We start from the raw sequence: 230686 nt of genomic DNA, 5'->3' as shown, positions 1-230686 counted from the left end.
TGCACCGGCATATGCCGCACACCCGTGTGCTTATTACTCCGCGTGTATTCGATCGCGCCCGTGAGTTCCACGTCGTCGACCTGATCGAGCAGTGCGGTGAAGACCACGCGCATCTCCATCCGCGCCAGCGCCGCACCGAGGCAGAAGTGGCCGCCGCGCCCGAATGCCAGGTGCGGGTTGGGTTTTCGGGTGATGTCGAAGCGGTGCGGGTCGGCGAAGACCGCCGCGTCGCGATTGGCGGAGGCCCACCAGAGGGTGACCTTGTCCCCGGCGCGAATGCGCTGTCCGTGCAGTTCGTGGTCGCGGGTGGCGGTGCGCCGGTTGTAGGGGGTGGACGAGGCCCAGCGCAATATCTCCTCGACGGCCCCGTCCAGCAGCGTGCGATCCCGCTGGAGGGCGCGCCAGAGTTCGGGCCGTTCGATGAGCGCCGCCATGCCCAATGCGACGGAGTTCCTGGTGGTTTCGCTCCCGGCGGCGATGAGCAGGCTGAACAGCATGGCCTGTTCCATATCCGAGAGCGGTGCGCCGTCGATGGTCGCGGTGGCGGCCAGCGACATCAGATCGTCCGCGGGTTCGCGTTTCTTGGCCGCCAGCAACCGCGTCCCGTAGGCCCGGGTCTCCGCAACGGCCTGCCGGGTGCGCTCGGTGATTTCGCCGAGTTCGCGATCCTGGTAATCCAGCGCCACATTCGCCCAGCCGAACAGTTGATGCCGGTCTTCCTGCGGCACGCCCAGCAATTGCGCGACCGCCTGCAGCGGTAGCTCCGCGGCGAGGTCGATCAGGAAATCGCATTCGCCCTTCGCGACCGCCGCCGCGACGATGGCATCGGCCCGCTCGCGCAACTCGTCTTCGATGAGCCGCAGCGTGCGCGGCGCGACGCTCGGTGCCAACAGGCGTCGTACGCGTGCGTGCCGAGGGTCGTCCATCATGTTGAGCAAAACTCCGGCGGCCCAGTCGGCGGGCAGGTCTTCGATGAGTGTGCCGCCGCCGGAACGGTTTCCGCCGCCCTGTGAGGAGTAGGTGCTGGAATCTCCGGCCGCGGTGACGATATCGGCGTACCGGCTCAGTACCCAGAAGCCTTCCCCGTCGGGGGTGTGCGCGGTGGGCGAATGCCAGTGGACCGGGGCGTTTTCCCGGAGCCGATCGAAGTGCGCGTGTGGAAACCCGGCCGTGAAGAGGTCCAGTGCGGTCAGGTCGATATCGTCCACAACCCCGTGCTTACACCGTATGACGCAGTCCCGTGGCGGATCCGCAATTAGACGGGGCTCACATTCTGCGTGGTTCGGTTTCCGGTGTGACCTGCGGGACAAACGATCGGTCTCGTACTTGTGTGCGGTAGCCGGTCGGTACTCTTCGGGTACGGAAAGAAAGGCAAATGGTCAGCAATCTCGCAGGTGGGAGCAGTCCGCAGCACGGTGCCGAACCGGGCACTCAGTTGGGTGCGCTCGAGGCCTATGCCGCGCAAGCCCACGGATATCTCAGTGTGGGCGGCGAACAATTGGGTCAGCTGCCTGGTTTGTTGCGACCGATGGTGCTCGAGTCGTGGCTGCGCAGTGTGCGCGGCGGCGTCGATCCCATGGACGACAATGACGGCCGCGGACTGCGCGGCGCTGATCTCGAACGTTATCGCGACGCGCACCCGATCGCGGCGGTCATGCCCCTGGTGGACAAACTGCTGCTGCGCGACGCGACCAGTACCGGTCTGATCGTCGTCATCGCCGATCAATTCGGCCGGGTGCTGTCGGTGCACGGTAATCCCGATCGTGTGCAGGCGGCGGCCGATGCCGGTTTGCGCGAGGGCAATGATCTGAGCGAGCGCCGGGTGGGCACCAATGCCGTTGGGCTGGTGGTGCGTACCGGTCGCGCCGCATGGATTCACGGTCCGGAGCATTTTTTGCATCGCATGCATCAGATCACCGGTGCGGCCGCGCCCGTTCACGATCCGGATGGCCGCCTGGTGGGCGTGCTGATGATCGCGGGTGGGGTGCGGGTCGCGCGCCCGGAGATTCTGGCGCTGGTGAAGGCGGCGGCGACGGCGGCGGAGATGGATCTGCTGCTGGCGGCGGTGCGTTCGGGTCATGATCGCCGTGCGGGCGCGGACGCCCCGATGCCCGAGCGTCTCGGTCTCGAGGTGCTGGGCCTGGGGCAGCCGCAGTTGACGGTGGCGGGTGAGCGAGTTCCGTTGTCGCAGCGCCATGCCGAGATCCTGTTGCTGCTGGCCGAACATCCGGAGGGTTTGTCCGCGGATCATCTGGCGCTGCTGCTCGATGACGCGGATCTGGACAACGCCACGATTCGCGCCGCCATGTCGCGGTTGCGGTCGGTGGTGGGTCCGAATGTGTTCGGTTCGCGCCCTTACCGTTTGCGCGTTCCGATCGCCACGGATGTGGAGGCTTTGCGGGCGGCCCTGGATTCCGGGGACGTCGACGCGGCGGTGCGGCTCTACGCGGGTCCGGCGCTGCCGCGTTCGAATGCGCCGGGAGTTATAGACATTCGCGATGAATTGCGAGTGCGTCTGCGGACCGCCGTGTTGCGTTCCGGTGAAGCGGCGGTCCTGAGCAAGTGGACCGCGGGTGCGGAGGGCCGGGACGATGCGGCCGCGTGGGCGGTGTATCGATCGACCGTCGACCGTGATTCGCCACTGTATTCACAGATCGAGGCGAAGATTCGCGTGCTGGATCGGCGCATGGGCGCCGATGCAACGCAGATGCAACGTTTCGACTCATAGTCTTCGCAACCGAAAGTGTGCTCGGTCACACGTTGGCCTCGCCATGTGGTTGCACCCACATTCTCTGCGGTCTCCGCGTAATCTCCGGAACCAACTAGACGCTCGTCCAACTTTTTTTCGGGAAAAAGTTCCGTTTTATTCACTTTGCCCCTAGTCTTCGCAATGCATGGACGGCATCCATGTGATGCAGGCGACAGGGCACCGCTCACCAAGATCGAGTGGGCGCGGTGAAGTTGGAGGAGATCGACAGCACGACAAACCGATGCGGATGACCCGGAGGCACCCGCATCCCGGCCGAGAACAACGGGCACCCGGCCGGAGCGAGAACCAGTAGGAATCACGCGCGAAAGCGTCATCCCCGACGCCGCGCATTCGTCGAATCACCCAGGGCAGTGCGGTTTTCCGCGACCTGGCGGCCGGTTTCCCACCGGCACGCACAGGTCTATTTCGCGATGCCCGAAAGCGTTCGGCCACAAAGCAATTCGGGCAAATCGAGGAGGCTCTGGTGCAGGGTACGGAGTTGGGTGGTTTCGGACCGGGCAGCGATCGGGCGGTGGGCAGCGGCCCCGCGCCGGAGGCTTTCGAACTCACCCCCGGGCAGCTCGGACTCTGGTACGCCCAGCTGCTCGATCCGGATGTGCCGATCAATGTCGCGCAGTACGTGGACGTACAGGGCGAACTCGATCCGGCCGCCATCGCCGAGGCCACCGGCCACACCATGCGCGAGTATCAGGCGCTGGTCACGCGCCTGATCGAGGTCGACGGCCAGCCCCGGCAGATCGTCGATCCCACGCTGCCGGTTCCGGTGCCGTACCTGGATATGCGCGATGCGGCCGATCCGATCGCCGCCGCCCGCGAATGGATGCACGCCGACTTCTCCGCACCCGCGGATCTGCTGCGCGACCGCCTGTTCAACGGTGCGGTGCTGCAGGTCGCGGATCACCGCTACTTCTTCTACCTGCGCTGCCATCACATCCTGCTGGACGGATTCGGCGCGCTCAACATCACTTTGCGCGTGGCCGATCGGTACAACGCGCTGATGACCGGCGGTGAACCGTCGGCCATCGATCCGGGCGATATCCCGGTGCTGGTCGAGAACGAGCAGCGGTATCGCGCCAGCGCGCAGTTCGCCGGGGATCGCGAGTACTGGGCCGATCGGGTGCTGGGCCTGGAGGCCACCACCCTGGATCGCCGCACCGCACCGCCCGCCGCCGCCAATCTGCGGTTCGGCCGGCAGCTGCCGCAGCGGGTGCTGGATCGCGTGAACCAGGTTGCCCGCGAACGGGATTCGAAGCCCGTGGTGGTGCTGCTGGCCGCCTTCGGGGCATATCTGGCCCGGCTCACCGATCAGCGCGAAGTGGTGGTGAGCCTGCCGGTGACGGCGCGCACCGATGACTACACCCGGCGTTCGGCGGGCATGCTCTCCAATATCGTGCCGTTGCGCCTGGCCGTCGGCGATCAGGACAGCTGGGGTGCGGTACTGGCCGGGGCGCGGCAGGAATTGTCGAACGCGGTGCGCCACCAGCGGTATCGGCACGAGGACATTCGCCGGGACGCCGATCGCGACGGGCAGCAGACCCGGCGCGCGCTGTTCGGCCCGCTGGCCAATTTCATGCTCTTCGATATGGCCCTGCCGCTCGGTGCGGCGACGGCGCGCTATCACGTGCTCACCACCGGTCCGGTCGAGGATCTGAGCCTGCAGGTGTACTACGCGGACACCGATCAGCTGCACCTGGAGCTGGAGGCCAATCCGAATCTGTACGGCAGCGACGATCTGGCCCGCCATCACGCGCGCTTCACCGGTTTCCTGGAGCGGCTGCTGGAGCTGGATCCGGCGACCCCGCTCGCCGCGGTCCCGGTCATCACCGAGCTGGAACGCGAAGTGAGCCTGCGGATTTGGAATGACACCGCGCGGGACTTCGGCGCGGCGGAGCCGCCGGTGGCCGAGGACGCGACGCTGGTGTCCATGTTCGCGGCGCAGGCCGCGCGCACCCCGGACGCGGTGGCGCTGCGCTACGCCGGCGAACCGGCCGCCGAACTGACCTACGCCGAACTCGCGGGACGGGTGAATCGTCTTGCCCGGCATCTGATTTCGCTGGGCGTCGGCCCGGAGACCACGGTGGCGCTGCATCTGCGCCGTTCGGCCGAGCTGGTGACGGCGCTGTACGCCGTGCAGGCGGCGGGCGGGGCCTATGTGCCGCTGGATCCGGATCATCCGGCCGATCGCACCGCGCATATCGTGGCGACCGCGCAACCGGCCGTGGTGCTGACCACCTCCGCCGATCGGCCCGCCGCCGAATTCGACGCACCGGTGCTGCATCTGGACGAACTCGCGCTGGACGCGTACTCGGCCGCACCCTTGAACTCGGCGGAACTGCTTGCGCCACTGCGGCCTTCCAACACCGCCTATGTCATCTTCACCTCGGGTTCGACCGGCCTCCCCAAGGGTGTGGCGGTCACGCATCGCGGCATCGTGAACCGACTGGCCTGGATGCAGTCCGAGTACGGCCTGACCGCCGCGGATATCGTGCTGCAGAAGACCCCGGCCACCTTCGACGTCTCGGTGTGGGAGTTCTTCTGGCCGTTGCAGATCGGCGCGACGCTGATCGTGGCGACCCCGGACGGGCATCGCGATCCCGGCTACCTGGCGGAAACCATTGTCCGCGAACGGGTCACGGTCGCGCACTTCGTGCCCGCCATGCTGGCGGTGTTCCTGGGCGAGCTGGTCGCGGCGTCCGCGCGCGATATGCGGCTGCGCCTGGTCTTCGCCTCCGGTGAGGCGCTGCCCGCCGCCACCGCGCAGCGCTTGCGCGCGCTCACCGGCGCGGCGCTGCACAACCTCTACGGACCGACGGAGGCGGCGGTCGACGTCACCTTCCACGCGGTCACCGACTTGGATACCGAGGTGGTGCCGATCGGCGCGCCCGTATCCAATACCCGGCTGTACGTGCTTGATTCACGTCTGCGGCCGGTCCCCGTGGGGACCCCGGGTGAGCTGTATCTGTCGGGGGTTCAGCTCGCCCGGGGCTACGTGGCACGGCCGGGGTTGACCGCGGAACGCTTCGTCGCCGATCCCTTCACCGGGCGCGACGGTCACGGCGACGCGGGTGAATTGATGTACCGCACCGGCGATCTGGTGCGCTGGACGCCGCAGGGCGAACTGGTCTATCTGGAGCGCACCGATTTCCAGGTGAAGCTGCGCGGTCTGCGCATCGAACTGGGTGAGATCGAAACCGTGCTCGCCGCAACGGATTCCGTGCGTCAGGCGGTCGTGGTGGTGCGCGATGAACAGCTCGTCGCCTATCTGGTTCCGGCCGCCGATCGAGCGCCGGATGTGGCGGCGTTGCGCATCGCGGCCGCCGAGGCGCTGCCCTCCTATATGGTGCCGTCCGCGTACGTGGTGCTGGATGCGTTGCCGCTCAATGCTTCCGGCAAGCTGGACCGCCGGGCGCTGCCCGCGCCGGAGCCGACCGTCACTGTCTATCGCGCCCCCGTTTCGGTGGTGGAGCAGGCGATCGCGCGGGTCTTCGGCGAGGTGCTCGAGCGCGAGGGCCTGGGGCTCGACGACGATTTCTTCGCCATGGGCGGCAACAGTCTGATCGCCACCCGGGTGGCGGCGCGCATCAGCGGTGATCTGGGCTGCCGAATCGGGGTGCGCGAGCTCTTCGGCGCGCCGACGGTGGCGACGCTGGCCGAGCTGGTGGAGCGGCAGTTCCTCGATGACGATGCCGAATTCGGCACGAGGGTGCCGGAACTCGCGGCGCGTGAGCGTCCCGAGGTGCTCCCGCTCTCGCCCGCTCAGCAGCGCATCTGGTTCATGAACCGGTTCGCCACCGGCAGCGCCGACTACAACATGCCGTTCGTGCTGCGCCTGCACGGTGAGCTGGACGCGGACGCCATGCGGGCCGCGATCGCGGATCTGGTGGCCCGGCACGAGGTGCTGCGCACCGTCTTCCCGCAGACCCCGCAGGGTCCGTGCCAGCGCGTGATTCCGGCGGCCTCGCTGTCCCCGCGCGGTGCGCTGGCCACGCTTGCTGATCAGTTGCTGACCGATGCGGTGGCCGAGTTCGACGCCACCGCGACGGGTCTGATCGCGGGCACCGATCTGATCGCCGTGGTCGAGGAGATCGCGGCCGCGGACCTCGAGGCCGAATTGCTCGAGTTCGCCGCTCGCGGTTTCGATCTCGAGACCGAGATCCCTTTCCGGACTCGCCTTTTCGACATTCGGGACGAAATGGACAGTGGCGAGGCGGATTTCGCGCTCGCCGTCGTCCTGCACCACATCGCGGCGGACGGTCTGTCGCTGCCCGTGCTGGCGCGGGATCTGGTGGCCGCGTACACCGCGCGCTTGGCCGGTCACGCGCCCGGCTGGGCCCCGCTGCCGCTGCAGTACGCGGATTACGCACTGTGGCAGCGGGAACGGCTCGGTGACGCGGCCGATCCGAATTCCCTGCTGGCGCAGCAGCTGGAGTTCTGGACGCGCACGCTGGCCGGCGCGCCGGAGCAGTTGGATCTGCCCTCGGATCGGCCGCGCCCGGCGGTGGCGAGCGGTCGCGGCGGTACCCACCATCTGGAAATACCGGCCGGTCTGCACTCTCAATTGCTGGAAACCGCTCAGGAACATGGGGTTTCGGCCTTCATGCTCATGCACGCGGTGCTCGCGGTGCTGCTCGCGCGCTTGTCCGGGGGTGATGACATCGTCATCGGCACCCCCGTCGGCGGCCGCGGCGAACGCGATCTCGACGAACTGATCGGTATGTTCGTCGGCACCCTCCCGCTGCGCACGCATATCGACACGCGCAGCACCTTCGCCGAATTGCTAGGCGCCGTACGGGAATCCGATCTGGCCGCCTTCGCGCACGCCGATGTGCCGTTCGAGCAGCTGGTCGAGACCCTGAATCCGGCGCGCTCACAAGCCCGCCATCCGGTCTTCCAGGTGACGCTGTCTTTCACCGGTACCGGGAATATCGACATCGAACTGCCCGGATTGCTTGCCATGCCGGGTACGCTGGACACCGGAGTGGCCAAGTTCGACCTATCGATCGCGGTCACCGAAAGCTTCGCCGGTGCCGGTCCCGGGGAAGGTCCGGCACCGGCGGGGATCCAGGCGGAGTTCGCTTTCGCCACGGACCTCTTCGATTCCGCCTCCATCTCCGTGCTCGCCGCGCGCTTCCTGCGCCTGCTCGAGTCCGTCACCGCCGCCCCCGCGACCATGGTCGCCGATCTACCGCTGCTCTCGCCGCGCGAATACGCCAATCTCACCACCCGCTCCGGTGGCCCGGTCGTCGCGACCGGTTTGCTGCCCGAGGTGCTGGCCGAGGCGGCCGAGGCCGATCCGGACGATATCGCCCTGTGCGATGAGCGCCGCGCCCTCACCTACGCCGAACTCGACGCCGCCTCTTCGCGTTTGGCGCGACTGCTGATCGACCGCGGCATCGGCCCGGACGATCTGGTCGCCGTCGGCGTGCCGCGCTCCATCGAACAGGTCACCGCGGTCTGGGCGGTCATCAAATCGGGTGCGGGCTGGCTCCCGGTGGATCCCGCCTACCCGGTGGACCGCATCACCCATATGGTGACCGATTCCCGTGCGGTCCTGGGCCTGACCACGGCCGCGTCCCGGGCCGCGCTGCCGGGCCCGCTGCCCTGGCTGCTGCTGGACGATCCCGCGTTCGAGGCCGCCTGCGCCGGATTCTCGGCCGAGCAGATCACCGACGCGGACCGGCTGCGCCCGCTGCATCCGCAGCACATCGCGTACGCCATCTACACCTCCGGTTCCACCGGTCTGCCCAAGGGCGTGCTGGTCACGCATGAGGCGCTGGTGAGCCTGGCGGCCGAGCAGACCGTGCACTACTTCGGTCATCCGGGCGCGCGGGTGCTGAGTGTGGCCTCGCCGTCCTTCGATATCTCGGTTGCCGAACTGTTGCTGGCTGTCAATTCCGGGGCCACCCTGGTGATCGCGCCGGCCGGTGCGACCGTCGGTCAGGAGCTCGCGGATTTCGCTCGGGTACAGCGGGTCACGCATCTGGCCATGACGCCGTCCGCCGCCGCCTCGCTGGATCCGGCGGATCTGCCGGATGTGCAGTCGGTCGCGGTCGGCGGTGAGGCCGTACCGGCCGAGCTGGTGCGCCGCTGGGTCGAGGCCGGGCGGACCATCGTCGACGCCTACGGCCCGACCGAGACCACGGTCATCGTGAATATGTCGCAGCCGCTGCGCGCGGGTGAGCCCGTGCACGTGGGCCGCCCCATCCGCGGTGTGCGCGAATGGGTGCTCGATGCCGCGCTGCAGCCGGTGCCGGTCGGCGCGATCGGCGAATTGTATGTGGCCGGACCGCAATTGGCGCGCGGCTACCACGGTCGCCCGGAGCTGACCGCGAATCGTTTCGTGGCCTGCCCGTGGGCGCCGGGCGAGCGCATGTACCGCACCGGCGATCTGGTGCGCTGGGCCGCCGACGGCTCCGTCATCTATGTGGGCCGCAACGACTCCCAGGTGAAGGTGCGCGGCTACCGCATCGAACTCGGTGAGATCGAATCCGCGCTGGCCGCGCACGAGCAGGTGCGCCAGGCCGTCGTGGTGGTGCACAGCGATGCGGTGCGCGGTGATCAGCTGGCCGCCTACCTGGTGCCCGCCGACGCCGCCGCGGGCGTGCGCACCGAGTCGGTGCGGGCGAGCCTGGCGGGCCGGTTGGCCCCGCATATGGTGCCCGCCGCCTTCACGGTCATCGCCGAACTGCCGATGACCCCGAACGGCAAGCTCAACCACAAGGCGCTGCCCGCACCGGTATTCGCGGCTCGCGAATACCGCGCGCTCACCACCTCGGCCGAACGCCTGGTGGCCGCCGCCTTCGCCGAGGTGCTCGGCGGCAGCGCCGCCATCGGCGCGGACGACGACTTCTTCGATCTGGGCGGCAATTCCCTCATCGCCACCCGCCTGACCGCCCGCCTCGGCGCGGCCCTGGACGCCCGCGTCCCGGTGCGCCTGATCTTCGACGCCCGCACGGTCGCCGAATTGGCCGCCGCCCTCGGCGATCTCGCGGGCACCGGCGGCCGCCCGCCGCTGGTCGCGGGCGAACGCCCCGCCACCGTGCCGCTGTCCTACGCCCAGCAGCGCATGTGGTTCCTGAACCGCTTCGACACCGCCTCGGTGGCCGATAACCTGGTCGCCGCCATCCGCCTCTCCGGCGACCTGGACCGCGAAGCCCTCGCGGCGGCCCTCGACGATGTCATCGAGCGCCACGAAACCCTGCGCACCATCTACCCCGCCACCGATGGCATCGGCCGCCAGCAGGTACTCCCGCGCACCGAAGCCGCCGTCGGCCTGCGCACCGAGGATGTCGCCGCCGCCGATCTGGATGCCCGCATCCGCGAACTGGCCCTCCAGCCCTTCGCTGTCGACACCCGAGTCCCGTTGCGCCTCAACCTGCTTCGCACCTGCGATGACGAGCACATGCTCGTGTTCGCGGTGCATCACATTGCCGCCGACGGTCTGTCGGTCGCGCCGCTGACCTTCGATCTGATGGCCGCGTACGCCGCTCGCCGTCGCGGTGAGGCTCCGCAGTGGGCCGCGCTGCCGGTGCAGTACGCCGATTACGCGCTGTGGCAGCGGGAGCTGCTCGGCGACGCCGGTGTGCCGGAGTCGCTGCTGGCGCAGCAGATCTCGTTCTGGCGGGATGAGCTGTCCGGGCTGGCTCCGGAGCTGTCGCTGCCATTGGATCGGCCGCGTCCGGCCACCGCCTCGGGGCGTGGCGCGCGGTATGAGTTCACCCTCGACGCCGGGCTGCACGAGCGGCTGCGGGAGATCGCGGAACGCTCGAACGCTTCGCTGTTCATGGTGGTGCACGCGGCCCTGGCCACGCTGCTGGCCAAGGTGTCCGGACAGTCGGATATCGCGATCGGCACCCCGGTCGCGGGCCGTGGTGAGCAGGCGCTGGACGGCCTGGTCGGCATGTTCGTCAATACCCTCGCCCTGCGCACCGAGGTCGCGTCGCGAAACTCGTTCGCGGACTTGGTCTCCGCCGTCCGCGACGCCGACTTGCGCGCCTTCGCGCACGCCGACGTCCCGTTCGAGCGACTGGTCGAGGCGCTGAACCCGGTGCGTACGCAGGGTCTGCACCCGCTGTTCCAGGTGGTGCTGGACTTCCAGAACATCGCGGGCGCGGCCCTCGAGCTGGAGGGCCTGGAGGTGTCGCGGCTCGATATCGATACGCACACCGCCAAATTCGACCTGCAACTCTCCATCGGTGAGCAGGCCGACGGCGGCCTGGCCGCCGTATTCACCTACGCCACCGATATTTTCGACGCCGACGGCATCGCGGCGCTGGCTCGCCGTTTCGAGCGCGTGGTCACCGCGGTGGCGAATGACGACCTGCTGCCGGTCGGCGATATCGAGGTCCTCGATGCCGATGAGCGCGAGCTGGTACTGCACGAATGGTCGGCCACCGGTGCGGATATCGCCGAAACCGCCACGCTGGCGGATCGTTTCGCTGCCGCCGCGCTGATCGATCCGAACGCCGTCGCCGTCCGCTCGGGCGAGACCACCCTCACCTACGCTCAGCTCGACGCCCGCGCGAACCGCCTGGCCCGCCGCCTCATCGCCGCCGGTGTCGGCCCGGAATCGCTGGTGGCCGTTGCGCTTCCGCGCACCGCCGAACTCGTCGTCGCGTTGCTCGCGGTGCTGAAGTCCGGTGGCGGTTACCTGCCCATCGATCCGAACTACCCGGCCGATCGCATCGAGTATGTACTCGATGACGCCCGCCCGGTGTGCGCGCTCACCAGCGCGGCCGCGAATCTGCCCGCGGGCTGGTTCGGCGGTCCGGTGCTGGATCTCGACGCCCTGGATCTGGCGGACCACTCCGACGCCCCGGTCACCGATGCCGATCGTCGCGCCACGCTGAACCCGGCGAACACCGCCTACGTCATCTACACCTCGGGTTCCACCGGCCGTCCCAAGGGCGTGCTCATCCCGCATCTGAATGTGGTTCGGCTGCTGGACAATTCGCAGCGGCACTTCGAATTCGGCCCGTCCGATGTCTGGACCATGTTCCACTCCTACGCCTTCGATTTCTCGGTGTGGGAGCTGTGGGGCCCGCTGCTGTCCGGCGGCAGCGTCGTGGTGGTCGACTACTTCACCTCGCGTTCGCCGCAGCAGTTCCGGGAACTGCTCGCCGCCGAACGGGTTACGGTGCTCAACCAGACTCCGTCGGCGTTCTACCAGCTGATCGCCGCCGATCAGGAGCGGCAGGCCGACGATCTCGCACTGCGCGTGGTGATCTTCGGCGGCGAGGCCCTGGAGCCGCAGCGGCTGCGCGAGTGGTTCGCCCGCCATCCGCAGGCTCCGGCGCTGGTGAACATGTACGGCATCACCGAGACCACGGTGCACGTGTCGTACCGCCCCATCACCCCGGACACCGGTTCGGCCAGTGTGATCGGCGGTGCGCTGCCGGGCCTGGTTGTGCGCGTGCTGGATTCGCGCCTGCGCCCGGTTGCGCCGGGTGTGCCCGGTGAGGTCTACGTCTCCGGCGGGCAGCTCGCGCGCGGTTATCTGTCGCGTCCCTCGCTGTCGGCGGCCCGCTTCGTAGCGGACCCGTTCGGTCCCGCCGGTAGCTCCGCCTACCGCACCGGCGACCTGGCCCGCTGGACCGCGACCGGTGAACTGGAATACCTGGGTCGCGCCGATCAGCAGGTCAACCTGCGTGGATTCCGCGTGGAACTCGGCGAGATCGAGGCCGCGCTGCTCGCTGAGCGTGGTGTGCGCGAGGCCGCGGTGGTGGTCCGGCACGACGATATCGTCGCCGAGGACCGCCTGGTCGGTTACGTGGTTGCCGAGGCGACCGTGGACACCGCTGTGCTCCGGCAGGCGATCGCCCGTCGTTTGCCCGAGCATATGGTGCCTTCCGCCATCGTGGTGATCGATCGAATTCCGCTGACGGTCAATGGAAAACTGGATCGCGCCGCTCTGCCAGCCCCGACTTTCGAGGGTGCGGCGTACCGGGAGCCCGGCACACCTGCCGAGATCGCGGTGGCCGGTGTGTTCGCCGAACTGCTCGGTCTCGAGCGGGTCGGCGTCGACGATGATTTCTTCGCGCTCGGCGGCAGTTCGCTGCTGGCGGCGCGCGCGGTTGCCCGCATCGGTGTGGCCCTGGATTGCGAGATCCCGGTGCGCGCGCTGTTCGAAACCCGCAGTGTGGCAGCGCTGGCCGAGTACGCGCACGAACGCTCCGGCGGCGGCGCGCGCAAGCCGCTGCTGCCGCGCATGCGCCCGGAGCGGTTGCCGCTGGCCCTGGCACAGCGGCGCATGTGGTTCCTGAACCGGTACTGGGCGGCGGAGGAAACCGCCGGACCCGGTGCGGCGGCGGACAATATCCCGCTGGTCATCCGGTTCTCCGGACAGCTGGACACGGTCGCGCTTGCGGGTGCGCTCGCCGATCTGGTGGCGCGGCACGAAACCCTGCGCACCGTGTACCCGGACGGGGCGGAAGGTCCCGAACAGGTGATTCTGCCTGTCGCGCAGAGTGTTCCGGCGGTGGTCGCCGAGCAGCTCGACGAATCCGAACTGGATGCCCGCCTGGTCGCCGCCGCCACCCACGCGTTCGACCTGACCGCCGAAACCCCCGTGCGCGCGGAGCTTTTCCGGCTGTCGGGCACCGAACACGTACTGGCCCTGGTACTGCACCACATCAGCGCCGACGGTTTCTCGCTCGGCCCGCTGGCACAGGATCTGATGGCGGCGTACATCGCCCGCCACACCGGTCAGGACCCGGCCTGGCAGCCGCTGCCCGTGCAGTACGCGGATTACACGCTGTGGCAGTCCGAGGTGCTCGGTGCGGACACCGATCCGGAGTCCGAGGCCGCGCGTCAGCTGAACTACTGGCGGACCCGCCTGGCCGGGCTGCCCGATCAGCTGGACCTGCCCGCCGATCGCCCGCGCCCCGCGCTGTCGACCCAGCGCGGCGGCACGCACCACTTCACCGTGGACGCGGGCCTGCACGGTGACCTCGCGGCGCTGGCGCTGAAGCTGGACACCACCATGTTCAGCACCGTGCACGCGGCGCTGGCGGTACTGCTGTCCCGGCTGTCCGGCGCCACCGATATCGCCATCGGCACCCCGGTGGCCGGACGCGGTGAACAGGCCCTGGACGGCCTGATCGGCATGTTCGTCAACACCCTGGTGCTGCGCACCGAGATCGATCCGCGCACCGGGTTCGACACCCTGCTCGGTCAGGTCCGCAGCGGGGACATTGCGGCCCTGTCGCACACCGACATCCCGTTCGAACGCGTGGTGGAGGCGCTCGCCCCCGCCCGCGCCCAGAACCGGCACCCGCTGTTCCAGGTGCTGCTGACCTTCCAGAACTTCCCGCTGCCCACCCTGGAACTGCCCGGTCTGCGCGTGCACCCCGCCCAGATCGAGTCGGGCATCGCCAAATTCGACCTCCAGTTCACGGTGACCGAATCCTTCGCCGCCGAGGGTCGCACCGGCGGCATGGATATCGAGATCACCTACGCCACCGACCTTTTCGACGCCGACAGCATCGCCCTGCTGGCCCGCCGCTTCGAACAGGTGCTGGAGACGGTCGCCTCCGACCGCATGATCGCCGTCGGCGATATCGACCTGCTGCGCGCCGACGAACGCCGCCGCGTCCTCACCGAATGGAACGCCACCGCCCGCGACATCACCACCGTGCTGCCGCTGAACAGCGGAGCGGCGGACGGTGTTTCCGCCGACGCGCGGCGCGCCGCCACGAACTTGGTCGCACTGTTCGAGGCGCAGGTGTTGGCCACGCCCGAGGCGACCGCGGTCATCTTCGAGGGTGACACCGAGGCTCGCGTGGAACTGTCCTACGCCGAGTTCGCCGCCCGGGTGCACCGCCTGGCCCGGCATCTGATCGCCCAGGGCATCGGCGCGGAAGCGACTGTCGCCCTGGCGATTCGCCGCTCGGTCGACCTGGTGATCGCCATGTACGCGGTACTCGAGGCCGGTGCGGCCTACGTTCCGCTGGATCCCGATCAGCCCGCCGACCGCATCGACTACGTCCTGGATACGGCGCGCCCCGCCGCCATCCTGACCACCGGTCGCGATGCCGTCGCGACCGCCAGCGGTGCCCTGCTCGTAGAGGTCGACACCCTCGACCTCGCCGAGTACTCGGCCGCGCCGATCACCGATGCCGAACGCGGACAGGCGATCAGCCCGTCGCACACCGCGTATGTCATCTTCACCTCCGGTTCGACCGGTCGCCCCAAGGGTGTGGCGGTGGAGCACGGTGCGATCGTGAACCGCCTGCTGTGGATGCAGCACGAGTACCCGATCTCTGCCGAAGACGCTGTGCTGCAGAAGACTCCGGCCACGTTCGATGTGTCGGTGTGGGAGTTCTTCTGGCCTTTGCAGACCGGCGCGCGTCTGGTCATCGCGAAGCCGGATGGCCACCGCGATCCCGCATACCTCACCCGGGTGATCGCTGAAGAGGGCATCACCACAGCGCATTTCGTGCCGTCCATGCTGGCACTGTTCGTTGCGGAACTCGGCGACGCCGCTGCCGCCACGATCGGCGATACCGCCGATACGGCTCTGCGCCAGGTGTTCGCGTCCGGCGAGGCGCTGCCCGTCACCATCGCGCAGCAGTTGCGCGAGTTGACCGGTGCCCGCCTGCACAACCTGTACGGCCCCACCGAGGCCGCCGTCGACGTCACCTTCCACGAGGTCGTCGACGCCGACACGCTGTCGGTGCCGATCGGCCGCCCGGTGTGGAATACCCGCACCTACGTGCTCGACGCCCGCCTGAACCCGGTCGCCCCGGGTGTCGCTGGTGAGCTGTACCTCGCGGGTGATCAGCTCGCCCGCGGGTACCTGGGCCGCCCGGACCTGTCGGCGGATCGTTTCGTGGCCAACCCCTTCGGCACGTCCGAGCGCATGTACCGCACCGGTGACCTGGTGAAGTGGAACGCCGAGGGTGAGATCGAATACCTCGGCCGCACCGATTTCCAGGTGAAGCTGCGCGGTCTGCGCATCGAGCTGGGTGAGATCGAATCCGCTTTGACCGCACAGGATTCCATCGCCCAAGCGGTGGTCGTGGTCCGCTCCGATGACCGTCTCGGTGACCAGCTGGTCGCCTATCTGGTCCCCGCGATCTCCGCCGTCCCCGTCGCGAATATCACGAACGCCCCGGAAAGCGCCGCGACTGCGAGCACAGGCATCGCGGACACCGCCGCGAATACTCGCGGCGCGGGTGCCGGTGACAGCGCACAGGTTTCGGCGCACGCCGCCGATCGCGTACAGCTGGATCAGATCCGCTCCACACTCGCGGCCGCACTGCCCGGCTACATGGTCCCGGCCGCCTTCGTGGTGCTGGACGCGTTCCCGCTCAATGCCTCCGGCAAGCTGGATCGCAAGGCGCTGCCCGCGCCGGTGTTCGAGGCCAAGGTGTTCCGGGCCCCGTCCACACCGGTGGAGGAGATCGTGGCCGGGGTGTTCGCCGATCTGCTCGGCAGTGAGCGCGTCGGCGTGGACGACGACTTCTTCGAGCTGGGTGGCAGTTCGCTGCTGGCGGCGAAGGCGGTCGCGCGGATCGGGCAGGCGCTCGGCACCACCGTGGGTGTGCGGGCGATGTTCGAGGCGTCCGCCGTCGGCACGCTGGCGGCCCGCGTCGAGGTCGCGCCGCAGGGTGTTTCGCGTCCCGCGCTGGTGGCGGGGGAGCGGCCCGACAGCCTGCCGCTCTCGCCCGCGCAGCAGCGCATGTGGTTCCTGAACCGCTTCGACGGCAGCTCGACCGCGTACACGATTCCGCTGGCGCTGCGCCTGCGCGGCGATCTGGATATCGCGGTCATGCGCGCGGCCGTGGCCGAACTCGTCGAGCGGCACGAGACGCTGCGCACCGTCTATCCGGAGACCGCCGCCGGACCGGTGCAGGTGGTGTTGTCCGCCGACCAGGCCGCACAGCCGCTGGATGTCATCGACTGCACCGCGGCCGAACTGCCGCGGCGCATGCTGGAGCTCGCCGGGACCGAATTCGATGTCACCACCGCGGTTCCGGTGCGGTTCGCGCTGTTCCGGATCACCGACGCGGTCGGCCCGGAATACGTGTTCGCCGGTGCGCTGCACCATATTTCGGCCGACGGCTCCTCGCTGGTGCCGTTCGTGCGCGATCTCATGCACGCCTATGACGCGCACCTGGCCGGGGCCGCCCCGGCGTGGTCGCCGCTGGCGGCGCAGTACGCCGATTACGCGCTGTGGCAGCGCGCGCTGCTCGGTGCCGAGAGCGATGCGGAATCGATTGCGGCACAGCAGCTCACCTTCTGGCGCGAGACCCTCGCCGGTCTGCCGGATCAGCTGGATCTGCCCGCCGATTTCCCGCGCCCGGCGCGGCAGAGCCTGCGCGGTAAGCGCATCGCGTTCGGTGTGGACGCCCAGCTGCACGCCGAGCTGACCCAGGTGGGCCGCCGGCACGGCGCGACCCTGTTCATGGTGGTGCACGCGGCGTTCGCGGCCCTGCTGGCCCGGTTGTCCGGTACCGCCGACATCACCGTCGGCACCCCGATCGCCGGTCGTGGCGAGGCCGCCCTGGACGACATCATCGGCATGTTCGTGAACACCCTGGCGCTGCGCACCGAAATCGATGCGGCGGAACCGTTCTCGGCCCTGCTCGGCCGGGTGCGCACCGCCGATATCGCGGCCTTCACGCACGCCGACGTCCCGTTCGAGCGTCTGGTGGAGGTGCTCAACCCGCAGCGCTCCACCGCCCGGCATCCGCTGTTCCAGGTCGGCTTCTCCTTCCAGAACCATGAGCGCGCCGCCCTGGAGCTGCCCGGTCTGACGGTCTCGGAGGTCGAATTCGACAATGAGATCGCCCAGTTCGACCTGCACCTGTTCGCGGTCGACCACTACGGCGACGCCGGTGTGCCCGCCGGGGTCGAGCTGACCCTGGGCTATGCCACCGATCTGTTCACCGAGGCCACCGCGCTGCGCTTCGCCGCCGCCCTGCGGCGGGTGCTGGAAACCGTTGCGGCCGAACCGGACAGCATTGTCGGCTCGATCGATCTGCTCGGCGCGAACCTGCGCGAGCGGGTGCTCACGGAGTGGAATGCCACCGCGCACGCGGTCGCTCCGGTCACCCTGGTGGATCTGGTCGACGCCCAGGCCGCCGCCACCCCGGACGCGGTCGCACTGCTCAGCGCGGATGGCGAAATCGCGCTGAGCTACGCCGAATTCGATGCTCGGGTGAACCGGCTGGCCCGTCGCCTGATCGCCGACGGCGTGGGTCCGGAACAGACGGTGGTGCTGGCCATGCGCCGCTCCGTCGAGCTGGTCATCGCCATGTACGCGGTGGTCAAGTCCGGTGCCGCGTACGTGCCGATCGATCCGGACCATCCGGCCGATCGCATCGCCCACATCGTCGAGACCTCGGCTCCCGCAGCGGTTCTCACCACCTCGGCCGATGGCGTCCCGTTCGAGTCGGTGCTCCCGGTGCACGAGGTGGATCGCCTCGACACCGCCGCGTTCTCGGCCGCGCCGATCGCCGACGGTGAGCGGGTGCGCCCGCTGCGCCCGCACAATCCCGCCTACCTGATCTTCACCTCCGGTTCCACCGGCAAGCCCAAGGGCGTCTCCCTCCCGCACGCCGCCATCGCCAACCAATTGCAGTGGCTGCGTGACACTTTCGCGCTGGGCACGGGGGATCGCGCACTGCTCAAGACCCCCGCCACCTTCGATCTGTCGGTGTGGGAGTTCTGGTCGCCGCTGACCACCGGCGGCAGCCTGGTCGTCACCGCCCCCGGTGACGAGCGTGATCCGGACCGCCTGCGGGAACTCCTCGACACACACGCCGTGACCGTCCTGCACCCGGTCCCGTCCCTGCTCGGCATGCTGCTCACCACCGGCCCCCTCCCGGCTTCGGTGCGCACGGTGCTGGCCATCGGCGAGGCCCTGCCGGTCGCCACCGCCGCCGAGTTCCTGCGGCTGCACGCCCCGGCCGCCGCGAGTCCGGAAGGTGCCGGATCCCCGGATTCGACCGCCGTCACGGGCGCGGACGCTGCCTCGGCTCGCCTGTTCAACCTGTACGGCCCGACCGAAGCCGCCGTGTCCATCACCGCGTTCGAGGTGTCGGAGCAGCCCGAGCAGGTCGTTCCGATCGGCACTCCGGCCTGGAACAGCGGTGCGTACGTACTGGATTCGCGCTTGCAGCCGGTGCTGATCGGCGTCCCCGGCGAGCTCTACCTCTCCGGTGCGCAGCTGGCGCGCGGCTACCACGGCCGCCCCGGCCTGACCGCGGATCGCTTCGTGGCCAACCCGTTCGGCGCGGGCCGCCTGTACCGCACCGGCGATATCGTCCGCCGCCGTGCCGATGGCGCACTGGAATACGTCGATCGCGCCGATTTCCAGGTGAAGATCGGCGGCTTCCGCATCGAGCTCGGCGAGGTCGAGACGACGCTGCGCCGGCAGGACGGGGTGACCGCCGCGGTGGCGGTGGCCCGCGATGACAGTGGCAATGGAGCCAGGCTGGTCGCCTATGCGGCCGTGCCGGGTGCCGACCCGGCCGGCTACGACGAGGTGGCGGCCGGGTTGCGCACCGCGCTCGCGGCCGAACTGCCGCACTACATGGTCCCCGCCGCCCTGGTGGTGCTGAACGCGTTGCCGCTCAACGCCAATGGCAAGGTCGACCGGGCGCGCCTGCCCGAACCGGTCTTCACCGCCGCCGCGTACCGCGCTCCGGTATCGCGGATCGAGCGCCTGGTCGCGGCCGCGTTCACCGAGGTCATCGGTCTCGCCGCGACCGATACGGCTGTCGCCGAGGTAGCCGCGACCCCGGAGTCCGATGCCGCAGTCGGCCTGGACGCCGATTTCTTCGCCCTGGGCGGTAATTCCCTCATGGCGACCCGGCTCGCGGCCCGCCTGGGCGCGGATCTGGGTGTGCGGGTGCCGGTCGCGGCGGTGTTCGAAGCGCCGACCGTATCGGCGCTGGCCGAGCGGCTGGCCGCGATCGATCCGTCGAATACCCGGCCCGCCCTGGTCCGCCGGACCGGTACCGGACCGGCTCCGCTGTCGCTGGCACAGCAGCGCATGTGGGTGGTGAACCAGCTCTACCCGGAGTCGGGCGCGTACAACGTGCCCGCCGCAATTCGCCTCACCGGCACGCTGAATCACGCCGCGCTGGCCGCCGCCCTGCGGGATCTGGTGCAGCGCCACGAGATCCTGCGCACCCGCTACCCCAAGCTGGACAGCGGTGAGGTCCAGCAGGTGCTGGCCGTCGACGACGTGCATTTCGACCTGACCCCGATCCCGGTGTCCGCCAACGGCGTCGACGATCACATCGCCGAAATCGTCGCGGCCGGTTTCGATGTCACGATCGCTCCGCCGGTGCGCATCGCGCTGCTGTCGGTATCGGCGACCGATCACGTGCTGGTCGTGGTCATGCACCACATCAGCACCGACGGCTATTCGGTCGCACCGATGGCGCGAGACCTGGTGTCGGCGTACACGAGTCGACTCGGCGGGGTCGCCCCGTCCTGGGCTCCGCTGGCCATCCAGTACGGCGATTACAGCGACTGGCAGCGCACCGTGCTCGGCGCCGAGGCCGACGCGGACAGCCTGCTCAACACCCAGCTCGGCTTCTGGCGCACCGAATTGGCCGGTCTCCCGGAGCAGCTCCCGCTGCCCACCGACCGCCCGCGCCCGGTTCGCCGCGAAATGCGCGGTGATACGGTCGATTTCGAGATCTCCGCCGATCTCACCGAGCGCCTGTCCACGCTGGCCCGCGAGCACAACGCCACCCTGTTCGGGGTACTGCACGGTGCCTTCGCGGTGCTGCTGTCGAAGCTGTCGGGCCTGAGCGATATCGCCGTCGGCACCCCGGTCGCCGGTCGCGGTGAACGCGCCCTGGACGACCTGATCGGCATGTTCGTCAACACCGTGGTGCTGCGCGCCGAGGTAGACACCCGAGCGCCGTTCACCGATCTGCTGCGTCAGGTCCGCGATCGCGATCTGGCCGCCCTGGCCCAGGCCGACGCCCCGTTCGAGCGGGTGGTGGAGGCGGTGCTGGCCGCGTCCGGCCGCGCCCGTTCCACCGCGTACACCCCGCTCTTCCAGGTCATGTTCACCTACCAGAACATGAACACCGGCACGGTCGCCCTGCCCGGCCTGGATGTCGAGGTGCTGGAACCGCGCTTGGCAGAGGCCAAGTTCGACCTCCAGCTCACCGCGCTGGAGCAGTACGACCCGCGCGGCCGCGTCACCGGATTGCGCATGCAATTCGCTTACGCGACCGATATTTTCGACGCCGCCACCATTCGCCTGCTGGCGGAGCGGCTGCTGGGCGTGCTCACCGCGATCGCTGCGAATCCCGCGATCACGGTGCGCGCCATCGATATTCGTACCGAATCGGAGCGGCCTCGCAGCGGCAACTCCGGTCCGGCGTCCACCCCGGTGCCGTCGCGTGCGGCGGCCGGGGCGGAGCGGACACCCGCCGAGGTGCCCGCGGCCGAGCTCCCGGCGCTCATCGCAGCCGCCGCCGAGCTGGCTCCCGACGCTGTCGCCGTCACGCACGGCGCGCACAGCGTCACCTACCGCGATCTGGCCACCAAGATCGCCGCCGTCGCCCGGGCCATGGGCGCCGCGGCGAAGCCGGAGGCCCTGGTGAATATCGCGCTCGCCGGTTTGGTGCCCGGCATCCTGGCCGCCCTCGGTGCGGGTGGCCTGTCCCAAGTCCTGCACACGCTTTCGGGCGCGGCGCAGGCGCTGGTTCAGTCAGAAGGAGACCTCTGATGTCTCGTGTGGAGTCGGTCGCCCTCAACCGGTTCGGTAACCATGCGGCGCTGCGCAGCGCCTACGGCGCCGCGGACCTGCCGAATCTGATCGAAACGGTGGCAGCCCTGGACCCGGATCGCATCGCGGTCCGGCACGGGGATCTCACCGTCGCCTACGGCCCGCTCGCGGCCGAGCTGGGTGCGCTGGCCGAGGCCATGGGCGGCGCACTCGAACCCGAGGCCCTGGTCCAGGTCGTCATCTCGGGTCAATTGCCGGCGCTCATGGAGGGGGAGGAGGGCGCGCTCACCGCCGTCCTGGACGACCTGCTCGATGACGCCGTCGAGGCCGCGGCCGCCGTGCTCACCCCGCACCTGGCCCCGGTCGAAACCCTCGCGACGCTGTTCGAGGAGCAGGTGCGCCGCACCCCCGACGCGGTGGCGCTGCAATTCGGCGGCGAAAGCCTGACCTACGCCGAATTCGACGCTCGCGCCGACACTCTGGCCCGCCGTCTGATCGCCGCGGGCGTCGGCCCGGATGTGCTGGTGGGCCTGGCCGTGCGGCGTTCGTTCGAACTGCTGGTCGGCATGTACGCGATCATCAAGGCCGGTGGCGCGTACGTGCCGCTGGATCCGGATCATCCGGCCGAGCGCCTGTCCTACGTGCTGTCGGTCGCGAATCCCGCCGTGGTGCTGACCACCACGGCCGATGAGCCGGATTTCGAGACCGCCGTCCCGGTGCTGCGCATCGACGAGTTCGAGCGCACGGTCACCACCTCGGCGCTGTCGCCCAGCGCGGATCCCGAGGTGCCGCAGGCGATGGCGGACAATATCGCCTACGTCATCTTCACCTCCGGTTCCACCGGCCGCCCCAAGGGCGTTGCGGTCTCGCATCGCGCGATCGTGGCGAATCTGCGCTGGCGGCAGCGCATGTACCGGCTGCACGGCGATGACGCGGTCTTGCAGAAGACCCCCTTCACCTTCGACGTATCGGTGTGGGAGTTCTTCTGGCCCTTGCAGATCGGCGCGCGCCTGGTGATCGCGGAGCCGGACGGGCATCGTGATCCGGCGTATCTGCTGCGCACCATCGCCGACTACGGCATCTCCATCGCGCATTTCGTGCCGTCCATGCTGTCGGTGTTCGTGGCCGAGGCCGCGCACGAGGGCGTATCCGATTCGCTGCGCGCGGTTTTCGCCTCCGGTGAGGCGCTGCCCGCCGCCACCGCGGCCGGATTCCGCGATGTCAGCGGTGCGACGCTGCACAATCTGTACGGCCCCACCGAGGCCGCGGTCGACGTGACCGCGCACGAGGTGACCGCCGCCGATACCGTGCAGGTGCCGATCGGCGCGGCCGCCGACGACACCGATCTGCTGGTGCTGGACGAGAACCTGCGCCCGGTCCCGATCGGCGTGGTCGGTGAGCTCTACCTGGCCGGTGTGCAGCTGGCACGCGGCTATGTGGCGCGCACCGGCTTGACCTCCGAGCGCTTCGTCGCCAATCCCGAAGGCGCGCCCGGTGATCGCATGTACCGCACCGGTGACCTGGTGCGCTGGCAGCCCGCCGTGGACGGTGGCCCGAATGAACTGGAATACCTGGGCCGCACCGATTTCCAGGTGAAGCTGCGCGGTCTGCGCATCGAACTCGGCGAGGTGGAGGCCGCGCTGCTGAGCCATCAGCAGGTGACGCAGGCGGCGGTGCTGCTGCACCACACCGCGACCGGTGATCATCTGATCGGCTACGTGGTGCCCGCCGCGGCCGAGCTGGATACCGCCGCGGTGCTGGCGGCGGCGCGGGATCGGCTGCCCGAGTACATGGTTCCGGCCGTGCTCATGGCGTTGCCGGAATTCCCGCTCAACCCGAACGGCAAGCTGGACCGGCGCGCGCTGCCGGAGCCCGAATTCACCGATGCCGCGGTCGAATTCCGGGCGCCGGAGACCACCGCCGAGCTGGCGGTGGCGGCCATCTTCGCGGATCTGCTCGGTACCGACCGGGTCGGCGCGGATGACGATTTCTTCGCCCTGGGCGGCAATTCGCTCATCGCCACCCGGGCCATCGCCCGGGTCGGCGAGGCGCTGCGCATCACCCTGGACGTGCGCGATTTCTTCGAGCGCCCGACCGTCGCCGCGCTCGCCCTGCTCGCCGATGATCCCGCCGCCCAGCTGGATTCGGATGCCGAACTGATCGGCCCGGCCGAATTCGACGCCGATCGCCCCGTGCTCGCGGCGGGGGAGCGGCCCGCCCTGGTGCCGCTCTCGCCCGCACAGCAGCGCATGTGGTTCCTGAACCGCCTCGCGCACGACGAATCCGTCACGCCCGCAGACGGTTTCGACGCGGCGGCGGTCGACAATGTGATCGTCGCGCTGCGCCTGCGCGGTGATCTGGACACGGCCGCGCTCACCGCCGCGGTCACCGATCTGATCGCCCGCCACGAGGTGCTGCGCACCTCCTATCCGCAGACCCCCGCCGGTCCGATCCAGCTCGTGCACGCCGCACCGCTCGGCCCGATCGCGGCCGGGCATCCGATCGCCGCCGAGCTGACCCCGGCCGATACCACCGAGGGTGAGCTGCGCGCCGCCATCGAGGCCGAGGCGAAGCGCGGATTCGATGTGGCGGCACAGGTTCCGCTGCGCCTGCGCCTGCTGCGCGCCGATGCCAGCGATCACACGCTGGTGCTGGTGGTGCACCATATCGCCGCCGACGGCGTCTCCATGGCCCCGCTGGTGCGCGATCTGGTCGAGGCGTACACCGCGCGCCGGGCCGGGGAGCGGCCGGACTGGGCTCCCCTGGAGATCCAGTACGCCGATTACGCCCTGTGGCAGCAGCGCCTGCTCGGCGATGACGCCGACCCGGAATCGCTTGCCGCACGCCAGCTCTCGTTCTGGACCCGGGAACTGGCCGAACTGCCCGCGCAATTGGATCTGCCCGCCGATCGCCCGCGCCCCGCGGTCTCCGGATATCGCGGCGCGACCGTCGGTTTCGCACTCGACGCCGATTTGCGCGCCGCCGTGGACGCACTCGCCGCCCAGGCCCGGGCCACCCCGTTCATGGTGCTGCACGCCGCGCTGGCCGCCCTGCTGGCGCGGTTGTCCGGCACCACCGATATCGCCATCGGCACCGCCGTCGCGGGTCGCGGCGAACGCGCCCTGGACGATCTGGTCGGCATGTTCGTCAATACGCTGGTGCTGCGCACCGAGGTGCGCGGCGAACTGTCCTTCGCCGACCTGGTCTCGGTTGCCCGCGAACGTGATCTGCGCGCGTTCGCGCACCGCGATGTGCCGTTCGAGCGCCTGGTCGAGGTGCTCAATCCGGCCCGCGCGCGCAATCGCCATCCGCTGTTCCAGGTCGCCCTGGTCTTCCAGAACCTGGGCGTCTCCACCCCCGAACTGCCCGGGGTGGACACCGAAACCGTCGAATTCGACGCCGGTTTCGCCAAATTCGACCTCCAGCTGACCGTGGCCGAGGACGGCGACGGCTATCGCGCCGAATTCAATTACGCCACAGAACTGTTCGAGGCGCCCACCGTCGCGGAGTTCGCCGCCAAATTCACCCGACTGCTGACCGCCGCCACCGCCGCGCCCGAGCGCGCGATCGGCGATCTCGAACTGCTGGACGCCGGTGAACTCGACTATGTCGTTGACTCCTGGAACGCCACCGGCCACAAGGTCCCGGATCTGTTCCTGCACGCCGGTTTCGACGCCCAGGCGCAGCGCACCCCCGCGGCGCGCGCCCTGGTATTCGGCACGACCGAGCTGACCTACGCCGATCTCGACGAGCGCGCCAATCGACTGGCCCGCCTGCTCATCGAATCCGGTGTCGGTCCCGAATCCCTGGTCGTGCTGGCCATGGGCCGTTCGGTGGAGCTCATCGTCGCCATGTACGCGGTACTGCGCGCCGGTGGCGCGTACGTCCCCGTCGACCCCTCGCATCCGATCGAGCGCATCGGCCATATTCTCGGCACCGCCGAGCCGCAGCTCGTATTGACCACCGCCGGTGACGGTTTCGCGCTGCCCGCGCATATCGACGTCCCGCTGCACCGCGTCGACGAACTCGATCTCGCCGAGTACTCCGCCGCCAAGATCACCGATCGCCAGCGCCGCGCGGTGCTGCATCCGGAGCACCCCGCGTACGTGCTGTTCACCTCCGGCTCCACCGGTAAGCCCAAGGGCGTCGCCGTGAGTCACCGCGCCATCGCCAACCAGATGGCGTGGATGCAGGCCGAATACGGTATCGGCCGCAAGGACGTCTACCTGCAGAAGACCGTCTCCACCTTCGACGTCTCGCTGTGGGGCTACTTCCTGCCGCTGCGCGCCGGTGCCACCATGGTGCTGGCCGCGCCGGACGGGCATCGCGATGCCCGCTACCTCGCCGAAACCGTCGCCGCGCACGGTGTCACGCTCACCGATTTCGTGCCATCCATGCTGTCGGTCTTCGCCGCCCACGCCGAGGCGGGCGAACTCGATTCCCTGCGTGCGGTTTTCGTCGCCGGTGAAGCGTTCCCGCCGGAGACCGTCGCGGCGTTCCGCGCGGTCTGCGACGCCGATCTGCACAATCTGTACGGCCCCACCGAGGCGGCGGTCACCGTCACCTACCGCGAGGTGGGCGATGAGCCGCACGCGGTCCCCATGGGTGAGCCGGAGTGGAACACCCAGGTCTACGTCCTGGATTCGCGCCTGCGCCCCGCCCCCATCGGCGTCCCCGGTGAGCTCTATCTGGCCGGTGTGCAGCTGGCGCGCGGCTACCACCGCCGCGTCGACCTCACCTCGGATCGCTTCGTGGCCAACCCCTTCGGGTTCGGCGGCGAGCGCATGTACCGTACCGGTGATCTGGTGAAGTGGACCCAGGACGGTGAACTGGTCTACCTGGGCCGCATCGATTTCCAGGTCAAGTTCCGCGGCCAGCGCATCGAACTCGCCGAGATCGAGACCGCGCTGCTGACCGCCCCCGAGGTGGCGCAGGCCGCGGTCCGGGTGATCGCTGGCGATACCGGCGACTACCTCGCCGGATACGTGATCCGCACGGCCGGAACCGAACTCGACATCGAGGCGCTGCGCACCCGCCTCACCGCACTGGTGCCCGCCTACATGGTGCCCACCGTCATCGTGGAGCTCACCGAGTTCCCGCTCGGCACCAGCGGCAAGCTGGATCGCGGCGCACTGCCCGTTCCGACCTTGACCGCCAAGCGTTTCCGCGCCCCCGTCGATGCCGCGCAGCGCCTGGTCGCCCGCGTCTTCGGTGAGGTGCTGGGCCTGGAGCGGATCGGCCTGGACGACGATTTCTTCGCCCTCGGCGGCAGCTCGCTCTACGCCACCCAGGTCACCGCCCGCGCCGGAGCCGAACTGGGCGTGCGCATTCCGGTGCGCACCCTGTTCGACGCGGGCACCGTGGCCGGTTTCGCCGCGGCCGTCGGCGAATTGGCCGGTGCCGCAAGGCGTCCAGCGCTGGTCCCGCAGCCGCGTGTCGACCGCGTCCCGCTGTCCTCCGCCCAGCAGCGGCTGTGGTTCCTCAATCGCCTGGAGAGCGAACAGGAACTCCCCAGCAGCTACAACCTGCCGATCGTGCTGCGCCTGTCCGGCCGGCTCGATGTGACCGCGCTGGAGCAGGCCATGCTGGACCTGCTGGCCCGGCACGACGCACTGCGCACCTACTTCCCGGACACCGAATTCGGCCCATACCAGAAGACCCTCGATCCCGCCGATGTCGGTCTCACCCTGAACCCGGTTCCGGTCCGCGAATCGGAGATCGTCGCCGCCGTCACCGCCATCGCCGAGGCCCCGTTCGACGTGGTCCGCGAACTCCCCTCGCGTATCGCCCTGCTCGTGGTGGATCGCGGTGCGGACGCGCCCTTCGACTCCGATGAGTACGTGCTGGTCATCGTCCTGCACCACATCGCGGGCGATGCCCTGTCCATGACGCCCCTGCTCGGCGATGTGGTGCGCGCGTACACCGCCCGCCTGGCCGGACAGGCCCCCGGCTGGGAGCCGCTGGCCATCCAGTACGCCGATTACAGCCTGTGGCAGCGCGCGCTGCTCGGCTCGGACATCACCCCCGGCGATCTGGCCCACCAGCAGCTGGAATTCTGGCGCGACACCCTCGCCGGCCTCCCCGCCCAGCTGGCCCTGCCCACCGACCGCCCGCGTCCCGCCCAGCCCCGGAACACCGGTGGCGCAATCGATTTCGAACTCGGCCCGGATATCCTCGCCGCCCTGCGCGATCTCGCCGCCACCCGGCAGGCCACCCTGTTCATGGTGCTGCACGCCGCCTTCGCGGCCACCCTGGCGCGCCTGGCCGGCAGCACCGATATCGCCATCGGCACCCCCGTCGGCGGCCGTGGCGAGCGCGAATTGGACGCGCTCATCGGCATGTTCGTCAACACCCTGGTGCTGCGCACCGAGGTCGACCTCGCCGCCCCCTTCGCCGAACTGCTCACCCGCGCCCGCGATACCGATCTGGCCGCCTTCGCCAATGCCGACCTGCCCTTCGAGCGCCTGGTCGACGATCTGGTGGTGGACCGCTCCACCGGCGCGCATCCGCTCTTCCAGGTCATGCTCAGCTTCGGCGAAGACCGCGGCACGACAACGGATCTGACGCTCCCCGGCCTGACCGTCACGCCCGTGGAACTCCCCGACTCGGTAGCCAAGTTCGATCTCCAATTGGTCATCAACGAGCGTTCCACCGTCCCCGGCGACGCCCTCACCGGCAGCCTCCGCTACGCCACCGAACTGTTCGACCCGGCCACCGCGACCGCCCTGGCCACCCGCCTCACCCGCGTCCTGGCGGCGGTGGCCGCCGACCCGACCGTCCGCGTCGGCGATATCGACCTCCTCGACGCCACCGAGCGGGAGTTGGTTCTACACGGTTGGAACGACACCGCCACCCCCGTCGACACCACCGCGACCCTGGTCTCCCTCTTCCAGGCCCGCGCCCTGACCAGCCCCGACGCCCCCGCACTCGAATTCGAGGGGACAGTCCTGTCCTACGCCGAATTCGCCGCCCGCGTCAATCAACTGGCCCGTTACCTGGTGGCCCAGGGCGTCGGCGCGGAATCATCGGTGGCCCTCGGCATGCGCCGCTCCCTGGACCTGGTGATCGGCATGTACGCCATCATCACCGCCGGCGGCGCCTACGTCCCACTCGATCCCGATCACCCGGCCGACCGCACCCGCTACATCGTCGAGACCGCGCGCCCGGTGTGCGTGCTGACCTCCGGCTACGACCTGAAACAGGTTGCGGCACAGCAGGTTCGCATCGACACCCTCGACCTGTCCGGCTATTCCGATGCCCCGCTGACCGATGCCGAACGGGTCACCCCGCCGCGGCCGTCGAATACCGCGTACATCATCTTCACCTCCGGTTCCACCGGTCGCCCCAAGGGCGTCGCGGTCTCGCACGCCGCCATCGTCAACCGTCTGGTGTGGATGCAGGCCCGGTATGGCCTGACCGCCGCCGATGTGGTGCTGCAGAAGACCCCCGCGACATTCGATGTCTCGGTGTGGGAGTTCTTCTGGCCCATGCAGATCGGGGCCCGACTAATCGTGGCCAGGCCGGACGGGCATCGCGATCCGGCGTATCTGGCCGAACTCATCGCCGCCCGCGGTGTCACCGTCGCGCATTTCGTGCCGTCCATGCTGGCGGTGTTCGTCGCCGAGCCCACTGCCGCCGAATGCGATTCGCTGCGTATGGTTTTCGCCTCCGGTGAGGCGCTGCCCGCGCCGACGGCGCAGCAGCTGCGCGCGCTGACCGGTGCGGCGCTGCACAATCTGTACGGCCCCACCGAGGCCGCCGTCGACGTCACCCATCACGAGGTCACCGATGCCGATGCGGTGTCGGTGCCGATCGGCGCGCCGGTGTTCAACACCCGGCTGTTCGTCCTGGACGCGCGCCTGCACCCCGTTCCCGTCGGCGTTCCCGGCGAGCTGTACCTCGCCGGGGCGCAGCTCGCCACCGCGTACGCCGCCCGCCCCGATCTGACCTCGGATCGCTTCGTGGCCAACCCGTTCGGCGCGTCCGAGCGCATGTATCGCACCGGTGACCTGGTGAAGTGGAACGCCGAAGGTGAGCTGGAATACCTGGGCCGCACCGATTTCCAGGTGAAGCTGCGCGGTCTGCGCATCGAACTCGGCGAGATCGAATCCGCCTTGACCGCACAGGATTCCATCGCACAGGCGGTGGTCGTGGTGCGTTCCGACCACAACACCGGTGACCGCCTGGTCGCCTATCTGGTACCCGAGGCCGATGCCCGCGTCGAGATCGATCTGCTGAAGATCGCCCTCGATCAGCGCTTGCCCGCCTATATGGTGCCCGCCGCCTTCGTGGTGCTGGACGCGCTGCCGCTCAATGCTTCCGGCAAGCTCGACCGCCTCGCGCTGCCCGCGCCCGTGCTCGCCTCCCGCGCCTTCCAGGCTCCCGCGACCCGGGCCGAGCGCATCGTCGCCCGCATCTTCGGCGAGGTGCTCGGGCTGGAAGCCCCGGTCGGGGCCGGGGACGACTTCTTCGAACTGGGCGGCAATTCGCTCATCGCCACCCGTCTGGTGGCGCGACTCGGCGCGGCCCTGGACACCCGGGTGCCCTTGCGCGCGCTGTTCGAGCACAGCACGGTCACCGCGCTGGCCGCCGATGTCGGCGATCACGCCGGTGCGGGCGCACGGCCCGCGCTGGTCGCGGGTCCGCGCCCGGATGAGATCCCGCTGTCGCTGGCGCAGCGCCGCATGTGGTTCCTGAACCGCTTCGACACCGAATCGGTCGTCGACAATATTCCGCTCGCGGTGCGGCTCACCGGCGCTCTCGATGTCGATGCGCTGCTGACCGCGGTCGCCGATGTGGTGGATCGGCACGAGGTGCTGCGCACGATCTATCCCGAGACCGCGACCGGGCACGGCGTGCAGGTGATCCTGCCCTCCGGACGGGGGCTGCCGGACCTCGGACCGGAACCGGTCACCGCGGCCGAACTGCCCGCCCGCGTCCGTGAGCTGGTGCTCGCCGGATTCGACGTGACGGTGGAGGTTCCGGTGCGCGCCCGGCTGTTCCGGGTGACCGACGCCGAAACGCCCACGTACGTCATGGCGCTGGTGGTGCACCACATCGCCGGCGACGGCTGGTCCGTGCATCCGCTCGCCCGCGATATCATGGCCGCCTACACCGCGCGCACCGAAGGCCGTGCGCCGCAGTGGAATCCGCTGCCGGTGCAGTACGCCGACTACGCGCTCTGGCAGCGCTCGGTGCTCGGCTCCGAGGACGATCCGGATTCGATCATCGCCCAGCAGGCCGCGTACTGGTCCGGCGCCCTGGCCGGCCTGCCGGATCAGCTGGAACTGCCCGCCGATCGCCCTCGCCCGGCCGTTGCCTCGTATCGCGGTGATGTGCACGGCTTCTCGATCGACGCCGAGCTGCTGGACGCGCTGAACGGCCTGGCCCGCAGGCACGGGGCCAGTCTGTTCATGGTGGTGCACGCCGCCTTCGCCACCCTGCTCGCGCGGCTGTCCGGACAGGACGATCTCGCCATCGGCACCCCGGTCGCGGGGCGCGGTGAGGCGGTGCTGGACGACGCGGTCGGCATGTTCGTCAACACCCTGGTGCTGCGCACCGCCGTCGATTCCGGCGCCACCTTCCCCGAGCTGCTGGCCCGGATCAAGGACGTCGACCTGACCGCGTTCGAGCACGCCGAACTGCCCTTCGAGCGGCTCGTGGAACTGCTCGATCCGGCCCGATCGCAGGCCCGGCACCCGCTGTTCCAGGTGATGCTGTCGTTCCAGAACACCGGCAGCACCACCTTCGAGGTGCCCGGTCTGGACGTCACCGGGCTGCCGGTGGAGGTGGCCTCGGCCAAGGTCGACCTGCAGCTCAACTTCTCCGAGGTGCCCGGTGTCGACGGCCTCGCCGCCGAATTCACCTATGCCACGGATCTTTTCGACGCCGACACGATCGCGGCCATGGCGGACCGCCTGCTGCGCGTACTACACGCCGCGATCGCCGAGACCGGCGAGCCGATCGGCGATATCGAACTGCTGCGCACCGCCGAGCGCGATCTGGTGCTCTCCGAATGGAACTCCAGCACCGTCGAACTCCGGTCCGCGCTGCCCGAGAACGCCGCGGCGACCCTGGTGTCGCTGTTCGAGGCGCAGGCCCTGACCAGTGCCGACGCACCCGCGCTCAGCTTCGACGGGACAACTCTGTCCTATGCCGAACTCGCCACCCGGGTACACCGTCTGGCCCGCCACCTCATCGCCCAGGGCGTCGGCCCGGAAACCACCGTCGCCCTTGCCATTCGGCGCTCATTGGACCTCGTCATCGCGATGTACGCGGTGCTGGAGTCCGGCGCGGCCTACGTCCCGCTCGATCCGGATCAGCCCGCCGACCGCATCGAATACGTGCTGGACACGGCCCGACCGGTCGTCATCCTGACCACCGGTCGCGATGACTTCCAGGCCAGCCGCTTCACCCCGGTCCTGGCGGTCGATGCCCTCGACCTCACCGGATACCCGAGCACGCCGATCGTCGATGCGGAACGCCGCACCGCGCTGCTGCCGTCGCACCCCGCGTACGTCATCTTCACCTCGGGTTCGACCGGTCGCCCCAAGGGTGTCGCGGTGGAGCATCGCGCCATTGTGAACCGTCTGCTGTGGATGCAGCACGAGTATCCGATCGACGCGAATGACGCTGTGTTGCAGAAGACTCCGGCGACGTTCGATGTGTCGGTGTGGGAGTTCTTCTGGCCCTTGCAGACCGGTGCTCGTCTGGTCGTCGCCAAGCCCGATGGCCACCGCGATCCGGCTTACCTCGCCCGGGTCATCGCCGAAGAGGGCATCACCACGGCGCATTTCGTGCCGTCCATGCTCGCGCTTTTCGTCGCCGAGCCGACGACGGCCGAACGTACCGCGCTGCGTCAGGTATTCGCCTCCGGTGAGGCCCTGCCCGCCTCGACCGCGCAGCGCCTGCGCGAGTTGACCGGTGCCCGCCTGCACAACCTGTACGGCCCCACCGAGGCCGCCGTCGACGTCACCTTCCACGAGATCGCCGACACCGACACCCTGTCCGTGCCGATCGGCCGCCCGGTGTGGAACACCCGGCTGTACGTGCTGGATGCACGGCTGCACCCGGTGGCCCCCGGTGTCGCTGGTGAGCTGTACCTCGCGGGCGATCAGCTCGCCCGCGGCTACCTGGGCCGCCCGGACCTGTCCGCGGATCGTTTCGTGGCCAACCCCTTCGGCACGTCCGAGCGCATGTACCGCACCGGTGACCTGGTGAAGTGGAACGTCGAGGGTGAGATCGAATACCTCGGCCGCACCGATTTCCAGGTGAAGCTGCGCGGTCTGCGCATCGAGCTGGGTGAGATCGAATCCGCTTTGACCGCACAGGATTCCGTCGCCCAAGCGGTGGTCGTGGTCCGCTCCGACGACCGCCTCGGTGACCAGCTCGTCGCCTACCTGGTCCCCGTGGATTCCGCCGCACCGGCCTCGACCGAGGTGAGCTCCACCGGTGCGGGCGTTGTTGACGGCGTATCTGTTTCGGCGGCCGCCACCGATCGCGTACGGGTGGAACAGGTGCGTGCCGCGCTGGCGGATGTGCTGCCCGGGTACATGGTTCCGGCCGCGTACGTGGTGCTGGATGCCATGCCGCTCAACGCCTCCGGCAAACTGGACCGCAGGCAGCTGCCCGCGCCGGTGTTCGAGGCCAAGGCGTTCCGCGCGCCCGCGACTCCAATTCAGGAGATCGTGGCGGGCACCTTCGCCGAGGTGCTCGGCGTCGAGCCCGCGCTGGGTTCGGTCGGTCTCGATGACGACTTCTTCGGGCTCGGCGGCAATTCGCTGCTCGCCACCCAGGTGACCGCCCGATTGTCGGCCGCCGTCACCGCCGAGCTGTCGGTGCGCGATCTGTTCGAGGCGTCCACCGTCGTCGCGCTGGCGGCGCTGCTGGAATCCCGTGCGGGCGCGGGCAGCAACCGCCCTCCGCTGGTGGCGGGGGAGCGTCCGGCCGAGCTGCCGCTATCGCTGGCGCAGCAGCGCATGTGGTTCCTGAACCGATTCGATCCAGAATCGGCGGTGGACAATATTCCGCTGGCCGTGCGGTTGCGTTCGGACACTGCGGGTTTCGGCGCGCTGGACACCGAGGCGCTGCGGCTGGCCGTCGGTGATGTGATCGACCGGCACGAGGTGCTGCGGACCGTCTACCCGGCCACCGAGAGCGGTAATGGCGTTCAGGTCGTGCTGCCGCCCGGGCAGTCGATCGGCGATCTCACCCCGATCCCGGTGACCGAGGACGAACTGGCCCGTCGCATTGCCGGACTCGTCGGCACGCCGTTCGATGTAACATCCGAGATCCCGGTGCGCGCGGCGCTTTTCACCCTGTCCTCGGGTGCCGAACATGTGCTCGTGGTGGTCCTGCATCACATCTCGGGCGACGGCTGGTCGCTCGGCCCGCTGGCCCGCGATGTCATGGCCGCCTATGCGGCGCGCTGCGAAGGGCAAGCGCCGCAATGGAATCCGCTGCCCGTGCAGTACGCGGACTTCGCACTGTGGCAGCGTGCGGCACTGGGCTCGGAATCCGATCCGGAGTCCGTCCTCGCGCGTCAGCTCGACTACTGGAGCGATGCGCTCGCCGCCCTGCCGGACGAGCTGCGGCTCTCCACCCGCCCGCGCCCGCCGGTGGCTTCGGGACAGGCCGGTACGCACCGGTTCGAGGTGCCCGCCGATGTGGTGACCGCACTGCATCGCGTCGCGCGATCGCACGGCAGCACGCTGTTCATGGTGGTGCACAGCGCCTTCGCGGCGCTACTGGCCCGGCTCAGCGGCAGCGACGATATCGCCGTCGGCATTCCGGTCGCCGGACGCGGTGAGCAGGCACTGGACGCACTGGTCGGCATGTTCGTCAACACCCTGGTCCTGCGGGCCCGGGTCGACACCGGCGCCACCTTCACCGAACTGCTGCAGTCGGTGCGCGATCGCGATCTGCAAGCCTTCGCGAATACCGATGTGCCGTTCGAGCGTCTGGTCGAGGCGCTCGACCCGGCTCGCTCCCAGGCCCGGCATCCGCTGTTCCAGGTCATGCTGTCCTTCCAGAACCAGGGCGGCACCGCCCTCGAACTGCCGGGCCTGGCCGTCACCGAATACCGCCTGGATCAGCAGGGTGCGAAGTTCGATCTCCAGCTCGCACTCGGCGGTGGCACCGATTCGGAGCCGATGCGCGCCGAACTCGTCTACGCCACCGACCTTTTCGACGCCGAGTACGCGGACTCGTTCGGACGCCGTCTGCTGCTCATGCTGGCGGCGGTCGCGGCCGATCCGGCCGCCCGCATCGGCGATGTGGAACTGCTGGACGCCGCGGAGCGGTCGCGGGTGCTACACGGCTGGAACGACACCGATGCCGACCTGTGGCTGGAGGGCGTCGCCCCCACCCTGGTTTCGCTGTTCGAGGCGCAGGCCGCGCGTTCGGAACAGCGCACGGCGGTGAGCTTCGACGGGACGGGTCTGTCCTACGGCGAATTCGCCGAACGGGTGAACCAGCTGGCCCGGCACCTCATCGCGCACGGTGTCGGACCCGATTCCCTTGTCGCCCTGGGCATGCGCCGTTCCCTGGATCTGGTCGTCGGCATGTACGCCGTGCTTACCGCCGGTGGCGCGTACGTGCCGCTGGATCCGGATCAGCCCGCCGAGCGCATCGAATACATTCTCGCCACCGCCGACCCCGTCGCCGTACTGACCTCGGGTGCGGATCTGTCCATCGATACCGCGCAGGTGCGCATCGACCTGCTGGACCTGTCCGGCTACGCGGCCGATCCGATCGCCGACGCCGAACGCCGCCGCCCGCTGCGCGCGGACAACATCGCCTACGTCATCTTCACCTCGGGTTCGACCGGGCGCCCCAAGGGTGTCGCGGTGCCGCACTCGGCGATCGTGAACCGCCTGGTCTGGATGCAGTCCGAATACCGGCTGGCCGCCGATGACGTCGTGCTGCAGAAGACCCCGGCCACCTTCGACGTCTCGGTCTGGGAGTTCTTCTGGCCGTTGCTGACCGGCGCCCGCCTGGCGCTGGCCAAGCCGGAAGGTCATCGCGATCCCGCCTACCTGGCCCGGATCATCGCCGAGGAGGGCGTCACCACGGCGCATTTCGTACCGTCCATGCTCTCGGTGTTCGTCGCCGAGCCGGGTGTGGCCGAATGCGTTTCGCTGCGTATGGTTTTCGCCTCCGGTGAAGCCCTGCCCGCCCCGACCGCACAGCGACTGCGCGCGCTGACCGGAGCGGCGCTGCACAATCTGTACGGTCCCACCGAAGCCGCCGTCGACGTCACCTATCACGAGGTGACCGACGCCGACACCGTCACCGTGCCCATCGGCGGCCCGGTGTGGAACACCCGGGTGTACGTACTGGATTCGCGCCTGCACCCGGTGGGCGCCGGTATCGCGGGTGAGCTCTATCTCGCGGGCGACCAGTTGGCCCGCGGCTACCTGGGCCGTCCGGAGCTGTCCGCGGACCGCTTCGTCGCCAATCCGTTCACCCCCGGCGAGCGCATGTACCGCACCGGTGACCTGGTGGTCTGGACCGCCGACGGTGAGCTGGAATACTTGGGCCGCACCGACTTCCAGGTCAAACTGCGCGGCCTGCGCATCGAACTGGGTGAGATCGAGGCGGCGCTCACCGCGCACGACTCCGTCGCCCAGGCGGTGGTGGTGCTGCGTTCGGACGTGCGCACCGGCGATCTGCTCGTCGGCTATGTGGTTCCGTCCGCGGCCGGGTCGGTCGATGTGGCAGCCCTGCGCACTCACCTGTCCGCGGCGCTGCCGTCGTACATGGTGCCGTCGGCCCTGGTGGTGCTGGAATCCTTCCCGCTCAATGCCAACGGCAAGCTGGACCGCAACGCGCTACCCGCTCCCGAGATCACCGCGGCCACGTTCGAGGCCCCGGACGGTGAAGTCGAGGCGCTGGTCGCGGCGATCTTCGCCGATCTGCTCGGCGCGGAACGAGTCGGCGCGGGCGATGACTTCTTCGCCCTCGGCGGCAATTCGCTGATCGCCACCCAGTTGGCGGCGCGCCTGTCCAAGGCCATGACCACGCCGGTGCCGGTGCGCACCGTCTTCGATGCCGCCACGGTGCGCGAACTCGCCGCCCGGGTGACCGCGCTCGCGAACGAAGCGGATGCGAATCTGCCACTGCCCCCGCTGGTTTCGCAGCCGCGCGAAGGCCGCATCCCGCTGTCGATCGCACAGCAGCGGATGTGGTTCCTGAACCGCTTCGACGCACAGGGCGGCGGCTACAACATCCCCTTCGCCCTGCGTTTGACCGGTGCGCTGAACGTGCCCGCGCTACAGGCCGCCATCGCCGATGTGATCAACCGGCACGAGACGCTGCGCACCCTGTACCCCGAGCGCGACGGCGAGGCCGCACAGCTGATCCTGCCCGCCGGAACGCATCTGGTGGAGCTGGAGCCGGAGACCATCGCCGCGGCCGAACTCCCCGCACTGGTGGAATCGGTGTCCGCCACCGTTTTCGACGTCACCGTGGAGGTGCCGATTCGGGTGCGGCTGCTCGAACTCGCCGATGAACACCCGCAGACGCACATCCTGCTGTTCGTGGTGCACCACATCGCCGCCGACGGCTGGTCCTTCGCACCCCTGGCCCGGGATCTGGCCAAGGCGTACGTGGCCCGCTGTGCCAATACCGTCCCGAATCTCGGTGTGCCGCAAGTGCAGTACGCGGACTACGCGCTCTGGCAGCGGGCCGCGCTCGGAGCGGTCACCGATGAACACTCGGTGCTGGCCCGGCAACTGCGCTACTGGAAGCGTCGCCTGGCGGGCGCGCCCGAGCTGCTCACACTGCCCACCGACCGTCCCCGCCCGGCCGTGGCGAGCACCCGCGGCGCGGCGCTGCTCGGCACCCTGGACGCCGAATTGCATTCCGATATCGTGGAATTCGCGGCGGAGCACCGGGTGACCCCGTTCATGGTGCTGCACACCGCATTGGCCGTGCTGCTGGCCCGGCTGTCCGGAAGCGCCGATATCGTCATCGGCACCCCCGTCGCGGGTCGCGGCCAGCAGGAGCTGGACGAGCTGGTCGGCATGTTCGTCAACACCCTGGTGCTGCGCAGCGAGATTCGCCCCGGCGCTGCCCTGGGTGAGGTGCTGGCGCAGGTGCGCGATACCGATCTGGCGGCCTTCGATCACGCCGCTCTGCCGTTCGAAGCACTCGTCGACGCGCTGAATCCGGCACGCTCACAAGCACATTCGCCGATCTATCAGGTCGCGTTCACGCTGCAGAACCACGCCAAGCCGGAGTTCCGGTTGCAGCGGCTGTCCATCACCGGCCTCGACGCCGGGGTGCCGCCCATCCAGTTCGATATGGACTGGACCCTGCACGAGCATTTCGCCGACGGTGTGCCCGCCGGACTCGACGTGCACGTGCACTATGCCCGAGATCTGTTCGACGAGAACACCATCGGCGAATTCCTGGTCCGCTACGAGCGGGTGCTGCGCGCCCTGCTCACCGATCCACGCACCACCGCCGCCGATGTGGAACTCATGTCGGTGGCCGAGCGCGGCGTGGTGCTATCGGACCGCAACGCCACCGCGCGGATGATCCCGCGCGAAACCCTCGCCGATCTGCTGGACCGGCGCGCCGCCGTCGATCCGGCGGTGACGGCCGTGGTGCTCGAGGACGAAACCCTGAGCTACGGCGAACTGGCCGCCCGCGCGAATCGACTGGCGCGCTGGCTGATCGGCCAGGGGGTCGGCCCGGACGATATCGTCGGCGTGACCGCGCAGCGTGGATTCGATATGGTCATCGCGCTGTACGCCGTGGTCGCGGCGGGTGCGGCCTATCTGCCGGTGGACCCGGCGCATCCGGCGGATCGCCTCGCGCACATTCTCGGCACCGCCGAAACCACCCTGGTGCTGGCTGTCGACGAGCTGCTCCCGCCCGTGCTGGACGGCGTGCGCACCGTAACCGTCGCGGATCTGGATCTGAGCGGCTACGCGGACACACCCGTCACCGATGCCGAGCGGATCGTGCCGCTGCGCCCGGACAACCTGGCGTACGTGCTGTTCACCTCCGGCTCGACCGGTCTGCCCAAGGGTGTGGCCACCAGCCACCACGCCATCGTCAACCAGCTGTACTGGCTCGAACACCGCTACGGCGTCACCGCCGCCGACCGCATCATGCAGCGCGCGCCGCTGTCCTTCGACGTCTCGGTGTGGGAGTGCTTCCTGCCCGCGCTGGTGGGCGCGCCGCTGGTGCTGCTGAAGCCCGGCGGGCACCTGGACCTGGACTACCTGGCCGGGAAGATGCGCGAGCACGGCATCACCATCGCCGAGCATGTGCCGTCCGTGCTGGCGGCCCTGGTCGCCGAGGGCCAGGGGTCCGCACTGGGTTCGTTCCGGCATCTGCACACCGGTGGTGAGGCGCTGCCCGCCGAACTGCTCGCCGCGCTGCGCGAGCACGTCGGCGGTGCGGTGCACAACGCCTACGGACCCACCGAGGCCGCCGTCTCGACCATCTACCACGAATTCACCGACGCCGATCCGGATCACGAGGTCGCCATCGGCCGCCCCAACTGGAACACCCGCGCGTACGTGCTCGACGCCCGGCTGCGCCCGGTGCCGACCGGCGTCATCGGCGAGCTGTACCTCGCCGGTGATCAGCTGGCCCGCGGCTACCAGGGCCGCGGTGCGCTCAGCGCGGAACGCTTCATCGCCGATCCGTTCGGCGTGCCCGGTGCGCGCATGTATCGCACCGGCGATCTGGTGCGCTGGAACCGCTCCGGTGATCTGGTGTACCTGGGCCGCAACGACTTCCAGGTGAAGTTGCGCGGTCAGCGCATCGAGCTCGGCGAGATCGAGGCGGCCCTGCTGACGGCCGCCGATGTCGCCAATGCCGCTGTGCTGCTCGCCAAGGACTCCGCCGGCACCGATGCCCTGGTCGGATACGTCTCCGGCCCCGGTCTTTCCGCCGAAGCGGTACTGGCGCATATCCGCGAGCAGTTGCCCGCGTATATGGTGCCCGCGCACCTGGTGGTGCTCGACGATATGCCGCGCACCAGCGTCGGCAAACTGGACCGCAAGGCCCTGCCGCCGGTCGAATTCACCGCCGCGGCAACCGTTTTCCGCGCACCGCGGGAAGGCTCGGAGTCGATGCTGGCCGGACTGCTGCACGATCTGCTCGGCGGCGATCCGATCGGCGCCGAGGACGACTTCTTCGACCGGGGCGGTAACTCGCTGCTGGCCATGCGTCTGGTGGCGCGCGTCAACGCGGCCTTCGGCTGCGAGATCGGCGTGCGCGAGATCTTCGAGGCCCCGACCGTTGCCGAACTGGCCACCCGGGTCGCGGGCGGTGGCCGCACCCTGCCGCCGCTGACCGCGGCGCCGCGGCCGGATCGAATCCCGTTGTCACTGGCGCAGACTCGTATCTGGCTGCTGAACCGCCTCGATCCGGAATCGGCCGCGTACAACATCCCGGCCGCCATCCGGCTGATGGGCGATCTCGACGTTCCCGCATTGCGCGCCGCCCTCACCGATGTGATGACCCGGCACGAGGTGCTACGCACCATCTACCCGATGGACGCCGAGGGCGAGGGCCACCAGGTGATCCTGCCCGCGGGCACCGCCATCGAGTTGCCGGTCGAACTCGTCAGGGGTTCGGTGCTGCCGCGCATCTACGAATTCGGTTCCACCGGTTTCGATATCACCGCCGAACTGCCGATGCGCGCGGTGCTGCTGCGCGAATCCGAGCACAGCACCGTGCTGGTCGCGGTGCTGCACCACATCGCCGGTGACGGCGCGTCCATGGATCCGCTGCTGCGCGATGTGATTCTGGCGTATCTGGCGCGCACCTCCGGGTCCGCACCGCAGTGGGAACCGCTGGCCGTGCAGTACGCCGATTACGCCCTGTGGCAGCACGATGTGCTGGAAACGGTTGCCGCACCGGAACTCGCGTACTGGCGCGAACAGCTCGCCGGGCTGCCGGACGAGCTCCCGCTGCGCACCGACCGGCCGCGTCCGGCGGTCTCCTCCTATGCGGGCGCGGTGGTGCGCGGTCGCATCGGCGGCGATGTCGGCGAACGAGTGCGCGCGGTTGCCAAGCGGCACAACGCGACTCCGTTCATGGTGTATCACGCCGCGCTGGCCGTACTGCTGGCCCGGCTCTCGGGCACCGAGGACGTCGCGATCGGCACCCCGGTCGCCGGCCGCGGCGAGGCCGCCCTGGACGACCTGGTCGGCATGTTCGTCAACACCCTGGCGCTGCGCACCCGCCCGGCCCTGGACCGCTCCTTCGCCGACCTGCTGGCCGAGAGCCGGACCGTGGACCTGGCCGCCTTCGCCAACGCCACGGTGCCGTTCGAGCGCGTGGTGAACGAGCTCGGTGTCGAAACCAATCGGTCCCGGCATCCGCTGTTCACGGTGACGCTGAACTATCTGAACCTGGACGGCGATACGCACGGCGTGCCCGGACTGGTGCTGGAGAACGTCGAATTCGACGACACCATCGCCAAATTCGACCTCACCTTCTCCATCGGCGATGAACTCGACGATGACGGCCATCTGATCGTCGAGGTCACCTACGCCACCGATCTGTACGACGAGGCGACCGCGGCGGATCTGCTGCGCCGCTTCGGCCGGGTGCTCGGCGCGGTCACCACCGATCCGGCGGTGACCATCGGCGAGATCGAACTGCTGGCTCCGGTGGAGCGTGCCGAACTGCTGGCCCGGCGTGGCCCGCGGGCGCTGCCGCCGCGCACCCTCGCCGAGCTCATGCGTGCCGCGGTCGAGCTGAATCCCGAAGCGACGGCGCTGATTTCGAGCGGTGCGACGCTCACCTACGGACAGCTGGACGAGCGCTCCTCGCGGCTGGCCCGGTTGCTCATCGGCTTCGGCGTCGGCGCGGAGGATTTCGTTGCCGTCGCGGTGCCCCGCTCCATCGACTCCGTGGTGGCGCTGTGGGCGGTCGCCAAAACCGGCGCGGCCTTCCTGCCGGTCGACCCCACCTATCCGGCCGAGCGCATCGCCTACATGCTGACCGATTCCGGTGCCACCCTCGGGCTGACGCTCACCGCGCATGTGGAACAGCTTCCGGCGCAGGCGACCTGGATCGTGCTCGACGGCGAATCGCTGTCCCGCGATCTGCTCGCCTTCGATGCGAACCCCATCGCGGACACCGAACGGGTACGCCCGGTGCGCATCGGCAACGCCGCCTGGATGATGTACACCTCCGGTTCCACCGGCCGCCCGAAGGGCGTGGTGGTCAGCCACGCCGGTCTGCCGGGCGTCGCGGCCATCCATCAGGAGCACGCGCCGACCTCCGCGTCGGCCCGCGTCCTGCACCGGGCCTCGCCCAGCTTCGACGCCTCGCTGATGGAACTGCTGATGGCCTTGCCGGTCGGCGCGGCACTGGTCATCTCGCCCGCCGACGTCTTCGGCGGCGAAGAGATGAGCGAACTCATCCACCGTCAGCGGGTGACCCACGCGCTCATCACCCCGTCGGTGCTGCAAACGCTCGATCCGGAGCGACTGCGCGGCCTGCGGCACCTGTCGGTCGGCGGCGAGAGCTTCGGCCCGGAACTGGTGGAACGCTGGGGCGGCGGCCGCGATCTGTACAACTCGTACGGGCCGACCGAGGTCACCATCACCACGCATATGAGCTCGCCGCTGCGGCCGGGCGACGGTGTGGTGCTGGGCGGGCTCGCGCACGGTCTCGGCGCGGTGGTGCTGGATGCCCGGCTGAGCCCGGTGCCGGACGGCGCGGTCGGCGAAATGTATCTGCGCGGACCGGGATTGGCGCGCGGCTATCACGGTCGCGCCGATATCACCGCGGACCGCTTCATCGCCGACCCGTTCGGCGAGCCCGGCGGGCGGCTCTACCGCACCGGTGATCTGGTGCGCTGGGTGCGGCGCTCGGTCGGCGGCATCAGCTACCCGGTGCTCGAATACCTGGGCCGCTCCGACGATCAGGTCAAGGTGCGTGGTCTGCGCATCGAACTCGGCGAGATCGACACCGTGCTCACCACCCATGAGAGCGTCGATTTCGCGGTCACCATCGGCCACACCGGTCGGTCCGGCGATATCTCGCTGGTGTCCTACGTGGTGCCCGCACCGGGCCGCGTCGTGGACACCGAAGAGTTGCGCGCCTTCGCGGGCCGCTCGCTCATCGCCTATATGGTGCCCGCCGCCATCATGGTGATCGACGCCATTCCGCTCACCCCGACGGCCAAACTGGATCGAAAGGCGCTGCCGGAACCGGTATTCCGCACCGCGGAGTTCCGGGCCCCGGTCACGGTCGCCGAACGAGCCATCGCGACCGTCATGGCCGAATTGCTCGGCGCCGCCGATCCGGTCGGACTGGATGACGATTTCTTCGCACTCGGCGGCAATTCGCTGAGCGCGGTGAAACTTTCGGCCCGGTTGTCCGCGCGCCTCGGTGTCGCGGTGGCCATGCGCACCGTCTTCGAACATCCGACCGTGGCCGGACTGGCCGCCGTCATCAGCACCTCCGGCGAAATCGTCGCGACCGGTCCGGAGCTCGTGTCGCGCCGCGAGCAGGGCCCGGTGCCGCTTTCGCTGGCACAGCGGCGCATGTGGTTCCTGAACCGGTTCGACGGTGAATCGGCGGCCTACAATATGCCGCTCGCCATCCGGCTCACCGGTGAGCTGGACATCGCCGCCCTCGACGCGGCGTTCGCCGATGTGGTGGCCCGGCACGAGGTGCTGCGCACGCTGTACCCGCTCACCGAATCTGGTCCGGTGCAGGTGATCCTGCCCGCCGCCGAGGCGCGCGGGCCGCGGCTCAGCCCGATTCCGGTGGCGGCGAGCGAATTGCTCACCGTCGTCAGTGAATTCGTTTCCGAGGGCTTCGATGTCACCGCCGCGGTGCCGCTGCGCGCCCGGCTCTACCTGCCCTCGGATGCCGCGGATGAGCACGTGCTGGTCGTGGTGCTGCACCATATCGCCGCCGACGGCGCCTCCATGGCCCCGCTGGCCCGCGATGTCATGGCCGCCTACGCCGCCCGGCACGCGGGCGCCGCGCCCGCGTGGGAGCCATTGCCGGTGCAGTACGCGGATTACGCGCTCTGGCAACGGGATCGGCTCGGCTCCGAAGACGATGCCCAATCGCTGCTGGCACAGCAGCTGCGGTTCTGGACCGAGGCCTTGGCCGGGCTGCCGGATCAGTTGGAGTTGCCCGGCGATCGACCGCGCCCGGCGGTGGCTTCCACCGTCGGCGACGGGATCAATTTCGGCATCGACGCCGGGCTGCACGCCCGGCTCGCCGAACTGGGCCGCGCCCAGGGCGCGACGCTGTTCATGGTGGTGCACGCGGCCTTCGCGCTGCTGCTGTCCCGGTTGTCCGGGAGCGCCGATATCGCGGTCGGCACACCGGTCGCGGGTCGCGGTGAGGACGCGCTCGACGATCTGGTCGGCATGTTCGTCAACACCCTGGTGCTGCGCGCCGAGATCGATCCCGCGCTCGGCTTCAGCGACCTGCTGAACCAGGTCCGCGCCCGCGATCTGGCTGCCTTCTCGCACGCCGACGTGCCGTTCGAGCGCCTGGTGGAGGTGCTCAACCCGGAGCGCTCCACCGCCCGGCATCCGCTGTTCCAAGTCGGCTTCTCGTTCAACAACACCGAGCCCGCCGCCTTCGAACTCGACGGATTGCGCGTCGGCGCGGTCGATTTCGAGACCGCCATCTCGCAGTTCGATCTGCACCTGGTGGTCGTGGACCGCTATGACGCGGACGGCACGCCCGCCGGACTCGCGGTCTCGCTCACCTACGCGACCGCGCTGTTCGACGCGGATACCGTCGCCGGATTCGCCCGGCGCTTCGAACGGCTGCTGGCCACGGTGGTCGCCACCCCGGAGCTCGCGGTCGGCGCACTGGAACTGCTCGCGCCCGACGAGCGCGTCCGAATCCTGGAGTCCTGGAACGGCACCGCGCAGCCGGTCGATACCGAGGCGACCCTGGCCACCCTGCTGGACCGAGTTGTCGCCGGCGATCCGAAGGAGATCGCAGTCGTCGCCGATACCGCCACCGGGCGCGAGGAATTGACCTACGCCGAGCTCGACGCGCGGGTGAACCGTCTGGCGCGTGAGCTGATCGCGCGCGGTATCGGTGCGGAAGACCGTGTGGCGCTTGCCATCCGGCGTTCCACCGATCTTGTGGTCGCGATGTACGCCGTCGCCAAGTCCGGTGCGGCGTATGTTCCGATCGATCCGGATCAGCCTGCTGATCGCACCGGTTACATCCTCGAAACCGCCGCTCCGGCGGTGGTGCTGACCACCTCGCGGGACGGCTTCGAGCATGAATCCGCATCGGTAGCGCGTATCGATGAGCTGGATCTGTCCGGATACTCGGACGAGCCGATCACCGCTGCCGAGCGGGTGCGGGAGCTGACCTCCGCGAATACCGCGTACGTCATCTTCACCTCCGGTTCCACCGGCCGTCCCAAGGGCGTGGCGCTGCCGCATGCGGCGGTCGTGAACCAGTTGCTCTGGAAGGTCACCGAATTCGGCCTGGATCCGGCCGACGCGGTGCTGCTCAAGACCGCCGCCACCTTCGATCTCTCGGTGTGGGAGTTCTGGTCGGCCGTGGCCTGCGGTGGCCGCCTGGTCATCGCACAGCCGGACGGGCATAAGGATCCGGCGTATCTGAACGAGCTCATGGCCCGGGAGTGGGTGACCACCCTGCACGTGGTGCCGTCCATGCTGGACGCGCTGCTGGCGGACGGTCTGCCGGATTCGTTATGGCGCATCCTGGCGATCGGTGAGGCGCTGCCGGGCGCACTGGCCCAGCGAGTGCTGGCCGAGCGTCCGCGTACCGAGCTGTTCAACCTGTACGGTCCGACCGAAGCGGCGGTCTCGATCACCAATCACAGGGTCACCGATGCGGATCAGACCGCGGTGTCCATCGGCGCACCCGAATGGAACAGCCGGGTGTACGTGTTGGACGCACGGCTGCGTCCGGTGCCGGTCGGGGTCTCCGGTGAGCTGTACCTGGCGGGTGCGCAGCTGGCGCGCGGCTACTTCGGTCGCGCGGATCTGACCGCGGATCGCTTCGTGGCCAACCCGTTCAGCGCGGGCGAGCGCATGTACCGCACCGGTGACCTGGTGGCCTGGAATACCAACGGCGAGTTGGACTATCGGGGTCGTACGGACTTCCAGGTGAAGATCCGCGGTTTCCGCATCGAACTCGGCGAGATCGAGGCCGCGCTGCTGGCGCTGCCGGAGATCGCGCAGGTCGCGGTGCTGGCCAAGTCGGATCAGCGCACCGGTGATCGCCTGGTCGCCTACCTTGTTCCCTCCGACGCGAATGTCGATGTGGCTCAAGTGAAGTCGGTATTGTCGGCGATCCTGCCGTCGTACATGGTGCCTTCGGCGTTCGTGGTGCTGGACGCGTTGCCGTTGAACGTCAACGGCAAACTGGATCGAAAGGCGTTGCCCGAGCCCGAGTTCGAGACCACCGCCTTCCGTGCGCCGTCCACCCCGATCGAGGAGATCGTGGCGGGTGTGTTCACCGATGTGCTGGGCGTCGAGCGCGTCGGCGCGGATGACGATTTCTTCGCACTCGGCGGTAACTCGCTGCTGGCAACGCAGATCGTCGCCCGGATCGGCGCGGCCCTGGACAGCCGCATTCCGGTGCGCGCGCTTTTCGAGGCGTCCACCGTCGCCGGACTGGCCGCGAATGTCGCACGGCAGTCGGGTGCGGGTGACCGCCGGGCCCTGGTGGCCCGGTCGCGCCCGGCGGCGATTCCGCTTTCCCCGGCCCAGCAGCGCATGTGGTTCCTGAACCAGTTCGACACCGAATCCGCCGCCTTCAACGTGCCCATCGCGGTCCGGCTGTCCGGTGCGCTGGATGTGCCCGCGCTGCGGACCGCCATCGCGGATCTGATTGCCCGGCACGAGATTCTGCGCACCGTCTACCCGATGACGGGGGAGTCGGACGCCGTGCGCCCCGCCCAGGTGATCCTGGCCCCCGCGCAGGCGACCCCGGAGCTCGAACTGCGCGTCGTCCCCGGCGCCGAACTCGAGGCCGTACTCGACGAATTGGCCCGCATCACCTTCGACGTCACCGTGCAGGTGCCGGTCCGGGTGCTGCTGCTCGATATCGACGGCGCCGGAAACGATTACGTGCTCGCCATGGTCGTGCACCACATCTCCGGCGACGGTTCCTCGGTCGGCCCGCTGACCCGGGATCTCATGACCGCCTACGCCGCCCGTTCACGCGGTGTCCAGCCGGGCTGGACGGCGCTGCCCGTGCAGTACGCCGATTACGCCATCTGGCAGCGCGAGGTGCTCGGCGACGAAAGCGATCCGGAATCGCTGTTCACCACCCAGGTCGGCTATTGGAAGTCGGCGCTGGCGGGGCTGCCCGATCAGCTGGATCTGCCGTTCGATCGGCCGCGTCCGGCATCGCAGTCCCTCGAGGGCGGCAAGACGCCGGTGCTCATCGACGCCGAAACCCACCGTGCGCTGGTCGAACTCGCCCGCGCACAGGGCGCGACGCTGTTCATGGTGGTGCACACCGCCATCGCACTGCTGCTGGCCCGGTTGTCCGGCACCGGCGATATCGCCATCGGCACCCCGATCGCGGGTCGCGGCGAGGCCGCGCTCGACGATCTGGTCGGCATGTTCGGCAATACGCTGGTGTTCCGCACCGAGGTGGACGCCGCGGCCGCGTTCACCGAACTGCTGGCCCGCCAGCGCGAGATCGATATCCAGGCGTTCGCGCACGCCGACGTGCCCTTCGAGCGTCTGGTCGAGGTCCTCAACCCGGTGCGATCGACCTCGCGCAATCCGCTCTTCCAGGTCGGCCTGTCGTTCCAGAACCTGGCACGCACCCGGCTCGATCTGCCGGGGCTGACCGTCTCCGAGGTCGACTTCGACAATGTGATGGCGGCACTGGATCTGCACTGGATCCTGTCCGACGGGTACGAGCAGGACGGCACGCCCGCCGGTATCGCGGGCAATCTCGTATACGCCGGTGATCTGTTCGACGCGAGTACCGCGGTCGGGTTCACCGAGCGACTCGGTCGCCTGCTGGCCGCCATCGTGGCGGATCCGACCCGCCCGGTCGGTGATATCGATATTCTCGATCGCGCCGAGCTGGATCGAATCCTGCTGGGCCGTAACGAAACCCGACATGAGATCGTCGACGAGCCGCTGCTCGCCGGTTACCGCCGGACGGTGGCCGCGCATCCGGACGCGATCGCGGTGGTCTACGAGGGCATCGAGCTCACCTATCGCGAATTCGACGAGCGGGTCAATCGACTGGCCCGGTTGCTCATCGCCCAGGGTGTCGGAACGGAATCCGTTGTGGCGGTGGCGATTCGGCGCTCGCTGGATCTTGTGGTCGGACTCTATGCCGTGCTGTCGGCGGGTGGGGTGTACGTACCGCTGGATCCGGACCACCCCGCCGACCGCATCGCGAATATCTTCGACACCGCCCAGCCGGTCTGCCTGCTCACCAACACCGCCGACGCGGTGCGCGCGCCCGCGGGCGTTCCGGTACTGAACCTGGACGAACTCGAGCTCGACCGGTTCTCGGCCGCATCGGTACGGCCGGAGGAACTGCTGCGCCCCATCACCGATGAGAACCTGGCCTACATCATCTTCACCTCGGGTTCCACCGGCAGGCCCAAGGGCGTCGCCACCGGGCACTGGGCCATCCACAACCAGATCGAGTGGATGCTCGCCGAATATCCGATGACGCCGGCGGACGCGTATCTGTTCAAGACCGCGACCACCTTCGACGTCTCGCTGTGGAGCATCTTCATGACCATGCGGGTCGGGGCGACACTGGTGATCGCCGCGCCCGGCGGGCACCTGGACACCGCCTACATCGCGGATGTCATCGCGGCTCAGCGTGTCACGATGGTGGACTTCGTGCCCTCCATGCTCACGGTCTTCGCCGCGCACACCCCGGCGGGTTCGCTGACGACCCTGCGCGATGTGTTCGTCATCGGTGAGGCATTGCCGCCGGAGACGGTGACCTCGACACTGGCGCTGGGCGCCGGGGTGCAGGTGCACAACCTGTACGGCCCGACCGAGGCCGCGATCTCGACCACCTACTGGAAGGCGACCGGCGGCGAGACCCGCTCGGTTCCGATCGGCCTACCGCAGTGGAACACCCAGGTCTACGTCCTGGACGCGCGGCTGCGTCCGGTGCCCGCCGGGGTGCCCGGCGAGCTCTACCTGGCCGGCGACCAGTTGGCGCGCGGTTATGAGCGCCGACCGGATCTGACCTCGGATCGGTTCGTGGCCAACCCGTTCGGTGTCGGCGCGCGCATGTACCGCACCGGCGATCTGGTGCGCTGGAACGCCGCCGGAGCGCTGGAGTACATCGGCCGCACCGATTTCCAGGTGAAGTTCCGCGGCCAGCGCATCGAGCTCGGCGAGATCGAGATGGCGCTGCTGGCGCATCCGGCGGTGAGCCAGGTGGTGGTGCTGGTGGTGCCCACGGCGCTGGGCGACCAGCTCGTGGCGTACGCGGTGCCGGTGCCCGGCGCGGTCATCGACCCCGCCGGACTGCGGTCCACGGCGGCGGAGGCCCTGCCCGCCTACATGGTTCCGGCCCAGGTCATCGTGCTCGAGGCATATCCGCTCAACGCCAACGGCAAGCTGGAACGCCGGGCGCTGCCGGAGCCGGTCTTCACCGGCCGCGAATTCCGGTCGCCTGAAACCGAGCTGGAGATCAAGGTCTGCGCGGCCTTCGCCGAGGTGTTGAAGTCCGAGCGAATCGGCCTGGATGACAACTTCTTCGAGCTCGGCGGAACCTCGCTGGTTGCCGTGCAACTGGCGGCTCGGCTCAGTGCCGCTGTCGGTGAGCGGGTTCCGGTGACCTGGTTGTTCTCGGCTTCCACCCCGGCGGCCCTGGTCGCCGAATTGGAAAGGGCCACCGGCGGTCTGGGCGAGAGCGCCTTCCAGGTGCTGCTGCCGCTGCGCACCGGCGGATCCGGCGAACCGCTGTTCTGCATCCACCCGGTCGGCGGCATCTCCTGGTCGTTCGCCGGTCTGGCCGCACACCTGGACGAGGACCGCCCGATCTACGGTCTGCAATCGCCCACCCTGGCCTCGGATGTCCCGCTGCCGGCCTCCATCGACGAATGGGCGGCGCGGTACGTGCGGGAGATTCGCGCCGTACAGCCCGAGGGCCCGTACCACCTGCTCGGCTGGTCGCTCGGCGGCGTGCTGGCGCATTCGGTCGCGGTGCAGCTCCAGGCGCTGGGACAGGAGGTGCCGACGCTGGCCATTCTGGACAGCTGGCTCGGCGGGGACACCGAAGCCACCGGGCCGGTACGTATTCCGGTCGCCGAGGTGCTCGGCGGTCTGTTCGCCGGACAGGTCGAACTGGGCGACGGTGATATGGATCCGGAGGAGCTGGCCGAGAAGCTGGCCGGACTTCCCGAACCGTTCGCCTCCCTGGGCACGGACCGGCTGACCCGGATGGTGCGCACCGGTGTCGACTCGCTCGCGCTGATCGGCGCGTACCGGCCCGAGCGCTTCAAGGGTGAGCTGCGGTATTTCGCCGCCGCCCTTGATGATCCGAGCTGCACGGAAGGCGTGTCCACCTGGACCGACGCCATCGACGGCGTGCTGCACACCCATGCGGTGCAGGCCACGCACTGGCGCATGACCGAACCCGCGGCGCTGGCCGATATCGCCCGGGTGCTGAACCACTCTTCGAATCCCTTGTGAGAAAGGCACTTCGCGATGAGCAATCCCTTCGATGACGACGACGCGCAGTTCTACGTACTGGTGAACGAGGAGGCGCAGCATTCGCTGTGGCCGATCTTCGCCGCCATCCCCGGTGGCTGGACCATCGCGCACGGACCGGCGCAACGTCGTACCTGCCTCGACTACGTCGAAACCCATTGGACCGATATGCGCCCCAAATCCCTGGCCGACGCCATGGCCACCGAGGCCGACTGAATCGGTTCGAAAATCTCTGCGGCCCAACAACTCCGCAGTAAGGACTCGGGGCGCGAGCGCGCCCCGTGCGGCGGTCCCGGCGCATTCACTGGTGATCCAGGCGAACAGTTTTCGGGGGTCTGTCCGCGAACGAAGAAAGGAAACACATGACCACTCCTCCTGCTACCGATCCCACCGGCGGCGTCGACATCGGCGGCATCCTGACCACCCTGCTCAAGTTCCTGAGCGGTGGCTCGACCGCCAGCTACACCCCGCACTGATCCGTAGCCCCCCAACACCTTTCGAAAGGAAAACACAATGCTCAGTGGCAGCGGCTTCACCGACCTGCTCATGGCTTTCGCCCACCTGGTCGGCTCGGGTTCATCCACCTCGGTAACCCAGCCCACCCCGCCGGTGACCACCCCGGTCGTCTAGGAGCTCAAATGTTCACTGGCAGCATGGTTAACGACCTCTTCGCCACCCTGGCCAAGATGCTCGGCACCGGCTCCTCCTACACCTTCCCGCCGCAATAGCGATCGGAAAGGTCGTGAGGCCGCCAGCGCGCAACGCCCTGGCGACCCCACATTCCACCTGAATAAGCGCCGCGATGTACCGTTCCACCACTCCCTGCCGGACCGGTACATCGCGGCGTCCAGGCATTCCGAGTATCTCAGCTACCTCGCTCCGGTAGTCCCGCTCGCGCCGATCGATACAGTGCGGTGATATCCCCGCGTCGGATAGCGGCGGTCGATGACATCGAATGCGGCGGGCCGCCGGCATTTGCGGAGTTCCCGATCCCGGCGTCCGGGCGGCCCGTGATACCCACTATTTGCAACCGATTGGTATCTAATACGGACGCGGTTTTCGGCGGTATCCGGCCCTCGCTCGTGTGGAAGTTCTCGCGGTGTGTCGACCGATTCGTGCGCGAGTCGCGGTGCGCAACCGGATAATTCGGACATCTTATGGTGTGGGGGTTTGCGCCGCGGCCGATCGGATTCGACATGATTCCGCATGTCGGTCCGGCATTCCGGCCGGATAGCGGTTCCGAAAAGTGGAGCTTTATTCTTCGGCGAATTCGACTCACCCCCTTCACTTCCTGCATCCGCGAATGTTTGGCAAATATATTTGTGCGGAAGGCAAGGCATAGTCGCCGCGAAACAGGCCCGGAAGTGTGGGAGCGAATACTTTTCGATAGCGCGCAACGAAGGGATTTCCAATGATGACGGTTACGGAATCCACTGAGCAGCCAGCGGTCACGGAGAGGAACACCATGAGCCGGAGCATTACGGTCGAGCCGCGTACCGTCGGTCTCTACTGGGACCGCGACGGTGATATCTGGCAGCGCGAGGAAGCCGGTTGGCGCCTCATTCTGCAGAGCGGCGTCGCCGTTGATCCGATCTCATTGTGGGAGTGGGAGGACGGGCACGTGGCCGACTACGCGCCGTTCACCCCCATGTCCGTCTTCACCCCGGCATAAGACCCCGCCGGTGCGGCGCGATTACGCTCGCGCCGCACCGAAGAGGGTGACCTCCATCAGCCGGATCACCCTTTCCTGCGGGCAGATTCGCGGATCGTCACCGAAGACGCGCCCCATATCGACCACCAGTCCGAACCCGGCGTGCACCAGGATTCTGGCCTCGCCCTCGGACAGTTCCGGGCGCACCGCAACCAGCAGCCGCACCCATTCGGCCACGATCAGCCGCTGCACATTGCGCAGCATGGTGCGCTCATCGGGCGAAACATGGCTGAACTCCGCGTAATACACATAGGTCAGCTCGCGTTCGGCGAATGAGCCCGCGACATAGAGGTCGACGAGCTTGCCGAGCGCCTCGGCCGGAGTCGCGGACGACGACACCGCGGGTCCGATCGCCCCGGACACCCGATCGGCCGCGCGCCGGAAGGCCGCCGCCAGCAGATCACCCTTGCTCCGGTAGTACCGGTACACCGCCGACGCCGCGGACAGATCGGCCGCCGAGGCGATGTCCTCCACGCTCACATTGGGGTATCCGCGCTGATGGAAGAGCTCGACGGCCTTCTTCAACAGCAACTCGTGCTTGAAGGACTGCGGGATCTCGGTGGCCCGCGGCAGGCTGGCATCGGTGCCGGGCGGCGGTAGTTCGGCGGCTATGAGGGCATCGCAGGCCGAATGCAGCAATGCGGTCAGCGCTTTCACCGGCAGCGCCGCGTGATGGTCGCCGATACTGCTGACCACGCTGAAGATGGCCACCGCGCGCACCGCGCGATCCTGTTCGTCCAGCTCCGGTCGCACCGCGCCGATGAGATCGCGCAGCACCTTCAGCGCCGCGGTGAACTGATCGGACAGCGTCTGCCGATCGGCGTCGTCGAGGTACCGCTGCTCCCAGCGCAACAGGGTGACCGTGGCGCGATTGGCGATGGTCTCGGCGATGATCCGATCCAGCACGCTCGACAGTCGTGCGGCCGGATCCAGACCTTCGGCGTCCTCCGGCGGCGTGGTCGCGTCGACGGTGAGCTGACCCAGCCGCAGCAGCTCCTCGCGGAACAGTGCGTACTTGCTCGGGTAGTGCCGATACAGTGCGGCCGAGGAGATTCCGAGTCGCGCGGCGATATCCTCCATGCTCACCCCGTGATAGCCGAGCGAGCCGAAGGCGGCCGCCGAGGTGGCGGCGATCTGGGCGCGCCGGTTCTTCGGGCGGCGGCGGATCACACGCTCCTCCTCGACATTCATGCCCGTAATGGTAGTCACCAGGTCTTTTGCCGCCCTGCCGGGTTGGGGAGGGCTGTGCTTGCAGGCGAAAGCGCAAGGCGCTCACCCGATTCGGCGTTTCGCGCGCGTTTCGTTCTACGATCGGCGGCCCATCTCGTAGGCTGCGCAGAGGTTAGGGCGAGATCAGGATGGAGCCGGCATGCGCACGGTCGATGTTCAGCGCACGATCCGGGCTCCACTCCCGGATGTCTTCGACTGGCTCACCGATGCGACCAATTATCAGCGCGTACCCATGGTCCGCCGGGTAACCCTGGTCCGCCCCGGCAACACCACCGGTCACGGGGCCGGAGCGGTCCGGCTGATCGTGACCCCGCTCATTCGCCTCACCGAAGAGATCGTGGAGTACGAGCCCCAGCGCCTCATGCGCTATCGACTCCTGAAATCCGTTCCGCCACTGCGACATCAAGAAGGTTTCATAGCTTTCGAGGAGGTCGCCCGCGGCACCCGCGTGCGCTGGTTCTCCACCTTCGAAATCGCCTCGCCGATGTGCGGCGGTCTGGCCACCACCCTGTTCCTGCCCGTCATCCGAGGCGGATTCCTCATGGTGCTGCGCACCGCCGAACGCGAACTTCGCGGTGCCTGAACACAATTCGAGCGCGTTCGGGGTGTAGATCACGCCAGGGCGGCCACGGCCATGCGGCGCAGCACCGGCCGGGCGCGGGTCGCGGTCGCGGCCGGGGCGCTGTGCGGGGTGGAGTTGATCAGGCCGAAGATCGCGTGCGCCTGCACGCGGGCGGTGGCCTCGGGGAGGTCGGGCCGGACTTCGCGCAGTACGGCGACCCAGACCTCCACATATTGGCGCTGGGTGCGGCGGACCTGGCGGCGCGCGGCTTCGGGCAGGTTCTCCAGATCGCGATCCTGGATGCGAATGAGCTCCGGCTCACCCAGGGCGAAGTCGAGGTGGAAATCGATCAGCGCGTCCAGCGCCTCGGCGGGCCCGGTGGCCGCCGCCGCGACCGCCCGGCCGCCGTCGAGCAGCCGCTGACTGATGCCGACCAGCAATTCCACCAGCAGCGCTTCCTTATTGGGGAAGTGGCGGTAGACCGCCGGGCCGCTGATGCCCGCCGCCGCGCCCAGATCGTCCAGGCGCATACCGAGGAAGCCGCGGTCCGCGATCAGCCGCGCGCCCGCGTCCAGCAGCTGCGCGCGCCGCTGCGCCTTCAACTGTTCGCGCCGGGTGAGCGGCGCTGCCGCCAGCGCGGCTCGGGTCGTCGCGGTGGTTTCGGCCGGTGCCGAGGGCACGGTTTCCGCGCTGTTCACCGTGGCTCCCTCCTGCGGTTCTGGACAACTCAGTTAGTGAAGATTATCTTACATTTGAGTTATTGGTGATTAACCGAGCCTGAGGATGACGTCATGACGGTGGCTGGGGAGGTGCGCTCCGGGAACCGGGCCGCGCATCACGCGCTGGTCGAAGAGCTGCGCGAGCGCTTGGCCGTGAGCGCACTGGGCGGACCGGACAAGGCCCGCGAGCGGCATCTGGCCCGCGGCAAACTGCTACCGCGGCAGCGGGTGGATCAGCTGCTCGATCCCGGCTCGCCGTTTCTGGAGCTGTCGCCGCTGGCGGCCACCGGGCTGTACGGCGATGAATGCCCGGGCGCGGGCGTGATCGGCGGTATCGGCCGGGTCTCCGGGCGCGAATGCGTGATCATCGCCAATGACGCCACGGTCAAGGGCGGCACCTACTACCCGATGACGGTCAAGAAGCATCTGCGCGCGCAGGAGGTGGCGCTGCAGAACAACCTGCCGTGCGTCTACCTGGTCGACTCGGGCGGTGCGTTCCTGCCCAAACAGGATGAGGTCTTCCCCGATCGCGAGCACTTCGGCCGCATTTTCTTCAATCAGGCGAATATGAGCGCCAAGGGGATCGCGCAGATCTCCGCGGTCATGGGCTCCTGCACGGCGGGCGGCGCGTACGTCCCCGCCATGAGCGATGAGACCGTCATCGTGCGCAATCAGGGCACCATCTTCCTGGGCGGCCCGCCGCTGGTGAAGGCCGCCACCGGCGAAGTGGTCACCGCCGAGGAGCTGGGCGGCGGCGAATTGCATTCGCGCACTTCCGGTGTCACCGATCATCTGGCCGAGAGCGATCAGGACGCGCTGCGCATCGTGCGGAATATCATCGCCACGCTCGGCCCGAAGACGCCGACGCCGTGGGAGGTCCGGCCCACGGTCGACGCCATCGCGCCGCAGGATGAGCTGTACGACATTGTCCCCGTTGATCTCCGGACGCCCTACGACGTCCGCGATGTCATCACCCGCATGGTCGACGGCGGCGAATTCGCCGAGTTCAAGGCCGAATACGGCCGCACCCTGGTCACCGGCTTCGCGCACATCCACGGTCATCCGGTCGGCATCGTGGCCAATAACGGCGTGCTGTTCGCCGAATCCGCCATGAAGGGCGCGCATTTCATCGAACTCTGCGATAAGCGCAAGATCCCGCTGCTGTTCCTGCAGAACATCACCGGCTTCATGGTCGGCCGCGATTACGAGGCGGGCGGTATCGCCAAGCACGGCGCGAAGATGGTCACCGCGGTGGCCTGCGCGCGGGTGCCCAAACTGACCGTGGTCATCGGTGGCTCCTACGGCGCGGGCAACTACTCCATGTGCGGGCGCGCGTATTCGCCGCGCTTCCTGTGGATGTGGCCGAACGCGCGCATCTCGGTGATGGGCGGCGAGCAGGCCGCGTCGGTGCTCGCGACCGTGCGCGGCGATCAGCTGGACGGCTCCGGCAAGCCCTGGTCGGACGAGGATCAGGAGGCGTTCAAGGCCCCTATCCGCGATCAGTACGAGGCGCAGGGCAATCCGTACTACTCCACCGCCCGGCTCTGGGACGATGGCGTCATCGATCCCGCCGATACCAGAACAGTTGTCGGCCTGGCGCTTTCGGCGTGCGCGCAAGCGCCGCTGGAGGACGTCTCCTACGGCGTCTTCAGGATGTGATCGCCTTGATGAACAAAGCTCACCCCGTCGCCTTCGATACGGTGCTGGTCGCCAATCGCGGGGAAATCGCGGTACGGGTCATCCGCACCCTGCGCGCCATGGGAATTCGCTCGGTCGCGGTGTACAGCGATGCCGATGTGAACGCCCGGCACGTGCACGAGGCCGATATCGCGGTCCGGCTCGGACCGGCCCCGGCCCGCGAGTCGTATCTGGATATCGCCAAGGTGGTGGACGCGGCGGTGCGCTCGGGTGCGCAGGCCGTGCACCCGGGCTACGGATTCCTCTCGGAGAACGCGGCTTTCGCCGCGGCGCTGGACGCGGCCGATATCGTCTTCCTCGGCCCGCCCGCGCGGGCCATCGAGATCATGGGCGACAAGATCGCCGCCAAGAACGCGGTCTCCGCGTACGGCGTCCCCGTGGTGCCCGGTATCGCCCGCCCCGGTCTCACCGATGCCGAATTGATCGAGGCGGCAACGGAAATCGGCTATCCGGTGCTGGTCAAACCGTCCGCCGGTGGTGGCGGCAAGGGTATGCGCCGGGTCGAGGATCCGGCGCTGCTGCCCGAGGCGCTGCTGAGCGCACGCCGCGAGGCCGGTTCCGCGTTCGGTGACGACACCCTGTTCCTGGAGCGATTCGTGAACCGCCCCAGGCATATCGAGGTGCAGATCCTCGCCGATGAATTCGGTCAGGTGCTGCATCTGGGCGAGCGCGAATGCAGTCTGCAGCGCCGCCACCAGAAGGTGATCGAGGAAGCGCCGTCACCGCTGCTGGACCCGCGCACCCGCGCCCGCATCGGCGCGGCGGCCTGCAATACCGCGCGCAGCGTCGACTACGTGGGCGCGGGCACCGTGGAATTCATCGTCTCGGCCGATAAGCCGGATGAGTTCTTCTTCATGGAGATGAATACCCGGCTGCAGGTGGAACATCCGGTCACCGAACTAGTCGCCGGCGTGGATCTGGTGGAATGCCAGGTGCGCATCGCGGCCGGGCAGAAGCTGGCGGTCAGCCAGGAGGACATCAAGCTGACCGGGCACGCCATCGAGGCGCGCGTGTACGCCGAGGATCCGGGTCGCGGCTTCCTGCCCACCGGCGGCACCGTGCTCGCGCTGTCCGAGCCGGAAGGCAAGGGCGTGCGGGTGGATTCGGGTCTGCGCGCCGGAACGGTGGTCGGCACCGACTACGACCCGATGCTGTCCAAGGTCATCGCGCATGCGGGGGATCGCGCCACCGCTATCTCGAAACTCGATGCGGCACTTCGCGATACCCAGATTCTGGGCGTGCGGGACAATATCGACTTCCTGCGCTTCCTGCTCGCGGACACCGATGTGCGGGCCGGAAATCTGGATACCGCCCTGCTGGACCGGCGGGTGGTCGATTACACCCCGCCGGTGGTCTCCGATGCCCAATTCATCGCCGCGGCAACGGATCTCTGGTTGTGCCGGTGGCCGAGCGCGCCGGCCGATCTGTGGGCGACGCCGAACGGCTGGCGGATCGGCGCGCACGCGCCCACCGTATTCCGGCTCACCGCCGGTGATCGCACCGCGCACGTCTACCTGTCCGGCACGCCCGGCAATGCGTTGGCATGGGTGGAGGACGGTGAAAAGCATTCCCTCACAGCCACTTCCGATGCCGAATGGCTCACCCTCACCCTCGACGGCCTGCGCACCCGCTACCGCGTCGCCACCGGTGACGGTCAGCTCTGGGTGGCCGACGCCACCGGCGTCGCCCAGCTGCGCGAGGTCGCCGAGGCCGATATTCGCGGCGGCGGCGAACACGTCGGCGATGCCGAAATCAAGAGTCCCATGCCGGGTTCGGTCATCGCCGTGCCCGCGGTACACGGCACCGAGGTCGAGGCCGGGGCCCCGATCGTCATTGTCGAAGCCATGAAAATGGAGCACACCCTCACCGCCCCCGTGGCCGGTCGGGTGGAGGTGCTCGTCGAGCCCGGTGCCCAGGTCAAGCTGGAAGAGCTGCTGGCCCGCATCATCACCGCCGATTCCCAGGAGAACACCGCGTCATGACCGACTTCCTGTCCACCGGCACGCTGCCGGACGAATACCGCGAACTGGCGCTCACCGTCCGCGATTTCGCCAATCAGGTGGTGGCCCCGGTCGCCGCGAAACACGATGCGGAGCACAGCTTCCCGTACGAGGTCATCGCGGGCATGGCGGATATGGGCCTGTTCGGCCTGCCGTTCCCGGAGGAGTTCGGCGGTATGGGCGGCGACTACTTCGCGCTCTGCCTGGCCCTGGAAGAGCTCGGCAAGGTCGATCAGAGCGTGGCCATCACCCTCGAGGCCGGTGTCTCGCTGGGGGCCATGCCGATCTACCGCTTCGGCAATGACAAGCAGAAGCAGGAGTGGCTGCCGCTGCTCGCCAGCGGGCGCGCGCTCGGCGCGTTCGGGCTCACCGAACCCGGCGCGGGCAGTGACGCGGGCGGCACCCGCACCACCGCCGTACAGGACGGCGACAGCTGGATCATCAACGGCAGCAAGCAGTTCATCACCAATTCGGGCACCGATATCACCCGGCTGGTGACCGTGACCGCGGTGACCGGCACGACCGAGGGCAAGAAGGAGATCTCCACGATCATCGTGCCCGCCGACACCCCCGGATTCGTGGCCGAGCCCGCGTACAACAAGGTCGGCTGGAACGCCTCGGACACCCACCCGCTGAGCTTCACCGATGTGCGCGTCCCGGCCGAGAACCTGCTCGGCGAACGCGGCCGCGGCTACGCCAACTTCCTGCGCATTCTCGACGAGGGGCGGATCGCCATCGCGGCGCTGTCGGTCGGCGCGGCACAGGGCTGCGTGGACGAGAGCGTCAAATACGCCAAGGAGCGCGAGGCGTTCGGCCGCCCCATCGGCAGCAATCAGGCCATCGCGTTCAAGATCGCCCGCATGGAGGTGCGCGCGCATATGGCCCGCACCGCCTACTACGACGCGGCCGCGCTCATGCTGTCCGGTAAGCCGTTCAAGAAGCAGGCCTCGATCGCGAAACTCGTGGCCAGCGAGGCCGCCATGGACAATGCCCGGGACGCCACCCAGATTTTCGGCGGCTACGGCTTCATGAACGAATATGCTGTGGCACGGCACTATCGCGACAGCAAGATTCTCGAGATCGGCGAGGGCACCACGGAGGTGCAGTTGATGCTTATCGGGCGGGAGCTGGGTCTGTGACCGAACAGGATTCGCAGGCGCGCCGGATCGTTCAGCGCGGCCTGTGGTTCGAGGAGTTCGAAACCGGTGTGGTGTACGAGCACCGGCCCGGCCGCACCATTACCGAAGCCGACAATGTGCTGTTCACGACGCTCACCATGAACACCCAGGCGATGCATCTGGACGCGGCGTTCGCCGCCACCCAGGAGCCGTTCCGGCAGGTGCTGGTGAACTCCATGTTCACCCTGTCCACACTGGTCGGCCTGTCGGTGGCGCAGCTGACCCAGGGCACCATCGTGGCCAATCTCGGCTTCTCCGAAATCGCCTTTCCCAAACCGCTTTTCCACGGCGACACGCTGTACGCCGAAACCGTGGTCACCGACCTGCGGGAATCCAAGAGCCGTCCCGGGGAGGGCATCGTGACCTTCGCGCACACCGGCCGCAATCAACACGGGGACGTGGTGGCGACGGCCGTCCGCAAAACCCTGGTGAGAAAGCAGAAATAGATGAGCTGGGAGCTGCCCGGACCGGCGTGGCTGTTCTGTCCCGCGGATCGCCCCGAGCGCTACGCCAAGGCCGCCGCCGCGGCCGATGTGGTGATCATCGATCTGGAAGACGGTGTGGCCGAAGCGGATAAGGCGGCCGCCCGCGAGGCGCTGATCGCCACCCCGCAGGATCCCGAACGCACCGTCATCCGGGTGAACGCGGCGGGCACCGTCGAGCACATGCTCGATCTGGACGCGCTGCTGCGCACCGAGTACCGGCGACTCATGCTCCCCAAATGCGAATCGGCGGAACAGATTACGCGACTGGCCGATTACGAGGTGATCGCGCTCATCGAATCCCCGCTGGGCGCGATGGCGGTCGGACGAGCGGTCATGGTGCGCAATGCCATCGGCGTCATGTGGGGCGCGGAGGATCTGGTCGCGGCGCTGGGCGGCAATTCCAGCAGACATGCCGACGGCGGCTATCGGGATGTGGCGCTGCATGTGCGGTCGCAATCGCTGTTGGCGGCCAAAGCATATGGCAAATTCGCACTCGATTCGGTGTTCCTGAATATCCCGGATCTGGATGGGCTGGCGGCGGAGTCCGAGGACGCGGTCGCCGTCGGCTTCGACGCCAAGGTCGCCATTCATCCGAGTCAGATTCCGGTCATCCGGCGTGCCTACGCACCGGCGCCCAAGGAAGTCGATTGGGCGCAAAGGCTTTTGGCCGAGGTGCCGAACCATCGGGGTGTGTTCACCTTCGAGGGCCGAATGGTGGATATGCCGGTCATCCGGCATGCCGAGCGAATCGTGCAGCGCGCGCAGGTCGCGGACAGCGCCGGATTCGCGTCATAGGAGGTAGTGCGGGTGGAACCACAGTGGATGCCGACCGAGGCCGATATCGCCGGGGCGCGGGTCACCGATTTCGCGGCGTTCGTGACGGCGCGGACGGGGGAATCGTTTCCGGACTACCACTCGCTCTGGCAGTGGTCGGTCGACAATGTGGCGGGCTTCTGGGGTGCGCTCTGGGACTATTTCGAACTGGGGGAGCGCACCGGCGCGGTGCTCGTCTCCACCGAAATGCCCGGCACCAAATGGTTTCCGGCGGCGCAGCTGAACTATGTCGAACAGGTGGTGCGGCAGGCGCGCACCGATCGGCCCGCCATTCTCGGCGTCGATGAGGACGGCAGTGTCATCGAGCTGTCTTGGGCGGAATTGCTCAGCAGCACCGCGGCTTTCGCCCGTGCCCTGCGGGAACTCGGTGTGGGCCGGGGTGATCGGGTCGCCGGCTATCTGCCGAATATCCCGCAGGCCGTGATCGCGTTCCTGGCCACGGCCAGTATCGGAGCCGTCTGGAGCGCTTGCGGTCAGGACTATTCCGCGCAGGCCGCGCTGGACCGGCTCGGTCAGCTCCAGCCCAAGGTGCTGGTCACCGCCGACGGCTACCGCTTCGGCGGCAAGGTGCACGATAAGACCGGCGATATCGAGGCGCTGCGGGCGGGGTTGCCGTCACTGGCCGCCACCGTGCTGGTATCGCGCATCGGCGCGACCCTGCCCGATGTGCGCGCCTGGGATGAGCTGCTCGACGCACCGGGCGGCGAAATCGATATCGCGCCGGTGGATTTCGAACATCCGCTGTGGGTGCTGTACTCCTCCGGCACCACCGGCAAACCCAAGGGCATCGTGCACGGTCACGGCGGGGTACTGCTCGAACATTTGAAAGCCGTTGCCCTGCAATCCGATATCGGGCGCGACGACACCTTCTTCTGGTACACCAGCCCGAGCTGGATGATGTGGAACTTCCAGATCGCCGGATTGCTGGTGGGCGCGACCATCGTCACCTACGACGGCAGCCCGTCCGCGCCGACCACGGATGCGTTGTGGGCCATAGCCGCTCGCACCGGTGCGACGGTGGTGGGCACCAGCCCGGGCTATGTGCTGGCCTGTATCAAGGCGGGGGTGGTACCGCGCCGCGATCACGATCTGTCGGCGCTGCGCATGGTCGGCATCACCGGTTCCTCGCTGCCGCCGTCATCCTCACTCTGGTTGCGCGACAACGTCGGTGAGCGGGTTCCGGTCGCCTCCATCAGCGGCGGCACCGATGTGGTCTCGGCCTTCATCGGCGGTGTGCGCACCGTCCCGGTGTGGCCCGGTGAACTCTCCGCCCCCTACCTGGGTGTGGCATTGGACGCCTGGGACGAGAAGGGCCATCCGGTGCGCGGTGAGGTAGGCGAACTCGTCATCACCAAACCGATGCCCTCCATGCCCGTGCACTTCTGGGACGACCTCGACGGATCCCGTTACCACGACGCGTATTTCGACATGTACCCCGGCGTCTGGCGGCACGGCGACTGGATCACCGTCAACGACCACGGCAGCATCACCGTGCACGGCCGCTCCGACTCCACCCTGAATAGGCACGGCATCCGCATGGGCAGCGCCGATATCTATCAGGTCGTCGAGGCGCTTCCCGAGGTGGCCGAGGCGCTGGTGCTGGGCATCGAACTCCCCGAGGGCCGCTACTGGATGCCGCTGTTCGTGGTGCCCGCCCCCGGCGTGGAACTCACCGATGAGGTCAAGGCGCGCATCAACGCCACCATTCGCGCGGAAGTGTCCCCGCGGCACGTCCCCGACGAAATCATCGCCGCCCCCGGCATTCCGCACACTCGCACCGGTAAGAAACTCGAAGTCCCGCTCAAGAAACTCTTCCAGGGTGCGGAACTATCCAGGGTGGTGGCCCCCACCGCGGTGGACGATCCGGCGCTATTGGGCTGGTACGCGCAACATAGCCCGCCGAAATAGCGCGGATCCCAATGATTTTCCGACTTCGGCTCCCCGCCCGCTAATGCGCGCCGGGGAGCCGCCGTCGTCCGGTGCACACCTCGGACGCCAAATCCTCGTAACCGACGGCCAATTCGGCCAGTCGTTCCCAAATTCTGGTCAATTCCGGCCCCGGGGCGTGGGTGAGCGCCGCATAAGCGTGCGCGGTCAACTGCGCCAGCCGATCGATAACGGCCCCCATGGTCTCGGTATGCACCCGAGCAGCCCCGTGCGAGGGAGGTAATCGCGAGGTAACCCAGCAATCGATGGCCTGCACCAATTCATCTCGCAAACCATCGAATTCATCCTTGGCGTCCGGCCCGGCGGCCATCCGCCGCCCATGCAACTCCGTTAATTCATGAGCCGCACTAAGTACCGGATGCCCCGGAAAACTGGATCCCCGGCACGCCAGCAAAACCTGCCTCTTACTGGGAAGCGCTTCCCTCATCGCGACCACTCCTCTTCCGAGAACTGCGAATTCCGAGAACGCTATTCCATCAAAATGACCATCCCGTAACCTCCACCCCAACACCCCATTTCGCGATCATCCGAACGGTGCGGGCGCCGGGGTGAGCCGCTGTGCGACCCGGTCGCGCAGCGCGGATTTATCGGATTCGTCCAGCCAGGAACCCTCGACCGCGTTCATCGTGAAGGTGAGCAGTTGATCGGCGCCGTACCCGAGAGTCCGGTGCAGGACCTCGAAATCATTGGTTGGATCGGTGCCGAACATCGGTGGATCATCGGAGTCGATGGTCACCCGCAGACTGGCTTCGACCATGGCGGCGATCTTTTCGTGTTTGCCATTGCCGCTGCCGGAGTAGCGGCCGATATCGGAGCTGACCGGGGTGCAGGTGAATGTTATGCCCGCGTTTCGGCAACGCTCGGTGATACGGGGGCTGTCGACAACGTGATAGCCGTGGTCCACGCGGGTGCAGCCCAGGACATCGAGCAGCACTTCGATATTCGGCGGTGGACCGGATTCCGAATGTGCGGTGCGATGCAGGCCCGCGCGGCCCGCTATCCGGTACGCCTCGTGGAACAGTTGGGGCGGTCCGTGCACCTCCGCGTAGTCCAGGCCGATGCCGACCACTTCGTCGCAGCGGTGCTCGATGACCTGCCGCACCAGATCGACGGCCGCGGCGGGGGTGTCCTCGCGATTGATCGCGACGATGATGCGGCTGCCGATCCCGGTGTCCTGCTCGGCTTCTCGCATTCCGGCGCGGACGCCATCCAAGAGGGTGCGGTAGTCGGCGAACGGATGCGCGGGCGGGCTGACGAATATCTCCCGGTACAGCACACCGTGTTCGGAGCCCAATGCGGTCAGGGATTCGTAGGTGATGCGGCGGAAGTCGTCGGCATCGCGAACGACCTGGCCGACCATATCGTAGACACGCAGGAATTCGTCCAGATCCTCGTGGCTGTCGATATCGTAGAGATCCGTGGCGGTGCGGCCGCCGGGCATCGGGATACCGTGCTTACGGGCAAGTGCGGCAACGGTTTCGGGCAGCACCGAACCGGTGAGATGACAGTGCAGGCTGACCTTGGGCAGGTCGCGGAAAGAGAGTGTCACGCCCGGTCTCCGGTCTGTTCGGCCGCTGCCAGCACTCGGGCGGCCTCACGGGTGGCATTGGTATTCGGTTGTCCCGCACGCGAGCCCGCGAGTTTGGCGCGGATGTGGTCGGCGACCGTCACCGGCTCGTATTCGCTGCCCTCACCCACGCAGGACGGCAGCGTCTCGATGAGCGCGTCGATATTGCCGTCGTGGAAATACGCGGCGCTGCGCCGGCGCTGAATCGTCCCGTCCACGATCGGTGGCTTGACCCGGTGCAGCGTGGACAGCCACCGCTCATTGGTCCAGCGAGCCATGAGATCACCGAGATTCACCAGGAGCGCGCCGTCGGCGGGCTGTACGTCATGCCAGCGGCCGTCCGCGCCGAGCACCTGCAATCCGGGCGCCTGATCGGCCCACAGCACGGTGACGATGCCGTAATCGGTGTGTTCGCCCATGCCGATCAGATCGCCGTCCAGATCGACGGTGCCGGGCGGGAGCGCGTAATTGTTCATGCGCAGCACATCGAGCGAATGATCGGTGTAGTCGCCGAAGTAACCGGCGGGCAGGTCGAGCGCATCGGCGAAGGCCGTGGTGAGGGTGCGCGCCACCCGCGCGGCCTCGGCATAGTATGCCTCGACGGGTGCTCGATACCGCGGAACCTCCTGCGGCCACACGTTTTCCGCGTAGTCGGTGGCCGGTAGATCCAAACCCGGGTAATCGGCGAGCGATGCACCGATATTGAACGCTTCGAAGAAATCGTTCATCCGGGTCGCGGATTCCACGCCGAGGCTCAGGCTCAGACTCTCGCTCTTGGGCGGCGAATAGCCCCGATTGATCTCGGGCGCGGTCCGATACCGCTTCTTGGTCTCCAGATCCAGGGCGAAGAACTCGTCCAGCGCGCCGGTGAATCCGTCGATCACCCGCTGCGGCACCGCGTGTCCGACGATCTGCATGAAACCGATCGTGCGAGCGGCCTCATCGATCTGCCGTGCGACCGCACCGCGCGCGCTCATATCGCCGTCTCCGACGTATGGCGAGATATCGATGACCGGTACTCGGAATTCCACGGAATATCCCTTCCTTCAGTGTGATTCGGCGATGACGGGGCGGCGGGCGGCGAGGTAGTAGGTCACGCCGCCGACGAGCAGTCCGGCCGGAACGCTCAGATCCGCTCCGCCACACAGGTTTGCGATAGGTCCGATGAACACCGAGGTGTCGATACAGCACAGCGCCGCGATCATGCCCGCCGCCTGCGCCAGCACGCCCGGCAGATGCAGGCCGCCCGGCCGCAGGTACCGTCCGCCGGTCTCGGCGAGCGAATCCAGGTCGTAGCGGCCGCGGCGCAGGAAATAGTCGACCACGAAGATCGCCGCCCACGGCGCGAACCACACGATCATGAACAGCAGGAAGTTGCTCACGAAGGTGTTGAAATCGGAGGAGAACACCACGATCGACCCGATCGCCGCGCAGATGACGCCGTCCAGCACCACCGCTTGCCAGCGGCCGATGCGAACGCCGATGGCCTGCAACGTGACTCCGGACGAGTACAGGTCGATGGCATTGAGCGAGATCATCTGCGCGATCACCAGCACCAGATACGGTGCCAGGAACCAGCCCGGGTACACGCTCGGCAGTCCGCTGATGGGATCGGACGCCTGCTCGGTCAACAGGGCCACACCGACGCCGAGCAGCATGAGCAGGGCCTGCGGGATCGCGCCGCCCAGGGTCACGGCGGCGACCACCTTGCGGCGTGGCGTGGCGGTCGGGAGATAGCGGGAGAAATCGGTGGCGTTGGGGGTCCAGCCGAGCCCACTCGCACTGGCCGCCAACGCGATTCCGCCGAGGAAGGCGGGCCAGCCCGCCGCCTGGCCGACGGTGATGTCGAGTTTGTCGGCGGTCAGCCAGGCCATGATCAGGAACAGCGCGGCGAACGGTGCGACCAGCAGGTTCAGGACTTTGGTGATGGCGGCGTGGCCCAGACTCGGCAGCAGGCTCTGCGCGATCGAGAACACCACGAGCAAGACGACTTTCGTACTGTTCGACACCTGCACCCCGGCCATATCCAGCAGCGCCGAACCGGCGAGCACCAGGATCACCAGATCCAGCACCTCGTAGCCGATCTGCTGGAGCCAGTTGCAGAATGCGATGGGGCGCATGCCATTGCGGCCGAATGCCGCCCGGCTCACGGCGAAGGTGGTAGTGCCCGCCGCCGGACCGGGCAGGCTGGCCAGCCCCGCGAGTACCCAGGTCGCGGTACCGATGGCCACGGCGGCCAGCGCCTGCCAGAGGTTCAGCCCGATGGCGATGAGCAGGGTGCCGTACACCACCACCTGCACATTGAGAATCACTCCGCTCCACATGAGGCCGAGCCGGCGCACGGTGCCCGTGCGCTCCGCCTCCGGGATGTGGTCGATGCCGCGCTGTTCGACCAGACCGGTCGCGGTGGCAGACGGGTCGTCTTCGATGACCGACATCGGGCACCCTCCGAGTAAAGCAGTACTGATAAGTGACAGCAATCAGATTGGCCCACTTGTATGGCGGTAGCGTTCACTCGCGTCACGAATGTGTAAACGCCCGCGTATCCGCCGGAATCATTCATCGGGCACACTGGCCTGTGTGAACGACACATCGACAGCACCCGGCGATCCCGACGAGTCGAGCCTGGCCGAGCTCGTCGGCGGCGTGGTCCGCGAACTTCGTGAGAAGTCGGGACTGTCAATGCGCGAGCTCGCCAAACGCGCCGGCATCAGCCAGCCGTTCCTCAGTCAGATCGAGCGCGGCATCAGCGCCCCCTCGATGATCACCACCTATCGACTGGCAGCCGCCCTCGAAGTCACCCCCGGCGATCTGCTTCCCAGCCCCGCCCCCGACCGCGTCACCGTCGTCCGCTCCGATGAGGGCCTGCGCCTCCCGGTGGCGGACCGCCCCGACGCCGCGGTCGGCCGCGCCCTCCATATGCGCCCCAACAGTCCCCTCGAAGTCATCGAATACCTGGTGGAGCCTGGCCAATTCATCGGCGGCTGGTTCGAATCCACCGGGGTCACCGGCGTTTACGTCGTCACCGGTCACCTGGACGTGGAACTGGTCGGCGTAGGCAGAATCCGGCTGGGCCCCCGAGACTTCGTGGACTTCCCCTCCACCCTGCGAGACCGCTGGCACCTGGTGGACGACCACCCCGCGCACGTGCTGCTGGTCATCGCCCAACCCCGATAGTCGAAGCCGGACAACCGATTACGAGGTGGCGGTGCGCGGCCCGCGCAATGCGGTGAGCAGGTCGCGAAATTGGTCATCGTCGTCGGTGGTCGGCGGGATCTGCAGCGCTATCCCGTCGCAGTGCGAGCCGTACCAGCGGTCCAGCACCGTCGGCAGATCGGCGTAGATCGCTTCGGGGACAAGGGTTTCCAGTACCTCATCGGTCAGGATGGCGGGCAGGTCGGTCCATGCGCCGGCGTGCGCGGCGGCGCTCAGGCGATCGGCGGTCTCGGGATGGCCGACCAGGTCGAGGGTGCCCCGGTAGGCCGGGGTGGAGTAGAGGAAGGCCAATTCCGAGCGCAGCCGCTCGCGGGACTCCGCCAGTGATTCGGCGTCGGGGCCGGTGATCATCTTGGGGACCACGATGATTCGGGGGCCGCCGTCGGTGCGCCCGGCGCGCTCCGCGCCCGCGCGGAGGGCGGGCAGCACCCGATCGGCGAGGGAGAGCGGATGTGAACCCGTCGGGTGGGCCACGAAGCCGTCCGCCGCCGCCCCGGCCAGCTCGCACATGCGCGGGCCTACGCCGCCCATCCAGAGGGACGGCGGGGTCACGTCCAAGGGGCCGGGGTTGAAATATGGCTGCAGGCGGGTGAATTCGTAGTGCGAGCCGTGGTGGTCCAGGCGCGAGCCGGTCTGGAAGGACGCGAAGATGGCGCGGAGGGCGGCGGCGTAGTCCGAGAGCTGGGCTACCGGATCGGTCCAGGGGGTCGAGTAGCGGCCGACCATATTGCCCCGGACCTGGGAGGCGATGCCGAGCTGGAAGCGGCCGGCGGAGAAGCGGGCCAGATCCCAGGCGGCGTAGGCGGTGAGCATGGGGCTGCGGGGGAAGGCGACCACCATGCTGGTCCGGATGGTCAGGGTGGTGCTGTGTTCGGCCGCGAGGGCGCAGACGCCGAAGGGATCGCGCACGGTCTCGGAGATGTGCACGGTATCGAAGCCCAGGGCCTCTATCCGACGGATTCGTGTCGCCACCTCCGACAGCGGAGTGTCGGCGGGTAGCGATGTCACGAGTTCCATGACGGTCCTTCGGGATCGGCGCGGCCACCGTGCTCGGCACACGGAAGCCGCTCGATCCTGTCAGACCGCGTGGGCGGCTCGGTTCTCGGACTCCAGGGTCAGGCTGCCGTCGACCATGCGGTGCACGGTGTCCATCTGATGCAGGTGCGCGCGATCGTGCGTGACCAGCAGGGTGGCGGCATTGTGCTCACGGGAGATGCGCACGATCAGGTCGATGATGGCTGCCCCGCGCTCCTGGTCGAGGGAGCTGGTCGGCTCGTCGATGACCAGCAGGGCCGGATTGTTCATCAGGGCGCGGGCGATATTGACGCGCTGGCGCTGACCGCCGGAGAGCTGGGCGGGCCGCTTGTTCTCCTGACCGGCGAGGCCGACCGCGTCGAGGAGTTCCCGTGCGTGCGAACGGGCTTCGCGACGGCGGGCGGGGGAGACGAAGAAGGTCTGCCCGAGATGGACCATGGCCTCCAGCTGCTCCAGCGAAGTCAGCGCCGGAACCAGATTGGATTGCTGGAACACGATGCCGATGGAGTTCCGGCGCAGCGTGGTGGCATCACGACGGCTCAGCTGCGCCAGATCCACGGTGCCATCGGAGGTTTCGAGTTCGATGCGGCCGGAATCGGGACGGATGAGGGTCGACACCGTGGCCAGCAGTGTCGATTTACCGGAGCCGGACGGCCCGGTGATGGCGGCGATCTCACCGCCGCGCACCGCCAGGTTGACCCGGTTCAATGCGGTGATGCGTTCGGCGCCGTCCGGGAAGGTGAGGGTGAGGTCGGCGACCGTGAGGGCGTTGGTCATCGCAAAACTCCTGTGGGACAAGGTGATCAGCGTGCCTGGTTGAGGGCGGTGAGCGGATCGGTGGTGGCGAGGAAGCGCAGCGCGAAGGCCGCGCCGAGCAGGCCGAGCAGAATGAGCGCGGCCGCGGGGAAGAGCGTGGTGCTCACGCTGAGCACGAAAGGCAGTGCGTCACCGAGGAATAGGCCGGCCAGCGCGGTGATCCCCACGCCGACACCGACACCGGCGACCAGCACCACCAGCGCCTGACCCAGCGCATCCCGGACCAGCGAACCGGTGGTCGCGCCGAGGGCTTTCAGCGTGGCGATATCGGGTGTGCGCTGCACGGTCCAGACCGTGAAGAACGCGCCGATCACCAGCGCCGAAATGGCGAACAGCATGCCGGTCATCAAGGTCAGCGATCCGTTCTCGGCTTGGTACGAACTCATGGCCGACAGCGAACCCTTGGAGGATGTCGTGGTGGTGTGCGCCGCCGCGTTGACCGCGGACTCATCGTGCACCCCGGAGACAGCCATGATGGTCGCCGCACCCGAGCGCGGATTGAGCGTCTGCCAATCGCCGAGCGTCATCCACACCACCGGGGTGTGCGCGTACCAGTCGTCCTCGGTCACGCTCCGCACCGTGAAATTGCCCGCGCCCAGCGCGACGGTGTCACCCGGCCCGGCCTCGAGATCCTTGGCGGCGGCCTTGGACAGCACCACCTGCCCGGCATCGGTTGCCACACGATTGCCAAAGGGTGTCCCCTGCACCCCGAACAGTGCGACCTGTGCGGGGGAGGCCCCATCGTGCGTGGCGCGAGTGCGGCTGATGCCGATCGGGTCGACCGTCCCGTCCGATCCGGCGGCCGACTGCCAGGCCCGCACCTGCTCATCGCTGAGCGTGGAGGAATCGAAGGAGGCCGCCGACCCGGTGTCCGCGAAGACGACCGTGCTGGTCTGCAGCGATTGGATGGCGGAGATGTTTTGGTGCCCGAGCCCGGCGGTCAACCCGCTCAAGAAGCTGACGAGCAGCGCGACCATGGTCACCACGAGGGCAATGAGGAGGAAGCGGCCGCGGGCGGCCCGCAGATCCCGGAGTGCTACGAACATGACTCCACTCTGGTGCGGATGCCCGGTGAATCCATCGCGCCGCGGGACGAATCCGGCCCCAGCCAAGGGAGGTCCGGCGTTTCCTACTTTCGATGGATGCCGGTGCGGTTGCCCGGCATAAGCTGGTCGACGTGCATCGATCGCCCCTCACCCCCGTCCTTTCCGCCGTGCAGCTCGGTCTGCACGCGCTGGTGGTGGCGCTGACGGCGGTGGTGGCGGCGCGGGCCATCATCGCCGACGCGCACCCCTATCTGGTGGTGGTGCTGTCCGGGGCGTTCCTCGGGGTCTACTTCGCCGGTGGCCTGTTCCGCCGCAGGCTGGTGGCCGCGCGGGTGTGGCTGGTCGTGCTGACCGTGCTGTGGCTGGTGCTGGTGGCCTTCGTGCCCGAGGCGGTCTATCTCGTCTTCGGCCTGTTCTTCCTGTATCTGCATCTGCTGCCCCGTAACTGGGGTCTGGTGGCGGTCACCGTCACCACGGTGGTGTCGGTGGTCGGCTTCGCCCTGCATCGCGGCTGGACCTTCGGCGGCATCATCGGCCCGCTGCTGGGCGCGCTGGTGGCGGTCGGCATCGGTCTCGGCTACGAGGCGCTGTTCCGCGAGGCCGCCGAACGCCAGCGCCTGATCGACGAATTGCTCACCACCAGAAACACTCTCGCGGAACAGGAGCGCACCGCGGGCAAGATGGCCGAGCGCGAACGCCTGGCCCAGGAGATTCACGACACCGTCGCCCAGGGCCTGAGCAGCATCCAGTTGCTGCTGCACGCGGTGGAGCGCGCGGCCCCGGATCACCCGGCACTGGCCAAGATTCGGCTCGCCCGCGAAACCGCCGCCGACAGCCTGGTCGAAACCCGCCATCTCATAGCCGAACTCACCCCGGCCGCCCTGGAGGGCCAATCCCTCGCGGGCGCGCTCACCCGAATCACGCAGCGCGCCACCGCTCCCGGCCTGCACGCCGAAATGCTGGTCGAGGGCGATCCGCACGCGCTGCCCATGCCCATCGAGGCCGCCCTGGTGCGCATCGCGCAGGGCGCGGTCTCGAATGTGGTGCGGCACGCGCAGGCCCGGCGCATGCGGGTCACCCTCACCTACGCCGGTGACGCCGTGTACCTGGACGTGGTCGACGACGGTATCGGCATCGCTCCCGAGGTGCTGGCCCAATCACCCTCCGGCAGTTTCGGTCTCACCGCCATGCGCAATCGGGTGGAGCAGCAGGGCGGCACCATGGAGGTGGAGTCCGAACCCGGTCACACCGCCGTCACCGTCTCGTTCCCGTTGGAGGAGCAGTGACTTCCGTTGGAGGACGAATGATTCGCATCCTGCTCGCCGACGATCACGCCATCGTGCGCGCGGGCCTGCGTGCCCTACTGGATTCCGGTGCGGCGGAAAGCGATTCCGGTGCGGAGATCGATGTGATCGGCGAGGTCGCCACCGCCGAGGAGGCCGTCGCGTTCTGTTCCACCACCCGGGTCGATCTGGTGCTGATGGATCTGCGCTTCGGCCCGGGCAAATCCGGTGCGGACGCCACCGCCGCCCTGCGTGAACTGCCCGATCCGCCGAATGTGCTGGTGGTCACCAACTATGACACCGACGCCGATATCCTCGGCGCGATCGAGGCGGGCGCGGTCGGCTACATCCTCAAGGACACCCCGCCCTCGGAATTACTGGCCGCGGTCCGCTCGGCGGCCGAGGGCGAGAGCGTGCTGTCCCCGTCGGTGGCCTCGCGGCTGATGACCCGCGTCCGCAAACCCGACACCACGTTGAGCCCGCGCGAGATCGAGGTGCTCCGGCTGGTCGCGGACGGTCACTCCAATCGCGAGATCGGCCGCCGCCTGTTCCTGAGCGAGACCACCGTGAAATCGCACCTCGTGCACATCTACGCCAAGCTCGGCGTGAAATCGCGGACCTCCGCCGTGGCGCGTGCTCGCGAACGCGGGGCCATCTGACCCTACGGTGGGTGCATGGCCTCCCTCTCCGATCCCGAAGTGCGCGAATTCCTCTCCGAGGGCACCCGCACCGGCAAGGTCGCGTTCATCGCTGCCGATGGACGTCCGCTCGTCACCCCGGTCTGGTTCGTCCTCGATGGTGACGCCGTCGTTTTCAATACCGGTGCGACCTCGGCCAAGGGCAGATCCATCGCTCGCGACGGCCGGCTGACCATGGTCGTCGATCTCGAGGCCGCCCCCTACGGCTATGTCCAGGTGCAGGGCACGGCCGAGGTCTCCGAGGATCTGGACGAATTGGTCCGCACCGCCACGCTCATTGCCGCTCGCTATATGGGAGCGGACCGGGCCGAGGAATTCGGCAAGCGCAACGGGGTTCCGGGCGAGCTGGTGGTGCGTTTGGTGCCCACCAAGGTGACCGCGGCCTTCAACGTCAGCGACTGAGACCCGTCCGCACGCCCGGTCTCGGGGGTGCGAGACGGCGGCGGGCCGCGGCAATGCCAGACTCGGCGGCATGACTGTGCACTTCATCGGGGCCGGACCCGGAGCCGCGGACCTGCTCACGGTGCGCGCGGTGGGTCTGCTGCGCGAGTCGCCCGTCTGTCTCTACGCCGGGACCTATCTCGACCCCGAGGTGCTGGCGCACTGCGCGCCCGATGCCGAACTCATCGACACCCAGGGCCTGGATCTGGATCGGATCATCGAGCACTGCGTGCGCGCCACGGCCGCGGGCAAGGACGTCGCCCGCCTGTGTTCGGGTGATCCGTCCATATATTCGGCGCTATCCGAGCAGACCGGCAGGCTGGACGCCGCAGGTGTGCCCTGGGATGTCACCCCGGGCGTTCCCGCCTACGCGGCCGCGGCGGCGCTGCTCGGCACCGAACTGACGGTCCCCGAGCTGACCCAGTCCGTCGTGCTCACACGCACGCAAGCGCGTTCCACCGCGATGCCCGAGTCCGAGGCGCTGTCCAACTTCGCCCGCACCCGCGCGACCCTGGTATTGCATCTCGCTATCACCCGCATCCGAACCCTCGCCGATGAGCTGATTCCCGACTATGGGAACGACTGTCCGGTCGCGGTCGTCTACCGGGCCAGTCAGCCCGATCAGCTGGTTCTGCGCGGCACCCTGGCCGATATCGCGGACCGCGTCGAGGCCGCCGAGCTGCGTCAGGCGGCGGTCATCCTGGTCGGTCGCGCACTGGCGAAATCGGTGGATTGCGCCCAGTCACACCTGTATGACCCCGCCCGGGACAGGACGCATATCACTGGCTGAGACCGCGAAATGCGGTGATAGTTCGCAGCTATGGTGCTTCTTCGTTAGGGGTTGCAAGCTGCCGGTAGATTGGTCCGAGTGTTCAGCAGCATTGTGCCGATAGCGGCCGGAAGTCCATTGGACGTTCGTACGCCCATGTAACAAGTTCGGTCGACTGGGTAGATAGCCCAGGGGATCTCAAAAATACGTGAAGTGAGCCCCGAGCATCGGACGCCACCCTGGCTGGTGTGGCGTCCTGTTCGGGTTTTCGGTGGGGAGCGCTGTGGTGTTCCAGAAGCGAGGTTTGGGTTGGACCGGCTAGATTTCGGCGGCAACGGCGAAGCTGGCAGCGAAATCGCGCCGGGATCGGGCGAGGCGTTTCCGCTGTCGCCTGCTCAGCTGGGCATTTGGTACGCCCAGCATCTCGACCCGCAGGTGCCGATCAATATCGCGCAGTACGTCGAACTGCGCGGTGTGATCGACGTTCCGCTGCTGGAGCAGGCCATGGTCGACGGCTCGCTCGAGGTGGGTTCGGGCTTCCTGCGCATCATCGAGCGCAATGGCGAACCGCTGCAGCTGATCGACGAGTCGCTGGACCGCACGATCTATCAGGTCGACGTCCGCGATGCCGAGGATCCGCGCGCGGCCGCCCTGGAGTGGATGCGCGCCGACTACAGCCGGCCGCTGAACATCACCGAGGATCGCCTGATCCGCTCGGCGATGATCCAGGTGGGCGAGGACCACTACTACTGGTACGCCCGCGTGCACCACATCGTGCTCGACGGCTTCAGCGCCATGACCTACCTGGGTCGCGTCGCGGAGATCTACACCGCGCGCTACAACGGCGAGGAACCCGCCGCCTCCAAGGCGACCCCGCTGCGCACCATGGTCGAGCAGGAGTTCGCGTACCGCGAGAGCACCCGCTTCGCCGGGGACAAGGCGCACTGGGCCGAGCGAGTGGCCGGTCTGGAAGAGGGGACATCGCTGTCCGGGCGCAGCGCGCCCCCGGCCGCGATGAACCGCGTCGCCTCCGCCTTGCTCACCGATGATCAGAGCTCACTGCTCGATACCGCGGTGGCCGTTCATGATTCGTCTCCGGCGGTGCTGCTGGTGGCCGGTTTCGCGGGTTATCTGGCGCAGTGGACCGGCACCGAGGATGTCATCCTGTCGCTGCCGGTGACCGCGCGCACCACCGCGGCCATGCGCCGCTCGGGTGGCGCGGCATCGAATATCGTGCCGCTGCGCCTGCGGGTCGGGCACGGCACCACCATCGACGAGCTGGTCAAACAGGTCACCGTCGAGATCTCCGGCGCGCTGCGGCATCAGCGCTACCGGCACGAGGACATTCGCCGCGACAGCGCGGGCGAGGGCGTGGTGAACCGGGAGTTCTTCGGCCCCTGGGTCAACATCATGCTGTTCCACAACGAGGTGACCCTGGGCCCGGTCACCGGTGAGTACAGCGTGCTGTCCACCGGTTCCATCGAGGATCTGGGCATCAACTTCTATCAGTCGGTGGCGGGCACCCGGAACCACATCGATTTCGAGACCAACCCGAACCTGTACACCGAAGACGAGACGCGTCAGCATCATTCGCGTTTCCTGGAGTTCTTCGACAACTTCCTGGCCGCGAGCGCCGAGCAGCGGGTGTGGGGTCTGCCCATCACCACCGCCGCCGAACGCACCCGCACCCTGGTGGAGTGGAATTCGGCGAGACATGAGGTCCCGACCACCACGCTGCCGGATCTGCTGGACGCGCAGATCCCGCTGACGCCGAACAATATCGCCCTGGAATTCGAGGGCGCGACGCTGACCTACGCCGAATTCGGCGAGCGCGTCAACCGCCTGGCGCGGTTCCTGATCGCCGACGGCGTCGGCCCGGAATCGCTTGTCGCCCTTGGCATGCGGCGCTCGCTGGAGCTGGTCGTCGGTATGCACGCGGTCCTGCGCGCCGGTGGCGCGTACGTGCCGATCGACCCGGATCATCCGGCCGATCGCACCGCCTACATCCTCGAGTCCGCGGCACCGGTCTGCGTATTGACCACCGCCCGCGATGAACTCGCGCTGCCGGATTCGGTGCGGCGCTTGGAGATCGACACCCTCGACGTATCGGGCTATTCGAACAACCCGGTGACGGACGCGGATCGGATCGCCCCGCTGCGCCCGCTCAACACCGCGTACGTCATCTACACCTCGGGTTCCACCGGCCGTCCCAAGGGCGTCGCGGTCACCCACCACGCCATCGTCAACCAGGAACTCTGGATGCTGGACGAGTACGGCTTCACCGCCGACGACGTCTACCTCCAGAAGACCGCCACCACCTTCGACGTCTCGCTGTGGGGTTACTTCCTGCCGCTGATGGTGGGCGCGAAGATGATCATCGCCACCCCGGACGGGCATCGCGATCCGGTGTACGTCGCGGAAACCATTCAGCGCCACGGGGTCACGGTCACCGACTTCGTGCCGTCGATGCTGACCGTGTTCGTCTCGCATGCCAGTGCCGCGCAGTGTGTTTCGCTGAAGACCGTCTTCGTCATCGGTGAGGCGTTGCCGCCGGAGACCGGCGCGAGCTTCCGGGCGCTGAGTTCGGCGGGCCTGCACAACCTGTACGGCCCCACCGAGGCCGCGGTCTCGGTGACGTACTGGGAGAACACCGATGCCGACACCGTCACCGTGCCGATCGGCGTGCCGGAGTGGAATGTCGATGTCTACGTACTGGATTCGCGCCTGCGCCCGGCCGCGATCGGTGCGCACGGTGAGCTGTACCTGGGCGGGCGTCAGCTCGCGCGCGGGTACAAGGGCCGCCCGGATCTGACCTCGGATCGCTTCGTCGCGAATCCGTTGTCGGACACCGGCGAACGCATGTACCGCACCGGTGACCTGGTGCGCTGGAATGCTTCCGGCGCGCTGGAGTACATCGGCCGCACCGACTTCCAGGTCAAGTTCCGCGGTCAGCGCATCGAGTTGGGTGAGATCGAGACCGATCTGCTCGCGCATCCGTCGGTCAGCCAGGCCGCCGTGCTGGTGATGGACACCGCGACCGGTCAGCAACTGGTCGCGTACGTGGTGCCGATGCCGGGCCAGAGCATCGAACCGGCCGAGCTGACCCGTTTCGCCGCCGAGAAGCTGCCGACCTACATGGTCCCGGCCTCGATCATGGTGCTGGCGGCATTCCCGCTCAACACCTCCGGCAAGCTGGATCGTAAGGGTCTGCCCGATCCGGTGTTCAGCGTGGACGCCGCCGGGTACCGTGCCCCGCGCACCGCCGCCGAGGAGATCGTGGCGGGCATCTTCGCCGATGTCCTCGGCCACGAGCGCGTCGGCATCGATGACAATTTCTTCGATCTGGGCGGTAACTCGCTGGTCGCCACCCAGGTGGTGGCCCGAATCTCGGCCGCGTTCAGCACCCGCCTCGGTGTGCGCGCGCTGTTCGAGACGCCCACCGTCGCGGGCATCGCCACCCGCATGGAGAACACCGCCCCGTCCGAGGTTTCGCGGCTGCCGCTGGTGGCGCAGCGGCGACCGGAGCGGGTGCCGCTGTCGCTGGCGCAGCAGCGCATGTGGTTCCTGAACCAGTTCGACCCCAATGTGCCCACCTACAACCTGCCGTTCGTGGTGCGGTTGCGCGGCGGCGTCGATCTCGACGCGCTGCAGTCGGCGCTGCACGATGTGGTGGAGCGGCAGGAATCGCTGCGCACCGTCTTCCCGGAATCCGGTGACGGCGGCCTGCAGCAGGTGCTGCCCATGTCCGAGGTGGATCTCGGCATCGAGGTCCAGCCCATCGCCGAGAGCGAATTGTTCTCCGCGCTGGCCGAATTCGCCTCGCGCGGGTTCGATGTCTCACGTGAACTGCCCATTCGGGTGCGGGTGTTCCAGGTGGGCGAGGCGACAGCCGAATCGGCCGATTACGCCGTGGCTTTCGTGGTGCATCACATCGCGGCGGACGGTTTCTCCTTCGGTCCGCTCTCGCGGGATATGACCGCCGCCTATCTGGCGCGGGTCGGCGGGCAGGAGCCCGCGTGGGCTCCGCTGCCGGTGCAGTACCAGGACTTCTCCCTCTGGCAGCGTGAGGTACTGGGTTCGGAATCCGATCCCGAATCCATGGCCGCACGCCAGATCGCCTACTGGCGTTCGTCTTTGGCGGGGCTGCCCGATCAGCTGGACCTGCCCGCGGATCGCCCGCGCCCGCCGGTGCAGTCGTTCCGGGGTAGCCGCGTCACCTTCGAGATCCCGGCCGAGCTGCACGGCAAACTCGCCGGATTGGCTCGCGCGCAGGGTGTTTCGCTGTTCATGGTGATGCACTCCGCGCTCGCGGTGCTGCTGGCCCGGTTGTCCGGGACCTCCGATATCGCCATCGGCACCCCGGTCGCCGGTCGTGGCGAGCAGGCCCTGGACGACCTGATCGGCATGTTCGTCAACACCCTGGTGTTGCGGTCGGAAGTGCGCGGGGCGGAGAGCTTCTCCGAATTCCTCTCGCGCACCCGGGAAACCGATCTCGCGGCGTTCGCGGCCACCGATGTGCCGTTCGAGCGCCTGGTCGAGGTCATCAACCCGACCCGCTCGCAGGCGCGGCATCCGCTGTTCCAGGTGATGCTGTCCTTCCAGGAGATGTCGCACGGCTCCATGGAGCTGCCCGGGCTCACCGTGTCCGCGGATGAGCTCGAGGTCGATATCGCCAAGTTCGACCTGCAGTGGACGTTGACCGAACAGCGCGATGTGTCCGGCGCTGCCGCCGGACTGTCGGTGGTGCTGTCCTACGCCACCGATCTGTTCGATGCCGAGACCGTGGCCGAGTTCGGGCACCGCTTCGTGCGCGTGCTCGAAACCGCCGTCACCGCACCGGAAACCGTGGTCCGCGATATCGACATCCTCAACGAGGATGAGCGCGCCCAGGTGCTGGGCGATTGGAGCCGCAACGAACACGCGCTGCCCGGCGCGCGCACGGTGCTGGACCTGTTCGAGGAACAGGTCCGGGTGCGCCCGCACGGCACCGCCCTGATCTTCGATCCGGGCGAGCGCAGCGGCAGCATGTTCGGCGCGGCCGCCGAACTCAGCTACGCCGAGTTCTCCAGCCGGGTCAATCGCCTGGCGCGCAAGCTCATTGCCGAGGGCGTGGGTCCGGAGACGCTGGTCGCGGTCGGTATCCGCCGTTCCATCGACATGCTGGTGGCCATCTACGCCACCCTCACCGCCGGTGGCGGTTATGTGCCGGTCGATCCCGATCATCCGGCCGAGCGCACCGATTACGTCCTCGGCAGCTCGCGTCCCGTGGTCCTGCTGACCACCACCGACGACGCGGTCGAGAACGCCGAATGCACCGTGCTGCACCTGGATTCGCTGGATCTGAGCGAATTCGACGCCGCGCCGATCACCGACGCCGATCGACTGGCTCCGCTGCGCCCGTCGAACACCGCGTACGTGCTCTACACCTCCGGCTCGACCGGCCGCCCCAAGGGCGTCGCGGTCCCGCACGGCGCGGTACTGAACCAGATCGCCTGGATCACGAGCGAATACGGTATCGACGACACCGATGTGATCCTGCAGAAGACCCCCGTTACCTTCGACGTGTCGGTGTGGGAACTCTTCGGCTCGCTCGCCGTGGGCGCACAGCAGGTCATCGCGGCCCCGGACGGACACCGCGATCCCATGTACCTGTCCGAGGTCATCGGACGGCACCGGGTCACCATGACCTCGTTCGTGCCGTCCATGCTGAGCGTGTTCGCCAGCAGCGCCTCGGCGGCCGAATGCCTGTCGCTGCGTGCGGTTCTGGTCGCCGGTGAAGCCCTGCCGCCCGCCACGGTCACCGCGTTCCGGCGCTTCTCCACCGCGGCCGTGCACAACCTGTACGGCCCCACCGAGTTCACCGTGCACGCGACCTACGCCGCGATCGCCAACCCGACCCCGGCGCAGGTGCCGATCGGGCGTCCGGTGTGGAACGCGCACACCTACGTCCTGGACGAGGGCCTGCGCCCGGTCCCGGCCGGTGTCCCGGGTGAGTTGTACCTGGGCGGCACCCAGGTCGCGCGCGGCTACTACGGCCGCCCCGACCTGAGCGCGGAACGGTTCGTCGCCGACCCGTTCGGCACCCCGGGTTCACGCCTGTACCGCACCGGTGACCTGGTGCGCTGGAACGCATCCGGCGCACTCGAGTACATCGGCCGCACCGACTTCCAGGTCAAGTTCCGCGGTCAGCGCATCGAACTCGGCGAGATCGAAACCGCCCTGCTCGGCCACCCGTCGGTCAATCAGGCCGTGGTGCTGGTCATCGACACCGTCGCCGGTGATCAGCTGGTCGCCTATGTGGTGACCCGCGGCCCGGTGGACCTGGACAGTGTGAAGGCGCTGCTGCATCGCACCCTGCCCGCGTACATGGTGCCGTCGGCTTTCGTTGTGCTGGAAGCCTTCCCGCTCAATGCCTCGGGCAAGCTGGACCGCCGGGCGCTGCCCGCGCCGGTGTTCGAGGTGCGCGAATTCCGCGCTCCCACAACGCCTATCGAAGAGATCGTGGCGCAGATCTTCGGCGAGGTGCTCGGCATCGCGCGCGTCGGCGTCGATGACGACTTCTTCGAACTTGGCGGCAACTCGCTCATCGCGACCCAGGTGGCGACCCGCCTGGGCACCGCCCTCGATACCCGCGTGCCGGTGCGCATGCTGTTCGAGGCCGCCACCGTGGCCGCGCTCGCGGCCCGGGTGGAATCGCATGCCGGTGACGGTGCGCGCAAGGCCCTGGTGGCCCGTGAGCGGCCCGCCGATATCCCGCTTTCCCTTGCGCAGCAGCGCATGTGGTTCCTGAACCGGTTCGACACCGCGTCGGCCGTGAACAACATCCCGGTCGCCATCCGGCTCTCGGGTGAACTCGATGTGGCAGCGCTCCAGGTCGCGGTCATCGATGTCATCGACCGGCACGAATCGCTGCGCACCGTCTTCCCGGAGACCGCGCACGGCCCGGTGCAGCGCGTGCTCGACGCCGCGCAGATCGTGCCCGACCTGACCCCGGTGCCGGTCACCCAGGCCAACCTCATCGACCATCTGGTCGAGCTGGCGTCGATGGCGTTCGACGTCACCGATGAGGTGCCGATGCACGCCGCGCTGTTCGAACTCAGCGAGTCCGAGTTCGTATTGGGCATGGTGGTGCACCACATCTCCGCCGACGGCTGGTCCATGGGACCGCTCGCGCGCGATGTCATGGTCGCCTATGCCGCCCGCACCTCGTGGGAGGCTCCGGCGTGGGCGGAACTGCCCGTGCAGTACGCCGACTACGCGCTCTGGCAGCGCGAGGTGCTCGGTGCCGAGGATGATCCGAACTCGTTGATCGCCAAGCAGATTCGGTACTGGGCCGACACCCTGGCCGATCTGCCGGACGAGCTGGTGCTGCCCTCGGATCGCCCGCGCCCGGCCACCGCCTCGTATCGCGGCGGCACCTACCCGTTCGCCATTTCCGCCGAGACGCAGCAGCGCCTGGTGGAATTGGGCCGCAGGCACAATGCCTCGCTGTTCATGGTGCTGCACAGTGCGCTCGCGGTACTGCTGGCCCGTCTGTCCGGCACCAGCGATATCGCCATCGGCACACCGGTGCACGGTCGCGGTGAGGCCGCGCTCGACGATCTGATCGGCATGTTCGTCAACACCCTGGTGCTGCGCAGCGAGGTGGAGTCCGAGAAGACCTTCGCCGACCTGCTGGCGCAGGCGCGCGAGAGCGATCTGCACGCCTTCGCGCACGCCGATGTGCCGTTCGAGCGCCTGGTCGAGGTGCTCAACCCGGCACGCTCGCAGGCCCGCCACCCGCTGTTCCAGGTCATGCTGACCTTCCAGAACACCCGGCAGGCCAGCCTGGAACTGCCCGGACTCTCGGTCAACGGCATCGACTACGACGCCCAGCTGGCCAAGTTCGATCTGCAATTGACGTTGCAGGAGGCGCAGGACGCGCACGGCGAGAACGCGGGCATGTCCGCCGAGTTCTCCTATGCCCGTGACCTTTTCGACGAGGCCACGGTCGCGGCGTTCGCGCACCGGCTGGACCTGATTCTGGCGGCCGTCGTGGCCGATCCGTCGCAGCCGATCGGCGATATCGATCTGCTGATCGACGGTGAGCGCGACAGGGTGCTCGAGGGCTGGAACAACACGGCCTTCGACCTCGCCGAGGTACTGCCCGCACTGCCCGAAGGCGATGCGGCGACGCTGGTTTCGCTCTTCGAGGCCCAGGCGCTGACCAGCCCCGATGCGATTGCCGTCGTCTTCGAGGGGACAAGTCTGTCCTACGCCGAGTTCTCGGGCCGCGTCCATCGCCTGGCCCGCAAGCTCATCGCCCAGGGCGTCGGCGCGGAATCGCTGGTGGCCCTCGCCATCCGCCGTTCGGTGGATCTCGTGGTCGCCATGTACGCGGTGCTCGAGGCCGGTGGCGCGTACGTGCCGCTGGATCCCGATCAGCCCGCCGAGCGCATCGACTACGTGCTCGACACCGCACGCCCGGTCGCCATCCTGACCACCGGCCGTGACGACTACGTCACCGGCCGCAATGTGCCCGTGCTGGAGATCGATTCCCTCAACCTCGAGGGCTATTCGGCCGCGCCGATCACCGATGCCGAACGTGGACGGGCGATCAGCCCGTCGCACACCGCGTATGTCATCTTCACCTCGGGTTCGACCGGTCGCCCCAAGGGTGTGGCGGTGGAGCACGGTGCGATCGTGAACCGTCTGCTGTGGATGCAGCACGAGTATCCGATCTCTGCCGAAGACGCTGTGCTGCAGAAGACTCCGGCGACGTTCGATGTGTCGGTGTGGGAGTTCTTCTGGCCCTTGCAGACCGGTGCTCGCCTGGTCGTCGCCAAGCCCGACGGCCACCGCGATCCGGTGTATCTGGCGCAGATCATCGCCGAACAGGGCATCACCACGGCGCATTTCGTGCCGTCGATGCTCTCGGTCTTCGTTGCCACCCTGGGCAATGAGAACGGTGACTCCACCGTTGCCGCGCCGCGGCTGCGGCAGGTCTTCGCCTCCGGTGAGGCGCTGCCCGCCCCGACCGCGCAGAAGCTGCGCGAGCTGACCGGTGCCCGCCTGCACAACCTCTACGGCCCCACCGAAGCCGCCGTCGATGTCACGTACCACGAGGTCGTGGACGCCGACACCGTCTTCGTGCCGATCGGCCGCCCGGTGTGGAACACCCGCACCTACGTCCTGGACGCCCGCCTGAACCCGGTCGCGCCGGGTGTCGCGGGTGAGCTCTATCTCGCGGGCGATCAGCTCGCTCGCGGGTACCTGGGCCGACCCGATCTGTCCGCGGATCGCTTCGTGGCCAACCCCTTCGGCGTTCCCGGTGCTCGCATGTACCGCACCGGCGACCTGGTGAAGTGGACCGGCGCGGGGGAGATCGAATACCTGGGCCGCACCGACTTCCAGGTGAAGTTGCGCGGTCTGCGCATCGAACTCGGTGAGATCGAGGCCGCGCTGCTGTCGCAGCAGGGTGTCGCCCAGTCCGTCGTGGTGGTCCGCGCCGATGCCCATGCCGGTGATCAGCTCGTCGGTTACGTGGTCCGTGAGCCGGAGGCCGTCATCGATCTGGACGCGGTCAAGGCCGCGCTCGGTCGTTCGCTGCCGGGCTATATGGTCCCGGCCGCGATCATCGTGCTGGACGCCTTCCCGGTGAACGCCTCCGGCAAGCTGGATCGCAAGGCGTTGCCCGCACCGGTCTTCGAGGCCAGGCGTTTCCGCGCCCCCGCCACCCCGATCGAGGAGATCACCGCCTCGATCTTCGCCGAATTGCTCGGCATCGACCGGGTCGGCGTCGACGACGATTTCTTCGAACTCGGCGGCAACTCGCTGGTCGCCACCCAGGTGGTCGCCCGGCTCTCCGCCGCGCTCAATGCCGAGATCGGCGTGCGCGTGCTGTTCGAGGCCCCGACCGTGGCCGCGCTGGCCGCCCGCGTGGAATCGCACGCCGGAACCGGTGTGCGCCAAGCACTTACGGTGCGCACCCGGCCCGAGCATCCGCCGCTGTCGCTCGCCCAGCAGCGCATGTGGTTCCTGAACCGGTTCGACACCGATTCGGCCGCCAATAACATCCCGGCCGCCGTAAGGCTCACCGGCGCACTGGATCTCGCCGCCATGCGGGGCGCGATCGCCGATGTGGTGGCACGGCACGAATCGCTGCGCACCATCTACCCGTCCTACGAGGGCGTCGCCTATCAGAAGGTGCTGCCCACCGCCCGAGCGATTCCGCAGCTTGACGTGCTGGACGTGGCCGAGGGCGAATTGTTCGCCGCCGTCTACGATTTCGCCGGTCGCGGCTTCGACGTCACCGCCGAACCGCCGGTGCGCCTGCGCGCCTTCCGCCTGGCCGACGACGATCACGTGCTGGTGCTCGTCGCGCATCACATCGCGGCGGACGGTTTCTCGATGAACCCGCTGGTGCGCGATCTCATGACCGGATACGTGGCCCGCAGCAACGGCGAGGCCCCGGGCTGGCCGGAACTGCCGGTGCAGTACGCGGATTACGCGCTGTGGCAGCGCGAAACCCTCGGCTCCGAGGATGATCAGCGCTCGCTCATCACCGAACAGCTGGACTACTGGCGGCGCACGCTGGCCGGACTGCCGGATGAGCTGCGCCTGTCCGCCAAGCCGCGCCCGGCCGTGGCCTCCTATGAGGCGGGCACGCACCGCTTCCGGGTGTCCGGTGAGCTGATCACCGGTCTGCAGCGGGTCGCGCAATCGCACGGCACCACGCTGTTCATGGTGGTGCACAGTGCTTTCGCCGCGCTGCTGGCCCGCCTGAGCGGCACCGATGACATCGCGGTCGGCATTCCGGTCGCCGGTCGCGGTGAGCAGGCGCTCGACGATCTCGTCGGCATGTTCGTCAACACCCTGGTGCTGCGTTCGCCGGTCGATACCGAGGAGAGCTTCGCCGAACTGCTGAAGAAGGTGCGCGAGCGCGATCTCGCCGCCTTCGCGCACGCCGATGTGCCGTTCGAACGCCTGGTGGACGTGCTGAACCCGGCGCGTTCGCAGGCCCGGCATCCGCTGTTCCAGGTCATGCTGTCGTTCCAGAATCTGGGCCGCACCGCATTGGAACTGCCGGGGCTGAGCGTGTCCGAGCTGGGCATCGACCAGCAGTCGGCCAAATTCGATCTGCAACTGACGCTGTCCGAGGTGCCTGCCGCCGCTGCCGATGCGGCGAATCCGGCCGGTATGGACGCCGAACTCGTCTATGCCACCGATCTTTTCGACGGCGCGTTCGCCGAGGTCTTCGCGCAGCGATTCGAGCGCATGCTCACCGCCCTGATCGCCGATCCCACCATGCGGGTCGGCGATGTGGAACTGCTCGGCGATTGTGAGCGCCAGCGGGTGCTGCGTGGCTGGAACGACACCGCGTTCGAGCTGGACGCGGCGCTGCCCGAGATCGTGGAAGGCGCCGCGGCGACCCTGGTTTCGCTGTTCGAGGCACAGGTAGCGCTGACTCCGGACGCGACCGCCGTCACCTTCGAGGGCACGAGTCTGTCCTACGCGCAGTTCGCCGGACGCGTCCGGCAGCTCGCGCGCTGGCTCATCGCCGCGGGCGTCGGCCCGGAATCCTTTGTGGCGCTGGGTATGCGCCGCTCCATCGATCTGGTGGCGGGTATGTACGCCGTCACCGTCGCCGGTGGCGCGTACGTGCCGCTGGATCCGGATCATCCGGCCGAGCGCACGCAGTACATCCTGGAGACCGCGCGGCCGGTCTGCGTGCTGACCTCCGGGGATGATTTGGACGGCGTCGCGGATCTGGAAGGGTCTGCCGCACGCCGGGTTCGGATCGATCAGCTGGATCTGTCCGGTTTCGCGGACACCCCGCTCACCGATGCCGACCGCATCGCCCCGCTGCGGCCGCGGAACACCGCGTATGTGATCTTCACGTCCGGTTCCACCGGTCGCCCGAAGGGCGTGGCGGTCAGCCATGCCGCCATCGTGAACCGCCTGGTGTGGATGCACGCCCAGTACGGCCTCGCCGCCGACGATGTGGTGCTGCAGAAGACCCCGGCCACGTTCGACGTGTCGGTGTGGGAGTTCTTCTGGCCCTTGCAGGTCGGTGCGCGCCTGGTCGTCGCCAAGCCGGACGGCCATCGCGATCCCGCCTACCTGGTGCGCCTCATCACCGCCGAGCACGTCACCACGGTGCACTTCGTACCGTCCATGCTGGCCGTGTTCGTGGCCGCCGAGGGCGCCGCCGACTGCACCAGCCTGCGCAATGTCTTCGCCTCCGGTGAGGGCCTGCCCGCGCCGACCGCACAGCGGCTGCGCGCGCTGACCGGTGCGCGCCTGCACAACCTGTACGGCCCCACCGAGGCCGCGGTCGACGTGACCTTCCACGAGGTCACCGATGCCGACACCGCCACGGTGCCGATCGGCGCGCCGGTCTTCAATACCCAGGTGTACGTGCTGGATTCGCGGCTGCGGCCGGTTCCGGTGGGTGTCGCGGGTGAGCTCTATCTGGCGGGCGATCAGCTCGCCACCGCGTACGTGGCGCGTCCCGATCTGACCGCGGATCGCTTCGTGGCCAACCCGTTCGGGGCCGGTGCGCGTATGTACCGCACCGGCGACCTCGTGGTCTGGACCGGTACGGGTGAGCTGGAATACCTGGGCCGCACCGACTTCCAGGTCAAGCTGCGCGGTCTGCGCATCGAACTCGGTGAGATCGAATCGGCGCTCACCGCGCTGAACTCGGTCGCGCAGTCCGTGGTCGTGGTGCGCAATGACGAGCGCACCGGTGAAGCGCGGGGAGGCGGAGCGCAGCTGGTGGCGTACCTGGTCGCGGCGGACGGTCATATCGACCTCGACGCCGTGAAAGACGCGCTGTCCCAGCAGCTTCCGGCCTATATGATCCCGGCCGCCTTCATGGTGCTGGACGCCTTCCCGCTCAATGCCTCCGGCAAGCTGGATCGCAAGGCGCTGCCCGCCCCGGCCTTCGCGGCCAAGGTGTACCGCGCCCCGGAGACCCCGGTGCAGCAGACCGTCGCCGGTGTCTTCGCCGATGTGCTCGGCGGCGATACGGTCGGCCTGGACGACGATTTCTTCGAACTCGGCGGCAACTCGCTGATCGCCACCCAGGTGGTGGCGCGCCTGTCCACCGCGCTCGACGCCGATGTGCCGCTGCGCACGCTGTTCGAGGCCACCACCGTTGCCGCCCTTGCGGCGCAATTGGAATCGCGCGTCGGCACCGGCAGCCGCGCACCGCTGGTCGCGCAGGAGCGCCCCGCCCCGGTGCCGCTGCCGACCGGTGAGACCGCCGCGCTCGCACCGCTGTCCCCGGCGCAGCAGCGCATGTGGTTCCTGAACCGCTTCGACAACCGCACCGCCGTCAACAACATCCCGGTGGCGCTGCGCCTGACCGGCGAGGTCGATATCGCGGCCTTCAATGCCGCCGTCGGCGATGTGCTGGCGCGGCACGAGGCGCTGCGCACCGTCTACCCCGAGGTCGCCGGTGACGGCTTCCAGCGCGTGCTGGAGCTGTCCGAGATCGATTTCGAGGTGCGCACCGAGACGGTCAACGTGGCCGAATTGCCTTCGCGCATCACCGAACTCGCGAGCGTGTACTTCGACGTCACCCGTGAGCTGCCGTTCCGCGCCACCGTGCTCTCGGTGACCCCGGAGGGCAAGCACGCCCGCGCCACCCATGTGCTGGTGCTGGTGCTGCACCACATCAGCGCGGATGGTTTCTCACTGCGTCCGCTGCTGCGCGACGTGGTGGGCGCGTACCTGGCCCGCAGTGGCGGTTCGGCTCCCGAGTGGACGCCACTGCCGGTGCAGTACGCGGATTACGCGCTGTGGCAGCGCGAGGTGCTCGGTGATGAGCGCGATCCGGAATCGGTCGCCGCCCAGCAGGTGCACTACTGGAGCGAACAGCTGCGCGATCTGCCCGAGCAGATCGAGTTGCCCGCCGACCGGCCGCGTCCCGAGGTCGCCACCAATGCCGGTGGCACCTACGACTTCTCGATCGACGCCGAGCTGCGCCGCGCGCTCACCGGGCTCGCCCGCGAGCACGATGTCACGCTCTTCATGGTGCTGCACGCCGCGCTGGCCACCTGGTCCGCGCGCCTGTCCCGCTCCATCGATATCGCCGTCGGCACCCCGATCGCCGGTCGCGGCGATCGCGCGCTGGACGATTTGATCGGCATGTTCGTCAACACCCTGGTGCTGCGCACCCCGGTGCTGCCGGACGCCTCCTTCCGCGAGCTGCTCGCGCAGGTGCGCCGCACCGATCTGGCCGCCTTCGCGCACGCCGATGTGCCGTTCGAACGCCTGGTGGATGTGCTCAGCCCGGTGCGCTCGCAGGCGCATCACCCGCTGTTCCAGGTGGCGCTGACCTTCGAGGCCGCCGGCGCCAAGGACGCGGGCGCGGTCTCGCTGCCCGGGCTGGAGCTGGAAGCCGTCGAATTCGATCCCGGCACGGCCAAATTCGATATTCAGCTGACCGTCGGCGAACGCGCCGACGATTCGCTGAGCCTGTCCTGGAACTACGCCACCGATCTGTTCGATCCCGAGACCGTGGCCTCGTTCGCCGAGCGCCTGGTCCGTATCCTGCGCGCGGTCACCGAGGATCCCTCGGTGCCGCTCGGCGATATCGATCTGCTCGGCGGCGTAGAACGTCACGAGGTGTCCGAGCGCTGGGTCTCCGCCGGTGACGACATCGTGGAACTGGCCGCGGTCGCCCGTGCCGCCGTGCGCGCCAAGGATATCGCCGTCGAGACGAACGGCGCGGCGCACACCGCGGGCACCAACGGCGTCGCGATCACGCACACCGGCAACGCCGATATCTCGGCCGAAGAGCTGGCCGAGGTGCTCACGCCGGGTGGCGTGCTCGGTGCCGTCGGTGAGCTGTTCACCGATCCGGTGGCGGCGCTGTCCAGCCCGTTCGTGGACGCGGACGCCACGCTGTCGAGCCTGTTCGATCGGGCCGTCGCGGCGCATCCGGAGCGGATCGCGGTGCGGTTCGGCGAGGACGAGCTGACCTATGACGATCTGGATCGGCGCTCGAATGTGGTGGCGCGCAGGCTGATCGAGGATGGCGCGGGTCCGGAATCGCTGGTCGCGGTGCTGCTGCCGCGTTCGCTGGATCTGGTTGTCGCGCTGCTCGCGGTCATCAAGACCGGTGCGGGTTATGTGCCGGTCGATCCGACCTACCCGGCCGATCGCATCGCGTACGTGCTGTCCGATGCGAAGCCGACCAGCGTGGTCGTGGATTCGACCGTGACGGTGGAACTGCCCGCCGGGCTGCCGACCGTATCACTGGACGGGTACACCGTCGAAGCGGGCGATGTGGTGGACGCCGACGATTCGCCGATCACCGATGCCGATCGCACGGCGGCGCTGCGGCCCGATCACGTCGCGTACGTCATCTACACCTCCGGTTCCACCGGCCGCCCCAAGGGCGTGGCCGTGGCGCACCGGAATGTGGTGCGGCTCATGGCCAATACCGATCGCGAGTTCGGATTCACCGCCGATGACGTGTGGACGCTGTTCCACTCCTACGCGTTCGACTTCTCGGTCTGGGAACTCTGGGGACCGCTGCTCTACGGCGGCAAGCTCGTGGTGGTCGACTACTACGTCTCGCGCTCGCCGGAGCAGTTCCTGGAATTGCTGCGCCGCGAACGGGTTACGGTGCTCAACCAGACCCCGTCCGCGTTCTATCAGCTGGCCGAGGCCGAGCGGATCGCCGTCGCGGCGGGTGACGAGCAGTCGCTCGCGCTGCGCTACGTGGTCTTCGGCGGTGAGGCGCTCGAGCTGCGTCGCCTGAGCGATTGGGTTGCGCGCCACGGTGATTCCTCGCCGTACCTGGTGAACATGTACGGCATCACCGAGACCACGGTGCACGTCTCGCACCGGGTCCTGGACGCCGACACCATCGCGGCCGCCACCGGCAGCGTGGTGGGTCGCGCCATCGCGGGTCTGCGCGTGTACGTGCTCGATGAGCGCCTGCACCCGGTCCCGGTCGGTGTGGCGGGCGAAATGTACGTCGCGGGTGCGCAATTGGCGCGCGGCTACCTGGGTCGCCCCGACCTGACCTCGGCTCGTTTCGTGGCCAGCCCGTTCGGCGCGCACGGCAGTCGCCTGTACCGCTCGGGTGACGTGGCGCGCTGGAACCGCTTCGGTGAGCTCGAATACCTCGGCCGCGCCGATGATCAGGTCAAGGTGCGTGGTTTCCGCATCGAGCTCGGTGAGATCGAAGCGGCCGTGCTGGCCCAGCCGGGTGTCGCCCAGGCCGCGGTCATCGTGCGCGAGGACGCCCCGGGCGATCAGCGCATCGTCGCCTACGTGGTGCCCGAGGCCGGTGTCGAGCCGACCGATATCCGCCTGCTCGAGATCCGCGACGGTGCGGGCGAGCGCCTGCCGTCGTACATGGTCCCCGCCGCCATGGTGGCCATGGATCGAATCCCGTTGACCGTCAACGGCAAACTCGATCGCCGTGCCCTGCCCGCCCCCGCGGTGCAGGCGCGCGCCTTCCGCGCGTCCGAGACCCCGATCCAGGAGACGGTCGCCGCCGTCTTCGCCGAGGTCCTGGACCTGCCCCGGGTCGGCCTGGACGACGACTTCTTCGATCTGGGCGGCAACTCGCTCATCGCGACCCGGGTGGTCTCGCGCATCGGCGCGGCCCTGGACACCACGGTCGCGGTGCGCACGCTGTTCGAGGCGAGCACGGTGGAGGCCCTCGCGGCCCGCATCGAATCGCATGCCGACGGTGCGTCGCGCGCCAAGCTGGTGGCCCGCCCGCGCGTGCCGGGGGAGCTCGCGCCGCTGTCGTTCGCGCAGCAGCGCATGTGGTTCCTGAACCAGTACGACACCTCCTCGGCGGCCTACAACCTGCCGCTGGCGATTCGCCTCACCGGTGAACTCGACACCGCCGCACTGGAACTCGCGGTCGCCGATGTCGTGCGCAGGCATGAGTCGCTGCGCACCCGCTATCCGGAGCACGGCGGCACGCCGATGCAGGTGGTCGTCCCGGCCGAGCAGATCGCCCTCGATCTGCGCCCGGTCACGGTCGCGGCGGGTGAGCTCACCGAGACGGTGACCGCCTTCGCCACCCTCGGATTCAATGTGGCGGACCAGGTTCCGCTGCGCGCCCGGCTGTTCCGGGTCGGCACCGAGGACGCGTCCGAACATGTGCTCGTGGTCGTGGTGCACCACATCGCGGGCGATGGCTTCTCGATGGCCCCGCTGACCCGCGATGTCATGGTCGCCTACTCGGCGCGCACCCAGGGTGCTGTCCCGGGCTGGGCCCCGCTCGCGGTGCAGTACGCGGACTTCGCCGTATGGCAGCGCGAAGTTCTCGGTAGCGAAGAGGATTCGTCCTCGCTGATGGCCCGCCAGGTGGGCTACTGGCAGCGCACCCTCGACGGCGTGCCGGATGAGCTGGCGCTGCCGATCGATCGCCCGCGCCCGGCCGTGGCCACCCATCGCGGTGCGACCTTGCAGCGCAGCCTGAGCCCCGAACTCATCGGCGCGCTGGAAGACATCGCGCGCAAGCGCGGTTCGTCGCTGTTCATGGTTATGCACAGCGCGCTCGCGGTGCTGCTGGCCCGGCTGTCGGGCGGCGATGACATCGCCGTCGGCACCCCGGTCGCCGGTCGCGGTGAGGCCGCGCTGGACGATCTGGTCGGCATGTTCGTCAACACCCTGGTGCTGCGCACCGGAATCGATCCGGCGGAATCGTTCTCGGATCTGCTCGATCGCGCCCGGCATACCGACCTCGACGCCTTCGGCAATGCCGATGTGCCGTTCGAGCGCCTGGTGGAGTTGCTCGCACCGGAGCGGTCACAGGCCCGGAACCCGCTGTTCCAGGTCATGCTGGCATTCCAGAACCTGGATCGCGCCACTCTGGAACTGCCGGGGCTGACCGTCGCGGCGCTGGATCTCGACGAGAACATCTCGCGCTTCGATCTGCAATTCACGCTGTCCGAGCAGGACGCCGGTATGGCGCTCGCGCTGACCTATGCCACGGATCTGTTCGACGCGGACACCGCCGCCGGGTTCGCGCAGCGCTGGCTGCGGGTGCTGGAAGCCGTCGCCGCCGATCCGGAGGTCACGGTCGGGGCGATCGATATCCTCGATCGGCCCGAGCGCGCCGATCTGGTGGCGCGTTTCGGCGCTCCCGCCATCGCGGGCCGCACCCTGCCCGAACTGCTGGCCGAGGCCGTGGCGCGGGATCCGCAGGCCGTGGCCGTCCGCTTCCAGGGGCGAGGTCTGTCCTATGCCGAGCTGGATGAGCGCTCGAATCGCCTGGCGCGCCTGCTCATCGAGCGCGGAATCGGCACCGAGAACCTGGTCGCCATCGCGGTGCCGCGTTCGGATGATTCGTACTTCGCCGAATGGGCGGTCACCAAGACCGGTGCGGCGTTCGTTCCGGTCGACCCGAACTATCCGGCCGACCGCATCGCGCATATGGTCACCGATTCGGGTTCCCCGGTCGGCCTGACCGTGGCCGCGGTGCGCGCCGATCTGCCGGAATCGGTGGAGTGGCTGGTCCTGGACGAACTGGACCTGAACGCCTTCTCCGCCAACGCCATTGGCGATGCTGAGCGGGTGCGCCCGCTGCGCCCGGAGCATCCGGCGTACGTCATCTACACCTCCGGCTCCACCGGCGTCCCCAAGGGCGTCGTGGTCTCGCATGCCGGTCTGGCCAACTTCAGTGTGGAGCAGGTCGAGCGCTACGGCCTCGATTCCTCCTCGCGCGCACTGCATTTCGCCTCGCCGTCGTTCGACGCCTCCATGCTGGAGTTCCTGCTCGCCATCGGCGCGGGCGGTGCGCTCGTGGTGGTGCCGCCGGGCGTCTACGGCGGTGACGAGCTGTCGGAGCTGATTCGCTCCGAGGGCGTCACGCACGCGTTCATCACCCCGGCCGCGCTGGCCACCTTCGATCCGGCCGGACTGGATACGCTGCGCGTACTGTCCGCCGGTGGTGAGGCGGTCCCGGCCGATCTGGTCGCCAAGTGGGCTATTCCGTTGGCGGACGGCACGATTCGCGCCTTCCACAATGGTTACGGCCCGACCGAGACCACCATCATGACCAATATCAGCGATCCGCTGGTCGCGGGCGATCTGGTCACCATCGGCGGCCCGACCCGGGGTATGCAGTCGCTGATCCTGGACAACCGGCTGCGTCCCGTGCCGGTCGGTGTCGCGGGTGAGCTCTATCTGTCCGGCATTCAGCTGGCGCGCGGCTACCACGCGCGGCCGGGCCTGAGCGCGGACCGCTTCGTCGCCAACCCGTACGTGGACGGCGAGCGCATGTACCGCACCGGTGACGTGGTCCGCTGGACCCGCACGGGTGAGGTGGAATACGTCGGGCGCTCGGACTTCCAGGTCAAGGTGCGCGGTTTCCGCATCGAGCTCGGTGAGATCGACGCCGCGCTGGCCTCGCACGAGAGTGTTGACTTCGCGGTCACCATCGGCCACAAGAACGCCGCCGGTGCGACCTCGCTGGTGTCGTATGTGGTTGCCGCGCCGGGTCATTCGGTCGATATCGCCGCGGTCACCGCGCATGTCGAACAGCGCCTGCCCGCGTACATGGTGCCGTCCTCGGTCATGATCATCGATCGGGTGCCGCTGACCCCGGTCGGCAAGCTGGACCGCAAGGCGCTGCCCGAACCGGTGTTCGCCACCGAGGTGGTGTTCCGCGCCGCGCGAAACACCCTCGAGCACACCATTTCCGAGGTGTTCGCCGAAGTGCTGGGCCTGGAGCGGGTCGGCATCGACGATTCGTTCTTCGCCCTCGGCGGAGATTCCATCGTCTCCATTCAGCTGGTGTCGCGCGCCAAGGCGCGCGGCGTGATCTTCAGTCCGCGTGACGTTTTCGAACAGCGCACGGTCTCGGGTCTGGCCGCGATCGCGGAAACCGCCGACGGTCAAGGCGATTCGGCTCCGCAGCTGCTGGAACTGCCCGGTGGCGGCGTCGGTGTCATGCCGCTCACCCCGGTGGTGCGGTTCATGGTGGAGCGGCCCGGCGAGTTCGGGCGTTTCAACCAGACCATGGCGCTGGAACTCCCGATCGGCATCGACCGGGCCGGTATCGCCGCCACGGTCGGCGCGGTCATCGACCGGCACGACATGCTGCGGGCGCGCCTGCGGCGGGTGCCGGGTGCGGACTGGATCGTGGAGACCGCGGCGGCGGGCGCGATCGATGTGGATTCGCTCATCGACCGCACCGAATTCGATCCGAGCGTTGATGCGGAGGAGTTCCTCGAAATCGCCTCGGCCGCACTGGATGCCACCCTGGACAAGCTGGATCCGACCGCCGGGGTGGTTGTTCGCTTCGTCTGGTTGGCACCGACCACGGCGAGTCGTGAATCCGGTACCGATCAGTCGCGTGCCGGTCGCCTCATCGTGGCCGCGCACCACCTGGTGGTGGACGGTGTCACCTGGCGCATCCTGGTGCCGGACTTCGTCGCGGCTTGGGGGCAGATCTCCGCCGGGCAGACCCCGGAACTGGTCGCCCCCGCGACCAGCATGCGCACCTGGGCGCACGCCCTCGAGCGGGAGGCCGCCACCGAGGATCGGCTCGCCGAACTCGACTTCTGGCGCGGCGTCGTCGACGGACCGGATCCGCTGCTCACCGAGCGCGCCATGGATCCGGCGGTGGATATCACCGCCGTCGTCGAGAAGCACAAGGTCGAGGTTTCCGCCGAGACCACCAAATCGCTGCTCACCACCGTGCCCGCGCTGTTCCACGGCGGTGTCAATGACGGTCTGCTGACCGCGCTGGCGCTGACCGTGGCGAAGTGGCGCTCGGACAAGGGGATTGCGGCGGGGGAGAAGGCCGGGGGGCAGAACACAGCCCTCGTTCGCCTCGAAGGCCACGGCCGCGAGGAAGAGGTCGTGCCCGGCGCGGATCTGTCCCGCACGGTCGGCTGGTTCACCGCCATCTTCCCGGTGCGCTTCGATCTCTCCGGAATCGATGTGGACGCCGCCCTCACCGGCGGCGACGCCATGGGCCGCGCCATCAAGGCGGTCAAGGAGCAGCTGCTCGCCGTGCCGGACAAGGGCATCGGCTACGGCCTGCTGCGCTACCTGAACCAGGCCACCGCCGATCAGCTGCCCAAACAGCTGCCCGGTCAGATCAGCTTCAACTACCTGGGCCGCGTCAACGAGGGCGATGTGCCCGAGGCGCTGCGCGGCTTCGGCTGGATTCCGGCTCCCGAGCTCGGCAATCTGGGCGGCGCGTACGACGCCGATATGCCCGCCATGGCCCCGATCGATATCAACGCGATCGTGGTCGGGGACAAGCTGACCGCGAATATCGGTTACCCGAGCACCCTGCTCGACGCGGCCGCCGTCGCCGAATTCGGCGCACTGTGGATCTCCGCGCTGGATGCCGTCGCGCACCACGCGGAATCGGCGCAGGCCGGTGGGCACACCCCGTCCGACTTCGGTCTGGTGAATATCACCCAGCGCGATATCGACGGCTGGGAACAGCGTTTCGGCGCGATCGACCAGGTGTGGCCGCTGTCCGCGCTGCAGGCCGGTCTGCTCTTCCACGCCCAGCTCGCCGCCACCTCGGTGGATGTGTACACCGCGCAGGCGGTGCTCACCCTCACCGGTCGCGTCGACGGCGACCGCCTGCGCGCGGCCGCCCAGGCGCTGCTGGATCGGCACGAAATCCTGCGCACCGCATACGTTTCCGATGCCAATGGCGTTCCGGTGCAGGTGGTGCTGGACGGCGTGCACGTGGCCTGGGCCGCGCACGATTTCAGCGATATCGCCGATGCGGACGCTCGCCGCGCCGCCGTGGAACAGGTCATCGACGCCGATCGCATGACCCGGTTCGACCTCACCGCGCCGCCGCTGATTCGCTACGCGCTGGTGCGGACCGCCGCCGATGAGTGGCAGTTGGCCGTGGCCAACCATCACATCCTGCTCGACGGCTGGTCCATGCCGCTGCTCATGCAGGATCTGCTGGTGCTGTACGCCACGCATTCCGATGTGAGCGTGCTGCCGCCGGTGCGGTCCTACCGGTACTTCCTGGAATGGGTTGCGCAGCAGGACCGTTCGGCTTCGCTCGACGCCTGGAAGCAGGCGCTGCGCGGGGTGTCCGAGCCGACGCTGCTGACCCGCCCGGACGCGGGCCGCGAGATCACCGCGCTGTCCGGTGAGTACTTCTTCGATCTGGACGAGGCCGCGACCGCGCGCCTGACCGCGCTGGCCGCCGATATCGGCGTCACGCCGAATACGGTGCTCCAGGTGGCGTGGGGCATTCTGCTCGGCCGCCTCACCGGCCGCGAGGACGTGCTGTTCGGCACCACCGTGTCGGGCCGGCCGGCGCAGCTGTCCGGTGTGGAATCCATGGTGGGCCTGTTCATCAACACCGTGCCGGTGCGGGTCGCGTTCGACCGGGGCGAATCGGCGCGGGCGCTGCTCAACCGCACCCAGGGCGAGCAGGCCGATCTGCTCGATCACCACTACATCGGCCTGGCCGATATCCAGTCGGCCGCGCGCATCGGCGGGCTCTTCGACACCCTGGTGGTGTTCGAGTCCTATCCCGTTGACGCCGAGGGCATTCGGTCGCAGGCCGCGGATATCGACGGTATGGCCGTCACCGGTCTGGACGCCGCCGATGCCACGCACTACCCGCTGACCCTGATCGCCCAGCTCGACACCCGCCTGCGCGTTCGCGCGGGTTATCTGCGCGATCTGTTCGACGAGGACACCGTCCACCGGATCGCCGATCGCCTGATCCGGGTGCTCACCGCGATCACCACCGAACCCGAAGCGGCGGTGGGCGATATCGAACTGCTCGATGCCGATGAGCTGGCGCTCGTCACCACCGAGTGGAACGAGACCGGATACGACGTCGACACCGCCCTGGCCGTGACCTACGGGCTGGCGGACACCGATCGTGTTGATCCCGGCCACAAGCACGCCGGGATGACGGGGGCGGAGCCCGACGCCGCGAAGACGCTGGTCGCGCTGTTCGAGGCGCAGGCAGAGCGGACGCCCGATGCGATCGCGCTCAGCTTCGAGGGCACAGCTCTGTCCTATGGCGAGTTCGCCGAGCGGGTGCACCGCCTCTCGCGCTGGCTCATCGAGCGTGGTGTCGGCGCGGAATCGTTTGTGGCGCTGGGTATGCGGCGCTCCATCGATCTGGTGGTCGGTATGTACGCCGTCACCGTGGCCGGTGCCGCGTACGTGCCGCTGGATCCGGATCATCCGGCCGAGCGCACCGAATACATCCTGGCCACCGCCGATCCGGTGACCGTGCTGACCTCCGGTGAGGATCTGCCGGTGCAGACCGCGCAGGTGCGGATCGATCTGCTGGATCTGTCCAGCTACTCGGCCGCCCCGCTCACCGACGCGGATCGCGTTGTGCCGCTGCGGGCTTCGAATACCGCGTACGTCATCTTCACCTCCGGTTCCACCGGTCGCCCGAAGGGTGTGGCGGTGCCGCACGCGGCGATCGTCAACCGCCTGGTGTGGATGCAGTCCGAATACGGGCTCACCGCCGATGACGTGGTGCTGCAGAAGACCCCGGCCACCTTCGACGTATCGGTGTGGGAGTTCTTCTGGCCCTTGCAGATCGGCGCGCGCCTGGCCATCGCCAAGCCGGACGGTCATCGCGATCCCGCCTATCTCGCGGAACTCATCGCGAGCGAAGGCGTCACGGTCACCCACTTCGTGCCGTCCATGCTGGCGGTGTTCGTGGCCGAGGAAGCGGCGGTGCGGTGCACCAGCCTGCGCATGGTCTTCGCCTCCGGTGAAGCGCTCTCGCCCAAGCCCTCGCATAAGCTGCGCGAGATCACCGGTGCGGAACTGCACAACCTGTACGGCCCGACCGAAGCCGCCGTCGACGTCACGTACCACCATGTGACGGCCGTGGATGTGGACTCGGTGCCGATCGGCCGCCCGGTCTTCAATACCCAGGTCTACGTACTGGATTCGCGCCTGCGCCCGGTTCCGGTGGGTGTCGCGGGTGAGCTCTACCTGGCGGGCGATCAGCTCGCCACCGCCTATGTGGCGCGTCCCGATCTGACCTCGGATCGGTTCGTGGCCAACCCGTTCGGCTCCTCCGAGCGCATGTACCGCACCGGCGACCTCGTGGTGTGGAACGCCGACGGCGAGATCGAGTACATCGGCCGCACCGACTTCCAGGTGAAGCTGCGCGGTCTGCGCATCGAACTCGGCGAGATCGAATCCGCGCTCACCGCACTGGGTTCGATCGCCCAGTCGGTGGTCGTGGTGCGCGGGGATCAGCACACCGGTGACCAGCTGGTCGCCTATGTCATCGCCGCGCCGAACCGCACCGTGGACAGCGAGGGCGTGCGCGCCGAACTGGCCGACCGCCTGCCCGCGTACATGGTGCCGTCGGTGCTCATGGTGCTGGACGAGTTCCCGCTCAACGCCTCCGGCAAGCTGGACCGCCGCGCGCTGCCCGCACCGGTCTTCGAGGCCGCGGTCTTCCGCGCCCCCACCACCCCGATCGAGCAGATCGTGGCGGGCGTGTTCGCCGAGGTCCTGGGCCTGGAACGGGTCGGTCTGGACGATGACTTCTTCGCCCTCGGCGGTAACTCGCTCATCGCCACCCAGGTGGCGGCGCGCCTGTCCGCCGCGCTCGACACCCATTTGGGTGTGCGGGAGATCTTCGAGGCGTCCAGCGTCGCCGCGCTGGCGTCGCGCGCCGAATCGCATGCCGGGACGAACGCGCGTCAGGCCCTGATCGCGCGGGAACGCCCAGAACGCCTGCCGTTGTCGCTGGCCCAGCAGCGCATGTGGTTCCTGAACCGGTTCGATCCCGAATCGGCGGTGGACAATATCCCCGCCGCCGTGCGCCTCTCGGGTCTGGTCGACCGGCAGGCGCTGCAGATCGCCGTCGCCGATGTGCTGGCGCGGCACGAATCGCTGCGCACCCGGTACCCCGAGATCGACGGGACCGCCTACCAGGAGATCGTGCCGACCGGCCAGGTCATCCCGGACCTGACGCCGGTCGACGCCACCGAAGCCGGACTGCCGCAGGCGCTTTCGGAATTCCTGAGCACCGGCTTCGACGTCACCGTCGATGTGCCGTTCCGGGCCCGCCTGTTCGAGGTGAGCCCCACCGAACATGTGCTCGCACTGGTGGTGCACCACATCTCCGCCGACGGTTTCTCCATGGGCCCGCTCACCCGGGATGTCATGACCGCCTACGGCGCTCGCGTCGAGGGCGGCGAACCCGCCTGGCAGCCGCTGGAAGTCCAGTACGCGGACTACGCGCTGTGGCAGCGCGAGGTGCTCGGCGACGAGGCCGACGCGGAATCGGTTATCGCACGGCAGATCTCGTACTGGGGCCGGGCGCTGCGCGGACTGCCGGATCAGCTCGACCTGCCCGCCGACCGGCCGCGTCCCGCGGTCGCCACCGGCAAGGGCGCGACGCACACCTTCGCCATCGACGGCGAAACCCATGCCAAGCTGGTCGAATTGGCGCGTCAGCGCGGGGCCACGCTGTTCATGGTGGCGCACACCGCGCTCGCGGTACTGCTGTCCCGCCTGTCCGGTGAAGAGGACATCGCCATCGGCACGCCCGTCGCGGGCCGTGGTGAACGCGCCCTCGACGATCTGATCGGCATGTTCGTCAACACTCTGGTGTTGCGCACCCCGATCGACGCCGGCGCGGGCTTCACCCAGCTGCTGGAATCGGTGCGCGCCACCGATATCCAGGCGTTCGGTCATGCCGATCTGCCGTTCGAGCGGCTGGTGGAAATCCTCAACCCGGCCCGTTCGCAGGCCCGGCACCCGCTGTTCCAGGTCATGCTCTCGTTCCAGAACATGGGACCGGCCGAACTGGAGCTCCCGGGTCTGACCGTGAGCGGCGTGGATCTGCCGCTGGACACCGCCAAGTTCGATCTGCAACTGGTCCTGACCGAGGCCACCGCCGCGCACAATGTGTCCGGCAACGGTTTCGGCGGCACCCCGTCCGGCATCACCGCCGAACTCATCTACGCCACCGACCTGTTCGACGCGGCCACGATGGAACGCTTCGCGGCGCGGTTCAACCGTTTGCTGGAAGCCATTGCGGCACAGCCGGAAACGCCGGTCGGCGATATCGATCTGCTCGCCGCTGGCGAGCGGTCGCGGGTCGTGCTGGATTGGAACCGCACCTACTACTCGGTCGACGAGGTCGTCGCCGAGCAGACCGATGCGGTCGAGCGCGACGATATCGACTGGGCCGCACTGGAAGTCCCGGGCGCGTCCCGGCACGACCTGTGGCAGCTGCCCGAGACCGGTGACGCCGCGAACACGCTGGTCGCGCTGTTCGAGGCGCAGGCCGCGCGCACGCCCGACGCCGCCGCGCTCGGCTTCGAGGGCACAGGTCTGTCCTACGGCGAGTTCGCCGGGCGCGTGCATCGGTTGGCGCGCAAGCTGATCGAGGCCGGAGTCGGCCCGGACAGCCTGGTGGCGCTGGGTATCCGCCGCTCGCTCGACCTGGTCGTGGCCATGTACGCGGTGCTGGAGGCCGGTGGCGCGTACGTGCCGCTGGACCCCGATCAGCCCGCGGACCGCATCGATTACGTGCTCGAGACGGCGCGGCCGGTCTGCGTGCTGACCACCGAGCGTGACGGGTTCACCCACGCGAGCGTTCCGGTGCTCGCGGTGGACACGCTCGACCTTTCGGGCTACTCGGACGCGCCGCTCGGCGACGCGGATCGTGTTGCGCCGCTGCGTCCTTCGAATACCGCGTACGTCATCTTCACCTCGGGTTCGACCGGTCGTCCCAAGGGTGTGGCGGTCAGTCACGCGGCGATCGTGAATCGTCTGGTGTGGATGCAGGCCGAATACGGTCTGACCGCCGAAGATGTGGTTTTGCAGAAGACCCCCGCCACCTTCGATGTGTCGGTGTGGGAGTTCTTCTGGCCTTTGCAGGTCGGTGCGCGCTTGGTCGTGGCCAGGCCCGACGGTCATCGCGATCCGGCCTATCTGGCGGAAGTCATTGCCGCCGAAGGGATCACCACCGCGCACTTCGTGCCGTCGATGCTCGCGGTCTTCACCGCCGAGCTCGAGGCCGGTGGTGGATCGCTGCCGTTGCGCCTGGTTTTCGCCTCGGGTGAGGCGCTGCCCGCTACCACCGCGCAGCGGTTGCGGGCGCTGACCGGTGCGGAGCTGCACAATCTGTATGGCCCGACCGAAGCCGCGGTCGATGTTACCTACCACCGGGTGGTTGACGCCGATACCGAGACGGTGCCGATCGGCCGTCCGGTCTTCAACACCCAGGTCTATGTATTGGATTCGCGCCTGAACCCGGTCGCGCCGGGTATGGCGGGTGAGCTCTACCTCGCCGGTGATCAGCTCGCTCGCGGCTATGTCGCGCGCCCGGATCTGACCGCCGACCGCTTCGTCGCCAACCCGTTCGCGGCCTTCGGCGCGTCCAAGCGCATGTACCGCACCGGTGACCTGGTCACCTGGACCGCCGCCGGCGAACTGGAATACCTGGGCCGCACCGACTTCCAGGTGAAGCTGCGCGGTCTGCGCATCGAACTCGGCGAGATCGAGGCCGCCCTCACCGCGCACAACGCCGTCTCCCAGGCGGTCGTGGTGCTGCGCTCGGACGCCCGCACCGGTGACCAGCTGGTCGCCTATGTGGTCCCGTCCGGCTCGGCGTCGGCCGCCGCCGGTGCCACCGCGCAGCTCACCGATTCCGACGCTGCCGCCGCGACGCCGGGGAACCCCGGTTCTCCGGCCGCCGGTGACACCGCCGTATCGGCTGCTCCCGGCACCGTGGCGCTGGCCGCCGGTGCGGTGGATGTGGATGCCTTGCGCGAGCACCTCATCGCGCAGCTGCCGTCGTATATGGTTCCGGCCGCGTTCGTGGCCGTTGCCGAGTTCCCGCTCAACGCCAATGGCAAGCTGGATCGCCGGGCGCTGCCCGAGCCGGAGTTCGCGGCGCGCGAATTCCGTGCTCCCGCAACGCCCGCCGAGGAAATCGTGGCGAGCGTGTTCGCCGAGGTGCTCGGACTGGAGAACCCGGTCGGCGCCGATGACGACTTCTTCGAGCTGGGCGGCAACTCGCTCATCGCGACCCAGGTGGTCGCCCGACTGGGCGCGGCGCTCGATACCCGCGTGCCGGTGCGCACCCTGTTCGACGCCCCGACGGTCGCCACCCTGGCCGCCCGCGTCGAGGCGCAGTCCGGTACCGGCCGCCGCCGGGAGCTGGTGGCGCAGGAACGGCCGGCAGAGATTCCGCTGTCCCTGGCGCAGCAGCGCATGTGGTTCCTGAACCGCTTCGACACCGCTTCGGCCGTGAACAATATTCCGCTCGCGGTCCGCCTCACCGGCGATCTCGACGCGGACGCACTGCGCCTGGCCGTCGGCGATGTGCTCGAGCGCCACGAGGTGCTGCGCACGGTCTACCCCGAGAACGCCGAAGGCCGTGGCGTGCAGGTCATCCTGCCCGCCGAGCAGGTCAGCGTGGCCGCCGAGGCCGTCGACGTGACCGAGGCGCAGCTGCGCGATCGCGTCGCGGAGCTGGTGCTCACCGGGTTCGACGTGACCGTGGCCCCGCCGGTGCGTGCGGGTCTGTTCCGGGTGACCGATGCCGAAACGCCAACGCACGTGCTGGTTTTCGTGGTGCACCATATTTCCGGTGACGGCTGGTCGGTCCGACCGCTGGCCCGCGATGTGATGCTCGCGTACGCCTCGCGCGCGAATGGTGTTGCCCCGCAGTGGGAACCGCTGCCGGTGCAGTACGCGGACTTCGCGCTGTGGCAGCGCGAGACGCTCGGCGACGAGTCCGATGCCGAATCGCTGATCGCCCAGCAGGTCTCGTACTGGTCCACCGAACTGGCGGGTCTGCCCGATCAGATCGATCTGCCGTCGGATCGCCCGCGCCCGGCCGTGGCCTCGAACCGCGGTGGCGTGCACGAGTTCGCCATCGACACCGCGCTGCTGAACAGCCTGAACAACCTCGCCCGCGAACACGGCGCGTCGCTGTTCATGGTGGTGCACGCGGCGTTCGCGGCCCTGCTGGCGCGCCTGTCCGGTGGCGATGACATCGCCATCGGCACCGCGGTCGCCGGTCGTGGTGAAGCGGCAGTCGACGATGCCATCGGCATGTTCGTCAACACCCTGGTGCTGCGCACGGCGGTGGACGGCGGCGAGAAGTTCACCGAACTGCTGGCCCGCACCAAGGACACCGATCTGTCGGCGTTCGGTCACGCCGATCTGCCGTTCGAACGCCTGGTGGAGATCCTCAACCCGGCGCGCTCGCAGGCCCGGCATCCGCTGTTCCAGGTCATGCTGTCGTTCCAGAACACCGGTGAGGCAACCTTCACGCTGCCGGGTCTGGAAGTGGCGGGCGTGCCCCTGGACGTGGTGACCGCCAAGTTCGATCTGCACCTGAACCTGACCGAACGGGTCGGCGCGGACGGCACGGCCACCGGTATGACCGGTGAATTCGCCTACGCCACCGATATTTTCGACGCCGCCACGGTGTCGGCGTTCGCGGATCGCCTGCTGCGCACGCTGACCACCATCGTGCTGGAGCCGACCACCCTGGTCGGCGATATCGAACTCCTGGACGACCTGGAGCGCCGCCGCGTGCTGCGGTCCTGGAACGCCACCGAATACGACGTCACCCGTGTCGCGCTGGCGGGCCGCAAGTCCGCCGCCGATGTCACGCTGGCCTCGATGTTCGCGGTGCAGGCCGCACAGACGCCCAAGGCCCCGGCCGTGGCGTTCGAGGGGACGACCCTGTCCTACGGCGAACTGGCCTCGCGGGTGAACAAGCTGGCCCGGCACCTCATCGCCAATGGTGTGGGACCGGATTCGCTTGTCGCACTGGGTATGCGCCGTTCGCTGGATCTGGTGATCGGCATGTACGCGGTGATCGCCGCCGGTGGCGCGTACGTGCCGCTGGATCCGGATCACCCGGACGAGCGCAACGGCTATGTGCTCGACACCGCACAGCCGGTGTGCGTGCTCACCACCGCCCGCGACGGCTTCGACGCCGCCCGTTCGGCCACGGTGCGCATCGATGAGCTCGATCTGTCCGAGTACTCGGACGCCCCGCTCACCGACGCGGATCGGATTGCGCCGCTGCGGGAGTCGAACACCGCCTACGTGATCTTCACCTCCGGTTCCACCGGCCGCCCCAAGGGTGTGGCCGTCTCGCACGCCGCGATCGTGAACCGCCTGGTGTGGATGCAGACCGAATACGGCCTGTTCGACGACGATGTGGTGTTGCAGAAGACCCCGGCCACCTTCGACGTGTCCGTCTGGGAGTTCTTCTGGCCCTTGCAGGTCGGTGCGCAGTTGGTCGTCGCCAAGCCGGACGGGCATCGCGATCCCGCCTACCTGGCGGATCTGATCACCGAATACGACGTCACCACGGCGCATTTCGTGCCGTCGATGATGTCGGTGTTCGTGGCCGAGGCCAAGGCCGCCGAATGCGTCTCGCTGCGACAGGTCTTCGCCTCCGGTGAAGCCCTGCCCGCACCGACCGCGCAGAAGCTGCTGGAACTGACCGGTGCGCAGCTGCACAACCTGTACGGCCCCACCGAGGCCGCGGTCGACGTCACCTATCACGAGGTGACCGCCGCGGACACGCTGTCCGTGCCGATCGGCCGCCCGGTCTTCAATACCCGTGTGTACGTGCTGGATTCGCGCCTGCACCCGGTCGCGGCCGGTGTAGCGGGTGAGCTCTACCTGGCGGGCGCGCAGCTGGCGCGCGGCTACGTCGCGCGTCCGGAACTGACCTCGGATCGCTTCGTCGCCGATCCGTTCCACGCCGGTCAGCGCATGTACCGCACCGGTGACCTGGTCAAGTGGACCGGCGCGGGTGAGCTGGAATACCTGGGCCGCACCGACTTCCAGGTGAAGTTGCGCGGTCTGCGCATCGAGCTCGGTGAGATCGAATCCGCTTTGACGGCAATCGATTCCATCGCCCAGTCGGTGGTCGTGGTCCGCTCCGATGATCGTCTCGGCGATCAGCTGGTCGGCTACGTGATCCCAGCCGCCGGACGCTCGATCGATGTCGAGGGCGTGCGCGGCGAACTGCAGGACGCCCTGCCCGGCTATATGGTCCCGACCGCGTTCGTGGTGCTGGACGCCTTCCCGCTCAATGCCTCCGGCAAGCTGGATCGCAAGCAGCTGCCCGCACCGGTGTTCGAGGCCAAGGTCTTCCGCGCCCCGTCCACCCCGATCGAGGAGATCGTGGCGGGCACCTTCGCCGATGTCCTGGGTGTCGGCCGCGTCGGCGTCGACGACGATTTCTTCGAACTCGGCGGCAACTCGCTGATCGCCACCCAGGTCACCGCGCGACTGGGCGCGGCGCTGGAAATCCAGCTCGCCGTGCGCGATCTGTTCGAAGCCTCCACCGTCGCGGCACTGGCCGCGCGGGTGGAACGGCACGCCGGTTCCGGCCGCACCCGCCCGCGCCTGGTCGCGGGGGAGCGCCCGGAGCACCTGCCGCTGTCCCCGGCACAGGCGCGGTACTGGTTCCTGAACCAGTTCGACACCAGCACCTCGGCCGTGGACAACATTCCGCTCGCGGTGCGGCTCACCGGTGCGCTGGACCTGAACGCCATGGGTCTGGCCATCGGCGATGTGCTCAGCCGCCACGAGGTGCTGCGCACGGTGTACCCGCGGGCCGCCGACGGACCGCACCAGGTGATCCTGCCCGCGACCCAGACCGATGTGGGTCTGGTGCCGGAGCCGGTCACCGAAGGTGAATTGCTGGGCAAGGTCATCGAATTCGCGATGACCACCTTCGACGTCACCGTCGAGGTGCCGCTGGCCGTCAAGCTGTTCCGCATCTCGGACAGTGCTGTGGAACAGCATGTGCTGGCCTTCACCATCCACCACGTCTCCGCCGACGGCTCCTCCATGGGCCCGATGGCGCGCGATGTGATGGCCGCGTACGTGGCCCGCGCCAATGGCGAATCCCCGCAGTGGGCGGCGCTTCCGGTGCAGTACGCCGATTACGCGCTGTGGCAGCGCGCGGTGCTCGGCACCGAGGACGATCCGGAATCGCTTGCCGCACAGCAGGTCGCCTACTGGACCCGCGCGCTGGCCGAGCTGCCCGATCAGCTGGAACTGCCGACCGATCGGCCGCGCCCGCCCGCGCAGTCGTTCCACGGCAAGGCGATTCGCTTCGATATCGACGCCGAACGGCACGCCAAACTGCATGAGCTGGCGCGCGCCAACAACGCGTCGCTGTTCATGGTCGTGCACGCCGCGCTGGCGATTCTGCTGGCGCGCCTGTCCGGCACCGATGACATCGCGGTCGGCACCCCGATCGCGGGTCGTGGCGAGCGCGAACTCGACGACCTCATCGGCATGTTCGTGAACACCCTGATCTTCCGCACGAAGATCGATCACGGGGTGCCGTTCGCCGATGTGCTGGCCGAGGTGCGCGAACGCGATCTGGAAGCCTTCGCCAATGCCGAGGTGCCGTTCGAGCGCCTGGTCGAGGTGCTCAACCCGGTGCGCTCCAACGCCCGCAATCCGCTGTTCCAGGTCGGCCTGTCCTTCCAGAACCTGGCCGAGACCGCGTTCGAATTGCCCGGCCTGCACGTGAGCGCCGTCCAGTTCGAATCGCAGCTGGCCAAGACCGATCTGCACGTCACGCTGTACGACCGGTACACCGATGAGGGCGCGCCCGCCGAGATCCTCACCGAATTCGGTTACGCCACAGATCTGTTCGACGAGAGCACCGTGCGTGCGTTCGCCGATCGGTTCCTGCGGGTGCTGGACGCGGTGCTGGATGATTCGGGCATCACCGTCGGCGATATCGATCTGCTCGACGCCGATGAGAACGAGCGGATTCTCCAGCGCTGGAACAACACCGCGCAGGACGTGGCGCAGGTGTTCCCGGAGGGGGCCGAGGCCACCCTGGTCTCGCTGCTCGACGCGGCCGTGGACTCGGACCCGAAGGCGGTGGCCATTGTGGCCGATACCGCCGCCGGGGTCGAGAACCTGACCTACGCCGAGCTCGACGCCCGGGTGAACCGTCTGGCGCGTGAGCTGATCGCGCGCGGTATCGGTGCGGAAGACCGTGTGGCGCTTGCCATCCGGCGTTCCACCGATCTTGTGGTCGCGATGTACGCGGTGGCCAAGTCCGGTGCGGCGTATGTTCCGATCGATCCGGATCAGCCCGCCGATCGCACCGGCTACATCCTCGAAACCGCCGCTCCGGCAGTGGTTCTGACCACCGTCGCGGATGCCTTCGAGCACGACATCGCGACGGTGCTGAAGATCGATGAGCTCGAGCTTTCGGAGTACTCGGCCAAGCCGATTACCGCCGAGGAGCGGGTGCGGGAGCTGACCTCCGCCAATACCGCGTACATCATCTTCACCTCCGGTTCCACCGGTCGCCCGAAGGGTGTGGCGCTGCCGCACGCCGCCGTGGTGAACCAGTTGCTGTGGAAGGTCACCGAATTCGGTCTCGATCCGGCCGATGCGGTGCTGCTCAAGACCGCCGCCACTTTCGATCTCTCGGTGTGGGAATTCTGGTCGGCCGTGGCCTGCGGTGGCCGCCTGGTCATCGCGCAGCCCGGCGGGCATAAGGATCCGGCGTACCTGAACGAGCTCATGGCTCGCGAATGGGTGACCACGCTGCACGTGGTGCCGTCCATGCTGGACGCGCTGCTGGCCGATGGTCTGCCGGATTCGCTGTGGCGCATCCTCGCCATCGGTGAGGCGCTGCCCGGACCGCTGGCCCAGCGCGTGCTGGCCGAGCGTCCGCGCACCGAGCTGTTCAACCTGTACGGCCCCACCGAGGCCGCGGTCTCGATCACCAACCACCGGGTGACCACCGCCGACGAGGTGTCGGTGTCCATCGGCGCGCCCGAATGGAACAGTCAGGTCTACGTGCTGGACGCGCATCTGCGCCCGGTGCCGGTCGGGGTCTCCGGTGAGCTGTACCTGGCCGGTGCGCAGCTGGCGCGCGGCTACTACGGCCGCAGCGATCTGACCGCCGACCGCTTCGTGGCGAATCCGTTCGCCACCGGGCAGCGCATGTACCGCACCGGTGACCTGGTGGCCTGGAATGCCAAGGGCGAGTTGGACTACCGGGGCCGCACCGACTTCCAGGTGAAGATCCGCGGTTTCCGCATCGAGCTCGGCGATATCGAATCCGCGCTGCTGCGTCAGCCCGCGGTGGCCTCGGCCGCCGTTGTGGCGCACCAGGATTCGGCGCTCGGCGATCGTCTGGTCGCATACGTCGTCGGTGCCGACGGCGATCTCGACAAGCAGGCGCTGCAATCCGCGCTCGCCGCGGAACTGCCGTCCTACATGATCCCGTCGGTGTTCATGCAGCTCGACGCGCTGCCGCTGAACGCCAACGGCAAGCTCGATCGCAAGGCGCTGCCGGAACCCACCTTCGAGAAGGCGGTCTTCCGCGCACCTGTCACCCCGATCGAGCAGATCGTGGCCGGCGTCTTCGCGGATGTGCTGCGCATCGAGGGTGGTCGGATCGGTCTCGATGACGACTTCTTCGCGTGGGGCGGCAACTCGCTGCTCGCCACCCAGGTAGCCGCTCGCCTCGGCGAGGCCCTGAACACCCGGGTGCCGGTGCGCCTGATGTTCGAGGCCTCCACCGTGGCCGCGCTGGCCGCCCGGGTGGAACTCGACGCCGGTGCGGGCCGCAAGGCGCTCACGGCGGGTGAACGACCGGAACACATTCCGCTCTCGCTCGCACAGCAGCGCATGTGGTTCCTCAACCGCTTCGACAACCAGTCCGCGGCCTACAACGTGCCCGTCGCGGTGCGCCTGTCCGGTGCGCTGGATATCGAGGCCATGCGCGCCGCCATCACCGATGTCGTCGCCCGGCACGAGATCCTGCGCACCATCTACCCGCAGACCGAACAGGGTCCGGTCCAGGTCGTACTCCCGGCCGCGCAGGCGGTCCCGGAGCTCGAGGTGCGCACCGTCACGGCCGATGAGGTCACCGGCGCGGTGGTGGCGCTCACCTCCACCGTCTTCGACGTCACCACCGAGGTGCCGCTCAAGGTCGCGCTGTTCCGCATCGGCTCCGACGAGTCCACGGAATACGTACTGGCACTGGCGATTCACCACATCTCCGGTGACGGTTCCTCCGTCGCGCCGCTGACCCGCGATCTGATGACCGCCTACGCCGCCCGCTCCTTCGGGGAGCGGCCGGGCTGGTCCAAGCTCGCGGTGCAGTACGCCGACTACTCCATCTGGCAGCGCGATCTGCTGGGCAGCGAGGACGATCCGGAATCGCTGTCCGCCAAGCAGGTCGCCTACTGGAAGCAGGCACTGGCCGAGCTCCCGGATCAGCTGGATCTGCCGTCCGATCGCCCGCGCCCGGCCGTGCAGACCTTCGCCGGTGACCGGGTCGAGGTGCGCATCGATGCCGAAACGCACCGTGCGCTGGTCGATTTGGCGCGCGCCGAGGGTGCGACGCTGTTCATGGTCGTGCACACCGCGCTCGCGGTACTGCTGGCCCGCCTGTCCGGTACCGATGACATCGCCATCGGCACCCCGATGGCCGGTCGCGGCGAGGCCGTGCTGGACGACCTCATCGGCATGTTCGTCAACACCCTGGTGTTCCGCACCCGGGTCGACGCGGGCGCGCCGTTCACCGAACTGCTGGCCCGCCAGCGCGAGACCGATATCCAGGCGTTCGCCAATGCCGATGTGCCGTTCGAGCGCCTGGTCGAGGTGCTCAACCCGGTGCGCTCCACCGCGCGGCATCCGCTGTTCCAGGTCGGTCTGTCCTTCCAGAACCTGGCCCAGTCCAGCCTGGAACTGCCCGGCCTGACGGTGTCCGGTCTGGATATCGACACCCAGATCTCGCAGTTCGACCTGCATCTCATCGCCACCGACCGGTACGACGAGTCGGGTGCGCCGGTCGGCATCACCGGCCTGTTCACCTACGCCACCGATCTGTTCGATCAGGCGACCGTGCAGGGCTTCGTGGACCGCTTCGTGCGACTGCTCGGCGCGATCACCGCCGCACCGCGCACCGCGGTCGGCGATATCGAACTGCTCGCGGGTGACGAGCGCGCCGATCTGGTGCTGGCGCGCAATGCGACCGCGCACGAGGTCGACCGCTCCGCGACCCTGGTCTCGCTGCTCGATGCGACGGTGGCGGCCATCCCGACCGCCGTGGCGCTCATCGGCCCGGACGGCGAGGTGCTCACCTACGCCGAGCTCAGCGCTCGGGTGAATCGCCTTGCGCGGCACCTGATCTCGATGGGTGTGGGTCCGGAGTCCCGGGTAGCGCTGGCGCTGCGGCGTTCGGTGGATCTGGTCGTGGCCATGTACGCGGTGTCGGTCGCCGGTGGCGCGTACGTCCCGGTCGATCCGGATCAGCCCGCCGAGCGCACCGACTACATCCTGGAGACCGCGGCACCGGTCTGCGTGCTCACCAATGCCGAAGCCCGCTTCAGCACCGAGGCCGCACCGCTGGTGCGCCTGGATCAGCTGACGCTGGAAACCGTTGCGGCCGAGCCGATCACCGATGCCGAGCGGGTCGCCCCGCTGCTGCCCGCGAATACCGCGTATGTGATCTTCACGTCCGGTTCGACTGGTCGCCCCAAGGGTGTGGCGTTGCCGCATGCTGCGGTGGCGAACCAGTTGCAGTGGAAGACGGCTGAATTCGGTCTCGGTGCCGATGATGCGGTGCTGCTCAAGACCGCCGCCACCTTCGACCTCTCGGTCTGGGAGTTCTGGTCGGCTGCCGCCAGCGGTGGTCGTCTGGTGATCGCCTCGGCCGACGGTCATCGTGATCCGGCGTACCTGAACGAGCTCATGGCGCGCGAGCTGGTGACCACGCTGCATGTGGTGCCGTCGATGTTGGATGCGCTGTTGACCGAATCCGGTGGGGCGCTGACGGGTTCGTTGCGGCGGGTGCTGGCCATCGGTGAGGCGTTGCCCGCCACCGTGGCGCAGCGCTTCCGCATCGCGAATCCGGCGGCGCAGCTGTTCAACCTGTACGGCCCGACCGAGGCCGCGGTCTCCATCACCAACCACCTGGTCACCGACGCCGACAAGGGTTCGGTCTCCATCGGCCTGCCCGAGTGGAACAGCCAGGTGTACGTGCTCGATGCTCGCCTGCACCCGGTCGCGGCCGGGGTCGAGGGTGAGCTGTACCTCGCCGGTGCGCAGCTGGCGCGCGGTTACTACGGTCGCGCGGATCTGACCTCGGATCGCTTCGTGGCCAATCCGTTCGCCACCGGTGAGCGCATGTACCGCACCGGTGACCTCGTTGCCTGGGCGGGCAATGGGGAGTTGGAGTACCGGGGCCGCACCGACTTCCAGGTGAAGATCCGCGGTTTCCGCATCGAGCTGGGTGAGATCGAGGCCGCGCTGCTGGCGCTGCCCGGTATCGCACAGGTCGCGGTGCTGGCCAAGTCCGATCAGCGCACCGGTGACCGCCTGGTGGCCTACCTGGTGCCGTCCGATCTCACGGCGGGCGTACAGATTTCGCAGGCCAAGGCGGCGCTGTCGGCGGGTCTGCCGTCGTACATGGTGCCCTCGGCGTTCGTGGTGCTGGACGCGCTGCCGTTGAACGTCAACGGCAAGCTGGATCGAAAGGCGTTGCCGGAGCCCGAGTTCGAGACCACGGCATTCCGTGCGCCGTCCACCCCGATCGAGGAGATCGTGGCGGGCGTGTTCACCGAGGTGCTCGGTACCGAGCGCATCGGCGCGGATGACGATTTCTTCGCCCTCGGCGGTAACTCGCTGCTGGCGACGCAGGTCGCGGCCCGGCTGGGTGCGGCCCTGGACGCTCGCGTCCCGGTCCGCCTGCTGTTCGAGGCGTCCACCGTCGCCGGACTGGCCGTCAAGCTCGAGGTGCACGCGGGTAGCGGCGATCGGCAGCCGCTGGTCGCACAGGAGCGCCCGGCCGCGGTGCCGCTGTCACTGGCACAGCAGCGCATGTGGTTCCTGAACCAGTTCGACACCACCTCGGCGGCCTACAACATCCCGGTCGCCGTCCGCCTCACCGGCGAATTGGATACCGTCGCACTGCAACAGGCCGTCGCCGATGTGATCGCCCGCCACGAAACCCTGCGCACCATCTACCCGCAGGTCGACGGCGCGGCATCGCAGGTCATCGTGACCGCCGCGCAGGCGGTCCCGAACCTCACCCCGATCGAGGTCGGGGCCGAGACGGTGCGCGATCGCATCGCCGAACTCATCTCCACCGGATTCGACGTGACCACCGAGGTGCCGTTGCGCGCCAAGCTGTTCCGTGTCGAAACCCCGGTCGTGGAAGAGCTCGGCGCGCACGAGGCCGCGGTGCTCGATGTGGCCGACGCCTTCGAGGCCGCGACGCTGCGCGCCGTCGGCGCACAGGCCGCGGGTGTGGTCGGCGTCCGGACCAAGGTTCCGGCCGCGCCGCTGATCGAGCATGTGCTCGTATTCGTGGCGCATCACATCAGCGCGGACGGCTGGTCCATGGGCCCGCTCACCCGCGATGTGATGATCGCGTACGCGTCCCGGGCCGCGGGTGTGCAGCCGGGCTGGGCTCCCATGCCGGTGCAGTACGCCGACTACTCGATCTGGCAGCGCGCGGTACTCGGCTCGGAAACCGATCCCGAGAGCCTCATCTCGGGTCAGGCCGACTACTGGCGGACCACGCTGGCGGATCTGCCGGACGAGCTGAACCTGCCCTCGGATCGCCCGCGCCCCAATGCGCAGTCGTTCCGCGGCGGCAAGGTGCACTTCCCGATCGGGGCCGGACTGCATCGCGGCTTGCAGGCCATCGCGCGTGAGCAGAACGCGACCATGTTCATGGTCGTGCACGCCGCGCTCGCGGTCTTCCTGGCGCGCCTGTCCGGCACCCAGGACATCGCCATCGGCACGCCGATCGCGGGTCGCGGTGAGGCCGAGCTCGACAATGTGATCGGCATGTTCGTGAACACGCTGGTGCTGCGTACCGACGTGCACCCGGATCTGACCTTCGCGCAATTGCTCTCGAACGCCAAGGACGCCGACCTCGGCGCCTTCGCGCACGCGGATATCCCGTTCGAACGACTGGTGGAAATCCTCAACCCGGAGCGCTCCACCGCTCGTCACCCGCTGTTCCAGGTGGTGCTCTCGTTCGAGAACCTGCCGGACAGCACGTTCGAACTGCCCGGATTGCGGGTCGCCGCCGTCGATTTCGAGAACGACACCGCGAAATTCGATCTGTCGCTGACCATTACCGAGGCCGGTACCTCGGGCGAAGGCATGTACGCCGAATTCGCGTACGCCCGTGACCTGTTCGACGACGCCACGGTGCAGAAGTTCGCGCAGCGTTTCACCCGCCTGCTGGAGCAGATCACCGCGCGGCCGCAGCAGGCGGTCGGCGATCTGCAACTGCTGTCCGCGGCCGAACGCGCGGATCTGCTGTCCCGCAACGGCGCGGCGGCGGTCGAGCCCCGGACGCTGCCGGAGATCATGGCCGCGGCCGTGGCCGCCAACCCGGTCGGCGAGGCCGTGGTGTTCGACGGTCAGGTGCTCGGTTACGCCGAACTCGACGCGGCGTCCTCGCGACTGGCGCGCATGCTCATCGAGCGCGGTGCGGGACCGGATATGCGGGTGGCCGTCGCCATTCCGCGCTCGTTCGAATCCGTGCTCGCGGTATGGGCGGTGGCCAAGTCCGGTGCGGCGTTCGTGCCCGTCGATCCGGCCTACCCGGCCGATCGCATCGCGCACATGATCTCCGACTCCGGTGCCATGCTCGGCCTGACCACCAATGCCGAACTGGCGGCGCTGCCGCCGGTGGCGAGCCTGGCGGGCTGGATCTCCCTCGACGACCCGATGGTCATCGCGGAGATCGAATCGCATTCGCCCGCGGCGGTTTCCGATGCCGAGCGGTGGGGTGCCATCCGGGCCGCGCACGCCGCCTACGTCATCTACACCTCGGGTTCGACGGGTCTGCCCAAGGGCGTCGTCGTCACCCACGCGGGTCTGGCGAACTTCGCCCGCGAGCAGGTCGAGCGCTACCGTCTCGACTCCTCCTCGCGCGCACTGCATTTCGCCTCGCCGTCGTTCGACGCCTCCATCCTGGAGCTGCTGCTCGCGCTCGGCGCGGGCGGCACGCTCGTGGTGGTGCCGCCGGGCACCTACGGTGGCGATGAACTGGGTGAGCTGATCGCCCGCGAGCGGGTCACCGCCGGTCTCATCACGCCGTCCGTGCTGGCCTCGCTGGAACCGTCGCAGCTGGCGGGCATGGAGGTCATCATCGCCGGTGGTGAGGCGGTCTCGGCCGACCTCGTCGCCAAGTGGTCGGTGAATCCGGCTGGGCCGCGCCGTTTCCACAACGCCTACGGTCCGACCGAGGCCACCATCGCGACCAATATCAGCGATGCGCTGAATCCGGGCGACAAGGTCGTCATCGGCGGTCCGGTGCGCGGTATGCGGGCGCTCGTCCTCGACGCGCGGTTGCAGCCGGTCGCCGAGGGCGTCGCCGGTGAGCTCTACGTCGCGGGTCAGCAGCTGGCGCGCGGTTACCACGCGCGTCCGGGTCTGACCTCCGAGCGCTTCGTCGCCAACCCGTACGGTGAACCGGGCTCACGCCTGTACCGCACCGGTGACGTGGTGCGCTGGACGCGTGATGCCAAGGGCGCTCCGGCGGTGGAATACGTGGGCCGCAATGACTTCCAGGTCAAGGTGCGCGGTTTCCGCATCGAACTCGGCGAGATCGACGCGGCACTGATGGCGCACGAGACCGTGGACTTCGCGGTCACCGTGGGTCATAAGACCGAGGTCGGCACCACCATGCTGGCGGCCTATGTGCTGCCGGTCGCCGGTGCCGTCATCGATATCGCCGCGCTCACCGAGCACGCCGCCGCGCGACTGCCGGAATACATGGTGCCCACCGCCATCACGGTGCTGGATCAGATTCCGCTGACTCCGGCGGGCAAGCTGGATCGGCGCGCACTGCCCGAACCGGTGCTCGCACCGCGCGAATTCCGGGCTCCGGTCAGCGATATCGAAGCCGCCATCGCCGAGGTCTTCGCCGAGGTGCTCGGCGTCGAGCAGGTCGGCCTGGACGATTCGTTCTTCGCGCTCGGCGGCGACTCGATTCTGTCGATCCAGCTGGTATCGCGGGCCAAGGCGCGCGGCATCCTGTTCAGCCCGCGCGAGGTCTTCGAGAAGCGCAGCGTGGCCGGACTGGCCGAAATCGCGGTGCTGGGCGGAGATAACGAGCAGGAGCGGCTGGCGGAACTGCCCGGCGGCGGCGTCGGTGATATTCCGCTGACGCCGATCATGACGGCGATTCTGTCGAGTGGTTCGACGTACCAGCGGTTCTCGCAGTCCATGGCATTGCGCCTGCCGGACAATATCGACCGGGCACTGCTGATCGGCACGCTCTCGGCGGTCTTCGACCATCACGATGTGCTGCGTTCGCGCCTGCGCGGGAACGCCACGGCAGGTTGGGAATTCGAGGCGCTGCCGCGCGGCGGTGTCGATGTGGACGCGCTCGTGCATCGCGTCGAGGTCGCGGCCGATATCTCCGACGAGGAGCTGTCGCGGGTCGCGAGCGCTCAGCTCGACGCGGCCCTGGGCCGACTCGATCCGGCCAATGCCTCGATGATCCAGTTCGTGTGGTTCGCCTTCGGCGCGGGCCGCCCGGATGTGCTGCTGCTGGCCGCGCACCACTTCGTGGTGGACGGCGTGTCCTGGCGCATCCTGATTCCGGACTTCGCGGTGGCGTGGTCGCAGCTGGCCTTCGGTCAGCCGGTCGCGCTCCCGGCCAACGGCACCTCCATGCGGCGCTGGGCGCACGCCCTCGTCGACGCGGCGTCCGCACCGGAACGCGTCGCGGAACTGCCGTTCTGGCAGGGCGTGGTCGGCACCGCCGATCCGCTGCTGGGCTCGCGGGCCTTAGATCCGGCGGTGGACACCTTCGCCACGGTCGAACGCGTCGAGGTCACGGTGCCCGCGGCGGTCACCGACGCGGTGCTCACCTCGATTCCGGGGCGCTACCGCGGTGGCGTGAACGACGGTCTGCTGTCGGCGCTGGCCATGGCGGTCGCACGCTGGCGCGGTGACGGCAGCGATGCCGCCCTCATCAAGCTCGAGGGTCACGGTCGTGAAGAGGAAGTCGTTCCGGGCGCGGATCTTTCGCGCACCGTCGGCTGGTTCACCAGCGCCTACCCGGTGCGGCTGGATCTGGCCGGGGCCGATCTCGACGATGCGTTCGCGGGCGGAAAAGCCCTGGGCCACATCGTGAAATCGGTGAAGGAGCAGCTGCTCTCGGTACCCGACAAGGGTCTGGGCTTCGGTCTGCTGCGCTACCTGAACGCCGAGACCGCGCCGCAACTGCGCAGTGTCGGGCAGATCAGCTTCAACTACCTCGGTCGCGTATCGACCGGTGAAGTGCCGGAACAGCTTTCGGAGCTGGGCTGGGTGCCGGTCGCCGATCTCGGGCAGCTGGACGCGGACATGGATCTCGATATGCCCGCCAACGCCACCCTCGATATCAACGCCATCGTCACCGATGGCGAGGACGGCCCGCAGCTGGGCGCGGCCTTCGCCTTCCCGACCGGGCTGCTCTCGCGCGAGCGGGTGCAGGAGTTCGCCGACCTGTTCGTGGCGGCGCTGACCGCGCTGGCCGAACACGCGAAGCGGCCGGACGCCGGCGGTTACACGCCGTCGGATATGGCGCTGGTCAAGGTGACCCAGGGCGATATCGAGGTCTGGGAGCGTGCCTACCCGGCCATGACCGAGGTGTGGCCGCTGTCGCCGCTGCAGTCCGGTCTGCTGTTCCAGGCGCTCATGTCGCAGAGCCGGGAGGCGATCGACGTCTACACCATGCAGGCCGTCCTGGACCTGCACGGCACCGTGGACACCGATCGGCTGCACGCGGCGGCACAGGCCATCGTCGACCGGTACGCGAGCCTGCGCACCGCGTTCGTCACCGATGCCGCCGGACAGGCGCACCAGGTCGTACTGGATCGCGTCGAAGCGCCGTGGAGCATTGTCGATCTCACCGATCTGCCCGAGGGCGAACGAGTTCCGCGCATGCGCGAACTCATCGACGTCGACCGGGCGCGGCACTTCGACATGGCTGCCGCACCGCTCATGCGGTTCACGCTGTTCCGCACCTCGCCGGAGCAGTACAACCTGGTGATCACCACCCACCACATCCTGGTGGACGGCTGGTCCATGCCGCTGCTCATGCGCGATCTGCTGGTGCTGTACGCGGTGCGCGGTGATCTGTCCGCCCTGCCGCGCGCGGTGTCCTACCGGAACTACCTGGCCTGGCTGGCCGGGCGGGACCGCCAGGAATCGTTGCGGGCGTGGGCGCGTGCGCTCACCGGTGTGTCCGAGCCGACCCAGCTCGCACCCGCCGGACGCGCGGACGAGCAGTACGAGGTCGGACGGCACGTGCTCGAAATCGACGCCGAACGCACGCGTCAGCTCAGCAAGCGGGCCGCCGAACTCAGCGTCACGGTGAACACGCTGGTGCAGACCGCGTGGGCCATCCTGGTCGGAAGGCTCACCGGCCGTGGCGATGTCGTGTTCGGCGCGACCGTCTCGGGCCGCCCCGCCGATCTGGCGGGCGTGGAATCCATGGTGGGCCTGTTCATCAACACCGTGCCCGTGCGCATTCGCATCGACGACCGCCTCACCGTGGGCGGCATGCTGGAGCGGGTGCAGCACGAGCAGGCGGATCTGCTGGATCATCACTACATCGGCCTGGCCGAGATCCAGCAACTGGCCGGCGCCGCAGCGGAATTCGACACCCTCGTGGTGTTCGAGTCCTACCCGGTCGACAAGGACGCCATCGCCGCCGCCAGCTCCATCGACGGTATGTCGGTGAACGGCGTCGGCATCAACGACGACACCCACTACCCGATGACGCTGGTGGTCATGGCGGGCGAGACCATCGAGATCTCCATGCGCTACCTGGACACCCGCTTCACCGCCGACGAGGTCGAAACCCTCGCCGCGCGCCTGAACCGGGTGCTGGAATCGCTGCTGGGTGAACCGTCCGCGCTGGTCGGCGATATCGATATCCTCGATGCCACCGAACGCGCCCGCATCCTCGCCGAAAGTGCCGTCACCCCGGCGGATTCGGCGGCGGAACCGGCCCGCGTCGGTGCTCGCACCGTGGCCAATGTGCTCGCCGAAGTGGTGGAAGAGGACCCCCAGGCCCCGGCCCTGCTCGATAACGGCCAGGAACTCGCCTACCACGTCCTGGACCGCCGCTCCTCCCAGCTCGCGCGACTGCTCATCGATCGCGGTGCGGGCCCCGGCGATATCGTCGCCGTCGCCCTGCCGCGCTCCGCCGATGCGGTCGTGGCGGTCTGGGCCATCCAGAAGGCCGGCGCGGCAACGCTGTTCGCGGAGGGACTGTCCTTCGGCGACATCCTCGCCGCGGGCGCGAACTTCGGCATCGCCCAGGACCCGGCGGCCAGCTCGGTCCGCTGGCTGGTCCCGGCCGACCCCAAGGTCCAGGCCGATCTCGCCACCCGTCCCGCCCACCCGGTCACCTACACCGACCGGGTCCGACCCCTCACCGAATCCGATCCGGCCTTCATCTACCGCGACGCCTCCGACACCTGGGCCACCCTCACCCAGGCCGAAGCCCTCGACCGCGCCACCGCGCTGCGCACCGAGAATGAGATCGACTACGAATCGACCACATTCACGACCGCGACCGTCGGCCTGCCCGCGATAGACGAATTCCTCACCTCCGCGACCGCGGGCGCGCTGTCGGTCCTGCCCACCGAGGACCTGGCGGCCGATCTCGACGAAGGTGAAGTCACGCACTGGTTCACCACGGCCGCCGATTCCACCGACGAGGCTCCGGAGGAAGTGCGCATCATCCCGGCCCCCTAGCGGGGTAGCGGAAACGACGACGCCGGGAGGAGGACGGTCCGCACGGACCGCCTCGCCCGGCGTTCGCCATATCCGGGTGAATCGGGGATCGAACCCGGCGCGGGGCCGGTCCGTATCGTGAAGCGAGAACTTTGGCTTCGGCGGGCTTGGAGGGGTTATGACCGCAGCGGGCACTGAGTGGGCGCTCGAGCTGGGCGGGTTGTTCAAGGCTTTCGGAGGACCCTGGGTGGTGGAGGGGGTCAGCCTCGCGGTGCCGCCCGGATCGTTCTTCGGGCTGGTCGGGCCCAACGGGGCGGGGAAGACGACCACATTGTCCATGGCCGTGGGGTTGTTGCGGCCCGATCGCGGGACGGCTCGGATCTTCGGAAATGACGTCTGGGCGGATCCGGTGGCGGCGAAGACCGTGGTCGGAGTGCTGCCCGATGGGCTGGCCCTGCCGGAACGGCTGACCGGGCGAGAGTTGTTGACCTACACCGGATTACTGCGCGGGATGGATAAGGCGACCGTGGGGGAGCGGGCGTCCGAGCTGCTCGCGGTGCTGGAGTTGACCGGCGCGGAGAACACCGTCGTCGTTGATTATTCGGCCGGTATGCGGAAGAAGATCGGGCTGGCCACCGCACTGTTGCACGCACCCAAACTGCTGGTGCTGGATGAGCCGTTCGAGGCCGTGGATCCGGTGTCGGCGGGGACCATTCGGACCATTTTGCAGCGATTCGTGGCGGCCGGTGGGGCGGTGGTGCTGTCGAGTCATGTGATGGCGCTGGTGGAGAACCTGTGTGATCGGGTGGCGGTGATCAATCGCGGGCAGGTGGTCGCGGGCGGAACCGTGGCCGAGGTGCGCGGGGAGGGGACGCTGGAGGAGGCGTTCGTGCGGCTGGTCGGCGGGCATGTGGGCGGAGAGGAGGGGCTGTCGTGGTTGGCGTCCTGATCCGGATGCGGTTGCGGCTCACGGCCAGAGCCATGCGCGAGGGGCGAGCGGCCGTGAATTTCTGGGTGGGGAGCCTGTTCGGGCTCGCCGCCGCACTGGTCACCGCGGCGCTGATCGGGTTCGCGCATGAGAGCTTTCACGGCGGAATAACCATTGCCGCAGCGCTTTTCGCGGGCTGGACGCTGGGCTGGATCTGCGGGCCGGTGCTCACCGGAAGCAGTGACGAGACCCTGCAACCGGAGCAATTCCGGTTGCTGCCGCTGACCGATCGGCAGTTGGCGTACGGGCTGGCGGCCGCCGCGTTCGCGGGTCCGGCCGCGGTCATCAATCTGCTCGCGTTTCTCGGGCTCGCCGTCCTGGCCGGGCCGAAAGGCATTGTGCCGGTGCTGATCGCGCTCATCGGCGCGGTGCTGCAATTGATCTTCGTGGTGCTGCTGTCCCGGGTGATGGTGGCCTGGCTGGGCGCGGCCATGCGATCGCGGCGCGGACGGGATCTGGGCGTGCTGCTGGCGGCGCTGCTCGGCCTCGCCTACTACCCGCTCAATCTATTGATCACCAATCTCGGTCCGGCACTGGAGAATTCGCAGGGCGGGGTGCCCACCGCGCTGCGCGCCGCACCGTCGGGCTGGGCGCCGTACGCGGTGGAATCCGCCGTGCGCGGCGATGCGCTGTGGGCGGTGCTGCCGCTGCTCGGGCTGGCCGCGCTCTGTCTGGCGCTGTGGCAGGCGTGGGCGGTGCTGCTGCATCGGCGGCTCACCCTGCCGCCCGCACCGGCGGGGCAGGTGCTCGACAGTTCCACCGGACTGCTGGACCGCTATCTGCCCGCCACCCCCGTCGGCGCGGTGGTCGCCAAGGAACTGCGCAGCTGGTGGCGGGACGGTCGCCGCCGGGCCGCGCTGCTGCCGCTGCTGCTCATCGGTTTCGCGCTGCCCGCGTTCCTGTCCTTCCAGCACAACGGCACCGGAACCATCGCGTTCTCGGGCGGCTTCGTGGTGTGGATGGCCACCATGGGCTCGGCGAATCTGTACGGCTTCGACGGCACCTCGGTCTGGCAGACCATCGTCACCCCGGGCGCGGCGCGCGCCGATGTGCGCGGGCGGGCCATCGCCTGGACGGTGCTGGTCGCCCCGGTCGCGCTGCTGGCCGCGGTCATCCTGCCGGGTGTGCTCGGTCGGCCGCGGCTGTACCCGTGGGTGCTGTGCACCCTGCCGGTACTGCTCGGCGTCGGCGTCGCGGTGGTGGTGTTCCTGTCCACGCACGCCGCCTTCGCACTGCCGCCGCAGCGCGGGAATCCGTTCGCGGGCAATGCGAATCCGGGGTGCGCGAAGGTACTCATACAGTTGACCGCGGGGCTCGGGCAGTTGCTGATATCGGTCCCGGTGCTGGTGATTCTGGGGGTGGGCACGGCCCTGGACAATCCATTCGTGCAGTGGGCGGCACTACCGGTCGGTCTGATCATCGGCGGGTTAGCCGCGACCGCCGGAATCCGCCTCGCCACCACCCGGCTGGAGGCCCGCGGCCCCGAACTGCTGGCCGAGGTAAAGCCGCGCTGAGCAGCCATTTCCCTTGAACAGACCGATGATTCGGTGCTACTCGCCCGAAGTGCGCGCACCGCGCGGTATTCGGGTAGCGCACTACTGCCGCAATTCGGGCGGCGAACCCGCACGCTGAAAACGGCGAGCGGTGGACTCGGCCGCGCTCGCTCGGACAGTACTGGGAGACAGCGGAAGTGGATCAGATCCTGTATTGGAATTCGGTGGCGCTGGAATCGGACCGCGTGGCGCACACCGAAATCAAACCCGTGGAACGCGGGTCACGCGGTCCGGTAGGCAGTTCCCGGGCGCTCGCCATGGTGCACCTGGCCATGCACGACGCCTACTTCAGCATTATCGGCGCGGCACACGGGACCTGGCTGACGTCCCCGCCGGTGGCGGCCAATGGCTCGTCCTATCAGGCGGCCATCGCGGTCGCCGCGCACAGCACGCTCACCGCGCTCTATCCGGCGCAGACCGCACGATTGGACCGGGCGTTGCGCGAGGCCGGATTACACGGACCCGGCATCGGACGGGGCGGGGCGCACGGGCAGGCCATCGGCGGCGCGGTGCTGCGAGCGCGCATGGGGGATCCCGGGCTCGGGGACCACGACTATCAGCCGGAGGTCGCGCCGACCGGTCACCGGCCCGATCCGGCGCAGCCGCGACAGGGGTATTACGCACCGCATTACGGGTCGCGCTCACGGTGTTTCGCGGTGACCGACCGCTACACGCTGGACGCCCCGCCCAAGGCCAATGACGCCGCCTATCTCGCGGCGCTGCGCGAGGTGCGCGCCAAGGGCATCACCGTGGAATCCGTTGCGGCACAACCGGCTCGATCCGCCGCCCGCACCCCCGACGAGAACCTCGCCGCGGTGTTCTGGGCGTACGACGGCGCGAAGCACATCGGCACCGCGCCCCGGCTCTACAACCAGATCGCTCGCGAACTCGCACTGGCGCAACCCAATACCGTGGAACAGAACGCCCGGCTGTTCGCCCTGATCAACGCGGGGATCGCGGATGCGGCCATCCTGTGCTGGGATGAGAAGTACCGGCACAATCTGTGGCGGCCGATTCTCGGCATCCGCGAATACGATTCGGCCACCGGTCCCGATGCCGTGCCCGGACATGATCTCGATCCGGATTGCGATCCGTTCTGGCAGCCGCACGGCTCACCGCGCAGTAATGAGATCGCCCCGAATTTCACGCCGCCGTACCCGTCCTACCCCTCCGGGCATGCGACGCTCGGTGGTACCGCATTCCAAATCCTCAGGCGTTTCTACGGTTTCGACGCGGACGGGCCCGACACCCTCACCAATGGCATGGGATTCGTCTCCGATGAACTCGACGGCCTGGCCGCCGACAATCGCGGCGTCGTGCGCACCCGGCACGTGCGCTGCTTCCCGGGCGGGCTCTGGCAGATGATGCGGGAGAACGCCCGCAGTCGGGTATTCCTGGGTGTGCACTGGTCTTTCGACGCCTATGTCGCCGATACCCGGGGCGGAATGGATCTGACCCGGAATATCGGCGGCGTCCGGCTCGGCCGCGAGGTGGCCGACAATGTGTGGGCGAACGGCCTGAAACAGGATCGCGCCGCGGCCGCGCGCCTGTCCTGACCCGCGGGTCGCCCGCCAGGGCACTCGGCCACGCAATGGCGCGTGGCTCTGTGCGCGCCGGTCAGCGGTGCGCCGTCAGCGCCGAGATATCCACGGCCCCAGCCATGGCGCGGTGTCCGTCGTCATTGAGGTGCAGGCCGTCGCCGCTGTCGAATTCGGCGCGAATGAAATCGCCGGTCTCCGAATCCTGCACCGCCGCCGCGATATCGAAGACGGCGTCGAAGACATCGGTGTGGCGCAGCCAGTCGTTCACCTCGCGGCGGACCCGGATGCCCTCTGCGACACTGAGATCCGGGTAGATCACGCCCGCGAACGGGCCGACGGTGTTGGCGTAGATGGGCAAGCCCGCCGCATGCGCGAGCCGCGCCAGTTCGATATATCCGGCGATGAGTTCCTCGGCCGGAGTGGTGCCGCCGACGATCAGATCGTTGATGCCGAAGTTCGCCCACACGCCCGCCACGCCGGGCACCGAGAGCACATCCCGCTCGAATCGATCCAGCCCGGATTCACCGACTTCCGCTGTGACCAAACGGTTTCCGCCGATGCCCTGGTTCACGGCCCAGCCGGTGGGCAGCTTCTCGTTGACCACATCCACTGATCGCCGGTTCGCGCCCGGGGTGGAACCGACGCCTTCGAACCAGGAGTCGCCGAAGGCCACCAGCACCGGGGCGGCGGCGTCGGTCAGCACGTCGATGCCGGTGAGGAAGAAACGGGAGACGGTCTCCTGGGCGTCGGGCCAGGCGGTGTCGCCGGTCCGATCACCGGGGGTGATCCAGCCGGGCTGGGCGGGCAGGTGCGCGTAGGCGGCGAAGCCGGTCGGCTCGGGCAGGTAGAGGCTCAGTGCCAGTTCATCACCGGCGGCTACTGGGAGATGAATGGGTTCGCTGACCAGCTCCGCGCCCGCCGGAACACGGGCCTCGGGGGATCCGTCGAAGCGCAGTTCGATATCGGTCTCGGCAACGATCTCCGCGCCGCTCTTGCTCAGCGCGATGCGGGCGGCTCCGATGACCAATGCCTGGTCGGAGTACCGGTTGGTGAGTCGCACCCGCAGTTGCGATCCGGCCCCGGCCACCCGCACCACCTGGCGCAGGGACTCCGCGGCGAATTCGCGGGGCTCCGCGAGCCGGATCTGTTCGGCCGGATTCACCAGCGGTGCACGGAATCCGGCCACCCAGCGCTGTGTGTTCATCGTCTTCTCCATTTTGTTGCGGTGCGGAATATTGCGTTGGCAACAACATACTGGATTTGTTCCGCGTGTCAACTATCCGCAGTGCAGTCATGTGGTTTACGCTGCTCAGCGTGGATCCCAAGCATCTGTTCGACGACCCCCGTCTCACCGCGGTCGGCCTGCTGTACGAGGCGCACGATGGTCTGCTCGCTCGGCTCGAACCCACCTGGAAGGGCAATGGGCTCTCCGGGCTGGATCTGAATGCCCTGATGCGGCTGAGTCGTTCGCCCGGCCGCAAACTGCGCATGACCGATCTCGCCGTGCAGACCAATCTCTCGACCAGCGGTGTCACCCGCCTGGTGGACCGGCTCGAACGCAATGGCTTCGTCCGCCGCGAAGCGGATCCGGGCGACCGCCGCAGCTCGTACGCCGTGCTCACCGCAGCCGGGGCGACCCGCGTCGCACGGGTGCTGCCCGCGTATCTGGCAGGTGTGGAGCAGTGGTTCACCGGGCTCTTCGAACCCGAGCAGCTCGACGCCCTCACGGCAGCGTTGCGGGTCATTCGCGACACCACCAACCCCGAAGCCACCCACACCTCGGACTAGCGGCGCGCAGCACCCGCCGTCGCTAGGCTTTTCGGCATGATCAACAGGTCGATCGAAACCCCGGACGCCGACCGTTGGAACACCAATATCCAGTACCACGGCCTACTGGTCGACGCGGTGGCCGGATCCGACACGGTCCTGGACGTGGGCTGCGGCGAGGGCATGCTCAGTCGCCGTCTGCGCCGGCACATTCCACACGTCACCGGCATCGACCTGCACGAGCCCAGCATCACCCTGGCCCGCACCCAACCCCCGGCGGACATCACCTACCTCCACGCCGATTTCCTGACCCACCCCTTCACCCCCGAATCCTTCGACGGCATAGTCTCGGTGGCCACCCTGCACCACATGGACCCCACCGCGGCTCTGACTCGAATGGCCGAACTCCTAAGGCCCGGAGGCACTCTCGCCCTGACCGGACTCGCCAAACCCAACTGGCCCGCCGACCTCCCCCGAGAACTGGCGGCGGGCATCGCCTACAACTGGTACCGCTTCACCAAACCCCGCTGGGAACACCCTTCCCCCATAGTCTGGCCCCCACCCCACACCTACGCCGAAATCCGCACCCTCGCCCACTCGCTCCTCCCCGCCTCCACCTACCGCCGCCACCTCTACTGGCGTTACTCCCTCATCTGGACCAAACCGAAGTAGCGCCAGGCGTTCTCGCTGATCAGAGCGCGCCGGCGGCGAGGGCGGCTTTCCAGCCGCCGTATTCGCTGATGTCCTTGGCGGTGGTGGCGGCCGCGCCGGTGCAGCTGAATCCGGTTGTCCAGGTAGTGTCTTCGAGTTCTACCGCGCCCAGTTGCATGGGGGTGGGGAGGGTGGTGAGGAAGGTGCCGAGGGCGGCGGGGGAGAGGAGCCAGCGTTCGGCGGCTACCGAGATGCCCTGTTCGCCTTCGGGGACACGGGTTACGGCGGGTTTGGGTGGGGTGGTGTCGAGGGCGGCGAGGCGGTAGTTGGGGGAGGTGCGGACGGGGCCTGCCCAGCGGGCTCCGAGGGTGGTGAGCTGGTGTTCCAGGGGCTGGCCGCGCAGGTGTGCGCCGAAGACGATCAGGTCTCGGACGGGGGCCACCGTGAGGGGCCAGGCGGGGGCGGGGAGGGAATCCTGCTGGGCCGTAACGAGAGTGGCGATGTCGTAGGCTACGGCGTCCTCGAAGGGGCGGGCCAGGATCGTGACGCCGAAGTGGGCGTCTCCGGCGGTGCCCGCGGGGACCGCCACCGCGCAGAGGTCGAAGAGGTTGCAGAAATTGGTGTAGGTGCCGAGGCGGGAGTTCACGGCAATCGGGTCGGCGGCGACCTCGGCGATGGTGGGGTGGCCGGGGACGGTGGGGGTGAGCAGGGCATCGGCACCCGCGAGGCTCGCCATGGCCCGGGTGCGCAGGCGCTCCAATTCGGCCAGGTCCGAAACCAATTGGTGGGCGGGGATATCCCGCGCGGCCCGCACGATCGAGGCGACGGTGGGATCGATGGAGTCCGGGTGGGCGTCCACGAATTCCCCTACGGCGGAGTATCTTTCGGCCACCAATGCGCCGTTGTAGAGGAGTTTGGCGGCGGCCAGGAAGGGTTCCGGGTCGATTTCGATGATGCGTGCGCCGCGCTCGCGCAGCTCGGCGACGGTGCGCTCGAAAGCGCCGCGCCACTCCGGATCCAGATCGGGCAGTTCGCTGAAGACCGCCACCACCGGGTTGGGCGGGGCGGCCAGGCGGACATCGGCGGGCCAGGGGCGGTCGGGTGCGCCCGATGCCATGACGCCCATGGCTCGGTTCGCGAGTTCCAGGGTGGCGGCGAAGATGGTCACGCAGTCGTAGGAGCGGCAGGCGGGGACGACGCCGTCGGTGGCGACCGTGCCTATCGTCGGTTTGATGCCGACAAGGCCGTGCAGGGCCGCCGGGACGCGGCCGGAACCCGCCGTATCGGTGCCGATGGCGATATCGGCCGCACCGCGCGCCACCGCCACCGCGGAACCCGAACTCGAACCGCCCGAGACGTATCCGGGGCGCGACGCGTTCTCCACCGCGCCGTAGGGCGAGCGGGTGCCGACCAGGCCGGTGGCGAATTGATCGAGATTGGTTTTGCCGACCACCACCGCACCGGCGGCGCGCAGCGCGGCGACCACCGCCGAATCCTGTTCCGGCGTATAGGCGTAGTCGGGGCACCCGGCGGTCGTCGCGAACCCCGCCACATCCACATTGTCCTTGACGGCCAACCGTAAACCGGCCAATGTTCCGGTGGCGGAGGCGATTTCGGCCGCCACCTCGGAGTCGGGGCGGCGCTGGATCCATACGGACATGCTCGATCTCCTCTTATGCTTCGAGTTCAGGGCGTTTCGGTGAGCTCGCCCGCTTCGCGCCACGAATTACGTTCCGCCGTAAAGGCTTCGGTCTGCATGGCGCGGAAAGAATCGATGGACGCGGCATTGTCGGCGAGGAAGCGGCGGTAGTCGGCGATCTTGAACTCGCCGTCCTCGGCCCGCAGTTCACCGCGCCCGGCGGCCACATCGGCGCGCAGGTCCAGCAGCTCCTCCCCGCTCACCGGATACCAGCTGATGCGATCGAAATACCGCAGCAGCCAAGGATCCTCACCGATACCGGTGGAGCGGTGATTCCACACCTGGGTGGTGCGGCCGACGAACTGATAGCCGCCCGGCCCCTCCATCCCGTAGATGCACAGGTACGCCCCGCCGATGCCGACCGCGTTCTCCGGCGTCCAGGTGCGGGCCGGGTTGTACTTGGTGGTGACCAGCCGATGCCGCGGATCGGTCGGGGTGGCGACCGGCGCGCCCAGGTACACATCGCCGAGCCCGAGCACCAGGTACTCGGCCGCGAAGACGGTATCGAAAACCTCGTCCACCGTGGCCAATCCATTCATCCGGCGGATGAACTCGATATTCCACGGGCACCACGGCGCATCGGCGCGCACACCGTGCATATAGCGGGTGATCGCCTCCCGGGTCGAGGGATCGTCCCAGGACAGCGGCAGCGAGACGGTGCGGCTCGGCACCACCAGCTGATCGGCGGACGGCAGTTCGGCCTCCACCTCACCGAGCAGATCCAGCAGTTTGCCGGTCGGCAGGCGATCCGGATCGGTGCGCACCTGCAACGAGCGCACGCCCGGGGTCAGTTCGGTGACACCCGGTTCGGCACGCTCGAGCAATGCCTGGTGCAGTGCGTGCACGCGGGCGCGCAACTCCAGATCCAGTGTCATATCGCCGTATTCGATGAGCATGCCGTCATTGCCCGCCCGGCGGTAGGTGACCGCGGTCTCGGCGCCCTCGCGGCGCGCCAGCACCCCGTCATCGCCGTCACCTCCGGCGGAGAGCACCACCGGCCAGGCCGCGCGCCGCTCGGCCCCCAGCTCGCGCAGCGAGGCCGCGCGATCCGCGCGCACCGGCACGAACCGCACCTTATCGCCCGGCGTGAGCTGACCCAGCTTCCAGCGATCGGCGGCCACCACGGTCACCGGGCAGACGAAACCGCCCAGGCTCGGACCGTCCGGGCCGAGCAGAATCGGAGTATCGCCGGTGAAGTCCAGGGCACCAATGGAATACGCGGTGTCGTGGATATTCGACGGATGCAGTCCGGCCTCGCCGCCGTCCTGGCGCGCCCACTGCGGCTTCGGCCCGATCAACCGCACCCCGGTGCGATCGGAATTGAAATGCACCTCGTAATCGGTGCCGATGATCGTGTCGAAATCGCCGCGCGTGAAGAACTCCGGGGCACCGTGCGGCCCCTCGGTGACCGCCAATTCCCAGCGCCGCGTGAACACCGGCTGATCGTCACCGGGCACCCCGGCGCTGACCCGCCCGGTCCCGCCGGGCGCGGGTACACCGTGAACGCCGAGCGCGAGGGCGTCACCGGCGGCCAAGGCCCGCCCGGTGCCGCCGCCGAACTTGCCGAGGGTGAAAGTCGAACGGCTGCCCAGGTATTCGGGCACTTCGATACCACCGGCGATCAGAATGTACGACCGCATGCCCGGACCGCGCACCATGCCCACGTCCAGCACGCCACCGGCGGGCACGAGCACACTGCGCCACTGCCGCACCGGCTTACCGTTCACCGTGACCGGTACCGGCGCACCCGTCACGCACACCCAGGTCGGCGCGTCGAACCGCAGCGCCGGTCCGCCCAGCGTGCATTCGAGCCCCGCCGCACCCTCCGGATTGCCGAGCGCCCGATTGCCGAGCCGGAACGACAGATCATCCATCGGCCCGGACGGCGGCACGCCCACGTGCCAGTAACCGATCCGCGCGGGCCAATCCTGCACCGTGGTCTGCATACCCGGCCGCACCACATGCATGGAAGTGGTTGTGACAGCCGGCAGTTCGGTATCGAGGGCGATGGCGTGCGGTTCGGGCAGCAGGGCGGTCATCGGGTCACCACCATGCGCACCGGGGTGGGGTCGAAACCATTGCAGGGGTTGTTGATCTGCGGGCAGTTCGAGACCAGCACCAGGGTGTCGATCTCCGCGCGCAGCGTGATCTTCTTACCCGGCGCGGAGAGCCCGTCCACGATGCCGAGCGTGCCGTCGGCCTCCACCGGAACATTCATGAACCAGTTGATATTCGACACCAGATCACGCTTGCCGAGGCCCCATTTCATGCCCTCGGCGAGGAAGTTCTCCACACACGCGTGCTGATGCCGGGTGTGATGGCCGTAGCGCAGCGTATTGGATTCCTGCGAGCACGCCCCGGCGACGGTGTCGTGATTGCCGACCTCATCGGCGACCACCGTCATGAGCGCGGTGCCGCCGTCGGTGAGCAGTACGCTGCCGGTGCTCAGGAAGATATTGCGCTGCGCGGTGACGGTGGCCTGCGCGCTGTACCGTTCGGTGTGATCGTCCGCCGCGTAGAGCAGGCAGTCCACCGCCTGATTGCCGTGCAGATCGATGATCTCCAGCAGGTCCCCCGCGCGCACCACGGTCGACCAGGGGGCGCGGGCGGGCACGGTCTCATCGAGCACGACGGTGCGAGCGGCGGCGATGGTGTCCGAAGAGATGGTCATGCGATTGCCTCCAGCGTGCGTGCGTGCCAATCCAGTTCGGTGTTCTCCACCGCGCGCAGATACTCGGGATCGGAATTGAATTGCCCGGCAAGGTCTTCCGGGGCCGCCCAGGCCACCAGATCGATGTCCGTGGTCGGGGTTGCGTCGAGCGGATGCTCGGCATTGGCGAGCAGCAGCGTCACCGGCAGGTGAATGAGCAATTCCACCGCCGCACCCGCACCGGCGCTGCCGGTGGCTGTCAGCCCGCCATCGGATTCCACCCGGACGCCCCGGAAGAACGAGATGGTCTGCGCGATATCGCGCGGCTCCAGCCCCTGTTTGACCCCGGCCATCCGCAGCCGGTCCCGAGCGTGCGCGGACGTTCCGCACAGGGTGTCGTGGTGTCCGGAGGAATCCGCGACCACCGTGGCCAGCACCCGCCCCTGATCCGACAGCAGCGGATGCCCGGCCCCCAGGTACGCCTGCCACGGCACCTTCACCGTATCGGCGACATTCATTCGCTCCCAGGGTGATTCGGCACGCACCAGCAGCAGATGCGCGCAGCCCGAACCCGCCGGATCGGAGATCCGCACCCGAGTGCCCCGGCCGAGCACCACATTGGCGTAGCCGCCGGACGGAATCCGCTGTGCGAAAGTGATTTTCGCCGTTTCGACGCCTTCCGGCAGTGCCGGACCGGCTATCGCGGCGGCTGCGGCCTGCGACCTCGCATGCGCTCGCGCTCCCGAGGTGTCTGCGGTGGTTGTCATCGGTACTCCTTCCGTCGGCCGCCGCGGGCGGCCGGTGCGATGCTCTGCCGGGTGTCGCTCAGGCGGGTTGGATGATCGGCTCGGTAGCGGTGGCCGTGCGCGCGGCCGTCACCAGCCGGTACACCAGCACGCCCGCCGCGACCGTCACGATCACGAAAAGCGGTGCGGCCCATTGCATCCACCAGCTGCCGCCGGTCGGGATGTAGACCTCGGCGCGCGGCCAGGCCAGATTCACCGCCATGGCGATGCCCCACACCACGGCCAGCGCGTTGATCGGAATCCCGTAGCGGCCCAGCCCGAACAGCGGTTTGCCGTTCTCGGTGGTGGCGTCATCGGCGGGCCAGCCCTTGATCCGCCGCACCAGCAGCGGCACCGTGACCAGCAGGTACGCCAGGTAGAGGGTGACAATGCAGACGCTGGCCAGGGTCGCGAAGATGGCGGCGTTGCCCAGATTCAGCACCAGCAGGCCGATGCCGAGCACACCGATCACCACCGCGGGCAGCACCGGGGTGCCGAAACGCGGGTGCACGGCGGCGAGCTTCGCGGCGAACGGCAGCTTGCCGTCCCGCGCCATGGAGAACATCAGGCGCGAGCCCGCGGTCTGAATCGCCAAGGTGCACACCGTGATAGCGCACGCCACACAGGCGAGTACGACCTTGCCCGCCGGGCTGTCCAGCTTGGCCTCGATCACGTACGCGAGGCCGCCGGTGCTCAGCGATCCGTCGGTGAGGCTCGGGGCCGCCATCAGCGCGCCGAGCAGAATGAGCCCGCCGCCGATGCCGGACACCGTCAACGCCGTCAGAATGGTGCGCGGCGCGACCTGGCGCGGATTCTTGGTCTCCTCGGAAAGCTCACCCGCGGAATCGAATCCGACCATCACGTAGGCGGCCATCAGACCGGACACCAGGAACGCGGCCCAGTACGGTCCCGGCGCGGCCTGATCGGTCTGGGTGACCACGCTCGGCCCGCGATCGGCGTGCGTGAAGAACACCGCGATCACCGCGAGCACGCCGACGATCTCGATGGTGACGCCGAGCGAATTGATCCGCGCCATCCAATCGATGCCCACCACATTGATGAAGGTGGTCACCACCAGCAGAATGCTGCCCAGCACAACGGCATTCACCGCACCGTCATGCGAGGTGAGCGCGCTGTCGGTGCCGACCAGCTGGAAACCGCTCCAGATCGTGGGCAGCACCACCTGCAGTGCGATGGCCGCCGCCGCGGCGGTGACGATCTGCGCGATGATCATCATCCAGCCCGCGAACCAGCCGACCAGCTCGCCGGCCAGATGCCGCGACCACTGGTAGATGCAGCCCGACAGCGGATAGCGCGCCGCCAATTCCGCGAAGTTCAGCGCCACCAGCAGCTGGCCCGCGAACACGATCGGCCAGGTCCAGAAGAAGGCCGCGCCGCCGAACGAATAGCCCAGCCCGAAGAATTGGAAAATCGTGGTCAGGATGGAGACGAAGGAGAACCCCGCGGCGAACGAGGCATAGCGCCCGAGCTTGCGGTGCAGTACGGGCTGATAGCCGAAGCTGGCCAGATCGGCGCTATCGGCGCTGGTGGCGGCGTTGTTCGGCGGGCGGGTGGGAACGATGGAATCGGCGGAGGCAACCATGGCGAATCCTTCGGGCGGCGAATATCTATCGATTGAAAGTTTTCCAATCCCGATCGCTCGCCCGGTGACGCCGATGTATCCGGCGGATGGCCCGCCGTAACTTCTGCGTTGCCGGTATTTCTATCGAGTGACAGAAACCTCACATCGGCGCGGTAGGACAGAATGAACCGCGTGACCCAACTCGGACCTGGACGTCCCCGCCTGGAACCCCGCCGCAGGGCAGGGCAGACGCCGCGCGCCGAGATCCTCGACGCGGCAGCCGAACTGTTCACCGGCAACGGTTACGGCAGCACCTCGACCCGCGCCATCGCCGATGCGGTCGGCATCCGGCAGGCATCGCTGTACCACCACTTCGCGTCCAAAGACGACATCCTGGACGCGCTGCTCGGTGAAACCATCACCGGACCGCTGGAACTGGCCGAACGCCTGGCCATCACGGACGCACCCGCCGCCGTGCGGCTCTACGCGCTGGCTCGATTCGACGTGGACCAGCTGTGCGCCGCACGCTGGAATCTGGGGGCGCTGTACCTGCTGCCGGAATTGCGCAGCGAACGCTTCGCCGCCTTCCGGGCACGGCGCGACGAACTGCGCCGCCACTACGAAATCTTGGCCGCCGCGGTCATATCCGAGGCCGGGAACCCGACGGTGCCCGGCGCTGATCTGCTGCCGTTCCGGCTCGTCGAATCGGTCATCAATATCCGATCCGACGAGGGCGCGCCGCCGGAGTACGCCGAGCGGCTCATCCCCGACGCCATGCTCCGGCTACTCGGCTACACCGGCGATTTGATGGAAACCCGTTCCGCCGCAATAGAACTCGGCTGAGGGCGCAGCTGCCCGCGACGGCTGTCGTCGCGGGCGCGTATTCAGTGTCTAGGACTTGCCCTTCGAGGTGCCCCACTTGAGTTCCCAGCGGTACGCCTGATCCACCGCGAGCTTGCCCCAGAAGCGGTGGCCGTCCGGCGGGCGCACGAAGACGCCCTCGCGGCGAACCACCAACTCGCCGTTCACATTCTCGATCAGCGCCAGCACCATTTCGCGGGAGTCGTCGACACAGCCGCTGACCTCCATCTCGATGGGCGGGGAATTGCGCGGGTAGAGCGTCGCGGTGGCGTGCACGCCACGGAAATCCTCCGCGCCCTCGTACAGCGAGGCGAACACCAGGATCCGGCGGAACTGCGCGGTGTTGTCCAGATTGATGGACAGGTTCTCGCCGCCCTGGCTCGCACCCGTGCGATCGTCCTGATCCAGTTCGATGAACGGCGCGCGATGCAGATTGCCCATGGTGTCCAGCGGGCTGATGCAGCCCTTGGAACCATCGGTGAGCTCCCAGAAGCAGCACAGATCCAGGTCCAGGCCGCCATTGCCGCCGCGCTTGCGGCCGAACAGCCCGCTCGACGCGCCCGGCACCGACCAATTCAGATTGACCCGCATGATGCCGCCGGTCGCGCCCTGCTTGGTCAGCGAGACCGCCGGGGCCTCCTTGGTGAGCGAGATCTTGCCCAGATTCACCTTGGGCTCCGCACTACCCGGCCCCTGCTGGAACTGCTGCGGCGGAACCGGATTCGTGCCCTGATACGGCGGGGGCGGCGGTTGATTCCCACCCGGCTGGAACGGCGGCACCGGTGCGCCACCCTGCTGATACGGCGGAATCTGGTTCCCGCCGGACTGATACGGGTTCGGCGGCGCGGGATACGGCGGCTGCTGCGGCGGTTGATACCCGCCGGGTGGCGGGTACTGACCACCGGGCGGGTACTGCCCGGCCGGATCCGGATACTGCCCCGGCTGCGGCGGATACTGACCGGCGGGCGGATAACCCTGCTGCTGACCGCCGGGCGGATACTGTCCGGTCGGGTCCGGGTACTGGCCCGGCTGCGGGGCATAGCCACCGGGCGGCGGGTACTGCCCGGGCGGCGGCGGGTACTGACCCGGCGCGCCGAACTGCTGATTCTGACCCGGCGCGCCATACGGCTGCTGATCCGGGGTGGGCGCACCGTACGGCGGTGGATTCTGGCCCGGCGCAGCGTAATTCGGCTGTGGTGCGCCGGTCTGCTGCGGCGGTGCGCCATAGGGCGGCGGGGGAGTCTGCGGCGGCACCGGCGGCGGAGTCGCCTGCGACGGCGCGGCGGGCGGGGGCGTGCCGAAGGACGGCTGTGGTGCGGACGACTGCGCGGGCGCGTCATCGACGGAGATGCCGAAATCGGTTGCCAGCCCGGCCAATCCGGTCGCGTAGCCCTGACCGACCGCGCGGAACTTCCAGGCGCCCTGGCGGCGATACAGCTCGCCGAGCACGTAGGCGGTCTCGGAGGAGGCGTCGGTGGGATCGAAGCGCGCCACCTCGGCGCCGCTGCTCGCATCCACCAAACGCACGTGCAGACCGGGCAATTGGGCGAAGGTGCCGCCGTCGGCGGAGGCGGCGATGACGATGGTCTCGATCTGCGGCTCCACCTGCCCCAGATTCACCGACAGCGCGTCGACGATCGTCGGCCCCTGTCGCTTGCCTTCGTGCCGGACCGCGCCGGACCCGTGCTGCGGCTGGTTGTAGAAGACGAAATCACTGTCCGAGCGGACCCGGCCGCCGGATAGCAAAAGCGCCGAAGCATCGGCGTCCGGAACGCCTGGACCCGACTGCCACCCCAGCTCGACCCGAACCGCGGACGCCGCCACCGGAACGTTGGAACCCTTCATCATCGACACGCCCTCAAACGTATCCGATTCGGACATGCGCTGTCCCGGTTCGGTCCTGGTGATCCGGTCGGCGACGCGGGTGTCCGCCCTGCCCGGCGTCAGCCCCCTGAACACAGTGGCAAATATTCGGCATCGATCGCCTCGTGGCTCGCCGCGCCGCAGTTCGCCATCCTACTTCGGTCATTGATAGCGCTCTGAACTGGCTATTCTTCGGAAACAGGTAACCGTCTCGTCACCTTGGGCCGCTGTCCAACGGGTTGCACATACACTTATCAACGGCCATGCGGCACCTCGATGGCTACTGCGAGATACCGATTTTTCGGACGGCTGTCCCATGCGCGGCGGGAGCGACGGATGACGGAAATGCAGCTGGACCTGGGTCGCAAGAAATGGATCACGCTCGGTGTACTGGCGCTCGGGCTCTCCATGGTGGTGCTGGACGGCACCATCGTCTCGGTCTCACTGCCGGTCATCATCGACCAGCTGAGTTTGAATTTCACCCAGGCGCAATGGGTTACCAGCATCTACGCGGTGGTGCTGGCCGCACTGCTGATCACCGCCGGGCGACTCGGCGACCGCTTCGGGCGGCGCAATATGTTCGCCCTCGGCGTGCTGATCTTCCTGATCGGCAGCGTGCTCTCGGCCTCGGCGACCAGCGCCTGGCCACTGCTCTGGGGCCGCGTCGTACAGGGCATCGGCGCGGCCGGTGTCATGCCGGGCACCCTGGCCACCATGAACGCGCTGTTCCGCGGCCGGGACCGGGTCATCGCCTTCGCGGTGTGGGGTTCGGTCATTTCGGGTGTGGCGGCCATCGGACCGTTGCTCGGCGGTTGGCTCACCACCTCGTTCACCTGGCCGTGGATCTTCCTGGTCAATATTCCGCTCGGCGCGGTGGTGCTCATCGGACTGTTCCTGTTCGTGCCGGAGACGCGCATGGGCAAGGCCGCGCCCGGACTCGATGTGGACGGATTCCTGCTCAGCGCCGCCGGTTTCGCGCTGCTGGTGTTCGCGCTCATCGAAGGCCAGACCTACGGCTGGTGGAAACCGCTGCGCGAGTTCCCGATGCCCGGCTTCCACTGGTCCGAGACCGCGTGGATCTCACCGATTCCGGTGTTCATCGCGCTCGGGGTGCTGGCGCTGGTGCTGTTCATCCGCTGGGAGCAGCATCGCAATCTGATCGGACGTTCGGCGCTGCTGGATCCGAAGTTGTTCCTGATCCCCAGCTTTCGCTGGGGCAACCTCACCGCGTTCGCGGTATCGCTGGGCGAATTCGGATTGCTGTTCGCACTACCGCTTTTCATGGTGAACGTGCTCGGATTCTCCACGCTCGGTGCGGGTTTCGTACTCGCGGCGATGGCGGTCGGAGCCTTCCTGGCGGCGGGCATCGCCGAGGGCATCGTGCGCAAGGTCGGACCCGTGCGAGTGGTGCGGCTCGGCCTGGCCTTCGAGGCGATCGCGATCGCGCTGGCGGCGCTGTTCGTCACCCCGCACATCTCCGGCTGGTGGCTGGCGGTGCTGCTCATCGGCTACGGCATCGGATTGGGGATGGCCTCGGCGCAATTGACCGGAATCGTGCTCGCCGATGTGCCGCCCGACAATTCCGGTCAGGGCTCGGCGACGCAGAGCACCGTGCGACAGGTCGGCTCCGCCTTCGGTATCGCGGTGATCGGCGCACTACTGTCGGTGGCGCTGGGCAACGATCTGCCGAAACGGCTCGAGGACGTCAAGGATCTGCCCGCGAGCGCCGCCGACACCCTCGCCACCGCCACCCGGGAATCCGCGGGCGGCGCGATCTCCGGGGTGCGCGATCACGATGGCGCTGCCGCGGTGCTGGACGCGCTCGAACGCGGCTTCACCGACGCCACCCGTACCACTCTGCTTGCGGCGGCGCTGTTCCTGCTGATCGGCTTGGCCGCGGCCACCCGCATTCCCTACCGCTCGCCGGACGCGCTGACCGACGACGAGTCAGGCGTCGATCAGGCCGAGGGCGTGCAGCCGCTGAAAGACCAGGAGTGAGCCCGGCGCGACATGATCCATCGCCCGGTATTCGGCGACGGTGAAATAGCGCAGCTCCGCGATCTCCCCGGACGGCCGCGGCTCCTCGGTGAGCTCACCGAGGAAGCAGGTCATATGCAACCGGGTGCCGGGCGCGTGCCCGTACGCCTCCGCCTCGAAGATGCCGAGTTCGGCGACCTGGACCGCGCCGACGCCCAGCTCCTCGCGAATCTCGCGGTGCAGCGCCGACTCCGGGGTCTCACCCGGATCGATCTTGCCGCCCGCCATGTAGAAGACGTCCTTACCGGTGGACCTGGTCTGCAGCAGACGACGATCCCGGATATAGGCCAGTGCCGCTGTGCGAATCACGGCATCGACCCTACCGAGCCGCGAATCAGCGCGTCGGCGGGGCCAAACGCCAGTGCACGGTGAGCGCGTCCGCGATCTCCGGCAGCACGGTGATCGGAATGCGCTTACTCCGCAGCATGCCGCGAATCTCATTGACCTGCTCGCGTTTACGCATGTCATAGGCGCTGCCGACGGGCTTCACCACCGGCGGGATGGACAGCAGCACCAGTTCGTGATGCGGCTCGTCACCGTCATTGAGGTCCAGAGCCAGCGACCAGCGCGCGTTCTCATCGAGCGCGAACCGGCCCGCCACCACCCGATCCCAGGCCAGGGTCGAGGCGCTCCACGGCGTGCGCCGCACGATCGACTGATCGGTCAGCACCACGCCGTCGCGCCCGAACAACAGGAACAGCAGCGAGATCCCCGCCGCGACGCCCAGCAGCAAACCGGTGAACACCCGATTCACCCCGAACAACCCGACCACGATCCCGCAGATCCCGGCGGTGACCAGCACCCCGGCCACCCCGTACCAGGCGGCCCGCCGTCCCGGCACCACCCCGGCCCGCACCATCGTCATCCCGCGCCTCCACCTCATGTGCTGCGCGTCACGGTACCGGTAAGCGCTGAGTTACGCCTCCAGGGCGACTGCCGCTTCGGCGGTGTAGACCAGGAAGGTCAGGCTCTCCTGGAAGTAGAGCTGCACCGATTCCGCATCGTGCGAGAGGTAGCCGATGGACAGGTCCTGGCCGATCTGGAGATCGAAATCGCCACCGCGGGTGGAGAGTACGAACGCGCCGTCGATGGCCGGGGCCCAGATGATCTCACCGTCGATGAGCCGCTCGATATGGGTGCGGATCGGATGACCGTGATCGGAGGTCTCGCTGACCGCCGTGTACAGATCGGCCGACAGCAGCACCGAATACGGCCCGTCCACGCCCGCCAGCCGCAGCTTGCTCAGCGCCTGGGTGACCGCCTCGGGCGCCAGCTTCGGATCACCGGGCAGTTTGACCGGCTCGCACGAGGTGCTGGCCCGAATGCCGACGATCCCGGCGGCCGGATAGCCCTCGAACAGCGCCCGGTCCTCGGCGAAGGCGATGCGCTTGGCCGCCTCCTTCACCGCGTCCAGATCGGTGTCCTTGGCCCCGCGCTCCACATTGTCGAGCTCATCGCGGGACAGCGTGAACGGCACCCGCAGCTCCACCAGCGGCACCACCACGCGCTGGCGCGCCTGCACCCCGTCGGCGGGGGCGGTGATCTCGGCGGTGCGGCCCACGCCCACCGCGGAGTAGTCCGGGCCGTGCGGGCCGGATACATCGACCACGCGCCGACCGGCGATATGCCGCTTGAAGGTTCGCGTCGCTTCCTCTTCGATCGCCGCCCAGGCGGAAGAGGTTATCGGCGCGAGTTCCCGGTGGAGGTTGTTCATGCTTCAGCTCCTTTTCAACGTGCCGATTCCGAGGGAACCATCGTGGGAGACAACACCATTGGTTGCCGGTGATTCCCGGTCTGCCACGGCCGCGGGCGCGGGTGCGTCCGGCAGCGCGTCGAAGAACGCCAGGGGTGGCGCGAAGAACGAGGTACCCGTTATTGCCGTGGAGAAATCGAGGATGCGGTCATAGGCGGCCTCATCGGTGCCCAGGAACATGCGCTCGAGCATCAACTCGGTGACCGCGGGGGTGGTCGAATAGGCCACGTAATAAGTGCCGAACTCGCCGTCCTTGACGCTGCCGAAAGGCATATTCGCGCGCAGGATGGTGCCGTTGTCGTCCTGATCATTCACGGCCACATGGGAATTGGCGGGCTTATCGGCATCGGACAGTTCGAAATCGTCCAACTTGGTGCGGCCGATCACCCGCTGCTGCTCCTCGATCGAGAGCGCTTTCCAGGCGGCCATATCGTGCAGGTACTTCTGCACGATCACATAGCTGCCACCGGCGAATTCGGGATCCTCGTCACCCACCAGCGCCGCCGAGAACGCCAGCTGACCCTCGGGATTCTCGGTGCCGTCCACGAAACCGAGCAGATCACGCTGTTCGAAATAGCGGAAGCCCACCGTCTGATCGACGATCGTGGCCGCCCCGGCCAGTCGCTCACCCAGTGTCATCGCCAATTCGAAACAGGCGTCCTGGTTTTGGGACTTGATGTGGAACAGCAGATCACCCGGGGTGGCGGGGGCCTGATGGCGCTCGCCGATATAGGACGGAAACTCGTGCAGTTCAGCGGGTTTCGCACCGGCGAACAGTCGATCCCACGCGGCCGAACCGATACTGGCGATACAGTCCAGGCCCGCGCCCGGAATCCGGAAGCCGACCGAGCGGCGGAGGCCGGGCAGATCCGCGAGCAGATCGCGGACCACCGTCTCACCGCCCGCATCGATCGTTGCGACGAGGAAGATCGCGGCGGGCGTAAGCGGGTCGAGGATTGGCTGCGGCTCACCCATGCGCTCAAGCCTAGAGCGCCCGGGCGACAGACCGTCCGCCCGGTTGCCCCGTGTCTGCCGGATGGCCCCGAACCGCCGGGGTACCGCCAGGTCGCGGCCTCACCGGCGCGACAGCGTGCCGTCGGTCACTTGGCCACCGTGAGCAGGAACGCCACATCGTCGATGGCCTTCACGCTGTGCCGCGCGTTCGGGATCACCAGCAGATCGCCGGCCGAACCCTTCCATTCGTTCGTACCGCTGATCAACGACAGCACCCCGCTGAGCACCACCATGGTGGCCTCACCCGGGTTCTCATGCTCGGCCAGGCTCTGCCCGGCGGTCATGGCGATCACCGTCTGGCGCAGGCTGTGCGCGTGACCGCCGTAGATGGTGAGCGAACTGCGTCCGCTCGATGCGGTCGCGGCCAGCTTGAGCTGCTGACGAGCCACCGCGGTCAGCGACTTCTTGTCCATGGACTGCCTTTCGCCGGAGTATCCGTGAGTATGCCGGACTACTTCCGGGGCGACCGGCAGATTGGGCCGTTCGTTGCAGGAATTGGCAGAGGTGGAATGCGCGCGTTATCGGTGATATCGGCGGAACCGGAAACGCGGACCCTTCGCCGATTCGCGCCACGGCTCCGGTGCGGCGGACCATTCCGGGCCGATGGCGGGGGCGTAGCAATCGCCCGCGATCTCCGCGTCCACCTCGGTGACCACCAGTTCGGTGGCGAAAGGCATTGCGGCTCGGTAGATCTCGCCGCCGCCCATCACCCACACCGGACCGTCGCCGCTCACTTCCAGGGCCTCCTCGAGGGAACCCGCGCGCTCGGCTCCCGATGCGGCCCAATCCGTTTGCCGGGTCACCACGATATTGCGGCGACCGTCCAGGGGGCGGAAACGCTCGGGCAGCGAATCCCAGGTGCGCCGCCCCATCACCACGGGATGACCCCAGGTGACTTCCTTGAAATGCGCCATATCCTCGGGCACCCGCCAGGGAATGGTGTTGTCCAAACCGATTACCCCGTCCGGGGTTTGGGCCCAGATCAGCCCGACCCGTCTGCTCACACCGCCACCGCGGCCTTGATGGCCGGATGGTGCTGGTAGCCCTGGATTTCCACATCCTCGTAGGCGTAGTCGAACAGCGTCGGCGCGGGACGCAGACGCAGGGCCGGGAACGGATACGGTTCGCGGGTCAGCTGTTCGCGCACCTGCGTGAGGTGATTGTCGTAGATGTGCACATCGCCGCCGGTCCAGATGAATTCGCCGGGCTGCAATTCGGTCTGCTGCGCCACCATCAGGGTCAGCAGCGCATAACTCGCGATATTGAACGGCACACCCAGGAACAGGTCCGCACTGCGCTGATACAGCTGGCAGGAGAGTTTGCCGTCGGCCACGTAGAACTGGAAGAACGCGTGGCACGGGGCCAGCGCCATCTTGTCCAAATCGGCCACGTTCCACGCCGATACGATCATTCGCCGCGAATCCGGATCGGTGCGCAGGGTTTGCAGCACCTGCGAGATCTGATCGATATGGGTGCCGTCCGGTGTCGGCCAGGACCGCCACTGCACGCCGTAGACCGGGCCCAGATCGCCATCGGCGTCGGCCCATTCGTCCCAGATGCTGACCCCGTGGTCCTGCAGCCACTTCACATTCGAATCGCCGCGCAGGAACCACAGCAACTCGTACACGATGGATTTGAGATGCACCTTCTTGGTGGTGATCAGTGGAAAGCTTTCGGACAGGTCATAGCGCAGCTGATGCCCGAAAATACTGCGGGTGCCGGTACCCGTGCGATCCGCTTTCGGGGTGCCGGAATCCAGCACCAGCCGCAGCAGATCCTCGTATTGGGTGTCATGCGGGGCGATGCTCTGGGGGTCTCGAGAGGCGCTGTCCACGCTTGCCAACCTTACGCACGCCCCGCCCTCGCGTATGACACCCTTCCCGCCTGGCATGCTGTGGCGCTGTGCGCAAGCTCTATGTGATCGGAATCGGCGCCGGTGATCCGGACCAGGTGACGGTGCAGGCCGTCAAGGCCATGCGCCGCACGGACGTGTTCTTCGTGATCGGCAAAGGGGCCGAGAAGCGGGAACTCGAGGAGGTCCGGGCGACCATCCTGGCCGAATACGCGGATCAGCCGCACCGGGTGGTGCAGGTGCTCGATCCGCCGCGCGATCGCAGCGTGCCCGGGGTCGGCGCGGACAGCGCGTACCGCGGGGTCGTGCAGGACTGGCACGAGGCGCGGGCCGGACTGCTGGAACAGGCCTTCGCGGAAACCGAAGGCGTGGGCGCGATTCTGGTGTGGGGCGATCCCTCGCTGTACGACAGCACGCTGCGCGTGGTCGAACGGGTGCTCGAGCGCGGGCGGGTCGGCTTCGACTACGAGGTGATTCCGGGCATCACCAGCGTGCAGGCGCTGGCCGCCGCGCATCGCATGGTGTTGCACGAGATCGGCGAACCGCTGCACATCACCACCGGGCGGCGGTTGCGCGAAGAGGGTTTGGCCGCAGGGCAATCCACCCTGGTGATGCTGGACGGGGATTGCTCGTTCACGCAGATTCCCGGTGATGACATCTACATCTGGTGGGGCGCGTACCTGGGCATGCCCGATGAGGCCATCATCGAGGGCCCGCTGCGCATCGTGGAGAGCCGCATCACCCGCCGCCGCGCCGCGCTGCGCGAATCCAAGGGCTGGATCATGGATATCTACGCACTGCGGCGCAACGGCTGAGGCGCTCGGTCAGATCTGCGCCGCCGAGGTCGCGGTGATCAGGCCGCCGTCGACGAGCAGATCCTGCGCGGTGATGTAGGAGGCTTCCGCCGAGGCCAGGAAGGCGACCGCCGCCGCGACATCCTCGGAGGTGCCCAGGCGCGCGGCGGGCACTCCCACCGTGACCGACGCCTGGATCTCGGGCGACGCCTCGGCGAAGAAGGCCGGGGTGGCGGTGTAGCCGGGGCTCACCGAATTGACCCGGATACCGCGCGGGGACAGCTCGGACGCCAGGGTGCGGGCCAGATTGTGCACGGCCGCCTTGGTCGCCGAGTAGAGCGCCGCGCCCGGACTGCCGCGGTGCAGTGCGAAGGACGCGTTGATCACGATCGCGGCGTTGTCGGCGAGCAGCGGCAGCGTCTTCTGGATGGTGAAGAAGACGCTCTTGAAATTGATGTCCAGTACGCGGTGGTATTCGGCCTCGGTGACATCGGTGAACGCTTGGAACGCACCGATTCCCGCGTTCGCGAAGACCACGTCGAGGCGTCCGAAGCGGTCGGCGATCGCGTCGGCGAGCTGCTCCAGATCGGTGATGCTCGCGGCATCGCCCGGTACCGCGAGCACTCGATCCCCGGCATTCAACTGCTCGACGGCGGCATCGAGCCGCGCCTTGTCCCGCCCCGTGACGACCACGCTCGCGCCCTCGTCCAGTAGCCGCCGCGCGGTGGCCAGGCCCATTCCGCTGCTGCCGCCGGTAATGAGCGCGATCTTGCCGTCGAACCGGGAACCGTTGGCTGACATGGCGAATCCTCCTACTGTTGAATTGTTCAAAGACTTACGTACAGTTCAACTGTTTGTCAACAGTGGAGGTATTCTGGGGCCATGATGACGGCACATCCGGAACGATCGCAGATCCAACTCGCGAACGTCCTTGCCGCCGTTGGGAATCCACTTCGGCTGCAAATCGTGCAGGCGTTGCAGGACGGCGGCGAACACACCTGCGGTTCGATCATCGACGGGGTTCCCAAGTCCAATCTGACCCACCATTACCGCGTGCTGCGCGATGCCGGTCTCATCTGGCAACGCCCCTGTGGCCGCGAAACCTTCCAATCCCTGCGCCGCGACGACCTCGACGCCCGCTTCCCGGGCCTGCTCGACACCCTCCTGGACGCCGCCCGCCGCGACGCGGAGGTCTGAACTGCCGTTTCTCCCGATCCGAGTGATCTGGCTCACCCGCTGTCACAGCGCTCAGCGACGCGGTGTCTTGTGCCCGAACACCCCGAAAGAGGAGAAACGCCATGAACGTCGCACTGTGGATCGCCACCGGCCTGCTGGCCTTCGTCGCCCTGATGAGCGGCACGATCAAAACCGTCATGCCGCAGGCGAAACTGGCCGAGGCACCGGGCGGGCAGTGGACCGCGGGCGTCAGCGCCGGGGCGGTCAAAGCGCTCGGACTGGTCGAGATTCTCGCCGCCGTCGGACTGATCCTGCCCGCGGTGCTCGATATCGCACCGGTACTGGTGCCGGTGACCGCGGTCTGCTGGATCGCGCTCATGATCGGCGCGATCATCACCCACCTGCGGCATCGGGATGGGCCCGTGGTGGTGCTGAACTTGATCTACCTCGCGCTCGCCGTGTTCATTGTGGTGGGGCGCTTCGGTATCGCGCCCTTCTGATCGACTTCGAAGAAGGACTCCGCTGTGCGCGACCCCGTCACCGATCCGGCCACCGCGGCCTTCGTCGCGCACCGCAATCTGCTCTTCACCGTCGCCTACGAAATGCTCGGTTCGGCCGCCGACGCCGAAGACATCGTGCAGGAGACCTGGCTGCGCTGGGCCGAGGTGGATCTGGGGCAGGTGCTCGATCAACGCGCCTACCTGGTGCGCATCACCACCAGGCAGGCGCTCAACCGGCTGCGCACACTGAGCCGCCGCCGGGAGTCCTATGTCGGGCCGTGGCTGCCCGAGCCACTGTTGACCACACCGGATGTGGCGCTGGATGTCGAACTCGCCGAGAGTGTTTCGACGGCGCTGCTGCTGGTTCTGGAAACCCTGTCGCCCACCGAGCGCGTGGTCTTCGTGCTGCGCGAGGTCTTCGATATCGGGCATGACGAAATCGCGGAGGCGGTCGGCAAGACCCCGGCGGCGGTGCGGCAGATCGCGCATCGCGCCCGGGAGCATGTGCAGGCCCGCCGCCCGCGAGCGGTCGCGTCCCCGAGTCAGACCCGGGCGGCGCTGGAATCGTTCCGGCACGCGCTGGAAACCGGGAACCCGCGGGGTCTGCTCGAGGTGCTCGCGCCGGACGTGGTGCTGTTGAGCGACGGCGGCGGCTTCAAGCAGGCGGCGCTGCGGCCGGTCATCGGCTTCGAGAACGTGTCCCGGTTCATCGTCGGCGGTATCGGCAGATCCACCGCCGTGCTCACCGTCGAATCCATTGTGGCCAATGGCAATCCGGCGCTGGCATTGCACCTGGACGGTGAGCTCGACGGGGTGATGTCACTGCGCGTCGATGGTGACCGCGTCGTGGGCCTGTACTACATGCGCAATCCGGAGAAGCTCTCCGGCATGCAGCGGGCGACCACGCTGCGTCGCTGACGCCGCTAAACGACCTTGGCCTCGATCAGCAGTTTCCAGATCTCGCCCTGGTCGACGACTTCCACTCCGAGTTTCTCGGCCTTGGCCAGTTTGCTGTCACCGACGCCCGCACCGGTGATGAGCATGTCGGTGTTCGCCGAGACCGAGGAAGCCGCTGTGGCACCGGCCTTTTCGCAGAGGCGCTGGAAGGTCGGGCGGGCGACCTTCTCGCCGGAGCGCGGGTCGGCGATCGCGCCGGTGATCACCACGGTCTTGCCCGCCAGGGGCGCGCCCGCGGCGACGACAGGGGGCAGATCCTCTTCGCGCACATCGAGATTGACGCCGAGTCCGCGCAGGCGATCCAGTTCCGGGCGCAACCGGGTGAGGTGGGCGACCAGCGAGGCCGCGACCTTGGGGCCGATATCCTCGACCGCCACCAGGCGTTCCTCATCGGAATCGGCGACCTCCTCCAGGGAGCCGAAGCCGGACCGGGCCAGGCGGGCGGCGGTGCCGTCCGAGGCCATGGGAATGGCCAGGCCGATCAGGGCGCGGCGCAGGCCGACCTCGCGGCTGGCATCGATGGAGTCGATCATGCGCTGCGCGGAAACCTCACCGACGCGGTCGAATTCGAGCAGGCGCTCCTTGGTCAGGGTGTAGAAATCCGATGGGTTCTCCAGATCGCCCGCCTCCGCGAGGCGTTCGATCCACACCCCGCCGATGGCATCGATATCCGCGGCCGCGCGCGAGGCCCAGTGGATGAGTCGCCGGACGGTCTGCGCGGGGCAGGAAACGTTGGTGCAGAACAGTTCTCGACTATTGCCCTGTTCGGTCACCGGCTGCCCGCAGGACGGGCAGACGGTCGGGGGAACGATCTCGATCTCCGCACCGGTGCGCTTGGCGGCGTCGAGCACGCCCGCGACGAACGGGATGACATCGCCCGCGCGGCGCACCAGCACCGTGTCACCGACCTTGATATCGCGGGCGCGAATCACCTCCTGATTGGCGAGCGTCGCCTTGGTGACCGTGGTGCCGCCCACGAAAACCGGCTCCAACCAGGCCACCGGGACGATCTTGCCGGTCTTGCCGACATCCCAGATGACCTCGCGCAGCAGGGTGGTCTTCTCCTCGGCGGCGAACTTGAACGCGAGCGCGCCGCGCGGCGAATTCGATCGGGTTCCGGCCGCCGCGTAGGCATCTCGATCGGCCAGTCGCAGCACCGCGCCGTCCAGGTCGTAATCCAGATCATTGCGGCCCTGCTCGATCGCGGTGATCGCGGCCTGCGCCTGTTCGGCGTCATCGCAGTGCCGCATCCGCGCACCGGCGATGCCGAGCGCGCGCAGGCCCTCCTCCAGATCGACCGCGGCGTCATCGGTCTCGGTATCGAGGTCGAAGCCGAAGAACTGCAGGCGTCGCTCGGCCACGGTCGCGGGATCCTTCGCCCGCAGCGTGCCCGCGGCGGCGTTGCGCGGATTGATCAGCGGCTTGTCCGGATGCGCCACGTTGTAGGCGGTGAAGGTCGAACGCAGCATCACCGCCTCACCGCGCACCTCCACCCGCCCCTGCGCGTCGATCTTCTCGGGAACGCCGTCGACCAGGGCGCGCACCAGCGGGGTCACATCGTCACCGGTGGTGCCGTCACCGCGGGTCACCGCCCGCGCCAGCCGGCCGTCTTCGTAAACCAGGGACAGCGACAGCCCGTCGAGCTTGGGCATCACCACCACGGACTGCCCGGGGAAGCGATCGAAGAACGCCACCACCTGCTCCGGCTTGGTCGCCTTCTCCAGCGACAGCATCGGCCGCGCATGCCGCACCGGGGCGTGCAGCACCGACGGCGCGCCCACCTGATCCAGCGGATTCGGATCGGGCGTCAGCTCCGGATGCGCCGCGATCAGCCCCCGTAGCTCATCCTCGATCGCGTCGTACTCGGCGTCCGCGACCAGCGGCGAGCCCTGATAGTAGGAATCGCGCAGCGCCACAATCCGGCCCGCGAGCTCTTCGATACGTTCCCCAATTTCCACAGACCGGACGTTACCGATACCCACCGACGTTTCGCCGCCGCATCGCTGCGGTCGCGCGTGTGACCACTGCGGGTGTCGGTGGAGGTCGGTAGGCTGCGGAGGTGCCTGAGCTACCAGAGATTGTGGCGCTCGAGCAGTTTTTGAGCGCGCATGCGGTGGGTGCGGTCGTGGGACGGGTCGATATCGCGGCGCTGAGCGTGCTGAAGACCTTCGATCCACCGGCGACCGCACTATCGGGGCGGGATGTCACGGGGGCGGGACACTGGGGCAAACATCTCGGGCTCGACTGCGATGGGCTGTGGTTGATCACGCATCTGTCGCGCGGGGGGTGGTTGCGGTGGCTCGACGATCCGTCCGCGACACCGCCCAAACCGGGGAAGGGGCCGCTCGCGCTGCGGGTGCATTTCTTCACACCGGAGGGGGATACGCCCGCGTTCGATCTCACCGAGGCGGGGACCAAGAAGCGGCTGGCGGTGTGGATCGTGCCGGATCCGCAGCTGGTGCCGAGTATCGCCCGGCTCGGACCCGATGCCATGGTGGTGGGGGAGCCGGAATTCGCGGAGATCCTGAAGGGCACGACGCAGCGGATCAAGAACGCGCTCACCGATCAGACCCTGATCGCCGGAATCGGCAATGCCTATTCGGACGAGATCCTGCACACCGCCAAACTCTCGCCATTCGCCAATTCCTCAACGCTGGATCAGGAGCAGGTGGCGCGATTGTACGCCACCATGCGCGAGATTCTGGCCGATGCCATCGCGCGCTCGGTGGGGCAGGATGCCGCACGCCTCAAGGGGGAGAAGCGATCCGGGATGCAGGTGCACGGGCGCACCGGTCTGCCCTGTCCGGTCTGCGGCGATATCGTGCGTGAAGTCGCGTTCGCGGACAAGTCCTTTCAGTACTGCGCGACCTGTCAGACCGGCGGCAAGATTCTCGCCGACCGGCGAATGTCGCGGCTGCTCAAGTAGATTCGCTAGACCAGCGCGGGCAGGTGAACTCCTTGCCAGGCCAGGCGTTTCGCGCGTTCGGGATCGTTCTCCACTCGCGACGGGTAGTCGATGATCATGGTGGCGCGGCGGTCCTCGGTATAGGCGGGCCAGTTCGGCAGGGGTGCGCCGGTGCGGGCGAAGGACAGCCAATTGTCTTGGAACTGACGGGAAACCGCGCGGAAGCCGCGGCCGCCACCGGCGGCGGTGAGCGCCCGGCCGACCGGCGTGGTCGTCGCACCGAAGACCGGGATCAGATCCAGGGCGTGCGTCGCGCCGAAACCCGCGAGTTGCATGGTGCGCGGGGCGAAGTCGTAGCGATAGGCGTACGTCGGCGCGAATCGGCTGTGGCCCGCCATGACCTCGAGCGAGGGCCGCCAGAAGGTGAAATCGCCGCCCATGCGCACCGTCGTCTTGCGGTCCGGGAAGCCCGGATAGGCCGCGGTGACCCGGGATTCGGCGTCGCCGCCCACCTGCTTCAGCACCCAGTGCAGGCGTTCGGGCGTGGTGGGCAGGGTGTCGTCGAAGCGTACGAAGAGCGTGCCCTCATCGCGGTTGGTGCCGATGATCAGCGGTACTCGATGCGCGTTCCCGCTGGTGAAGGCATTCGGAATGGATTGCGGCAGGAAATCGCCGTCGATCTCGGGCGCGGCCGGGAAGATGCCGGGCTGATTCCGCATCACCTCGTTGACCGCGCGATCCACCGCGCGGCGAATGTCATTGGGCCGCGCGCTGAGCAGCGCCTCGGCGGCCGTGCCGGCATCAGCGCCGAGGTTGGCCAGACAGCGCTGTGCGAACAGTTTGGCATCGGCCTGCGACGGCCCCCAGTCCGCGGGTGGACTCTGCGCGATGCCCCGATGGAACAGTCCCGCGGCGGCGGGCGCGGCCATCAGCGCGAGCACCGCGTGCGCCCCGGCGGATTCACCGAAAATGGTGACATTGCCGGGATCGCCGCCGAACGCGGCGATATTGCGCCGCACCCATTCCAGCGCCGCCACCTGATCCCGCAGGCCCAGGTTGGTGTCGAATTGTGCGGTGGCGGTGGAGTATTCGCTGAAATCGACATACCCGAACGCGCCCAGCCGATAGTTCATCGACACCACGATCACATCACCGCGCACCGCCAGCCGCGCGCCCGAATACAGGCCCAGCGCGGAGGTGCCGATGAAATAGCCGCCGCCGTGAATGAACACCATGACCGGGCGCGGTGTGGACGAAGGCGCGTTGGGCGCGGTGACATTGAGCGTCAGGCAGTCCTCACCCGTCGGCTGCTGCTGCCGCGCCCCGATCTGCGCACCGCGCCGGTGTTGCATTGCGGCGAAACCGAATTGGGTGGCGTCCCGCACCCCGCTCCACGGTTGTACGGGCTGCGGCGCCCGGAAACGGAGTTCGCCCACCGGGGGAGCCGCGAAAGGAATGGACCGCCAGCGTGACACGCGGCGGCCCTGGGAACCGCGCACGACGCCGTCCGCGGTCTTGATATCGACTGTTGCCACCATCAACCGATGGTAACGGGGTGCGCGGGTGCGCCGACCGCGAAATTCGGCCAGCTCCACCCTCGGGGTTATTGCAGATAGCCCTCTACCTGGCGGGCGGAGTTGGACTGCGCCTCCTCCGGATTGCGGCCCTGGTCGAGGCGGGCGCGGCGCTGCCGCAGCAGGTCCCAGCACTGATCGAGGGCGACCTCGAGCTCGGCGAGCTGACGGCGTTCGGTCTCCGGGTCGATCTCGCCCTGCGTGTTCTTGGTACGGAGCTCGTGTTCCTGGTCAACCAGGGTTTTGATGCGCGCGAGGATGTCCTGTTCGCTCATGGGCTCCACTGTACGACGTGTGCCAGCGCATCCCCGGCCAACCGCACCGCGACCGGGAGTTCGGCCCGGGACAGGGCGGCATAGCCGAGCGCGATGCCGAAGTTCTGGCGCGGGCCGCGGGTGTAGCGGCCCAGCCCGTCGAGGTAGACCCCCGCCTGCGCCGCCGCGGCCACCACGGCCTCCTCCTGGGCGGCCGTGGCCAGCGGCACCAGCAGATGGGAGCCCGCGTCATCACCGCGCACTTCGAGGCCGCGGCGGCGCAATTCCTCGGCGACGAGTGCGCGGCGCGGCGGCATCTCGCGGCGCAACCGGCGCAGATGCCGGGCCAGATCGCCATTGCGGGCGAATTCCGCCACCACCTGCTGACCGGCGGGTGCGGGGCCGGTGCCGGTGAGTTCACGATGCGCGCGGATCGCGTCGGTCACGGCCGGGGCCGCCACCAGCCAGCCCACGCCGAGGGTGGGGGTGAGGATCTTGCTGGTGGTGCCCAGGTGCACGACCAGTTCCGGGGCCAGGGCCGCCAGCAGCGGCAAAGGCGAGGTGTCATAGCGCAATTCGCCGTCGTAGTCGTCCTCGATAATGAGAGCGCCGGTGCGCCGGGCGAATTCGACGAGTTCGACGCGGCGCGCGGCGGGCATGCGCGCACCCATTGGAAACTGGTGTGCCGGAGTGCAATACACCATTTTGGCATCCAGCGGCAGCTGTTCGACCCGTAATCCGTCGGCATCCACCGGGACCGGTACCAGGCGAATGCCCGCCGCCTGGAAGGCCCCCGCGGCCCGCGAATATCCGGGATCCTCGATGGCGGCCACATCGCCGGGGCGCAGCAGCGCGGCCGCCAGTTCGCCCACCGCCGTACTGGTTCCGGCCGTCGCCAGCACCACGCTGCCGCGGCCGGCCACCAGTCCGCGATGCCGGAGCAGATGCTCCGCGACCGCCGCGAGATAATCCGGTTCTCCCGCACGGTCCCTGCGCACCAGGGGATTTCGATCCGCGACCGCGCGCCAGGCCCGTCGCCAGGCAGCCGGGTCGATCACCTCCACGCAGGGTGCGCCAGCGCCCAGATCGAGGAGTCCGACGGTCGGATCGGCCCGCTCGGTGGTGGCGGCCTGCGCCGCCACCGGTTCCGGCGCGGCCGTCAGATACGTCCCGGAGCCGTGCCGACCGCTCAGCCAGCCCTCGGCGTGCAACTGGTCGTAGGCGGCGGTGACCACGGTTCGGCTCACGCCCAGGCGGGCGGCCAGCTCCCGCGAGGACGGCAGCCGATCTCCGCCGCGCAGCGCACCGGTGGTCGCCGCACCGCGTAAACCGTCCGCGACCTGCACCGCGAGCGGCACGCTCGAATCGCGGTCGACAACCAGCGGTAGGTCGTCGACCACCACCGCACGGTTTTTGCCCGCCTCCGTCATGAAAGTGGTCTCCCCGTCGTCCGGAATCCAGTCGGGTTCAGCTTGCCACTGCCGAGGGTGGTCTGGTTCGAGCGCGGGGCGGTGTTTCGCGGTTCGAGCGCGGTGCCGCCGCGCGGTCCACAGCGGGTGTGTACAACGAAATCCATTGGGGTGCCGAACGGCAGCTGTGGATGACTGTGGAATCTCCTGGTGTGCAGGTGTTTACGGAACCAAGTTGGTTCACTCCGGCGCGGTGACGGTGTCCAGATCGGGCCGAGTTGCGAAACCCCGTTTGCGCCAGTTGCTTACGGTGACAAGCACTACCCAGGAAATGAAAAGCATTGCCGCGCCTCGCATTGCACCGACCAGCAGGTGCCGGACGCAGTCGTAGAGGCTGATGTCCACGACCGGGTCGGTGGCGGCGATGGCGGCACCTATCGCCGCGGCCGTCGCGATCCCCGTGACCACCCATTTCCGTTGCGCTGCTGTCGGTCCGGTCTCGGCGCGGCGGAACCAGCGCGTGGCCCACCAGGTGAGAACGAGCAGTCCGCCGACGGAGGAGAGGTAGCCGAGGACGTTGTACACGCGATGCGGGCCGATAACGGACTCGCGCATCGGCTCCCAGTGCTGGACCACCACACCGTCCGTATGGGTGAACGCGTCCCAGGCGAGATGAGTCAGCGCGCCGACCAAGATCGCGGCGCAGGCGCGCCACCAGCTGGTTCGGCTCGGCGCGGCCGACCGGCCGAGCAGGGACAGGACCGGGCGGCGGAGAATCGTGCCCAGTACGAGCAGGGCCACTCCGAGCAACAGATCGATCGGGAGCCCGAAGGGCGAATGGGTCAGCTCGCCATCCACGCCGATCGGGAGGTAATACGGCATATCGGGAACGAGACTGCCCGCCACCAGGCCGGGGAGCCACAGCTTGCGAGCCAGCGGCAGCACCGCGGCCGGATGCGCGAGTGTGAACGGCACGAGTGCTCCCCGGAAAGTGGTCTTTCATTCTTGCTTCGAATTGGCTATTCAGTAATGCCAATGCGCGCGCGATGCTGGACGTATGACCGAGCCAGCCACCCGGACGCCATTGTCACCCACCCCGCGCAGTGCGCTCAACCGCTCCAGGGAGCGCGGAGCCACCGACCGCGCCGAACTCGACGCGGTGCTCGACGCCGGACTGCTCTGCCACCTCGGCGTGGTGCTCGGCGGCAGCCCCGTCGTGATTCCCACTACCTATGGGCGCGAAGGGGACACGCTGTATCTGCACGGCTCCACCGGTGCGGGCAACCTGCGCGCCGCCATGACCGGGGACGTATCCGTGGCCGTCACGCACCTCGACGGCGTGGTCTACGCGCGCTCGGCCATGCACTTCTCGATGAACTACCGGTCGGCCGTAATCCACGCCCGCCCGGTCGAGCTCACCGATCCGGAGGAGCGCATGCACGGCCTGCGGGTGATCGTGGAACACGTGGCTCCCGGCGCGTGGGATGCGGTGCGCTCACCGAACAAGAAGGAAATGGCCGCCACCATGGTGCTCGCCCTCGACCTCACCGAGGCGTCGGTGAAGATGCGCACCGGCGGACCGCGCGATGAGGAATCCGATATCGCGGCGGGTGCGGCCTGGGCGGGCGTGCTGCCGCTGCGTCAGGTGTGGGACGCGCCGGTCGATTCGGCCGATCTGGCGGCGGGAATCGAAGTGCCGGAATATGTTCGGGCGCGTTCGGCGGAGAGCGTGAGCGCGGGATTCTGACGCGGTGGATTTGGGAGCTACCAGCGAGTTCCGGTGAGGCCGAGGTCCGCCAAAGCCTTGTCCACCAGGGCGGCGGGGGATGGGGCGGCGTCGGGGTCGAGGCTTACGACCGAAAGGGTGTAGGCGTCGGCTATGCGGGTGAGGTAGCCGGACAGGCGGGTGCGGGGGAGGCGGTCGGGGCGCAAGCCCGGGTGGATGGCGCGGGCGGCGACGCCGGTGCAGGGGTGCGGACCGAGGGACAGCAGTGAGTCGGGGAGGGTTCCGATGTTGGAGCACAGGATGTCTCGCTCGCCCGCACCCTTGGCCAGGGCGTAGGCCCAGCGGTCGGGGATGACCTGGAGCAGTTCCTCCGGGATACCGCCGGGGCTGGTCATGCGGTGCTCGTAGGCGGTGCGGGCCTTGCGGCGCAGGGTGGCGGGGGTGTCGTCGCGGGTGATGACGATTTCCGTCATGGCCATGTCATTGTCGACGCGCGGTTCGTCGCGGGTGTCGACGGGCAGGCTCGCGGTGAGGGTGGGTTCCTGGAAACCGCTGTCCCACAGCATATTCGCGATGATGTGCACGAAGAGACTATTCGCGGTGCCGTCATGGGCGACCGCGACCCGATTCCAGTCACGGGCGGATACCTGCGTGATCGCGCTGCGGGTGACCGGCACGGAACGACCGCCGGACCACGGTGCCGCGCTATCGAGCGACGAGAGTGCCGACTGATCGAGCGATGACAGTGCGGTCCGATCGCGCGGCGGCTCCGGGCGTTTCGGCAATCCTCGGCGCAGGGCGCGGGCGGTGCCGCCGATCACGGTGGCCCACTGCCTGCGGGCGTCGGCCCAATCCGTATGTCCCGCAACGGGTGCGGCCAGTGGGGTGCCCGCCAGTGCGTGATCGATGGCCAGGGTCAGTGCGCGGCCGTCGGCGAGGGCGTGCGAGCAGGTCAGCGACATCACGCAGCCGCCCTCTAGCAGTTCGGTCGCGGACACCCGCCATCCCGGCCCGATCTCCGGATCGAGGTCATCGCCCTGCGCGTCGGCCCAATCCAGCAGTGCCGCAGCGGGAATCGCCGTCTCCGTGAGTGCGGGCGGATGCGCCCACTCGGTGGTCTGCCAGCGCGGCCGCGCCCCCGGCACCCGGGATCGGATCACCCGCCGCCCCAGCGGTCCGGTTCGCAGGGCCGCGTGAATCCGCTCCAGTAATTCCCCATCGACCGGGTCGGCGGTACGCCAAAGACCCTGCAACGCGATCGGGGTACCCATGCCCCGATGCGCGCGCAGGAATATCTCGTCCACCACGCTCAGCCGATCCATCGCAGCGCAGCGTACCGGTCCGGGCCGTGGATCCGCCCGCCCGCGACCATCGACGGCTCGGCGGTATCGATGGGCCGATCCGGACGCGCTTCTCGCGCCCGGAAGTCAGCTGGGCTGACCGTGCCGTCCCGCGCCGGAGGCGAAGCGCTGCGCGCCCTCCAGCGCGCCGTCGGCCAGGGCTTTCAGGCCGTGGCGAAGTTCGTTGGTGATGGCGGTGGGCTCGTCCAGGCCGTCCTGTTCCAGGGCGGACATGCGGTCCGAGCGGAGGCAGGTTTGCGGGAGGGCGGCGAGTTGCAGGGCGAGTTCCTCTGCGGCGCGGCGGGATTCGCCGTTCGGGACGACCTGGGTGGCCAGGCCGATCTGTAGCGCCTCGGTGGCGGAGACGGCGCGGCCGGTGAGGATCAGGTCCATGGCGCGGCCGTGGCCGATGATGCGCGGCAGCCGGACGGTGCCGCCGTCGATGAGCGGTACGCCCCAGCGGCGGCAGAAAACGCCGAAGGTGCTGTCCTGCTCCGCGATTCGCAGATCGCACCAGAGCGCGAGTTCCAGTCCGCCCGCGACCGCGTAGCCGGAGACGGCGGCGATGACCGGCTTGGACAGGATCATGCGGGTGGGGCCCATCGGCCCGTCGCCGTCCTCGGTCACGACATTGGAGCGTTCGGTGCCGAGCCCCTTCAGGTCGGCTCCGGCGCAGAAGGTGCCGCCGTCGCCCCAGAGCACCGCGACCGCCGCGTCGGGATCGGCGTCGAATTCACGGAAGGCGTCGGCCAGGGCCCGGGCGGTGGGTCCGTCGACGGCATTGCGGGCCTCGGGGCGGTGCAGGATCACGGTGGTCACGGGGCCATTGCGTTCGACTCGTACGCTCACGGGCTCGACCATACGCCGTAAATACGGGCGTCGAACAGGTCTTGCGCAAAGAAATGAATCAGTGGTTCACTTCTTGCGTGGCCTACCGCAGAACCCCCGCCGTACAGGCCCGCCTCGATGCCCAGGCCGGATCGATCGTGCGGGCCGCCATGACGGTGCTCTCCCGTGACGGCTTCGCCGGACTGTCCATGGCGGCGGTCGCCGCCGAAGCGGGTGTCGCCACCGGCACCGTCTACAAAACCTTCAGCGGCAAAGCCGAATTGGTCACCGCCGTCTTCCGCGAGGTGGTGACCCGGGAGGTCGCGGAAGTGGCCGCGGCGGGTGGTGCGCGCGGCACCCGAGCGGACGCCGACACCGCGGACGGCGGGTCGATCGCCACCGTCGCGGCTGATCCCGACCTCAGGTCGGCTCGGCAGCGGGTCATCGCCGCCGTCGAAACCTTCGCCGGACGCGCGCTGAAGAACCCCAAATTGGCCTACGTACTCCTCGCGGAGCCGGTGGACGCCGCCGTCGACGCGGAGCGGTTGCGCTTCCGCCGTGCCTTCGCGGAGACCTTCGAAGCCGCGGTGGCCGAGGGCGTGGCCAGTGGTCAACTGCCGCCGCAGGATCCGCGCACCAGCGCCACCGCGCTGGTCGGCGCGATCGGTGAGGTGCTGGTCGGACCGCTCGCCGAACAGTTGGAGAGTGAATCGGTGGTGCCCGAACTCGTCGCCTTCGCGCTGCGCGCGCTCGGCGTGCCCCAGGAATAAGGAGTCCTCGCATGCATACGCATGATGTGTTCAACCAGGCCCCGGACATCGTGCCGTTCGACAATTCGCACAACCCCGCGCTCATCGAGGGGCTGCATCGCGAGGGCGCGGGCTGGGCCGAGGCCGAAGTGCGCGAACTCGGTGCGCTCGCAGGCGGTTTCGAGGCGCAGGAGTGGGGACGGCTCGCCAACGCGTACCCGCCGGTGCTGCACACCCACGACCGGTTCGGCAATCGCGTGGACGAGGTGGAATTCCACCCGCACTGGCACGATCTGATGAAAGTCGCTGTGGCGCATGGCCTGCACGGCTCACCGTGGCAGGACGAGCGGTCCGGCGCGCATGTGGCGCGCGCGGCCAAGTTCTACACCTGGGGTGTGGCCGACGCCGGGCATATGTGCCCGATCTCCATGACCTACGCGGTGGTGCCCGCGCTGCGGCACAATCCGGAGCTGTCCGCGCGTTTCGAACCGCTGCTGGCCTCGCGCGAATACGACTACGGGCTGCGCGAGCCGTCCTCCAAAGCCGGTCTGATCGCCGGTATGTCGATGACCGAGAAGCAGGGCGGCTCCGACGTCCGCGCCAATACCACCACGGCCACACCGCTTTCCGACGGCACGTACCGCATCGTGGGCCACAAGTGGTTCACCTCCGCACCCATGTCGGATATGTTCCTGACCCTCGCGCAGGCGCCGGGTGGGCTCTCCTGTTTCCTGCTGCCGCGCGTGCTGCCCGATGGTTCGCGCAATACCCTTCGGCTGCAACGCCTCAAGGACAAGCTGGGCAATAAGTCCAACGCGTCCTCGGAGATCGAATACGAGAACGCCATCGGCTGGCTGGTCGGCGCGGAGGGCGCGGGCGTGAAGACCATTATCGAAATGGTCAATATGACGCGCCTGGACTGCGTGATCGGCTCCGCCACCGGTATGCGCGCGGGCGTCGCCTTCGCCGTGCACCATGCCCGGCATCGAAAGGCGTTCGGGGCCAACCTGATCGATCAGCCCGCCATGCGCAATGTGCTGTCCGATCTGGTGATCGAATCCGATGCCGCCACCACCGTCATGATGCGGCTGGCCGGTGCCACCGATCGCGCCGCCGCCGGTGACGAATCCGAGGCCGCGTTCCGGCGCATCGCCTTGGCCATCACCAAGTACTGGGTGTGCAAGCGCGCCCCCGCGCACGCCGCCGAAGCCCTGGAATGCCTGGGCGGCAACGGATATGTGGAGGAGTCGGGCCTGCCCCGCCTCTACCGCGAGGCCCCGCTCATGTCCATCTGGGAGGGCTCGGGCAATGTGGCGGCCCTGGACGCGTTGCGCGCCATGGCCCGTCAGCCCGAGAGCGTGCAGGCGTACTTCGACGAGGTGTCGCTGGCGCGCGGTGCGAATGCCGCACTCGATACCGCCATCGACCGCATCGGCAAGGAACTCACCGATCTCGCCGATATCGAATACCGCGCGCGCCGGGTCGTCGAGCAGATGGCGCTGGTGCTGCAGGGCTCCCAGCTCGTCCGGCACGGCAACCCCGCCGTGGCGGATGCCTTCTGCGCCACCCGATTCGGCGGCGACTGGGGCATCGCCTTCGGCACCCTGCCCACCGGCGTCGACACCGCGGCCATTATCGAACGCGGCTTCGTCGCCTGATTCGCGGGATCAGCCGAGTGCCAGGCCCTGCTCCGCGAGCGCCGCACCCAACAGGCGAATCGCCTTGGGTCCGACGCCGTGCAGGGCGAGCAGTTCGGCCTCGGACACTCCCGCGAGTTGTTCGAGCCGCCGATAGCCCGCGGCGGTGAGGGCTCGGGTCGCCGGCGCACCGATGCCGCGCGGCAGGGGCGAATCGCTCATGGCCCGCAGTGTAGGCCGGGGACCCGATACGCGTTCGGTTCCCAATGCGACCAAGCCCACGCTTCCGGCCCGGCCCCAGCGGTTATAGCGTCGGTGTATGCCTCGTACAACGATGTACAGCCAGTGGGTCGCCCTTCCGCCCGAGCGGATCTGGGCCGTACTGGGTGATCCGGCTCGCTGGCCCGAATGGAATCCGGCCGTCACCTCGGTGACCCTGCACGCCGCACCGGCCGTCGGGAGTACGGGCGACTATCTGCCGCGCGGGCGGGTGACGGGGGCGGTGCACGACCGGTTCGCCGAACCGTTCACCATCGCCACCTTCGTGCCCGAGCGGGAACTGACGCTGGAACAGCCCGAACCCGCGGGCACCATGCGAGTGCGCTGGACGCTGACCCCGCGCGACGGTGGCACCGAGGTCACCCAGCAGCTCACGTTCAGCGGAGCGTCGGCGGCGGTCGCGCGCAAGGTGGTCGGCGGGCTACTCGAGACCGACGCGCACACCTGTTTCGCGCGGCTGGCCCGCCTGGCCGGATTGCGTCCCGCCGCGGACGCGCTCACCGTGGTGATCGCGGGCGGCACCGGCGCGCTCGGCCGCACCCTGGCCGCCGACCTCACCTGCCGCGGGCAGCGGGTGCGCATCCTGACCCGGCGCGCGGTCGCCGAACTGCCGTACGCGCAGTTCGAATGGGATGGCCGCTCGATCGGGGAATGGGCTGCGGCACTGCGCAATCCGGGACCGACCGCGATCATCAACCTGGCGGGCAAGCTGGTGGACTGCCGTCCCACCGAACGCAATATCGCCGAATTGCGGCGCAGCCGAGTCGATTCCACCGCGGTACTGGTGGAGGCGTCGAAAACCCTGGAGCGCCCGATCGCCTACTGGGTGCAGGCGAGCACCACCGCCATCTGGTCCGATGCCGGTGAAATCCGCTGCACCGAAAGCACTCCGCTGCCCGACCCGGGACTGCCGCAGATGACCGGTGTCGCACAACCGTGGGAGGAAGTCTTCGAAGGCGCGAACGCCGAGCATCGCACCGTCCTGCGCACCTCCATCGTGCTCGATCCGGACGCACCCGCCATGAAGCGACTGGTGGCCCTCACCAAGGCCGGACTGGGCGGCAGCGTCGGCCCGGGCACCCAGTGGTTCAGCTGGATCCACCTCGACGATTGGCTGGGCATCGTGCGCGCCGCCCTGGGCCTGGATCCGACCGTGACCCTGCCCGATGGAATCGTGGTGGCCGCCACCGACTTCCCGGTGCGCAATAAGGAGCTGATGACCGCGCTGCGCCGTCAGCTGCGCCGCCCCTGGTCACCGCCCACCCCGGCGGCGGCGCTCACGATCGGCGCGATCTTCCTGCGCACCGATCCGGCGCTGGGCCTGACCGGACGCCATGCCACCTCGGAGGTGCTGCGGCACAGCGGATTCCGCTTCCGCTATCCGACCCTGGACGAAGCGCTGAGCGATCTGCTGCCCGCGCGCACGAAATAGCGGCGAACCAGAACGCCCCCGGACATCGAGATGTCCGGGGGCGTTCCGGTTTCGGGGAAGGCGGCCGGAATCCCAGGCACCCGAGCGGGATTCGACCGCTGCCGCCTCCATAACTATCGGCTATGGCGAACCGGATCGGAGGGTTTCGCCGGGATTGACACCCGATCGGACTGCTTCCGGGGGCAGTGACCTGCCAGATTAAGGCATTCGTCCGATACCGCCCCGGCCCGCGCGCCCCTAGCGTTCACGTTGCGGTACACCGCCCCGATCGGGCCCATCGTGCCGCTGTTGTGAGAGAAAGGGTTTGGCCGATGGACATCGCCGCCCAGCGTGATCCGCGCCGCTGGCTCATCCTGATCGTGCTGTGCCTGAGCACCATGGTGCTGGTCATCGACACCATGTCGCTAACCGTGGCGGTCCCGGCCATCGCGCGCGAGCTGGACGCGGACGCGGCGCTGATCCAGTGGGTGCTGGACGCGTACACGCTGGTCTTCGCGGGTCTACTGCTGACGGCGGGCAGCCTCGGCGATCGCTATGGGCGGCGCCGGGTCATGATCATCGGCCTGCTGCTGTTCGGCGCGGCCTCGCTGGCCGCCGCCCTGGCCGCGAATCCGGAACAGCTGATCGCGGCGCGGGTCGGCATGGGCATCGGCGCGGCGGTCATCATGCCGGGCACGGTATCCATCCTGACCACCGTCTTCGACGCGGACGAGCGCTGTCGCGCCATGGCGGTCTGGGGCGGCGTCTCGATGCTCGGGCTCATCGGCGGACCCATCCTGGCGGGTGCGCTCATCACGCAATTCGGGTGGGGCGCGGTCTTTCTGATCAATGTGCCGATCACCGTGGTGGCGGGCATCGGGGCGCTGGCGCTGCTGCCCGAATCCCGGGGGCCGTGGCGCACGCCCGATCCGGTCGGCGCGGTGCTGTCCGTGCTCACCACGGTCACCTTCGTCGCCGCCGTCATCGCCTGGCCGCGGCACGGTTTCGACGGCCACACCGCGCTGCTGCTGGTCACCGCCTTCGCCGGTGCGATCGGCTTCATCGCCTGGGAGCAGCACACCACCGCACCCATGATCTCGCCGCGCCTGTTCCACGAGCGGAACTTCACCGGCGGCGGGATCTCGCTGCTGCTGGTGCAACTCGGCAATGGCGGACTGCTGCTGGTGCTCACCCAATATCTGCAATTCGTGCGGAACTACTCGCCCGCCGAGGTCGGGCTGACCTTCCTGCCCATGGCCCTGGCCTCACTGCTGTGCAACGGCATCGCGGTCCGGCTGGGCGCGCGGATCGGCGGCGGCACGCTCATCGGCGCCGGAATGCTGGCCATGGCGGCCGGATCGGCGCTGCTGGCCGAACTCCCCGAACACGGACCCGGCTTCACGGTGCTGGCGCTGTGCGTACTCGGCGCGGGCAGCGGACTGGCCGTACCGGCGGCGGTCGCCATGCTCGCGGGCACCCTCCCGCCCGCCGACGCCACCCTCAACGACAGTGTGCAGCAGGCGGGCGCGGCCCTCGGCGTGGCCCTGCTGGGCAGCCTGCTCGCCGACCGCTTCAGCGCGCGCATGCCCGAGAACGCCCCGGAAGCCGTGCGGCACTCGCTCATCGGCGCGCTCTCCGAGGCCGCGCGCACCGAGGACACCGGCCTGACCGCCCTCGCGCACCGGGCCTACGGCGCGGCCGTGCACAGCACCTTCCTGACCGCCGCCGCCGGAATCGCGGTCGCCGCCATCGTCGTGCTCACCGTGCTGCGCGAACGGAAACCGCAGAGCCAGTGCGATTTCGAGAACGCCGGCGTGCCACGGGCGGCGCACCTCGCGGGCTGAACCGCACACACGACCGCCGAGAGGGGCGAGACCATGAGCATCAACCACCACATCGTGGTGCTGGGCGCCGGATACGCGGGCATGATGAGCGCGCTGCGGCTCTCCCGCCGGATGCGGCATCGCGGCGATGTGCACATCACGCTGGTCAACCCGTCTCCACGCTTCACCGAACGCCTGCGCCTGCATCAGCTCGCCGCCGGGCATACCCTGCACGACCTGCGGATCGAACACCTCGTCGACGGCACCGGCATCGAATTCATCTGCGGCACCGCGACGGTCATCGACACCGAGATCCGGCAGGTGCGCGTGGAAACCCTCGGCCGGGTGCGCGTGCTCGACTACGACACCCTGGTCTACGCGCTCGGCGGCATCACCGAGGTGAACGCGGTGCCCGGCGCCGATCAGCACGCCTACCCGCTCGATACGGTGCGGCAGGCCGCGACGGTGGCGCGGCGGCTCACCGACCTGCCCGCCGGTGCCGCGGTCACCGTCTGCGGCGGCGGGCTCACCGGCGTCGAGACCGCCGCCGAGATCGCGGAAGCCCATCCCGGACTGCGGGTTTCACTGATCAGCAACGGCGAGCCCGCCGCCACGCTGAGCCCCGCGGCTCGCGCGTACGTGTACGACCGGTTCGACCGGCTCGGCGTACGGGTGCGACGCGGCATGGTGATCAAGGTGCTGCCCGACGCCGTCGAACTGAGCGCGGGGGAAGCGACCGACCTGCTGTCCTCGGACCTCACGCTCTGGACCACCGGGGTGCGCGCGCACGCGCTCGCCGCGGAGTCCGGAATCGGCACGGACGCGGCGGGACTCATCGTCACCGATCCCAGTCTGCGAGCGCGTACCCATCCCGATATCTACGCCGCGGGCGATGCCGCCGCCATCCGGCAGAACTGGGGGCAGGTGCACGCGACCGCGCAGAGTGCGGTGCCTTCCGGTGCGCACGTGGCGGATTCGATCGCCCGGCAACTGAACGGCAAGGAGCCCAAGCTGTTTCGCTTCGGCTACCGGTATCGAGCGGTCAGCCTCGGCCGCGGCGACGGCGTCGTCGGATTCGTGCGCGCCGACGGCGCACCCCGCCGCCGGGTACTCACCGGTGAGTCGGGGGTGCGCTACAAGGAGCTCGTCAGCGCCCGGCCGCCCCGAGTGTTCGCGCACACCACGGGGCTTTTCGGCCTGCTCCGGCCCACGGGGGCGAGCAAGGGCGGCCGGGCCACCCGCAGGCCCGCCGGCGACCGGTAATGCGGTATTCAGTCCAGGCGCAACCGGGCCAATTCCACCCGGCTGGTGACGCCGAGCTTGCGGAACGTCCTGGACAGATGGTGACCGACGGTCTTGGGCGACAGGAACAGTCCCGCGCCGATCTCCTTATTGGTCGCGCCGGTGGCCGCCAACCGCGCCACCTGCAACTCCTGCGGGGTCAGATCGGCGACCGGACCGCGCGAACCCTCCGGAATCGCGCTCGCGCCCGCGGCCCGCAATTCCTGCCGGGCCCGCTGCGCCCACGGCTGCGTCCCCAGCCGCTCGAAGATATCGAGCGCCTCGCGGAGTTCGGTGCGTGCGGCGTCATTGCGCCGTTCCCGCCGCAGCCATTCACCGTAGAGCAGGCCCGAGCGCGCGCGATCGAACCATCGGGTGCCGATATCGTGCAGATCCATTGCGCGCGCGAAGGATTCGGCGTCATTGTGCAGCAGCCCGATACTGCGTCGCAGCAGCGCCTCCGCCCACGGCGCCTCCAGCGCCTTCGCCCACAGCCGCAGCTCATCGAGCGAATCCGTCACTCGCTCCGGCTGATTGAGGCGAACCGCGCATTCGATGCGATCGGCCCGCACCACCAGCCATTGCGCGGGCTGACTGGTCGGCAGCTCGACCAGTGCGTCCAGCCGGTCCAGCGCCTCGGCCCAGCGGCCCGCGCCCATATCCGAAAGCGCCAGCGCCCAATCGAAGTGGGCACGATGCGTGGACGCCAGATCGGTGCGCGCGAACGCCGAATCGGCCAGCTCCCGGCAGCGCTGCTCGGCACCGGACACCGCCGCGAGCATCGCCAGGTTCATATCGGCGTGCACCATTCGAATGGGCTGATCGGTGTTCTCGGCGATCCGCCTGCCCTCCGCGGAGAGCAATTCCGAATCGCGGAACCGGCCCGCCAGGAATTCCACCTGCCCCAGCATCAATTCGACCGGGGCCAGCCAGCCCAATCTGCCCTGCGCACGACAGAATTCGCTCAACTCCACCAGAATCCCGCGGGCGACCTCGACGTCGCCGATCACGATCGCCTGGGTGGCCAGCACGAAACGCACCGCAGGTTCATGATGCCGAATCTGCTCCGGCAGCAGGCTATTGCCGCGCAACAGGGCGATACCCGCCGACGGATCGGGTTCCAGCAGGGCCAGCGTGCCGTCATAGGCGCCCAGGAACTTGTCCCGGTCCGGGCTCGGCGGCAAACCCGCGAGCATGCCCCGCGACACCCGCATACCCGCGATATCGCCGTTCGTCCACGCCACCCGGCCCGCGTCCAACAGCATGGCCGCGGCCCGCAATGGTTCGGCCACAGCGGTTTCCGCCGCACCCTCCTGCAGGAGGCGCAGGGCGGTGGCGGGGGAGCCGTGCTCGAATTCGATATGCGCGAGCACCGAGGACAGCCGGGCGCGATGCACCGGATCCCCGGTCAGCTCCCGGGCCTGCCCGGCCAGCCGCCGCGCCCGGGCGAACTGCCCGGCATCCGCGGCGGTCTCCACCGCCCGCACCAGTCTGCGGGCGCGATCGGCCGGATCGGGGGTGAGCCGCGCCGCCCGCTCCCAGGCGGTCGCCGCCGCACCGTGCCCGGTCCGCACACAGGCGCGCTCGGCAGCGGCTTCCAACAGCGCCGCAACGGTTTCCACCGGTCCGGTGGTCGCGGCGGCCAGATGCCAGGCATGCCGATCCGGATCCGCCGCCAGCGCGACGGCCAAGGCCGCGTGCACGGTGACCCGATCGGATTCGGTCGCCGAGCGATAGGCCGCGGCCCGCAACAGCGGATGCCGGAAGGCCACGGACTGCCCGGTCACCGTCAGCATGGTGCTGTGCTCCGCCTCGGCTAGCGGCTCCGGGCCGATACCCAGGGCGGAAAGCACCCGCAGCACCACGCCGAGTTCACCCCCGGCATCGGCGGCCGCCACCAGCAGCGCCAGCCGTGCCCGCGCCGACAGATGCGCGATATGACCCTGATAGCCGGACAGCAGCCGCTCCGACAGCGCAGGCGGACCCACCGGCACCGAATCCAGGTTCATACCGGGCAATTCCAGCAGCGCCAGCGGATTACCCGCCGACTCCTCCACCACCCGATCCCGAATCTCCATGGGCAACTGCGGCATTCGATCCGCCAGCAGCGCCCGGGCCGCCTCGGTGTCCAGTGGCGAGAGCGTCAACAGCGGCAGCGCGGGCGCGGAGAAATCCGGGCGACCCGCGAAAAGTATGGCCACACCCTCGTTTCCGAGCCGCCGCGCGGTGAACATCAGGGCGTCGATGGACGGCTGATCCACCCACTGCGCGTCATCGACCAGCACCAGCACCGGTCCCAGCGCCGACAACTCCGCCAGCAGCGACAGCGTCGCCAGGCCGACCAGGAACCGCTCCGGATGCGCCGCGTCCTCCAGACCCAGCGCACCGCCCAGCGCCAGCCGCTGCGGCTCCGGCAGCAGATCCCGCAGATGCAGCGCGGGCTCCAGCAACTGCCGCAAGCCCGAGAACGCCAATTCCGCCTCGGTCTCCATCCCGGTGCAGCGCAGAATCCGCCACTGCGGGTCCACCAGCTCCCGCGCCCGCGCCAGCAGCGCCGACTTACCTTCCCCGGGACCGGCGATCAACGCCAGCACCCCGCTCCGCCCCCGCCCGGCCTCCGAAAGCACCGCTCCGATCCGCTGTTCTTCCCCCATCCGGCCGTACAGCACCCAGAAAACCTATCCGCTCGGCCCGACACCATTCGCCGCGAGGCTCCGGCCGGCCGCCGCGGCTGCCTACCGCGCCGGTCGATCACCGAACTCTCGAAGCACTCTCATCGCGGCCCGATGTGGCCGTATTCGCGACCACGGGGCCCCTCGGTTATCGCGGTCGGCGCGGTAACTCGTTAACGCCGTTCACGATTCGGCGCGAGCGGGTATCGCGCGGCGGTCGCGGGGCCGTCCGGTGCACGTACAGCTCAGGACCTCGCGAGGTGATGGCCGTGCGGCGGGAGAGTGTCCGGTCTCTCATATCGGCCGTGGACGGGGGGCCACGGCACCCGTGTGATGTGCGACGCCGGTGACTCGGAGCGGGTTGCCCCGGCGAGTCGGGTCCGACGCGCGGCCCGGGGATGAAAGCCGTTGTGCCGGTCGTCATCCAGTGCGCACCGCACCGCGCGCAGCGGGTCAGGCGGGTATTCGGCCGGGTCGCGGTCGCCGCGAACCGCAGCGCAACCGTCCGATTTCCGGACGTATCGGGTTTGCCGAATCGTCACACGATGCATAGGTTGTCGCATGTGCTGTACGGTCGCTTCCCCGAAGTGCAGCAGATCGGAACGCTGCTCGCCGCCGCGCGAAAGGGCCGCAGCGGCGCGCTTGCCCTGTCCGCCGAGGCGGGCGAAGGCAAATCCGCCCTGCTGCAGTACGCCGCCGCGCAGGCCGCCGAGTGGCGAATCCTGCGCTGCTCCGGCATCGAGAGCGAATCCGAACTACCCTTCGCCGGACTGCACCTACTGCTCGGCACCGCCCTCGATCGCCTCGATACGCTGCCCGAACCGCAGCGCAAGGCACTCGGCGGCGCACTCGGACTCGGCCCCTCCGACGGCGCCGACCGCTTCCTCATCGGCGTCGCCACCCTGACCCTGCTCGCCGAACTCTCCGCCGACGGACCCGTGCTCTGCCTCATCGACGACGCACACTGGCTGGATCGGCCGTCCGCCGACGTGCTGCGCTTCGCCGCCCGGCGACTCGGTGCCGAAGGCATCGTCATGCTCTTCGCCGGGCGCAAGGAATTCGAGCTCAGCGGTCTGCCCGCACTGCGACTCGGACCGCTCGACGCCGCCTCCGCGGCCGCCATGCTCGCCGAATGCAGTCCCGGACTCAGCCCCGACCAGCGCGACCGCGTACTGGCCGAGGCCGCCGGAAACCCGCTCGCCCTGCTCGAATTCCCGCGCATGAACCGCGACGCCTCACCCGCCGCGCCACTGCCGCTGCCGCTGCGACTGCGCAGCGGCTACGAACGCCAGATCGCCGAATGGACCATCGGCGCGCGCACCGCACTGCTCGTCGTGGCCGCCGAGGAAACCGGTGACCTCGGCGTCGTACTGCGCGCACTGGAGCTGCTGGGCCACCCGCCCGCCGCGCTGGACGAGGCCGAACAGTCCGGCATGGTCGCCGTCACCGAACACACGGTGAGCTTCCGGCATCCGCTCAAACGCTCGGCCGCCTACCACGGCGCGTCGTTCACCCAGCGGCTCGCGGTGCACGCCGCCATCGCCGAGGCGCTCGCCGACGATCCGAGCCGCAGCGCCTGGCATCTGGCCGCCGCCAGCACCGGACCCGATGAAAACGTCGCCGCCGCACTGGAATCCGCCGCCGAACGCGCCCGCGAACGCACCGGGCACGCCTCGGCCGCCGTCGCCCTCGAACGCGCCGCCAACCTCACCCCGGACCCGGCCACCCGGGCCCGGCGACTGGTGCTGGCCGTGGAAACCGCCGCCGACGCCGGGCATACCGAACGCGCCAGGCAACTCGCCGACGACGCCGAACAACTGCCGCTCGACGCCGTCGAACGCGCTCGCGTCGGAAGTACCAGGGCGCTACTGGAATTCGAGCACGGCTCACTGCACCGGGCACATCAGTTGATGATCGCCGCCGCCGTCGAAGTCGCCGAGATCGAACCCGAACGGGCCGCCTGGCTATTGGTCGAAGCTGGTCGAATCGCCTGGACCGCAGGCGATATCGACGGCGTGTACGCCGGACACAAACGACTCACCGCGCTGCCGGAGGAAGTGAGCGCACCGCTGCAGGCCGCACTGCGCGGCGGGCTCGCCATCCTCGAAGGCGAACTGGCGGAGGGCATTTCCCTGATCCGCGCCAATGTCGCCTTCAGTCGCAGCGTGCCGCTCGAAATGACCTCGCTGCGACTGGCTTTCGCATTGCAGGCCGCCCTCATCGGCGATATGCAGGTCGCGCGCGAACAATTGACCGAACTCGCCGACCTCGCCCGCGCGCGCGGCATGATCGGCTGGTTCCCGGCCATCGGCACCACCCTGGCCACCTCCGAACTCATTCTCGGGCGACTGCGCGAGGCCGAACTCATGGCCACCGCCACCGCCCGCATCGCCGCCGATATCGGCCAGCCCTCCCGGGTCGCGGGCGCCGAATCGGTGCTGGCCATGATCGCCGCCATCCAGGGCGACGCCGACCGCTGCCGCGAACTCGCCGACCGCAATCTGCGCAACGCGCCCGGCGACCACAATGCCGTCGACGTCACGCACTGCGAATGGGCGCTCGCCCTACTGGATCTGGGCCAGGGCCGGTACGAACAGGCGCTCGGTCGACTGGATGCCCTGCATCGCGCACCCGCGCAGGCCCGCGGCCACTGGACCGACCTGCTGCGGGATCTGATCGAGGCCGCCGTGCGACTGCGCAGACCCGAACGCGGCTCGGCCGCCATGGCCGAAATCGAAGCCTGGGCAGCGGCATTGGACACCCCGTGGGCATCCGGGATCATGCTCAGCTGCCAGGGCATGCTGCGCGGCGACGGCGCACTACTCGCACAGGCATTGGAATTGCATCTGGCCGCCGACCGGCGCTACGACCACGCGCGCACCGCCCTGGTCTACGGCGAATGGCTGCGCCGTGAGCGACGCATGAACGAGGCCCGCATCCACCTGCGGCAGGCCCTGGAAACCTTCGACCGGCTCGGCGCGGCGCCGTGGGCCGAGCACGCGCGCATCGAATTGCGCGCCGCCGGAGAGGGTTCGGTGCCCGAACCGGAGAACGATATGGCCGCGCGGCTCACCCCGCAGGAACTCCAGGTGGTCCGGCTCGCCGCGGGCGGCGCCACCAACAAGGAGATCGCCGCCCAACTGTTCCTCAGCCCCAAAACCGTTGGGCACCACCTCTACCGAGCCTTCCCCAAGCTCGGCGTCAGCAACCGCGTGGAACTCGCCCGCCTGCCCATCGGCTAGGCGCGGCGCTCCCGATACCAGCGGATCAACGCGTCGGTGGATGAATCAGACTGCGGTGCGGGATCTTCGGCGGAAGTCAGCAGCGGCTCCAACGCCAGGGCCTGCTGCTTGCCGAGTTCGACGCCCCACTGATCGAAGCTGTCGATACCCCAGATCGCGCCCTCCACGAACACCTGGTGCTCGTACAGCGCGATGAGCTGACCCAGCACCGACGGCGTCAGCTTCGGCGCGAGAATCGCCGTGGACGGGCGGTTGCCCGGCATCACCTTGTGCGGCACCAGATTCGGATCGGTGCCCTCGGCGGTGATCTCCTCGGCGGTCTTGCCGAACGCCAGCACCTTGGTCTGCGCGAACAGATTGCTCATCAGGATGTCGTGCATGCTGCCGGTGCCGTCGAGGGTCGGCAGATCGTCGGTGGGACGGGCGAATCCGATGAAATCCGCCGGTACCAGCCGCGTACCCTGGTGCAGCAGTTGATAGAACGCGTGCTGGCCATTGGTTCCCGGTTCGCCCCAGAAGATCTCACCGGTCGAGGTGGTCACCGGCGTGCCGTCCGAGCGCACCGATTTACCGTTCGACTCCATGGTCAACTGCTGCAGGTACGCCGGGAAGCGCGCCAGATCATTCGAATACGGCAGCACCGCACGCGATTGCGCGCCGAAGAAGTTCGAGTACCAGACACCGAGCAGGCCCAGCAGCACCGGCGCGTTCTCGCTCAGCGGCGCGGTGCGGAAATGCTCGTCGACCCGGTGCATACCATCGAGGAATTCGGCGAACCGCTCCTTGCCGATGACCGTCATCACCGACAGGCCGATGGCCGAATCCACCGAATAGCGGCCGCCCACCCAATCCCAGAAGCCGAACATATTCGCGGTGTCGATACCGAAATCGGCGACCCGCTGCGCATGCGTGGAGACCGCGACGAAATGCTTGGCCACCGCGTCCTCGCCGAGCGCGGCCACCAGCCAGCGCCGGGCGGCGGTGGCATTGGTGAGCGTCTCCAGCGTGGAGAAGGTCTTGGACGCCACGATGAACAGCGTCGTCGCCGGATCGAGGCCGTCCAGCTTCGAAATCAGGTCCGCCGGATCGACATTCGAGACGAACCGCGCCGAAATGCCCGCATCGGCGTAATGCCGCAGCGCCAGGTACACCATGGCCGGACCCAGATCCGAACCGCCGATACCGATGTTCACCACCGTGGTGATGCGTTCCCCGGTCGCGCCGCGCCACTCGCCCGAACGCACCGCATCGGTGAAATCGCCCATGCGGCGCAGCACTTCGTGCACCTGCTCGCCCGCGTCGACCCCGTCGACCATGACGACCTGCCCGGCCGGAACCCGCAGCGCCACATGCTCTACCGCGCGATCCTCCGAGGTATTGATGTGCTCACCCGCGAACATCGCGTCACGATGCGCCGCGACCCCCGCGGTTTCCGCCAATTCGACCAGCAGATCCAAGGTTTCGCGGGTCACGCGATGCTTGGAGTAGTCGATGTGCAGGTCCGCGACACCCACGGTCAACTCACGCCCGCGGCCCGGATCCTCCGCGAAGAACTCGCGCAGGTGACGTCCGGCCAGGGACGCATGATGGTCGTGCAGTTTCCGCCAGGCCGCCGATGCGGTGATGTCGCTGCTCACGCTCGCCGAGGTTACAACCACCCTTCGCTACGCGCAGGTAACACCGGTCAACCGCATCGGGTTCCCGGCGTGCCGGGGTGCGAAGTCGCAGGACCGAGCCGCGAACGCGATGTACGAGCCTAGGGTGGATTGCATGGTTTCAGAACGCGAACTACTCGAATCCATACCTACGAAGCTGTGGATCGGCGGGCCCGTCGATGCCACCGGGGGTGGCACCTTCCCGGTGCGCAATCCGGCGACGGGGGAGACCCTGGTCGAAATCGCCGATGCCACTCCGGAAGACGCGGTGCGCGCGCTCGACGCGGCCGTCGCGGTGCAGGCCGAATGGGCCGCCACCCCGGCCCGGCAGCGCGGGGAGATCCTGCGCGCGGTGTTCGAGGCGATCACCGCGCGGTCCGAGGAATTCGCCCTCCTCATGACCCTGGAAATGGGCAAGGCGCTGCCCGAGAGCCGTAATGAGGTCCGCTACGGGGCGGAGTTCTTCCGGTGGTTCAGCGAGGAAGCCGTCCGGGTGCACGGCCGGTATCAGTCCGCGCCCGCCGGTGTCGGCCGCATTCTCGTGCACAAACAGCCGGTCGGGCCGTGCCTGGCCATCACCCCGTGGAATTTCCCGCTGGCCATGGGCACCCGCAAGATCGGCCCCGCGCTGGCCGCCGGTTGCACCATGATCGTCAAGCCCGCGAGCGAGACACCGCTCACCATGTTGCTGCTGGCCCAGCTCTGCCGCGACGCCGGACTGCCGGACGGCGTGCTGTCGGTGATCACCACCAGCCATTCCGGTGCCGTCACGGCCCCGCTGCTGAACGATCCGCGCCTGCGCAAGCTCACCTTCACCGGATCCACCCCGGTCGGTAAGAAGCTCGTCGAGGCGTCCGCGCACGGTCTGCTGCGCACCTCCATGGAACTCGGCGGCAACGCGCCCTTCGTGGTGTTCGACGATGCCGATATCGATGCGGCGGTACAGGGCGCGGTGCTCGCGAAACTTCGCAATGGCGGCGAAGCGTGCACGGCCGCCAATCGCTTCCACGTCCAGAACTCGGTCCGGGAGGAGTTCACCCGGAAACTGGTGTCCGCCATGGCCGAATACAAGCTCGGCCCGGGCACCGATCCCGAGTCCACGCTCGGCCCGCTCATCAACGAGGATCAGCTGGACACCGTCACCGAACTGGTGGAGGACGCCGTATCCGCCGGTGCCCGAGTCGAATTGGGTGGTAAAGCGCCCGGCGGCCCGGGCTGGTTCTACCCGGCCACCGTGCTCACCGAGCTGCCCCCGCAGTCCCGCATCCTGCGCGAGGAGGTCTTCGGGCCGGTTGCCCCGATTGTCGGTTTCGAGACCGAGGAGGAGGGCCTGGCCGCCGCCAACAACACCGAATTCGGCCTGGTCGCATACGTTTACACGCAGAATCTGGACCGCGCGCTACGTATTGCCGAGGGTTTGGAAACCGGCATGGTCGGCGTCAATCGCGGCGTCATCTCCGATCCCGCCGCGCCCTTCGGTGGCGTCAAGGAATCCGGCTTCGGCCGCGAGGGCGGTTTCGAGGGCATCGAGGAGTACCTCAACACCAAGTACATCGCCCTGCCCTGATCCGGGCTCGGCTCCTGCGGAAATGAAGAACCGCCCCGGGGTAAGACACCCGGGGCGGCCTCTGGAAAGCGCTACTCGCTCGCACGAGTGTCGCGTGGTCTCTGCGGTGGCCTCTCGGCACACCGCACGTTGTATCGGCGGGAACGGTCTCCCGCGTTATCAACTTTCCTCAAAGAGGTGGATGACCGGCGAACACTCGGTGCCGATGAATCGATCTGCGGTACTGCTCGTGCCCGATTAGTCCTTTATCAGTGGCCGAGGCGGCCACGGCCCAAGCGCAGCAACAGCATGGCGAGGGTGTGACCCTCCTGGCCCAGCTCGCTGAAACGCTCCAGCACCTTCATCTCGCGCGAGTGCACGAGCTTGGTGCCGCCATTGGCCATTCGGGTGCGGCCGATAATGCGCGATACTTCGGTCCGGCGCTTGATGGCCGCCAGAATCTCGGCGTCGAGCTTGTCGATTTCCTTGCGCAGCTTGTCGATCTCCGCCTCCGAGGGCAGCGGCGCCGCCTCGGCGGGCATGGCGGAGTCCGCTCCGGTAGCAGGCTCGGATTGCCCCGTCGTCGAGATGCTCATACTTTCAACTCCTCGTGGTCCCAGAACGTCGATCGGCAGGCGGTCCCGACCCGTTACCGATCGGTTCTTCACCAAGAATCAGACCTCTTGCGCCCTACATTGTCCCCCGTACGGAGCGCTCAGGTGTATTCAGTAGCCAAAGCGCCGGTCATGGGGCCAAGTGTGCCATGCGGGGTAGGCAAACCAAAACGTCTTCGTTTGTGAATCTGCTGAGTTTTTCGTGCCGCGGCGTTCACTCCCGGTTCGCGAGACCGGCACTTATCGGACACCTTCTGCCGCCGGACTGCACACCTGTCGGTGGCCGCCGGTAGCGTGGATGGGCGATGAAGACGACGGTGGCACAGGATGAGCACAAGGCCGGGCAGACACTGCTCGAGGGGTTGAATCCGCAACAGCGCGCGGCGGTGGTGCACACCGGGACTCCGCTGCTGATCGTGGCGGGCGCGGGGTCGGGAAAGACCGCCGTGCTCACCCGGCGCATCGCCTATCTATTGGACGCGCGCGGGGTCCGCCCCGGCGAGATCCTGGCCATCACCTTCACCAATAAGGCCGCCGCCGAAATGCGCGAGCGGGTGGCCGGACTGGTCGGGCCGCGTGCGGCGGGCATGTGGGTCTCCACCTTCCACTCCAGCTGTGTTCGCATTCTTCGCACCCAGGCCAATCTGGTGGCCGGGCTCAACTCCAACTTCTCCATCTACGACGCCGACGACTCGCGCCGCCTGCTCGCCATGGTGAGCCGCGATTTCGACATCGACGCCAAGAAGTACACGCCGCGCCTGCTCGCCACCGCCATCTCCAACCTCAAGAACGAACTCATCGATCCGGCCCAGGCCGCCGCCGACGCCGAGACCGAAGAGGCCGAACTGCCGCGCCTGGTCGCCAAGGTCTACGACGAGTACCAGCGGCGGCTGCGCGCGGCCAACGCCATGGACTTCGACGACCTCATCGGCGAGACGGTCGCCATGCTGCAGCGGCATCCGCAGGTGGCCGAGTACTACCGGCGGCGCTTCCGGCACGTGCTGGTCGACGAATACCAGGACACCAACCACGCGCAGTACACGCTGGTGCGCGAATTGGTCGGGCATCACCGGAGTTCCTGGGGCGACGACGACACCCTGGAACCGGCCTCCGATGATCGGGTACCGCCCAGCGAACTCTGCGTCGTGGGCGACGCGGATCAGTCCATCTACGCCTTCCGCGGCGCGACCATCCGCAATATCGAGGAGTTCGAGCGCGACTTTCCGGACGCGGAAACCATTCTGCTGGAACAGAATTACCGCTCCACCCAGCACATCCTCGCCGCCGCCAACGCCGTCATCGCGCGCAATGAGAACCGGCGCGAGAAGAAGCTGTGGACCGACTCCGGCGACGGTGAACTGATCGTCGGCTACGTCGCGGACAACGAACACGACGAGGCCTCCTTCGTGGCGAAGGAGATCGACAAACTCGTCGATCAGGGCGAGGCCAACTACAACGACGTCGCGGTCTTCTACCGCACCAACAACAATTCGCGCGCCCTCGAAGAGATCTTCATTCGAATGGGATTGCCGTACAAGGTCGTCGGCGGCGTGCGCTTCTACGAGCGCAAGGAGGTCCGCGATATCGTCGCGTACCTGCGCGTGCTGGAGAATCCGGATGACGCGGTGAGCCTGCGCCGAATTCTCAACACCCCGCGCCGCGGTATCGGCGATCGCGCCGAGGCGTGCGTGGCCGTGCACGCCGAACAGCGCAATATCGGCTTCGCACAGGCGCTCCGGGATGCCGCCGACGGCAAGGTGGCGCTGCTGAACACCCGTGCCGTACGCGCCATCGCCGGATTCGTGGAACTGCTCGGCGAGATCCGCGCGGCGGGCGTACAGGAGGATCAGGACTTCCCGGATGTCGGCAATGTGGTCGAGGCGGTGCTCGATCGCACCGGCTACCGCCGCGAACTCGAGGCGTCGGACGATCCGCAGGACGGTGCGCGGCTGGACAACCTCAACGAATTGGTCAGCGTCGCCCGCGAATTCAGTTCCGAGGCGCGCAACAATGTCGAGGCCGCCCGCGCCGAGGGCCTGCTGCCCGAACAGGCCGAGGGCGAACCCGAACCCGGATCGCTCGCCGCGTTCCTGGAACGCGTGTCGCTGGTGGCGGACAGCGATCAGATTCCCGATGAGGGCACCGGCGTGGTCACCATGATGACCCTGCACACCGCCAAGGGCCTGGAATTCCCGGTCGTCTTCGTCACCGGCTGGGAGGACGGGCAGTTCCCGCATATGCGCGCCCTCGGCGATCCCACCGAACTGGCCGAGGAACGCCGCCTCGCCTACGTCGGCATCACCCGCGCCCGCCAGCGCCTCTATCTCACCCGCGCGGTGGTCCGCTCCGGCTGGGGCCAGCCTGTCTCCAATCCCGAATCCCGCTTCCTGCAGGAAATTCCGGGCCACCTGATGGACTGGCGACGCCTCGAACCCACCATCTCGCAAACCGGCCGGAGCATGCGCCGCCGCGGCGAAGACGATGGCTTCGAACGCGATTGGACCCGCGGCGACGGCTGGTCCGAAACCCGCCCCGGCCTGCGCGGTGGTGGCGAGCGCCGCCCCTCCCCATCCGCCTCCTCCGGCAGCGGCGCGGGTAAACGCAACAACACCGGCCTGGTCCTCGCCGTGGGCGACCGCGTCAGCGACGACAAATACGGCCTCGGCCGCGTGGTCGCCGCCGAGGGCTTCGGCACCCTCGCCACCGTCACCATCGACTTCGGCACCGCGGGCAAGATCCGCCTCATCCCGTCCTACAGCCGCACCCTCGTCAAACTCTGACCTGAAAAGCGTAGTGCCCACCCGATTGTCGATCGGGTGGGCACTACGAAGGTATTCGCTTATCGCTCAGTCGCGCTGGATGCCGAGCGAGATCCCTCGGGAGGCGAGCCAGGGGAGGGGGTCGATCTTGTCGACGCCGTTGAGCCAGACTTCGAAGTGGCAGTGCGGGCCGGTGGAGAAGCCGCGGTTGCCGACGGTGGCGATCTGATCGCCCGCGAGGACGCGCTGCCCCGCGGAGACGGTCGCGGTGTCGATGTGGCCGTAGATGGTGACCGTGCCGTCATCGTGCAGCAGACGGACCCACATACCGAAACCCGAAGCGGGACCTGCCTCCAGGACCGTTGCGTCGGCTACGGCGTAAATGGGGGTGCCGATGGGGGCTGCCACGTCCACGCCGAGATGCTGGACACCCCAGCGGATGCCGAAACCCGAGGTGAAGTTTCCGGCGGCGAACTTGGTGAAGAGCGGGCGCAGTTTGGCGGCCTCGGCGGCGGCCAGATCCGACGCGTACTTCTGGCCCTTCTGCAGGATGTCGTTGAACTGGGTCAGATCAACGGGGGCACCGGAATTCAATACCTGCGGGGAACCGGAGGTGTCGCCGATGGTCTCGTTGGCGGACACCTCGCGCACCTGGGCGGCGGCCTGATACTCGACACTGTCGGTGTGCGTACTGGTTTCCATACCGGTCTGCCCGGCGGCGACCACCGCACCCGCGGCCACGGCCACCACGGCGGCGCGGCCCTTGAGCGAGTTCGGCGGGGTCGGAATGCGGTGCGTGCCACCGGCGCGGCGGCGTCCGCCGGCACGGGTGGGACGGTCCGCGGCCGAATCCGCGTCGTCCGCGTGCTGATCCACGCGGGCGCCGTCACCGGAGAACTGGAGACTCGCGCCGGAGGCGGTGCGGAAGCTGTAGACCGGGCGGTACTCGCCCGAGGGTTCGGGATCGGCGGGCGCGTCCCAATCGGCGCGCGACTGCCCGGCCCATTCGTCGGGGCTCGGTGCGGCCCAGCCGTCGGCGGCGGGTGCGACCTGCGTCGCGGGAGAGTTCCACGCGCCCTGGTCATTCCAGTTCGCGGTGTTCTCCCACTGCGGCTGCGCTTCCCAGCGGGGTTCGGGCTGCCATTCGGTGGCGGATGCCGGCCAGCTGTCGGCCGGGGCGCTCTGCCAGTTCTCGGCCGGAGCCTCCCACTGCTGTGTGGGGGCGGCCACCCAGTTGGGCGCGGCGGGTGCCGGTGCGTCCCAGTTCTGCGAACCGGACCAATCACCGTGCGACACCTGCGAACGCGGCGCGTGGGCATCGAAGTGAGTTGCGCCGCCACCGTTTCCGGCCTCATCGCGATAGCGATGGCCGTGTTTGGCGCGACTGCGAGCTGGGAACGGACCTTCGCTCATCGGAGCTGGTCCGGAGACTGCCGCGGTGCTGACGGAGTGCCTGCGGAGCGGAGCTCTACCTGCGGAGCGCTGTGCTGCGTCAAGCCTGCCGTCCTCCTGTCGTGACCGGGTTGTGACATCGACCGCATCGACGGTAACGAAACGATTGCGGGTCAGCAAGCGATGGGAGTGGTTCGACGCGCACGTGTGACATTCATCACGTTGCGTGCCAACATTTCCTCACTGTGCTTTGGGTAACCGAGTGAGCATTGTCAACGACGACACGTAGTACCCCGTGTCACTCTCCGGGATTCGTGTGTCCCACCTGGCGCGCCGTCAACAAGCTACTCGCGAGTAGCATTGACCATGCGTTTTGCAAGCGTAGAGACAGTACCGTGACCTGCGCCACTTAGGCTGTATGCGGCTGATTTCGGCTCCATGTGACTGATTAGAGTCCGACCCGACCCGCTGGCTTTCGAGCGATCTGCACGCAGTCGCTACGGGGCCGACAACGGGCCGCCAACCCAGACGTTGTCACAACAACGCAGACGAGACGGTGAGTACATGGATCTCTTCGAATATCAGGCGAAGGAACTCTTCGTGAAGCACGGAGTGCCTTCGTCGGAGGGTCGCGTCACCGACACGGCCGAGGACGCGCGGGCGATCGCCGAAGAAATCGGCAAGCCGGTAATGATCAAGTCGCAGGTCAAGGTCGGTGGCCGCGGCAAGGCCGGTGGCGTGAAGTACGCCGCCACCCCGGACGACGCCTTCACCCACGCCCAGAACATCCTGGGCCTGGACATCAAGGGCCACATCACCAAGAAGATCCTGGTCGCCGAGGCGAAGGACATCGCCGAGGAGTACTACATCTCCTTCCTGCTGGACCGCTCCAACCGCACCTACCTGGCCATGTGCTCGGTCGAGGGCGGTATGGAGATCGAGGAAGTCGCGGTCAAGTCCCCCGAGCGTCTGGCCAAGGTTCCGGTCGACGCGGTCAAGGGTGTCGACCTGGCCTTCGCCCGTTCCATCGCCGAGCAGGGCCACCTGCCCGCCGAGGTGCTCGACGCCGCGGCCGTGACCATCCAGAAGCTGTGGGAGGTGTTCGTCAAGGAGGACGCCACCCTGGTCGAGGTCAACCCGCTGGTTCGCACCCCCAATGACGAAATCCTGGCCCTCGACGGCAAGGTCACCCTGGACGCGAACGCCGAGTTCCGCCACCCCGACCACGCGGAGTTCGCGGATATCGACGCGACCGATCCGCTGGAGCTCAAGGCCAAGGAGAACGACCTCAACTACGTCAAGCTCGACGGTGAGGTCGGCATCATCGGCAACGGCGCCGGTCTGGTCATGTCGACCCTGGACGTGGTCGCGTACGCCGGTGAGAACCACAACGGCGTGAAGCCGGCCAACTTCCTCGACATCGGTGGCGGCGCCTCGGCTGCCGTCATGGCCGCGGGCCTGGATGTCATCCTGGGTGATGCCCAGGTCAAGAGTGTGTTCGTGAACGTCTTCGGCGGCATCACCGCCTGTGACGCGGTCGCGAACGGCATTGTCGGCGCGCTGGAGACCCTGGGCGCCGAGGCCAACAAGCCGCTGGTCGTGCGCCTCGACGGCAACAAGGTCGAGGAGGGTCGCAAGATCCTCGCCGACTTCAACCACCCGCTGGTGACTCTCGCCCAGACCATGGACGAAGGCGCCGACAAGGCCGCCGAGCTGGCTGCGGCCAAGTAAGGACACGAACCAATATGTCTATCTTCCTGAACAAGGACAACAAGGTCATCGTCCAGGGCATCACCGGCGGCGAGGGCACCAAGCACACCGCGCTGATGCTGAAGGCGGGCACCAATGTGGTCGGCGGTGTGAACGCTCGCAAGGCGGGCACCACCGTGACCCACACCGACAAGGACGGCAACACCGTCGAGCTGCCGGTGTTCGCTTCGGTCGCCGAGGCCATCGAGAAGACCGGGGCCGACACCTCGATCGCGTTCGTGCCGCCGGCTTTCTCCAAGGACGCCATCATCGAGGCCATCGACGCGGAGATCCCGCTGCTCGTGGTCATCACCGAGGGCATCCCGGTGCAGGACACCGCGTACGCGTGGGCCTACAACGTGGAGAAGGGCAACAAGACCCGGATCATCGGCCCGAACTGCCCCGGCATCATCACCCCGGGTGAGTCGCTGGTCGGCATCACCCCGGCCACCATCGCGGGCAAGGGCCCGATCGGCCTGGTCTCCAAGTCGGGCACCCTGACCTACCAGATGATGTTCGAGCTGCGCGACTTCGGTTTCTCGACCGCCATCGGCATCGGCGGCGACCCGGTCATCGGCACCACCCACATCGATGCCATCGAGGCGTTCGAGAAGGATCCCGAGACCAAGCTCATCGTCATGATCGGCGAGATCGGCGGCGACGCCGAGGAGCGGGCCGCGGCCTACATCAAGGCCAACGTCACCAAGCCGGTCGTCGGCTACGTCGCGGGCTTCACCGCTCCCGAGGGCAAGACCATGGGCCACGCCGGCGCCATCGTCTCCGACGGTGCGGGCACCGCGCAGGGCAAGAAGGAGGCCCTCGAGGCCGCGGGCGTGAAGGTCGGCAAGACCCCGTCCGAGACCGCCGCCCTGGCGCGCGAAATCCTCGAAAAGGCCAGCATCACCGCCTGATACGCGAGAACACGCAGGGCCGCCTCCCACTCGTGGGAGGCGGCCCTCGTCGTTTCGGGGGGTTGATTTGGGCTGGCGGCGTGGTGAATTCGCCCTATTGCGGAATGGGCACGGCCGGTGGTAGGTGGTGCCGCTGGGGGATTCGTGCAGTAGCGTCGGTGGGAGTTCGTGAACGACTCGATAGGAGACGACGACATGTCATACCCGACCGGGGGCTCGGGATACAACGGGCCCGCGCCGACGCCTTCCAACGCACCTGGCTATGGCTCGCAGCCCGCGGGTGCTCCCGCAGCAGGGTCGAGTACGACGGGCGTGGCGGGCAAGGGCCTTCCGTTCCTTCTCACCGTGGGCGTCGCCGCGCTCGGTGTGATCAACTTCCTGCTGGGTTTCGCGCCGTACAAGGGCAGCAAGGAACTCAGCCTCACGTACAACCTCTTCGAGTCGAATCCGTCGCTGGTCGGGATTCTGCTCTTCTCGGGTCTGCTCGCCGGACTTTCGTTGCTGCCCAAGCAGAATTGGACCGGGGTCGCGGCGGCCGCCGCGGTGACGGGTTTCCTGTCGATCCTGTTCAACTCGTTCACCGGTGACCTCGCCACCAAGTGGGGCGGCTGGGTGCTGGTGTTCCTGTCGCTGGTGCAGGCCGCGGTCGCGGTGATCGCGGTGCTGTTCGAGGTGGGCATCGTCAAGCCGCCCGCTCCGAAACCGGCCGCGCCGCAGGGCTTCGGGCAGCAGCAGCCGTTCGGTCAGAGCAGCGGCGGCTATCAGCAGCCGGGCTTCGGTCAGCAGGGTGGTTTCGGGCAGCAGCCGCCGTCCTTCGGGCAGCCGCCGCAGCAGCAGGGCCAGCCGTCCGGGTACGGCACCGGTGGTCAGTACCCACAGCAGCCGTCCTACGGTCAGCAGCCCGCGGGATACGGCACCGGATCGCAGCCGCAGCCGAGCTACGGTCAGCAGTCGTACGGCCAGCCGCAGCCGGGTGGATACAGCCAGCAGCAGCCGTCCTACGGCCAGCCCGCCGGTAATGAGAACGCCACCCAGCACTTCGGCGCGCAGCCGCCGCGCCCGGCCCAGCCGTTCGGTGGCGAACAGGCCGCCGATCCGGCCGCCGACGCGACCCGCGCGTTCCGTCCGGGCCAGGACGACAAACAGTAGCGACACCCAGCTCGAAGGAACGGCCCCCGGTATTCACCGGGGGCCGTTCGCTATTCAGGTCCACCCCCGTCATCCCGGCCGGCAGCGCGCCGGGGTTGACGAGGGCTCTACCTGGCACAACGCCGGGAATTGTCCGGCGCGCCTGTCCCTTCCGGCCGGAGCGAACTGACAGGCTGGTTTTCCATGAGTGCGCCGAGAACTACCCTGGCTCGGGTGACCGATGAGGATGTGCGGAAAATGCCGCGGGGTCCGGTCTCGGTGGGCGGGGGCGGATTCGGGTCGCTCACACCGGAGCGGGCCCGGGTGTTGTTCATGGTGGCGGCGCGCGCGTCCGGCATCACACTGCTGATAATTTTCGCGCTGGTGTTCGGGACGCTGCTGGCCGCGGGGAGCGGGCTGTCGGGGGCTTCGGGGGCGATTTCGGCGAGCTGGCTTGCGGTGCATCAGGTTCCGCTGACCATCGGCCGCACCACGATCGGATTGTGGCCGCTGCTGCCGACCGGGCTGATTCTGTGGCTGGTGGCCCGCGATTGCGCGAAGGCGGCCGATCACTGTGCGGCCGAGGGGGATTGCACGCCGGTGGATCTGGCCTGGATCGCGGGCGCGGCGGTGGGCGGGCCGCTGCTGGTGACCGCGGTCTGTCTGGCGGTCGCCGATGACGCGTCCGCGGTGGTGGCATTGCAGCCGCCGCATACGCTGGTCGCGTTCGCCTGGGTGATCGCCCTGCACCTGCTGGCCGCGGTCGCCGGTGTGGGTGCGCGGCACTGGCGTGATTTCGCCGAACTGCTGCCGATTCCCCTGCCGCAGTGGCTGGTTCCGGGCGTGCGGGCCGGAATGCGCGCGGTCTGGCGGCTGCTGCTGGTGGCCGCCGCGCTCACGGTGCTGTCGTTCCTGCTGCACTGGTCGCGGATCGGCGATACCTATCACACGGCCGGAAATATCGCGGGCGCATTGGGTTTGACGTTGGTATCGCTGGCGTATCTGCCGAACGCGCTGGTGGACGCGGTGAGCGTGCTGCTCGGCGGTGAGGTGCACATCGGTGCGGGTTCGCTGAGCCTGTTCGGCATCGAGGGCGCGCCGGTTCCGGCGGTGCCGCTCATGGCGGCCGTGCCGTCGGGTCCGGTGGCGGCCTGGTGGCTGGTCTTGCTCATCGCTCCGGCCGCCGTCGGCGTGCTCGGTGGCCTGGATTGCGGCCGCACCACCGGTGATCGCCCCACCGCGCCCTGGGCGACCCTCACCTCCGCGGGTGTGGCCGCGCTGCTGCTCACGCTGCTCGGCGGTATCGCGGGCGGTGAGCTGGGCACCTTCGGCTGGATCGGCCCCAATGTGTGGATCGCGGCGATCCTGGCCTTCGTCTGGTTCGCCCTTGCCGGGTATATCGGCATGCTCGCGGCGCGTCGGTTCGCGCCCGCCCCGGCGGTCGAATACGACTACGACGATACGGAATACGACGTCCGATACGAGAACGCGGACTACGGCTACGCCGACGACTACTACGCGGACGACGAGTACGAGGACGACTACTACGACGATGACGATCCGGGTCACGTGGTCGAGGTCGACGGCGAACTGCTCGACGAACCCTTCGCGCTCGACGAGGAATCGCCGCGCGAATCGGACGAGAACTCCGACATCGTCGACGCCGAAGTGGTAGAGGGAGACCTGCCGGACCACCCGGGAGTGGACGGTCGTTAGGCTCTAAGGCGGCGGAGCGCATTCCGCCTTTCCCTTTCCGCCCGATACCCCAGGGAGTAGTGCGCTGAGTTCCACGCCCGCCCAGCTGCTACCGCCGACCGCGCCCGCGACCGTCGTCGTGCTCGCCTCCGGCACCGGTTCACTGCTGCGTTCGCTGCTCGAAGCCACTCGCGAGCCGGGCTATCCGGCCCGGGTCGTGGCCGTCGGCGTGGATCGCGATTGCGCCGCCACCGACCACGCCGAGGAGTTCGACATCTCGGCCTTCGCGGTGGAGCTCGCCGATTTTCCCGATCGTGCCGCCTGGGATTTCGCGCTGACCCAGATCGTCGACGCGTTCCAGCCGGATCTGGTGGTGTCCGCGGGATTCATGAAGATCCTCGGCCCGCAGTTCATGGCGCGCTTCGCCGGCCGGATCATCAATACCCATCCCGCGCTGCTGCCCGCTTTCCCGGGCGCGCACGGGGTGCGGGACGCGCTGGCCTACGGGGTCAAGGTCACCGGTTCGACCGTGCACCTGGTCGATTCGGGTGTGGACACCGGGCCGATTCTCGCGCAGGAGGCGGTCGCGGTGCTGCCGGATGACGATGAGGCGACCCTGCACGAGCGCATCAAGGTTGTGGAGCGACGGCTGCTGGCGGAGACCGTCGCCGCCGTCGCGATCCGAGGCATTGTCTCCGATGGACGAAAGGCAGTTATCCCAGATGAGGTTCTCCGGTGAGTGAACGTAAGCCGATTCAGCGGGCCCTGGTCAGCGTCTACGACAAGACCGGCCTGATCGAACTGGCCACCGGCCTGCACGCCGCGGGCGTGGAGCTGGTGTCGACCGGTTCGACCGCGAGCAAGATCGCCGACGCGGGCATCCCGGTCACCAAAGTCGAAGACCTGACCGGTTTTCCGGAGACCCTGGACGGTCGCGTCAAGACCCTGCACCCGCGCGTGCACGCGGGCATCCTGGCCGACACCCGCAAGGATGAGCACCTCGATCAGCTCGTCGAACTCGGTGTCGAGGCGTTCCAGCTGGTCGTGGTGAACCTGTACCCGTTCACCCAGACCGTGGCCAGTGGCGCGAGCATCGACGAATCGGTCGAGCAGATCGATATCGGCGGGCCGTCCATGGTGCGTGCCGCCGCCAAGAATCACCCGTCCGTCGCGGTGGTCGTGGACACCAGCGAGTACGACAGCGTGCTCAAGGCCGTGCAGGGTGGCGGTTTCACCTTCGCCGAGCGAACCGCGCTGGCCGCCAAGGCTTTCCAGCACACCGCCACCTACGATGTGGCCGTGGCCAGCTGGATGACCAGCGTCGCGGTTCCGGCCGCCGAGGCCGCCGACGGTGTGGAAACCGATCCGTCGCTGCGTTTCCCGGCCTGGGTCGGCGCGACCTGGACTCGTGATTCGGTGCTGCGCTACGGCGAGAACCCGCATCAGGGTGCAGCGCTGTACACCAGCGAAGCCGGTGCGCGGGGGCTGGCGCAGGCGACGCAGTTGCACGGCAAGGAGATGTCGTACAACAACTACACCGATGCCGATGCCGCCTGGCGGGCCGCGTACGACTTCGAACTGCCCGCGGTCGCGGTCATCAAACATGCCAATCCCTGTGGTGTGGCGGTGGCTTCGGATATCGCCGAGGCGCATCGCAAGGCGCACGCCACCGATCCGGTCAGCGCGTACGGCGGCGTCATCGCGGCCAATCGCGAGGTGAGCGTGGAGATGGCCGAGCAGGTCGCGGAGATCTTCACCGAGGTCATCGTCGCCCCCGGTTACGCCAACGGCGCGGTGGAAGTGTTGCAGCGCAAGAAGAATGTGCGCGTGCTCGTCGCCACCCCCGCCCAGCGCAAGGGTGTGGAATTGCGTCCGGTCAGCGGCGGACTGCTGCTGCAGGACCGCGATATCCTCGACGCCGAGGGCGACAGCGCGGCCAACTGGACGCTCGCCGCCGGTGAGGCGGCCGATGCCGCGACCCTCGCCGATCTCGAATTCGCTTGGCGGGCTTGCCGTTCGGTGAAGTCGAACGCCATCCTGCTGGCGCACGACGGTGCGGCCGTCGGCGTGGGCATGGGTCAGGTCAACCGGGTCGACTCCTGCAAGCTGGCCGTGGATCGCGCCGGTGAGCGCGCGCAGGGTGCGGTGGCCGCGTCCGACGCGTTCTTCCCGTTCTCGGACGGTCCGCAGATCCTGGTGGAGGCGGGCGTGCGCGCCATCGTGCACCCGGGTGGGTCGATCCGCGACAAGGACACCATCGAGCTGTGCCGCGAGGCGGGTGTCACGCTGTACCTCACGGGTTCGCGTCACTTCGCGCACTGAGTGAAAGCCCTACGGGAGTAAGAGTGAAAGCCCTGCGGGCGTAAGGAATTTCGGAGCCGGTTGCGGATCGTGAGAGCGATTCGCGCCCGGCTCCGCGTTTTTGGCGGTATCGGTGTGTAACTACTTGGCGCTGACCACGTTTCGATCACCGATCGGGGACTTCAGCGGGAGTTCCAGGCTACCGAAGACGGCGATCATGGTGCACATGCGGCCCACCGCGTCGGGCCGGGTGCCCGAGCGCAGCGCGATGCTCACCGTCTTATCCGTCTCGGTGACGGTGGCGTCGACGCCGTAGCATTCGGGGGAGCCGGTGGTGAAGTTGACCGCGATCCGGTCGGGGGCGACGCGGGTCCAGCTGTCGAAGGACAGCGGATGCGGGTTCACGATGCCGGGATCGGCGGTGAAGGCACGGCCTAGTTGACCCTGCGGCGCTTCGGTGGGGGCGGGATCCGCACCGGTGGTGGTGCTGCTGACTTGCGTTCGGTCGCCGGTCTTTTCGGTATCGCCGCAGGCGGCGACGGCCAGGCTGAGCAGCGCGGCGAGAGCGGTGGCGGTGAGGCGGCGGCCTCGGGTCCCGTACATGCGGACCACCCTAACGGTCCGACCGGTCGGGGCGGATATGACGCCATAGCGAACTCCTAGCGACAGTGAGCCAAATTATCCGGGGACTCGGCGCGTAATCCGCACCCGGACCGGGGCGGGAGCAGTAACCTCGGTAGGAGATGTGCGAATGCACTTACGCGCCATCGAATTATCTGTAGCTCTCCCCCTCCGGAAAGGACGCACCGTGGGCGACGCATTGAAGGTTGGCGAAGAACTTGGTCTCGGAGACTCGCTCAAGGGCGGCGCATATTCTCTGACTCTGCAGAATGACGGCAACCTCGTGTTGACCGATCCGAGCGGCAAGGTCGAATGGGCCTCCGCCACCAATGGCCAGGACGTCACGCGCGCGGCGCTGCAGGCGGACGGCAATTTCGTGCTCTACAAGGGTGACGGCAGCGCCGCCTGGTCCACCGAGACCAACGGCAAGTCCGTGGACCGTCTCGTGGTTCAGCCGGACCGCAACGTGGTCATCTACGGCGACGGCGGCCCCGTGTGGTCCACCGAGACCAACACCGACAACCCGATCGCCGCTCCGGTCGAAGAGGTCGCCACCCAGGCCGCGGCCGTCGAAGAGGTGCCCCCGCCGCCGCCGGCCGCCCAGACCTACACGGTCGAGTCCGGTGACACCCTGTGGGCGATCGCCGAGCGCTTCTACGGCGACGGCAACCGCTACCAGCAGATCGCCGACGCCAACGGCATCCCCAACCCCGACGCCATCAACGTCGGCCAGGTCCTGACCATCCCGTAAATCCCGGGATACCCAGAACTGACAGCGGCCCCCGAGTGCAAGCACTCGGGGGCCTCGTCATTCTCCGAGCCATTCCGAGACAAATGTGCCCCCGATGCGTAAGCATTGGGGGCACACAGGTTTTCGTCCCTCGGCGCGAGCTGCGTCAGCGGCTCGTGAAAGGCAGCAGGGCCATTTCGCGGGCGTTCTTCACGGCGATGGCGACCTGGCGCTGCTGTTGCGGGGTCAGGCCGGTTACGCGGCGGCTGCGGATCTTGCCGCGGTCGGAGATGAAGGTGCGGAGCAGGTTCACGTCCTTGTAGTCGACGTATTCGACGCCGGCTGCGATGAGTGGGTTCTTCTTGGGCTTGCGGCCCTGCTCGGCGCGGACCTTCTTCGACGGTGCTCGCTTCACTGCCATGTCAGCGGTTCCTTCTCACGAGATCTGTGGGTGCCTACCAGCTCGATTTGTGTACACCGGGTAATTCTCCGCGGTGAGCCATCTCGCGGACACGTATTCGCGAGAGGCCGAACTTTCGAAGATGACCACGCGGGCGTCCGTCCGCGGCGTCCCGATTGCGCAATCGTACCGGACTGGCATCGCGGGGCAGCCGCGCGAGGGCGGTCTGCGCGGCGGCCCGATGCTCCGCTGACGTGGTGGGTTTGCGGATGAGCTCCTTGAGTTCCGCGCGCCGTTCCGCATAGCGCGCGACAATCCGTTTGCGCTCTTCGTTCTTCATAATTTTCGACTTCTTGGCCATATCAGCGGCCTTCCTTGAAGTCGACGTGCCTGCGTACGACGGGATCGTATTTGCGCAGGGTCATGCGGTCGGGGTTATTGCGCCGGTTCTTGCGGGTGACGTAGGTGTACCCGGTTCCGGCGGTGGATACGAGTTTGATGATCGGCCGGAGTTCGGTCGATTTCGATGCCATCCGCTGCTCCTCAGATCTTCTGGCCGCCGGCGCGCAGCCGGGCGACGACCGCTTCGATGCCGTCGCGGTCGATGGTCTTGATGCCCTTGGCGGAGACGTTCAGCGTGATGCGCCGGTCCTCGCTGGGCAGGTAGTAGGTCTTGCGCTGGATATTGGGGTTCCAGCGCCGGTTGGTCCGGGTGTGCGAGTGCGATACGGACTTGCCGAATCCGGGCTTGCGTCCGGTGACCTGGCAGATTGCCGACATGAGCACCCCTTCCTGCAGATGACAATCGTTTTCGACAACGGGTTTATTCCAATGTACGCTGAGGCGTCTGTAAATGAAAATCGTTGTCGAAAGGGGTTCCGGTGGACGACCGAACACCCGTGCTGGTCATTGCGGGCCTGCCCGGCCGCGCAGCCGAGGGCGTACAGCGCGCCGCGCGGCGGCTGGGCGCCGAACCCGGCACCGTCGTGGTCCGGCACGACCTGTCCGAACTCCACGAGGGCGTGGTGCGCCGCACCGCGTATCTGAACGGCCGTGCGGACGCGACCGTGCTCGAACTCGCGCACGGCTGCGTCTCCTGTACGCTGCGCGCGGATCTGCTGCCGTATCTGTGCCTACTGGCGCAACGGGATTCGGTGCGCCGCATCGTGCTCGCCCTGGATCCGGCCTTCGAGGCGGAGGCGGTCTGCCAGGCCATCCGCGATGTGGTGGTGAGCGGGGTGCCGGGCCGGGTGGACGGTCCGGCCGGGCGCAGCGTGCGCATCGAGACGGTGCTCACCTGCCTGGACGCCCGCGACTGGCTCGCCGATGCCACCGGTGACGACACGCTCGCCGACCGCGGTCACGCCACCGCCGAGGACGATCGCACCATGGCGCAGCTGGCCGTCGGCCAGGTCGAATTCGCTGACGCCCTATTGGGTTTCGACGGCGGCACGGATCCGGGCGAGCGCATGCGCACCGCCGCGGTGCTGGCCCGGCTGGCCCCGCGCGCGCCGATCGCCTGGCTGGACGAACCCGCCTCGCTCGGACAGCACGCGCCGTCCGAAATGCTGCGTGCCGACGCGCTTTTCGGTCTGCTGGACCGGGTCCCGTCCGATGCCCGGCGCGGCGCGGCCTTCGATCCGCATGCGAGCCTGCTGCGCGGTGAGCCTCTGCTGGAGCCGGATTGCGGTGTGGCACTGCTGGAATTCGACACCGACCGCCCCTTCCATCCGGACCGCCTGCATTCGGCGATCGACGCGCTGCTCGAGGGTGTGGTGAGCGCGCGCGGCCGGGTATGGCTCGCCACCCAGCCCGACGAGGTGGTGTGGCTGGAGTCCGCGGGTGGCGGCCTGCGCATCGGCGGGGCCGGAAAATGGCTGGCCGCAATGACTTCCGCGGAGCTGGACGAGCTCGCACAGGTCGATCCGGAGCGGCACATGATGGCCTCGCTGCGCTGGGACGAGCATTTCGGCGATCGGCATTCGTCGCTGGTGATCCTGGTGCACGACGCCGATACCGAGGAGATCCGGCACGCACTGCACTGGGCGCTGGTCGACGAGGACGAACTGCGGCAGGTGCGTTTCGCTCCCGAGCGGGTGGCGCTGTGGCACGACCCGTTCGGTGATCAGCACGAGGATCCGTGCGACACAACCGTATCCACGCCGGGCACCGGTGACGCCGGTTCCCGCACGAACGAAAGGTGAGGCGATGAAAGCGGGAATCCATCCCGATTACCATCCGGTGGTCTTCGAGGACGCCGGTACCGGAAAGCGTTTCCTGACCCGCTCGACCGCGACGTCGGCGCGCACCATCGAATGGGAGGACGGCAATTCCTATCCGCTCATGGTGGTCGACGTGACCTCGGATTCGCATCCGTTCTGGACGGGTTCACATCGAGTCCTCGATACCGCGGGTCGCGTGGAGAAGTTCGAACGCCGCTATGGCAAACGCGTGCGCGGCAATTCCATCGTGCAAGAGGAGAATTGACATGGCGGTTCCGAAGCGGCGGATGTCGCGATCGAATACCCGCAGTCGGCGTTCGCAGTGGAAAGCGACCGCGCCGGATCTGATTCCGGTCACGGTGGGCGGTGTGGAGTATCGGATTCCGCGCAGGCTGGCGCGTGCGGTGCAGCTCGGCCTGCTGGATCCGGCCGACCTCTGATCGAGGGTGCGGATCGGGGCGGCGTCGCCGACGCCGGACCTTATCGGCGTGTTCCAAAAAGTCTTCTCAAAGTTGTGAATCCGTGGCCTGGCGACGGTATTCTCGGGGCCGAGGGCGGGTTCTTCTGACTACAGAAGAACCCGCTCATCGCCACTTTCGGGGCTGTTTGCGCGCATTGCGCACCGGATAAATTCCGACAAATCAGCCAATTCACTTGTCCACTGCGGCAATGGGACTCGCCGATTCGGTGGATTGTCCGTTCTTGGGCGAATCGCCCCATCCGGGTAGTGGCAGATCCGGCAGTAACTGCTCGAGCCGCCCCAGCCCGTCGGCCAGTACCGTCGCGGGTCCTTCGATGAGCGAGAACGGGAACGGCCAGTGATGTCCGGAGAGCCGGGCCACCTCGGCGGCCAGCTCCGCGGTGGTGGCCTCCAGATCGCTGACCTCCGTGCGCAGTTCGTCGATCTTCGTCAGCGCGGCGGCGAGTCCGTCCACCACGGTGCGATGGTTGCCCGCGGCATCGTCGCCGAGCTGCGGCCAGCCCGCGAGACCCGGACCGCGCAGCTGGGTCTGGATGTCCCGGAGTATTTCGTCCTGTTCGGGAGTCAAGTCCTGTTCCTCCGATTCGAAATCCCATTGGCCGAAATCCGCGTAGTCGGTTTCGTTCACATCGCATTCGACGCCGTCCACCACGACCTGCCTGCCGGTCTGGAACAGCTGGGCGCGCGGCTCGCGGTTACTTCCGGACCAGGCGATGGTCTGCCAGGCCCAAGTCGCGATGCCCGCGTCCAGCGCCCGGCTCACCGGCCAATAGCCGCCGTAGATACCGACATTCGCGCGCCCGAGCACCGAGGCCGCGCCGTCGAGATAGGCGTTGATCGGCTCCTGCTGCGGCGGGGTGGCGTCGAAATCGGCGGAGAAGTAGATGGGCCGGTCCGGCCGCCCGCCACAGCGCAGCACCCGCGCCAGCGCCGCGCGCGCGTCGGTGACGCCCGCACCATAGCCGTCCAGCATGCGGGCCGCCGTGGTCTCCCAGTTGGACACGATCGAAACACCGTGCGCGCGTAGATCGTCCGCTTCGGCGGGGGTGAGGATCTTGCCGGGCAGCGATGGCCCGCCCTCGGAGAGGTAGCGGACCACGAAGTCGAAACCGGCCGCCCGGATCGCGCTCGCGGCGGGGCGGCCTGCGGCGTAATCCAGCCCGAAACGCATGACACCCACTGTAATTCGCCGTGCGCGCGAACCGCGCGGCATTCCCGAAGTCGATCTGTCCGACCTGGTGAACTCCGTGAATTTGTCGACGTGCGGTGGTTGACTGGACGCGGCTGTGTGATCGGCGTCACTACAACCGCTATTGATTACTTTGCAGTACTTCAGAAACGGAGATGACCGATGCCTGTACGCGAGGAGGCGTGGCCCCCGGGCACGCCGTGCTGGGTCGACTGCCAGGTCGACGATCCGGCCAAGGCCGGTGAGTTCTACGCGGCGCTGTTCGACTGGGACGTTCAGGGCGGCGGGGAGGACACCGGGGGATATCTGATGGCGTTCCGCGACGGGCAGCCCGTCGCGGGCATCGGACCCAAACCCGAAGCGGGCGTGCCCTCGGTGTGGACCACCTATTTCGCGGTACTGGACGCCGATGCCAGTGCCGAGGCGGTCACCGCGGCGGGCGGGCGCATGCTGGTGCCGCCCTTCGATGTGATGGAGTTCGGCCGCATGTTCGTCGCCGCGGACAGCGCGGGCGCGCCGTTCGCGGTGTGGGAGGCGCGGGCGCACAACGGCGCGGCCGTGCACAGCGAACACGGTGCGTACACCTGGAACGATCTGCACACCGGGGACTACGACGCGGCGAAGGCGTTCTACGCCAGCGTCTTCGGATTCACCTGCGCCGAATTCGACGATGCCACCATGCGTTACGCGACGCTGGTGCCGCCGGGCCGCACCGATCCGGTTGGCGGTATCAACGACGACACCGCCAACGGTGCCGCGCCCGAACAGCCCTACTGGCTCACCTGGTTCCAGTTCGACGGCCTCGATGACGGCCTGCGGCGCGCTTCGGAACTGGGCGCGACGGTGCTGATGCCCGCCCAGGACGGCCCGTTCGGCCGCATGGCGGTGCTGGCCGCACCGCAGGGCGAACTGTTCGCCCTGCTCGATCCGAGTCGGATGACGGGGGAACCGCCCGCGATCAAGGACCGAGCCGAATCGGCCGACGGCTGAGCCGAATCGGCAACGGCGCGAAAGACATCGGGGTCGGTACCGCGACTGCGGTACCGGCCCCGAAACGTTTTCGGTGAATCAGCGCACGGATGTCTTGACGCGCCCGGACTTCCGCGACGACACCGCCAGCGACGCGCTGTGCGTGAGGTCGGGTTCGGCCGGTGCGGGCGCCTGCCGAGCCTCGCGGCGATCGGGTGCGACCAGGATCGCGGTGATCGGAATCGCCAGGGACAGTGAGCCGATGATGAAGAACGGCACGAAGAAGTTGAACAGCTCGTCACCCTCGGGAATCGCCGCCGTGGGGTCCACGTGCACCTGGAGTCCGGTGAGCCCGGCGTAGTGCATACCGGTCACCATGACCGCGTAGGCCAGCGATCCGGCCATCAGCACCGGAACCGTGCGGGCCCACAGGCTGAACCACATCATCAGCGCCGACAGCACCCCGGCGATCACGTACACCGCGACGACCGATACCAGGCTGCGCTCGGTGGTGCCCTGCACCCGGATGGCCGAGAGCAGCAGCAGGTGCACGGTGCCGAGCCCGCCCGCCATGATCAGCGCACCGGCCACCAGCCGCAGCCAGTTCAGGTTCTTACCGGCGACCACCAGGCCGACGAAGACGGTCAGCCCGGACAGCGCCGAGAACAGCGTGGTCATGGTGGTGTCGTAGCGCAGCGTGGTGCCCTTGACCCCGAACCCGAGCATCGAGACGAATACCGAAAGGGCAACGCCGACACCGCCGATGGAGCTGGCGGCCACGAACAGCCAGAGCAGCCGGAAGCGGGTCGTCACCGATTTGGTGGATTGCCGGATGCACGCGAGCCCGCATGACACCCCGGCAAGAGACACGATCAGCGCCAGGCCGATCACCCAGTAGCCCATCGAGAAGTAGATCACCCAGAAACCCCTGCCTGCCTTCGTATCTCCCGTGCGTGCGGCGAATGTCTAGCCGCGCCGGGCGGTTTCGCGCTGTGCGTTCATGAGTCGTTCGATGGCGTACTCGGTGACAGCCGCCAGCGACCGCCGCACCTCGCCCGGATCGCGGGCGTCGATATCGACGATCGGCACGCCCTCGCGCACGCTGAGCGCCTCGCGCAATTCAGCGACCGGGAAGCGCGGTGCGTCCGGGAAGCGGTTGACGGCGATCAGGAAGGGCAGCTTCTTGGCCTCGAAGAAGTCGACGGCGGCGAAACTGTCCTCGATGCGGCGGGTGTCGACCAGCACCACCGCGCCGATGGCGCCCTTGATGAGGTCGTCCCACATGAACCAGAAGCGGCGCTGGCCGGGCGTACCGAACAGGTACAGCACCAGATTGCCGGGCAGAATGATGCGCCCGAAATCCATGGCCACCGTGGTGGTTTCCTTACCGGGCGTGGCGGCGAGGTCGTCGACCCCGTCGGACATGCCGGTCACCATCGCCTCGGTGCGGAGCGGAACGATTTCCGAGACCGCGCCGACGAAGGTGGTCTTGCCCGCGCCGAAGCCGCCGGCCACCACGATCTTGGTGGAGGCCACGGTCCGGTACTCCTCGCCCGGGCGAGGCGGGTACTGCTGCGCTACAGCCGGATTCGCGTACTGCTGACCCGGATACTGGGGCCCACCGCTGGGGTACTGCGGTGCGCCCCCGTTGTAGCTCCCGCCGTCAAAGGGCGCGGAGTCCATGCAGTGTCCTCTCCATCAAAGAACGGCGCTCGTCGTAGGTCGCCTGGTCGCTCAGGGTCGAATGCACGCGCAGGGTCCCGGCGACGACGAGATCACCGATCACGACCCGGATCATGCCCAGTGGCCGCTGCAGGTGCGCCGCGATCTCGGCGACCGACAGACGTGCGGTACCCATACGCAGGATCTCGGTGCGGATGTCACCGGCGGGCCAGTCGAAATGGGCGGTGTAGGAAAGTGTTTCGACGACCGCCTCGAGCGGCAGGTCCACTGCCGGTTCGGTGCGGCCGGAGGTCAGCGCGTACGGGCGGACCCTGCTGGTCGGACGAGACCCGCCCACGCCCCCGTTTGAAGTTGTCATCGGCGGCTCATCAGGCAGTTCGGGCAGTGGCCTGCACCACCGACCCGACCCGGTCGACCAGCAGCGCCATCTCGTAGCCGATGCGGCCGATGTCGTGCTGCTTATTGGCCAGCACCGCCAGGTGCGAACCATTGCCGACGCTCATCACGAGTAGATAGCCGCGTTGCATCTCCACGATGGACTGCATCACCTTGCCGCCGTCGAAAAGCTGTGCGGCACCGGCCGACAGGCTCGCCAGACCGGCGGTGACCGCGGCCAGCTGTTCGCCCCGATCGCTCGGCAGGTGCGGGCTGGTCGCCTGCAGCAGGCCGTCGGCGGAGACCAGGACGGCGTGCGAGACGCCCGGCACCTCCCGGGTGAAACGGGTGACCAACCAGTTCAGGTTCTCATCGGTGGTGGTGCGCTGGGAGTCGGTCATACATGCCCTCCGTCTGTGTACTGCGAGTCTGCGCGTCCCGAACGGACGCCGCTGAGGTGCCGGGTCAAGCTGGAACGGATCTCCTCCGGATTGCGCGCGCCCGCCTCGTCCTCCTGCGCCACCGCACCGGGCACCAGTTGTGCGCCGGGCCGGCGGATGGGCAGTCCACCCTGCGTGCGGGAGCTGCTGGTCGGATTGGCGGCCTCCTCGGCCGCGGCCCAGCCTGCGTCCGAACTGGAGGACCATTCCGCGGCCGCATCCTGGCCGCCGCCCGCCGGTTCCACCAGCCACTCGGACACCATGCGCTGGTAGATCGGGCTACCGGACATGGCGTTCTCGCGCTGCTGGGGTGCGGGCGCGGGCGCAGGCGCCGGACCGCGCTGCGGCAGCGAAGCGGGAGCGGCGCCGTTGCCGCTGCCGAATCCGCCGTCGCTGGTGCCGAAACCGTTGTCGCCCGGGCCGTTACCGTCGCCGTCGGCGGGTGCTCCGCCATTGCCGTTGGCGGCGTTGCCGTTTCCGTTACTGCTGTTACTGCCGTTACCGCCGTTACCGCGAGCGTCGTCGCCGGTCAGACCGTTGGCGCCGACCGGATTCGGGAAGCCGTTCGCGGGTGTGCTCGGCGCGTTGTCACCGGATGCGTCCTCGTCGTTCCCGAAGGCGCTGTAACCGTTCGCGAAGAAGCTCCCGGTATCACCGCCGTTGTCCGCGCCGTACCCGTACCCGTTGCCCGCGCTGACCGGCGGGAGCGGTTCGGGTGACCGCTGTTCCTGCGGCCGCTGTATCTCGTGCTGTCCGGTATCGCCCCAGAAGTCCACCGGCGGCGCGGTGTTCGGCCCCACGACGCTGTAGGCGGCGGTCGGCGCACCGGCGGCATCGGCGAACGCGTCGACGAAATTATCGGTGAACGGCTGATCGCCGGTGTAAACGGGCTGTTCACCGGTATCGGAACCCGGTGTCTTGCGTTGCGGCAGACCGGAACTGGTGACCCCGAAGCGGCCGGTGGTGACGACCTCCGGCGGATTGGGCACCGGCATCAGCCGCGGCGGGGTGACCACCGGTTGCGGTGCGGACGCGGGTGCGTGCGCCAGCGGGGGCACCGCGGCGATCGCGGCCGGAGCCACCGGCATCGCGCCGGTCGCCGGGAACTGCCCGGTGCTGTTGTCATTACGTTCGGGCGCGGGCGAGACCAGCGTGCCCGGCAGGTGCACGCTGGCGGTGATGCCCGGCTGCTGCACCATGGCCGAGGTGCGGCGCAGGCTCACGGTGATGTTGTGCCGCTTGGCCAGTCGGCCGACGACGAACAGGCCCATGCGGCGCGCGGTCTCGACATTGACCTCACCACCGGAGGCGAGCCGGTCGTTGATGGACTGCAGGTCCTCGGCGTTCATGCCCAGGCCCCGGTCGGTGATCTCGATGAGGTAGCCCCCGTCCACGGCGCGCGCCACCGACACCGCCACCGGAGTGGACGGCGGTGAATAGCGCAGCGCGTTATCGATCAACTCGGCCAGCAGATGCTCGATATCGACCGCGGGCTCACCGGCGACGATGCCGTCGGGCACGGTGCCGATCTCGGCGCGCTGGTAATCCTCCACCTGCGAGACCGAGGACCACAGCATGTCGGACAGCGGCACCGGCGCGAGATGGCCACGGCGCAGCGCGGTTCCGGCCAGCACCAGCAGGTTGTCGCCGTTACGGCGCATGCGGGTGGCGAGGTGATCGAGGCGGAACAGCGATTGCAGGCGTTCGGAGTCGTCCTCGTCGCGTTCCAATTCCTCGATCAGCGTGAGCTGCTGTTCCACGAGGGATTGGCTACGGCGGGACAGGGTCTCGAACATATTGCCGATCTGCAGGCGCAAACGCGCCTGTTCGGCGGCCAGGTGCAACGCCTGGGTGTGGATATCGTCGACGGCTCGGGCGAGCTGTCCGATCTCCTCGGTGGTGTGCACATCGACCGGGGTGATCTCGGGGGTGACGCCACCGGCGCGCACCACCTCGAGTTCCTGCGGCAGGTCGATATGCGCCACCTGCAACGCGTCTCGCCGCAGGCGGCGGACCGGCACGACCAGCGAGCGCGCCACGATCAGCGCGAGCGCGAGGCCCGCCAGCAGCATGCCGATAACGATCGAGGTATCGCGGAGCACGGTATTGCGCGCGTCGGTGGTGAGCTGGCCCAGTTTGGCGTCCAGCTTCGCGCCGATGCCCTGGCCCTCACGGGTGTACAGGTCCTGGCTGGTCTTGATGGAGTCGACCATGGCCGGGATGGCGGCCGGATCGGGCGCACCCGAGGACAGGATGCCGATACGCATACCGGCGGCGTCCTTGAGCCCGTTGTAGTTCTCCGCCGCGTCCGGGACCAGGCCCTTGTAGACCTCGACCATGGTGATCTCGGCGCCGATCGCGGTGAGCAGCCGGACCTTCATGGCCTCATTGGTGCCGATGCCCGGCGTGGCCAGCATGAGGCGTTCCTGGGTGAGCAGGCGGCTGGCGGTCATGACCGTGCCCTGCATCAGGAAGAGTTGCTGCACACGCAGATCCGAGAGCGTCTGCGAGGTGGTGAGCGCGGCCTGCACCTTGTTGGAGACGGCCTGCGACTGATCGGCCACCGATTGCGGCGAGCTGGTGCGCAGGCTGTTGCGCATGTTCTTGGCGGCGCTGATCGAATCGGTCAGACCCTGGGTGACATTGGCTTCCACCTTCGAGGAGCGGAGCAGTGTCTCCAGATCGGCGACCGCCTGATCGAACCGGGTGATGGCATTGTCCAGCACCGGGTTCGCATCGGGGTTGCCCCAGCCCGCGATGGCCTGGACGGCGAGTTCCTGTGTGGCGGACTCGAATTTGGTTGATGGGCCCATTACGGCGGCCTGTTCCGTACCGGCGCTGAGGTTGTTGATCGTTTGCAGCTCGGAGTTGATACGCAGGACCGCGAAGGTCGACGCGAGCAACACCGGGAGCACCAGAACGATGCCGACCTTGCGTGTGACGGGCCAGTTGGACAGGCTCAATTGCCAGGACCGGGGTGTCGCTTCCATCCCGCTTCCGTCGCCTCCGCTTTCACGAGTGACCCCCAGGTCGTATGCGGTTGTATGGCGTAGGGGTCGAACCCCGCGCGGAACCAACTAGAGGTCTTCTTTTCCGGCCTGCAACATACCGCGCGGGCTGTGTAACGGCAATTCGAGGAACTCGCCATACACGACTCCGAATACAGCCGCGCGCAACGCCTTTCGAATGCCTTTACCCCGAGGCAATTAAAACGCGCTGGTCACCAGGCGATCCCGCCCGGCGTGTCGAAGTGGCCCTTCTCAGTCGCCTCTCAGTCGCTGTGGGCAGACTGGTGTTCATGCGCATTCTGGTAGTCGACGACGACCGCGCGGTCCGGGAATCGCTGCGCCGCTCGCTGACCTTCAACGGGTACACCGTCGACCTCGCCGTCGACGGTCTCGACGCACTGGAGAAGACCACCAGCCAGCGGCCGGACGCCCTGGTCCTGGACGTGATGATGCCCCGCATGGACGGGCTCGAGGTCTGCCGCCGACTGCGTAGCACCGGCGACGATCTGCCCATTCTGGTACTCACGGCACGGGATTCGGTCTCCGAGCGGGTGGCCGGACTGGACGCCGGCGCCGACGACTATCTGCCCAAACCGTTCGCGCTGGAAGAGTTGCTGGCGCGACTACGCGCACTGCTGCGGCGCACCACGGTCGATCAGGGCGAGGTCTCCGAGACCATGACCTTCGCCGATCTGTCGCTGGATCCGGTCACCCGCGAAGTACTGCGCGGAGAACGCCCTATCAGCTTGACCCGCACCGAATTCTCACTGCTGGAAATGTTGATGGCGAATCCGCGCCGGGTGCTCACCCGCAGTCGCATTCTCGAAGAGGTATGGGGTTACGACTTTCCCACCTCTGGGAACGCGCTCGAGGTGTACATCGGATATCTGCGCCGTAAAACCGAGGCCGAAGGTGAGCCGCGACTCATCCACACCGTGCGTGGCGTCGGCTACGTACTGCGCGAGACCCCGCCGTAGGGGATCGGGTCGTGGGTAGAACTGTTCCCAGGCGGCCGGTGGTCGCCGGGCTCGCGAAATCGCCGGAACCCGATATGCGTCCGCCGATGCCGCTCACGCGTTCGGTGTCACTGCGCTGGCGGGTGACGCTGCTGGCCGCCTCGGTGGTGGCGGTCGCGGTGGCCTTCACCTCCATCGCGGCCTACGCCATGGTGGCACGTTCGCTGTACGCGGATGTGGATTCGCAGCTCAAGGCGCGCGCCTCGCTGATGATCGACAATAACTTCGATTCGCTCGGATTCCAGTCGATCGTGCTGGCGGGGCTGTACTCCAATGACGTCGGGGTGGCGCTGATCTTCCCGGATCTGTCGCCGTACGTGCCGCCGCAGACCACCAATCCGCCTGTGGGCAAACAGGAATTGGCGGTGGCCCGCGGGGAGATCGCCTTCTCGCTGCGCACCGTCGATAATCAGCGGGTGCTGGCGCGGCGCACGCATTCCGGTTCCACGCTGGTGGTTTCGCAGCGCCTGCAACCGACCCGCGAGGTGCTCGATCGACTGGCCTGGCTGCTGTTCGTGGTCGGCGGCTGCGGCGTCATGCTGGCGGCGGCGGCCGGAACCGCGGTGGGGCGCACCGGTTTGCGGCCCATCGCGCGTTTGACCGCGGCCACCGAACGCGTCGCCAGAACCGACGATCTCACGCCGATTCCGGTAACCGGTGATGATGAACTCGCCAGGCTCACCGAGAGTTTCAACACAATGCTGCGCGCGCTCACCGAATCCCGGGAACGGCAGCGCAGATTGGTGGCCGACGCCGGACATGAGCTGAAAACGCCACTGACGTCTTTGCGCACCAATATGGAATTGCTGATCGCTTCCTCGCGTCCGGGCGCACCGCGCATTCCGGATGAGGACATGGCCGAGTTGCGCTCGGATGTGATGGCGCAGATCGAGGAATTGTCCACGCTGGTCGGCGATCTGGTCGATCTCGCCCGCGAGGACGCCCCGGAAACGGTCTACGAACAGGTCGATATCGGCGATGTGGTGGGCCGCGCGCTGGAACGGGTGCGCCGTCGCCGCAGCGGTATCGAATTCGAGGCGTCGTTGCGCCCGTGGTTCGTCTACGGCTATGAGGCCGGACTCGAACGCGCCATTCTCAATGTGCTCGACAATGCGGCCAAATGGAGTCCGGCGGGCGGTGCGGTGCGGGTATCCATGCACGAGAACGGGCGCGGACTGCTCGAACTCACCGTGGACGACGCCGGACCGGGCATTCCGCCCAATGAACGCGATCTGGTGTTCGAGCGCTTCTACCGCACCACCGCCTCGCGGTCGATGCCCGGCTCCGGCCTGGGCCTGGCCATCGTGAAACAGGTGGTGACCAAGCACGGCGGCACCATCACGATCGACAGTTCCGACCGCGGCGGCGCGTTGATCCGTATCGTTCTACCCGGTGAGGGCACGCCCTTCGCGGGCACCTGACCGTCTCGAGCTACTTCGCACCGAAAGCTCCGGAAAAAGCCAGCGCGATCTCAGTCCGCTCTCAGTCGTCACCGCCACGCTTGGCTACGAGACTCGAGGAGAAACGAGAAACATGACCGAGGATTCGAAGCGGGAGCCCGAAGACACTTCCGGCCCCGCAGCCGCGCAGCCCGATACCGGCGCTGCCGCGCAGTCGCCCGCCACCTCCGGCGTCCCCGCGACCCCGGCTCATGGTGCAACACCCGGCGCCGCTCCCGGCGCGCATCCCGACTTCGGTGTCGATTCGACGCCCGCGGGCGGTAGCGCGCCCGCCGCGGGGACCGATCGTCCCGCACAATCCGCGCCCGGCTATTCGAGTCCGTGGAGCCAATCCGCCGGTGCCGCAGCGACTCCCGCGTCCGGCGGCACGCCGCCGCAGGGCCCGCGCACCGAGGCGTTCGACGGTTTCGGCGGCGGTGGTCCGACCGGGCAGATCCTGGAAGGCAATGCGGCACAGCCGGGTTCGTGGCAGCACGGCCAGGGCCAGGGCAATCCGTACGGCGCTCCCGCGGGCTACGGTCCTGCGGGACAGCAGGGTTCGGCTCCCGGACAGTCCGGCCCGGCCACCGGCGCGCATTCGTACGGTGCGACGGAACAGCTTCCGGCCGCCGGGACCGAGCAGTCGCCGTACGGCCGGGCGTACGCGGCGTCGGGGGCCGGGTACGCCCAGGGCATGGGCGGCGCACCGCAGCACACCGAGCCGATGTTCGGTGGCCCCGGCGGTCCCGGTGGTCCCGGTGGTCCGGGCCAGCCGCCGCACGGCCCGGGCTACCCGGGTGATCCGGGCGCGCCCGCGCCCAAGCGGTCCGGTCGCGCCGGACTGGTGGCGGGCGCGGTGGTGCTCGCGCTGGTGAGTGGCGGTATCGGCGGTACGGTCGGCGCGCTGGCCACCCGCGACAACAACGGCGGTACCTCACTCACCAACGCGCTGGACGCGCCCAAGCCGAATGTGAGCACGGTGGCCAACGCCCCGGCCGGTTCGGTGCAGGCGGTCGCGCAGAAGGTGCTGCCGAGCGTGGTCATGATCCGGGTCGCGGGCGCCAAGGCCGAGGGCGAGGGCTCCGGCGTGGTGCTATCCACCGACGGTTTGATCCTCACCAACAATCACGTGGTCAGCGGTGCGGGCCCGAACGCCAAGATGGATGTGGCGTTCAGCGACGGCAGCACCGCCCCGGCGCAGCTGGTCGGCGCGGATCCGGTCTCGGATCTCGCGGTCGTCCGGGTGCCGAACAAGCAGGGGCTCAAGCCGATCGAACTCGGCGCCTCGGGCAATCTGCAGGTCGGTGAGTCGGTGGTGGCCATCGGTTCACCGCTCGGCCTGGCGGGCACGGTGACCACGGGCATCGTCTCCTCGCTGAACCGGCCGGTGTCGACCAGCGGTGAGGCCAATTCGCAGGGCACCGTCATCGACGCCATTCAGACCGATGCGGCCATCAACCCGGGCAATTCCGGTGGTGCGCTGGTGGATATGAACGGCAAGCTGATCGGCATCAACACCGCCATCGCCACGCTCGGGGTGTCCGAGGCCGCGGGCGGGCAGAGCGGTTCCATCGGGCTCGGTTTCGCGATCCCGGTGGATCAGGCCCGCCGGGTGGCCGATGAGCTGATCAAGAACGGCAAGGCCACCTACGCCCAGATCGGTGTGAAGGTGCGCGCACAGGACGACGTCAACGGGGCGCGCGTACTGGAGGTGACCCCGGACGGCCCGGCCGCCAAGGCGGGACTGCCGAACAACGCGGTCGTCACCAAACTCGATGACCAGGTGATCGATTCGGGCAATGCCCTGATCGCCGCGGTGCGCTCGCACCGTCCGGGCGACAAGGTCAAGGTGACCTTCACCGATGACCAGGGCAATAATGCGAAGACCGTCGAGGTGACCCTCGGCGAGGCGGCGGCGGAAGGCGGTCGATGATGCGACAGGACAGTAGCGGAACTCCGATGCCGGAGATCCGGGTGACCGCGGACGGCGGCTGGGAGCTGTTGTCGGACAACGGCACTGTGTTCCCGGGCGCAGCCGCCGGGCTGTCGGGTCCAGGCGCTACGGTTAGCACCATGGAAATCGATGCCGCTGTGGCGGGCCGTGCACTTGTCGTGGTCGTCGACGACCGAACCGCTCATGGCGGCGTGGACTCCTTCGGGCCGCTGGTCACCGAACTGCTCACCGAGGCGGGCTTCCTGGTGGACGCCTCGATCTCGGTGCAGGCCGATGAGGTCGAGATCCGCAATGCGCTCAATACCGCGGTCATCGGCGGCGTGGATCTGGTGATCTCGGTCGGCGGCACCGGTATGTCCCCGCGCGATGTCACCCCCGAGGCCACCGAGGAGGTGCTGGACCGTGTGCTCCCGGGTATCAGCGAGGCGCTGCGCGCGTCCGGTCTGGCCTCGGGTTCGCTGGACGCGGGCCTGTCCCGCGGGCTGGCGGGCGTTTCGGGGTCGACCCTGGTGGTGAATCTGCCGGGTTCGCGGGCCGCGATTCGCGACGGTATGGCCACGCTCGGCCCGCTCGCGAGCCGGGTTATCGATGAATTGTCCGGTCTGTCGGAATGATTTCCGAATCCCCGGATTCCACCCCTTCGGATTCCACACAGGATTCCACGGACGAACCCCGCCCGGCCGCGCGCCGGGCGGGGTCTCGCCGTTTATCGGCCGCGGACGCGGCCAAACTCGCGGCCATCTTCGGCGAGACCTTGCCCGCCACCACTTCCGATGAGCGCACCCCCGAACCGGATTCGAATCGGTCCGGCGATGACTGGTTGCGTTCCCAGGTGCCCCCGCATCACGGCTGAATTCCCGGCCGAATTCACTGAGCGCGCTCACTCTCGAGTGTGGTCACCATCGCAGCCGCGTGTCAGGTTCGCGGCATTCCCCCCGCTCGGCGGCGGATCTCACATTCATGCCCATTCATCGCGGTATTCGCATGTCCATCGCACTGTTGCCAAATAGTTGCAGATGTGGCTATCGTCTCGCTCTGGTCGATATAGATACGTGTCCAAAGGGTTTGAGCAGACTGCTTGATATTTGCTCACGGGGAGTTGGATGCGGCGGCGACCACATCGGCTCCGGTGGTCGGAGCTGAACGTGAGACAACCTGATGAGGGAACGAATGAGCGAGAACCGCACCAGCGGTATCCGTCGCGCCGTCCGCTTCGCGGGCATCGGCGCAGCCGCCTCGGTGGCGCTCGGTCTGATGTCGACCGGCGCCGCCAATGCCGATACCTTCGTGCCGTTGCCGGACGGTCAGAAGGTCGCTCCCGGTGGAGCAGTCACCATCACCCGCACGGGTGAGCACGCCGTCATCTCACCGTCGCTGGCCGCCAATGGCGCGGGCCGCGTGGTCTGGGTGTCGGGCAATGCCGTCGCCGATGTGGCCGAGACGCCGGAAGGCACCGTCGGCCCGAACAACGGCGCGGCCAATCTGCCGGGCTCGAACAACTCCTCCACCCACGGCGCCTCGCACCTGGCCACCGGCTACATCGTCGGCTGCCAGGTCGATATCGCGAGCAATGCGATCTCCGCGGGCGTTTCGGGCGGGGTCAACCTCAGCGGTGGCAGCCTCGGCGCCTCGGTCGGCCTGAACCTCGGCCCCGGCGAGGTCAAGTTCGTCGAGATCGACAGCAAGGACATCCTGAAGGCCGGCCACTACTCGGTCGAGTACCAGGACGCCCAGATCCAGGTCAACGGCTGCGCGGGCTATGCCCAGGCGCGGGCGTACACCGTGGTCGAGGTCATCGGTGACCACTACTCCAAGACCACCCTCTACGGGCAGCCGTTCAGCCTCGGCTGAGCCGCCCGGACATCCAATTCATTACTCGCGTAAGCGAATTCGACCCTAGAGGGATAATGCGATGAACATCCGCAAGACTTTGGCACGGGCGGCCGGTATCGGCGCCGTCGCCACCGCCGCGCTCGGCCTGTTCTCCACCGGCGCGGCCAATGCCGACACCTTCGTTCCGCTGCCGGGTGGCGAACTCACCAAGACCCTGTCCGATGGCACTGTCGTGACCGTGCGCATGGTCGGCGAATCGGCCAACATCAGCCCGTCCATGGGCAGCACCCCGGTGCACCGCAACGCCTGGGTTTCGGGCAGCGCACAGGTGCAGCTGTCGGGTGACACCACCGCGGTCGGTGGCAAGATCTTCCCCGGTTACGTGGTGGGTTGCCAGGTCGACATCTCCGGTGGCGGTGCCACCGGTGGCGCGACCGGCGGCGCCGACTTCTCCGGCAATATCGACCAGGGCGGCACCGGCGTCACCAGCGGCGGCAACCTGACCCTCGGCCCCGGCCAGACCCGGTCGTTCTACGTGCTGGACCTGGAGCAGGCCGATGATTTCGGCAGCGAACAGCACAAGGTTCGCAATGCGTTCAAGGGTTCCAACGGTTCGGTCACCTGGGCCGACGAGACCATCGGCCTGACCGGTTGCGGCGGTTACGCCCAGGCCCGCTCCTTCGTGAGCGTCGAGGTCGAGACCGACAATGTGATCACCTGGGTGACCCTGTGGGGTCAGCCCTTCAGCCTCGGCTGATTCGTTCCGCCCTGCGGAAACCTAAGGGGCCCGGCGCTTTTAGCGCCGGGCCCCTTTTGCTATCCATAGCATTCTCGACATACATCGGGGGATAGATCCGGGACTTGTGCGGGTGCACTGGATTCGGTTCTCTCACACCTCACGGATCACAACGGTGATGTAAAGTGCCCTGCGTCGCTACACATTAAGAATTTGTTAGCAGTAACACAGTGGCAACAATGTGGCGACAAACTTACCCGGGGTTCCCCAAGAGCCCCATTTCAACCTCGGTGGTCGAGGTTGACCGCAAGAAACCTGATGAGGGGAAGTATGAGCGAGAACCGCACCCACGGTCTGCGTCGTGGTGCCCGCATTGCGGGTATCGGCGCTGCCGCGGCCGTGGCCATCGGCCTTTTTTCGACTGGTGCCGCTAATGCCGATACCTTCGTACCGTTGCCGGACGGTCAGAAGGCTGCGCCCAGTGGAACTGTGACGATCACCCGTACGGGTGAGCACGCCATCATTTCACCGTCGTTGTCCTCCAATGGCGCTGGCCGCGTCGTGTGGGTCACCGGCAATGCCGTCGCCGAGGTCACCGAGACCCCCGATGGCACGATCGGACCCAACAACGGACCTGCCAATGGCAACGGCTCCAACAATTCCTCCACCCATGGCGCCTCTCAGCTGAGCACCGGCTACATCGTCGGCTGCCAGGTGAACATCGCCGATAACGCCATCACCGCGGGACTCTCCGGCGGCATCAGCCTCAGCGATGCCTCGGTCGGCGGCTCCATCGGCGTCAACCTCGGCCCGGGTGAAGTCAAGTTCGTCCAGATCGATTACAAGGACATCCTGAAGCCGGGTACCTACGCGGTCGAGTACCAGGATGCCGAAATCCAGCTCCAGGGTTGCGCGGGTTACGCCCAGGCGCGGTCGTACACCACCGTCGAGGTCATCGGCGATCACTACTCCAAGACCACCCTGTACGGCCAGCCGTTCAGCATCGGCTGATAGTGGTCACCCCCGCCAAATCACTTCTCGCGCAAGCGAATTCAACCCTCGAGGGAAAACTGTAATGAACATCCGTAAGACTGTGGCGCGGGTGGCCGGTGTCGGCGCCGTCGCAACCGCCGCTCTTGGCCTGTTCTCCACCGGCGCTGCCAACGCCGATACGTTCGTCGGCCTGCCGGGCGGCGAACTCACCAAGACCCTGTCCGATGGCACCGTCGTCAACATCAAGCTCGTCGGCGAATCCGCCAACATCAACCCGTCCATGGGCGCCACCCCGCTGCACCGCAACGCGTGGGTGTCGGCCTCGGCGCAGGTGAACATCTCCGGTGACACCACCGCGACCGGCGGCAAGATCTTCCCCGGTTACGTGGTCGGCTGCCAGGTCAACATCGCCGGTGGTGACACCAGCGCCGGAGCCACCGGTGGCGCTTCCTGGGACAGCTCGGGCAATGTCACCCCGTCGGCCGGCGCCACCGGCGGCGGCAACCTGAACCTCGGCCCCGGCCAGGCGAAGTCGTTCTACGTGCTCGACCTGGAGCAGGCCGACGACTTCGGCTCGGAGACCCACAAGGTCCGCAATGCCTTCAAGGGCAACAGCGGCTCGGTCACCTGGGCGGACGAGACCATCGGTCTGAACGGCTGCGCGGGCTACGCCCAGGCGCGTGCCTTCGTCAGCGTCGAGGTCGAGACCGACAATGTGATCACCTGGGTCACCCTGTGGGGCCAGCCGTTCTCGATCGGCTGATCTCGATCACGTAAGACGAACGGGCCCGGCGCATTTCGCGCCGGGCCCGTTCGTGTTCGCGTTTCTTTTGCGTAAATTCGCGCCCGGCTTCGGCTTTCGCGCCGACCTGGGGTTTCAGCTCTCGTGCCTGCCCCCGGCGGTGCCGTTCCGGCCCTCGGCGAGCAGATCCCGAATCTGCACCAGCACTTCATTATCCGAGAGCGGGGTCTCGGTACTGCCCCAGCGCGCCTTGGCCTTGGTGGCCGGAACCACCAGGATGAAGTACAGCAGCGCCGCGATGATGAGGAAGTCCAGCGCCGCGGTGATGATCGGCCCGATGGCGACGAAGGTCGCGGGTTTGTCCGCCACCAATTGGAACCCGAGCCCGAGTTCATTGCTGCCGCCGAATACCGCGAGCAGCGGATTGATGACCCCATTGCTGAAAGCGGTCACAACGGCCACGAACGCCGTGCCGATGACGACCGCCACGGCCAGATCGACGACATTGCCACGAAGCAGGAAATCCTTGAAACCCTTGAGCATTGCCGGAAACTCCTCTGCGTAAGGCGGGTGGAGCCTGCGTGATGCGCTAAGGGCGATGCTAGTGCCGTGTTCGCAAAGGCCCGTCTCCTCGTCATCCCGGCGTGTCTGTGACCGGGGTGCACACGGGAAGTTCAGTGCTGCGGGGGAATGGATCCCGGCCGAAAGCATGCCGGGATGACGAGGCGGCCTTCACTCGGCGACCGGGTCAATGGAACACAATGGTGAGTGCCGTGCGGAGGGATGCTGCGGCGACGGCGGTGGCGCGGCGGGAATCCAGGGCCACCAGGACCACGCGTTCGTCTTTGCCGGAGGTGCGGTTCGCGCCCGGAGCCAGGACCACGGCGGCGTCGGTGGCGAGTAGGCGAGCGGGGCGGCCGCCGCTGCCGGGCTCCTCGGCGGCGACCACGTCGACGCGGTCACCGGCGCGCAGGATATCGGCAACGGCGTTGTCGGCCAGGCGAATCGGGACGATGCGGGCATCGGGGGAGTGGGCGGCCACGGCGGCCAGGCGGGGGCCGATGACGCGCAGTTCGGTGAGGATCTCACCGGGTGCGACCGCGCCGGTCAGGGTCGCGCCGCGCAGTGCGCCGGGCTCGCGAATCGCACCGTCGGGGAGGGTGCTCGTCTCCCTGGGCGCGGGCCGCAGATCGCCATCGGCGAGGACGTGACCGGGCGGCAGTTCGCGGGCGGCGACCAGCACCTCGGTATGTCCGCCCGCCGGATCGCCGCGCACCGCGAGGACGGCGGCGAGCAGCAGTAGCGCGAGGGCCGAAATGCGCCGCAGCAGTACGCCATCGGCCCACGGCGGGAGCGCGGACGTGATGGATTCGAGGCGGGAACCGCGGCCGAGATCGGCATCGCGGCCGGGTGTGCGCAAGCGGATCATGCCAGGAAGCCTAGGCCCGGGCGCAGATCAGCCGACCCTCGAAAAGGGTCGGCTGTGGATAACTTCGACGCTGTGGATATCGGTCGGAACGAACCGAATTCGCCCCGGTCGGAGCTACGGTACGGGCGTGCGGATCAGGCCGCGGAGGTGCTGTTCGAGCTCGGGGCCGAGGTTGTCGCGGCCGGAGTGGAGCTACCGCCGCTCGCACCGTTGGAACCGCCGCCGGAACCGTTGGAGCTGCCGCTGTCCGAGGTGGACGCGGGCTTGGCGGCCTCGCTGGAGGTGGTGCCGTTGCGGCTGTCGGTGCGGTAGAAACCGCTGCCCTTGAATACGATGCCGACCGAGTTGAAAAGCTTGCGCAGCTTTCCATTGCAGCGATCGCACGTGGTGAGCGCGTCATCGGAGAAGGACTGCACGATGTCGAACTTGTTGTCGCACTCGGTGCAGGCGTACGAGTAAGTAGGCATCGGGAAACCTCTCCACGGTCTTCGTCGATCTAGCACTCTACAGATGACAGTGCCAACACTGCCAATCGGGTGTCAATTCCCGGGTTATTCGTCCAGCTCACGCAGTCCGCCGAACGGTGTCAGCGCCCAGCCCATTCGATGGTCGTGCGATTCGCGCGGCAAATGCGCGACAACCTCATCGTCCCGCACCACCGCGATCAATCGGGCATCGGCTCGGCTGGCGTGCAGACTTCGATCGTAATAACCCGCGCCGCGACCCAGCCGAGTCCCACTCCGATCCACCGCCAGCGCCGGAATCAGAATCACCTCCGCCAGCCGCAGGGCATCGGCGATGGGTGCGCCCTCGGGCTCGCGCAGCCCGAATCGCCCGCGCCGCAACCGCTCCGGACCTTCGTACTCGGCCCACTCCAGCGGACCCGGCTCACCGGTCACCGGCAGCAGCACCCGCGCGCCCGCGGCCCGCAGCGCGTCCAGCATCGCGAGCGATCCCGGTTCGCCGCCGACCGGCACATACGCGCAGATCCAAGTGGCCTCGCCCGCCGTGCCGGACCGACCGTCCGCGCCGGGTTGTCCGGCCACGCCCGGTCGTTCACGCGCGCCGGATGTTTCGATCAGCGCCGCGGCGTGCCGAGCCAGAGCCTGCGCCTCGCGGTCCCGTTGTCCGGGAGTGATCGCCTTGCGCCGCGCCAGGATCTCGCCGCGCCAGGCCGCCTTGTCCCGCACTTCGCTCACGCCCCAACGATATGCGCCCGCGCCGCGCGTCCCGATCACCGACTATGTGGCGCTCAGCACTGTTCGCGGTGGCGGGAGTGGGTATGAAGTGGTGGAAGGGGTGCGCACATGCCCGATGGGTATGGCTTCGCGCGCCCGCGGTCCCGCGTTCGGTGCGCTCGGTGCGCGCCGGACGCTTAGGCTCTCGGGGACGTCGGGGCGTTGCTTCGGCCGCGACGACGCTCCAGACGGATGGATAGGGTGAGCTCATGACAGCTAATGGCGGCGGAGCCGAGTCGTGCTTCCGCACCGCGGTGGTGCCCGCGGCGGGGCTCGGCACGAGGTTTCTGCCCGCGACCAAGACGGTGCCCAAGGAGCTGCTACCGGTGGTCGACACCCCGGGCATCGAATTGGTCGCCGCGGAGGCCGCGGATTCCGGCGCCTCCCGGCTGGTGATCGTGACCTCGCCCGGAAAAGACGGCGTGGTAGCGCATTTCGTCGAGGATCTGGTGCTGGAGAGCACCCTCGAGGAGCGCGGTAAGCATCACCTGCTGGAGAAGGTGCGCAAGGCCCCGGCGCTGTTGGACGTCACCTCGGTGGTGCAGGAGGAGCCGCTCGGCCTGGGTCATGCGGTGGCACAGGCGGAATCGGTGCTGGATGCCGATGAGAGCGCCATCGCGGTGCTGCTGCCCGATGATCTGGTGCTGCCCAGCGGTGTGCTGTGCGCGATGGCCGAAGTGCGCGCCACCTACGGCGGTTCCGTGCTGTGCGCCATCGACGTGCCGAAGGAGGAGGTCAGCGCGTACGGCGTCTTCGACGTCGAGGTGCTGCCCGGTGCGGATGCCGATGTGCTCAAGGTCAACGGCATGGTGGAGAAGCCGCCGATGGAGCAGGCGCCGTCCACTTTCGCCGCCGCGGGCCGATACCTGTTGGACCGCGCCATCTTCGACGCGCTGCGCCGGATCACCCCGGGCGCGGGCGGCGAGTTGCAGTTGACCGACGCGATCGCCCTGCTCATCTCCGAGGGACATCCCGTTCACGTTGTGGTGCACCGTGGGTCGCGACACGATCTGGGTAACCCGGGCGGCTATCTTCGTGCTGCGGTCGATTTCGCTTTGGAACGTGAGGAATACGGTCCCGCCCTGCGCGAGTGGCTGGAGCAGCGGCTCACCTCGCACGAATGAGCGATGCCGCCGACGGGGTGTGGTTAGTGCGCGAGACCAGGGAAGGGCGGCATGCGCTCGGTTGAGGATCAGCAGATCAAGGTGACCGCGGCGGCTGTGGCGCCGCGGCCCGTTCGGGTCGCTATCTCGGAGGCCCAGGGACTGCTGTGCGCCGAGGATGTGGTCACCGAGCGTCCACTACCGGGTTTCGATCAGGCCGCCATCGACGGTTATGCCGTGCGCAGCGTGGATGTCTCCGGCGCGGGCGCCGATATTCGCGGTGAGGACGGCGAACCGGTCGAGCTGACGCTGCCGGTGGTCGGCGAGGTCGCGGCCGGTTCGCGCCAGCCCATTCGCCTGCAACCGCGCCAGACCGTGCGCGTGGATACCGGCGCTCCGCTGCCGACGCTCGCGGATGCCGTTCTGCCGCTTGATTTCACCGATGGCGGGCGCGCCCGGGTGAAGGTGTACGAGCCGGTGCGCTCTGGCGATTACGTGCGCCGCATCGGCGATGACGTGCAGCCGGGCGATCTGGCGGTGCGTGCGGGCACCATCATCGGCCCGGCTCAGGTGGGCCTGCTCGCGGCGGTGGGCCGGGACAAGGTGCTGGTGCATCCGCGCCCGCGCCTGTCGGTGCTCTCGGTGGGCGGTGAGCTGGTCGATATCGATCGCACGCCCGGACCGGGCCAGGTCTACGACGTGAACTCCTATGCCCTGGCGGCGGCCGCGCGCGATGCGGGCGCGGATGTGAACCGCGTGGGCATTGTCAGCGCCGATCCCAAACGCCTGCGGGATGTGGTGGAGGGGCAGCTGGTTCGCTCCGAGGTCGTGGTGATCGCGGGTGCGGTGGGCGGCTGGGCGTCCGAGCAGATCCGCGAGGCCCTGGAGGGCCTGGGCGAATTGGAGATCACCCGCGTCGCCATGCATCCGGGTTCGGTGCAGGGTTTCGGCCTGCTCGGCCGCGATGAGGTGCCGACCTTCCTGCTGCCGTCGAATCCCGTTGGCGCGCTGGTGGTTTTCGAGGTGATGGTGCGGCCGCTGATTCGAATCGCGCTGGGGCGCAGGCATCCCATGCGCCGGGTGGTGCGGGCGCGCACGATTCTGCCGATCGCCTCCATTCCGGGTAGGCGCGGTTATCTGCGCGCACAACTGATGCGCGATGAGCAGACCGGCGATTATCTGGTGCAGCCGCTGGGCGGGCCGAACGGCGCGTCCTCGCATCTGCTGGCCACCATGGCCGAGGCCAACAGTCTGATCGTGATCGATCCCGATGTCACCGAGGTGCGTACCGGTGACGAGGTGCGGGTCGCCTTCCTCGCGCAGCGAGGCTGAGGCCTTGGACATGAACGTCTTCCGGGCCGCCCAGCATCCGGGCTGGCCCGCACATCTGGGACCGGTGCGCGTGGCTGCCGGTCAGGTCACGTTGCGGCCCATCCGGTTACGGGACGCGTCGGCGTGGAGCCGGATTCGCACCCGCGATCGCGAATACCTGGAGAAGTGGGAGCCGACCGGGCGGGGTTCCTGGGAGGCGCGCAATCATGCCGGGAACTGGCCGTCGCTGTGGTCGAGCCTGAAGGCCGAAGCCCGTCGCGGCGCGATGATTCCGCTGGTGATCGAGGTGGATGGCACCTTCAGCGGACAGATGACGGTCGGCAATATCGTGCGCGGCGCATTGCGTTCGGCGTGGATCGGCTACTGGGTCTCCAAGGAGGTCAGCGGTCAGGGCGTGGCGACGGCCGCGCTGGCGCTGGGCCTGGATCACTGCTTCGGTGAGGTGGGCCTGCATCGGGTTGAGGCCACGGTGCGCCCGGAAAACCTTGCCAGCCAGGCGGTATTGCGCAATGTCGGTTTCCGTGAGGAGGGGCTGCTGCGCCGCTACCTGGATGTGGACGGTGCGTGGCGGGACCATCTGCTGGTCGCGATGACGGTCGAAGAGGTGTCGGGGACCGTGGTGGACAAGCTGATTCGCTCGGGGCGCGCCGCACAGCCGTGACGTGCGGTGTACCCGTCGTTACCCGCGTGTCGCATGTCGCCGCACCGGTTGATCTGGACATCCGTACCGAGTCCGAGTCGTGTGACTACTGTGGCAGATGTTGACGGCGCGCCTGCGGGTTATTCCTGAGGCGCCGAACTAGCCTACGGACGTCGGTGGTGCGTCCTCGTATGACCGGCAGGTGCTGTGGTGCACGTCGATGGACGATGTACGAAGGGATGCGAGCCAGGCGGGGACGGAGGTGTTGGGCGCGATGCCGAATTCGATCTTGTGGATCGGACTGGTCGTGCTCTGGGTGTTCGTGCTGTTTCCCATGTTGGCCGGCCGCCACCCCCGCATTCGCCAGCACACCGACGCGGCGCTGGCCACCCGGGTGTTGCATCGCGGGGATACCGAGCGACGCATCAGAAAAGGTCCGGCATCCGGACATGACACCGACCCGGACTACGTGCCGGTTCGCAGGAAGCATCACCACGATGATCCGGAGGATCGGATGACCAGATCGGACGACAGCACTCGAGCTGAATCGGACGACGAGGATTTCGACACCGCCCGCGAACGCGATACCGAGAGCGCGGTTTCCGCGCCGGAAGCCGTGGTGGCCGACGCCGCCGATCCGGTGACCGAAGCGGCAGGTGATGAATCCGAGTCCGGGACAGCGGAATTCGACAGTGATACGCGAGCGCCCGGGGAGCCCGACGATATTCCCGGCGATATGAACGATGAGCGCCCCACGCGCACAGCGCATGCGGACGATGCGGAACCGGCCGAGGATGTGCGCGCGCCCCGCGAGGGTGACGGCGAACCGCGCAGGCGCGTGCGGATGGACGCGCCGCCGCGCAGCCGGGTGCCCGCGCTGCGTGAACCGGAGCCGGAGTTCGACGAGGACGAATTCGATGCGGACGACCCGGATTTCGTGCCGTCCCGGCGCGGCCGCGGTGGCTACGATCCCGAGGCCGATGCCATCGCGCGCGCGGCCCGCTACACCTTCCGCCAGCGCGCGGTGCTGGGCCTGGTGCTGAGCACCCTGCTCTTCGCCGGTGCGGGACTGGCGATTTCGGCCACCCTGTGGTGGCTGGCCGCGTTCTCCGGGACGGTGCTGGTCGGCTATCTGGCCTATCTACGCAAGCAGGTGCGGCTGGAGGAGGATATTCGCCGCCGCCGTGCCGCACGCCTATCCCGTTCCCGCCGTGAGGATGCCGAAGCCGAGGCGGCGGCCGAGGCCGATCGCCCGCTGCCGGATCGGGAGGAGACGCGCACGCAATTGCGGCGTGCGGTGCTGGTCGAACCCGATGACGAGGATCCGCTATTCGAGCATCTGGAATTGTTCGATGCCGCTACCGCACGGGCCGTCCGGGAACGGGCCGCCGGTCGCGTTCGCCGCGCGGTCGGCGAATAGCTCCGCAGCCCACGTAGTTAGGCACTGAAACTTCAATGGGTACCCGGCCATTGGCCGGGCACCCATTGTCTTGTCGTATCCGCTAGCGGGTTTCGGGCATTCGGGTGGTTACCGGGATCTGCTGTTCGATGAGTTCGGCGAGGGTGCGCAGTTTGGCCGCGAATTCGCGGGCCGCCACCGGATCCTCGGTGGAGCCCTTGACCACTTTGGAGGAGAGTGCGGCCAGCCGGGTTTCGGCGGCGCTGAATACATCGGGTGCGGACGGTGCGTCCTCGGCGAGATCGCCACGCAGCCAGGACTGCAACCGCCGCACCACCTCACCCTGTTCGTAGTCGCCGGGCAGCACCGCGATCGCTTCCCGGAGTTTGCCCGCGGTGACCTTCGCATCGGCCGCGAGGGTGGTGTAGACGGTCACCGCCGCGTCCTCGCCGTGCGCGGCCATGATCGGCAGCAGTTCGCGGATCTGGCCCTCGTTGATGGAGGGCGCGACCGGATGCAGCCGCGCCGCCAGCGGCCACGCGCGAATCAGCTTGTGCGCGTATGAGCGCTGCATATCCCAGCGCTTCTCGACATAGTCGTCGAAGGTGGCGTGCTCGGCTCGATAGAGGCGGCCGTCCCGCACGATCTGTAGTGCGCGCCCGGCCACCCAGAACGCGACCCGCAGTGCGTCGATGGAGGATTCGCATAGATCGAGCTGCTCCAGCTCGCTCGCGTTGAGCGGTCCCTCGCCCGCCGCGGGCAGCGGCATGGTGAGCACGCTCGGTGATGCGGTGGCCGCGCCCCGCAGTGTGGAGCCCACGCTGCGCAGCGCCGGATCGATGCCGCGCATGGCGGATTCGGCCCGCTGCACCGGTTTGGGCTTGGGCTTCGGCGACTCCGGCTGCTTCGCTTCCGCTTCGGCGCTCGGGGTGACGAACATGGCCGCCGGTGATTCCGATGTCATGGCGGGAGGCAGCACCATCTCCGGCTTCACTGCTTTCTGCGTGGGTTTCGTGGTGGCGGGAGTCGGTGCGGTGCTGTGCCATTCGGCGTCGCGCAGCGGGGAGACCGGGGGCGTGTGCTCGGCTTCGTCGGAGAGGGGATTGCGGGTGGGGGCGGGGTGGGTGCCGCCGATGCTGCTCTTGCGTCGCTGCGGGGGCATCAGGCCGATACCTCCAGTGCCTCGGTGGCGGTGCGGTTTTCGTGGTAGGGCCGCAGCAGTTCCTCGCCGACCTGGCTGTATTCGCCGAGATCTGCGATGGGGTTCTCCGCACCGTCGCCGACCTCACCGTCCGCGGCCTCGCGGTACCACTTCCACGCGCTCACATACGATTCGAAGACGTCGTAGCCCGCGCCTTCGAGATTGGTTCGCTGCGTGCGGTATTCGGTGGAGACGTTGACGCCGTTCTTCATGGTGACCGGAACCTTGGTCATGAGTACCCGCACCCGGATGGGTTTGGCGCTTTCGGCGGCGGCCTCCTCGGCGGCCCGGTAGGTACTGGGCACGCGCTTGACCTCCGACGGGCTCACACTGGTCACCAGGATCAGCTCATCGCTCTCGGGTACCGCGGCCTTGAAGATATCGGCCGATTCACCGCCCGCGTCGACAATGATCACCTGATATTTTCCGGCGTTGTCGGTGATGCAGTCGTTGACGTGCCGGGACGGGAAGGCGATGAGTTCGAAGGGGACCTCGATATTCTCTTTCCGCAGCCGCCGGTACCAGGAGTATCCGGTCTGACTGAGCGGGTCGGCATCGATGACGAGTACCCGGAGTCGATGCACGGTGGCGAAATACGAGGCGAGGAAGAAAGCCGACGTGGTCTTGCCGACGCCGCCTTTCAGATTCCCCAGGGTGACCACCAATGGCTCGGGTAGTTCGGGTAGCGCAGCGGAATCTGTCATTGAATCCTCCGGATTATGAGGAGGGAGCTCGTATACGCAAGTCTCACACGAGTCCCCGCACGGGCCGCGTATTGCCGGTCTGTTTCGCGAAAAAGCGGCTGTGTCCAATTGGACACAGCCGCTTTTGTTTACGAATCCGTTATGAATAACACGCGTGTCATTCGTTACCCGTCTTGCCGAACAGGCGTTCTATGCAATGTGGAACTGCCGCAGTACCGAGATGTTCGTGACCGGAAACCGGATAGCTGACGCTTGATGGAAGGACCGCATCATGGAAAGTATCGGTGATAGACAGAACCTGCCCCAGCTGCCGCGCCTGTCGTGGCGGAGCGTGACCACCGGCATTCTCGCCGCCGCCGGAATCGGTGCGGCACTGCTGTTCACAGCGGGTGAGGCCGAGGCGACGCCGGTGACCATCCCCGGTATCGGCCAATTCGAGGTCGCCGACGAACTCGCCGCCCGGCTCGGCATCATCGCCCCCGCACCGGAAGCGGCGGTTGTCGAGATCCCGGCCGCGGACGAGTCGATTATCGAAAGCTATGAATTCCGTCCCGTGACGATTCTCGGCGCGGGTGTGAATTCGCGGACTCCGCGCCTCGCGGCGATTCCGGAACAGCCCGGACGACCGGTGCTCCCCGAGTCCGCACCCGCGGCCCTGCCCGAATCCGCACCCGCGGTGATGCCGGAATCCGTCCCCGCGAATATCGCGGCGGAATCGCGTCAGGTGACCGTCGCCGGTCTGGGCGAATTCTCCATTCCGAGTGCGCTGCCGTCGCTCATGGGAATTCCGGGCGTGACCGATACCGCCGCCGTCCCCGCGCCGATGCCCGCCGCGATGCCGAAGAAGTCCGCGGGCGAGCGCGCGGTGGAGGCGGCCCGGACCAAAATCGGCTCGAATTACCGCGCCGGTGGGTCCGGTCCCGATAATTTCGACTGCTCGGGTCTGGTGCAGTGGTCCTATCACGAGGCGGGTGTGGATTTGCCGCGCACGAGTTATTCGCAGCTGGCAGCCGGCACCCCGGTCTCGGTGGATGAATTGCAGCCGGGCGATCTGGTGTCCTTCTATGGCGGCGGCCACTCCGCGCTGTACGCGGGCGACGGTCAGGTCATCCACGCCGCGACATACGGTTCCGGCGTGAAGCTCTCGCCGATGAGCGAGATGCCCGTCAGCGGCGCCCGCCGCTTCTGAGCCTTCAGGGCCAGCCGACCGCATTCGCCCGGAACACGAATTCCGGATACGAGACGCCACCGGTCCCACCCCACAACTGCTGTGCCATGACCCGCAGCCGGGCCCGCAACGGGTCGACGATCTGTTCGGGAGTCATGACCTCGGGATCATCGCACCAGAGGAAGAGCATGGAACCACGCAGCAGCCGTCGATCCGCGTCGGGCAGTCGGGAACCGTTCACGAAAAGTCCGGGGTCCCAGGCGTACAGGAGTTCGGGCGGTGCGTTCAGCGCCGCGGCCGGTCCGCCGGTGACGAAGTACGCCGGTGTGAAGGCGGCGTTCAGGATGGGATGTCCGGCCGCGGTGAGCTCGGCGGGTGTGCGCCCGCCGGGCAGCCACGGCAGTCCGCCCGCGCTGGACGACCAATACTGCATGACCACTTCGGTTTTCGGTGCGATGGTGACGGCCTGGTCGAAGCCGTCGTTCCAGGCGCGCGGTGTCCTGCCGAAGGATTCGACGATATCGGCGGCCCAGTTGGCGAAGGCGACGATGACATCGCCGGGTGCGGCATCGGGTCCGATGACCCGGGTGGCGTATTCGCTCAACTGTGGATATCGGCTGTAGTCGCTGATGTACTCATCGCAGCCCAGATGCCAGTAGCGGCCGCGGAACATGGGTACGAACTCGTGCAGGATATCGCTGATCAGTTGGTAGGCGGCGGGATTGGTGAGGTCGATCTTGCCGCCGACGCCGCCCGCGATGAGGTTGTCGCGCTGGGCATCTGCCGAGCTGGTGTGCGCCGGCCGCAGCACCAGGTCCTGATGTTGGGCGAGAATGGCGTTCATATGGCTGGGCATATCGATTTCGGGCACGATCTCGATGCCGTACGAGTCGGCGTAGTCGAGTATGTCCGCGATATCGGCGGCGGTGTAATGCAGCGGCGAGGTGATTTCCGGATGGACGCGGCTGTCCAGCCGGAAGCCCTGGGAATCCGAGAGATGCAGCTGCACCATATTCATGCGCAGGTGGGCGGCGTCCCGAATTCGGGCTTTCACCCAGTCGGCCGGGAAGAATTCGCGGCCGGTGTCGAGCATGAGCCCGCGCTCGGCGTAGTCCGGCCAATCCTGTGCGCTGCCACCGGGAATGGTGCCGGATTGCCGCAACCACTGCAATGCGGTCTGTGTGCCGTGCGCGATGCCGGGCAGGTCGCGGGCGCTGATGGTCAGCCGGTCGGTCGACGAAATGCGGTACGACTCAGCCGGTTCCGGTGCGTCACCGGTCTGGACCAGCACGATGTCACCGGCGCGTGCGCCCGTGCCGGTGACCGATACCGGTTTGCCGATGCCGGTGAGATCCTCGGCCAGTCGTTGGGCGGGTCCGCGCGATGCCGCGTCGGCGACGATGCGGGCGTCCGATCCGAGCGTGAATCCCGTTCCACCGGAGATCCATTGCTTGATACTCGGAATTGTCGGCGGAAGCTCTTGTGCGACAACAGGTTCCGCATTAGCGCCGGGCGCGGCGGCCATAACGCAGGCCGTCGCGGTCAGCCAGCGGGCGATATTCCGGGTGAATCGCGAACGGACCACCATCGAATTTCCTTTCGGCGCGTCGAGACCGGCATAAATTACCAGTCGCCTGTCACAATGCTGCGGACAACCACTTCATCCGGCACGGAGTAAGAGGTGCGAAATGAGTAAAAGGCAATCGATAACGCTCGCCCGGGCGGCGGCGGTGGCGCTGGCGACTTTCACGGTCGCGGCGCTCTCGACTTTCACCGCGGGTCCGGCGAATGCCGCCCCGGTCTGCGCGGGCGCGGGTCAGCCGACCGTCGTGGTCGCGAATCCGGGTGGCGCACTGGAGGGTTTGACGATCGATCCGGCCGGGCGCGCCTTCACCACCGATCTGCTCACCGGCCGGGTTTTCCGGATCGACTTCCCGGGCGCGGCCGCGGTGCCGATCGCCACGGTGCCCAGCGGCGGCGGTGGCGCGCTGGCCTGGACGCCCGATGGCAAACTGCTGGTCGGCTACGGCGCGGACGCCCGGGTGATCGCGGGTGACAGTCTGCGGCACGCCGGCATCGTCACGGTCGATCCGGATACCGGCGCGATGGCGCCGTACGCGTCGGGTTTGAGCGCGGCCGACGGTATGGCCGTCTCGCAGGACGGAATCGTCTACGCCACCAATGATTTCGCGAATCTCATCGGCCGGGTGTACCCGAACGGCGCGGTGCAGGCCGATTGGGGCAATCTGCCCAGCTCCAATGGCGCGGTGCTCAGCAGTGACGATCGCTTCCTCTATGTCTCGCGGACTTTCGTCAATCCCGGGGTGAGCCGCATCCCCACCGATGCCCCGTGGGCGCCGCAGTCGGTGCTGGATCTGGGTGGCGGTGACGCGCTGGACGCCCCCGACGGTCTGACGCTGGATTCGCTGAATCGTCCGGTGGTGCCGCTGAATCCGTCGGGGCAGGTGGTCCGCATCGATGCCAACAACCAGTTCTGCGTGCTCGGCTTCGGTAACAACCTGACCAGCGTGGTGAGTTACGGCCGTGGCGGGCAGGGCTTCTCGGCGGGCCGGTTGTTCGGCGCGACCTTCACCGGTGTGGTGTACGAGATTCCGGGCGGATTCGATCCGAACGCCCGCACCGCCGCACCCTGACCGGGGCGCGAAAACGTCGATCTGTTCGGGGCGGGGCGAACGCTACGTTGCGTTCGCACGCCCTGCGATCGCGATATGCAATCGAAAGTTGTATTACGCCAAGTTAATTCACTTTGCAGTCGAGCAATAATGCTGCAGCCTAATGCGATTGGGTTGGTGTTGTGTTGCAATAGATTTGGTGAGGGAGGTGGTGCCCATGCCCGGAGGGCGGCTCACGCCGGAGGATCGCCGGCGCATTGCCACGGGTTTGACGCAGGGACTGGGATACGCGGAGATAGCCCGCCAGCTGGGCCGTCCCACGTCGACGGTGAGCCGGGAGGTGACCCGCAACGGCGGACCGGGCGATTACCGCGCCGATCTCGCGCACGCCGCGACGGTGGTGCGCTCGCGGCGCCGGGTGGCGCGACCCCGGCGGATCGAAAAACCGCCGGGCGCAGACGAATACGGACGGTTACCGGCGGTGGTCGGCGATTTCAGCGCGCAGTTCGCGGAGCTGTTCGTGCGCACCGGGGTGCCGAAGATGGCGGCGGCGGTGCTGGCCCGGCTCTATGCCGCCGACTCGGGCAGTATCACCGCCGGTGAACTGGTGCGATATCTGCGGGTGAGTCCGGCGACCGTCTCGGCGGCCGTCGGCTATCTGGAGGGGCAGCAGCTGATTCGCCGGGAGCGCGATGCGGGCACCCGCCGGGATCGCTATTTCCTCGACGAATCCGCCTGGTACCGAGCCACTCTCGCGAGCGCCCGGGCGAATGAGGCGCTGGCGGCCAAGGCGCGCGACGGCGCGGCGACGCTGGGTATGAATTCCCCCGCGGGGCAACGTCTGCTGGGGATGAGCGAGTACCTGGAGAAGGTCGGCCTGGATATGGTCCGTTCCGCCGAGCGCTGGCGCACGCAGCTGGGGGCCTGACCGAATCCGGGTGCCGACGTGCCTGGACCATAGACATACATACGGTATGTATGTAAAAGTGGTGGGGTACCCACGGGCATTGGAGCAACGATGGCAACAAGCACATCACTCGGCCGTACCCACGAAATCGACGTCCCCGGCGGCCGCATCAGGTATCACGACACCGGCGAGGGCCCGCCGGTCGTCTTCATTCACGGATTGCTGGTCAACGCCGATCTCTGGCGCAAGGTGGTGCCGCGGATCGTGGCGGCGGGCTACCGCTGCCTGGCTCCGGACCTGCCGCTCGGCGCACACGAGATCCCGGTTCCCGCAGCGGATCTCACTCCCACCGGGGTCGCCGATCTGATCGCCGCGTTCCTGGAGCGGCTGGATCTGCGCGATGTCACCCTGATCGCCAACGACACCGGCGGCGCGATCACCCAGATCCTGCTGACCCGCGATCGCTCCCGCATCGGGCGGGTGGTGCTGGCCTCGGTCGACAACTACGAGCGTTTCCTGCCGCCGCCGCTGACGGTATTGCCCTGGCTGGCAAGGATTCCGGGTTCGGTCCGCCCGCTCACCGAGAGCATGCGCTGGCGCGCTCTGCATCGGCTGCCCATCGCCTTCGGCTTGGTCGCCAAACGACCGGTGCCGCCGGAGATCGCGGATTCGTATCTGCTGCCCAGTCGGCGCTCCGCCGCCATCCGCAAGGATCTGCGGCGGCTGCTGCTGACCTTGAACAAGCGCTACACCCTCGAAGCGGCACGGAGTTTCGGCGAAATCGAGATCCCGGTGCTCGTGGTCTGGGCCGCCCAGGACAAGTTCTTCCCGGTCGCAGGGGCCGAGCGGCTGGTCCGGGATTTCCCGAACGCCACCCTGCGCCTGATCGACGATTCGTACACCTTCCTGCCGGAAGATCAACCCGAGTTGCTCAGCGGCACGATTCTGGAGTTCACTCGGCTGCATGCCACGCCGTAGCCAGGAGGACCGCTCGCGCACCACCCGGGCCGCGCTCGAGGACGCCGGACGCCGGCTGTTCACCGAGCGCGGCTTCGCCGGTACCTCCGCCGAGGATCTGGTGGCCGCGGCCGGTGTCACCCGGGGCGCGCTGCACCACCACTACGGCGATAAGCGCGGATTGTTCCTGGCGGTGCTGGAGCAGGTGGAGGTGGAAGCCTCCGCCGAGATCGGAACCGCCATCGCCGCACACGATTCCGCCGATCTGCTGGGCGGGATGGCGATCGGCCTGGCCACCTTCCTGGAGATCTGCCGCCGCCCCGCCATGCTGCGGATCGTGCTGCAGGACGGCCCAACGGTGCTGGGCTGGCAGGCTTTTCGGGAATTCGAGGCGCAGCACGGGCTGGGCCTGATCGTCGATATGCTCGAGCGCGGCCGACAGGCGGGGCTGATCGTCGATGCCCCCGTACCCATGCTGGCCCAGCTCCTGATGAGCGCGCTGACCGAGGCTTCGCTCATGGTCGCCAATGCCGAGGATCCGGATCTGGCCCGCGCGCAGGCCCAGCAGTCCCTCATGCTGCTGCTCGCGGGCGTTCTCCGTACCTGATTCGCCGCGAAACCGCTACGGCGGCGGCGCCCCCGCGGTCCCGGGGAGGGGATGTATGGCAATTGCCGGGAACCGCCGGTGAATTCGATCCACATAGCGGCGCACCGAGGAGAGTTCGGCATCCAGGGATCGGTGGACATCGAGGGTGGCGCTGGACTGTAGTCGCCGGGCCAGGGCCGCGGCGTGCTTTTCCAGTTCGGCCAGAAAGACCCGGGCCTGCGCTAACTCGGGATCCTCGGCACTGTCGTAACTATCGAACATCGGCTACTCGGATCATGCGGTTCGGGTGCGTCATTGCGCGGCGCGACCCTCTGGGCTGCATAACGCGGAAGTATTCCACGCGGTTACCGGCCGCGCTGGCCGAATGGTTTGCGATCCTGCGACATTCGCGAATCGATTCGGGCATGTCTGCGCGGGAAGTCGAATTCGGGTCCGCCAACTAACGTCACTCCCATGGCCATCAGCTATCTGGAATCGATTGTCGTCGGCGCGCTGCAGGGGGTGAGTGAACTCTTCCCGGTCTCGAGTCTCGGCCACAGCATTCTGCTCCCGGCCTGGGTGGGCGGACAGTGGGCGGACGACCTCAGCATGTCCGCGAAGAACTCGCCGTACCTGGCGCTGCTGGTGGCCATGCACGTGGCGACGGCCATCGCGCTGGTGGTGTTCTTCCGGCGGGACTGGATCCGTATCTTCGGCGGGCTGTGGGAGGTCGCGCGCAGCCGGGAGATCCGTTCGCCCGAGGCGCGATTGGGGGTGCTGCTGATCATCGCCACGATTCCGGTCGGGGTGGCCGGGCTGCTGCTGGAGAAGGCGGTGCGGAACTATCTGGGCACACCGATTCCGACGTCGGCGTTCCTGATGCTCAACGGGCTGGTGCTGCTGTCCGCCGAATTGCTGCGCAAGCGCGAGACCCAGCGGGATCTGGCGCTGGTCAGTCCCACCGCGCGAACCGTGGATCTGTCCGCCGCGGACACCCTGGTGCTGCCGGCCACCGATCCGGCGTACGCCTCCGATATCCGGCTGGCGCGGCTGGGCGTGAAATCCGTGCTCATCATCGGCTCGGCGCAGATCGCGGCGCTGTTCCCCGGAATCAGCCGGTCCGGCAGCACGATCGTGGCGGGCGTATTCAAGGGGATGCGGCACGAGGATGCCGCGCGTTTCGCGTTCATGCTGGCCACGCCGGTGATCCTGGCGGCGGGCGTACTCAAGACGCCGGAGCTGTTCACCCCGGAGAACCACGCGATTCTCGGTCCGGCGCTGGTGGGCAGTGTGGTGGCAGGTCTGCTCTCCTATGTCTCGGTGAAATTCCTGACCGGATACTTCGAGACGAGAACACTCACACCGTTTGCCATCTATTGCCTGATAGCGGGTGCTGCTAGCCTCGCGTACTTCACCTTGGCGGGGTGAGAATCTGTACATGGCACTCGTACAGCCCTTCACTCGCTTCGTCGCCCTCGGCGACAGTCAGACCGAAGGCGTCGGCGATCCCGATGACAATGGCGGATTCCGCGGTTGGGCGGACCGGTTCGCCGGGAAACTCGCCGCCGCGAATCCGGGTCTGCTGTATGCCAATCTGGCCATTCGCGGCCGCCGCACCGCGCGCATTCGCGCCGAACAGCTCGGGGCGGCGCTGGCGCTGCGGCCGGATCTGGTCGCGCTCATCGCGGGCATGAACGATCTCATCCGGCCGCGTTTCGATCAGGCGGGCACGCTCGCCGATATCGAGGCCATGCTGGCGGCGCTCACCGAATCCGGGGCCCGGGTCATCTCGTTCACCTTCCCCGATATCGGCAGCGTCGCGCCGTTCGTGCGCCCGCTGTCCGGGCGGGTGCGCACCATGAACGCCGAATTGCGTGCGCTGGCAGCCAAATACGATGTCACGCTGGTCGATTTCGAACCGGTCGGCACCACCGTCGATCCGCGCGCCTGGGCGAACGACCGCCTGCACCTGAGCCCGCTCGGGCACGAGATCGTGGCGCAGGCCGTCGCCGACACCATGGCGATCCCGGGCGCGGACTCGTCCTGGCGCGATCCGCTCCCGCCCTCGGTGCCGCAGCCGCCCGTGGATCGGGTGGTCGACGAATTGCGCTGGGTCGCCGAGCATTTCGTGCCCTGGGTGGGCCGCCGGGTGCGCGGTCGCTCCTCCGGTGACTTCGTACTGCCCAAACGCCCGCAGCTGACCGCCGTCGCGCCCGAATGGCACGGCGGCTGGAGCACACCGCTGCCCTCCTGAGGCGTCAGTTCACCTGACGGCCGTCGACATCCCAATACCGCTTGCGCAGTTCGCGTTTGAGGATCTTGCCCGCGCCCGAGACCGGTAGCGCGTCCACCACCTCGATGGTGCGCGGGGCCTTGTATCCGGCGATCAGGGTTTTGGCGTGCTCGCGGATCTGCTCGGCGGTGACCCGCTGTCCGGGTTGGCACACGATGACCGCGTGCACCCGCTCACCCCACTCCTGGTCCGGGACACCGATCACCGCGCAGGCCGCCACCGCCGGATGCGCCGCCAGCGCGTTCTCCACCTCGGCGGAGTACACGTTCTCACCGCCGGTGACGATCATGTCCTTGAGCCGGTCCACCACGTAGACGTAGCCGTCCTCGTCCATATATCCGCCGTCGCCGGTGTGCATCCAGCCGTCCCGAATGGCGGCGGCGGTGTCCTCGGGGCGATTCCAGTAGCCGAGCATGACATGCCCACCGCCGACCACGATTTCGCCGACCGTACCGCGCGGGACCTCGACGCCGTCGGCGTCCAGAATGCGGACCTCGCTGTGCGGCATGGCGCGGCCCGCCGATCGCAGCCGCCCGTCGAGATGATCCTGCGGGCTGAGCAGGGTGGCGATCGGCGACAGCTCGGTCATGCCGTACGCCTGCACGAAACCCGCTGTGCTGAAAGCCTTCATGGCCCGCTCCAGCACGGCGGCGGAGATGGGCGAGGCCCCGTACATGACGTGCCGGACGCTGGTCAGATCGTGTTCGGCGGTGGCCGGATGATCGACCAGCAGCTGAATCATGACCGGTACCAACAGCGATGCCGTCACCCCGTGCCGTTCGATCGCATGCAGCGTGGCCACCGGATCGAAGGCCGGGATCATCACGTGCGTACCGCCGAGCATGACCGTGGCGTACCAGCCCGCGAGATCTGCCAGATGGAACATCGGCGCGGCGTGCAGGAAGCGCACGCCGGGGGAGAAGAGGTAACCGCTGGCCACCCCGCCCAAGGCCGAGGCGGTCAGATTGGCGTGACTGAGCATGACGCCCTTGGGGAATCCGGTGGTGCCGCCGGTGTAGAAAACTCCAGCCAGGTCCGCGCCGCCGCGCCGGGCATCGGCGATGGGCTCGGCACCGGCGATCAGCTCTTCGTAGCCGAGCGCGCCCGCGGGGGTGGGACCGTCACCGCAGTGGATGACGGTCGTCAATCCGGGATGCTGCTCCCGCAGCGCGGGCAGCATGGGTGCGAAGGCGTCGTCCACCAGCAGCACCTCGGTACCGGAATCGACCAGTGAATAGGCGATCTCGGCCGGGCTCCAGCGGATATTGACCGGGTTCAGCACCGCGTTCGCCCACGGCACCGCCAGCAGATATTCGTGGTAGCGGTCCGAATTCAGGCCGAGCATCGCCACCCGATCGCCGTCGCCGACGCCCAGTGCGCGCAGCGCGCCCGCCAGCCGGGACACCCGATCCAGCACCTCGCGGAAGGTCCGGGTGCGGTCCCCGCAGATGGTCATGACGGCGTCGGGAGTCTGTTGGGCGGCGCGGTGCAGTCCCTGGGTCAGGTACATGGGCGGATCCTTCGTCGAACGTCGGTGTCGGACGTCACAAGTATTTGCGGGCGGGTGTGACCCGGGCCATGGAGTCAGCCCCGGACTATGACCCTCGCGCTTTGTTGGTTTTTCCAAATCCCGGCCGTAGCCTCGGTGGTGAAATGACCGATTCCCGCGAGGCAGCGAAGCCGACCGCCCGGCGGCGGTTGATCACGCGCGTGCGGGAGCGCACCCCGGAATTGAGCGAGCGCATCGTGGCCCGGGCGCGCGCGGAGATGCCGGGTTATCTGGCGCTGCCGGGTGAGCAGATCGCCCGGGTGACGGTGGAGATGGTCGACCGGCTGCTGGCCGCGCTCGGCGATGGTCGCGATCTCACCGAGGATGATCGGCGCGCCCTCCGCGAATTCGGCGAAATCCGCGCCCGCCAAGGTGTTTCGCTCTCCGATGTGCAGAACGGATGGCGCATCGCCATTCGTGAGATGGTCGCGGATCTCACCTCCGCCGCACAGTCGGCCCGCGTCGCCGACCGCACGCAATTGGCCCTCGTGCACGATCTGCTCGATATCGTCGATCAGGCGACGGCCGCGTTCAGCGGCGGGCATCGCGATGTCGAGATCGAACTGGCCAGGCACGATCAGCAATTGCGCGCCGAATTCGCCCGGGCGCTACTGCTGGGCGGGCTCGGACCGGGCGATATCCATGTGCAGGCGCAGCGCTACGGCCTCGATCCGGCGGGGGAGTACCGCGCCTTCCGCGCTCGCGGCGATGATCCGCGCGCCACCGCCGACCTGCGCGGCCTGCTGCGCCCCGAGGTGACCGCGGTGCGGGTGTTCTCCACCGCCATGGAAGGTGATATCGCCGGATTCCTCTGCGGCAGCGGCACTCTCGACACCACCGGCACCATCGGACTGGGTCCGGTCACCGGTCTCGCCGAACTGCCGCGTTCCTTCCGGCTGGCCAGCCGCATGCTGGCCACCGCGCACCGCTACGGCCTCACCGGCTCCGCGGATCTGGACCGCCTCGGCCTGCTCCCGGCCATCGTCGCCGACACCGATCTGGGTGATGAGCTGGCCCGCCGCTATCTCGATCCGCTGGGCGGCGGAGAACAGGCGCGCGTCGTCATCGAAACCGTCGACCGCTATCTGCATTCGGGTATGCGCATCGAGGCCACCGCGGAGCGACTCATAGTGCACCAGAACACCGTTCGCTATCGCCTGGCCCGTTTCGAGGAACTCACCGGCACCGATCTGCGCGCACCGTACAGCGCCATGCGGGTGTGGTGGGCCATCCAGCATCGCAAAGCGAATCCGGCGGGCTGACGTATGCCCGCAATGTTCAATCAGTGATTGAACCGGTGATTGAAACGTGTTCTACTGGTCGGGTGGTGCGAGTGAACGATGATCTGTCGACACGGCAGAAACTGCTGACCGTGGCCGAGCGACTGCTCCTGGAATCCGGCTTCGACGCCGTATCGGTGCGGGCGATCAATGCGGCGGCGGGTATGAATCCGGCGTCGGTGCATTACCACTTCGGTTCCAAGGAAGCGCTGGTCGCGGCGCTGCTGGAGGATCGGCTCGGGCCGATCTGGCGCGAGCGGCTCGATACGGCGCTGGCGCGGCGACGGGAGGGCTGGATTCCGTCCATCGCCGAACTCATCGATGTGGTGGTGGATCCGCTCGCCGAACTGGCCGCCGATCCGGTGGGCCGGTTGCGGCTCAACCTGCTCGCGCGCGTGGTGCTCGGCGGGCGCGAACAAGCGTGGAGCGCACAGTGGTTCGTCTTCGACCCCTGGGTCGAGTTACTGCTCGCGGTGCGGCCGGAACTGTCCGAACGCGAGGCCGCGGGCCGCTGGGGCCTGGCCTTCACGCTCATCCTGGAGTACTTCGGCGATCCGCTCTCGGCCACACCGCGCGACCGGCACATCCCGGTGACCACCCTGAAATCCTTTGTAGCGGCAGGACTTGTACAACAGTGACCGAGATCTTCGCACCGGCAAAGCTGGGCCCGATAACGCTCCCCAATCGCATCATCAAGGCCGCCACCTTCGAGGGCCGCACCCCGCAGGCCCTGGTCACCGATGACCTCATCGACTTCCACGTCCGGCATGCCACCGGGGGAGTGGGCATGACCACGGTGGCCTATTGCGCGGTGCTGCCGGAGGGCCGCACCGACCGGCACCAGATCTATATGCGGCCGGAAGCCGTGCCCGGTCTGCGCCGCCTCACCGATGCCGTCCACGATGCGGGCGCGGCGGTGGCCGCGCAGATCGGCCATGCCGGACCGGTCGCGAACGCCGCCTCCAATCGGCTGCCCGCCGTTGCGCCACACCGCATTCCGAGCCCGCTCGGCATGCGCATGATGCGCCGCGCGGATCAGGCCGAACTCGATCGGGTGGTGGCCGCGCACGCCGACGCCGCTGTGCTGGCCGCGGAATCCGGATTCGATTCCGTGGAAATACATTTCGGGCACAACTACCTGGTGAGCTCATTCCTGAGCCCGTTCCTGAATCGCCGCCGCGACGACTACGGCGGTTCCACCCGCAATCGCGCGCGCCTGGCGCTGGATGTCGCCCGCGCCGTGCGGGCGGCGGTCGGTGACCGCATCGCGGTGACCGCCAAGCTGAGCATGGATGACGGTGTGCCCGGCGGCTTCTGGCTGGACGAGTCCATCCAGGTGGCGAAGTGGCTGCAGGACGACGGCAGCGTGGATGCCCTGGAACTCACCGCGGGCAGCTCACTGCTCAATCCCATGTACCTGTTCACCGGGGAAGCGCCGCGCCGCGAGTTCGCCGCGGCCTTCCCGCCGCCGATGAGCTGGGGTATGCGCGCGGCGGGCTCGAAATTCCTGCGCGAGTACGCCTTTCAGGAGGCGTTCCTGCTGGACCGCGCCCGCCAGTTCCGCGCCGAGTTGGACCTGCCGCTCATCCTGCTGGGCGGTATCACCCGCCGGGAGACCATCGAAAGCGCTCTCGCGGAAGGCTTCTCCTTCGTGGCCATGGCGCGCGCCCTGCTGCGCGAGCCCGATCTGCCGAACCGTATGCGCGCCGACGCGGCCACCCCGTCACTCTGTGTCCATTGCAACAAGTGCATGCCGACCATCTACTCGCGCACCCGCTGCGTATTGGTCCCGACCAGCTGAGCCGGTCCGAAAACGAAAGCGCCGCAGACCTTGTGGGTCTGCGGCGCTGTCATGGAACTAGCTTCAGATGTCGAACCGGTCCAGGTTCATGACCTTGTCCCACGCCTTCACGAAGTCCGCGGCGAACTTCTGCTTGGCGTCGTCGGTCGCGTAAACCTCCGCGACGGCACGCAATTGCGAGTTGGAGCCGAACACCAGGTCGACCCGGCTGGCGGTCCACTTGGTCGCGCCGGTGGCGCGGTCCTTGCCCTCGAAGGTCTCCGCGTCCGCCGAGGTGGGCTCCCACGTGGTGCCCATATCGAGCAGGTTCACGAAGTAATCGTTGCTCAGCGTGCCCGGCTTATCGGTGAATACGCCCAGCTGGGACTGGTTGTAGTTGACACCGAGGGCGCGCAGGCCACCGATCAGCACGGTCAGCTCGGGGGTGCTGAGGGTGAGCAGGTTGGCCTTGTCGATGAGCAGGAACTCCGCCGGGAGACGGCTGCCCTTGGCCAGGTAGTTGCGGAAGCCGTCGGCGTTCGGCTCGAGCGCCGAGAACGACTCCACATCGGTCTGCTCCTGGGTGGCATCGGTGCGGCCCGGGGTGAACGGCACCTCGAGGTCGAAGCCACCGGCCTTGGCGGCCTGCTCGACCGCGGCCACACCGCCGAGCACCACCAGGTCGGCGAACGAAACCTGCACGCCGCCACCGGCATTGAAGGATTCCTGGACGCCTTCCAGCGCGCGGATGACCTGCGCCAGCTCGTCCGGGTTGTTGACCTCCCAGCCGCTCTGCGGGGCCAGGCGGATACGGCCGCCGTTCGCGCCACCGCGCTTGTCACTGCCGCGGAACGACGAGGCCGCCGCCCACGCGGCCGACACCAGCTGCTGCACGGTGAGTCCGGTGGCCAGGATCTGCGCCTTCAGATCGGCGATCTCGGCGGCGCCGATGACCTGCGCCGGAGCCTCCGGAATCGGGTCCTGCCAGAGCAGCGTCTCGGCCGGCACCTCGGGTCCGAGGTAGCGGACCTTGGGACCCATATCACGGTGGGTCAGCTTGTACCAGGCCTTGGCGAAGGCCTCGGCCAGCTCTTCCGGATGCTCCAGCCAGCGGCGGGTGATCTGCTCGTAGATCGGGTCGACGCGCATGGCCAGGTCGGTGGTGAGCATGCCCGGAGCGCGGGTCTTGGACGAATCGAAGGCGTCCGGCACCAGGCCCTTGCCGGTGCCGTTCTTCGGGGTCCACTGGTGCGCACCGGCGGGAGACTTGGTCAGCTCCCACTCGTACTGGTACAGGATGGTCAGGAAGCTGTTGTCCCACTTGGTCGGCGTCCAGGTCCAGGTGACCTCGAGTCCGGAGGTGATGGCGTCCTTGCCGACGCCGGTGCCGAAGCTGGACTTCCAGCCCAGGCCCTGCTCCTCGAGCGGGGCGGCCTCGGGCTCGGGGCCGACGTGATCGGCCGGGCCCGCGCCGTGCGTCTTGCCGAAGGTGTGACCGCCGACGATCAGCGCCGCGGTCTCCTCATCGTTCATCGCCATGCGGCGGAAGGTCTCGCGGATGTCGGCCGCGGCCAGCAGCGGATCCGGATTGCCGTTGGGGCCTTCCGGATTCACGTAGATCAGGCCCATCTGCACTGCGGCCAAGGGGTTTTCGAGATCGCGCTGACCGGTGTAGCGCTCCTCGCCGCCCAGCCACTCGTTCTCCGGGCCCCAGTACACATCCTCTTCCGGCTCCCACTGGTCGACGCGACCGCCGCCGAAACCGAAGGTGCGGAAGCCCATATCCTCGAGCGCCACATTGCCCGCGTAGACGATGAGGTCGGCCCAGGACAGCTTGCGGCCGTACTTGACCTTGACCGGCCACAGCAGGCGGCGAGCCTTGTCCAGGCTGGCATTGTCCGGCCAGGAGTTCAGCGGGGCGAAGCGCTGCATACCCGCACCGGCTCCACCGCGGCCGTCATTGATGCGGTAGGTGCCCGCGGCGTGCCACGCCATCCGGATGAAGAACGGGCCGTAATGCCCGAAGTCGGCCGGCCACCAGTCCTGCGAGGTGTGCATGACATCGACGATGTCGGCCTTGACCGCGGCCAGATCGAGGGTCTTGAACTCCGCCGCGTAATCGAAGTCCTCGCCCATGGGGTTGGCCACGGCCGGGTTCTTCTGCAGAATCTTCAGATTCAGCTGGTTGGGCCACCAGTCGCGATTGCTGCCGCCCTCGACGGGGGGCTTCAAACGGGTGTGCGCGACCGGGCAACCGGTGGCGGGTTCGGTCTGGGCCTCACCGATGGGCGGATGTTCCTGTGCCACGGGGCAATTCCTTCCGGGAGTGGGATCGGGCTGTGATCACTTGTGAGCGGGCTGGGCTGAACAATCGGGGCACAGGCCCCAGTAGATGACCTCGGCCTCGTCCAGGACGAAACCGTTGTGGTTCGAAGGTTCGAGGCAGGGCGCCTCGCCGACGGCGCATTCGACATCGGCGATGACACCGCAGTTGCGGCACACCACGTGGTGATGGTTGTCCCCGACGCGCGTCTCGTAGCGCGCCACCGAGCCCATGGGCTGGATGCGGCGCAGCAGACCGGCATCGGTCAGTGCCCGCAGCACGTCGTAGACGGCCTGGTGCGAAACGGTGCCGAGGGTCTCGCGCACGCGGCGCAGAATCGAATCGGTATCGGAGTGGGGGTGGGCGTGCACAGCGGAGAGCACCGCGACACGCGGCGCCGTCACCCGAAGGTCGGCTCCGCGGAGCATGCGCCCGAAATCAGCTGCTGTGGACACGTTCGTAAGTATGACTGATTCCAGTCTTGGTGGGGGGTGAATTCCGCAAATAGGTCGCTGACCGGGCGAACGCCCGATCGCGATTTTCGGTGGTGAGGAGGGTCTCCACCCATTTCGCGGGGCCTGGGCTACCGTGAAAGGTGGTCGCACACCCGCGGCCCACTGGACGATCGGGACCGTACCCAGGCAGCGACAAGACGGTATTCACCGAAAGAGATACCTCTGTCATGGCCTGGTTGATTCTCGTCATCTCCGGATTCCTGGAAGCCGTCTGGGCGACCGCGCTCGGCAAATCCGAAGGCTTCGCCAAACTCGTTCCCACCGCCGTATTCGGCATCGCATTGGTCATGTCCATGGGCGGCCTCGCCTACGCCATGCGCACCCTGCCGGTGGGCACCTCGTACGCGGTGTGGGTCGGCATCGGCGCGGTGCTGACCGTCGTCTACGCCATGCTCACCGGCGATGAGACCGCCTCGATGCTGAAAATCGCCCTGCTGTTCCTGATCGTGGGCGGCGTGGTCGGCCTGAAACTCGCGCACTGAGGGTTCGCGCTAATGCGGTTCGGCGGCGGCCCGGCTGATCAGTTCGCCGAAGATCACCCGGTCGCCGCCTTCGCTCTTGGCCTGGTACATGGCGTCGTCGGCGCACTGGATGAGTTCCTCGGGGGCGGGCCGCGGGCAGATATGGCAGGCGGCCGGGTCGTAGACGGCGACGCCGATGCTGATCGTCACCGGGATGATGTGATCGGCCGCGACGGCCTGCCGGAACGATTCGGCCACCAGTCGCGCCTGCTCATCGGACAGTCGCCCGACGACCGTGAATTCCTCACCGCCGGAGCGCGCGACCACCAGATCGGCCGTCGCGCAGGATTGCAGCAGTTGCGCGGTGCGGATCAGCACCTCATCGCCCATGGAATGCCCGAAGCGATCGTTGACGCTCTTGAACTGGTCGAGATCGGCGATCATCACGCAGATCTCCGCCCCGTACGTGCTGGTGAAGACCCGGGTCAGGTGGAATTCCAGCCCGCGCCGATTGAACACCTTGGTCAGCGGGTCGGCGGTGGAATCGGATTGCACCAGCCAGAACATGAATTGCAGGGTGGGCAGGGACAGCACCACCGCCGCCATCATGATCAGCACGACCGCGACGGCCAGATAGACGTCGCCATCGCTGCGCACCATGCGCCAGGCCAGTACCAGCACCGTCAGCAGCGACCAAATGGTATGCACCGCAAGCGCTTTGGGGCCGTGAAAGAATGCCAGATAGCAGCCGGTAACCACCAGCAGCATGGCGTTGAGCGATCCGAACACCCGATTCGAATCCAGCATCGACGAGGTGGTGATCGCGATATCCCCCAGCGCGAACAACGCCAGCGATTCCACGGTCCCCGGCCACGACCCGAACCACCAGCGCACCGCCCACAGCACCCCGATCCCGATGATCACCGCCGCGACCACCAGCCCCGGCGTACCGGTGGGCCCGACCGGGGACAGCGCCGTGGCCACCCCGATGATCGCCATGGTGATTCCGCCCGCGCCCACGATCCAGCGCAGCCACCCCTGTATCGAATGCGACTCCAGCACGCGCACCGGCCAGTGGTGATTGACGGGATCCCGCCACCACGATGTCAACAGATCAGCGCTGCTACCCATGGGCTCCGTTCGGCCTCGGCAATCGAACCGGCACACCCCGCAACTTCCCGACCAGTGTAGGTGCGAACTTCCGGTTACGGCGAGGTGCGGCCGCCGCACCCCGCCGATTCCGCGCCGTCACGGTGGAGTTTGATATCGATCACGCCGATCTCGGCCCGAGTGGCCGCGCGGATCAGGCGGCGGATTCGCCGCGACGCGCGCCCGTGTCGGCGGAGCGCCGGGCCGCGGCCATGGCCAGGGGTACGGCCCAGCCC

135 protein-coding genes (2 of these 135 cut by a window edge) are annotated in these 230686 nt (G+C 68.1%); 74 read left to right on the top strand and 61 right to left on the bottom strand.

What is annotated here, in order from left to right; translation table 11 throughout:
* Window positions 1-1208, bottom strand: the 5' portion of a protein-coding gene (locus tag AB0L82_RS28080) for a cytochrome P450 (protein ID WP_364642632.1). The gene continues 19 nt to the left of window position 1, outside the view; 1208 of the gene's 1227 nt are visible here — the first part of the coding sequence; its start codon is at window positions 1206-1208; its stop codon lies off the left edge, out of view.
* Between the two features lie 167 nt (window positions 1209-1375).
* On the opposite strand from AB0L82_RS28080, the gene AB0L82_RS28075 reads away from it, so the two are divergent.
* The 5 genes from AB0L82_RS28075 (at window position 1376) to AB0L82_RS28055 (ending at window position 51803) form a co-directional block, all read left to right on the top strand.
* Window positions 1376-2728: a GAF domain-containing protein gene (locus tag AB0L82_RS28075; protein ID WP_364642629.1), complete on the top strand. Its 1353-nt coding sequence runs from the start codon at window positions 1376-1378 to the stop codon at window positions 2726-2728.
* Window positions 2729-3233: 505 nt separating this feature from the next.
* Window positions 3234-21473 carry a non-ribosomal peptide synthase/polyketide synthase gene (locus AB0L82_RS28070; protein ID WP_364642626.1) on the top strand — a complete coding sequence of 6080 codons (18240 nt, stop codon included), beginning with the start codon at window positions 3234-3236 and terminating at the stop codon, window positions 21471-21473.
* Window positions 21473-50113, top strand: a complete 28641-nt coding sequence (locus AB0L82_RS28065; protein WP_364642623.1) for a non-ribosomal peptide synthase/polyketide synthase — start codon at window positions 21473-21475, stop codon at window positions 50111-50113. Before AB0L82_RS28070 ends, AB0L82_RS28065 begins: the two co-directional genes overlap by 1 nt.
* A gap of 15 nt (window positions 50114-50128) precedes the next feature.
* Window positions 50129-50347 carry an MbtH family protein gene (locus AB0L82_RS28060; protein WP_364642620.1) on the top strand — a complete coding sequence of 73 codons (219 nt, stop codon included), beginning with the start codon at window positions 50129-50131 and terminating at the stop codon, window positions 50345-50347.
* Between the two features lie 1249 nt (window positions 50348-51596).
* The gene (locus tag AB0L82_RS28055) at window positions 51597-51803 is read left to right on the top strand and encodes a hypothetical protein (RefSeq protein ID WP_364642617.1); all 207 of its coding nucleotides are present in this window, start codon (window positions 51597-51599) and stop codon (window positions 51801-51803) included.
* 21 nt (window positions 51804-51824) lie between these two features.
* On the opposite strand, the gene AB0L82_RS28050 is transcribed toward AB0L82_RS28055, so the two are convergent.
* On the bottom strand, window positions 51825-53033 hold the full coding sequence (locus tag AB0L82_RS28050) for a TetR family transcriptional regulator (RefSeq protein WP_364642614.1): 1209 nt from the start codon (window positions 53031-53033) through the stop codon (window positions 51825-51827).
* A gap of 178 nt (window positions 53034-53211) precedes the next feature.
* Here AB0L82_RS28050 and AB0L82_RS28045 point away from each other — a divergent pair, with 178 nt between their 5' ends.
* The gene (locus AB0L82_RS28045; protein ID WP_364642611.1) at window positions 53212-53655 is read left to right on the top strand and encodes an SRPBCC family protein; all 444 of its coding nucleotides are present in this window, start codon (window positions 53212-53214) and stop codon (window positions 53653-53655) included.
* 29 nt (window positions 53656-53684) lie between these two features.
* Here AB0L82_RS28045 and AB0L82_RS28040 read toward each other — a convergent pair whose 3' ends face one another.
* Window positions 53685-54269, bottom strand: a complete 585-nt coding sequence (locus AB0L82_RS28040; protein WP_364642987.1) for a TetR/AcrR family transcriptional regulator — start codon at window positions 54267-54269, stop codon at window positions 53685-53687.
* Window positions 54270-54425: 156 nt separating this feature from the next.
* On the opposite strand from AB0L82_RS28040, the gene AB0L82_RS28035 reads away from it, so the two are divergent.
* Genes AB0L82_RS28035 through AB0L82_RS28010 form a run of 6 tightly spaced genes read left to right on the top strand, consistent with a single transcriptional unit; the run spans window position 54426 to window position 62456 of the window.
* Window positions 54426-56012 (top strand): carboxyl transferase domain-containing protein, encoded by a 1587-nt coding sequence (locus AB0L82_RS28035; protein WP_364642608.1) that lies wholly within the window; start codon window positions 54426-54428, stop codon window positions 56010-56012.
* Window positions 56013-56020: 8 nt separating this feature from the next.
* A complete protein-coding gene (locus AB0L82_RS28030; RefSeq protein ID WP_364642605.1) occupies window positions 56021-58033 on the top strand; it encodes an acetyl/propionyl/methylcrotonyl-CoA carboxylase subunit alpha in 2013 nt (670 codons plus the stop codon).
* On the top strand, window positions 58030-59190 hold the full coding sequence (locus tag AB0L82_RS28025) for an acyl-CoA dehydrogenase family protein (RefSeq protein ID WP_364642602.1): 1161 nt from the start codon (window positions 58030-58032) through the stop codon (window positions 59188-59190). Before AB0L82_RS28030 ends, AB0L82_RS28025 begins: the two co-directional genes overlap by 4 nt.
* A complete protein-coding gene (locus AB0L82_RS28020; RefSeq protein ID WP_364642599.1) occupies window positions 59187-59675 on the top strand; it encodes a MaoC family dehydratase in 489 nt (162 codons plus the stop codon). The genes AB0L82_RS28025 and AB0L82_RS28020 overlap by 4 nt, the downstream gene beginning before the upstream one ends.
* A complete protein-coding gene (locus AB0L82_RS28015) occupies window positions 59676-60509 on the top strand; it encodes a CoA ester lyase (protein WP_364642597.1) in 834 nt (277 codons plus the stop codon). It abuts the gene before it with no gap.
* 27 nt (window positions 60510-60536) lie between these two features.
* On the top strand, window positions 60537-62456 hold the full coding sequence (locus AB0L82_RS28010; protein WP_364642985.1) for an acetoacetate--CoA ligase: 1920 nt from the start codon (window positions 60537-60539) through the stop codon (window positions 62454-62456).
* 40 nt (window positions 62457-62496) lie between these two features.
* Here the strand turns inward: AB0L82_RS28010 and AB0L82_RS28005 are convergent, their stop codons facing one another.
* From AB0L82_RS28005 to AB0L82_RS27990, 4 genes are all read right to left on the bottom strand, one after another.
* Entirely contained in the window at window positions 62497-62805 is a 309-nt protein-coding gene (locus AB0L82_RS28005; RefSeq protein WP_364642595.1) for a DUF4254 domain-containing protein, read from the bottom strand.
* Between the two features lie 213 nt (window positions 62806-63018).
* On the bottom strand, window positions 63019-64044 hold the full coding sequence (add, locus tag AB0L82_RS28000; protein WP_364642593.1) for an adenosine deaminase: 1026 nt from the start codon (window positions 64042-64044) through the stop codon (window positions 63019-63021).
* Window positions 64041-65093 carry a 2-oxoglutarate and iron-dependent oxygenase domain-containing protein gene (locus AB0L82_RS27995; protein ID WP_364642590.1) on the bottom strand — a complete coding sequence of 351 codons (1053 nt, stop codon included), beginning with the start codon at window positions 65091-65093 and terminating at the stop codon, window positions 64041-64043. The genes add and AB0L82_RS27995 overlap by 4 nt, the downstream gene beginning before the upstream one ends.
* Window positions 65094-65108: 15 nt before the next feature.
* Window positions 65109-66500, bottom strand: coding sequence for a cytosine permease (locus tag AB0L82_RS27990; protein ID WP_364642587.1), 1392 nt, complete (start codon window positions 66498-66500; stop codon window positions 65109-65111).
* A gap of 142 nt (window positions 66501-66642) precedes the next feature.
* Here AB0L82_RS27990 and AB0L82_RS27985 point away from each other — a divergent pair, with 142 nt between their 5' ends.
* Window positions 66643-67239, top strand: coding sequence for an XRE family transcriptional regulator (locus tag AB0L82_RS27985; protein WP_364642584.1), 597 nt, complete (start codon window positions 66643-66645; stop codon window positions 67237-67239).
* 18 nt (window positions 67240-67257) lie between these two features.
* Here AB0L82_RS27985 and AB0L82_RS27980 read toward each other — a convergent pair whose 3' ends face one another.
* From AB0L82_RS27980 to AB0L82_RS27970, 3 genes are read right to left on the bottom strand one after another with little or no spacing between them, the layout of a single operon-like run.
* Complete coding sequence (locus AB0L82_RS27980; protein ID WP_364642581.1) at window positions 67258-68295, bottom strand: TIGR03617 family F420-dependent LLM class oxidoreductase; 1038 nt, start codon at window positions 68293-68295, stop codon at window positions 67258-67260.
* A 60-nt stretch (window positions 68296-68355) separates the two neighbouring features.
* A complete protein-coding gene (locus AB0L82_RS27975; RefSeq protein ID WP_364642578.1) occupies window positions 68356-69090 on the bottom strand; it encodes an ABC transporter ATP-binding protein in 735 nt (244 codons plus the stop codon).
* Between the two features lie 26 nt (window positions 69091-69116).
* A complete protein-coding gene (locus AB0L82_RS27970; RefSeq protein WP_364642575.1) occupies window positions 69117-70175 on the bottom strand; it encodes an ABC transporter permease in 1059 nt (352 codons plus the stop codon).
* Window positions 70176-70306: 131 nt separating this feature from the next.
* Here AB0L82_RS27970 and AB0L82_RS27965 point away from each other — a divergent pair, with 131 nt between their 5' ends.
* From AB0L82_RS27965 to AB0L82_RS27930, 8 genes are all read left to right on the top strand, one after another.
* Window positions 70307-71461 (top strand): sensor histidine kinase, encoded by a 1155-nt coding sequence (locus AB0L82_RS27965; protein ID WP_364642572.1) that lies wholly within the window; start codon window positions 70307-70309, stop codon window positions 71459-71461.
* Between the two features lie 17 nt (window positions 71462-71478).
* Window positions 71479-72117 carry a response regulator transcription factor gene (locus AB0L82_RS27960; protein WP_364642570.1) on the top strand — a complete coding sequence of 213 codons (639 nt, stop codon included), beginning with the start codon at window positions 71479-71481 and terminating at the stop codon, window positions 72115-72117.
* Window positions 72118-72132: 15 nt separating this feature from the next.
* Window positions 72133-72558, top strand: coding sequence for a PPOX class F420-dependent oxidoreductase (locus AB0L82_RS27955; protein ID WP_364642567.1), 426 nt, complete (start codon window positions 72133-72135; stop codon window positions 72556-72558).
* A gap of 70 nt (window positions 72559-72628) precedes the next feature.
* Complete coding sequence (gene cobM / locus AB0L82_RS27950; RefSeq protein ID WP_364642564.1) at window positions 72629-73387, top strand: precorrin-4 C(11)-methyltransferase; 759 nt, start codon at window positions 72629-72631, stop codon at window positions 73385-73387.
* Window positions 73388-73675: 288 nt separating this feature from the next.
* On the top strand, window positions 73676-118090 hold the full coding sequence (locus tag AB0L82_RS27945; protein ID WP_364642562.1) for a non-ribosomal peptide synthase/polyketide synthase: 44415 nt from the start codon (window positions 73676-73678) through the stop codon (window positions 118088-118090).
* Window positions 118091-118247: 157 nt separating this feature from the next.
* Window positions 118248-119018, top strand: a complete 771-nt coding sequence (locus AB0L82_RS27940) for an ABC transporter ATP-binding protein (RefSeq protein WP_364642559.1) — start codon at window positions 118248-118250, stop codon at window positions 119016-119018.
* On the top strand, window positions 119003-120571 hold the full coding sequence (locus AB0L82_RS27935) for a hypothetical protein (protein WP_364642556.1): 1569 nt from the start codon (window positions 119003-119005) through the stop codon (window positions 120569-120571). Before AB0L82_RS27940 ends, AB0L82_RS27935 begins: the two co-directional genes overlap by 16 nt.
* Before the next feature lie 176 nt (window positions 120572-120747).
* On the top strand, window positions 120748-122166 hold the full coding sequence (locus AB0L82_RS27930) for a hypothetical protein (protein WP_364642553.1): 1419 nt from the start codon (window positions 120748-120750) through the stop codon (window positions 122164-122166).
* A gap of 61 nt (window positions 122167-122227) precedes the next feature.
* On the opposite strand, the gene AB0L82_RS27925 is transcribed toward AB0L82_RS27930, so the two are convergent.
* The gene (locus AB0L82_RS27925; protein ID WP_364642550.1) at window positions 122228-123355 is read right to left on the bottom strand and encodes a GDSL-type esterase/lipase family protein; all 1128 of its coding nucleotides are present in this window, start codon (window positions 123353-123355) and stop codon (window positions 122228-122230) included.
* Window positions 123356-123465: 110 nt separating this feature from the next.
* On the opposite strand from AB0L82_RS27925, the gene AB0L82_RS27920 reads away from it, so the two are divergent.
* Both AB0L82_RS27920 and AB0L82_RS27915 read left to right on the top strand, forming a co-directional pair.
* Window positions 123466-123939: a MarR family transcriptional regulator gene (locus AB0L82_RS27920; protein ID WP_364642547.1), complete on the top strand. Its 474-nt coding sequence runs from the start codon at window positions 123466-123468 to the stop codon at window positions 123937-123939.
* 36 nt (window positions 123940-123975) lie between these two features.
* Window positions 123976-124590, top strand: a complete 615-nt coding sequence (locus AB0L82_RS27915; RefSeq protein ID WP_364642544.1) for a class I SAM-dependent methyltransferase — start codon at window positions 123976-123978, stop codon at window positions 124588-124590.
* A gap of 19 nt (window positions 124591-124609) precedes the next feature.
* Here AB0L82_RS27915 and atzF read toward each other — a convergent pair whose 3' ends face one another.
* From atzF to AB0L82_RS27890, 5 genes are all read right to left on the bottom strand, one after another.
* Entirely contained in the window at window positions 124610-126229 is a 1620-nt protein-coding gene (atzF, locus tag AB0L82_RS27910; protein WP_364642541.1) for an allophanate hydrolase, read from the bottom strand.
* A gap of 26 nt (window positions 126230-126255) precedes the next feature.
* Entirely contained in the window at window positions 126256-128235 is a 1980-nt protein-coding gene (locus AB0L82_RS27905) for a 5-oxoprolinase/urea amidolyase family protein (RefSeq protein WP_364642983.1), read from the bottom strand.
* 68 nt (window positions 128236-128303) lie between these two features.
* Entirely contained in the window at window positions 128304-128939 is a 636-nt protein-coding gene (locus tag AB0L82_RS27900; RefSeq protein ID WP_364642538.1) for an urea amidolyase associated protein UAAP2, read from the bottom strand.
* Window positions 128936-129685, bottom strand: a complete 750-nt coding sequence (locus AB0L82_RS27895; RefSeq protein ID WP_364642535.1) for a DUF1989 domain-containing protein — start codon at window positions 129683-129685, stop codon at window positions 128936-128938. Before AB0L82_RS27895 ends, AB0L82_RS27900 begins: the two co-directional genes overlap by 4 nt.
* Window positions 129686-129743: 58 nt before the next feature.
* Window positions 129744-131306, bottom strand: coding sequence for an amino acid permease (locus tag AB0L82_RS27890; RefSeq protein WP_364642533.1), 1563 nt, complete (start codon window positions 131304-131306; stop codon window positions 129744-129746).
* A 171-nt stretch (window positions 131307-131477) separates the two neighbouring features.
* On the opposite strand from AB0L82_RS27890, the gene AB0L82_RS27885 reads away from it, so the two are divergent.
* Complete coding sequence (locus AB0L82_RS27885) at window positions 131478-132128, top strand: helix-turn-helix domain-containing protein (protein ID WP_364642530.1); 651 nt, start codon at window positions 131478-131480, stop codon at window positions 132126-132128.
* A 48-nt stretch (window positions 132129-132176) separates the two neighbouring features.
* Here the strand turns inward: AB0L82_RS27885 and AB0L82_RS27880 are convergent, their stop codons facing one another.
* Complete coding sequence (locus AB0L82_RS27880) at window positions 132177-133994, bottom strand: TerD family protein (protein ID WP_364642981.1); 1818 nt, start codon at window positions 133992-133994, stop codon at window positions 132177-132179.
* A gap of 351 nt (window positions 133995-134345) precedes the next feature.
* Here AB0L82_RS27880 and AB0L82_RS27875 point away from each other — a divergent pair, with 351 nt between their 5' ends.
* Complete coding sequence (locus tag AB0L82_RS27875) at window positions 134346-136007, top strand: MFS transporter (protein ID WP_364642528.1); 1662 nt, start codon at window positions 134346-134348, stop codon at window positions 136005-136007.
* Here the strand turns inward: AB0L82_RS27875 and AB0L82_RS27870 are convergent.
* The 7 genes from AB0L82_RS27870 to AB0L82_RS27840 form a co-directional block, all read right to left on the bottom strand.
* The gene (locus AB0L82_RS27870) at window positions 135957-136355 is read right to left on the bottom strand and encodes an NUDIX domain-containing protein (protein ID WP_364642525.1); all 399 of its coding nucleotides are present in this window, start codon (window positions 136353-136355) and stop codon (window positions 135957-135959) included. The two genes, AB0L82_RS27875 and AB0L82_RS27870, sit on opposite strands and share 51 nt — an antisense overlap.
* 25 nt (window positions 136356-136380) lie before the next feature.
* Window positions 136381-136911, bottom strand: coding sequence for a hypothetical protein (locus tag AB0L82_RS27865; protein WP_364642522.1), 531 nt, complete (start codon window positions 136909-136911; stop codon window positions 136381-136383).
* Between the two features lie 51 nt (window positions 136912-136962).
* Window positions 136963-137760, bottom strand: a complete 798-nt coding sequence (locus tag AB0L82_RS27860) for a family 1 encapsulin nanocompartment shell protein (RefSeq protein WP_364642519.1) — start codon at window positions 137758-137760, stop codon at window positions 136963-136965.
* 3 nt (window positions 137761-137763) lie between these two features.
* On the bottom strand, window positions 137764-138774 hold the full coding sequence (locus AB0L82_RS27855) for a Dyp-type peroxidase (protein WP_364642517.1): 1011 nt from the start codon (window positions 138772-138774) through the stop codon (window positions 137764-137766).
* 125 nt (window positions 138775-138899) lie between these two features.
* Window positions 138900-139226 (bottom strand): cupin domain-containing protein, encoded by a 327-nt coding sequence (locus AB0L82_RS27850; RefSeq protein ID WP_364642514.1) that lies wholly within the window; start codon window positions 139224-139226, stop codon window positions 138900-138902.
* Window positions 139227-139331: 105 nt separating this feature from the next.
* Window positions 139332-139817 (bottom strand): dihydrofolate reductase, encoded by a 486-nt coding sequence (locus AB0L82_RS27845; RefSeq protein WP_364642511.1) that lies wholly within the window; start codon window positions 139815-139817, stop codon window positions 139332-139334.
* Window positions 139814-140617, bottom strand: a complete 804-nt coding sequence (locus AB0L82_RS27840; RefSeq protein WP_364642979.1) for a thymidylate synthase — start codon at window positions 140615-140617, stop codon at window positions 139814-139816. The genes AB0L82_RS27845 and AB0L82_RS27840 overlap by 4 nt, the downstream gene beginning before the upstream one ends.
* A 98-nt stretch (window positions 140618-140715) precedes the next feature.
* Between AB0L82_RS27840 and cobF the strand changes: the two genes are divergently transcribed.
* Window positions 140716-141480, top strand: a complete 765-nt coding sequence (gene cobF / locus AB0L82_RS27835) for a precorrin-6A synthase (deacetylating) (protein WP_364642508.1) — start codon at window positions 140716-140718, stop codon at window positions 141478-141480.
* 9 nt (window positions 141481-141489) lie between these two features.
* Here the strand turns inward: cobF and AB0L82_RS27830 are convergent, their stop codons facing one another.
* A complete protein-coding gene (locus AB0L82_RS27830; RefSeq protein ID WP_364642505.1) occupies window positions 141490-142260 on the bottom strand; it encodes a glucose 1-dehydrogenase in 771 nt (256 codons plus the stop codon).
* A gap of 81 nt (window positions 142261-142341) precedes the next feature.
* On the opposite strand from AB0L82_RS27830, the gene AB0L82_RS27825 reads away from it, so the two are divergent.
* From AB0L82_RS27825 to AB0L82_RS27815, 3 genes are all read left to right on the top strand, one after another.
* Complete coding sequence (locus AB0L82_RS27825) at window positions 142342-142656, top strand: helix-turn-helix transcriptional regulator (RefSeq protein ID WP_364642502.1); 315 nt, start codon at window positions 142342-142344, stop codon at window positions 142654-142656.
* A gap of 101 nt (window positions 142657-142757) precedes the next feature.
* A complete protein-coding gene (locus tag AB0L82_RS27820) occupies window positions 142758-143135 on the top strand; it encodes a DoxX family protein (protein WP_364642499.1) in 378 nt (125 codons plus the stop codon).
* 24 nt (window positions 143136-143159) lie between these two features.
* On the top strand, window positions 143160-144053 hold the full coding sequence (locus AB0L82_RS27815) for an RNA polymerase sigma-70 factor (protein WP_364642496.1): 894 nt from the start codon (window positions 143160-143162) through the stop codon (window positions 144051-144053).
* A gap of 5 nt (window positions 144054-144058) precedes the next feature.
* Here the strand turns inward: AB0L82_RS27815 and ligA are convergent, their stop codons facing one another.
* Window positions 144059-146050: an NAD-dependent DNA ligase LigA gene (ligA, locus tag AB0L82_RS27810; RefSeq protein ID WP_364642493.1), complete on the bottom strand. Its 1992-nt coding sequence runs from the start codon at window positions 146048-146050 to the stop codon at window positions 144059-144061.
* Window positions 146051-146151: 101 nt separating this feature from the next.
* Here ligA and AB0L82_RS27805 point away from each other — a divergent pair, with 101 nt between their 5' ends.
* Entirely contained in the window at window positions 146152-147018 is an 867-nt protein-coding gene (locus AB0L82_RS27805) for a DNA-formamidopyrimidine glycosylase family protein (RefSeq protein WP_364642490.1), read from the top strand.
* Between the two features lie 5 nt (window positions 147019-147023).
* Here AB0L82_RS27805 and AB0L82_RS27800 read toward each other — a convergent pair whose 3' ends face one another.
* The 4 genes from AB0L82_RS27800 to AB0L82_RS27785 all read right to left on the bottom strand — a co-directional run bounded on the left by AB0L82_RS27800 (window position 147024) and on the right by AB0L82_RS27785 (window position 151209).
* Window positions 147024-148535 carry a carboxylesterase/lipase family protein gene (locus AB0L82_RS27800; RefSeq protein WP_364642487.1) on the bottom strand — a complete coding sequence of 504 codons (1512 nt, stop codon included), beginning with the start codon at window positions 148533-148535 and terminating at the stop codon, window positions 147024-147026.
* Window positions 148536-148600: 65 nt separating this feature from the next.
* Window positions 148601-148846, bottom strand: coding sequence for a DUF2630 family protein (locus tag AB0L82_RS27795; protein ID WP_364642484.1), 246 nt, complete (start codon window positions 148844-148846; stop codon window positions 148601-148603).
* Window positions 148843-150255 carry a PLP-dependent aminotransferase family protein gene (locus AB0L82_RS27790; RefSeq protein ID WP_364642481.1) on the bottom strand — a complete coding sequence of 471 codons (1413 nt, stop codon included), beginning with the start codon at window positions 150253-150255 and terminating at the stop codon, window positions 148843-148845. Before AB0L82_RS27790 ends, AB0L82_RS27795 begins: the two co-directional genes overlap by 4 nt.
* Window positions 150256-150474: 219 nt before the next feature.
* The gene (locus AB0L82_RS27785) at window positions 150475-151209 is read right to left on the bottom strand and encodes a DUF4184 family protein (protein WP_364642478.1); all 735 of its coding nucleotides are present in this window, start codon (window positions 151207-151209) and stop codon (window positions 150475-150477) included.
* A gap of 82 nt (window positions 151210-151291) precedes the next feature.
* Between AB0L82_RS27785 and AB0L82_RS27780 the strand changes: the two genes are divergently transcribed.
* Window positions 151292-151981: a pyridoxamine 5'-phosphate oxidase family protein gene (locus AB0L82_RS27780; RefSeq protein WP_364642475.1), complete on the top strand. Its 690-nt coding sequence runs from the start codon at window positions 151292-151294 to the stop codon at window positions 151979-151981.
* A 17-nt stretch (window positions 151982-151998) separates the two neighbouring features.
* Here the strand turns inward: AB0L82_RS27780 and AB0L82_RS27775 are convergent, their stop codons facing one another.
* Both AB0L82_RS27775 and AB0L82_RS27770 read right to left on the bottom strand, forming a co-directional pair.
* Window positions 151999-153282, bottom strand: coding sequence for a hypothetical protein (locus AB0L82_RS27775; RefSeq protein WP_364642472.1), 1284 nt, complete (start codon window positions 153280-153282; stop codon window positions 151999-152001).
* Between the two features lie 105 nt (window positions 153283-153387).
* On the bottom strand, window positions 153388-154161 hold the full coding sequence (locus AB0L82_RS27770; protein WP_364642470.1) for a crotonase/enoyl-CoA hydratase family protein: 774 nt from the start codon (window positions 154159-154161) through the stop codon (window positions 153388-153390).
* A 65-nt stretch (window positions 154162-154226) separates the two neighbouring features.
* Between AB0L82_RS27770 and AB0L82_RS27765 the strand changes: the two genes are divergently transcribed.
* Window positions 154227-154898, top strand: a complete 672-nt coding sequence (locus AB0L82_RS27765) for a TetR family transcriptional regulator (protein WP_364642467.1) — start codon at window positions 154227-154229, stop codon at window positions 154896-154898.
* Between the two features lie 11 nt (window positions 154899-154909).
* Window positions 154910-156535 carry an isovaleryl-CoA dehydrogenase gene (locus AB0L82_RS27760; RefSeq protein WP_364642464.1) on the top strand — a complete coding sequence of 542 codons (1626 nt, stop codon included), beginning with the start codon at window positions 154910-154912 and terminating at the stop codon, window positions 156533-156535.
* Between the two features lie 9 nt (window positions 156536-156544).
* On the opposite strand, the gene AB0L82_RS27755 is transcribed toward AB0L82_RS27760, so the two are convergent.
* Complete coding sequence (locus AB0L82_RS27755; RefSeq protein WP_364642461.1) at window positions 156545-156736, bottom strand: DNA-binding protein; 192 nt, start codon at window positions 156734-156736, stop codon at window positions 156545-156547.
* A 97-nt stretch (window positions 156737-156833) separates the two neighbouring features.
* On the opposite strand from AB0L82_RS27755, the gene AB0L82_RS27750 reads away from it, so the two are divergent.
* From AB0L82_RS27750 to AB0L82_RS27740, 3 genes are all read left to right on the top strand, one after another.
* Window positions 156834-158225 (top strand): DUF1731 domain-containing protein, encoded by a 1392-nt coding sequence (locus AB0L82_RS27750; RefSeq protein ID WP_364642458.1) that lies wholly within the window; start codon window positions 156834-156836, stop codon window positions 158223-158225.
* A gap of 311 nt (window positions 158226-158536) precedes the next feature.
* Window positions 158537-160048 carry an MFS transporter gene (locus AB0L82_RS27745; protein ID WP_364642455.1) on the top strand — a complete coding sequence of 504 codons (1512 nt, stop codon included), beginning with the start codon at window positions 158537-158539 and terminating at the stop codon, window positions 160046-160048.
* A 33-nt stretch (window positions 160049-160081) separates the two neighbouring features.
* Window positions 160082-161290 (top strand): FAD-dependent oxidoreductase, encoded by a 1209-nt coding sequence (locus AB0L82_RS27740; protein WP_364642452.1) that lies wholly within the window; start codon window positions 160082-160084, stop codon window positions 161288-161290.
* A gap of 8 nt (window positions 161291-161298) precedes the next feature.
* Here AB0L82_RS27740 and AB0L82_RS27735 read toward each other — a convergent pair whose 3' ends face one another.
* Window positions 161299-163977, bottom strand: a complete 2679-nt coding sequence (locus tag AB0L82_RS27735; RefSeq protein WP_364642449.1) for a LuxR C-terminal-related transcriptional regulator — start codon at window positions 163975-163977, stop codon at window positions 161299-161301.
* Between the two features lie 548 nt (window positions 163978-164525).
* Between AB0L82_RS27735 and AB0L82_RS27730 the strand changes: the two genes are divergently transcribed.
* A complete protein-coding gene (locus AB0L82_RS27730; RefSeq protein ID WP_364642446.1) occupies window positions 164526-167222 on the top strand; it encodes a LuxR C-terminal-related transcriptional regulator in 2697 nt (898 codons plus the stop codon).
* Here the strand turns inward: AB0L82_RS27730 and pgi are convergent.
* The gene (gene pgi / locus AB0L82_RS27725) at window positions 167219-168859 is read right to left on the bottom strand and encodes a glucose-6-phosphate isomerase (protein ID WP_364642443.1); all 1641 of its coding nucleotides are present in this window, start codon (window positions 168857-168859) and stop codon (window positions 167219-167221) included. The two genes, AB0L82_RS27730 and pgi, sit on opposite strands and share 4 nt — an antisense overlap.
* Before the next feature lie 133 nt (window positions 168860-168992).
* Here pgi and AB0L82_RS27720 point away from each other — a divergent pair, with 133 nt between their 5' ends.
* Window positions 168993-170444 carry an NAD-dependent succinate-semialdehyde dehydrogenase gene (locus tag AB0L82_RS27720; RefSeq protein WP_364642440.1) on the top strand — a complete coding sequence of 484 codons (1452 nt, stop codon included), beginning with the start codon at window positions 168993-168995 and terminating at the stop codon, window positions 170442-170444.
* 248 nt (window positions 170445-170692) lie between these two features.
* Here the strand turns inward: AB0L82_RS27720 and AB0L82_RS27715 are convergent, their stop codons facing one another.
* Complete coding sequence (locus AB0L82_RS27715; protein ID WP_364642437.1) at window positions 170693-171019, bottom strand: chorismate mutase; 327 nt, start codon at window positions 171017-171019, stop codon at window positions 170693-170695.
* A 323-nt stretch (window positions 171020-171342) separates the two neighbouring features.
* Between AB0L82_RS27715 and pcrA the strand changes: the two genes are divergently transcribed.
* Window positions 171343-173817 (top strand): DNA helicase PcrA, encoded by a 2475-nt coding sequence (gene pcrA / locus AB0L82_RS27710; RefSeq protein ID WP_364642434.1) that lies wholly within the window; start codon window positions 171343-171345, stop codon window positions 173815-173817.
* Window positions 173818-173883: 66 nt separating this feature from the next.
* On the opposite strand, the gene AB0L82_RS27705 is transcribed toward pcrA, so the two are convergent.
* Window positions 173884-175209 (bottom strand): peptidoglycan DD-metalloendopeptidase family protein, encoded by a 1326-nt coding sequence (locus AB0L82_RS27705; RefSeq protein WP_364642431.1) that lies wholly within the window; start codon window positions 175207-175209, stop codon window positions 173884-173886.
* 543 nt (window positions 175210-175752) lie between these two features.
* On the opposite strand from AB0L82_RS27705, the gene sucC reads away from it, so the two are divergent.
* From sucC to purH, 6 genes are all read left to right on the top strand, one after another.
* Window positions 175753-176919, top strand: a complete 1167-nt coding sequence (gene sucC / locus AB0L82_RS27700; RefSeq protein WP_364642428.1) for an ADP-forming succinate--CoA ligase subunit beta — start codon at window positions 175753-175755, stop codon at window positions 176917-176919.
* 14 nt (window positions 176920-176933) lie between these two features.
* Window positions 176934-177848, top strand: a complete 915-nt coding sequence (gene sucD / locus AB0L82_RS27695; protein ID WP_364642425.1) for a succinate--CoA ligase subunit alpha — start codon at window positions 176934-176936, stop codon at window positions 177846-177848.
* 195 nt (window positions 177849-178043) lie between these two features.
* Complete coding sequence (locus tag AB0L82_RS27690; RefSeq protein WP_364642422.1) at window positions 178044-178997, top strand: DUF5336 domain-containing protein; 954 nt, start codon at window positions 178044-178046, stop codon at window positions 178995-178997.
* A 213-nt stretch (window positions 178998-179210) separates the two neighbouring features.
* Window positions 179211-180692, top strand: a complete 1482-nt coding sequence (locus tag AB0L82_RS27685) for a DUF6350 family protein (RefSeq protein ID WP_364642419.1) — start codon at window positions 179211-179213, stop codon at window positions 180690-180692.
* 64 nt (window positions 180693-180756) lie between these two features.
* Window positions 180757-181410 carry a phosphoribosylglycinamide formyltransferase gene (gene purN, locus AB0L82_RS27680; protein WP_364642977.1) on the top strand — a complete coding sequence of 218 codons (654 nt, stop codon included), beginning with the start codon at window positions 180757-180759 and terminating at the stop codon, window positions 181408-181410.
* Window positions 181407-182993 carry a bifunctional phosphoribosylaminoimidazolecarboxamide formyltransferase/IMP cyclohydrolase gene (gene purH / locus AB0L82_RS27675; protein WP_364642416.1) on the top strand — a complete coding sequence of 529 codons (1587 nt, stop codon included), beginning with the start codon at window positions 181407-181409 and terminating at the stop codon, window positions 182991-182993. Before purN ends, purH begins: the two co-directional genes overlap by 4 nt.
* A gap of 120 nt (window positions 182994-183113) precedes the next feature.
* Here purH and AB0L82_RS27670 read toward each other — a convergent pair whose 3' ends face one another.
* Complete coding sequence (locus tag AB0L82_RS27670; protein WP_364642413.1) at window positions 183114-183575, bottom strand: hypothetical protein; 462 nt, start codon at window positions 183573-183575, stop codon at window positions 183114-183116.
* 205 nt (window positions 183576-183780) lie between these two features.
* Here AB0L82_RS27670 and AB0L82_RS27665 point away from each other — a divergent pair, with 205 nt between their 5' ends.
* Window positions 183781-184344 carry a LysM peptidoglycan-binding domain-containing protein gene (locus AB0L82_RS27665; protein ID WP_364642410.1) on the top strand — a complete coding sequence of 188 codons (564 nt, stop codon included), beginning with the start codon at window positions 183781-183783 and terminating at the stop codon, window positions 184342-184344.
* A gap of 145 nt (window positions 184345-184489) precedes the next feature.
* On the opposite strand, the gene rpsR is transcribed toward AB0L82_RS27665, so the two are convergent.
* From rpsR to rpmB, 4 genes are read right to left on the bottom strand one after another with little or no spacing between them, the layout of a single operon-like run.
* A complete protein-coding gene (rpsR, locus tag AB0L82_RS27660) occupies window positions 184490-184744 on the bottom strand; it encodes a 30S ribosomal protein S18 (protein ID WP_354985278.1) in 255 nt (84 codons plus the stop codon).
* A gap of 34 nt (window positions 184745-184778) precedes the next feature.
* Entirely contained in the window at window positions 184779-185084 is a 306-nt protein-coding gene (gene rpsN, locus AB0L82_RS27655; protein WP_364642406.1) for a 30S ribosomal protein S14, read from the bottom strand.
* A 1-nt stretch (window position 185085) separates the two neighbouring features.
* Window positions 185086-185256: a 50S ribosomal protein L33 gene (rpmG, locus tag AB0L82_RS27650; RefSeq protein WP_364642403.1), complete on the bottom strand. Its 171-nt coding sequence runs from the start codon at window positions 185254-185256 to the stop codon at window positions 185086-185088.
* 10 nt (window positions 185257-185266) lie between these two features.
* Window positions 185267-185503 carry a 50S ribosomal protein L28 gene (gene rpmB / locus AB0L82_RS27645; protein WP_364642400.1) on the bottom strand — a complete coding sequence of 79 codons (237 nt, stop codon included), beginning with the start codon at window positions 185501-185503 and terminating at the stop codon, window positions 185267-185269.
* Between the two features lie 101 nt (window positions 185504-185604).
* Between rpmB and AB0L82_RS27640 the strand changes: the two genes are divergently transcribed.
* Genes AB0L82_RS27640 through rpmF form a run of 3 tightly spaced genes read left to right on the top strand, consistent with a single transcriptional unit; the run spans window position 185605 to window position 187385 of the window.
* On the top strand, window positions 185605-186927 hold the full coding sequence (locus AB0L82_RS27640) for a GTP-binding protein (RefSeq protein WP_364642397.1): 1323 nt from the start codon (window positions 185605-185607) through the stop codon (window positions 186925-186927).
* Window positions 186928-186931: 4 nt separating this feature from the next.
* Window positions 186932-187210, top strand: a complete 279-nt coding sequence (locus tag AB0L82_RS27635; RefSeq protein WP_364642393.1) for a type B 50S ribosomal protein L31 — start codon at window positions 186932-186934, stop codon at window positions 187208-187210.
* Window position 187211: 1 nt separating this feature from the next.
* Window positions 187212-187385 (top strand): 50S ribosomal protein L32, encoded by a 174-nt coding sequence (rpmF, locus tag AB0L82_RS27630; protein ID WP_364642390.1) that lies wholly within the window; start codon window positions 187212-187214, stop codon window positions 187383-187385.
* A 210-nt stretch (window positions 187386-187595) separates the two neighbouring features.
* On the opposite strand, the gene AB0L82_RS27625 is transcribed toward rpmF, so the two are convergent.
* Entirely contained in the window at window positions 187596-188597 is a 1002-nt protein-coding gene (locus AB0L82_RS27625) for a DUF1906 domain-containing protein (protein WP_364642387.1), read from the bottom strand.
* 180 nt (window positions 188598-188777) lie between these two features.
* Here AB0L82_RS27625 and AB0L82_RS27620 point away from each other — a divergent pair, with 180 nt between their 5' ends.
* Window positions 188778-189605, top strand: coding sequence for a VOC family protein (locus AB0L82_RS27620; RefSeq protein ID WP_364642384.1), 828 nt, complete (start codon window positions 188778-188780; stop codon window positions 189603-189605).
* A gap of 78 nt (window positions 189606-189683) precedes the next feature.
* Here AB0L82_RS27620 and AB0L82_RS27615 read toward each other — a convergent pair whose 3' ends face one another.
* Genes AB0L82_RS27615 through AB0L82_RS27595 form a run of 5 tightly spaced genes read right to left on the bottom strand, consistent with a single transcriptional unit; the run spans window position 189684 to window position 195072 of the window.
* Window positions 189684-190502: a hypothetical protein gene (locus tag AB0L82_RS27615; RefSeq protein WP_364642381.1), complete on the bottom strand. Its 819-nt coding sequence runs from the start codon at window positions 190500-190502 to the stop codon at window positions 189684-189686.
* Between the two features lie 48 nt (window positions 190503-190550).
* On the bottom strand, window positions 190551-191267 hold the full coding sequence (locus tag AB0L82_RS27610) for an ATP/GTP-binding protein (RefSeq protein ID WP_364642378.1): 717 nt from the start codon (window positions 191265-191267) through the stop codon (window positions 190551-190553).
* A complete protein-coding gene (locus AB0L82_RS27605; protein ID WP_364642375.1) occupies window positions 191248-191625 on the bottom strand; it encodes a DUF742 domain-containing protein in 378 nt (125 codons plus the stop codon). The genes AB0L82_RS27610 and AB0L82_RS27605 overlap by 20 nt, the downstream gene beginning before the upstream one ends.
* Before the next feature lie 10 nt (window positions 191626-191635).
* Window positions 191636-192043, bottom strand: coding sequence for a roadblock/LC7 domain-containing protein (locus tag AB0L82_RS27600; protein WP_364642372.1), 408 nt, complete (start codon window positions 192041-192043; stop codon window positions 191636-191638).
* The gene (locus AB0L82_RS27595) at window positions 192040-195072 is read right to left on the bottom strand and encodes a sensor histidine kinase (RefSeq protein ID WP_364642369.1); all 3033 of its coding nucleotides are present in this window, start codon (window positions 195070-195072) and stop codon (window positions 192040-192042) included. The genes AB0L82_RS27600 and AB0L82_RS27595 overlap by 4 nt, the downstream gene beginning before the upstream one ends.
* A 302-nt stretch (window positions 195073-195374) precedes the next feature.
* Here AB0L82_RS27595 and AB0L82_RS27590 point away from each other — a divergent pair, with 302 nt between their 5' ends.
* The 9 genes from AB0L82_RS27590 to AB0L82_RS27550 all read left to right on the top strand — a co-directional run bounded on the left by AB0L82_RS27590 (window position 195375) and on the right by AB0L82_RS27550 (window position 203824).
* Window positions 195375-196067 carry a response regulator transcription factor gene (locus AB0L82_RS27590; protein WP_364642975.1) on the top strand — a complete coding sequence of 231 codons (693 nt, stop codon included), beginning with the start codon at window positions 195375-195377 and terminating at the stop codon, window positions 196065-196067.
* A gap of 74 nt (window positions 196068-196141) precedes the next feature.
* Entirely contained in the window at window positions 196142-197527 is a 1386-nt protein-coding gene (locus AB0L82_RS27585; protein ID WP_364642973.1) for a HAMP domain-containing sensor histidine kinase, read from the top strand.
* 712 nt (window positions 197528-198239) lie between these two features.
* On the top strand, window positions 198240-199478 hold the full coding sequence (locus AB0L82_RS27580) for a trypsin-like peptidase domain-containing protein (RefSeq protein WP_364642971.1): 1239 nt from the start codon (window positions 198240-198242) through the stop codon (window positions 199476-199478).
* Between the two features lie 140 nt (window positions 199479-199618).
* Window positions 199619-200113 (top strand): MogA/MoaB family molybdenum cofactor biosynthesis protein, encoded by a 495-nt coding sequence (locus AB0L82_RS27575; RefSeq protein ID WP_364642969.1) that lies wholly within the window; start codon window positions 199619-199621, stop codon window positions 200111-200113.
* Complete coding sequence (locus AB0L82_RS27570; protein ID WP_364642365.1) at window positions 200110-200352, top strand: hypothetical protein; 243 nt, start codon at window positions 200110-200112, stop codon at window positions 200350-200352. The genes AB0L82_RS27575 and AB0L82_RS27570 overlap by 4 nt, the downstream gene beginning before the upstream one ends.
* Before the next feature lie 317 nt (window positions 200353-200669).
* Window positions 200670-201350 carry an MspA family porin gene (locus tag AB0L82_RS27565; protein WP_364642362.1) on the top strand — a complete coding sequence of 227 codons (681 nt, stop codon included), beginning with the start codon at window positions 200670-200672 and terminating at the stop codon, window positions 201348-201350.
* 61 nt (window positions 201351-201411) lie between these two features.
* Window positions 201412-202089: an MspA family porin gene (locus AB0L82_RS27560; RefSeq protein ID WP_364642358.1), complete on the top strand. Its 678-nt coding sequence runs from the start codon at window positions 201412-201414 to the stop codon at window positions 202087-202089.
* Window positions 202090-202398: 309 nt separating this feature from the next.
* Window positions 202399-203079 carry an MspA family porin gene (locus AB0L82_RS27555; protein WP_364642355.1) on the top strand — a complete coding sequence of 227 codons (681 nt, stop codon included), beginning with the start codon at window positions 202399-202401 and terminating at the stop codon, window positions 203077-203079.
* Window positions 203080-203143: 64 nt separating this feature from the next.
* Entirely contained in the window at window positions 203144-203824 is a 681-nt protein-coding gene (locus tag AB0L82_RS27550; protein ID WP_364642352.1) for an MspA family porin, read from the top strand.
* Between the two features lie 114 nt (window positions 203825-203938).
* Here the strand turns inward: AB0L82_RS27550 and mscL are convergent, their stop codons facing one another.
* The 4 genes from mscL to AB0L82_RS27530 all read right to left on the bottom strand — a co-directional run bounded on the left by mscL (window position 203939) and on the right by AB0L82_RS27530 (window position 206431).
* The gene (gene mscL, locus AB0L82_RS27545) at window positions 203939-204346 is read right to left on the bottom strand and encodes a large conductance mechanosensitive channel protein MscL (RefSeq protein ID WP_364642349.1); all 408 of its coding nucleotides are present in this window, start codon (window positions 204344-204346) and stop codon (window positions 203939-203941) included.
* Between the two features lie 205 nt (window positions 204347-204551).
* The gene (locus tag AB0L82_RS27540) at window positions 204552-205232 is read right to left on the bottom strand and encodes an SAF domain-containing protein (protein WP_364642346.1); all 681 of its coding nucleotides are present in this window, start codon (window positions 205230-205232) and stop codon (window positions 204552-204554) included.
* 134 nt (window positions 205233-205366) lie between these two features.
* The gene (locus tag AB0L82_RS27535; RefSeq protein WP_364642343.1) at window positions 205367-205699 is read right to left on the bottom strand and encodes an FmdB family zinc ribbon protein; all 333 of its coding nucleotides are present in this window, start codon (window positions 205697-205699) and stop codon (window positions 205367-205369) included.
* 84 nt (window positions 205700-205783) lie between these two features.
* Window positions 205784-206431: a 5-formyltetrahydrofolate cyclo-ligase gene (locus AB0L82_RS27530; RefSeq protein WP_364642340.1), complete on the bottom strand. Its 648-nt coding sequence runs from the start codon at window positions 206429-206431 to the stop codon at window positions 205784-205786.
* Between the two features lie 248 nt (window positions 206432-206679).
* On the opposite strand from AB0L82_RS27530, the gene AB0L82_RS27525 reads away from it, so the two are divergent.
* The 4 genes from AB0L82_RS27525 to glpR all read left to right on the top strand — a co-directional run bounded on the left by AB0L82_RS27525 (window position 206680) and on the right by glpR (window position 210965).
* On the top strand, window positions 206680-207594 hold the full coding sequence (locus AB0L82_RS27525) for a UTP--glucose-1-phosphate uridylyltransferase (protein ID WP_364642337.1): 915 nt from the start codon (window positions 206680-206682) through the stop codon (window positions 207592-207594).
* Window positions 207595-207645: 51 nt separating this feature from the next.
* Window positions 207646-208905: a gephyrin-like molybdotransferase Glp gene (glp, locus tag AB0L82_RS27520; RefSeq protein WP_364642334.1), complete on the top strand. Its 1260-nt coding sequence runs from the start codon at window positions 207646-207648 to the stop codon at window positions 208903-208905.
* A gap of 10 nt (window positions 208906-208915) precedes the next feature.
* Window positions 208916-209566 carry a GNAT family protein gene (locus AB0L82_RS27515; protein ID WP_364642331.1) on the top strand — a complete coding sequence of 217 codons (651 nt, stop codon included), beginning with the start codon at window positions 208916-208918 and terminating at the stop codon, window positions 209564-209566.
* Window positions 209567-209819: 253 nt separating this feature from the next.
* Window positions 209820-210965, top strand: coding sequence for a gephyrin-like molybdotransferase receptor GlpR (gene glpR, locus AB0L82_RS27510; RefSeq protein ID WP_364642329.1), 1146 nt, complete (start codon window positions 209820-209822; stop codon window positions 210963-210965).
* A gap of 82 nt (window positions 210966-211047) precedes the next feature.
* On the opposite strand, the gene AB0L82_RS27505 is transcribed toward glpR, so the two are convergent.
* Both AB0L82_RS27505 and AB0L82_RS27500 read right to left on the bottom strand, forming a co-directional pair.
* Entirely contained in the window at window positions 211048-212106 is a 1059-nt protein-coding gene (locus AB0L82_RS27505; protein ID WP_364642326.1) for a hypothetical protein, read from the bottom strand.
* Window positions 212106-212849 carry a ParA family protein gene (locus tag AB0L82_RS27500; RefSeq protein ID WP_364642323.1) on the bottom strand — a complete coding sequence of 248 codons (744 nt, stop codon included), beginning with the start codon at window positions 212847-212849 and terminating at the stop codon, window positions 212106-212108. The genes AB0L82_RS27505 and AB0L82_RS27500 overlap by 1 nt, the downstream gene beginning before the upstream one ends.
* Window positions 212850-213120: 271 nt before the next feature.
* Here AB0L82_RS27500 and AB0L82_RS27495 point away from each other — a divergent pair, with 271 nt between their 5' ends.
* Window positions 213121-214038, top strand: a complete 918-nt coding sequence (locus AB0L82_RS27495; protein ID WP_364642320.1) for an NlpC/P60 family protein — start codon at window positions 213121-213123, stop codon at window positions 214036-214038.
* Window positions 214039-214042: 4 nt separating this feature from the next.
* Here the strand turns inward: AB0L82_RS27495 and AB0L82_RS27490 are convergent, their stop codons facing one another.
* Window positions 214043-215605 (bottom strand): beta-N-acetylhexosaminidase, encoded by a 1563-nt coding sequence (locus tag AB0L82_RS27490; RefSeq protein ID WP_364642317.1) that lies wholly within the window; start codon window positions 215603-215605, stop codon window positions 214043-214045.
* 100 nt (window positions 215606-215705) lie between these two features.
* On the opposite strand from AB0L82_RS27490, the gene AB0L82_RS27485 reads away from it, so the two are divergent.
* The 4 genes from AB0L82_RS27485 (at window position 215706) to AB0L82_RS27470 (ending at window position 219121) form a co-directional block, all read left to right on the top strand.
* Window positions 215706-216671, top strand: coding sequence for an SMP-30/gluconolactonase/LRE family protein (locus tag AB0L82_RS27485; protein WP_364642314.1), 966 nt, complete (start codon window positions 215706-215708; stop codon window positions 216669-216671).
* Window positions 216672-216867: 196 nt separating this feature from the next.
* Window positions 216868-217578 carry a helix-turn-helix domain-containing protein gene (locus AB0L82_RS27480; RefSeq protein ID WP_364642311.1) on the top strand — a complete coding sequence of 237 codons (711 nt, stop codon included), beginning with the start codon at window positions 216868-216870 and terminating at the stop codon, window positions 217576-217578.
* A gap of 90 nt (window positions 217579-217668) precedes the next feature.
* Complete coding sequence (locus AB0L82_RS27475) at window positions 217669-218535, top strand: alpha/beta hydrolase (protein WP_364642308.1); 867 nt, start codon at window positions 217669-217671, stop codon at window positions 218533-218535.
* A complete protein-coding gene (locus AB0L82_RS27470) occupies window positions 218522-219121 on the top strand; it encodes a TetR/AcrR family transcriptional regulator (protein ID WP_364642306.1) in 600 nt (199 codons plus the stop codon). Before AB0L82_RS27475 ends, AB0L82_RS27470 begins: the two co-directional genes overlap by 14 nt.
* Window positions 219122-219136: 15 nt before the next feature.
* Here the strand turns inward: AB0L82_RS27470 and AB0L82_RS27465 are convergent, their stop codons facing one another.
* Complete coding sequence (locus AB0L82_RS27465; protein ID WP_364642303.1) at window positions 219137-219382, bottom strand: hypothetical protein; 246 nt, start codon at window positions 219380-219382, stop codon at window positions 219137-219139.
* A 192-nt stretch (window positions 219383-219574) separates the two neighbouring features.
* Here AB0L82_RS27465 and AB0L82_RS27460 point away from each other — a divergent pair, with 192 nt between their 5' ends.
* Together AB0L82_RS27460 and AB0L82_RS27455 are read left to right on the top strand one after the other, a co-directional pair.
* Window positions 219575-220528 carry an undecaprenyl-diphosphate phosphatase gene (locus AB0L82_RS27460; RefSeq protein ID WP_364642300.1) on the top strand — a complete coding sequence of 318 codons (954 nt, stop codon included), beginning with the start codon at window positions 219575-219577 and terminating at the stop codon, window positions 220526-220528.
* 10 nt (window positions 220529-220538) lie between these two features.
* Window positions 220539-221354, top strand: a complete 816-nt coding sequence (locus AB0L82_RS27455) for an SGNH/GDSL hydrolase family protein (protein ID WP_364642297.1) — start codon at window positions 220539-220541, stop codon at window positions 221352-221354.
* A 4-nt stretch (window positions 221355-221358) separates the two neighbouring features.
* Here the strand turns inward: AB0L82_RS27455 and AB0L82_RS27450 are convergent, their stop codons facing one another.
* On the bottom strand, window positions 221359-222903 hold the full coding sequence (locus AB0L82_RS27450) for a long-chain-fatty-acid--CoA ligase (protein ID WP_364642294.1): 1545 nt from the start codon (window positions 222901-222903) through the stop codon (window positions 221359-221361).
* 143 nt (window positions 222904-223046) lie between these two features.
* Between AB0L82_RS27450 and AB0L82_RS27445 the strand changes: the two genes are divergently transcribed.
* The 3 genes from AB0L82_RS27445 to AB0L82_RS27435 all read left to right on the top strand — a co-directional run bounded on the left by AB0L82_RS27445 (window position 223047) and on the right by AB0L82_RS27435 (window position 226023).
* Window positions 223047-224204, top strand: a complete 1158-nt coding sequence (locus tag AB0L82_RS27445; protein WP_364642291.1) for a helix-turn-helix domain-containing protein — start codon at window positions 223047-223049, stop codon at window positions 224202-224204.
* Between the two features lie 71 nt (window positions 224205-224275).
* Complete coding sequence (locus tag AB0L82_RS27440) at window positions 224276-224860, top strand: helix-turn-helix domain-containing protein (RefSeq protein ID WP_364642288.1); 585 nt, start codon at window positions 224276-224278, stop codon at window positions 224858-224860.
* Window positions 224857-226023 (top strand): NADH:flavin oxidoreductase, encoded by a 1167-nt coding sequence (locus AB0L82_RS27435; RefSeq protein ID WP_364642285.1) that lies wholly within the window; start codon window positions 224857-224859, stop codon window positions 226021-226023. The genes AB0L82_RS27440 and AB0L82_RS27435 overlap by 4 nt, the downstream gene beginning before the upstream one ends.
* A gap of 63 nt (window positions 226024-226086) precedes the next feature.
* Here the strand turns inward: AB0L82_RS27435 and katG are convergent, their stop codons facing one another.
* Complete coding sequence (gene katG, locus AB0L82_RS27430) at window positions 226087-228309, bottom strand: catalase/peroxidase HPI (protein ID WP_364642282.1); 2223 nt, start codon at window positions 228307-228309, stop codon at window positions 226087-226089.
* Window positions 228310-228345: 36 nt separating this feature from the next.
* The gene (locus AB0L82_RS27425) at window positions 228346-228780 is read right to left on the bottom strand and encodes a Fur family transcriptional regulator (RefSeq protein ID WP_364642279.1); all 435 of its coding nucleotides are present in this window, start codon (window positions 228778-228780) and stop codon (window positions 228346-228348) included.
* 227 nt (window positions 228781-229007) lie between these two features.
* Between AB0L82_RS27425 and AB0L82_RS27420 the strand changes: the two genes are divergently transcribed.
* Window positions 229008-229322, top strand: coding sequence for an SMR family transporter (locus AB0L82_RS27420; RefSeq protein ID WP_364642276.1), 315 nt, complete (start codon window positions 229008-229010; stop codon window positions 229320-229322).
* Window positions 229323-229331: 9 nt separating this feature from the next.
* On the opposite strand, the gene AB0L82_RS27415 is transcribed toward AB0L82_RS27420, so the two are convergent.
* Both AB0L82_RS27415 and AB0L82_RS27410 read right to left on the bottom strand, forming a co-directional pair.
* Complete coding sequence (locus tag AB0L82_RS27415; protein ID WP_364642273.1) at window positions 229332-230432, bottom strand: GGDEF domain-containing protein; 1101 nt, start codon at window positions 230430-230432, stop codon at window positions 229332-229334.
* A gap of 172 nt (window positions 230433-230604) precedes the next feature.
* Window positions 230605-230686, bottom strand: the end of a protein-coding gene (locus AB0L82_RS27410; protein ID WP_364642270.1) for a serine hydrolase domain-containing protein. The gene runs 1157 nt beyond the window's last position; the window shows 82 of its 1239 coding nt (coding positions 1158-1239); its start codon lies off the right edge, out of view; the stop codon is at window positions 230605-230607.

The organism is Nocardia sp. NPDC052001 (genome assembly GCF_040680615.1).
Taxonomy (GTDB): domain Bacteria; phylum Actinomycetota; class Actinomycetes; order Mycobacteriales; family Mycobacteriaceae; genus Nocardia.
Note: the sequence above shows the minus strand (reverse complement) of the source record. Positions and strands in the feature narration are given on the sequence as shown.

Excerpts from the sequence above, each read along its gene's own strand:
- AB0L82_RS28075 (WP_364642629.1), top strand. The coding sequence starts at position 1,376 with ATGGTCAGCAATCTCGCAGGTGGGAGCAGTCCGCAGCACGGTGCCGAA.
- AB0L82_RS28065 (WP_364642623.1), top strand. The coding sequence starts at position 21,473 with ATGTCTCGTGTGGAGTCGGTCGCCCTCAACCGGTTCGGTAACCATGCG.
- AB0L82_RS28060 (WP_364642620.1), top strand. The coding sequence starts at position 50,129 with ATGAGCAATCCCTTCGATGACGACGACGCGCAGTTCTACGTACTGGTG.
- AB0L82_RS28055 (WP_364642617.1), top strand. The coding sequence starts at position 51,597 with ATGAGCCGGAGCATTACGGTCGAGCCGCGTACCGTCGGTCTCTACTGG.
- AB0L82_RS28050 (WP_364642614.1), bottom strand. The coding sequence starts at position 53,033 with ATGAATGTCGAGGAGGAGCGTGTGATCCGCCGCCGCCCGAAGAACCGG.
- AB0L82_RS28045 (WP_364642611.1), top strand. The coding sequence starts at position 53,212 with ATGCGCACGGTCGATGTTCAGCGCACGATCCGGGCTCCACTCCCGGAT.
- AB0L82_RS28035 (WP_364642608.1), top strand. The coding sequence starts at position 54,426 with ATGACGGTGGCTGGGGAGGTGCGCTCCGGGAACCGGGCCGCGCATCAC.
- AB0L82_RS28030 (WP_364642605.1), top strand. The coding sequence starts at position 56,021 with ATGAACAAAGCTCACCCCGTCGCCTTCGATACGGTGCTGGTCGCCAAT.
- AB0L82_RS28025 (WP_364642602.1), top strand. The coding sequence starts at position 58,030 with ATGACCGACTTCCTGTCCACCGGCACGCTGCCGGACGAATACCGCGAA.
- AB0L82_RS28015 (WP_364642597.1), top strand. The coding sequence starts at position 59,676 with ATGAGCTGGGAGCTGCCCGGACCGGCGTGGCTGTTCTGTCCCGCGGAT.
- AB0L82_RS28010 (WP_364642985.1), top strand. The coding sequence starts at position 60,537 with ATGCCGACCGAGGCCGATATCGCCGGGGCGCGGGTCACCGATTTCGCG.
- AB0L82_RS28005 (WP_364642595.1), bottom strand. The coding sequence starts at position 62,805 with ATGGCCGCCGGGCCGGACGCCAAGGATGAATTCGATGGTTTGCGAGAT.
- AB0L82_RS27990 (WP_364642587.1), bottom strand. The coding sequence starts at position 66,500 with ATGTCGGTCATCGAAGACGACCCGTCTGCCACCGCGACCGGTCTGGTC.
- AB0L82_RS27980 (WP_364642581.1), bottom strand. The coding sequence starts at position 68,295 with ATGGAACTCGTGACATCGCTACCCGCCGACACTCCGCTGTCGGAGGTG.
- AB0L82_RS27975 (WP_364642578.1), bottom strand. The coding sequence starts at position 69,090 with ATGACCAACGCCCTCACGGTCGCCGACCTCACCCTCACCTTCCCGGAC.
- AB0L82_RS27970 (WP_364642575.1), bottom strand. The coding sequence starts at position 70,175 with ATGTTCGTAGCACTCCGGGATCTGCGGGCCGCCCGCGGCCGCTTCCTC.
- AB0L82_RS27960 (WP_364642570.1), top strand. The coding sequence starts at position 71,479 with ATGATTCGCATCCTGCTCGCCGACGATCACGCCATCGTGCGCGCGGGC.
- AB0L82_RS27955 (WP_364642567.1), top strand. The coding sequence starts at position 72,133 with ATGGCCTCCCTCTCCGATCCCGAAGTGCGCGAATTCCTCTCCGAGGGC.
- cobM (WP_364642564.1), top strand. The coding sequence starts at position 72,629 with ATGACTGTGCACTTCATCGGGGCCGGACCCGGAGCCGCGGACCTGCTC.
- AB0L82_RS27940 (WP_364642559.1), top strand. The coding sequence starts at position 118,248 with ATGACCGCAGCGGGCACTGAGTGGGCGCTCGAGCTGGGCGGGTTGTTC.
- AB0L82_RS27925 (WP_364642550.1), bottom strand. The coding sequence starts at position 123,355 with ATGAACACACAGCGCTGGGTGGCCGGATTCCGTGCACCGCTGGTGAAT.
- AB0L82_RS27915 (WP_364642544.1), top strand. The coding sequence starts at position 123,976 with ATGATCAACAGGTCGATCGAAACCCCGGACGCCGACCGTTGGAACACC.
- atzF (WP_364642541.1), bottom strand. The coding sequence starts at position 126,229 with ATGTCCGTATGGATCCAGCGCCGCCCCGACTCCGAGGTGGCGGCCGAA.
- AB0L82_RS27905 (WP_364642983.1), bottom strand. The coding sequence starts at position 128,235 with ATGCATGTGGTGCGGCCGGGTATGCAGACCACGGTGCAGGATTGGCCC.
- AB0L82_RS27900 (WP_364642538.1), bottom strand. The coding sequence starts at position 128,939 with ATGACCATCTCTTCGGACACCATCGCCGCCGCTCGCACCGTCGTGCTC.
- AB0L82_RS27895 (WP_364642535.1), bottom strand. The coding sequence starts at position 129,685 with ATGACAACCACCGCAGACACCTCGGGAGCGCGAGCGCATGCGAGGTCG.
- AB0L82_RS27890 (WP_364642533.1), bottom strand. The coding sequence starts at position 131,306 with ATGGTTGCCTCCGCCGATTCCATCGTTCCCACCCGCCCGCCGAACAAC.
- AB0L82_RS27880 (WP_364642981.1), bottom strand. The coding sequence starts at position 133,994 with ATGATGAAGGGTTCCAACGTTCCGGTGGCGGCGTCCGCGGTTCGGGTC.
- AB0L82_RS27875 (WP_364642528.1), top strand. The coding sequence starts at position 134,346 with ATGACGGAAATGCAGCTGGACCTGGGTCGCAAGAAATGGATCACGCTC.
- AB0L82_RS27865 (WP_364642522.1), bottom strand. The coding sequence starts at position 136,911 with ATGACGATGGTGCGGGCCGGGGTGGTGCCGGGACGGCGGGCCGCCTGG.
- AB0L82_RS27860 (WP_364642519.1), bottom strand. The coding sequence starts at position 137,760 with ATGAACAACCTCCACCGGGAACTCGCGCCGATAACCTCTTCCGCCTGG.
- AB0L82_RS27855 (WP_364642517.1), bottom strand. The coding sequence starts at position 138,774 with ATGGGTGAGCCGCAGCCAATCCTCGACCCGCTTACGCCCGCCGCGATC.
- AB0L82_RS27850 (WP_364642514.1), bottom strand. The coding sequence starts at position 139,226 with ATGGACAAGAAGTCGCTGACCGCGGTGGCTCGTCAGCAGCTCAAGCTG.
- AB0L82_RS27830 (WP_364642505.1), bottom strand. The coding sequence starts at position 142,260 with ATGTCAGCCAACGGTTCCCGGTTCGACGGCAAGATCGCGCTCATTACC.
- AB0L82_RS27825 (WP_364642502.1), top strand. The coding sequence starts at position 142,342 with ATGATGACGGCACATCCGGAACGATCGCAGATCCAACTCGCGAACGTC.
- AB0L82_RS27820 (WP_364642499.1), top strand. The coding sequence starts at position 142,758 with ATGAACGTCGCACTGTGGATCGCCACCGGCCTGCTGGCCTTCGTCGCC.
- AB0L82_RS27800 (WP_364642487.1), bottom strand. The coding sequence starts at position 148,535 with ATGGTGGCAACAGTCGATATCAAGACCGCGGACGGCGTCGTGCGCGGT.
- AB0L82_RS27795 (WP_364642484.1), bottom strand. The coding sequence starts at position 148,846 with ATGAGCGAACAGGACATCCTCGCGCGCATCAAAACCCTGGTTGACCAG.
- AB0L82_RS27790 (WP_364642481.1), bottom strand. The coding sequence starts at position 150,255 with ATGACGGAGGCGGGCAAAAACCGTGCGGTGGTGGTCGACGACCTACCG.
- AB0L82_RS27780 (WP_364642475.1), top strand. The coding sequence starts at position 151,292 with ATGACCGAGCCAGCCACCCGGACGCCATTGTCACCCACCCCGCGCAGT.
- AB0L82_RS27775 (WP_364642472.1), bottom strand. The coding sequence starts at position 153,282 with ATGGATCGGCTGAGCGTGGTGGACGAGATATTCCTGCGCGCGCATCGG.
- AB0L82_RS27770 (WP_364642470.1), bottom strand. The coding sequence starts at position 154,161 with ATGGTCGAGCCCGTGAGCGTACGAGTCGAACGCAATGGCCCCGTGACC.
- AB0L82_RS27760 (WP_364642464.1), top strand. The coding sequence starts at position 154,910 with ATGCATACGCATGATGTGTTCAACCAGGCCCCGGACATCGTGCCGTTC.
- AB0L82_RS27755 (WP_364642461.1), bottom strand. The coding sequence starts at position 156,736 with ATGAGCGATTCGCCCCTGCCGCGCGGCATCGGTGCGCCGGCGACCCGA.
- AB0L82_RS27750 (WP_364642458.1), top strand. The coding sequence starts at position 156,834 with ATGCCTCGTACAACGATGTACAGCCAGTGGGTCGCCCTTCCGCCCGAG.
- AB0L82_RS27745 (WP_364642455.1), top strand. The coding sequence starts at position 158,537 with ATGGACATCGCCGCCCAGCGTGATCCGCGCCGCTGGCTCATCCTGATC.
- AB0L82_RS27740 (WP_364642452.1), top strand. The coding sequence starts at position 160,082 with ATGAGCATCAACCACCACATCGTGGTGCTGGGCGCCGGATACGCGGGC.
- AB0L82_RS27730 (WP_364642446.1), top strand. The coding sequence starts at position 164,526 with ATGCATAGGTTGTCGCATGTGCTGTACGGTCGCTTCCCCGAAGTGCAG.
- AB0L82_RS27720 (WP_364642440.1), top strand. The coding sequence starts at position 168,993 with ATGGTTTCAGAACGCGAACTACTCGAATCCATACCTACGAAGCTGTGG.
- AB0L82_RS27715 (WP_364642437.1), bottom strand. The coding sequence starts at position 171,019 with ATGAGCATCTCGACGACGGGGCAATCCGAGCCTGCTACCGGAGCGGAC.
- pcrA (WP_364642434.1), top strand. The coding sequence starts at position 171,343 with ATGAAGACGACGGTGGCACAGGATGAGCACAAGGCCGGGCAGACACTG.
- AB0L82_RS27705 (WP_364642431.1), bottom strand. The coding sequence starts at position 175,209 with ATGAGCGAAGGTCCGTTCCCAGCTCGCAGTCGCGCCAAACACGGCCAT.
- sucC (WP_364642428.1), top strand. The coding sequence starts at position 175,753 with ATGGATCTCTTCGAATATCAGGCGAAGGAACTCTTCGTGAAGCACGGA.
- sucD (WP_364642425.1), top strand. The coding sequence starts at position 176,934 with ATGTCTATCTTCCTGAACAAGGACAACAAGGTCATCGTCCAGGGCATC.
- AB0L82_RS27690 (WP_364642422.1), top strand. The coding sequence starts at position 178,044 with ATGTCATACCCGACCGGGGGCTCGGGATACAACGGGCCCGCGCCGACG.
- AB0L82_RS27670 (WP_364642413.1), bottom strand. The coding sequence starts at position 183,575 with ATGTACGGGACCCGAGGCCGCCGCCTCACCGCCACCGCTCTCGCCGCG.
- rpsR (WP_354985278.1), bottom strand. The coding sequence starts at position 184,744 with ATGGCAGTGAAGCGAGCACCGTCGAAGAAGGTCCGCGCCGAGCAGGGC.
- rpsN (WP_364642406.1), bottom strand. The coding sequence starts at position 185,084 with ATGGCCAAGAAGTCGAAAATTATGAAGAACGAAGAGCGCAAACGGATT.
- rpmG (WP_364642403.1), bottom strand. The coding sequence starts at position 185,256 with ATGGCATCGAAATCGACCGAACTCCGGCCGATCATCAAACTCGTATCC.
- rpmB (WP_364642400.1), bottom strand. The coding sequence starts at position 185,503 with ATGTCGGCAATCTGCCAGGTCACCGGACGCAAGCCCGGATTCGGCAAG.
- AB0L82_RS27635 (WP_364642393.1), top strand. The coding sequence starts at position 186,932 with ATGAAAGCGGGAATCCATCCCGATTACCATCCGGTGGTCTTCGAGGAC.
- rpmF (WP_364642390.1), top strand. The coding sequence starts at position 187,212 with ATGGCGGTTCCGAAGCGGCGGATGTCGCGATCGAATACCCGCAGTCGG.
- AB0L82_RS27625 (WP_364642387.1), bottom strand. The coding sequence starts at position 188,597 with ATGCGTTTCGGGCTGGATTACGCCGCAGGCCGCCCCGCCGCGAGCGCG.
- AB0L82_RS27620 (WP_364642384.1), top strand. The coding sequence starts at position 188,778 with ATGCCTGTACGCGAGGAGGCGTGGCCCCCGGGCACGCCGTGCTGGGTC.
- AB0L82_RS27610 (WP_364642378.1), bottom strand. The coding sequence starts at position 191,267 with ATGGACTCCGCGCCCTTTGACGGCGGGAGCTACAACGGGGGCGCACCG.
- AB0L82_RS27605 (WP_364642375.1), bottom strand. The coding sequence starts at position 191,625 with ATGACAACTTCAAACGGGGGCGTGGGCGGGTCTCGTCCGACCAGCAGG.
- AB0L82_RS27600 (WP_364642372.1), bottom strand. The coding sequence starts at position 192,043 with ATGACCGACTCCCAGCGCACCACCACCGATGAGAACCTGAACTGGTTG.
- AB0L82_RS27595 (WP_364642369.1), bottom strand. The coding sequence starts at position 195,072 with ATGGAAGCGACACCCCGGTCCTGGCAATTGAGCCTGTCCAACTGGCCC.
- AB0L82_RS27585 (WP_364642973.1), top strand. The coding sequence starts at position 196,142 with ATGCGTCCGCCGATGCCGCTCACGCGTTCGGTGTCACTGCGCTGGCGG.
- AB0L82_RS27580 (WP_364642971.1), top strand. The coding sequence starts at position 198,240 with ATGGGCGGCGCACCGCAGCACACCGAGCCGATGTTCGGTGGCCCCGGC.
- AB0L82_RS27575 (WP_364642969.1), top strand. The coding sequence starts at position 199,619 with ATGGAAATCGATGCCGCTGTGGCGGGCCGTGCACTTGTCGTGGTCGTC.
- AB0L82_RS27570 (WP_364642365.1), top strand. The coding sequence starts at position 200,110 with ATGATTTCCGAATCCCCGGATTCCACCCCTTCGGATTCCACACAGGAT.
- AB0L82_RS27565 (WP_364642362.1), top strand. The coding sequence starts at position 200,670 with ATGAGCGAGAACCGCACCAGCGGTATCCGTCGCGCCGTCCGCTTCGCG.
- AB0L82_RS27560 (WP_364642358.1), top strand. The coding sequence starts at position 201,412 with ATGAACATCCGCAAGACTTTGGCACGGGCGGCCGGTATCGGCGCCGTC.
- AB0L82_RS27555 (WP_364642355.1), top strand. The coding sequence starts at position 202,399 with ATGAGCGAGAACCGCACCCACGGTCTGCGTCGTGGTGCCCGCATTGCG.
- AB0L82_RS27550 (WP_364642352.1), top strand. The coding sequence starts at position 203,144 with ATGAACATCCGTAAGACTGTGGCGCGGGTGGCCGGTGTCGGCGCCGTC.
- mscL (WP_364642349.1), bottom strand. The coding sequence starts at position 204,346 with ATGCTCAAGGGTTTCAAGGATTTCCTGCTTCGTGGCAATGTCGTCGAT.
- AB0L82_RS27540 (WP_364642346.1), bottom strand. The coding sequence starts at position 205,232 with ATGATCCGCTTGCGCACACCCGGCCGCGATGCCGATCTCGGCCGCGGT.
- AB0L82_RS27535 (WP_364642343.1), bottom strand. The coding sequence starts at position 205,699 with ATGCCTACTTACTCGTACGCCTGCACCGAGTGCGACAACAAGTTCGAC.
- AB0L82_RS27525 (WP_364642337.1), top strand. The coding sequence starts at position 206,680 with ATGACAGCTAATGGCGGCGGAGCCGAGTCGTGCTTCCGCACCGCGGTG.
- glp (WP_364642334.1), top strand. The coding sequence starts at position 207,646 with ATGCGCTCGGTTGAGGATCAGCAGATCAAGGTGACCGCGGCGGCTGTG.
- AB0L82_RS27515 (WP_364642331.1), top strand. The coding sequence starts at position 208,916 with ATGAACGTCTTCCGGGCCGCCCAGCATCCGGGCTGGCCCGCACATCTG.
- glpR (WP_364642329.1), top strand. The coding sequence starts at position 209,820 with ATGCCGAATTCGATCTTGTGGATCGGACTGGTCGTGCTCTGGGTGTTC.
- AB0L82_RS27505 (WP_364642326.1), bottom strand. The coding sequence starts at position 212,106 with ATGCCCCCGCAGCGACGCAAGAGCAGCATCGGCGGCACCCACCCCGCC.
- AB0L82_RS27500 (WP_364642323.1), bottom strand. The coding sequence starts at position 212,849 with ATGACAGATTCCGCTGCGCTACCCGAACTACCCGAGCCATTGGTGGTC.
- AB0L82_RS27495 (WP_364642320.1), top strand. The coding sequence starts at position 213,121 with ATGGAAAGTATCGGTGATAGACAGAACCTGCCCCAGCTGCCGCGCCTG.
- AB0L82_RS27490 (WP_364642317.1), bottom strand. The coding sequence starts at position 215,605 with ATGGTGGTCCGTTCGCGATTCACCCGGAATATCGCCCGCTGGCTGACC.
- AB0L82_RS27485 (WP_364642314.1), top strand. The coding sequence starts at position 215,706 with ATGAGTAAAAGGCAATCGATAACGCTCGCCCGGGCGGCGGCGGTGGCG.
- AB0L82_RS27480 (WP_364642311.1), top strand. The coding sequence starts at position 216,868 with ATGCCCGGAGGGCGGCTCACGCCGGAGGATCGCCGGCGCATTGCCACG.
- AB0L82_RS27475 (WP_364642308.1), top strand. The coding sequence starts at position 217,669 with ATGGCAACAAGCACATCACTCGGCCGTACCCACGAAATCGACGTCCCC.
- AB0L82_RS27470 (WP_364642306.1), top strand. The coding sequence starts at position 218,522 with ATGCCACGCCGTAGCCAGGAGGACCGCTCGCGCACCACCCGGGCCGCG.
- AB0L82_RS27465 (WP_364642303.1), bottom strand. The coding sequence starts at position 219,382 with ATGTTCGATAGTTACGACAGTGCCGAGGATCCCGAGTTAGCGCAGGCC.
- AB0L82_RS27460 (WP_364642300.1), top strand. The coding sequence starts at position 219,575 with ATGGCCATCAGCTATCTGGAATCGATTGTCGTCGGCGCGCTGCAGGGG.
- AB0L82_RS27455 (WP_364642297.1), top strand. The coding sequence starts at position 220,539 with ATGGCACTCGTACAGCCCTTCACTCGCTTCGTCGCCCTCGGCGACAGT.
- AB0L82_RS27450 (WP_364642294.1), bottom strand. The coding sequence starts at position 222,903 with ATGTACCTGACCCAGGGACTGCACCGCGCCGCCCAACAGACTCCCGAC.
- AB0L82_RS27445 (WP_364642291.1), top strand. The coding sequence starts at position 223,047 with ATGACCGATTCCCGCGAGGCAGCGAAGCCGACCGCCCGGCGGCGGTTG.
- AB0L82_RS27420 (WP_364642276.1), top strand. The coding sequence starts at position 229,008 with ATGGCCTGGTTGATTCTCGTCATCTCCGGATTCCTGGAAGCCGTCTGG.
- AB0L82_RS27415 (WP_364642273.1), bottom strand. The coding sequence starts at position 230,432 with ATGGGTAGCAGCGCTGATCTGTTGACATCGTGGTGGCGGGATCCCGTC.